At 64.8% G+C, this 221,390-nt stretch carries 205 protein-coding genes, 4 pseudogenes, 1 CRISPR repeat array and 2 riboswitches (1 of these 212 only partly in view); of the genes and pseudogenes, 109 read left to right on the top strand and 100 right to left on the bottom strand.

Annotated elements, in window-relative coordinates; translation table 11 throughout:
• The 18 genes from BDD18_RS18775 to BDD18_RS18860 form a co-directional block, all read left to right on the top strand.
• Positions 1-354 carry the final stretch of a ParB/RepB/Spo0J family partition protein gene (locus tag BDD18_RS18775; RefSeq protein ID WP_142085135.1) on the top strand. Its footprint begins 564 nt before the window's first position, so 354 of the gene's 918 nt are visible here — the last part of the coding sequence; its start codon lies beyond the left edge, outside the window; it ends in the stop codon at positions 352-354.
• 305 nt (positions 355-659) lie between these two features.
• Complete coding sequence (locus BDD18_RS18780; protein WP_142085137.1) at positions 660-1,406, top strand: class I SAM-dependent methyltransferase; 747 nt, start codon at positions 660-662, stop codon at positions 1,404-1,406.
• Between the two features lie 336 nt (positions 1,407-1,742).
• Entirely contained in the window at positions 1,743-3,263 is a 1,521-nt protein-coding gene (locus BDD18_RS18785; RefSeq protein WP_142085138.1) for a COG3014 family protein, read from the top strand.
• A 57-nt stretch (positions 3,264-3,320) separates the two neighbouring features.
• Positions 3,321-3,716 carry a YcfL family putative periplasmic lipoprotein gene (locus tag BDD18_RS18790; RefSeq protein WP_044397201.1) on the top strand — a complete coding sequence of 132 codons (396 nt, stop codon included), beginning with the start codon at positions 3,321-3,323 and terminating at the stop codon, positions 3,714-3,716.
• Positions 3,717-3,910: 194 nt separating this feature from the next.
• Positions 3,911-4,525, top strand: a complete 615-nt coding sequence (gene lpoB, locus BDD18_RS18795; protein WP_044397274.1) for a penicillin-binding protein activator LpoB — start codon at positions 3,911-3,913, stop codon at positions 4,523-4,525.
• Between the two features lie 11 nt (positions 4,526-4,536).
• Positions 4,537-5,502 carry a hypothetical protein gene (locus BDD18_RS18800; protein WP_142085140.1) on the top strand — a complete coding sequence of 322 codons (966 nt, stop codon included), beginning with the start codon at positions 4,537-4,539 and terminating at the stop codon, positions 5,500-5,502.
• 33 nt (positions 5,503-5,535) lie between these two features.
• Positions 5,536-6,537, top strand: coding sequence for an alpha/beta hydrolase (locus BDD18_RS18805; RefSeq protein ID WP_142085142.1), 1,002 nt, complete (start codon positions 5,536-5,538; stop codon positions 6,535-6,537).
• 16 nt (positions 6,538-6,553) lie between these two features.
• Positions 6,554-6,790, top strand: a riboswitch (cobalamin riboswitch).
• Positions 6,791-6,946: 156 nt separating this feature from the next.
• Positions 6,947-7,753, top strand: a complete 807-nt coding sequence (gene cobM / locus BDD18_RS18810) for a precorrin-4 C(11)-methyltransferase (protein WP_066694683.1) — start codon at positions 6,947-6,949, stop codon at positions 7,751-7,753.
• Complete coding sequence (locus BDD18_RS18815; RefSeq protein ID WP_142085144.1) at positions 7,753-8,808, top strand: sirohydrochlorin chelatase; 1,056 nt, start codon at positions 7,753-7,755, stop codon at positions 8,806-8,808. Before cobM ends, BDD18_RS18815 begins: the two co-directional genes overlap by 1 nt.
• Positions 8,805-9,491 (top strand): precorrin-8X methylmutase, encoded by a 687-nt coding sequence (locus tag BDD18_RS18820; RefSeq protein ID WP_142085145.1) that lies wholly within the window; start codon positions 8,805-8,807, stop codon positions 9,489-9,491. Before BDD18_RS18815 ends, BDD18_RS18820 begins: the two co-directional genes overlap by 4 nt.
• A 7-nt stretch (positions 9,492-9,498) precedes the next feature.
• The gene (locus tag BDD18_RS18825; RefSeq protein WP_142085147.1) at positions 9,499-10,641 is read left to right on the top strand and encodes a cobalt-precorrin-5B (C(1))-methyltransferase; all 1,143 of its coding nucleotides are present in this window, start codon (positions 9,499-9,501) and stop codon (positions 10,639-10,641) included.
• Positions 10,638-11,978, top strand: a complete 1,341-nt coding sequence (gene cbiE, locus BDD18_RS18830) for a precorrin-6y C5,15-methyltransferase (decarboxylating) subunit CbiE (RefSeq protein WP_142085149.1) — start codon at positions 10,638-10,640, stop codon at positions 11,976-11,978. Before BDD18_RS18825 ends, cbiE begins: the two co-directional genes overlap by 4 nt.
• The gene (gene cobI / locus BDD18_RS18835; RefSeq protein WP_142085150.1) at positions 11,975-12,829 is read left to right on the top strand and encodes a precorrin-2 C(20)-methyltransferase; all 855 of its coding nucleotides are present in this window, start codon (positions 11,975-11,977) and stop codon (positions 12,827-12,829) included. Before cbiE ends, cobI begins: the two co-directional genes overlap by 4 nt.
• Positions 12,826-13,635, top strand: coding sequence for a cobalamin biosynthesis central domain-containing protein (locus BDD18_RS18840; protein WP_142085152.1), 810 nt, complete (start codon positions 12,826-12,828; stop codon positions 13,633-13,635). Before cobI ends, BDD18_RS18840 begins: the two co-directional genes overlap by 4 nt.
• Before the next feature lie 3 nt (positions 13,636-13,638).
• Entirely contained in the window at positions 13,639-14,109 is a 471-nt protein-coding gene (locus tag BDD18_RS18845) for a cobalamin biosynthesis protein (RefSeq protein WP_142085153.1), read from the top strand.
• Between the two features lie 13 nt (positions 14,110-14,122).
• Positions 14,123-14,791, top strand: coding sequence for an energy-coupling factor ABC transporter permease (locus BDD18_RS18850; RefSeq protein ID WP_142085155.1), 669 nt, complete (start codon positions 14,123-14,125; stop codon positions 14,789-14,791).
• 20 nt (positions 14,792-14,811) lie between these two features.
• Positions 14,812-15,819 (top strand): precorrin-3B C(17)-methyltransferase, encoded by a 1,008-nt coding sequence (gene cobJ / locus BDD18_RS18855; RefSeq protein ID WP_142085157.1) that lies wholly within the window; start codon positions 14,812-14,814, stop codon positions 15,817-15,819.
• Positions 15,816-16,211, top strand: a complete 396-nt coding sequence (locus BDD18_RS18860) for a (2Fe-2S) ferredoxin domain-containing protein (protein ID WP_142085159.1) — start codon at positions 15,816-15,818, stop codon at positions 16,209-16,211. Before cobJ ends, BDD18_RS18860 begins: the two co-directional genes overlap by 4 nt.
• An 85-nt stretch (positions 16,212-16,296) precedes the next feature.
• Here the strand turns inward: BDD18_RS18860 and BDD18_RS18865 are convergent, their stop codons facing one another.
• Both BDD18_RS18865 and BDD18_RS18870 read right to left on the bottom strand, forming a co-directional pair.
• Positions 16,297-16,920, bottom strand: a complete 624-nt coding sequence (locus tag BDD18_RS18865; protein WP_142085161.1) for a flavin reductase family protein — start codon at positions 16,918-16,920, stop codon at positions 16,297-16,299.
• Between the two features lie 120 nt (positions 16,921-17,040).
• Positions 17,041-17,943 (bottom strand): DMT family transporter, encoded by a 903-nt coding sequence (locus BDD18_RS18870; protein ID WP_142085163.1) that lies wholly within the window; start codon positions 17,941-17,943, stop codon positions 17,041-17,043.
• Between the two features lie 336 nt (positions 17,944-18,279).
• On the opposite strand from BDD18_RS18870, the gene BDD18_RS18875 reads away from it, so the two are divergent.
• On the top strand, positions 18,280-20,844 hold the full coding sequence (locus tag BDD18_RS18875) for a bifunctional diguanylate cyclase/phosphodiesterase (RefSeq protein WP_170207430.1): 2,565 nt from the start codon (positions 18,280-18,282) through the stop codon (positions 20,842-20,844).
• A gap of 231 nt (positions 20,845-21,075) precedes the next feature.
• On the opposite strand, the gene BDD18_RS18880 is transcribed toward BDD18_RS18875, so the two are convergent.
• Positions 21,076-21,993 carry an AraC family transcriptional regulator gene (locus BDD18_RS18880; RefSeq protein WP_142085166.1) on the bottom strand — a complete coding sequence of 306 codons (918 nt, stop codon included), beginning with the start codon at positions 21,991-21,993 and terminating at the stop codon, positions 21,076-21,078.
• Positions 21,994-22,058: 65 nt separating this feature from the next.
• Between BDD18_RS18880 and BDD18_RS18885 the strand changes: the two genes are divergently transcribed.
• Complete coding sequence (locus BDD18_RS18885; RefSeq protein ID WP_142085168.1) at positions 22,059-23,336, top strand: MFS transporter; 1,278 nt, start codon at positions 22,059-22,061, stop codon at positions 23,334-23,336.
• A 427-nt stretch (positions 23,337-23,763) separates the two neighbouring features.
• Here the strand turns inward: BDD18_RS18885 and BDD18_RS18890 are convergent, their stop codons facing one another.
• Positions 23,764-24,597, bottom strand: coding sequence for a tetratricopeptide repeat protein (locus BDD18_RS18890; RefSeq protein ID WP_142085169.1), 834 nt, complete (start codon positions 24,595-24,597; stop codon positions 23,764-23,766).
• A gap of 269 nt (positions 24,598-24,866) precedes the next feature.
• Here BDD18_RS18890 and BDD18_RS18895 point away from each other — a divergent pair, with 269 nt between their 5' ends.
• On the top strand, positions 24,867-26,240 hold the full coding sequence (locus BDD18_RS18895) for a hypothetical protein (RefSeq protein ID WP_244939155.1): 1,374 nt from the start codon (positions 24,867-24,869) through the stop codon (positions 26,238-26,240).
• 4 nt (positions 26,241-26,244) lie between these two features.
• Here the strand turns inward: BDD18_RS18895 and pdeM are convergent, their stop codons facing one another.
• The 5 genes from pdeM to BDD18_RS18920 all read right to left on the bottom strand — a co-directional run bounded on the left by pdeM (position 26,245) and on the right by BDD18_RS18920 (position 33,020).
• Positions 26,245-26,982, bottom strand: a complete 738-nt coding sequence (pdeM, locus tag BDD18_RS18900) for a ligase-associated DNA damage response endonuclease PdeM (protein ID WP_142085171.1) — start codon at positions 26,980-26,982, stop codon at positions 26,245-26,247.
• A gap of 74 nt (positions 26,983-27,056) precedes the next feature.
• Complete coding sequence (locus tag BDD18_RS18905) at positions 27,057-29,849, bottom strand: ligase-associated DNA damage response DEXH box helicase (RefSeq protein ID WP_142085173.1); 2,793 nt, start codon at positions 29,847-29,849, stop codon at positions 27,057-27,059.
• A complete protein-coding gene (locus tag BDD18_RS18910; RefSeq protein ID WP_142085175.1) occupies positions 29,846-31,534 on the bottom strand; it encodes an ATP-dependent DNA ligase in 1,689 nt (562 codons plus the stop codon). The genes BDD18_RS18905 and BDD18_RS18910 overlap by 4 nt, the downstream gene beginning before the upstream one ends.
• Positions 31,531-32,592, bottom strand: a complete 1,062-nt coding sequence (locus BDD18_RS18915) for a ligase-associated DNA damage response exonuclease (RefSeq protein WP_142085671.1) — start codon at positions 32,590-32,592, stop codon at positions 31,531-31,533. The genes BDD18_RS18910 and BDD18_RS18915 overlap by 4 nt, the downstream gene beginning before the upstream one ends.
• A gap of 209 nt (positions 32,593-32,801) precedes the next feature.
• A complete protein-coding gene (locus BDD18_RS18920; protein WP_066691191.1) occupies positions 32,802-33,020 on the bottom strand; it encodes a hypothetical protein in 219 nt (72 codons plus the stop codon).
• Positions 33,021-33,341: 321 nt separating this feature from the next.
• Here BDD18_RS18920 and BDD18_RS18925 point away from each other — a divergent pair, with 321 nt between their 5' ends.
• The gene (locus tag BDD18_RS18925; RefSeq protein ID WP_142085176.1) at positions 33,342-34,928 is read left to right on the top strand and encodes an ABC transporter substrate-binding protein; all 1,587 of its coding nucleotides are present in this window, start codon (positions 33,342-33,344) and stop codon (positions 34,926-34,928) included.
• A 54-nt stretch (positions 34,929-34,982) separates the two neighbouring features.
• Here BDD18_RS18925 and BDD18_RS18930 read toward each other — a convergent pair whose 3' ends face one another.
• The 4 genes from BDD18_RS18930 to BDD18_RS18945 form a co-directional block, all read right to left on the bottom strand.
• Positions 34,983-35,306: a YnfA family protein gene (locus tag BDD18_RS18930; RefSeq protein ID WP_142085178.1), complete on the bottom strand. Its 324-nt coding sequence runs from the start codon at positions 35,304-35,306 to the stop codon at positions 34,983-34,985.
• Between the two features lie 66 nt (positions 35,307-35,372).
• Entirely contained in the window at positions 35,373-36,332 is a 960-nt protein-coding gene (locus BDD18_RS18935) for a sensor domain-containing diguanylate cyclase (RefSeq protein WP_142085180.1), read from the bottom strand.
• A gap of 194 nt (positions 36,333-36,526) precedes the next feature.
• Entirely contained in the window at positions 36,527-37,951 is a 1,425-nt protein-coding gene (locus tag BDD18_RS18940) for an FAD-binding oxidoreductase (protein ID WP_142085182.1), read from the bottom strand.
• 157 nt (positions 37,952-38,108) lie between these two features.
• Positions 38,109-38,462 (bottom strand): EF-hand domain-containing protein, encoded by a 354-nt coding sequence (locus BDD18_RS18945; RefSeq protein ID WP_066691180.1) that lies wholly within the window; start codon positions 38,460-38,462, stop codon positions 38,109-38,111.
• A gap of 576 nt (positions 38,463-39,038) precedes the next feature.
• On the opposite strand from BDD18_RS18945, the gene BDD18_RS18950 reads away from it, so the two are divergent.
• Positions 39,039-39,323 carry a hypothetical protein gene (locus BDD18_RS18950; protein ID WP_142085184.1) on the top strand — a complete coding sequence of 95 codons (285 nt, stop codon included), beginning with the start codon at positions 39,039-39,041 and terminating at the stop codon, positions 39,321-39,323.
• A gap of 48 nt (positions 39,324-39,371) precedes the next feature.
• Positions 39,372-39,941, top strand: coding sequence for a cob(I)yrinic acid a,c-diamide adenosyltransferase (locus tag BDD18_RS18955; protein WP_142085186.1), 570 nt, complete (start codon positions 39,372-39,374; stop codon positions 39,939-39,941).
• Between the two features lie 53 nt (positions 39,942-39,994).
• On the opposite strand, the gene BDD18_RS18960 is transcribed toward BDD18_RS18955, so the two are convergent.
• Positions 39,995-40,336 (bottom strand): SDR family oxidoreductase, encoded by a 342-nt coding sequence (locus BDD18_RS18960; protein ID WP_244939156.1) that lies wholly within the window; start codon positions 40,334-40,336, stop codon positions 39,995-39,997.
• A 52-nt stretch (positions 40,337-40,388) separates the two neighbouring features.
• Positions 40,389-40,514: a hypothetical protein gene (locus tag BDD18_RS22790; RefSeq protein ID WP_276491121.1), complete on the bottom strand. Its 126-nt coding sequence runs from the start codon at positions 40,512-40,514 to the stop codon at positions 40,389-40,391.
• A gap of 71 nt (positions 40,515-40,585) precedes the next feature.
• On the opposite strand from BDD18_RS22790, the gene BDD18_RS22795 reads away from it, so the two are divergent.
• On the top strand, positions 40,586-40,720 hold the full coding sequence (locus BDD18_RS22795) for a hypothetical protein (RefSeq protein ID WP_276491123.1): 135 nt from the start codon (positions 40,586-40,588) through the stop codon (positions 40,718-40,720).
• 471 nt (positions 40,721-41,191) lie between these two features.
• Positions 41,192-41,509 carry a DUF4148 domain-containing protein gene (locus BDD18_RS18965; protein WP_066691171.1) on the top strand — a complete coding sequence of 106 codons (318 nt, stop codon included), beginning with the start codon at positions 41,192-41,194 and terminating at the stop codon, positions 41,507-41,509.
• A gap of 100 nt (positions 41,510-41,609) precedes the next feature.
• Here the strand turns inward: BDD18_RS18965 and BDD18_RS18970 are convergent, their stop codons facing one another.
• On the bottom strand, positions 41,610-42,035 hold the full coding sequence (locus BDD18_RS18970) for a hotdog fold thioesterase (protein WP_044397243.1): 426 nt from the start codon (positions 42,033-42,035) through the stop codon (positions 41,610-41,612).
• 491 nt (positions 42,036-42,526) lie between these two features.
• Here BDD18_RS18970 and BDD18_RS18975 point away from each other — a divergent pair, with 491 nt between their 5' ends.
• Positions 42,527-43,681 carry an ABC transporter substrate-binding protein gene (locus BDD18_RS18975; protein ID WP_142085188.1) on the top strand — a complete coding sequence of 385 codons (1,155 nt, stop codon included), beginning with the start codon at positions 42,527-42,529 and terminating at the stop codon, positions 43,679-43,681.
• A gap of 92 nt (positions 43,682-43,773) precedes the next feature.
• Here BDD18_RS18975 and BDD18_RS18980 read toward each other — a convergent pair whose 3' ends face one another.
• From BDD18_RS18980 to BDD18_RS19015, 7 genes and pseudogenes are all read right to left on the bottom strand, one after another.
• Positions 43,774-44,928, bottom strand: coding sequence for an ABC transporter substrate-binding protein (locus tag BDD18_RS18980; RefSeq protein WP_142085190.1), 1,155 nt, complete (start codon positions 44,926-44,928; stop codon positions 43,774-43,776).
• A 146-nt stretch (positions 44,929-45,074) separates the two neighbouring features.
• Complete coding sequence (locus BDD18_RS18985) at positions 45,075-46,037, bottom strand: IS110 family RNA-guided transposase (RefSeq protein ID WP_011804582.1); 963 nt, start codon at positions 46,035-46,037, stop codon at positions 45,075-45,077.
• Between the two features lie 255 nt (positions 46,038-46,292).
• Positions 46,293-47,807 carry an acetyl-CoA hydrolase/transferase family protein gene (locus BDD18_RS18995; RefSeq protein ID WP_066699409.1) on the bottom strand — a complete coding sequence of 505 codons (1,515 nt, stop codon included), beginning with the start codon at positions 47,805-47,807 and terminating at the stop codon, positions 46,293-46,295.
• 230 nt (positions 47,808-48,037) lie between these two features.
• Positions 48,038-48,850 (bottom strand): 3-oxoadipate enol-lactonase, encoded by an 813-nt coding sequence (gene pcaD, locus BDD18_RS19000; RefSeq protein WP_142085192.1) that lies wholly within the window; start codon positions 48,848-48,850, stop codon positions 48,038-48,040.
• Between the two features lie 94 nt (positions 48,851-48,944).
• A pseudogene (locus BDD18_RS19005) lies at positions 48,945-49,358 on the bottom strand (MFS transporter); the annotation flags it as partial.
• An 85-nt stretch (positions 49,359-49,443) separates the two neighbouring features.
• Positions 49,444-50,379: a catechol 1,2-dioxygenase gene (gene catA / locus BDD18_RS19010; RefSeq protein ID WP_142085194.1), complete on the bottom strand. Its 936-nt coding sequence runs from the start codon at positions 50,377-50,379 to the stop codon at positions 49,444-49,446.
• Positions 50,380-50,442: 63 nt separating this feature from the next.
• Positions 50,443-51,645, bottom strand: coding sequence for a muconate/chloromuconate family cycloisomerase (locus BDD18_RS19015; RefSeq protein WP_142085196.1), 1,203 nt, complete (start codon positions 51,643-51,645; stop codon positions 50,443-50,445).
• Positions 51,646-51,788: 143 nt separating this feature from the next.
• Between BDD18_RS19015 and BDD18_RS19020 the strand changes: the two genes are divergently transcribed.
• A complete protein-coding gene (locus tag BDD18_RS19020; protein WP_142085198.1) occupies positions 51,789-52,772 on the top strand; it encodes a LysR family transcriptional regulator in 984 nt (327 codons plus the stop codon).
• Between the two features lie 54 nt (positions 52,773-52,826).
• On the opposite strand, the gene BDD18_RS19025 is transcribed toward BDD18_RS19020, so the two are convergent.
• Positions 52,827-54,113, bottom strand: a complete 1,287-nt coding sequence (locus BDD18_RS19025) for a solute carrier family 23 protein (protein WP_044397249.1) — start codon at positions 54,111-54,113, stop codon at positions 52,827-52,829.
• A 347-nt stretch (positions 54,114-54,460) separates the two neighbouring features.
• On the opposite strand from BDD18_RS19025, the gene BDD18_RS19030 reads away from it, so the two are divergent.
• Positions 54,461-55,036, top strand: a complete 576-nt coding sequence (locus BDD18_RS19030) for a hypothetical protein (RefSeq protein ID WP_244939184.1) — start codon at positions 54,461-54,463, stop codon at positions 55,034-55,036.
• A gap of 24 nt (positions 55,037-55,060) precedes the next feature.
• Here the strand turns inward: BDD18_RS19030 and BDD18_RS19035 are convergent, their stop codons facing one another.
• Positions 55,061-55,492: a hypothetical protein gene (locus BDD18_RS19035; RefSeq protein WP_170207431.1), complete on the bottom strand. Its 432-nt coding sequence runs from the start codon at positions 55,490-55,492 to the stop codon at positions 55,061-55,063.
• Between the two features lie 185 nt (positions 55,493-55,677).
• Positions 55,678-56,994 carry a 5-demethoxyubiquinol-8 5-hydroxylase UbiM gene (gene ubiM / locus BDD18_RS19040; RefSeq protein WP_142085200.1) on the bottom strand — a complete coding sequence of 439 codons (1,317 nt, stop codon included), beginning with the start codon at positions 56,992-56,994 and terminating at the stop codon, positions 55,678-55,680.
• A 390-nt stretch (positions 56,995-57,384) separates the two neighbouring features.
• Here ubiM and BDD18_RS19045 point away from each other — a divergent pair, with 390 nt between their 5' ends.
• From BDD18_RS19045 to pssA, 3 genes are all read left to right on the top strand, one after another.
• Positions 57,385-58,215 (top strand): M48 family metallopeptidase, encoded by an 831-nt coding sequence (locus BDD18_RS19045; RefSeq protein ID WP_142085202.1) that lies wholly within the window; start codon positions 57,385-57,387, stop codon positions 58,213-58,215.
• Positions 58,216-58,419: 204 nt separating this feature from the next.
• Positions 58,420-60,648 (top strand): acetoacetate--CoA ligase, encoded by a 2,229-nt coding sequence (locus BDD18_RS19050; RefSeq protein WP_142085204.1) that lies wholly within the window; start codon positions 58,420-58,422, stop codon positions 60,646-60,648.
• 207 nt (positions 60,649-60,855) lie between these two features.
• Positions 60,856-61,482, top strand: a complete 627-nt coding sequence (gene pssA / locus BDD18_RS19055) for a CDP-diacylglycerol--serine O-phosphatidyltransferase (protein WP_142085206.1) — start codon at positions 60,856-60,858, stop codon at positions 61,480-61,482.
• A 170-nt stretch (positions 61,483-61,652) separates the two neighbouring features.
• Here the strand turns inward: pssA and BDD18_RS19060 are convergent, their stop codons facing one another.
• A complete protein-coding gene (locus BDD18_RS19060) occupies positions 61,653-62,732 on the bottom strand; it encodes an IS630 family transposase (RefSeq protein WP_005801445.1) in 1,080 nt (359 codons plus the stop codon).
• A 122-nt stretch (positions 62,733-62,854) separates the two neighbouring features.
• Positions 62,855-63,778, bottom strand: a complete 924-nt coding sequence (locus tag BDD18_RS19065) for a DMT family transporter (protein WP_142085208.1) — start codon at positions 63,776-63,778, stop codon at positions 62,855-62,857.
• Positions 63,779-63,830: 52 nt separating this feature from the next.
• On the opposite strand from BDD18_RS19065, the gene BDD18_RS19070 reads away from it, so the two are divergent.
• From BDD18_RS19070 to BDD18_RS19100, 7 genes are all read left to right on the top strand, one after another.
• Positions 63,831-64,712 (top strand): ion transporter, encoded by an 882-nt coding sequence (locus BDD18_RS19070; RefSeq protein ID WP_142085210.1) that lies wholly within the window; start codon positions 63,831-63,833, stop codon positions 64,710-64,712.
• A gap of 136 nt (positions 64,713-64,848) precedes the next feature.
• On the top strand, positions 64,849-65,604 hold the full coding sequence (gene minC / locus BDD18_RS19075; protein WP_142085212.1) for a septum site-determining protein MinC: 756 nt from the start codon (positions 64,849-64,851) through the stop codon (positions 65,602-65,604).
• Positions 65,605-65,649: 45 nt separating this feature from the next.
• The gene (gene minD / locus BDD18_RS19080) at positions 65,650-66,465 is read left to right on the top strand and encodes a septum site-determining protein MinD (protein ID WP_066695226.1); all 816 of its coding nucleotides are present in this window, start codon (positions 65,650-65,652) and stop codon (positions 66,463-66,465) included.
• Positions 66,466-66,468: 3 nt separating this feature from the next.
• On the top strand, positions 66,469-66,735 hold the full coding sequence (minE, locus tag BDD18_RS19085) for a cell division topological specificity factor MinE (protein ID WP_142085214.1): 267 nt from the start codon (positions 66,469-66,471) through the stop codon (positions 66,733-66,735).
• A gap of 213 nt (positions 66,736-66,948) precedes the next feature.
• On the top strand, positions 66,949-67,449 hold the full coding sequence (locus tag BDD18_RS19090) for a hypothetical protein (RefSeq protein WP_142085217.1): 501 nt from the start codon (positions 66,949-66,951) through the stop codon (positions 67,447-67,449).
• A 69-nt stretch (positions 67,450-67,518) separates the two neighbouring features.
• Positions 67,519-68,271: a hypothetical protein gene (locus BDD18_RS19095; protein ID WP_142085219.1), complete on the top strand. Its 753-nt coding sequence runs from the start codon at positions 67,519-67,521 to the stop codon at positions 68,269-68,271.
• A gap of 222 nt (positions 68,272-68,493) precedes the next feature.
• Positions 68,494-69,993 (top strand): DUF4832 domain-containing protein, encoded by a 1,500-nt coding sequence (locus BDD18_RS19100; protein WP_142085221.1) that lies wholly within the window; start codon positions 68,494-68,496, stop codon positions 69,991-69,993.
• A gap of 89 nt (positions 69,994-70,082) precedes the next feature.
• Here the strand turns inward: BDD18_RS19100 and BDD18_RS19105 are convergent, their stop codons facing one another.
• Positions 70,083-70,604 carry a flavin reductase family protein gene (locus tag BDD18_RS19105; RefSeq protein ID WP_142085222.1) on the bottom strand — a complete coding sequence of 174 codons (522 nt, stop codon included), beginning with the start codon at positions 70,602-70,604 and terminating at the stop codon, positions 70,083-70,085.
• 100 nt (positions 70,605-70,704) lie between these two features.
• On the opposite strand from BDD18_RS19105, the gene BDD18_RS19110 reads away from it, so the two are divergent.
• Positions 70,705-71,496: an alpha/beta fold hydrolase gene (locus BDD18_RS19110; RefSeq protein ID WP_066698553.1), complete on the top strand. Its 792-nt coding sequence runs from the start codon at positions 70,705-70,707 to the stop codon at positions 71,494-71,496.
• A complete protein-coding gene (locus tag BDD18_RS19115) occupies positions 71,493-72,623 on the top strand; it encodes a M14 family zinc carboxypeptidase (protein ID WP_244939157.1) in 1,131 nt (376 codons plus the stop codon). The genes BDD18_RS19110 and BDD18_RS19115 overlap by 4 nt, the downstream gene beginning before the upstream one ends.
• Before the next feature lie 60 nt (positions 72,624-72,683).
• On the opposite strand, the gene BDD18_RS19120 is transcribed toward BDD18_RS19115, so the two are convergent.
• Both BDD18_RS19120 and BDD18_RS19125 read right to left on the bottom strand, forming a co-directional pair.
• On the bottom strand, positions 72,684-73,247 hold the full coding sequence (locus tag BDD18_RS19120; RefSeq protein WP_142085224.1) for an NAD(P)H-dependent oxidoreductase: 564 nt from the start codon (positions 73,245-73,247) through the stop codon (positions 72,684-72,686).
• A 39-nt stretch (positions 73,248-73,286) separates the two neighbouring features.
• Entirely contained in the window at positions 73,287-74,624 is a 1,338-nt protein-coding gene (locus BDD18_RS19125; RefSeq protein ID WP_142085226.1) for a D-amino acid dehydrogenase, read from the bottom strand.
• Positions 74,625-74,746: 122 nt separating this feature from the next.
• On the opposite strand from BDD18_RS19125, the gene BDD18_RS19130 reads away from it, so the two are divergent.
• From BDD18_RS19130 to BDD18_RS19140, 3 genes are all read left to right on the top strand, one after another.
• The gene (locus tag BDD18_RS19130; protein WP_142085228.1) at positions 74,747-75,658 is read left to right on the top strand and encodes a LysR family transcriptional regulator ArgP; all 912 of its coding nucleotides are present in this window, start codon (positions 74,747-74,749) and stop codon (positions 75,656-75,658) included.
• Between the two features lie 122 nt (positions 75,659-75,780).
• Entirely contained in the window at positions 75,781-76,404 is a 624-nt protein-coding gene (locus tag BDD18_RS19135; protein ID WP_409856611.1) for a TetR/AcrR family transcriptional regulator, read from the top strand.
• A gap of 143 nt (positions 76,405-76,547) precedes the next feature.
• Positions 76,548-77,855, top strand: coding sequence for an IS4 family transposase (locus BDD18_RS19140; protein WP_142085232.1), 1,308 nt, complete (start codon positions 76,548-76,550; stop codon positions 77,853-77,855).
• A gap of 50 nt (positions 77,856-77,905) precedes the next feature.
• Here the strand turns inward: BDD18_RS19140 and BDD18_RS19145 are convergent, their stop codons facing one another.
• The 3 genes from BDD18_RS19145 to BDD18_RS19155 form a co-directional block, all read right to left on the bottom strand.
• Positions 77,906-78,328 (bottom strand): universal stress protein, encoded by a 423-nt coding sequence (locus tag BDD18_RS19145; RefSeq protein WP_142085234.1) that lies wholly within the window; start codon positions 78,326-78,328, stop codon positions 77,906-77,908.
• Between the two features lie 125 nt (positions 78,329-78,453).
• Positions 78,454-79,302, bottom strand: a complete 849-nt coding sequence (locus BDD18_RS19150; RefSeq protein WP_142085236.1) for a metallophosphoesterase — start codon at positions 79,300-79,302, stop codon at positions 78,454-78,456.
• A 67-nt stretch (positions 79,303-79,369) separates the two neighbouring features.
• Entirely contained in the window at positions 79,370-80,329 is a 960-nt protein-coding gene (locus BDD18_RS19155) for a LysR family transcriptional regulator (protein WP_142085238.1), read from the bottom strand.
• 128 nt (positions 80,330-80,457) lie between these two features.
• Between BDD18_RS19155 and BDD18_RS19160 the strand changes: the two genes are divergently transcribed.
• Positions 80,458-80,898: a hypothetical protein gene (locus BDD18_RS19160; RefSeq protein ID WP_142085240.1), complete on the top strand. Its 441-nt coding sequence runs from the start codon at positions 80,458-80,460 to the stop codon at positions 80,896-80,898.
• A gap of 249 nt (positions 80,899-81,147) precedes the next feature.
• Here the strand turns inward: BDD18_RS19160 and BDD18_RS19165 are convergent, their stop codons facing one another.
• The 4 genes from BDD18_RS19165 to BDD18_RS19175 form a co-directional block, all read right to left on the bottom strand.
• Positions 81,148-83,019, bottom strand: coding sequence for a phosphoenolpyruvate carboxykinase (GTP) (locus BDD18_RS19165; protein ID WP_142085242.1), 1,872 nt, complete (start codon positions 83,017-83,019; stop codon positions 81,148-81,150).
• 365 nt (positions 83,020-83,384) lie between these two features.
• Positions 83,385-84,092 (bottom strand): 7-cyano-7-deazaguanine synthase QueC, encoded by a 708-nt coding sequence (gene queC / locus BDD18_RS19170; protein ID WP_142085244.1) that lies wholly within the window; start codon positions 84,090-84,092, stop codon positions 83,385-83,387.
• 83 nt (positions 84,093-84,175) lie between these two features.
• Positions 84,176-84,319: a hypothetical protein gene (locus BDD18_RS22175; RefSeq protein WP_167336948.1), complete on the bottom strand. Its 144-nt coding sequence runs from the start codon at positions 84,317-84,319 to the stop codon at positions 84,176-84,178.
• A 74-nt stretch (positions 84,320-84,393) separates the two neighbouring features.
• A complete protein-coding gene (locus BDD18_RS19175; RefSeq protein ID WP_142085246.1) occupies positions 84,394-85,593 on the bottom strand; it encodes a threonine ammonia-lyase in 1,200 nt (399 codons plus the stop codon).
• 180 nt (positions 85,594-85,773) lie between these two features.
• On the opposite strand from BDD18_RS19175, the gene BDD18_RS19180 reads away from it, so the two are divergent.
• A complete protein-coding gene (locus tag BDD18_RS19180; RefSeq protein WP_142085248.1) occupies positions 85,774-87,207 on the top strand; it encodes a diguanylate cyclase domain-containing protein in 1,434 nt (477 codons plus the stop codon).
• Positions 87,208-87,345: 138 nt separating this feature from the next.
• On the opposite strand, the gene BDD18_RS19185 is transcribed toward BDD18_RS19180, so the two are convergent.
• From BDD18_RS19185 to BDD18_RS19195, 3 genes and pseudogenes are all read right to left on the bottom strand, one after another.
• The gene (locus tag BDD18_RS19185; protein WP_244939158.1) at positions 87,346-87,582 is read right to left on the bottom strand and encodes a hypothetical protein; all 237 of its coding nucleotides are present in this window, start codon (positions 87,580-87,582) and stop codon (positions 87,346-87,348) included.
• Positions 87,583-88,153: 571 nt separating this feature from the next.
• Positions 88,154-88,357 carry an AAA family ATPase gene (locus tag BDD18_RS22315; RefSeq protein WP_066696802.1) on the bottom strand — a complete coding sequence of 68 codons (204 nt, stop codon included), beginning with the start codon at positions 88,355-88,357 and terminating at the stop codon, positions 88,154-88,156.
• A 92-nt stretch (positions 88,358-88,449) separates the two neighbouring features.
• Positions 88,450-88,575: pseudogene (locus BDD18_RS19195) on the bottom strand (helix-turn-helix domain-containing protein); the annotation flags it as partial.
• A gap of 257 nt (positions 88,576-88,832) precedes the next feature.
• On the opposite strand from BDD18_RS19195, the gene BDD18_RS19200 reads away from it, so the two are divergent.
• From BDD18_RS19200 to BDD18_RS19220, 5 genes are all read left to right on the top strand, one after another.
• The gene (locus BDD18_RS19200; RefSeq protein WP_044397110.1) at positions 88,833-89,258 is read left to right on the top strand and encodes a hemerythrin domain-containing protein; all 426 of its coding nucleotides are present in this window, start codon (positions 88,833-88,835) and stop codon (positions 89,256-89,258) included.
• Positions 89,259-89,421: 163 nt separating this feature from the next.
• Positions 89,422-91,440, top strand: a complete 2,019-nt coding sequence (locus tag BDD18_RS19205) for a ribonucleoside triphosphate reductase (protein WP_142085250.1) — start codon at positions 89,422-89,424, stop codon at positions 91,438-91,440.
• Positions 91,441-91,538: 98 nt separating this feature from the next.
• On the top strand, positions 91,539-91,730 hold the full coding sequence (gene nrdD / locus BDD18_RS19210) for an anaerobic ribonucleoside-triphosphate reductase (protein WP_044397112.1): 192 nt from the start codon (positions 91,539-91,541) through the stop codon (positions 91,728-91,730).
• Positions 91,720-92,436 carry an anaerobic ribonucleoside-triphosphate reductase activating protein gene (locus tag BDD18_RS19215; RefSeq protein ID WP_244939159.1) on the top strand — a complete coding sequence of 239 codons (717 nt, stop codon included), beginning with the start codon at positions 91,720-91,722 and terminating at the stop codon, positions 92,434-92,436. The genes nrdD and BDD18_RS19215 overlap by 11 nt, the downstream gene beginning before the upstream one ends.
• A 170-nt stretch (positions 92,437-92,606) precedes the next feature.
• Positions 92,607-94,844 carry an NADP-dependent isocitrate dehydrogenase gene (locus BDD18_RS19220; RefSeq protein ID WP_142085252.1) on the top strand — a complete coding sequence of 746 codons (2,238 nt, stop codon included), beginning with the start codon at positions 92,607-92,609 and terminating at the stop codon, positions 94,842-94,844.
• 101 nt (positions 94,845-94,945) lie between these two features.
• Here BDD18_RS19220 and recQ read toward each other — a convergent pair whose 3' ends face one another.
• From recQ to BDD18_RS19265, 10 genes are all read right to left on the bottom strand, one after another.
• Positions 94,946-96,835, bottom strand: a complete 1,890-nt coding sequence (gene recQ, locus BDD18_RS19225; protein ID WP_142085255.1) for a DNA helicase RecQ — start codon at positions 96,833-96,835, stop codon at positions 94,946-94,948.
• Between the two features lie 246 nt (positions 96,836-97,081).
• Positions 97,082-97,345 carry a PIN domain-containing protein gene (locus BDD18_RS19230; protein WP_211360836.1) on the bottom strand — a complete coding sequence of 88 codons (264 nt, stop codon included), beginning with the start codon at positions 97,343-97,345 and terminating at the stop codon, positions 97,082-97,084.
• 15 nt (positions 97,346-97,360) lie between these two features.
• Entirely contained in the window at positions 97,361-97,804 is a 444-nt protein-coding gene (locus BDD18_RS19235; RefSeq protein ID WP_142085257.1) for a hypothetical protein, read from the bottom strand.
• A complete protein-coding gene (locus BDD18_RS19240; protein ID WP_142085259.1) occupies positions 97,801-98,871 on the bottom strand; it encodes a hypothetical protein in 1,071 nt (356 codons plus the stop codon). The genes BDD18_RS19235 and BDD18_RS19240 overlap by 4 nt, the downstream gene beginning before the upstream one ends.
• Before the next feature lie 8 nt (positions 98,872-98,879).
• Positions 98,880-100,175: a DUF445 domain-containing protein gene (locus BDD18_RS19245; RefSeq protein WP_142085261.1), complete on the bottom strand. Its 1,296-nt coding sequence runs from the start codon at positions 100,173-100,175 to the stop codon at positions 98,880-98,882.
• 282 nt (positions 100,176-100,457) lie between these two features.
• The gene (locus BDD18_RS19250) at positions 100,458-101,240 is read right to left on the bottom strand and encodes a hypothetical protein (protein ID WP_244939160.1); all 783 of its coding nucleotides are present in this window, start codon (positions 101,238-101,240) and stop codon (positions 100,458-100,460) included.
• Positions 101,241-101,350: 110 nt separating this feature from the next.
• Positions 101,351-101,731 carry a TM2 domain-containing protein gene (locus BDD18_RS19255; protein ID WP_211360838.1) on the bottom strand — a complete coding sequence of 127 codons (381 nt, stop codon included), beginning with the start codon at positions 101,729-101,731 and terminating at the stop codon, positions 101,351-101,353.
• A 49-nt stretch (positions 101,732-101,780) separates the two neighbouring features.
• Complete coding sequence (locus BDD18_RS19260) at positions 101,781-102,152, bottom strand: zinc ribbon domain-containing protein (RefSeq protein ID WP_142085263.1); 372 nt, start codon at positions 102,150-102,152, stop codon at positions 101,781-101,783.
• A gap of 300 nt (positions 102,153-102,452) precedes the next feature.
• The gene (locus tag BDD18_RS22180) at positions 102,453-102,611 is read right to left on the bottom strand and encodes a hypothetical protein (protein WP_170207432.1); all 159 of its coding nucleotides are present in this window, start codon (positions 102,609-102,611) and stop codon (positions 102,453-102,455) included.
• A gap of 70 nt (positions 102,612-102,681) precedes the next feature.
• Positions 102,682-103,608 (bottom strand): helix-turn-helix transcriptional regulator, encoded by a 927-nt coding sequence (locus BDD18_RS19265; RefSeq protein WP_142085265.1) that lies wholly within the window; start codon positions 103,606-103,608, stop codon positions 102,682-102,684.
• Positions 103,609-103,751: 143 nt separating this feature from the next.
• Between BDD18_RS19265 and BDD18_RS19270 the strand changes: the two genes are divergently transcribed.
• The 4 genes from BDD18_RS19270 (at position 103,752) to BDD18_RS19285 (ending at position 108,793) form a co-directional block, all read left to right on the top strand.
• The gene (locus BDD18_RS19270; protein WP_142085267.1) at positions 103,752-104,816 is read left to right on the top strand and encodes a homocysteine S-methyltransferase family protein; all 1,065 of its coding nucleotides are present in this window, start codon (positions 103,752-103,754) and stop codon (positions 104,814-104,816) included.
• Positions 104,817-105,021: 205 nt separating this feature from the next.
• Complete coding sequence (ttcA, locus tag BDD18_RS19275) at positions 105,022-105,975, top strand: tRNA 2-thiocytidine(32) synthetase TtcA (RefSeq protein ID WP_142085269.1); 954 nt, start codon at positions 105,022-105,024, stop codon at positions 105,973-105,975.
• Between the two features lie 36 nt (positions 105,976-106,011).
• Entirely contained in the window at positions 106,012-107,448 is a 1,437-nt protein-coding gene (trhP, locus tag BDD18_RS19280; protein ID WP_142085271.1) for a prephenate-dependent tRNA uridine(34) hydroxylase TrhP, read from the top strand.
• Between the two features lie 247 nt (positions 107,449-107,695).
• Positions 107,696-108,793, top strand: a complete 1,098-nt coding sequence (locus BDD18_RS19285; protein WP_142085273.1) for a hypothetical protein — start codon at positions 107,696-107,698, stop codon at positions 108,791-108,793.
• A 246-nt stretch (positions 108,794-109,039) separates the two neighbouring features.
• Here BDD18_RS19285 and BDD18_RS19290 read toward each other — a convergent pair whose 3' ends face one another.
• Complete coding sequence (locus BDD18_RS19290) at positions 109,040-110,347, bottom strand: Glu/Leu/Phe/Val family dehydrogenase (RefSeq protein WP_142085275.1); 1,308 nt, start codon at positions 110,345-110,347, stop codon at positions 109,040-109,042.
• Between the two features lie 311 nt (positions 110,348-110,658).
• Between BDD18_RS19290 and BDD18_RS23050 the strand changes: the two genes are divergently transcribed.
• Positions 110,659-112,173, top strand: a complete 1,515-nt coding sequence (locus tag BDD18_RS23050; RefSeq protein WP_142085277.1) for a zinc ribbon domain-containing protein — start codon at positions 110,659-110,661, stop codon at positions 112,171-112,173.
• A gap of 72 nt (positions 112,174-112,245) precedes the next feature.
• Complete coding sequence (locus BDD18_RS19300) at positions 112,246-113,475, top strand: zinc ribbon domain-containing protein (RefSeq protein ID WP_142085279.1); 1,230 nt, start codon at positions 112,246-112,248, stop codon at positions 113,473-113,475.
• 63 nt (positions 113,476-113,538) lie between these two features.
• Here the strand turns inward: BDD18_RS19300 and BDD18_RS19305 are convergent, their stop codons facing one another.
• Complete coding sequence (locus BDD18_RS19305; RefSeq protein ID WP_142085281.1) at positions 113,539-114,450, bottom strand: PPK2 family polyphosphate kinase; 912 nt, start codon at positions 114,448-114,450, stop codon at positions 113,539-113,541.
• Between the two features lie 131 nt (positions 114,451-114,581).
• Positions 114,582-115,523, bottom strand: coding sequence for a LysR family transcriptional regulator (locus BDD18_RS19310; protein WP_142085284.1), 942 nt, complete (start codon positions 115,521-115,523; stop codon positions 114,582-114,584).
• Positions 115,524-115,620: 97 nt separating this feature from the next.
• Between BDD18_RS19310 and BDD18_RS19315 the strand changes: the two genes are divergently transcribed.
• The 8 genes from BDD18_RS19315 (at position 115,621) to tnpA (ending at position 126,105) form a co-directional block, all read left to right on the top strand.
• Entirely contained in the window at positions 115,621-116,058 is a 438-nt protein-coding gene (locus tag BDD18_RS19315) for a PACE efflux transporter (protein ID WP_142085684.1), read from the top strand.
• 18 nt (positions 116,059-116,076) lie between these two features.
• Positions 116,077-116,186: riboswitch (S-adenosyl-L-homocysteine riboswitch) on the top strand.
• 20 nt (positions 116,187-116,206) lie between these two features.
• Positions 116,207-118,951 (top strand): methionine synthase, encoded by a 2,745-nt coding sequence (gene metH, locus BDD18_RS19320; protein ID WP_276491142.1) that lies wholly within the window; start codon positions 116,207-116,209, stop codon positions 118,949-118,951.
• Between the two features lie 226 nt (positions 118,952-119,177).
• On the top strand, positions 119,178-119,447 hold the full coding sequence (locus BDD18_RS19325) for a helix-turn-helix transcriptional regulator (RefSeq protein ID WP_066698200.1): 270 nt from the start codon (positions 119,178-119,180) through the stop codon (positions 119,445-119,447).
• 5 nt (positions 119,448-119,452) lie between these two features.
• The gene (locus BDD18_RS19330; protein ID WP_244939161.1) at positions 119,453-120,799 is read left to right on the top strand and encodes a type II toxin-antitoxin system HipA family toxin; all 1,347 of its coding nucleotides are present in this window, start codon (positions 119,453-119,455) and stop codon (positions 120,797-120,799) included.
• A gap of 323 nt (positions 120,800-121,122) precedes the next feature.
• The gene (gene cas9 / locus BDD18_RS19335) at positions 121,123-124,260 is read left to right on the top strand and encodes a type II CRISPR RNA-guided endonuclease Cas9 (RefSeq protein WP_142085288.1); all 3,138 of its coding nucleotides are present in this window, start codon (positions 121,123-121,125) and stop codon (positions 124,258-124,260) included.
• 5 nt (positions 124,261-124,265) lie between these two features.
• Positions 124,266-125,195: a type II CRISPR-associated endonuclease Cas1 gene (cas1, locus tag BDD18_RS19340; RefSeq protein WP_142085290.1), complete on the top strand. Its 930-nt coding sequence runs from the start codon at positions 124,266-124,268 to the stop codon at positions 125,193-125,195.
• Between the two features lie 30 nt (positions 125,196-125,225).
• Positions 125,226-125,552: a CRISPR-associated endonuclease Cas2 gene (cas2, locus tag BDD18_RS19345; protein ID WP_211360840.1), complete on the top strand. Its 327-nt coding sequence runs from the start codon at positions 125,226-125,228 to the stop codon at positions 125,550-125,552.
• A gap of 121 nt (positions 125,553-125,673) precedes the next feature.
• A complete protein-coding gene (tnpA, locus tag BDD18_RS19350; RefSeq protein WP_142083381.1) occupies positions 125,674-126,105 on the top strand; it encodes an IS200/IS605 family transposase in 432 nt (143 codons plus the stop codon).
• Positions 126,106-126,286: 181 nt separating this feature from the next.
• Positions 126,287-127,112: direct repeats of the CRISPR family, unit length 36 nt; unit sequence AGTCTAGATCACTGGGATATGCGCACTGGCCGGAAC.
• Between the two features lie 35 nt (positions 127,113-127,147).
• Here the strand turns inward: tnpA and BDD18_RS19355 are convergent.
• Positions 127,148-127,537 carry a RidA family protein gene (locus tag BDD18_RS19355; protein WP_142085292.1) on the bottom strand — a complete coding sequence of 130 codons (390 nt, stop codon included), beginning with the start codon at positions 127,535-127,537 and terminating at the stop codon, positions 127,148-127,150.
• A 133-nt stretch (positions 127,538-127,670) separates the two neighbouring features.
• Between BDD18_RS19355 and BDD18_RS19360 the strand changes: the two genes are divergently transcribed.
• Both BDD18_RS19360 and BDD18_RS19365 read left to right on the top strand, forming a co-directional pair.
• Positions 127,671-128,579 carry a LysR family transcriptional regulator gene (locus BDD18_RS19360; protein WP_142085294.1) on the top strand — a complete coding sequence of 303 codons (909 nt, stop codon included), beginning with the start codon at positions 127,671-127,673 and terminating at the stop codon, positions 128,577-128,579.
• A 173-nt stretch (positions 128,580-128,752) separates the two neighbouring features.
• Positions 128,753-129,112: a response regulator gene (locus BDD18_RS19365; protein ID WP_142085296.1), complete on the top strand. Its 360-nt coding sequence runs from the start codon at positions 128,753-128,755 to the stop codon at positions 129,110-129,112.
• Between the two features lie 19 nt (positions 129,113-129,131).
• Here BDD18_RS19365 and BDD18_RS19370 read toward each other — a convergent pair whose 3' ends face one another.
• From BDD18_RS19370 to BDD18_RS19380, 3 genes are all read right to left on the bottom strand, one after another.
• A complete protein-coding gene (locus BDD18_RS19370) occupies positions 129,132-129,395 on the bottom strand; it encodes a hypothetical protein (RefSeq protein ID WP_142085298.1) in 264 nt (87 codons plus the stop codon).
• A 235-nt stretch (positions 129,396-129,630) separates the two neighbouring features.
• Complete coding sequence (locus BDD18_RS19375) at positions 129,631-130,791, bottom strand: serine hydrolase domain-containing protein (RefSeq protein WP_142085300.1); 1,161 nt, start codon at positions 130,789-130,791, stop codon at positions 129,631-129,633.
• A 139-nt stretch (positions 130,792-130,930) separates the two neighbouring features.
• Entirely contained in the window at positions 130,931-131,494 is a 564-nt protein-coding gene (locus tag BDD18_RS19380; protein ID WP_142085302.1) for a shikimate kinase, read from the bottom strand.
• 225 nt (positions 131,495-131,719) lie between these two features.
• Between BDD18_RS19380 and BDD18_RS19385 the strand changes: the two genes are divergently transcribed.
• Entirely contained in the window at positions 131,720-132,532 is an 813-nt protein-coding gene (locus BDD18_RS19385; protein WP_244939163.1) for an outer membrane lipoprotein, read from the top strand.
• 79 nt (positions 132,533-132,611) lie between these two features.
• Here the strand turns inward: BDD18_RS19385 and BDD18_RS19390 are convergent, their stop codons facing one another.
• Together BDD18_RS19390 and BDD18_RS19395 are read right to left on the bottom strand one after the other, a co-directional pair.
• Complete coding sequence (locus BDD18_RS19390) at positions 132,612-133,943, bottom strand: IS4 family transposase (RefSeq protein ID WP_125958944.1); 1,332 nt, start codon at positions 133,941-133,943, stop codon at positions 132,612-132,614.
• A 141-nt stretch (positions 133,944-134,084) separates the two neighbouring features.
• On the bottom strand, positions 134,085-134,858 hold the full coding sequence (locus BDD18_RS19395; RefSeq protein WP_142085304.1) for a ferredoxin--NADP reductase: 774 nt from the start codon (positions 134,856-134,858) through the stop codon (positions 134,085-134,087).
• Between the two features lie 187 nt (positions 134,859-135,045).
• Between BDD18_RS19395 and BDD18_RS19400 the strand changes: the two genes are divergently transcribed.
• Genes BDD18_RS19400 through BDD18_RS19415 form a run of 4 tightly spaced genes read left to right on the top strand, consistent with a single transcriptional unit; the run spans position 135,046 to position 139,663 of the window.
• Positions 135,046-136,254 (top strand): ABC transporter substrate-binding protein, encoded by a 1,209-nt coding sequence (locus tag BDD18_RS19400; protein WP_142085306.1) that lies wholly within the window; start codon positions 135,046-135,048, stop codon positions 136,252-136,254.
• Between the two features lie 18 nt (positions 136,255-136,272).
• Positions 136,273-138,165: an ABC transporter permease gene (locus BDD18_RS19405; RefSeq protein WP_142085308.1), complete on the top strand. Its 1,893-nt coding sequence runs from the start codon at positions 136,273-136,275 to the stop codon at positions 138,163-138,165.
• Entirely contained in the window at positions 138,162-138,929 is a 768-nt protein-coding gene (locus tag BDD18_RS19410) for an ABC transporter ATP-binding protein (RefSeq protein ID WP_142085310.1), read from the top strand. The genes BDD18_RS19405 and BDD18_RS19410 overlap by 4 nt, the downstream gene beginning before the upstream one ends.
• Positions 138,926-139,663, top strand: a complete 738-nt coding sequence (locus BDD18_RS19415; RefSeq protein WP_142085312.1) for an ABC transporter ATP-binding protein — start codon at positions 138,926-138,928, stop codon at positions 139,661-139,663. The genes BDD18_RS19410 and BDD18_RS19415 overlap by 4 nt, the downstream gene beginning before the upstream one ends.
• Positions 139,664-139,838: 175 nt before the next feature.
• Here the strand turns inward: BDD18_RS19415 and BDD18_RS19420 are convergent, their stop codons facing one another.
• The gene (locus tag BDD18_RS19420) at positions 139,839-141,374 is read right to left on the bottom strand and encodes a YifB family Mg chelatase-like AAA ATPase (RefSeq protein WP_142085314.1); all 1,536 of its coding nucleotides are present in this window, start codon (positions 141,372-141,374) and stop codon (positions 139,839-139,841) included.
• Between the two features lie 225 nt (positions 141,375-141,599).
• Between BDD18_RS19420 and BDD18_RS19425 the strand changes: the two genes are divergently transcribed.
• From BDD18_RS19425 to BDD18_RS22800, 7 genes are all read left to right on the top strand, one after another.
• Complete coding sequence (locus tag BDD18_RS19425) at positions 141,600-142,331, top strand: TorF family putative porin (protein WP_142085316.1); 732 nt, start codon at positions 141,600-141,602, stop codon at positions 142,329-142,331.
• Positions 142,332-142,374: 43 nt separating this feature from the next.
• Entirely contained in the window at positions 142,375-142,713 is a 339-nt protein-coding gene (glnK, locus tag BDD18_RS19430) for a P-II family nitrogen regulator (protein WP_066692296.1), read from the top strand.
• A gap of 31 nt (positions 142,714-142,744) precedes the next feature.
• Positions 142,745-144,268, top strand: coding sequence for an ammonium transporter (amt, locus tag BDD18_RS19435; protein ID WP_142085318.1), 1,524 nt, complete (start codon positions 142,745-142,747; stop codon positions 144,266-144,268).
• Positions 144,269-144,463: 195 nt separating this feature from the next.
• Positions 144,464-145,585, top strand: coding sequence for a glycolate oxidase subunit GlcE (gene glcE, locus BDD18_RS19440; protein ID WP_142085320.1), 1,122 nt, complete (start codon positions 144,464-144,466; stop codon positions 145,583-145,585).
• 10 nt (positions 145,586-145,595) lie between these two features.
• Entirely contained in the window at positions 145,596-146,408 is an 813-nt protein-coding gene (locus tag BDD18_RS19445; RefSeq protein WP_066698558.1) for a YoaK family protein, read from the top strand.
• A gap of 51 nt (positions 146,409-146,459) precedes the next feature.
• The gene (gene glcF / locus BDD18_RS19450) at positions 146,460-147,713 is read left to right on the top strand and encodes a glycolate oxidase subunit GlcF (RefSeq protein WP_142085322.1); all 1,254 of its coding nucleotides are present in this window, start codon (positions 146,460-146,462) and stop codon (positions 147,711-147,713) included.
• Positions 147,714-147,916: 203 nt separating this feature from the next.
• Complete coding sequence (locus BDD18_RS22800) at positions 147,917-149,659, top strand: methyl-accepting chemotaxis protein (RefSeq protein WP_276491144.1); 1,743 nt, start codon at positions 147,917-147,919, stop codon at positions 149,657-149,659.
• 270 nt (positions 149,660-149,929) lie between these two features.
• Here BDD18_RS22800 and BDD18_RS19460 read toward each other — a convergent pair whose 3' ends face one another.
• From BDD18_RS19460 to BDD18_RS19470, 3 genes are read right to left on the bottom strand one after another with little or no spacing between them, the layout of a single operon-like run.
• A complete protein-coding gene (locus BDD18_RS19460; RefSeq protein WP_142085324.1) occupies positions 149,930-152,440 on the bottom strand; it encodes a bifunctional diguanylate cyclase/phosphodiesterase in 2,511 nt (836 codons plus the stop codon).
• Positions 152,437-152,661 carry a hypothetical protein gene (locus tag BDD18_RS19465; RefSeq protein WP_142085326.1) on the bottom strand — a complete coding sequence of 75 codons (225 nt, stop codon included), beginning with the start codon at positions 152,659-152,661 and terminating at the stop codon, positions 152,437-152,439. Before BDD18_RS19465 ends, BDD18_RS19460 begins: the two co-directional genes overlap by 4 nt.
• Positions 152,662-152,712: 51 nt before the next feature.
• Positions 152,713-153,447 carry an ABC transporter substrate-binding protein gene (locus tag BDD18_RS19470; RefSeq protein WP_142085328.1) on the bottom strand — a complete coding sequence of 245 codons (735 nt, stop codon included), beginning with the start codon at positions 153,445-153,447 and terminating at the stop codon, positions 152,713-152,715.
• A gap of 141 nt (positions 153,448-153,588) precedes the next feature.
• Between BDD18_RS19470 and BDD18_RS19475 the strand changes: the two genes are divergently transcribed.
• The 4 genes and pseudogenes from BDD18_RS19475 (at position 153,589) to BDD18_RS19490 (ending at position 156,920) form a co-directional block, all read left to right on the top strand.
• Complete coding sequence (locus BDD18_RS19475; RefSeq protein ID WP_142085330.1) at positions 153,589-154,449, top strand: ProQ/FINO family protein; 861 nt, start codon at positions 153,589-153,591, stop codon at positions 154,447-154,449.
• A gap of 119 nt (positions 154,450-154,568) precedes the next feature.
• The gene (locus tag BDD18_RS19480; protein WP_011805635.1) at positions 154,569-155,570 is read left to right on the top strand and encodes an IS1595-like element ISCsp2 family transposase; all 1,002 of its coding nucleotides are present in this window, start codon (positions 154,569-154,571) and stop codon (positions 155,568-155,570) included.
• Between the two features lie 66 nt (positions 155,571-155,636).
• Complete coding sequence (locus BDD18_RS19485; RefSeq protein WP_142085332.1) at positions 155,637-156,140, top strand: GyrI-like domain-containing protein; 504 nt, start codon at positions 155,637-155,639, stop codon at positions 156,138-156,140.
• Between the two features lie 44 nt (positions 156,141-156,184).
• A pseudogene (locus tag BDD18_RS19490) lies at positions 156,185-156,920 on the top strand (helix-turn-helix transcriptional regulator).
• A gap of 180 nt (positions 156,921-157,100) precedes the next feature.
• On the opposite strand, the gene BDD18_RS19495 reads toward BDD18_RS19490, so the two are convergent.
• From BDD18_RS19495 to lplT, 6 genes are all read right to left on the bottom strand, one after another.
• On the bottom strand, positions 157,101-158,153 hold the full coding sequence (locus tag BDD18_RS19495) for a DMT family transporter (RefSeq protein ID WP_142085334.1): 1,053 nt from the start codon (positions 158,151-158,153) through the stop codon (positions 157,101-157,103).
• Positions 158,154-158,156: 3 nt separating this feature from the next.
• On the bottom strand, positions 158,157-158,510 hold the full coding sequence (locus tag BDD18_RS19500; RefSeq protein WP_142085336.1) for a DUF6488 family protein: 354 nt from the start codon (positions 158,508-158,510) through the stop codon (positions 158,157-158,159).
• A 44-nt stretch (positions 158,511-158,554) separates the two neighbouring features.
• Entirely contained in the window at positions 158,555-159,343 is a 789-nt protein-coding gene (locus BDD18_RS19505) for a HupE/UreJ family protein (protein WP_142085338.1), read from the bottom strand.
• Positions 159,344-160,126: 783 nt separating this feature from the next.
• The gene (locus BDD18_RS19510; protein ID WP_066783207.1) at positions 160,127-160,615 is read right to left on the bottom strand and encodes a glutathione peroxidase; all 489 of its coding nucleotides are present in this window, start codon (positions 160,613-160,615) and stop codon (positions 160,127-160,129) included.
• 73 nt (positions 160,616-160,688) lie between these two features.
• Complete coding sequence (locus BDD18_RS19515) at positions 160,689-161,573, bottom strand: DMT family transporter (protein WP_044395287.1); 885 nt, start codon at positions 161,571-161,573, stop codon at positions 160,689-160,691.
• A gap of 112 nt (positions 161,574-161,685) precedes the next feature.
• Positions 161,686-162,990: a lysophospholipid transporter LplT gene (gene lplT, locus BDD18_RS19520; RefSeq protein ID WP_142085340.1), complete on the bottom strand. Its 1,305-nt coding sequence runs from the start codon at positions 162,988-162,990 to the stop codon at positions 161,686-161,688.
• Between the two features lie 137 nt (positions 162,991-163,127).
• Here lplT and alr point away from each other — a divergent pair, with 137 nt between their 5' ends.
• The 3 genes from alr to BDD18_RS19535 all read left to right on the top strand — a co-directional run bounded on the left by alr (position 163,128) and on the right by BDD18_RS19535 (position 167,115).
• Positions 163,128-164,234: an alanine racemase gene (gene alr / locus BDD18_RS19525; RefSeq protein WP_142085342.1), complete on the top strand. Its 1,107-nt coding sequence runs from the start codon at positions 163,128-163,130 to the stop codon at positions 164,232-164,234.
• A gap of 79 nt (positions 164,235-164,313) precedes the next feature.
• Positions 164,314-165,111 (top strand): hypothetical protein, encoded by a 798-nt coding sequence (locus BDD18_RS19530; protein ID WP_142085344.1) that lies wholly within the window; start codon positions 164,314-164,316, stop codon positions 165,109-165,111.
• 162 nt (positions 165,112-165,273) lie between these two features.
• Positions 165,274-167,115 carry an ABC transporter ATP-binding protein gene (locus tag BDD18_RS19535; protein ID WP_211360853.1) on the top strand — a complete coding sequence of 614 codons (1,842 nt, stop codon included), beginning with the start codon at positions 165,274-165,276 and terminating at the stop codon, positions 167,113-167,115.
• 22 nt (positions 167,116-167,137) lie between these two features.
• On the opposite strand, the gene BDD18_RS19540 is transcribed toward BDD18_RS19535, so the two are convergent.
• Positions 167,138-168,028: a LysR family transcriptional regulator ArgP gene (locus tag BDD18_RS19540; RefSeq protein ID WP_142085347.1), complete on the bottom strand. Its 891-nt coding sequence runs from the start codon at positions 168,026-168,028 to the stop codon at positions 167,138-167,140.
• Positions 168,029-168,104: 76 nt separating this feature from the next.
• Between BDD18_RS19540 and BDD18_RS19545 the strand changes: the two genes are divergently transcribed.
• Positions 168,105-168,713, top strand: a complete 609-nt coding sequence (locus BDD18_RS19545; RefSeq protein ID WP_066695529.1) for a LysE/ArgO family amino acid transporter — start codon at positions 168,105-168,107, stop codon at positions 168,711-168,713.
• Positions 168,714-168,787: 74 nt separating this feature from the next.
• On the top strand, positions 168,788-170,368 hold the full coding sequence (locus BDD18_RS19550) for an ABC transporter substrate-binding protein (RefSeq protein WP_142085349.1): 1,581 nt from the start codon (positions 168,788-168,790) through the stop codon (positions 170,366-170,368).
• Positions 170,369-170,572: 204 nt separating this feature from the next.
• Here BDD18_RS19550 and BDD18_RS19555 read toward each other — a convergent pair whose 3' ends face one another.
• The 3 genes from BDD18_RS19555 to hpaI form a co-directional block, all read right to left on the bottom strand.
• Positions 170,573-171,181 carry a glutathione S-transferase family protein gene (locus BDD18_RS19555; RefSeq protein ID WP_142085351.1) on the bottom strand — a complete coding sequence of 203 codons (609 nt, stop codon included), beginning with the start codon at positions 171,179-171,181 and terminating at the stop codon, positions 170,573-170,575.
• A 73-nt stretch (positions 171,182-171,254) separates the two neighbouring features.
• The gene (locus tag BDD18_RS19560) at positions 171,255-172,232 is read right to left on the bottom strand and encodes a 2-dehydropantoate 2-reductase (RefSeq protein ID WP_142085353.1); all 978 of its coding nucleotides are present in this window, start codon (positions 172,230-172,232) and stop codon (positions 171,255-171,257) included.
• A 59-nt stretch (positions 172,233-172,291) separates the two neighbouring features.
• Entirely contained in the window at positions 172,292-173,131 is an 840-nt protein-coding gene (gene hpaI / locus BDD18_RS19565; protein WP_142085694.1) for a 4-hydroxy-2-oxoheptanedioate aldolase, read from the bottom strand.
• 116 nt (positions 173,132-173,247) lie between these two features.
• On the opposite strand from hpaI, the gene radA reads away from it, so the two are divergent.
• From radA to BDD18_RS19600, 7 genes are all read left to right on the top strand, one after another.
• Complete coding sequence (gene radA, locus BDD18_RS19570) at positions 173,248-174,630, top strand: DNA repair protein RadA (RefSeq protein ID WP_067513507.1); 1,383 nt, start codon at positions 173,248-173,250, stop codon at positions 174,628-174,630.
• 81 nt (positions 174,631-174,711) lie between these two features.
• On the top strand, positions 174,712-175,125 hold the full coding sequence (locus tag BDD18_RS19575) for a glycerate kinase (RefSeq protein ID WP_066695523.1): 414 nt from the start codon (positions 174,712-174,714) through the stop codon (positions 175,123-175,125).
• Positions 175,126-175,223: 98 nt separating this feature from the next.
• Positions 175,224-176,174 carry a branched-chain amino acid transaminase gene (locus BDD18_RS19580; RefSeq protein WP_066695517.1) on the top strand — a complete coding sequence of 317 codons (951 nt, stop codon included), beginning with the start codon at positions 175,224-175,226 and terminating at the stop codon, positions 176,172-176,174.
• 2 nt (positions 176,175-176,176) lie between these two features.
• The gene (locus tag BDD18_RS19585) at positions 176,177-176,383 is read left to right on the top strand and encodes a zinc-finger domain-containing protein (RefSeq protein ID WP_142085355.1); all 207 of its coding nucleotides are present in this window, start codon (positions 176,177-176,179) and stop codon (positions 176,381-176,383) included.
• A 15-nt stretch (positions 176,384-176,398) separates the two neighbouring features.
• Complete coding sequence (locus BDD18_RS19590; RefSeq protein WP_066782464.1) at positions 176,399-177,214, top strand: glycosyltransferase family 2 protein; 816 nt, start codon at positions 176,399-176,401, stop codon at positions 177,212-177,214.
• Complete coding sequence (locus tag BDD18_RS19595; protein ID WP_142085357.1) at positions 177,211-178,494, top strand: O-antigen ligase family protein; 1,284 nt, start codon at positions 177,211-177,213, stop codon at positions 178,492-178,494. The genes BDD18_RS19590 and BDD18_RS19595 overlap by 4 nt, the downstream gene beginning before the upstream one ends.
• Positions 178,495-178,506: 12 nt before the next feature.
• On the top strand, positions 178,507-179,481 hold the full coding sequence (locus tag BDD18_RS19600) for a glycosyltransferase (protein WP_142085359.1): 975 nt from the start codon (positions 178,507-178,509) through the stop codon (positions 179,479-179,481).
• Between the two features lie 203 nt (positions 179,482-179,684).
• Here BDD18_RS19600 and BDD18_RS19605 read toward each other — a convergent pair whose 3' ends face one another.
• Positions 179,685-180,902 carry an NAD(P)H-dependent flavin oxidoreductase gene (locus BDD18_RS19605; protein WP_276491166.1) on the bottom strand — a complete coding sequence of 406 codons (1,218 nt, stop codon included), beginning with the start codon at positions 180,900-180,902 and terminating at the stop codon, positions 179,685-179,687.
• Positions 180,838-181,728 carry a LysR family transcriptional regulator gene (locus BDD18_RS19610; protein WP_142085363.1) on the bottom strand — a complete coding sequence of 297 codons (891 nt, stop codon included), beginning with the start codon at positions 181,726-181,728 and terminating at the stop codon, positions 180,838-180,840. The genes BDD18_RS19605 and BDD18_RS19610 overlap by 65 nt, the downstream gene beginning before the upstream one ends.
• Positions 181,729-181,830: 102 nt before the next feature.
• Between BDD18_RS19610 and BDD18_RS19615 the strand changes: the two genes are divergently transcribed.
• Positions 181,831-183,075 (top strand): YbfB/YjiJ family MFS transporter, encoded by a 1,245-nt coding sequence (locus tag BDD18_RS19615; RefSeq protein WP_142085365.1) that lies wholly within the window; start codon positions 181,831-181,833, stop codon positions 183,073-183,075.
• 16 nt (positions 183,076-183,091) lie between these two features.
• Here BDD18_RS19615 and BDD18_RS19620 read toward each other — a convergent pair whose 3' ends face one another.
• The 3 genes from BDD18_RS19620 to BDD18_RS19630 all read right to left on the bottom strand — a co-directional run bounded on the left by BDD18_RS19620 (position 183,092) and on the right by BDD18_RS19630 (position 186,629).
• Entirely contained in the window at positions 183,092-184,378 is a 1,287-nt protein-coding gene (locus BDD18_RS19620; RefSeq protein WP_142085367.1) for a HAMP domain-containing sensor histidine kinase, read from the bottom strand.
• Positions 184,379-184,381: 3 nt separating this feature from the next.
• The gene (locus BDD18_RS19625; RefSeq protein WP_044395320.1) at positions 184,382-185,101 is read right to left on the bottom strand and encodes a response regulator transcription factor; all 720 of its coding nucleotides are present in this window, start codon (positions 185,099-185,101) and stop codon (positions 184,382-184,384) included.
• A 154-nt stretch (positions 185,102-185,255) separates the two neighbouring features.
• Positions 185,256-186,629: an AmpG family muropeptide MFS transporter gene (locus BDD18_RS19630; protein WP_142085369.1), complete on the bottom strand. Its 1,374-nt coding sequence runs from the start codon at positions 186,627-186,629 to the stop codon at positions 185,256-185,258.
• Positions 186,630-186,661: 32 nt separating this feature from the next.
• Between BDD18_RS19630 and BDD18_RS19635 the strand changes: the two genes are divergently transcribed.
• The gene (locus BDD18_RS19635) at positions 186,662-187,513 is read left to right on the top strand and encodes a M48 family metallopeptidase (RefSeq protein WP_142085371.1); all 852 of its coding nucleotides are present in this window, start codon (positions 186,662-186,664) and stop codon (positions 187,511-187,513) included.
• Between the two features lie 19 nt (positions 187,514-187,532).
• Here BDD18_RS19635 and BDD18_RS19640 read toward each other — a convergent pair whose 3' ends face one another.
• Both BDD18_RS19640 and BDD18_RS19645 read right to left on the bottom strand, forming a co-directional pair.
• Entirely contained in the window at positions 187,533-188,627 is a 1,095-nt protein-coding gene (locus BDD18_RS19640; RefSeq protein ID WP_142085373.1) for a GGDEF domain-containing protein, read from the bottom strand.
• Positions 188,628-188,903: 276 nt separating this feature from the next.
• Positions 188,904-189,542, bottom strand: a complete 639-nt coding sequence (locus BDD18_RS19645) for an MBL fold metallo-hydrolase (protein WP_066698166.1) — start codon at positions 189,540-189,542, stop codon at positions 188,904-188,906.
• Positions 189,543-189,655: 113 nt separating this feature from the next.
• Between BDD18_RS19645 and BDD18_RS19650 the strand changes: the two genes are divergently transcribed.
• Complete coding sequence (locus tag BDD18_RS19650) at positions 189,656-189,991, top strand: SMR family transporter (RefSeq protein WP_066698164.1); 336 nt, start codon at positions 189,656-189,658, stop codon at positions 189,989-189,991.
• A gap of 103 nt (positions 189,992-190,094) precedes the next feature.
• Positions 190,095-191,069 carry an IS5 family transposase gene (locus BDD18_RS19655; protein WP_142085375.1) on the top strand — a complete coding sequence of 325 codons (975 nt, stop codon included), beginning with the start codon at positions 190,095-190,097 and terminating at the stop codon, positions 191,067-191,069.
• A gap of 541 nt (positions 191,070-191,610) precedes the next feature.
• Here the strand turns inward: BDD18_RS19655 and BDD18_RS19660 are convergent.
• The 4 genes from BDD18_RS19660 to phnC are packed head-to-tail and all read right to left on the bottom strand — an operon-like array spanning position 191,611 to position 195,114.
• Positions 191,611-192,582 (bottom strand): phosphonate dehydrogenase, encoded by a 972-nt coding sequence (locus BDD18_RS19660; protein ID WP_066698162.1) that lies wholly within the window; start codon positions 192,580-192,582, stop codon positions 191,611-191,613.
• A gap of 17 nt (positions 192,583-192,599) precedes the next feature.
• Positions 192,600-193,400, bottom strand: coding sequence for a phosphonate ABC transporter, permease protein PhnE (gene phnE / locus BDD18_RS19665; protein WP_066698153.1), 801 nt, complete (start codon positions 193,398-193,400; stop codon positions 192,600-192,602).
• On the bottom strand, positions 193,397-194,272 hold the full coding sequence (phnD, locus tag BDD18_RS19670; RefSeq protein WP_015913023.1) for a phosphate/phosphite/phosphonate ABC transporter substrate-binding protein: 876 nt from the start codon (positions 194,270-194,272) through the stop codon (positions 193,397-193,399). The genes phnE and phnD overlap by 4 nt, the downstream gene beginning before the upstream one ends.
• A gap of 56 nt (positions 194,273-194,328) precedes the next feature.
• The gene (gene phnC, locus BDD18_RS19675) at positions 194,329-195,114 is read right to left on the bottom strand and encodes a phosphonate ABC transporter ATP-binding protein (protein ID WP_142085377.1); all 786 of its coding nucleotides are present in this window, start codon (positions 195,112-195,114) and stop codon (positions 194,329-194,331) included.
• A 189-nt stretch (positions 195,115-195,303) separates the two neighbouring features.
• Here phnC and BDD18_RS19680 point away from each other — a divergent pair, with 189 nt between their 5' ends.
• Positions 195,304-196,191: a LysR substrate-binding domain-containing protein gene (locus BDD18_RS19680; RefSeq protein WP_066553272.1), complete on the top strand. Its 888-nt coding sequence runs from the start codon at positions 195,304-195,306 to the stop codon at positions 196,189-196,191.
• Between the two features lie 156 nt (positions 196,192-196,347).
• On the opposite strand, the pseudogene BDD18_RS19685 reads toward BDD18_RS19680, so the two are convergent.
• Positions 196,348-196,457: pseudogene (locus BDD18_RS19685) on the bottom strand (transposase domain-containing protein); the annotation flags it as partial.
• Positions 196,458-196,840: 383 nt separating this feature from the next.
• Here BDD18_RS19685 and BDD18_RS19690 point away from each other — a divergent pair.
• Positions 196,841-197,140 carry an antibiotic biosynthesis monooxygenase family protein gene (locus tag BDD18_RS19690; protein ID WP_044395328.1) on the top strand — a complete coding sequence of 100 codons (300 nt, stop codon included), beginning with the start codon at positions 196,841-196,843 and terminating at the stop codon, positions 197,138-197,140.
• A gap of 132 nt (positions 197,141-197,272) precedes the next feature.
• Here BDD18_RS19690 and BDD18_RS19695 read toward each other — a convergent pair whose 3' ends face one another.
• The 3 genes from BDD18_RS19695 to lhpI all read right to left on the bottom strand — a co-directional run bounded on the left by BDD18_RS19695 (position 197,273) and on the right by lhpI (position 200,464).
• Entirely contained in the window at positions 197,273-198,397 is a 1,125-nt protein-coding gene (locus BDD18_RS19695; protein ID WP_142085380.1) for a branched-chain amino acid ABC transporter substrate-binding protein, read from the bottom strand.
• 88 nt (positions 198,398-198,485) lie between these two features.
• The gene (gene lhpH, locus BDD18_RS19700) at positions 198,486-199,493 is read right to left on the bottom strand and encodes a trans-3-hydroxy-L-proline dehydratase (RefSeq protein ID WP_142085382.1); all 1,008 of its coding nucleotides are present in this window, start codon (positions 199,491-199,493) and stop codon (positions 198,486-198,488) included.
• Between the two features lie 29 nt (positions 199,494-199,522).
• Entirely contained in the window at positions 199,523-200,464 is a 942-nt protein-coding gene (gene lhpI, locus BDD18_RS19705; protein ID WP_142085384.1) for a bifunctional Delta(1)-pyrroline-2-carboxylate/Delta(1)-piperideine-2-carboxylate reductase, read from the bottom strand.
• 348 nt (positions 200,465-200,812) lie between these two features.
• Between lhpI and BDD18_RS19710 the strand changes: the two genes are divergently transcribed.
• Complete coding sequence (locus BDD18_RS19710) at positions 200,813-201,535, top strand: FadR/GntR family transcriptional regulator (protein WP_142085386.1); 723 nt, start codon at positions 200,813-200,815, stop codon at positions 201,533-201,535.
• A 6-nt stretch (positions 201,536-201,541) separates the two neighbouring features.
• Here BDD18_RS19710 and BDD18_RS19715 read toward each other — a convergent pair whose 3' ends face one another.
• Positions 201,542-203,497, bottom strand: coding sequence for a GspE/PulE family protein (locus tag BDD18_RS19715; RefSeq protein ID WP_142085388.1), 1,956 nt, complete (start codon positions 203,495-203,497; stop codon positions 201,542-201,544).
• 9 nt (positions 203,498-203,506) lie between these two features.
• Complete coding sequence (locus BDD18_RS19720) at positions 203,507-204,310, bottom strand: exodeoxyribonuclease III (protein WP_142085390.1); 804 nt, start codon at positions 204,308-204,310, stop codon at positions 203,507-203,509.
• A 10-nt stretch (positions 204,311-204,320) separates the two neighbouring features.
• Here BDD18_RS19720 and pyrE point away from each other — a divergent pair, with 10 nt between their 5' ends.
• Positions 204,321-205,019: an orotate phosphoribosyltransferase gene (pyrE, locus tag BDD18_RS19725; protein WP_044395409.1), complete on the top strand. Its 699-nt coding sequence runs from the start codon at positions 204,321-204,323 to the stop codon at positions 205,017-205,019.
• A 5-nt stretch (positions 205,020-205,024) separates the two neighbouring features.
• Complete coding sequence (locus BDD18_RS19730; RefSeq protein ID WP_211360841.1) at positions 205,025-205,723, top strand: DUF4124 domain-containing protein; 699 nt, start codon at positions 205,025-205,027, stop codon at positions 205,721-205,723.
• Positions 205,724-205,829: 106 nt separating this feature from the next.
• On the opposite strand, the gene gatB is transcribed toward BDD18_RS19730, so the two are convergent.
• From gatB to gatC, 3 genes are all read right to left on the bottom strand, one after another.
• A complete protein-coding gene (gene gatB / locus BDD18_RS19735; protein WP_066692079.1) occupies positions 205,830-207,278 on the bottom strand; it encodes an Asp-tRNA(Asn)/Glu-tRNA(Gln) amidotransferase subunit GatB in 1,449 nt (482 codons plus the stop codon).
• 109 nt (positions 207,279-207,387) lie between these two features.
• Positions 207,388-208,881 carry an Asp-tRNA(Asn)/Glu-tRNA(Gln) amidotransferase subunit GatA gene (gene gatA / locus BDD18_RS19740; RefSeq protein WP_142085394.1) on the bottom strand — a complete coding sequence of 498 codons (1,494 nt, stop codon included), beginning with the start codon at positions 208,879-208,881 and terminating at the stop codon, positions 207,388-207,390.
• A gap of 8 nt (positions 208,882-208,889) precedes the next feature.
• Positions 208,890-209,189: an Asp-tRNA(Asn)/Glu-tRNA(Gln) amidotransferase subunit GatC gene (gene gatC, locus BDD18_RS19745; protein ID WP_044395341.1), complete on the bottom strand. Its 300-nt coding sequence runs from the start codon at positions 209,187-209,189 to the stop codon at positions 208,890-208,892.
• Between the two features lie 216 nt (positions 209,190-209,405).
• Here gatC and BDD18_RS19750 point away from each other — a divergent pair, with 216 nt between their 5' ends.
• From BDD18_RS19750 to mrdA, 4 genes are all read left to right on the top strand, one after another.
• Positions 209,406-210,449: a rod shape-determining protein gene (locus BDD18_RS19750; RefSeq protein ID WP_066694837.1), complete on the top strand. Its 1,044-nt coding sequence runs from the start codon at positions 209,406-209,408 to the stop codon at positions 210,447-210,449.
• 130 nt (positions 210,450-210,579) lie between these two features.
• The gene (mreC, locus tag BDD18_RS19755) at positions 210,580-211,497 is read left to right on the top strand and encodes a rod shape-determining protein MreC (protein ID WP_142085398.1); all 918 of its coding nucleotides are present in this window, start codon (positions 210,580-210,582) and stop codon (positions 211,495-211,497) included.
• A gap of 55 nt (positions 211,498-211,552) precedes the next feature.
• Positions 211,553-212,071, top strand: a complete 519-nt coding sequence (gene mreD, locus BDD18_RS19760) for a rod shape-determining protein MreD (RefSeq protein WP_142085400.1) — start codon at positions 211,553-211,555, stop codon at positions 212,069-212,071.
• A gap of 103 nt (positions 212,072-212,174) precedes the next feature.
• Positions 212,175-214,115 carry a penicillin-binding protein 2 gene (mrdA, locus tag BDD18_RS19765; protein WP_066694831.1) on the top strand — a complete coding sequence of 647 codons (1,941 nt, stop codon included), beginning with the start codon at positions 212,175-212,177 and terminating at the stop codon, positions 214,113-214,115.
• Between the two features lie 189 nt (positions 214,116-214,304).
• On the opposite strand, the gene BDD18_RS19770 is transcribed toward mrdA, so the two are convergent.
• The 5 genes from BDD18_RS19770 to BDD18_RS19790 all read right to left on the bottom strand — a co-directional run bounded on the left by BDD18_RS19770 (position 214,305) and on the right by BDD18_RS19790 (position 218,753).
• Entirely contained in the window at positions 214,305-215,204 is a 900-nt protein-coding gene (locus tag BDD18_RS19770; RefSeq protein ID WP_142085402.1) for a DMT family transporter, read from the bottom strand.
• 85 nt (positions 215,205-215,289) lie between these two features.
• Positions 215,290-216,042, bottom strand: a complete 753-nt coding sequence (locus tag BDD18_RS19775) for an amino acid ABC transporter ATP-binding protein (RefSeq protein ID WP_142085404.1) — start codon at positions 216,040-216,042, stop codon at positions 215,290-215,292.
• Positions 216,039-216,821: an amino acid ABC transporter permease gene (locus BDD18_RS19780; protein WP_044395356.1), complete on the bottom strand. Its 783-nt coding sequence runs from the start codon at positions 216,819-216,821 to the stop codon at positions 216,039-216,041. Before BDD18_RS19780 ends, BDD18_RS19775 begins: the two co-directional genes overlap by 4 nt.
• A gap of 195 nt (positions 216,822-217,016) precedes the next feature.
• Positions 217,017-217,778, bottom strand: a complete 762-nt coding sequence (locus tag BDD18_RS19785; protein ID WP_066782633.1) for an ABC transporter substrate-binding protein — start codon at positions 217,776-217,778, stop codon at positions 217,017-217,019.
• 216 nt (positions 217,779-217,994) lie between these two features.
• Positions 217,995-218,753 carry a sulfite exporter TauE/SafE family protein gene (locus BDD18_RS19790; RefSeq protein ID WP_142085406.1) on the bottom strand — a complete coding sequence of 253 codons (759 nt, stop codon included), beginning with the start codon at positions 218,751-218,753 and terminating at the stop codon, positions 217,995-217,997.
• Between the two features lie 340 nt (positions 218,754-219,093).
• Here BDD18_RS19790 and BDD18_RS19795 point away from each other — a divergent pair, with 340 nt between their 5' ends.
• Entirely contained in the window at positions 219,094-219,438 is a 345-nt protein-coding gene (locus BDD18_RS19795; RefSeq protein WP_142085407.1) for a hypothetical protein, read from the top strand.
• 105 nt (positions 219,439-219,543) lie between these two features.
• Here BDD18_RS19795 and BDD18_RS19800 read toward each other — a convergent pair whose 3' ends face one another.
• Positions 219,544-221,223 (bottom strand): GMC family oxidoreductase, encoded by a 1,680-nt coding sequence (locus BDD18_RS19800; RefSeq protein ID WP_142085410.1) that lies wholly within the window; start codon positions 221,221-221,223, stop codon positions 219,544-219,546.
• Between the last annotated feature and the right edge of the window lie 167 nt (positions 221,224-221,390).

Here is a 221,390-nt window from a genome sequence, read left to right on the forward strand (position 1 = left end):
GCGGGTGACATCGACATGGGCCACGCCCGGGCACTGCTGGCGCTGGACCGCGCCGCGCAGATCACCGCGGGCAACCAGATCGCGGCCAAGAAGCTGTCGGTGCGTGAAGCTGAAAGCCTGGTCAAGAAGATCGGTGCCGAGTTCAACCTGGTGCCGCAAAAGCCCAAGAAGGAAAAGTCGCGCGACATGAAACGCGTGGAAGAAGAACTGTCCGACCTGCTGATGGCTGCCGTGGAAGTGCGCGTCAAAAAGCGCGTGAAGCGGGCGGGGCGCATAGAAGACATGGGCGAGCTGGCCATCCAGTTTGGATCTCTGGAAGAACTCAACGGCCTGATCGAGCGCCTTCGGGGCTGACCAGCCCTGGTCCTTTTGGCCCGCGTGGAGGGGCCAGCCGCAGGGCTTGCGCCCGCCCTGCGCGCCCGCGTTGACAGCCTGCCGGGCCAGACTGTGAACTTTGCCACGCGCCGGGCCGTTGCCTGGGGCTGAACCCCTCGGCCAACGCCACCCAGCCGCCTACACTGCTGCGCTGCAGGCCGGCCGCAAGAAGCGCCGTACTGCCTTCTTCCAGCCCCGGCCATGCACCACCTCTTCATCCATTGCACCGCCTTGCCTGCACCCACAGCGTGCCGGGGCGGGGTGCTGCCTGCCACCGCGGGGGCATGGGCATGACGTTGCGCCTGCCCTGGCCGCTACCGGCCTTGCTGGCCTGGGCTGCGGCCTGGCTCTTGTTCGTGGTGTTACAGCCCCTGGTGGCGCCGCTGTGGGCCATGCTGCTGCCTTGCCTTTTGGGAACGGCTGCCAGCGTATGGGGCGAGAGCTGGTGGCGGCGCGGCCTCATCGCCGCCGGGTTCCCGCTCTCGCTGGCCCTGGTGGGCGGGGTGACGTTGCCCGCCTGGGCCTGGCTGGTTCCCCTGGCCTTGCTGCTGCTGGTGTACCCGCTCAATGCCTGGCGCGATGCGCCCGTGTTCCCCACGCCGCGCCACGCTTTGAAGGCGCTGCCTGCCCAGGCGCCGCTGGCACCTGCTGCACGGGTGCTGGATGCCGGTTGCGGCCTGGGTGACGGTCTGCTGGCACTGCGCTCTGCCTATCCGCAGGTGGCGCTGGACGGCATCGAATGGAGCTGGCCGCTGCGTGTGGCCTGCGCGTTGCGCTGCCCCTGGGCCCGGGTGCGCCGCGCCGATATGTGGAAGACCGACTGGAGTGGCTACCAGATGGTGTACCTGTTCCAGCGGCCTGAAAGCATGGCCCGCGCTGCCGCCAAGGCCCAGGCCGAGATGGCCCCCGGCACCTGGCTGGTGAGCCTGGAATTTGCCGCGCCCGGTGTGTTGCCCCATGCCCAGTTGCGTGCTCCTGGTGGCCGTGTGGTGTGGATTTACCGCCTGCCTTTGCGAGGACAGAGGAAGTGAACGCTATGGCCTTGGTGCTTTCCCAGCCTCACTGTCCAGCTCTGTGGAGGGGCCCTTAGGGTTGTAGAAAAGTCACAGCGGTTTGATACATTTCCACTTGGCGACATTTGCCAACACAACTTCCAGAAAACTCACAGTTTGAGGGGACTGCCTGACACGCTTGCGCACCGGGAGGGGGCGCACCGTGGCACCGATTCACCTTTCACCGCTCGCAACCCTTACCTTGTCTGCCCGCTTTGGTGCGCGCAGCAGGGCTGACGTCAGCTTTGGCTGGTAGCGTGCGGTGGGGGCTGCAGGGCTTTCTGACATCCCGTACATCGTTCTTGTAGGAAAAAAATGAAAACTCTTGCGCACTTTCGCCCCCGTCTGCTGTGGGTATTGACCTTGAGCGCGGCCTTGACCGGTTGCGCCAGCATGCAAAGCCACGACAAGCTGGCCAGCGATGTGCAGTCGGCAGGCCGCACCGGCGGCATTCCTGCAGCCTTGGCCCAGCTGGAAGCCTCTGCCAAGTCCGAGGACGATAAGACCGCGCTGCTCTACAACCTGGAGCGGGGCGAGCTGCTGCGCATGGATCGCCGCTACGAAGACAGCACCAACGCCTTCTTGCTGGCAGACATCAAGGTCAAGGAATGGGAAGAAACCGCCAAGACCAACCCTTCCAAGCTGATGGGCACGGTGGGCGCTGCGCTGATCAGCGAGCGGCTCAAGAACTACGAAGGCCAGGACTACGAAAAGGTGTGGCTCACCACCCGCCTGGCCATGAACCGCGTGGCCGTGGGCGACTTTGAAAACGCCCGTGTCGACATCAAGCGCACGCACGAGCGCGAGGCCATCATTGCTGAATTCCGCTCCAAGGAAACCCTGGCGGCGGAAGAAGAAGCCAAGTCCAAGGGCGCCGCGGCAGGCGGCAAGGAGCTCAACGGCTACCCCGTGGAAACCTTGAACGACCCCGAAGTGCTGGCGCTGAAGAACGGCTACCAGAACGCCCTGAGCCACTACCTGGCGGGCTTCATGTACGAAGTGCTGGGCGAGTCTGGCCTGGCCGCTCCCGGCTACCGCAAGGCGATTGAGCTCAAGCCCGAAACCGGCGTGCTGGAAGAGGGTTTGCGCGGCCTGGACAACCGCACCAGCTTCACCTGGAAGCGCCGCCAGCGCATGACGGACGTGCTGTTCGTGGTGGAAGCGGGTGATGCGCCCGCCCGCAAGCCCAAGGCGTTCACCATCCCCGTGCCCACAGGCCGTGGCATGGTCACTGCCAGCATTTCCTACCCCGTGATTGAGCCCTCTACCGACCCACTGCTGACCACGCTGTCGGCCGCAGGCACCGACCTCAAGCTGGAAAAAGTGGTGGACGTGAACGTGATGGCCCGCCGTGCCCTGAAGGACGAAATGCCCGGCATGGTGCTGCGCGGCGTGACCCGTGCCATCGCCAAAGGCGTGATGCAGAACGAGTTGCAAAAGCGTGGCGGTCTGGTGGGTGGCCTGATTGGCGCTGTGGCCTCGGCTGCGACCGAGGTGGCCGATGACCGCATGTGGCGCATGTTGCCTGGCCGTGTCTACATCGCCCGCGGCTACCTGCCTCCGGGTGAGCACGTCGTCACAGTGAACGGCCGTGCGCTGCCTGACCCCGTCAAGATCGACGGCCAGTACGCTCTGGTGCCCCTGCGCCTGTACGAAAACACCGTGCTGATGGGCGACGTGGCCAGCTTGGGCAAGCTCGCTCCTGTGGGCTCTGTGCCCGTGGAAGCCGCAGCCCCTGCAGCCAAGCCTGCTGCCCGCACAGCCACACGCACCACGACCAGCAAGCCTGTGGCCAACTCCCGCACGGCTGCCCCGACACCTGCTGCTAAAAACTGAGCGCATACCGCCCAGTCCATTGGCCCATTTCACGATTTGTCTGAAGGAATCTTTTCAATGACCAACCGCATCTTCCTGAGCGCCCTGTGCGCCGCCTGCGTGGGTTTGGCCGGCGCTGCCGGCGCCCAGCAGCACGACCCCGCAACCCCTGCCGCCGTGGCCGCCAAAGTGGCCCTGCGCGGTGAAGCCAACGGCATCGCCGTGCGCGAAATGCGCCTGGTGCGCAAGAACGACATCCTGTCGGTGCAGGCCGACCTGTCCAGCTCCGTGCGCAGTGACCGCACGCTGTTCTACCGCTTCAAATGGCTGGACAACGTGGGTAACCAGGTGGGCGATGGCGAGTCGTGGAAGCAACTCACCGTGCTGGGCCTGGGCCAGCAAACCATCAAGAGCGTGGCCCCCACCGGCGCGGCCGTGGACCTGCGCCTGGAAATGAACGTCGAGCCGCGCTGAAGATATGAAGCACCCCCTGAGTCGCTGCGCGCCTTCCCCCTCTCTCACGCTTCGCGTGGGAGGGGGACGCAGCCAGCGCGGCGGGGCGGCGCGGCCAGCAAAGGCCCTTGCGCGGCTGCCTACGGCGGGGGAGCGCCAGTTTCAAGAGCCTCCGGTAGTGTGAACCGCCCTGTCTTATGAAAGAAATCAAAACCATGACCAAGAACACCTTCCAGCGCACCGCGCTCATCGTGGCCTTTGCTGCCAGCACCCTGGCCCTGTCGGCCTGCCAGAACCTGTCGTCCCCCACCGTGCGCTTTGACCGCCAGGTCAACTACGGCGACGCCAAGGGCGTGGAGCTGGTGACCAACGAATTCGGTTCGTCCGACCTGCAGATGATTGCCGAGAAGATGACGGGCAGCCTGCTCGAAACCGGCATCTTCCAGGGCCGCCCCACGGTGACCATCTCCACCGTCAAGAACAAGACCAGCGAGTACATCGACACCACCAACGTGATGAACTCGATCCAGACCGCGCTGGTCAAGTCGGGCAAGGTGCGTTTCACCCGCTCCATCAACGAAATGCAGCAAGGCGTGGACGAGCTGCAGCGCCAGAACCAGAGCGGCCTGTACAAGCAGAACACCACCGCCAAGGTCGGCCAGATGACGGCTGCCAAGTACCAGCTTGAAGGCGAGCTGACCAGCATCGTCAAGCAAAACAACACCACCAAGGATGTGTTCTACAAGTTCACGCTGAAGATGTTTGACGTGCAGGAAGGCACGATCGAATGGCAGGACGAGAAAGAAATCCGCAAAACGAGCAAGAAGTGACGGAGCACACCATGCAACGCAGAACCACTTTGCACACGGCCCTGGCCGTGGTCGCCGCCACCACGCTGGCCTGGGGCAGCAGCGCCTTCGCGCAAAACGCGGCCCCCAAAATCGCCGTGACCGATCTGGCCTACGCACAGCGCGTGTCGGAATACTTCGTGGCCGGTGCCTACCAGCGCAGCGCCCAGATGAGCGCCCGCAGCAGCCAAAGCGGCAGCCACAGCCATGGCATGTACGGCGGTGGCGGCTCGTATTCGGGCAGCCAGTCGGTGCAGGCGTCTGAGCAGGCCAGCGGCACCTACGTGGCCGGTACCTACAGCTACATCGAACAGCGCGAGCTGGGTGGCTACACCAACGACATCAAGGGTGCCTTGCTGCAAGGCACCTACTTCCGCCTGGTGCAGGGCAAGGGCTTTGACGCGGGCACGCCGCAGCCTTCCAAGGCCGAGCAGGTGCTCAACCAGGTGCAGGGCGGCAAGATGGCTGCGCCCAAGGCGCAGCCCCAGGTCACCGACGTGATCGCCCGCATCAAGAAGGGCGAATTCAACGGCGCCGACTACGTGCTGTTTGGCGTGGTCTCCAGCATCGACTTCACCGATGCGCTGCACCCCATCCAGGGCACCAGCAACGCCACGCGCCAGTACGGCCTGCAACTGCTGGCCGACTTCTCGCTCATCAACACCAAGACCTACGAGATCAAGGCCGCGTTCTCTGCCCAGGGTGAAGGCAACGACACCAAGATCCTCTCCACCCGTGGTGACATTGCCCCGCCCAACCGCGCCAAGGTGATCCGCGAGACCTCGCAAAGCCTCGCGCAAGACGTGTACCTGCAACTGGCCAACCAGCTCGGCTACACCGACGCGCACCTTTCGCGCGGTGTGCGTCCACCCCAGCCCATGGGGTACCCCGCTGGTGGTGGCCAGGCTCAGCCTGTGCCAGTGCCGCAGCAGCCTGAACAGGTGCTCATCCTCAAGTGATGGGTGGGGTGGGCCGGGTTGCACAACGTGGGCATGACCTGCGCTTCTGAGGTGACCCAGCCCCACCGCCCCGGCGTTGCCCAGGCCAGCCTTGTGCTGGCCTTTTTTCTGGCGGCGCTCAGCCTGCAAGCCTGCTTGGTTCAGACGCCTGCAGCGGCAGCCAGTGGCGCCGAACACTTCTCTGCGCAGCGCCTGCCAGGGGCCCACAGTGAGGAGCTGTGGGCCCTGCAGCGGGGCCCGCTGGTGCCACCCCTGCGCTACCGCGTGGTGGTCGTTCCTGGCTCGGGCTGCGCCGGTATGGGGCCCTTTGCTGATCGCTACTTTCGGGGCCTGTTGCACGCGCAGGTGACCGTGCTGCACAAGCCGGGCGTACACCCTGCAGACACCACGCCAGCGGCCGATTGCCCCGCGCGCTTTGTGCAGGCTGACCACCTTTCTGCATGGGCCCACCACGCGCGCGCCGCGCTGAAACAGCTCACCACGACGCAAGGTCACAGCCATACCGACGTGCCATGGCTGCTGGTGGGTATTTCGGAAGGGGTGGAACTGCTGCCTTCCCTGGCAGCCAGCACAGGTCCTGGGCTGGCGGGCCTGGTGATGATGGCGGGCAGTGGGCTGGACCCGCGTGATGCCGGCCAGATGCAGGCCGAGCGCCTCGGGCATGCAGCTGACTGGGCTGCGCTGGGCCGTGCCCAGGCCGGGCCTGGTGCGGACACGCAGGTGGTGCAGGGGCGCAGCCTGCGCTACTGGCGCGACCTGTGGCAATGGCCCGTGCAACAACCCTTGCTGCAGGGCCCATGGCCCGTGCTGCACGCCTGGGGCGATGCAGATGACATGGTGCCCCCCGCCGCCTACGAGCAATTTGCCCAACGTGCCCAGCACCGCAACGCACCCTACTGCGCGCTGCGCCTGGCCGGTGCCAACCACGGCCTGCAGGCGGGTGAAGTGGATGGCTTGCAGCAGGTGTGGGGCGCTGTGGAGGGCTGGGGCCGCGCACCCCAGCGCGGGCTGTGCGCCAGCGTGACCTTTCGTTGACCCGATCCTCACAGGCCCTATACTCGCCCCCGTTGGTGCTCGTGCCGTTATTGCAACGGCACAGTTAAACGGGAATCAGGAGAGCGCGGCCCACCACGAGTCGCGCTTAACCTGAGCTGCCCCCGCAACGGTAAGCGAGAGAAGGCTGCATGCCTTCAGCCTGCTTCACATGTCCACTGGGTTCTGAGAGCCTGGGAAGGATTCGCAGGAACATCTCGCCAGCCCGGAGACCGGCCGACAAGCGGGTGAGCCACGTGCCCACCCATTTCACAGAACCTGCGGGGAGGCAGGGGTCTGGGTCAGTCCGGGTCGTTTTCATGTTGAATTTCTTTGTGCTGGCGATGCAGCCAGCGGCGCAGCATTTGGCGGGTCATGGTGCATCCATGGACAGCTGGGGCTGGCGCCAGCCATGACGGTCGGTACCGTCTGGTTTGTGGGCGCGGGACCGGGTGATCCGGAGCTCATCACCGTCAAGGGCCGCTCCCTGATTGAGCGGGCGGGAGCCATCCTGTTTGCAGGTTCGCTGGTCAACGAGGCCGTGACCCGCTGGGCACCGCCCGGCTGCACCATTGCCGACAGCAAGGACATGACGCTGGAGCAGATGGCAGCATGGCTCATTGCCCAGGCGCAGCAGCACGCTGTGGTCATCCGCCTGCAGACGGGCGACCCTGCCTTGTATGGCGCGCTGATTGAAGTGGTGCAGCCGCTCGATGCCGCTGGGGTACCTGTGCGCGTGGTGCCGGGGGTGTCCTCGGCCATGGCCTCGGCCGCTGCGGCGGTGGAGAGTTTCACGCTGCCCGAAGTCACGCAGAGCGTGATCTTCACCCGCGTGGAAGGCCGCACGCCCATGCCCGAAGGCGAGTCGCTGGCCGAGCTGGCGCGCCACCACTGCACGCTGTGCATCTTCCTGTCCATCACCCTGCTGCACAAGGTGCAGGAGCAACTGCGCGCGGCGGGCTGGGCCGATGACGCCCCCATGCTGGTGGTGCACAAGGCCAGCTGGCCGGGTGAGGAACTCATCATCCGCGGCACGCTGGCCGACATCCGCCAGCGCTGCCGCGACGCCAAGGTGGTCAGCCAGGCCATGGTGATTGCCAGCCCCAACCTGGGTGCGCGCCACTGGCCCACGCTTGCCAAGTCCAAGCTGTACGACGCCAGCTTCACCCACCGCTTTCGCAAGGCCAGTGTGCCTGCCACGCCCACGGAGACTTCCTGATGCAAACCCCAGCCACGCCCCTCGGTACACACCACGGCGCACGCCACGAAGACACCATCCTGCTCATCGGCCACGGCTCGCGCGAGCCCGAGGGCAACGACGAAATCCACCGCTTTGTGGCCCAGTGGCGTACGCGCCAGCCCGGCTGGAATATTGAGGTGTGCTTCATCGAATTTGCCGCCCCTAGCCTGCATGATGGCCTGCAGCAAGCCGGGCGTAACGCGCGCCGCGTGCTGGTGCTACCGCTCATCCTGAATGCGGCAGGCCACGTGAAGATGGAGATTCCCGAGGCCATTGAGCATGCCCGCGAACACTGCCCCGGCACCGAATTTCTGTATGGCCCGCACCTCACTGCGTGCGACCCCATCCTGGATGTGCTGCGCCGCAACCTGCGCAAGTGCATGAGCGAGCTGGACATGCCTGACCCCACCACCACCGGTGTGGTGTTGCTGGGGCGCGGCTCGTCTGACCGCCAGGCCAATGGCGATGTCGCCAAGATGGCCCGCTGGCTGATGGAGGAGACAGACCACGAACTGGTGGACCTGGCCTTCACCGGCATCACCTGGCCGCGCCTGGAGCGCGCCGTGCAGCGGCAGGTGCTGCTGGGCATGAAACAGGTGGTGGTGTTGCCGTACTACCTGTTCACCGGCACGCTCATGCAGCGCATTGCCCGCCAGGTGGATCACCTGCGCCAGCAGTACCCGCAGGTGCGGTTTGCAGAGGCCTCGTACTTCGGGTTTGAAAAAGAAATCTTTGCCCTGCTGGAGCAGCGCGTGGCCGACCTGCGCGCGGGCGTGCCCGACGCCAAGCTGCCCTGCGATGGCTGCAAATACCGCGAGATTGCCCACGACCTGGGCCATGGGCACAGCCACGAACACACGCATGTCCACGCACCGGCCACAGAGGCGGTGGTGCATGTGCACGGCCATGGGCCTGCGCATGAGCATGACCATGCACACGACCATAGCCATGCCCACCATCACGGGCATGACCACGAACATGGGCATGTCCATGCTGCCCACCACCCCGTCCATGCCGACGGGCAAGCCGCATGAGCACCATCAACACCGTCACCGAACAGCTCACGCGTGCAGGCCAGGCCATCGAGCACGACAGCTTTGCCATCATTGACGCCGAGGTGCAGGGCCACAGCTACACGCCCGAGCAGTGGCCCATCGTGCGCCGCATGATCCATGCGAACGCCGATTTTGATTTCAACGGGCTGACCGACTTTCATCCCCAGGCCGTGCAAGCCGGCATCCGCGCCATGCTGCGTGGTGGCACGCCCGTGGTGGCCGATGTAGAGATGATCTGCTCGGGCCTGTCGGTGCCGCGCCTGGCGCACTTTGGCATGGTCACGCACCAGTTCATTTCGGACGCCGACGTGATTGCCCAGGCCCAGGCCGAAAACACCACCCGTGCGGTACAGGCCATGCGCAAGGCCCACCGCCTGGGCTTGCTTGAAGGCGCCATCGTGGGCATTGGCAATGCGCCCACCGCACTGATCGAGCTGGCCCGGCTGATTGCAGAGGAGGGCGTGCGCCCCGCGCTGGTGGTGGGCATGCCGGTGGGCTTTGTGTCGGCGGCCGAGTCTAAAGACCTGATCGCCAGCCAGCACGAGGTGCCTTGGCTGGTGATTCGCGGGCGCAAAGGAGGCTCCACGCTGGTGGTGGCCGCCGTGCATGCTTTGCTGTCCTTGGCCGAGGCGCAGCAAAAGCTGGCGACCGCCCAGGGCTGACACCGCCATGATGGAAAAAACCGTTCGCCGGGGCACCCGCACCGGGTTCACCACCGGGGCTTGCTCTGCCGCCGCCGCTGCGGCTGCTGTGCAGGGCCTGGTGCATGGCGCTGTGCCTGACGCGGTGGACTGCCTGCTGCCCAACGGCGATACGGTGCGCTTTGCGGTGAACGACGGGCGCTGCGATGTCAGCAATCCAGAGGCCCCTGCCACGGCCCACGCCATGGTCATCAAGGATGCAGGCGACGACCCCGATTGCACCGACAAGGCCCACCTCACTGCCGATGTGCGTGTGCTGCCCGGCGAAGCCGGTGTGGTGCGCCTGTGCGGCGGCTTTGGTGTGGGCACCGTCACCATGGCCGGGCTGGGCCTGGAAGTGGGTGGCCCCGCCATCAACCCCGTGCCCCGCCGCAACATTGAAGACAACGTGCGCGCTGCAGGGGCGCCGCTGCTGGCCCATGCGGGGCTGGAGGTCACCATCTCCGTGCCCCAGGGCGTGGAGATGGCACGCAAGACGCTCAACGCCCGCCTGGGCATTCTGGGCGGCATCTCCATCCTCGGCACCACCGGCATCGTCAAGCCGTATTCCACCTCGGCCTACCGCGCCAGCGTGGTGCAGGGCGTGCAGGTGGCGGCCACGCTGGGCCACGGTGTGGTGGTGCTCACCACCGGCGGGCGCACCGAGCAGTTTGCGATGAAAGAGCGCGCTGCGCTGCCCCCTGCCTGCTTTGTGCAGATGGGCGACTTTTTGCGCTACGCGCTCGACGAAGCCGTGGCGCAGGGCCTCACCGAAGTGGTCATTGGCGGCATGGTGGGCAAGCTCACCAAAATTGCCCAGGGCGAAACCATCACCCACGCCAACCGTGCTGAGGTGGACACCGAGCTGCTTGCCCAACTGGCCGCCCGCATTGGCGCGCCGCCCGAGATGTGCGCCGAGATTGCCGCCGCCGAAACCGCCCGCTTTGCTGCCGAGCGCATGCAGGCCCTGGGCTTGGCCACCGCCTTCCATGAAGCGCTGGCCCAGGCCGTGGTGCGCACCCTGATGGCCCCTGACCGCTACGGCGGCCAATTCCGCCTGCAGGTGCTGGTGTGCGACTTTGACGGCATCAAGATGGCCGAAGCCGCTTCTTCAACTTCAGAAACGACATGACCGACCCCCAACCTTGCCGAGTGATCGGTGTGCTGGACGATGGCGCTGCCAGCCTGAGCCCTACCGCACTGGCCCTGCTGCGCCGTGCCGATGTGGTGGTGGGCGGCAGCCGCACGCTGGCCCTGCTGGACGACGACATCGCCCCTCACGCCCAGCGCCGTGATTTGACGGGCCAGCTCAGCGCCGTGCCCGGCTGGATTGCCGCCGCGCGGGAAGCGGGCCAAACCAGCGTGGTGCTGGCCACCGGCGACCCGCTGTGCCACGGCATTGCCAGCTACCTGGCATCGCGCCTGTGCATTGAGGCGGTGGAGGTGCTACCCAACCTCTCGACCGTGCAGCTCGCCTGCGCCCGCCTGGGCCTGGCCTGGCAGGATGCGCGCATTGTGTCGGTGCACAGCAAGGACGCAGGCGAATGGCAAGTGGGTGCCGAGCCCGGCCACGGCCTGTATGCCCTGGCGCAAAGCCTGCGCCAGCACGACCGCCTGCTGGTGCTCACCAGCCCCGACAACACGCCGGACCGCATTGCCCGCCTGATCGTGGCCGAAGGGCTGGGCGACGATTTTCAGATGGCCGTGGCCGAGCGCCTGTGCATGCGCGACGAGCGCGTGGTGGCCGAGCTATCACCGCACGACGCTGCTCAGCAGACCTTTGCCGACCCCAACGTGGTGGTGCTGGTGCGCAGCCAGGTGCGCCCTCAGCCCGTGCGCATGGGCCTGGCCGACAGCGCCTACCACCAGCGCCAGCCCGACAAAGGGCTCATCACCAAGCAAGAGGTGCGCGCCGTGTCGCTGGCCCGTATGCAACTGCGTGCCGACAGCCGCGTGTGGGACATTGGCGCGGGCAGCGGCTCGGTGGGGCTTGAAGCCGCTCGCCTGTGCCCGCAAGGCCATGTGTGGGCCATCGAAAAGAACGAGGCCGACCATGCCATTGCAGGCCAGAACGCCCGTGCCTTTGGCGTGAGCAACCACACGCTGGTGCACGGCAAGGCCCCCGAGGGGCTGGATGCGTGGCCTGACCCGGACGCCGTTTTCATCGGCGGCTCGGGCGGCGAGCTGCAAGAGCTGATCGCCCTGTGCCTGCGCCGCCTGCGTACGGGCGGCTGGCTGGTGATGAACTTGGTCACGCTCGAAAACCTGGCCAGCGCCACCCAAGCGCTGCAAGCCCAGGGCGCGGTGTGGGATGTGCTGCAATTGCAGGCGGCCCGCAGCAAACCCATTTTGCACATGCACCGCATGGCGGCAGAAAACCCCGTGTGGATCGTGTGCGCGCAGCGCGGCGAGGGCAGTGCGATGCCGGCCGCGTCAGCCGTGCAAACCGCGCAAGGGGAGGCCGCATGAGCGAGACCATGCTTCAGAATCCCCCTGCACTGGGCCGCCTCATCGGCGTCTCCCTCGGCCCCGGCGACCCTGGCCTCATTACCCGCGCAGCGTGGGCGCAGCTGCAGCGCACCGATGCCGTGTGGACTTACCCCGCGCGCAGCACCAAAACGCCCAGCTATGCGTTTGACATCGTGCAGCGTGCCGGGCTTGCGCCGCCCGCGCAGCACCAGACGCTGCTGTTCCCCATGACGCACGATGGCGACAAGCTGGCCCGCGCCTGGATGCGCGCCGCAGAGACGGTGCTGCCCTGGCTGCTGGCGGGGCAGGACGTGCTGTTTCTGGTGGAGGGCGACGCCAGCACCTACGCCACCTTTGGCCACCTGGCCCGCACCGTGCAGGCGCTGGATGCGCGCATTGACGTGCCGGTGATTGCAGGTGTGAACGCCTTCGCGGCCGCTTGCGCCGCCCGTGGCATGCCCCTGGCGGAGCAGGACGACACCATTGCCATCGTGCCCGCCGCCTACGGCGTGAGCGCGGTGGACCGTTTGCTCACCGACTTTGACACCCTGGTGCTCATGAAGGTCAAGCCGCTGATGGACGACCTGATCGACTGGCTCACCCAGCGCGGCTTGCTGCCCCACACCCAGTTCATCGAGCGCGTGGGTGCGCCGGACGAACGCAGCGTGAACGGCGTGGACCTGCCCACCCTGCGCGGCACCAAGGTCAGTTACCTCTCGCTCATGATCGTGAAGAACCCGCACCGCATACGGGGTGAGCGCATCAAGGGCTGCCTCAAAAAGACATCGCCTGCGCCGTTGCCTGCTGTGGATGGCAGCGGCCTCTCTGCCGAACAGGAAACCGCTGAATGACTGCATCCTCTGTATCACCCGCCGTGGTGCTCTCTGCCCCTGTGAATCCTGAGCAGGAGGCCCGCGTCTGCATCGTCGCCATCACCCGCCATGGCGCGGCGCAGGCCGCCCAGCTGGCGCGTGACTTGCCCGAGGCCCACATCTGCACCGCCGCCAAGTTTGCGCAGGCGTTCGATGGCCTGCCCAACCCCGTGCGCGCCTACGAAGGTGCCCTGCGTGACGAGATGGCCCCGCTGTTTGAGAGCTATGACCAGCTCGTGTTTTTTGTATCGCTCGGCGCTGTGGTGCGCCTGATTGCGCCAGTGCTCAAGTCCAAGGACGAAGACCCCGGCGTGACGGTGGTGGACGATGCGGGCCAGTTCGTCATCCCGGTGCTCTCCGGCCATGTGGGCGGCGCCAACGCCATGAGCGAGCGCATTGCCGACTTGCTGGGCGCGACGCCCGTGCTCACCACCGCATCCGATGTGGGCAAGACCATTCCCGTGGACATTTTGGGCCGCCACCTGGGCTGGCAGGTGCAGGCCCCCAAGCTCAACATCACCCGCGTGTCGGCCCATGTGGTCAACGGCGAGCCGATTGCCCTGGTGCAAGAGGCGGGCAGCACCCGCTGGTGGACCCGGCCCACGCCGCTGCCCGCCAATGTGGAATGCCTCACCGCGTTTGCGCAGGTGCGGCCCGATCACCACAAGGCTGTGTTGTGGGTCACCCATGCGGATGTGCCCGACACCCTCTGGTCCGACTGGGCCGAGCGCCTGGTGGTGTACCGCCCGCCCGTGGGGCAAGCTGCAGATGCCACCACGGCCTGAGCCATGTCTGCGGTAGCAAGCCAATCATCCGCGCCAGTGGCCCTTGCCCTTGCCATTGGTCTGGGCTGCGACCGGGGCACGCCCCTGGCCACCGTGCAGCAGTGCCTGCGGCAGGCCTTGGCACTGGCCGGTGGCACGCTGGCCGATGTGGCGGTGCTGGCGAGCATTGAAGCCAAGGCCGACGAAGCCGCTTTTTTGCAACTGGCCGCGCAGCATGGCTGGCCTTTGCAGTGGTACAGCGCCGCGCAACTGGCGGCTGTGCCCGTGCCCAACCCCTCGGCCACCGTGCAGCGCTACATGGGCACCCCCTCGGTGAGCGAGGCCGCTGCCCTGCTGGCCGCACAGGCCGATCTGCACGCCCTGGTGGTGGAAAAGCACAAGTTGCGCGGGCCCGATGGCAAGAACGCCACCGTGTCCATCGCCCGCATGGCCGCAGCGCCCTCCACCCCTTTTTTACCCCCGTCCGTTTCTTGAAAGGAAACCTCCCATGCACATCGAAATCGGCATCATCTCCCCTGAAAAGCTGGCCTACGCAAGCGTCGCGGCCACGGCCCTTTTGGGCGCCCACACCATGGGCCTGCTCAAAAGCCCCACCGCCTGGCTGCGCACGGCGCTGGCAGCGTTCTTCTTCAGCGTGCTGATGCAGGCATGGTACCTGCCCGTGGGCCCGTCGGAGCTGCACCTGGTGGGCGCCATGCCGGTGTACCTGCTGTTCGGCTTCATCCCCACGCTGTTTGGCTTTGGCCTGGGCCTGCTGGTGCAAGCCCTGGTGTTTGAGCCGCAGGACATGGCCCACCTGGCCGTCAACTTCCTGAGCCTGGCCGTGCCGCTGGTCACCGTGCACCACACCCTGGGCAAGAAGATGCAAGGCATCAGCGTGGCCAATGTGCTCAAGCTCGACGCCGTGTACTACGCAGGCGTGACCCTGATGGTGGGCTTCTGGCTGTCCATCAGCAACGATGCTGCCCCCGTGGCCGACTGGGCGCTGTTTGCAGCCTCGTACACCAGCCTGGTTGCCGTGGAGCCACTGCTGACCATCGGCCTGGTGGCCCTGGCGGGCCGTCTGCGTGGCAGCCGCGTGGGTCAACGCCTGCTCGCCGCCTGCATTGACGAAGGCCTGCTGCGCCGCGCAGCGCCTGCAGTGGCGTCTGCTTGATCTGCACAAGGGCTGATTCCATGACCGCAGGAAAAATCATGCTCGTGGGCATCGGCCCCGGCAGCACCGAGCACATGACGGCGCGCGCCCGCGCCGCCATTGCCGAGGCCGACACCATCATCGGCTACGTCACCTACATCAAGCTGGTGGCTGACCTCATCGAGGGCAAAGAGATCATCCGCAAGTCCATGACCGAAGAGCTGGATCGCGCCATCGAGGCGCTGGAGCGCGCCCGCCAGGGCAAGAAGGTGGCGCTCATCTCTTCGGGCGATGCAGGCGTGTACGGCATGGCCGGGCCTACGTTTGAAGTGCTGTTCCAGGCCGGGTGGACACCGCCCGCCGTGGACGAGAACGGCGTGCCCGAAGCAGGCGGCATTGTGGTGGAAGTGGTGCCCGGCGCCTCGGCCCTCAACAGCTGCGCGGCCCTGGTGGGCGCGCCGCTCACGCACGACTTTTGCGCCATCTCGCTGTCGGATTTGCTCACGCCCTGGCCCACCATTGCGCGCAGGCTGGATGCCGTGGCTTACTCCGATTTTGTGGTGGCCCTCTACAACCCCAAGAGCGGCCGCCGCACGCGGCAGATTGTGGAAGCGCAGCGCCTTTTCCTGCGCCACCGCAGCCCTGATACGCCCGTGGCCATCGTCAAGAGCGCCTACCGCCGCCGTGAGCGCATCGAGTTCACCACGCTGGCGCACATGAGCGATGCCGACATCGGCATGCTCAGTACCGTGCTCATCGGGAACAGCAACACCGTGGTGCAAAACGGCCTGATGGTCACGCCACGCGGCTATGCCAACAAATACGACGTGCAGGCGGGCGGCACCACGCGCGAGGGCGAGCGCCCTGGCCGGTCGCTCTCCACCGGGCTCAACGGCTGGCTGGAGAATCTGTTTGCCGACCATGCTGCGGGCGACAGCATCGAAGCCCTGGCCCAGCGCCACCGCCTGCCGGTGGAATACATCCGCGACACCCTTGAAAACCCGCTGGAAGCCGCAGCGCAAGATGCGCCCGAGGAGGTCGATGCATGAGCACCGAGAGCACCGACACCACGAACGCGGCTGTGGCCGCCGATGCAACGCCCTCCGAGGTCGTGCGCCCCAAGATCAGCGACTACCGCCGTCACCTGCTCATTTGCACCGGCCCCCGCTGCACGCAAAACGGCGAGGCGCAAGACCTGTTCGACAGCCTGGGGGCCAAGTTCAAGGCCGCGGGTTTGAACGATGGAGAACTGCGCGTGAAGCGCAGCCGCGTGGGCTGCTTTGCGGCGTGCAAAGGCGGCCCGGTGATGTGCGTGCAGCCCGATGGCACCTGGTACTACAACGTCACCCCCGCCAACATGGACCGCATCATCACCGAGCACCTGGTGGGCGGGCAGCCGGTGCAAGAGCTGGTGTTTCACCAGGGGCCCACCGGGGGGTGATGGGTTGATATTTGTTTTGTAGCTGCTGGCGCTTATTTCATGGGCGCTGGCGGCTATTTTTGCTTGTGGCGACCCCTTGGCACGCTCAGCGCGGCCGGTACATCTTGAACAACTGTTCCGGCCCCACGGTGAAGTAATCGGCGGGGCCGCCTGCGCGCAGGATGTGGCCTGCGCTGGCCGTGTCGTACACGCCGTCCTTGAGCAAGGCGGTGTCGATGTGCACGGCCACCACCTCGCCCAGCACCAGCCAGGTTGGCACCTGTACCCCGTCGGCCCCTTGCAGTTGCAAGACCTGCGTGCGGCGGCATTCCAGGGTGACGGGGCTTTCGGCCACGCGCGGCGGGCGCACCTGCGTGCTGGCCAAGGGGGTAAGGCCCGCCAGCTCAAATTCACTCACCTCCGGCGCCACGGCGGCGCAGGTCTGGTTCATGGCCTCGGCCAGATCGCGGGTGGCCAGGTTGCAAACGAACTCGCCGGTTTCCTCGATGTTGCGCAGCGTGTCTTTGGCGCCAATGCTGGCAAAGCCGACGATGGGCGGCACGTAATTGAAGGCGTTGAAGAAGCTGTAGGGCGCCAGGTTGAGCGCACCCTGCGCGTTGCAGGTAGAGATCCAGCCAATCGGGCGCGGGCCGACGATGGCGTTGAACGGGTCGTGCGGCAGGCCGTGGCCCTTGCGGGGTTCGTAGCTGTGCAGGGTGCGAGCGGTCATGGGTTGCTGTCCTTGTTCCATGGGATCAATTTGCTATTAAAAGCATAGCTGCTTGCGCTTTCTGCATGAGCGCTAGAGCCTGATTTTGCTTGAAGGTTGGTTGTGTGCCTGCGGTGTGCATCATTTGCCCTGGCGCGCCAGCCACACGCCGGCCACGGCCACCACCATGCCCACAAGGGCCAGGCCCGACAGCGTTTCGCCAAACAGCGCCCAGGCGATGAGCGCGGTGGTGGGTGGGGTCAGGTAGAACAGGCTGGCCACGTTCACGGCGCTGCCCCGGCCAATCAGCAGGTTCAGCAGGCTGACTGCGCCCACCGACAGCACCAGCACCAGCCAGCCCAGGGCAAACATGAACTGGCCCGTCCAATGGATCTGCATGGTTTCGGTCAGGCTGGCCAGCACGGCCATGGCGGCCACGCAGGGCAGGTACTGGATCACCGAGCCCGAGCGCAGGTCAAACGCCGGGCAAAAGCGCTTTTGGTACAGCGTGCCGCAGGTGATGCCCACCAGCGCCACCACAGCGGGCAGCAGCATGGCTAGCAGCGCCTGGCTGGGCACGGAGGCAATTTTTTGCGCCACCACCAGCGCCACACCGGCAAACCCCAGGGCCAGCCCGCACCACTGCGCGGGCCGCACCCGTTCGCCTAGCAGCAGCCCGGCGGCCAGGGCTGTGAGCAACGGCTGCAGCCCCACCACCAGCGCCGTGATGCCCGAAGGCAGGCCGTGGCCAATGGCGGTGAACACCCCACCCGCGTACACGCCATGCACCAGCAGGCCCGACACCGCAATGTGCAGCCACTGCCGCGCACTGCGCGGCCAAGGCGCGCGAAACCACTGGGCCACCGCCAGCATCAGCACCGTGACGATGGCAAACCGCAACGCCAGAAAGGTCAGCGGCTCCACATAGGGCAGGCCCAGCTTGGCGCCGATGAAGCCGGTGCTCCACAGGGCCACGAACAGCAAGGGGTAGGCGGTGTCGCTCAGGCCAGGGCGGGGCGTGCTCTGCACAGCGGAAGAATTCATGGGCGGGCCAATCAGGGAGAAAGCTGGTGGAAACGAGGAAGGTGGCGGGCGCCGTCCCACGTGCGCGGCGCTGGGGGCTTTTTGCCGCGCAATGCGTACTCTGCCACGCCTGGGCCGCCTGCGCAGGGCAGGGGTCACGGGTGGCTCTCCTAGCGCGCCTGCCTCCATGCGGCCCAGGAGCTGCTTGCCCCCGTCTTGGTGGGGGGCAGCAGGCCGCCGAAAAGTCGTTGAAAATGGTGCGTCAGCACAACGTTGTTCCGTTTTGCAGCGACGCCAGCGGCCCGTTTGCCGATTCGTCCCCTCGGCATGCGCAACAATGTGCGGATACCCCCCGCCATGAAAGACACGCGCTCCCCGCTTCCAGAACCAGAGGTCACCTCCAGCGAATTGGAGCGTTTGCGTGCCGCAGTCCACCGGGCTGAGCAGGCCGAGCGCCTGCAGCGCGCCCTGTTTGCCATCTCAGAGCTGTCCAGCTCCGACCTGGAAATGCCCCACATGCTGCAGCAGTTGCACGCCATCGTGGGCTCGCTCATGTACGCGCGCAACCTGTTCATGGCGCTGTACGACGAGGCCAGCGACAGCCTGGACTTCATCTACATGGTGGACGAAGCCACCCCGGACCAGCCCCAGAGCGGCCAGCGCATCCCCATGGCCGACTACGCCCAGGCGCTGACCTGGTACCTGGTGCGCGACGGCCTGCCCCGGCGCGGCTCGATGCAGGCTCTGGCGCAGCAGGTGCCCGGCCCCTTGCGGGCGCGCGGCGCCCATGCGCAGGACTGGCTGGGCGTTCCCCTGCGCGAGGGCAGCCACGTGCGCGGCGCCCTGGTGGTGCAAAGCTACGACGAGCCCAATCGCTACGGACCCGAAGAACAGGCGCTGCTGGAGTTTGTGGCCAGCCACGTGCTCACCGCCGTGCAGCGCAAGCAAAGCCAGCAGGACCTGGAGCAGGCTGTGCAGGTCAGCACCGCCGAGCTGGCCCGGGCCAATCAGGCCCTGGTGGCCGAGGTGACCCGCCGCCAGCGTGGCGAGCGGCTGCAGGCCGCCCTGTACCGCATTGCCGAGCGCGCCAATGACATGGGCAGCATGGACGATTTCTACCGCGCTGTGCATGACACCGTGGGCGATCTCATCAACGCCCGCAACTGCTACATCGCCCTGGTGTCGGAGGACGGGCAGGTGCTGGAATTTCCCTACTATGTGGACGAGCAGGGCGGCAAGGGCATCACCCGGCGCATGGGCCGGGGGCTGACCGAATACGTGCTGCGCACCTGCAAGCCGCTGCTGGTGAACCGGGCCGAGGCCGATGAGCTCATTGCCCAAGGCGTTTTCCAGACGGCCGGGCCCCGTGCCAATTCCTGGCTGGGCGTACCGCTGGTGTGCGACGGGCGGGCGCTGGGCGTGATTGCCGTGCAAAGCTATCAGGCCGACGTGGCGTATTCCGACCGCGACCGGCTGCTGCTGAGCTTTGTCTCGCACCAGATCGCCAGCAGCCTGGTGCGCCGCCGCACCACCGATTCATTGCAACGCGCCAACGCCGAGCTGGCGCAGCGCGTGGCCGAGCGCACAGGCCAGCTGCAAGAGCAGATCGCTGTGCGCGAGCGGGTCGAGGCCCAGCTGCAGCACCAGGTGATGCACGATGCCCTGACCGGCCTGCCCAATCGCAGCTACCTGCTGGAGCGCCTGACCTGGCTGCAGGCACGCCTGCAGCGCCACGAGCATCGCCGCTTTGCGGTGATGTTTGTGGATGTGGACCGCTTCAAGCTCATCAACGAAAGCATGGGCCACCATGCGGGCGATGCGGTGCTGCAGGAAATCGGGCGGCGCCTGCTGGCCACGCTGGGTGATTCGGACATGATCGCCCGCGTGGGCGGTGACGAGTTTGCCGTGCTGCTGAGCAACGCCCAGACGCTGGAAGCCGCCATGCGCTCGGCGCGGCGCATGCTGCAGGTGCTGGACGAGCCCATGGTGGTGGAGGGCAAGCAGCTGTTCGCTTCCGTCAGCATTGGCATCATGATGTGCGACCAGCCTGCAGCGGCCCCCACCGACTTGCTGCGCAACGCCGACACCGCCATGTACCGCGCCAAGGTCAATGGCCGGCGCCGGTTTGAGCTGTACGACGCGCATTTGCACAGCGATGCCCTGCGCGTGCTGACCCTCGAAAACGCCCTGTGGTCGGCCCTCAAGCAGCGCCAGTTTGTGCCGCACTTCCAGCCCATCGTGTCGCTCAAAGACGGGCAGGTGCGGGGCTATGAAGCCCTGGTGCGCTTGCAGCACCCAACCGAAGGCCTGCTGGCACCGACGGACTTTTTGCAGGTGGCCGAAGACAGCGGCAGCATGGAGGCCATCGACTGGCAAATTTTTGCTGCCGCCAGCCAGGCCATTGCCGCCCAGACCGACTTCACCGGCTACCTGGGCCTGAACGTGGCGCCGCGCCACTTTCGCAACCCGCACTTTTGCCAGCAATTGCTGGACATGCTGAAAGCCGCGGGCCTGCCGCCCTCGCGCCTGTGCCTGGAAATCACCGAAGGCGCCCTGATCGACGACCCCGAGCGCACCTGCGACCTGCTCAACGAGCTGCGCAGCCACGGCATGTCGCTGGCGCTGGACGACTTCGGTACCGGCTACTCGTCGCTGGGCTACCTGCACCGCTTCCCGCTGCTCACGCTCAAGATCGACCGCAGCTTTGTCGCCCCGCTCACCGCCCCCTCCGCCAACCAGGGCCGCGCCAGCGCCGCCGTGGTGCGCGCCGTGGTGGCGCTGGCGGGCTCGCTGGGCCTGAGCGTGGTGGCCGAAGGCATCGAAACCCAGGCCCAGGCCGATGCGCTGCGCGCCCTGGGTTGCCATCTCGGCCAAGGCTTCTTGTTTGCCAAACCAGGGCCATTGCCTGCTTCTTCGGCCTGATTCCATTTCTAAGAGCGGCTAACAAAACCCTTCTGGCGTCGTTGCCGTGTCTTGTCGTACTACCCGTACTGCCTGCGACGCGGCGCCTAGCCAGAACCGCTGCGCTGGGTTTTGTTATCCGCTCTAAATCACCCCTGACGTTGTTGCTTCGCCTTGCCGTGCTTTAGCACTGTCTGCGGCTTCGCGCCTGGTCAGGAATGATTGGGAAATGGAATGAGGGCCAGGTGACCGCTACCGCTGCCCCAAAAACTGCGCCGGGGGCTGCCCCACCGACTTGCGCACCATCGCACTGAACGCGCTGGGGCTGTAGCCCAGTTCGGTGGCGATCTGGCCCACAGGCATGCGGCCCGCCGCCAGCGACACCGCCTTGGCCAGAATCACCTGCTGGCGCCACTGCGTGAAGGTGCTGCCCAGCTCGGTACGAAACAGCCGCGCCACCGTGCGCAGGCTGGCGCCCGTGTCTTGCGCCCAGGCCTCCAGCGTGGTGTGGCGCGTGGGGTCGGCCAGCACGGCTTCGCACAACTGGCGCAGGCGCTTGTCGTGGGGCAGGTCCACGCCCAGCTTCACGGGCGCTGCGCGGGCCAGCTCGTCGCACAGCAGCGCGCTCAGGTGGCGTTCGCGCAGCAGCGTGGCTGCGTTGGGCGGTGGGCCGTCGTCCGGGGTGGTGGGCATTTCACGCACCACGGCGCGCAGCAGGTCTGAGGCTTCCAGCACCCGGCACTGGCGCCACGCAGCCTGCCCGTGTGGCGCAGTGCGCTCGCCCAAGGCCGCTGGGCCGCAGCGCCCGCGCGGCTGGTGAAAGTACAGCGTGCGCATTTCGGCGTCTTCCACCATCGTCACGGCGTGTTCCATGCCCGGCGGTATCCACAGCGCACGCGATGGCGGCACGATGTAGGTGCCCCGGTCCACCGTGAGCTGGATCACGCCGGTGGTGGAGATGGCCACCTGTGCCCACGGGTGGCTGTGCGGCATCACCCGCGTGTCGGCCCGCAACTGGCGCACCTTGGCGCGCACCGGGCGCTGGGCCGTGGGCACAAACAAGTGCGGGGTCAGTGAATCGACATACGCCACCGGGCGCCGGGCGCGGCGTGGCGCTGGTGCGCCGGGCGCCTGACGAGGGGCGCTGGAGGTTGTTGCAGGTTTTGGCATGTTTGCGATAGTAATTGACCGGCTATCGTCAAACTGCCGAGTCCGGCGTGCCTAAGATCAACCCCATGACCTCTGCATCCTCTGGCAATTCATCTGCCGCCGTGCCGTTTCGGCAAGACGCCCGCACCATCGGGCTGGTGGGCCTGGCCCATGGCAGCTCGCACTTCTTTCACATGCTGCTGCCGCCACTGTTCCCGTGGCTGATCGCCGAGTTCGGCTTCAGCTATTCCGAACTTGGGGTGCTGGTGTCGGTGTTTTTCGTGATCTCCGGGGTGGGCCAGGCCCTGTCGGGCTTTTTGGTAGACCGGGTGGGCGCGCGGCCCATCATGTTTTTTGCGCTGTCGAGCTTTGCGGCCTCTGGGCTGGTGGCGGGCACTGCGCAGGGCTATGGGGGGCTGGTGGTGGCTGCAGCCCTGGCCGGGCTGGGCAACGCGCCCTTCCACCCGGTGGACTTCACCATCCTGAACAAGCGCGTATCCCCCCAGCGGCTGGGGCACGGTTTTGCGGTGCACGGCATCAGCGGCAACCTGGGCTGGGCCACGGCGCCAGTGTTCATGGCAGGCATTGCCACGGCCACGGGTTCATGGCGCACAGCCAGCCTGTGCGGCGCGGCGTTTGCGCTGCTGGTGCTGGCCATCATGGTGATCAACCGCGACGCGCTGGACGACCGCCAGGGCGAATGGGCCCACCAGGCCAAGGGCGCCGCCAGTGCGCAGGCTGCCAAGCCCGAGCATCCCATGGCCTTCCTCAAGCTGCCTTCGGTGTGGCTGTGCTTTTCGTTCTTCTTCTGGAGCACCTGCGCCCTCAGCGCCATCCAGAGCTTTGCCAGCCCCGCGCTGCAGTCCATGTACGGCCTGCCCCTGAGCCTCACGGCCATGGTAGTCACCGGCTACATGCTGTGCGGCGCGGGCGGCATGGTGGTGGGCGGCTTTCTGGTCGGCCGCGTGCAGCGGCTGGAGAAAGTGATCTCGGTCTGCCTGCTCGGCTCTGCTGCGCTGCTGGCGCTGGTGGCCACAGGGCTGCTGCCCGGCATGGCAGCACTGGTGGTGGCCTCCATCGCTGGCCTGGGCACGGGCCTGGCCGGCCCCTCGCGCGACATGCTCATCAAGCGTGCCGCGCCACCCGGCGCCACGGGCCGTGTGTACGGCACCGTGTACTCAGGCCTGGACCTGGGCTTTTGCCTGGCCGCCCCCGTGTTCGGCGCCATGCTGGACCGGGGCATGACCTCAGGCATCTTCTTCGGCTCTGCCGCTACGCTGGCGCTGAGTGTGGTGTCTGCGGCGTTTGTGGGGGTGGGGCTCGCGGCACGGATGGCGCGGCCAGCGGCGGTGACGGCGGGGTGAGGGTGTGATTGGGGGGGCCTCGTTTTGCGCCCCCTTCGGCACCTTCGATGGTGATGTGCTCGTTATATTGATCCGGCACGGTTTATTGCAGAGTCCAGATGCCGTTCAACTTGAGCCCGTCGAGGGGCTTCGACACCTCAGCCCGAGCAAGGTTTACGAATAAAGCCTGCCGGATCAATAGTTGGGAGGCCGGTTTCGGCCAGGAGCGGTCGGTGAGAATGGTTGCCCGGATGGCAGCTTCAGGCTGGCTGCCGACGTTCACGGTGGGTGTGGCGTCAGTCGGCTCTCGACCCCAAGCCGTCTTAATATTCACGGTTGGTTGCACGAGGTGCTTCGATCTTCGACATCCAAGACCGTCCACACATTGCACCCGACCACTTCTCATCGCCCGGTAAAAAGGGGACTCCAACGAGGCCCTCACATCCCATCAATCCTCACCCCGCGCCCGTGACTCCCGCGCCTTGCGTGCCCAATAGCGGGACTTGGCCGCATCGCGGGCCACGCCTTCGCCGCGTGCGTACATGACAGACAGGTTTTGCTGCGCATCGGCATCGCCTTGCTCGGCGGCCTTGGTGTACCAGTGCACGGCCTGCTTCTTGTCTTGCGCCACGCCTTCGCCGTCGTCATAAGACACGGCCAGGTTGAACTGTGCGCGCACATGGTTTTGTGCGGCCGCCTTGCGGTACCAGGCCACGGCCTGCTGGTGGTCTTGTGGCACGCCTTCGCCTTCGTCGTACGCCACCCCCAGGTTGTATTGCGCGTCCGAGTCGCCCTGGTCGGCCGCCTTGCGGTACCACTGGGCGGCCATCTGGTGGTCCTTGGCTACACCTTCGCCCTTGTCGTACGAAACGCCCAGGTTGTACTGGGCCTTGGCCAGCCCCTGGTTGGCGGCCTGGGTGTACCAGTACACCGCCTGTTTAAAGTCCTGCGGCACGCCTTCGCCGTCGTCGTACGAAACGGCCAGGTGGTATTGCGCGTCGGCATGGCCTTGTTCGGCGGCTTTGCGGTACAGCGCGGCCGCCTTGGCGTGGTCTAGCTGAACGCCTTTGCCAAAGTCGTGCATCAGCCCCAGGTGAAATTGCGCATCGGGGTCACCCGCCTGAGCGGCGGGTTGCAGTTCTTTGGCCGCCAGGGCGAACTGGCCCCGGTCGTAGGCGCGCACGCCTTCGGCGGTGCCGGCCCAGGCCGCGCCGGCCAGCAGCGCGGCGCCCAGGCAGGCTGCAGAAATCCAGGGAAGAAAACGTGAACGTTGGAAGTGCATGGTTTGAAGCGGCTTGGCGCTCCTCGCGCTGCCGCGTTGTTGTGAAGGATGTGAACGCCCTGGTGTTGCCACCCGCGCACGGTGACAGGGCCCCGTGGCTGCGGCGTGGTGGAAGTGTGCCCGCGCCGTGGCGTAGCGGCACAGCGGTTGCCAACCGTTACATGCGCATGAGTGCCCGGTGTTGCCCGGGCGCAGCGCACGGCGCGGTTTGACGCGCATGGATGTGCTCCCTACGATGGCCCTTCTTCCCGCCCCCCGGAGCCGCGCCTATGCCTGCACCCCATTGGATTCACTCTGCCGCCACGCGCTGGGCCTGTACCGGCGTCGCGCTGGCTGCCGCCGCCTGTGCGCCCTTGTCGCCCAAGCCTGCGAAAACGTCAGAAGCCCCGCCCGTGGCTGCGGCCTGCCCACCGGCGCTCGCGGCCCTGGCCCGTTGCTTGGCGGGGCAGGATTCTGCGGGGGCCTACTACCTCATCGCCATGCCCCACCAGTGGAACGGCCACCTGGTGCTGCACGCCCACGGTGGGCCAGCTCTGGGTGCGCCTCGGCCCGAACGCTCGGCGGCAGACCTGGAGCGCTGGGCCATCATGGTCAAGGCCGGTTATGCATGGGCGGGAAGCACCTTCCGCCAGGGCGGCGTGGAAGTGCGTGCAGCGGCCGAGGACACCGAGCGCCTGCGGCAGATCTTTCTGGGCCATGTGGCGCAGCCGCGCCGCACCATCCTGCACGGGCAGTCGTGGGGTGCCAGCGTGGCGGCGCGGGGGGCCGAGATGTTCACTTCCACAACCCAAGGCCAGCGCCCGTATGACGCCGTGTTGCTCACCAGCGGTGTGCTGGCCGGGGGCTCGCGTTCGTACGACTTTCGTACCGACCTGCGCGTGGTCTACCAGTACCTCTGCAACAACCACCCCCGGCCCACTGAGGTGCAATACCCGATCAACATCGGCCTGCCCGCTGATGCGACCCTGACCCCGGCCGATCTGGCCGTGCGCGTGAATGAATGCCTGGGGCTGGACAAGCCCGCATCTGCCCGCACGCCCGAGCAGCAGCGCCGCGTGAAGGTGATCACCGACGTCATCCGCATTCCGGCCAGCTCCATCCAGGGCCACATGAATTGGGCGACGTTCCACTTTCGCGACGTGGTGCAGCACCGCACCGGGGGCGCCAGCCCCTTTGGCAACGAAGGCGTGCTCTACCGGGGCTCTGATGACGATGCAGCACTGAACGCCGGTGTGCTGCGCTACCGGGCCCACCCGGCAGCGCTGGCCCGCTTCGCGCAAGACACCGACCCCACCGGCCGCATCCCTGTGCCGGTGCTCACCGTCAAAGGCATCGACGACGCGACCGCGTTCGTGGAACTGGATGCCGCATTCAAAACCACGATGGAGCAGGCGGGCACCAGCGGCCATCTGGTGCAGACCTTCACGCGGCACAGCAGCCACAGTTACCTGAGCGACCCGACCTACCCCACGCTGATGGCGGCCCTGCTGCGCTGGGTGGAAGACGGCACCCGGCCCACGCCCGCCAGCATTGCCAGCCAATGCCCGGCGCTGGAGGCCACCTTTGGCAAGGGCTGCGCTTTTGTGCCGGAATACAGCCCCGCGGCGCTGAACACCCGCGTGCCCGAAAGGGCGCCGCAGTGATCCATCAACCGCCGGGCACCTGCACCACCCGCGTACCGGCAATGGCATAGGCCTGTGCTCCCGCGGGCAGGGCGTTGGCGTGCGTGCCGGTGAAGGCGCCGAAGGCGGGCAGCACCAGCAGCCCTGGTGGCCCTGGCTGCCATGCAAAACAGGGTAGGCGCATGCGGTCCCGCGCCGGGCCGTGCAGCACCACCGAGGGGTGCAAATGCCCCGCCAGCACGGTGTGCCCCGCCACGGCCTGCGGGTGGTGCGCTGCCCGCAAGGGCACGCCAGGCACTGGGGCCCAGGGCTCTTCCTGCAAGGCAATGTTCAGGTCAGCGGGCGGGGTGCCCGCATGGCGGTCGTGGTTGCCCAGCACCAAGTCCATGGCCACTTGCGCGTGTCGAGCCCGCCAGCCGCGCAGTTGCTGCCACAGGGCGGGTTGCGCACCGCTGCGCGCATGCAAAAAGTCGCCCAAAAACACCAGCCGCTGTGCACCAGTGGCAGTGAGCAGCGCATCCAGCCGGGCGATGTTTTCGGCCGTGGTGCCCGTGGGCACGGGCTGCCCCGCATGGCGAAAACTGGCCGCCTTGCCAAAGTGCACATCGGCCACGAACAGGCTGCGGGCCTGGGGCCACCACACGGCGCGCCCTGGCAGCAGCCACAGCACTGTGCCGCAGGGCAGCGTCAGGGGGCACGCGCCCGCTGGATTGGCATGTGTGGGTGGGCAGGGGGCAGTGGTGGGTGACGTCAAGGCAGCCATGGAGCGCCGAGCATACCGATGGCCGTGGCCGTGGCCGTGTGTGCCGGGGTGGCGCAATGGCCCCGGCCGCGGGGTCAGAACCCGTGCCGTCCCCGGCGTGGCCGCGTGGCGCGTGTGCGGGCGGTGCGCTCGGGCGCATCGCGGTGCAGGCCCCAGTGGGTGGTGTCGCGCGTTGGTGCCAGGCGCGTGCCCATGGTGTCGTCTGCGGCCACTTCCAGCGCCTGCACCATGCGCTCCAGCCGGTCGCCCAGGCTCTCGGTGCTCAGCCGTTCGCGAAAGCGCTCCACCATCAGCGGCAGGGCAAAGGGCGTGGGGCGTTCCAGCGTGTGCACGGACAGTTGCTGGGCCTTCATGCGTTGCAGGGTCTGGGCCAGGCGGCCCATGTCCAGCTCCTGCACCAGCAGCTCGGCCCGGGCCTGGGCCAGCAGCAGGTTGTCCGGGTCGTACTGCGCGAACACGTCGTAGTACAGCGAGGAGGATGCCTGCAACTGCCGGCTGCTGCGCTGCTCGCCCGGGTGGCTTTGAAAGATAAGCCCGGCGATGCGCGCAATTTCGCGAAAGCGCCTGCGCGCCATTTCGGTGGCGTTCAGGCTGGCCAGCACCTCGTCTTCGAGCCCGCTGCCGATGGTGGTGTGTGTGCCTTCGCCAATCAGGCGCGGCAGCAGTGTGGCCCAGTCCACCGGCTTGGCCGACAGCAGCTCCAGCCCGTAGTCATTGACCGCGATGGAGAAGGTGTTGGGCACCTGCTGCGACGCGCGCCAGCCCAGCAGCCCGGCCAGGCCCAGGTGCACCAGCCGCCCCGCCAGCGGGTACAGGTACAGGTGCCAGCCCTCGCGCGTGTGCAGCACCTCGGCCACCAGGCGGCTGGGCGTGGGCAGGGCCGACCACGCATCCTGCAGCGCCAGCAAGGGCTGCGCGCAGCGCATCTCGGGCGATGCGAACACGCCGCGCTCGGCCTGCTCCAGCTGGCGCAGCATGGCATCGGCCAGCGTGTTCGACAGCGGCATGCGCCCGCCGTTCCAGCGCGGCAGCGCGGCGCTGCCCCCGGGGGCGGTGCGCACATAAGCGGTCATCTGCTGCGTGCGCACCAGCTCCAGCAGGCGGCCGGCAAACATGAACACATCGCCGGGTTTGAGGCGTGCGATGAAGCTCTCTTCCACCGAGCCCAGCTTCCCGCCGCTCACAAACTGCACCTGCATGCTGGCGTCGCTCACGATGGTGCCGATGTTGCTGCGGTGGCGCCGCGCCAGCCGCGCATCGGGCATGCGCCACACGCCGTCTTCGTCGGGCACCACCCGGTGAAAGTCGGGGTAGTTGGCCAGCGAGGCGCCGCCCCGGCGCACGAACTGCAGCGCCCATTGCCAGTCGTTGTCGGCCAAGGTGGCGTAGGCCGGGGCGCGGCGCACCTCGGCCAGCAGGGCATCGGGCACAAAACCGCCGCCCAGGGCGATGGTCACCAGGTGCTGTACCAGCACATCCAGCGGCGCGCGGGGCGTGTGGCGGTCTTCAATGCGGCCTTCGGCCAGCGCCTGGCGGGCAGCGGCGGCCTCCACCAGTTCCAGGCTGTGCGTGGGCACCAGCGTGATGCTGCTGGTGCGCCCCGGCGCGTGGCCCGATCGGCCTGCGCGTTGCACCAGCCGCGCCACGCCCTTGGCCGATCCGATCTGCAGCACCTGCTCCACCGGTAAAAAGTCCACGCCCAGGTCCAGGCTCGATGTGCACACCACCGCCTTGAGCGTGCCTGCTTTGAGCCCTGCCTCCACCCAGCCGCGCACCTCGCCGCTGAGCGAGCCATGGTGCAGGGCAATGGTGCCCGCCCAGTCGGGCCGCGCCTCCAGCAGCGCCTGGTACCAGCGCTCGGCCTGCGAGCGGGTGTTGGTGAAGAGAAGTGTTGCACCACCCCTCGCATGCCGGTTGCCACTTGCCATCGCCCCACCTCGCGGCGTTGCAGTCCTTGCCAATACTTGCGGTATTGGCGGCGGACTGCGCCTTGCGCCGTGGGCCGGTGGCGGCGTGCCATCTTCGGCATCCGAAGGGTGCTGCAACACCAGCGTCGACGCGTTGGCCTCGATGGACTGCACCACCTGCGGCAGCAGCGACAGGCCCATGTGCCCGGCCCAGGCAAAGCGCTCCACGCGTTCGGGCAGCAGCACCTGCACCTGCAGCGCTTTGTCGATGCGGCCCTGCACCAGCAGGGGTTGGGCGCGGCGCGGTGCACGCGGCGGCAGGGCAGGCATCAGCGTGGCCAGCGCTTCGGGCAGGTTGCCCAGCGTGGCCGACATGCCCCACACCTGCAGGCGCGGGTTCCAGCCCGACAGGCGCGCCAGCGCCAGCTGCACCTGCACGCCGCGCTTGTTGCCCACCAGCTCGTGCCATTCGTCCACCACCACCAGCTGCACGCTGGCCAAGCGCTCGCGCGCATCGGCGCGGGCCAGTAGCAGCGATACGCTTTCGGGCGTGGTGACCAGCACCGTGGGCAGGCGCCGGTCTTGCGCGGCGCGCTCGCCGCTGGCGGTGTCTCCGGTGCGCAGGCCGCTGCTCCAGTGCGGGGCCAGGTCGGGCAGGGGCTCTTGCAGGGCGCGCAGCGAATCGGCCGCCAGCGCGCGCATGGGGGTGATCCACAGCACCGTGAGCGGCGGGGGCTTGTTTGCTTCTTTTTTAGGAGCTGCTTGCGCAATATCCACGGGCGCCAGAGCCGAAAAATGCTCCAAAGCGCCGAGCCACACGGCGTACGTCTTGCCCGCGCCGGTGGTAGCGTGCAGCAGGCCCGAGCGGCCTTCGGCCATGGCCTGCCACACCTGTTGCTGGAAGGCAAACGGCTGCCAGCCCCGCGCGGCCATCCAGCGCTTTGCGGCCCCTTCGCTCATGCGCTGCTTTCTGGCAGCAGCGCGGCCAGCGTCTGCAAGGTGTCGGCCTCGGCCACGGGTTTGTCTTGCCGCCAGCGCAGCATGCGCGGAAAGCGCACGGCAATGCCGCTTTTGTGGCGCGGGCTGCGCGCAATGCCTTCAAAGCCCAGCTCGAAGACTTGCGTGGCCTGCACGCTGCGCACAGGGCCAAAGCTCTCGCGCGTGGTCTTGCGGATGATGGCATCCACCTGCGCAATCTCGGCGTCCGTCAGGCCCGAGTACGCCTTGGCAAAGGGCACCAGTTGCCGGTTGGGGTCCTCGGGTGGGCCGTTCCACACGGCGAAGGTGTAGTCGGTGTACAGGCTGGCGCGCCGCCCGTGGCCGCGCTGGGCGTAGATGAGTACCGCGTCGACGCTCATGGGGTCGATCTTCCACTTCCACCACACGCCCACGTCCTTGGTGCGGCCCACGCCGTAGTGGGCGTGGCGGTGCTTGAGCATGAAGCCCTCGGTGCCCAGGCTGCGTGCTGCTTCGCGCTGGCGGGCCAGGTCCTGCCAGTCAGCGCCCTGCAGCAGCGGGCTCAGGCGCAGCGCGCCTGCCGGGGCTTCGCCGATGGTGGTGGAGGGCGGCTGCAGCAAGGCCTCCAGATGCGCGCGCCGGGCTTGCTGGGGCTGCTCGCGCACATCCTGCCCCGCGTGTTCCAGCAGGTCGTAGGCCACCAGCACCACGGGCAGTTCGCGCAGCAGCTTGGGTGTGAGCGTTTTGCGGCCCAGGCGCTTTTGCAGGTCGGCAAAGGGGCGCGGGGCGGGTTCGCCGGGCAACCACACAAGGATTTCGCCGTCGATCACCGTGCCGTCTGGAAGGCTTTGCAGCGCGGCGCTGGCCAGTTCCGGGAAGCGGTCGGTCACCAGTTCTTCGCCACGCGACCACACCCACACGGCCCCGGCGCGCCGCACGATCTGCGCGCGGATGCCGTCCCACTTCCATTCCACCTGCCAGTCCTCCACCGGACCCAGCAGCGTGGGCATGTCGGCCACCGGCTGGTTGAACGGGTGCGCCAGAAAGAAGGGGTAAGGGTGACCGGCAGCGCCATCGGTGGCTTGGTCTGCATCGCCTTCGGCCGGTGCCACCAGAGCGGCGTAGTCGGCGGCCTGGGGCTGGCGGCCGATTTGCGTGTAGCCCATCAGCCGGTGGGCGATGCGCTTGGCGTCCAGCCCGCTCACGGTGGCCAGTGCCTGCGTGACCTGCAGGTGCGACACCCCCACGCGGAAGTTGCCGGTGATGAGCTTGAAGTACACCAAACGCTGCTCGGGTGCCAGCCGGTTCCACTGCGCGCGCAGGTGGGCGTCGGCTTCATCGGGCGGCAGGGAGCGCAGTGGCAGCAGCTGCGCCATCCACTCGGCCAGCGGCACATCAGCGGGCTCGGTGGGCGGGGGCAGCAGCAGGGCGATGGTTTCGGCCAGGTCGCCCACGGCCTCGTAGCTTTCGTCAAACAGCCATTCGGGCAGGCCCGCAGCCTGTTGCGCCAGGGCTTTGAGGCGCTTGGTGGGCACCATCTGGCGCGGCTTGCCACCGGCCAGAAAGTACACGGCCCAGGCAGCATCGCAAGGGGCGGCCACGCGCAGGTAGGCCACCAGCGCGGCCAGCTTGGCCGACTGGGCGGTGGTGGCATCAAGCGCCTGGAAGAGGGCGGCGAACTGCTTCATGGCGCGGCCTCTGCGGCAGGGGCGCTGGCCGGCTGCTCGGCCGCAGCGTCCGTGTCGTCTTCGTTGTCGTCCCCGCCGTACTCGGTGGCGAACACCTGCGCATCCAGGCCTTGCTCGCACAGCCAGCGCACCATCACCTCGGTGCTGCCGTGGGTGACGATGATGCGCTCGGCCCCCGTGGCGCCAATGGCCTTTTGCAGGCCGGGCCAGTCGGCGTGGTCGCTCATCACAAAGCCCCGGTCCACGCCCCGGCGGCGGCGGGCGCCGCGCACCAGCATCCAGCCGCTGGCAAATGCGTCGGAATGTTCGCCAAAGCGCTTGAGCCAGGGCGTGCCTGCGGCAGAGGGCGGTGCGATCACCAGAGCGCGGCGCAGGTCGGCCTTGGTGATTTGCGGGTCCGTCACGCGGTGCGTGGGCGGCAGCGGTACACCGGCTGCGCGGTACACGGCGTTGAGCGGCTCCACCGCGCCGTGCACCACGATGGGCCCGATGCTGGCATCCACCCCGTACAGCAGCCGCTGCGCCTTGCCAAACGCATAGGCGTAGAGCACGCTGGCCTTGCCCGCCGCGGCATTCGCGGCCCACCAGGCGTTGATGTCGGCAAACAGCACGGGCTGCGCGGGCCAGCGGTAAATGGGCAGGCCGAAGGTGGATTCCGTGATGAAGGTGTGGCAGCGCACGGGCTCAAATGGCGGGCAGGTGCCGTCGTCTTCAAGCTTGTAGTCGCCCGAGGCCACCCACACCTGGCCTTCGTGCTCGATGCGCACCTGGGCGGAGCCCAGCACATGCCCGGCCGGGTGCAGCGACACCGTCACGCGCTGGTGCGTGATGGCTTCGCCGTAGGCCAGGGTCTGCAGGGTGATGTCTGCGCCCAGCCGGTTGCGCAACGTGCCCGCGCTGTCGGTGTGGGCCAGGTAATGGGCCGAACCGCGCCGGGCGTGGTCCGAATGCGCGTGGGTGAGCACGGCGCGTTCCACGGGCCGCCAGGGGTCGATGTAGAAATCACCCGCTGGGCAGTACAGCCCCTCTGGGCGCAGGACGACAAGATCGTTGGGCATGGTGACGGGGCGCAGCGCGCAGCCGCGCGGGGCATGGCCGGGCAAGGCTGCAACCGGCCAGGCCATCGTAGCCGCCGCTGCGCCGCCGCGTGTGGGCCAGCGCCGATTCTTGGTGAAGGTGCGCGGATATGTACGCGAACAGGTACGCGCACAGCCCCCGTGGGTCCCTCGCTTGCCTCAGGCGGGGGAGGGAGTCTGGTTCGCGGCGTTTATTGGCTGTCAGCGGCCGAGGCAGCGGCTTCCGTGCGCTGCGTGGCCTCGGCCAGGCCCGCCTTGATCTTTTCGGCCTGCGCGGTGGCCTGCTTGGCTTGCTCGGCCTGCAACTTGGTGGCCGTGACGGCGGTGGTGGCCACCTCGGCCCCGCAGGCGGTGAGCACGCCGCACAGAAGGACCAGGAAAGCGCTGCGGTGCAAGCTCAGGGGGGTCATTCGTAACTCCGTGGAAAAAAGCGGTGTGGATCGTGCTGGAGATTTTTGCTACTGTTTTAATAGCTGGTTGCGCAATCAGGATAAGCGCTACAGGGTGTTTTGGTGCATAAGCCCTGCACGCCGCTCGCCCTGCGCTGTGCAGTGTAGCCGGGGCCGCAGCGCAGCGGTGGCGCCTACCCCAGCGTGGGTTTGCGTGCAATCAGCTACCGGACCAAGACACACTCTTGCCACACTGGGCGTGCAGGGGCTTGGGCGCCGGGGCGGGCTGCCGCATATTCAGCGTTCCTTTCATTCAACCCTCCTTACCAAGGAATTGAGGCTATGCAATTCAAGCGCTCTGTGCTGGCGGCGGCCACCGTTGCCCTGGCAGCCAGTGTTCTGCCCGCCATGGCAAAACCGTTCAAGTGGGCTGGTTCCAGCGATATCCAGACCATGGACATCCACTCGCAAAACAGTGCCCTGGGCAACGGCATCCACGGCGCGGTGTACGAGTCGCTGGTCATGTTCAACAGCCGCACGCTGAAGGTGGAACCGGTGCTGGCCACCTCGTGGCAGCAGGTCAGCCCCACGCAGATGCGCTTCAAGCTGCGCCAGGGCGTGAAGTTCAGCGACGGCTCGGCCATGACGGCGGATGACGTGGTCTATTCGCTGCAACGCGCGATGAGCAAGACCTCCACCTACGCCATCTACACCCAGGGCATGGACCGCATTGCCAAGGTGGACGGCGAAACCATCGACATCTTCTTGAAGAACCCCAACCCCGTGCTGCTCAACCAGCTGACCGAGCTGCGCGTGATGAGCCGTGCCTGGGCCGAGAAGCACAACTCGATGGAGCCCAAGGACATCAAGGGCAAGGAAGAAACCTATTCCCACCGCCACGCCATGGGCACCGGCCCGTTTGTGCTGAAGGAATGGGTGCCTGACCAGAAAATCGTCTTCACCGCCAACCCCCACTGGTGGAACGCGGGCAAGGTGGATGGCAACGTCACCGAAATCACCTACACCCCCATCAAGTCCGAAGCCACGCGCATTGCCGCGCTGCTGTCGGGTGAGGTGGACATGGTGCGCGACACCAGCATCCAGGACCTGGCGCGCATCAAGGCCAACCCCCAGCTCAAGGTGATGGAGATGGTGGAAAACCGCACCGTGTACCTGGCGCTGGACCAGTTCCGCGACGAGCTGCCCGGCAGCAACATCAAGGGCAAGAACCCGCTCAAGGACCTGCGCGTGCGCAAGGCGCTGTACCAGGCCATCGACACCGCCGCGCTGCAGCGCGTGACGATGCGGGGGCTGTCCAAACCCACTGGCGCCATCGTCTCGCCCCTGGTCAACGGCTGGACAGAAGCCGTGGACAAGCGCCTGCCCTTCGACGCCAATGCCGCCAAGGCGCTGCTGGCTGATGCGGGCTACAAAGACGGCTTTGAGGTGGACTTTGCCTGCAGCAACAACGCCATCATCCAGGACGAAGAACTGTGCCAGGCCATCACCTCGATGTGGTCGCGCATCGGCGTCAAGGCCAAGCTGCGCACGCTGCCCGCCGTCACCTACTACCCCATGGCCCAGCGGCACGAGGCCAGTATTGCGCTGCTGAGCTGGGGCGTGCCCACGTTCGATGCGCTGTACACCCTGCAGTCGCTGGCGCGCACCAAAACCACTGGTGCCGATGGCAGCTACAACCTGGGCCGCTACAGCAACCAGCGCATGGACTACATCGTGGACCGCGTGAAGACCGAAACCGACCTGCCCGTGCGCAACCGCCTGCTCACCGAAGGCCTGCAACTGCACAATGACGAGGTGGTTCACATCCCGCTGCACAACCAGATGCTGGCCTGGGCCATGAAGAAAAACGTGGAGCTGGTGCAGCGGCCGGACAACCGCATTGACTGGCGGCTGATAAAAGTGAATTAACCCCCTGAGTCGCTTCGCGCCTGACCTGCGCCGCGTCCACTGCGCAAGTCTGGGTCAGCGCGCCGGTTGCAGCACGATGATCGCCATGCCTGCGAGCGCCACCAGCACCCCCGCCACATCCCACGCCGTGGGGCGGATGCCGTCCACCGCCCAAAGCCAGGCCAGCGCCACACCGATATACACCCCGCCATAGGCCGCATACACCCGGCCTGCGCCCGCCGTGTCGTGCAGGGTGAGCAGCCAGGCAAACAGCGCCAGGCTGGCCGCCGCAGGCAGCAGCAGCCACACCGGCTTGCCCTGCTTGAGCCACAGCCAGGGCAGGTAGCAGCCGATGATTTCGGCCAAAGCCGTGGCGATGAAAAGCAGCAAGGTCTTCATGGAGGAACGGGGGGAGCAGGGAGGGCGCGGAGAGAGGGCGCTGCGCTGCGCGCCCCCAGCGCAGGCTCAGCGCCGCGCTTTTTTGGTTTTGTACATCAGCGAATCGCCCTCGCTGATCAAGGCGCCAATGGTGTGGTGGCGCTTCGGGTCGAACTCTACCAACCCGTGGGAGAACGAAATGTCGTAGCCTCGCGCTTCGGCTTCGTTGGTGGCGTCCAGCGCCTGCTGCAGGCGTGCCATGGCGCTTTCGGCCGCGGCTTCGCTGTGGTTGGTGAGCAGCACCAGAAACTCGTCGCCCCCGAGCCGCGCCACCACATCCGAGCCACGGAAGGCCTTCATCAGATGCTGCGCAAAGGTGACCAGCACCCAGTCGCCCTCGGCATGGCCCAACTGGTCGTTCACCTGCTTGAGGTAGTCCAGGTCAATGAACACCAGCGCCGCCGGAATGTTCTGGCGCAAGCACAAAAGCAGGCTGTGCTGGGCCAGCATCATGAAACCCCGGCGGTTGGACAGGCCGGTGAGTTCGTCCATCGTGGCCCACTCGATGGCAGAAAACTCCCGCTCCACCATCAGGGCCAGGTCCACCAGCATCTCCACGTCTTCGTCGCTGAAGGCGCGGGGCTTGGAGTTGATGATGCACAGCGTGCCCAGCTTGCGCCCGCCGGGGCCGCGCAGGGGGCAGCCCGCATAGAACCGCACATGCGGTGGGCCGGCGACCATGGGGTTGTCGCAAAAGCGCTCGTCTTGCAGCGCATCGGGGATGACAAAGGCGCCATCGCCCAGGATGGCGTGGCCGCAAAAAGAGATGTCGCGCGGCGTCTCGCTCAGCTCCATGCCCGCGCAGGATTTGAACCACTGGCGGTTTTCGTCCACCAGGCTCACCAGCGCAACGTCCACCCCGAACAAGCGCCTGGCCATGCGCGTGAGGCGGTCAAACCGCTCCTCGGCGATGGTGTCCAGCACATTGAGTGAGCACAACTCCGCCAGGCGAGCATCCTCATCCGGCGGGATATCGGGGGGGTTCAAGGCGATTCCTCCTGGCCAAGACTGTAACGCGTGTGCGCCGAAAGTGCATGCCCTGGGCTACGCAGCAGCAGGGTTGATGGGCAAGGCGCGCACCCGCCATCAGCCTTGCAGGAAAATAGGCCTCTAGCGCTTGCTGGATAAGCGCTACCAGCTATCAAATCAGGAGTGAAAGCGGGGTGGCAGCGGCCCTGTGGTCACAGCGCAAAGATTTTCCCGGGGTTCAGGATGTTCTTCGGGTCCAGCGCGCGCTTGATGGCGCGCATCATGTCCACCGCGCCTGCGCCGGCTTCGTCCAGCAAAAAGCCCATCTTGTGCACGCCCACACCATGCTCGCCGGTGCAGGTGCCGCCCATGGAAAGGGCCCTGGCCACCAGCTTGTGGTTCAGGGCTTCGGCGGTGACGCGTTCTTCGGGGATGTTCGGGTCCAGCAGGTAGCCGAAGTGGAAGTTGCCGTCGCCCACATGGCCCACCAGGAAGTAGGGCAGGCCGCTGGCCTCGGCCTCGTCCACCGATTCGAGCAGGCAGTCTGCCAGGCGGCTGATGGGCACGCAGGTGTCGGTGCTGATGGCTTTGCAGCCGGGGCGGCTTTGCACGGCGGCAAAGTAGGCGTTGTGCCGCGCCGTCCACAGCCGGGTGCGCTCTTCGGGAGTGCTGGCCCATTCAAAGGCATTGCCGCCAAATTCGCTGGCGATGTCCTGCACGGTTTCGGCCTGCTCCTTCACGCTGGCGGGCGAGCCGTGGAACTCCATCAGCAGCATGGGTTCATCGCGCAGGTTGAGCTTGCTGTGCGCGTTGACCATGCGCACGCTGTGGCGGTCGATCAGCTCCACGCGCGCAATCGGCACGCCCAGCTGAATGATCTGGATGGTGGTGCGCACGGCCGCTTCAATGCTGGGGAAGGAGCAGATGGCGGCGCTCACTGCTTCAGGCAGCGGGTACAGGCGCACCGTCACTTCGGTGATCACGCCCAGCGTGCCTTCGCTGCCCACCATCAGGCGCGTGAGGTCGTAGCCCGCGCTGCTCTTTTTGGCGCGCGTGCCGGTGCGGATGATTTCGCCGCTGGCCGTGACCACTTCCAGCGCCAGCACGTTCTCGCGCATGGTGCCGTAGCGCACGGCGTTGGTGCCGCTGGCGCGCGTGGCGCACATGCCGCCAATGCTGGCGTCGGCGCCGGGGTCGATGGGGAAGAACAGGCCGGTGTCCTTGATGGCCTCGTTCAATTGCTTGCGCGTGATGCCCGGCTGCACCGTCACCGTGAGGTCATCTGCGTTGATGCTCAGCACCCGGTTCATGCGGCTCACGTCGATGCTGATGCCGCCCTGCACGGCCAGCAGGTGGCCTTCGAGCGAGGAACCCGCGCCGTACGGAATCACCGGCACTTCGTACTGGCTGGCCAGCTTCACGGCGTCGGCCACATCTTGGGTGCTTTCGGCAAACACCACGGCGCTGGGCGGGGGCGCCTGCAGCGAGCCCTCGTCGCGCCCGTGCTGTTCACGCACGGCCTGGGCCAGCGAGCACTGCGCGCCGAAGCGGGCCTGCAGTGCATCGATGAGCGCCTGGGGCACATCGCGCAGTTGGATTTGCGGGAGCAGGTGGGCAGCGGCGGTGGGGGCGTTCATCGGTGTCTCCAGGGGCAGTGGGCCAGTGGCATTGATTCTAGGATGGCTGCCGCCAGCTTGCAGGGGCGCCACCCTTGCCCCACGCAGCGCGCCCCTGCCCGCTGGAGAGGGCAGGGGGCGCTGCGCTTACCAACGACTGGAGATCGTGGAAGGGCTCTTAAGACTTGGCGCCCGCTTCAAACTCCTCGCGCGAGAGCATCTTGTCCTGGTTCTTGTCCAGCGCCTGGAAGCGCTCGCCAATCGCCGGGAAGGTCGATGCCTCCTGGGGGCTGAGCATGCCGTTGCGGTCGGCATCAGCGCGGTCAAAAGCGGCCGCTGCGCTGCTGGTGGGGGTCTTGCCGCCGCCAAAGGTGGCCTGGGGTGCTGCGGGGTTGCTGCTGCTGCCGCTTTGCGCCTGCACGGCGCCTGCGGCGCCAAACGTCAGGGCGGCAAACAGCAAGACGCTGCTGGCTTCGAAATGGTGTGCCCAGGTGCGAGCGTGGGCGGGTGCAGTTCGTTGCGTCGTCTTCATGGATGCAGAGCTCCGGAAAGTTGAACAAGCCTGCATTGCAGCGCAGCATGGACATGCAGGCCAGCACTTTTGCCGGCTGTTGCCCCCACCAACATTTGCCAGCGCCGTGTAACGGGTTCTGCTGCGGTATGTGGTGCGGGTGTGAGAGCCTGTTTACGATCTAGCAGGGATCGCGCAGCGGTCTTTGCGGGTGGGATGCAAGGCGCGGGGTGCAGCCAATAGCTTGGCTATTGGCAAGCGCCGCAACGCCGCAAATCACCCCTGGCCGGGCGCCCGCAAAGACCACTGCCCGAAGGGTTGGAGCGAAATCGGGCGATTGGACGCCCCGGCTGCTTGCATGGGCAACAGCCCATGCGGCGCATCCGAAGCATCCACTCATCCCGATTGCGCTCCAACGCGACCCCTGCTAGATCGTAAACAGGCTCTCAGTCCTTGTGACGAGGGTTTGATGCCAAATTGGCCTGCAGCGCTTTCTGGATAAGCGCAAGCAGCTATCAATAGCGTAGCAACATGGCTGGCGCCAAGGGCAGGGCCGCAGGGGCACAATCGGGCTTTTGTATCCACACCGGTGCTGCCATGACCCAAGCCTCCAAAGCCCTTCAAGCCCTCGCAGCCGTGGCTGTGCTCGTGGCAGCGGCCGCGTTGCTCAACCCGTCTGCCGAGCGCCACCGCAGCCAGATTCAGAAAACGCTGGCCGAGCGCAGTCCGCTGGCGGGCGCCCTGGGCCTGGGCGCGCTGGCGGCGTTTGTGTCCAACTACCATTCGTTGGGTGTGGCGTCGTACACGAGCATCCGGGGGCGCACCGTGTCGGTGGGTGTCATGGGCATGGTGTTCGTGCTCGATTCGCACCAGGACCTGTGAGCCCGGCAGCGCCGCATTTTCATTCCCTACCCCCTCAGGAGTTATTGCATGGGCAACCGCCTCACCGAAATTGCCACCCGCACCGGAGATGCCGGCACCACGGGCCTGGGCAACAACCAGCGGGTTTCCAAAAACAGCCTGCGCATTCACGCCATGGGCGATGTGGATGAGCTGAACTCGCACATCGGCCTGCTGCTGTGCGAGCCCCTGCCCGACGCTGTGCGCGAGCTGCTGGTGCAGGTGCAGCACCAGCTGTTCAACCTGGGCGGCGAGCTGTCGATTCCGGGTTTTGAACTGCTCAAGAAAGACGCCGTGCTGCAACTGGACGAGGCGCTGGATGAGCACAACGCGGCCCTGCCGCGCCTGCAGGAATTCATCCTGCCCGCGGGCACCCGCGCGGCGGCGCAGGCCCATGTCTGCCGCACCGTGGCCCGCAGGGCCGAGCGCGCCGTGGTGGCGCTGGGCAATGAAGAGGCGCTGAACGATGCGCCGCGCCAGTACCTCAACCGCCTGTCAGACCTGATGTTTGTGCTGGCCCGCGTGCTCAACCGCATGAACGGCGGTGACGACGTTTACTGGAAAAGCGAGCGGCTGGCGCGGCAAGAAGCATCGGAATAATTCCGCAAATGCCAGTAAGGCCCAGGGCTTGGTGAAAGGCCTGGGCTACAGCATCAAACCACCATGGGCGTGGCCGCACCATCCATGGTGAGCACCACCCCCGTCACATAGCTGGCGCGCCCGGATGCCAGGAACAGCACCACGTCCGCCACTTCTTCGGGCCGCGCCAGGCGCCCTAGCGGCACCTTGCGCGTGGCCTGCGCCAGTGCTTCTGCCTCAGAAATGTTGAGCATGCGGGCGGTGGCCTGCATGCCCGATTGCAGGCGCTCGGTGTGCGTGGCGCCGGGGTTGACCGCGTTCACGCGCACGCCCATGGGGCCGTAGGCCGCCGCCATGCCGGCACTCACCAGCATCAGCGCCGCCGCGAGCAGGCGCTGGCGGCCCTGCAGGTGCATGGAGGCCACCCGGGCGCAGGGGCGCTTCCACCACCTGCGGCGACGTGCGGCGCTACGGCGTATCGGTGCCGGTGTCATGGGCTTTGTCCAACAACTGGAGCTTGACCGTCGCCCCTTCTGTGGACTGGTTTAGCGAGAAAAGTGCCAGCAACAGCGAGTCCCGGGTCTGGGGCGCCATGGTGTCGGGGGTGTGGGTGAGGAAAGCGGGGTGCCGCTGTTCTGCGCGTCACGCGCAATCTAGGCCCGCAAATGGCGCTGTACCTGTACGGCGGTGCCGCGGTGGGCGGCACGCTGCGGCTGGAAGATGCCTCCGGCAATTTGATCAAGAAGCAGAGTTTCAAGACCGCCCCGCTGGTCGGGGTCTCTTTGGTGGGGCGTTTTTAGGCGCCAGAGCGACTGGCTGATGTGAATCACGCCACCCCGTGCGCTGGTTGCACGGGGTGGCGTTTTTCATTCAGTTCGATGCGTATGCCTTGTCTTTCTGGGCCGGCTGCAGTGCTTTGTCTGCACATGCTCTCGCATGTCTGTCTTGCGGTGCGTTGCAACGGCGCGCCGTTGACTTGGCATGGCTGGCAGGGCCTACCACAGCCCTGTTGCCCACGGTGGAGGTGGGTATTTATCCATGTTGAAAATGGATCGAATCAAAAAGTTCCTGATGAATTGTTTCGGTTTGGTGAACATTTAGTTCCGCGGGAGGCGGTTTATCTCCGTACTAACCCTAGATACAGTCACTCCCATCGATGAGCGACACGTTCAACTGCCACTCATCGACGCAGGTCGAAACCGGCAGCTTCCGTGAAAGTGGAGTGCGGGGGCCGGCATCTGAATGTTGATCTGTAAGACAGGATTTTGATCATGAAGAACTTCCGCACTATCGCCGCTCTCTCCTTGTTTGCCCTGGGCTCTGTGGCCGCCCATGCCCAGTCTTCCGGTGCCTTCGGTGACAACTCCAATTACCCCGCTGCAGCATCCACCGCCAGCGCACTGACCCGCCAGGCCGTGATCGCTGACTTGCAAGCAGCGCGTGCCAACGGCGCCATGCCCCACGATGCAGAAGGTTCTGACGTGGCCTACAGCGCTGCCGCCGTGAACAGCGCCCGCAGCCGTGCTGAAGTTCGCGCCGAAGCCATTGCGGCCCACAAGGCTGGCCAGACCGTTCAAGGCGAACACTGATCTATTGCCGCCCCAGGCGGCACATGGCAAAACAAAGCCCGCAGACCTTTCGGCCTGCGGGCTTTGTTGCATGGGGCGGCAGGGGCGGGGGCCCAGCGCGTCAGCCTTTGGGTGCGAGCACGGCCATGGTGATGCGTGACACGCAGGTCAGCTCACCCGCATCGTTCACCATGTCGATTTGCCACACCTGTGTGGTGCGGCCAATGTGCACCGGGCGGGCCGTGCCGGTGACCCAGCCGCTGGTAGCGGCACGCAAATGGTTGGCATTGATGTCCAGCCCCACGGCGCGGTGGCCCTCAGGGCTGGCATAAAAGGCGCCCATGGAACCCAGGGTTTCAGCCAGCACCACGCTGACTCCACCGTGCAGCAGCCCGAAAGGCTGACGCGTGCGCTCGTCCACCGGCACGCGGCCCCGCAGGAAGTCGTCGCCCACTTCTGTCAATTCGATCCCCAGGTGGCTGACGGCAGTGTTGGCGCCGCTCGCGGTCAGTTGTTCAACAGAGATGGGTTTCTTCCAGATGGACATGGTGTGTGGGGCTCCAGCGAGGGGGGACGAAAGGACAGATGCCCGCAGTGAATGTGCCTTGGGCGACGCAAAGATTATCAGCAGGCTCGAAGAACCTGTTCACAGTCTTTTTGGAGTTGCACAAGTGTCTTGCGGGGATGGGCTGCTAGGCGCAGCGCGCGGCCCACATTCATCCAAGGTGGCCCGTGCTATTGGCAAGCGGTGTAACACCGCAGACCGCCCGGCAAGCCGCTTGCCCGAAGGGTTGGAGTGAAATCGGGCCGATGAACTTGGAGCTTTGGCGCCCCGGCTGCTTGCATGGGCACCAGCCCATGCGGCGCATCCGTTGCATCCACTCATCCCGATTGCACTCCAATGCAATCTCCAAAAAGACTGTGAACAGGTTCTAAGGGTTGGCTCGGTGGTGCGAGGGGAAACCCCCCACGTACACTGATCAGTTGCTCCAAAAAGGGAGCGAGCCTTTGCGTTGAATTCTCGGGAGTTTGTTTTTTATGCAGCGTCGCCAATTTGTCACTATTGCCCCTCGCCTGGCCGCCGGCCTGGCTGCTCCTGCGCTGGTGCGCCATGCTTTTGCGCAAGACGCGGGCATCAGCAGCAAGAGCCTGACGATTGGGTGCTCGGCCTCCCTCACGGGCCCCCTGGCCGGGTTTGGGCGCGACATCAAGCAAGGCGCAGAAGCTGCGCTGGCGCAGATCAACGCGCGCGGCGGCATCCACGGCCGCATGGTGCAACTGCAGATCCTGGATGATGGCTACGTGCCGCAGCGCACCACCGAAAACGTCCAGCAGATGATCAGCCAGGGCAGTGCCTTTGCGCTGATGTCCTGCGTGGGCACGCCCAACAACGCGGGCATTCTGCCGATGATTGAGGATGCGGGCATTCCTTATGTGGCGCCATTCACCGGTGCTTCGTCCCTGCGCAAGGGCGCCCGCAACGTGTTCCATGTGCGTGCCAGCTATACCGACGAAGTACGCCGCCTGGTGCAACGTCTGGCCGGCATGGGCCTCAAGGACATCGGCGTCGTTTACCTGGACAACGCCTACGGCCGCGAAATGCTGGAGGATTCCACCCGTTTCCTGGCGGAGCAAGGCCTCAAGCCTCTGGTGCAAGTCGCGTTGGCCACCGATGGCAAGAACCTGAGCGATGTGCTGGCCAAGGTGGGCCAGGCCCGACCTGCCGCCGTGTTGCTGGCCACGGCGGGTGCCGTTTCGGTGGAACTGGTACGCGGGCTCAAGACGAACAACCCCGGTGTGCTCATGGCGGGCCTGAGCGTCACGCTGACCAGTGAAGGCCTCAAGCAGCTGGGCGATGCGGGCAGTGGGCTGGCCCTCACCATGGTCATGCCCGATCCCACTCGCGCCAAGACAGCCCTGGTGCGTGACTACCAGGCCGCCATGCGGGCGCGCGGTGTTCAGGAGTTCAACCTGGGTACGCTCGAGTCTTACACCAACACCCGCGTGCTGGCCGAAGGGTTGGAGCGCGCCGGGGCCGACCCTACTCGCAGCAAGCTGCGCACCGCACTGGCCGGGATTCGCAACCTGGACTTGGGTGGACTGGTGATTGATTACTCCGGCCAGGCCCCCTACGTAGGTTCGCGTTTTGTGGACATGGGCGTGTTGAATGGAGCCGGGCGGTTTGTGGGTTAAGGGCTGCTGACACAGCGCCTTCGGCGCCGTAGTTCCGTATCGTCGTAGCCCTGCACTACCTGGGACGGAACGCCCACCCGGCACGCATTCCGTTAACCGACCATGCGGCCGTTGGCTCCGAGAATTCCCAGGTTCACAAACCGTGAACCGACATACGGCGCGCCGTTGCTGTAGTCCACGGTCATCCCGCCCATGTCGTGGCTGCGCACACTGGCGAGTGTCGCGCGCAGCTTGCCGCGGGTAAGTTCACGGCCGGCACGCTCGAGGCCTTCGGTCAGTACGCGTGCGTTCACATAGCCTTCGAAACTGCGGGCCGAAAATTCCTGGAATCCGGCGGCGCGCATGGCCTTCTGGTATTCGCGAACCAGTGCCACGCTGGTGCGGCCCGCGTCGGGCAACACCATGGACAGGGCCAGCCCCGCCGTTTTGCCACCGAGCTGGCGCAGGTTGTCGCCGCTCAAGGCCACGCTGGTGGCCGCCAGTGGAGTGCTGGGCGACACGTTCTTGAACTCATTGACCAGCAAGGCCGTCACATCGCCAGCAGTGCCCAGCAGCACCGCCATGGGCTTGGCGGCAACGGCCTGCGCGACCACGGCCGCGACTTGTGTGCCCTCAGCATCGAGCTTGAAGCCCTTGGGGGCTACAGCCTTGCCTGTGGCCTTGAGGGCGGCAGTGGCATCGGCCAGAAACTCGCGGCCGAACGCGGTGTCCTGGTAAACGATGGCCAGATCGGTGATGCCCATGGACACCAGTTTCTGCGTGAGGCGCTGCGCTTCATCCGAATAGCTGGCGCGCACGTGGAAGACCGAACGGTACTCGGCCTTGCGCAGCGACACGGCACCGCTTTGGGGGGCGACATATGGAATCTGGGCTTCATCCACCAGCGGCATGATGCGCTGGTTGTTGGCCGTTCCCATGCAGGAGACCAGCGCCACGGTGTTGGCGTCTGCAATCATCTTGCGCACGTTTTCTTCCGAACGCTTGGCGTCATAGCCGTCGTCCATGGTCACGAGCTTGATTTCACGGCCGTGGATGCCGCGCGTATTGGCTTGTGCCAGGCCTGCGTCCAGGCCCTGCTTCAGTTCGCGAGCCAGGCTGGCCAGAGGGCCCGTAGCGCCCAGCGAGCAGCCGACCGAAACCGTTTTGCTGTCCATGGGGTCTTGCAAACCCACTGCGCGGGAAGAGGTTGCCCAGAAAAGGCCTGTGCTGGCGGCCACCAGCGATTGGGTGAATTGACGGCGTTGCATGGGTTGTATCCGCAAAGAAAAAGAGCCGGCCTCTGATGGAGGCCGGCCTGTGTCGTAAAAGAATCGGAGAGCTTGAAAAGCCACAAGCCCAATAGAACTAGGGTTAACCCTTGCTTTACAAAATGACTGAGTAACCGTCTTCGAAGTCAAGCGCAATGAAGCGACTTGTCCCAAGGTTTTCCAGTGCGCACCATGGCGTTGAGCGTGGTGAGCAACTTGCGCATGCAAGCGACCAGGGCGACCTTGGGCAACTTGCCAGCGGCCTTCAGACGCTCGTAGAAGGCCTTGATGGCCGGGTTGTAGCGGGTGGCCGTGAGCGTTGCCATGTACAGCACGCGGCGGATCTCGAAGCGCCCGCCTTGTACGCGCCGCCTGCCCTTGCTGCCGCCGGAGTCATTGGCCATGGGCGCCACGCCCACCAATGCAGCGATCTCGCGCCGGTTCAGCCGGCCCAGCTCTGGCAGCTCGGCAATCATCGTGGCACTGGCCACCGGGCCGACTCCCGCAGCCGACTGCAGCAGCGTGTCGAGCTCCCCAAAGTGCTCGCGCACATGCGTGACCATCTGCTCTTCGATCTCATCGAGCTGCGCCTTGATCGCCGCCTCGATGGCCTCGATGCTGGCGTGCAGCTTCTTGGGCGTGATCTGCAGCCGTTGGCGCTCCGAATGGAGCATGGTCAGCAACTGGCGCCTGCGCGTGACCAGGGCCGCGAGCCACTGCTGGCGCTCATCGGCCAGGGGGCGCAAGAAGCGCTGCAGATCGTCGCGGCGCAGCAGCACCGCTGCCAGCTCGGCCAGCGTGCGCGCATCCACCGCGTCGGTCTTGGCCAGGCGTCCCATGGATTTGGCGAAGTCGCGCGCCTGGCGCGGGTTGATGACCGCCACGGGCAGGCCTGTGGCCTGCAGGGCACACGCTAACGCGGCCTCGTAGCCGCCGGTGGCCTCCATCACCACCAGACCCACGTCCAGGGGCTGCAGGGCAGCCGCCAGCGCCGAGTGGCCTTCGGCATCGTTGTCAAACCGCTGGGCGCTGCTCTTGGCACCCAGCACACAGACATCCACGTGCGCCTTGGCCACGTCGATGCCCACCGTCACAGAGGTAACAGACATGATCTTCAGATCCCTTGCTTGTGCATGCGCGCTCAATCAAGGCGCGCGTAACCGTTCGGGCTTCACGAAGACCAGCGCGGCGGCCATGCGTTCTGTACTCAGTCACGGGCTCTATCACCCCAGCGCCTACCAAACTGCACGGGCCGGTCTGGCCGCCTCAACGGCGTTCAGACTCTACCGCGCTGGTCTGGTTTAAAGATACAAGCTTTTCATTAAGCCCCTTTGCAGACCCTGCGTTCGCCTTGGATCAAGCGTTCAGCGCATCGACCCTGTTTCCACGTACTTCTGATGCCAGGACAGCGCCTCACCCAGTAGGTGGGGGGTGTGCTGACCCAGGGCGCTTTTGCGCGCGCGTGCCAGATAGTCGCGCAGGGCGGGGCGGAAGTCCGGGTGGGCGCACTTTTCAATGATGATTTCCGCCCGCTGTGTGGGCGAGTGCCCGCGCAGGTCGGCCAAGCCTTGTTCGGTGACCAGAATCTGCACGTCGTGCTCGGTGTGGTCCACGTGCGAAGCCATGGGCACGATGCAGGAAATGGCGCCGTCCTTGGCCAGTGAGGGGGTCATGAAGATCGACAGGTAGGCGTTGCGTGCGAAGTCGCCTGAGCCCCCAATACCGTTCATGATGGCCGAGCCCATGATGTGCGTGGAGTTCACGTTGCCATAGATGTCGGCTTCGATCATGCCGTTCATGGCGATCAGGCCCATGCGTCGGATCAGCTCGGGGTGGTTGCTGATCTCCTGCGGGCGCAGCACGATGCGCTCTTTGTAGAAATCGATGCGGTCGTTGAAGTCCTGCATTGCGGCGGGGCTCAGCGACAGGGCCGTGGCCGAGGCGCTGGCCAGCTTGCCCGAGCGCAGCATGTCCAGCATGCCGTCCTGCAGCACTTCGGTGTAGGCGGTGAGGTTTTCGAAAGGCCCGGCGTTCAGGCCTGCCAGCACGGCGTTGGCAATGTTGCCCACGCCCGACTGCAGCGGCAGCAGGTCGGCGGGCAGGCGGCCCAGCTTCACTTCTTGCTGCAGGAAGGTGATGATGTGGCCGGCAATGCGGTTGGACGTGTCGTCAGGCGCTGCATACACCGAGTTGCGGTCGGGCTGGTGGGTTTTGACCACCGCAATCACCCTGGAGGGGTCACAGCGCAGGTAGGGCTCGCCAATGCGCTGGTGCGGCTCCGTCATCTGGATGGGCCTGCGGTTGGGCGGAACATCTGTGCCGTAGTAGATGTCGTGCATGCCCTCCAGACCCGGGTTGTGCCAGGTGTTCACTTCCAGAATGATCTTGTCCGCCTGGTCGAGCCAGGTCTTGTTATTGCCCACGGACGAGGACGGAATCAGGCGCCCGTCGGGCAGCACCCCGGCCACTTCCACCACCGCCACATCCAGCTTGCCCAGAAAGCCGAACCAGACGAACTGGGCCACGTGCGACAGGTGGATGTCCACATACTGCATTTGCCCGGCATTGATCTGCTTGCGGCAGGTGGGGTCGGACTGGTAGGGCAGGCGCATGTCGATGCCGTCCACCTGGGCCAGCGCTCCATCCAGCTCGGGGGCAGTGGAAGCACCCGTCCACAGCCCGATCTTGAAGGGCTTGCCCTGAGTGTTTTGCTGCTGGATGAGCCGCGCCAAGGCCTGCGGAACCGCCTTGGGGTACCCCGCCCCGGTGAAGCCGCTCATGCCCACATGGGCACCTGCGGGGATCATGGCAGCCGCTTCGTCTGCAGTAACGATGCGCGAAAGAAAGTCTGGGTACAAAACCCGGTCGGCAAGTGACATGGGAGCGAGCGAAGAAAGGGTGGGGGAGGTGGGGCAATCGAACAGGGCTCACGTACCGTGAGCACCCGTGCGTCGCTTCAAAGAAGCGGAATGCTAACAAAAAGCCTCGCCTTGTTTAGGGGTTAACCCGAGGCGGTGGGTCAACCCTTGGCACTTGCCTCAAAGTCAGTTCCCCCACCGCGCCAGGTTCCGGTGGGCCCTCATTCCCTCACCAAGGCTGCCGATGGGGCTCAAGCCTTGGCCGCGTGGGCCAGAAAATCCAGCACGGCTTGCTCAAAGGCCTGTGGCGCTTCCAGGTTGGAGAGGTGCGACGCAGGCACTAGAGCCAGCGAAGAACCGGCGATGCTGGCCTGCATGGCCTGGGCGTCGGCCACTGTGGTCACCGGGTCATCTGCGCCGGCCAGCAGCAACGTGGGCACTGCAATGCGGCCAATGCTCTCACGCAGGTCCGAAGTGGCCAAGGCTTCGCAGCAGGCGGCGTAGCCTTCGGGAGCGATGCCTGCAATCCATGCCTGCGCGCGTTGGACGATGTCTGGATGGGTTTGGGTAAAGCCTGGGGTGAACCAGCGGCCGGGTGCGGAATCGGCCAGCGCCTGCATGGCGGCGGCACCCTGGCTACGCACGGTGGCGGCACGCTCTTGCCATGCCTGTGCGGTGCCGATCTTGGCGGCGCTGTTGCACACGGCAATGCCGCGCATGCGCGTGCCAGCGTGCACGCCCAGCCACAGCCCGGTGTGGCCGCCCATCGAGATACCGCAGAAATATGCTTGGTCGATGTTCAGCGCATCGAGCAGCGCCAGCACATCCTGGCCCAGGTCGTCCATGCGGTAGGGGCCTGGGGTGACAGGGCTGCCGCCATGGCCGCGCGTGTCGTAGCGGATCAAGCGGTGGCTGGCGGACAGCGCGGCCACTTGCGCATCCCACATCTCCAGCGTGGTGCCCAATGAATTGCTCAACACCAGGGCGGGTGCGTCAGGGCTGCCGTCGATGGCAACGCGGAACGCGCCACGGCTTGTGGTGAGGAGGCTTGGTGGATTGCTCATGGTTTCTCCATTTTCTTAGGGGGTGGCAAACGCCAAAAATCCCCGGCGCCAGGGGCGCTGGGGATTTCATGCAGGGGCGCGGAATACTTTGCGCTCAGCCAGAGACGGCCGTTGGCGCTCGTCGGCTCGCAGGGTTTGCAACAGGTGCCACCAAGGGGGTAGCGCTGCGGCGGTTGAACAGAATAAAGCAACCCATGGCCAACGCGGCGACCAGGCCAGGGATTGCGAACACCAGGAAGTTCATTTGCAGGGGCAACGCAGCAGCCAGCAACGAGCCGCCCAACAACGGCCCCACGATGGCGCCGGTGCGGCCCACGCCCGAAGCCCAGCCCAGACCGGTGGAGCGCATGGCCAGCGGGTAGAACTGCGCCGTGTTGGCGTACAGCAGGATCTGCGTGCCGATGGTGGTGGCGCCTGCGATGAAGATCAGCAGATACAGCACAGGCATGGGGCTCTTGAAGCCGGGCAGCGCAATCGCCAGGGTGCCGGCCGTGAAGAAGGCCACCACCCCCGCGCGTGCGGCGCGGTTTTCAAAGGGGCGCCAAAGGGCGAAGCCGGCGGTAGTGCACCGTGGCGCTACCGCCGCAGGAGGGTCAGGCCGCCAGGCGTGGGCGGTCGACCAGCTGGTTGTCAACGCCGTTGACCAGGCTGCTGAGCCTGAAGTCGAACACGATCTCTGCGAAAGGACCGTTCAGGCCGTTGGCCTGGATGGAGGCTGCGTCCGTGCGCTCCACCAGTGCGGGCACCAGGCCTTCACGCGTGGCGTAGGCGAAGTCATCGTTCAACAGTGGGTCGCTGTCGATGTTGATCTGTGTAGTCAGCTTGCGGTGGCCCTCAGCCGTGACAAAGAAGTGGATGTGGGCGGGGCGGTTGCCGTGGCGACCCAGCTGATTCAGCAGTGCTTGTGTGGGGCCATCGGGCGGGCAGCCATAGCCTTGGGGCACGATGCTCTGGAACTTGTAGCGGCCCTGGTCGTCGGTGATGATGGTGCGGCGCATGTTGAAGGCCTTTTGCTCACCAGTGGGGTCGTAGTGTGAGTAGAAGCCTTTGGTGTTGGCGTGCCAGACTTCGACCTTGGCGTTGGGCATGGGCTTGCCGTCCGCGCTGTACACCGTGCCGTGCATGATCAGCGTGTGGCCTGCCTTATCACTGCCGTCGTCCAGGCGGGCAAAGCCCTTGGCTTCCGGCGCGCCGGCCACGTACAGAGGGCCCTCGATGGTGCGGGGCGTGCCATTTTCAACGCCCAGTTCCTTGTCCTTGGCGTCCATGCGCATGTCCAGGAAATGGTCCAGGCCCAGGCCGGGGGAGAGCAGACCGGCTTCGCCACGAGCGCCCAGGGTGTTCAGGTACGCAACACCGGCCCAGTATTCGTCCGATGTGATGTCCAGATCGTCAATGGCCTTGAACAGGTCGGACAGCAGGCGGTGCACGATCTGTTTGGCGCGTGGGTTGCCGCCACTCTGGTTCAGGCCGCTGGCCAGACGCAGGAAGTCCTGGACTTCAGGGGTGTTGAAAATTTGGATGGCCATGGGGAGATCTCCTGGGGGTCGTTGTGAAAGGTAAAGCGGGCCAGCGGTGACGGGGCCCATCCGTCATGCAATCTGTGGTTGCGGTGTGGGTTGGGCAGCGGCGACCATGCCGCTGCGTTTCTTGTCGCGTCGGAAGTACTGCACGCGCTCCTCGTCCAGGGCAATGCCCAGGCCGGTGGCCGTGGGCACCGCCAGTTCGAAATCCCGGTATTGCAGGGGCTCTGCCAGGATTTCTTCGGTCAGCAGCAGTGGGCCGAACAGTTCGGTGCCCCACTGCAGGTGCTTGAAGGTGGCAAACACATGAGCGGAGGCAATCGTGCCCACGGCGCCTTCGAGCATGGTGCCGCCGTACAGCTCAATGCCTGCTGCGTCGGCAATGGCCGCGACCTGTTGTGCGGCCTGCAGCCCGCCGGATTGCTCGGTCTTGACGGCGAACACATCGGCGGCCGCATCGCGTGCCAGTGCAAATGCCGAAGCGGGGCCGGTGAGTGATTCGTCGGCCATCACGGCAATGGGATGGCGCCCCTTGAGGCGTCCCATGGCTTCGGCAGACGCCACGGGCTGCTCTACCAGTTCGCAGCCTGCGTCTGCCAAGCCGGCCAGGCCTTGCTGGGCCTCCAGCTCGCTCCAGGCCATGTTCACGTCCACGCGCACCGCGCCGCGGTCGCCCAGGGCTTTCTTGATGGCGGCCACGTGGGCCACATCAGCGGCCACGCTGCGGCGGCCAATCTTCAGCTTGAAGGTCTTGTGCCGGCGCAGCGCCAGCATGCGCTCGGCTTCGTCAATGTCTTTGGCGGTATCGCCGGAGGCCAGTGTCCAGGCCACGGGCAGGCTGTCGCGCACACGCCCGCCCAGCAGTTGCGACACGGGCAGCCCGGTGCGGTGGCCCAGAGCGTCGAACAAGGCGGTTTCCACCGCGCACTTGGCGAAGCGGTTTTCCTTGATGGCTTTGTTGAGCCTAGCCATGAGGGCCGGCACGTGGTTGGCGTCGGCACCCACGAGCAACGGCGCGAAGTAGGTGTCGATGGCCAGTTTCATGCCCTCGGGCGATTCCGCCCCGTAGGCCAGTCCGCCGATGGTGGTGCCTTCGCCCACGCCCACGGTGCCGTCCGAGCAGTACAGGCGAACCAGCATGAGCGTTTGCCCGTTCATGGTGGCCATGGACAACTGGTGTGGCCGGATCGTGGGCAGGTCTACCAGGAAGGTTTCCACCCGTTCAATCACGGCCGCACTGGCTGGAAGAGGGAGGCTGGGGCTGTGTTGCATGGTGCGAATTGAACAGCTTGGCCTTCCGCCAATCCAACACCAAATTGGTCTTATTGCATACCTAAAAGATATAGTTCTGCGTTACACCAATAAAAATCAACCACTTGCAGGGTGATCTGCCTGCATTTGTATGGTTTACCCTTATGGACATCCGTCAGCTCAAATATTTCGTGGCTGTGGCCAACGAGCGCAATTTCACCCGTGCCTCTGAAGTGCTGCACATCGCCCAGCCGCCGCTGAGTCGGCAGATCCAGTTGCTGGAGGAGGAGCTGGGCGTGCAGCTCATCCTGCGCAATAGCCGCCCGCTGCGGCTCACCGAGGCGGGGCGCGTTTTTTACGAGCAGGCGCTGCAAATCATCAATCGGCTGGACCAGCTCAAGACGGCCACCCGTCAAATCGGCCTGCAGCAGCGAGAGACCGTGTCCATCGGATTCGTGCCCTCTACCTTGTACGGTGGTCTCCCGATGCTGGTGCGCAAGCTGCGCCAGCATTACCCCGATGTGGACATCCAGCCGGTGGAGCTGACGTCCACCCAGCAGATTGGGGCCCTGAAGTCAGGCCGCATTGATGTGGGCTTTGGCCGCATCCGGGGCAACGATTCCACGGTGGCCCGCACGGTGCTGCGCGAAGAACGGCTGGTGCTGGCCATTCCGCCCGATTCGCCCCTGGCTGCCAACGCTGGACACATCAGCCTGAGTGAGCTCAACGGGCAAAAGCTCATCGTCTACCCCAAGGAGCCCCGCCCCAGTTTTGCAGACCATGTGCTGAGCTTTCTGAACGACCAGGACATTCGCCCCTCAGAAATCCACGAGGTTCGGGAGATCCAGACCGCCCTGGGCCTGGTGGCGGCGGAGTATGGGCTGTGCCTGATTCCGTCGTCAGCGCGTTTGCGCAGCGATCTGCACTACCGCCTGATCGATGACCCGCGCATCACCTCGCCCGTCATCCTGAGCCACCGGCTCAACGACAACGCCTGGTACATCGCCGCCATCAAGCAGCTCGTCAGTGACATGTACGCAAAAAACCCGCCATGGCTGGATGTGGAGCACAACGTGTTGCCCGGCACGGGCCTGCCCCCGTCCAAGAAGGCTGCCAAGGAAAAGAAGGCCCAGAAAAAAGCGCCCTGAGATCGGGCGCTTGGGGTGAGCCTGCCGCGCAGGCGGCGGCAGGTTGAGAGAGGCTCAACCCTTGCGGTTGAGCAATGCGTACAGAATGATCGCGCCGAAGGTGGCGGTGCCGATGCCGCCCAGGGCAAATTCACCAAACTTCAGCGTGAAGTCGCCCGTGCCCAGGATCAGGGTGATGGCCGCCACGATGAGGTTCTTGTTCTGCGAGAAGTCCACCTTGTTGTCCACCCAGATCTTGGCGCCCGCCACGGCGATCAGGCCGAACACCACGATGGACACGCCACCCATCACCGGCAGCGGAATGGTCTGGATCAGCGCGCCAAACTTGGGCGAGAAGCCCAGCACCAGAGCGAACACGCCAGCGAGCAGGAACACCGCGGTCGAGTAGATCTTGGTGGCGGCCATCACGCCGATGTTTTCGGCGTAGGTGGTCACGCCCGTGCCGCCAGCGCTGCCGCTGACCATGGTGGCAATGCCGTCGCCAATGAACGCGCGGCCCATGTAGCGGTCCAGGTCCTGGCCGGTCATGGCTGTCACGGCCTTGATGTGGCCCAGGTTCTCAGCCACCAGGATGATGGCCACCGGGGCGATGAGCAGCATGGCGCTGCCGCTGAACACCGGGGCCGCAAAGTTGGGCATGCCAAACCAGGGCGCATTGGCCAGGGCCGACAGGTCCATGGGTTTGCCCAGGCCCATGCCGTTGGTCAGCACGGCATAGACGATGCTGGCGGCAATCAGTCCCACCAGAATCAACAGGCGCTGCACCATGCCGCGTGTGAGCACGGCCACCAGGCCCACGCACACGAAGGTGACGGCCTGCATCCAGCTGTCGAAGTTGCTAGCGGCCATGTTCTTGATGGGGATGCCTGCCAGGTTCAGGCCGATCACCGCCACCACCGAGCCCGTGACCACGGGGGGCATGCAGCGCTCAATCCACCGGGTGCCAATGGCCTGCACCAGTGCGCCGATCAGCGTGTACAGCAGGCCGCAGGCAATGATGCCGCCCAGTGCCACGCCGATATTGGCGTTGGCACCCTTGCCCGCGTAGCCCGTGGCGGCAATCACCACGCCAATGAAGGCAAAGCTGGAGCCCAGGTAGCTGGGCACCTTGCCGCCGGTGACCAGAAAGAAGATGAGCGTGCCCAGCCCGCTCATGAGAATGGCCACGTTGGGGTCGAACCCCATCAGGATGGGGGCCAGCACCGTGGCGCCGAACATGGCAATCACGTGTTGCACACCCATCACCGCCGTTTGCGGCCACGGCAGGCGCTCGTCCGGGCCAACGACACCGCCTTGCTGCAGCACGTCGGGGCTTTTGACTTTCCAGTCCATCAATCCCATGGTGTATTCCTTGTAAAAATTCGTGTGCTGGATGCTAGTGGATTTCTGCCTGTTGTTGCGTCGTGTGAAGGCGCTGCCTGGCCGGCTGTTGGCGCCCAGGCCGCTGCGGGGCAGCAGTTAGGATGCGGGGCGTTGCGCCCGCTTCGGGCGCGAGACGAGTCATCTGCCACCTTGCCCGCCATGAAGCCCACGCCCCTGTGCCCCTCTTGCCGCCTGCCCATGGAGGCCCATCGGCTCGACGGCCACGACCATGGGTTGGGCCATGGCGTGGTGGAGCTGGACATTTGCTTTGCGTGCCAGGGCATCTGGTTTGACCACCGCGAAAACCTCAAGCTCAGCCCCAGGCCGTGGTGGAGCTGTTTACGCTGCTGCACCAGCACCGCACGGACGAGCGCCGCCCCCTGCAGCGCCAGCTGGCCTGCCCGCGCTGCGTGCGCCCGTTGGCGCCGTCGTTCGACGTGGTGCGCGGCGGTCGCTATATGGTGTACCGCTGCGCGCAGCAGCACGGGCGCTTCAGCGCGTTTTCGTCTTTCATGGTCGAAAAGGGCTTTGTGCGCCACCTCACGCGCGCGGAGGTGGATGATTTGGCCCGGTGCGTGGACGCCATCTACTGCACCGGCTGCGGTGCGCCGGTGGACATTCGCAAAGACCACGCCTGCCCGCACTGCCGCGCCGCGTTCTCGCTGATTGACCCGGAGGCCGTGAAAAAAGCGCTGGAAGGCTACCGGGTTGCGGCGGCGCCCGCTGCCGCACCTTCTGCCCCCGATCTGGCCGACGCCCTGGTGATGCTGGAGCGGGACCGCAACCGCGCGCAGCGCGAACAGCAGAGAAAACGCTTTTCCGGCGAAGCGGAAGATTCCATCACTGGCGACCTCTTCGCTGCCGGGGTGGCCGCGGTGGTGGGCATGCTGATGGGCAAGTGACTGCCCCGGTCTTTTGACGGGCTCTCACGCCTTGGCGGGCTTGCGGCTGCTTTTGCTGGCCTTCTTCTTGCCCGAGCCCGCTTTCTTGCCGCGCAGGTGCAGCCCCCAGCTCACCAGCACCCAGAGGTAAGACGCCAGCACCGAATACGCCGCGATGGCGGGCAGTGACAGGGGCGGCGCGGCGATGGAGCGCGGGTTGCTCAGTGTCTCCAGCAGTTGCTTGGTGCCTGCGCCCAGCACCGGGACGGCCTGTGCCGTGCCAGGGCGCGCCATGCGGGCGGCCATGAAGACAAAAAACTCCATCAGCAGGGCACCCACCAGGTAGCAGGCCAGCAGCGCCATCAGGTACGAAAAAGACCGACGGTCGCCTTTGGCAAGGAACACAACGGCCGACAGCAGCACCAGTGCGGGCAGCAGCAGGGCCACGGCGGGCCAGGCAGACATGAGGGTGGGCATGGCAGTGAAAGCGGTGAAGTAAGGCGAGGAAGACCAAGGGCAGGGCGGCGGAACCGCAGCGCACCGGCCGGGCAGAAGCCCTGCCCGCGTGGCTGCCGATCATAGTGGCCCGTGCGCGCCGCCTTCGCGGGCTACCGCGCCATCAACGTAACCGGGCTTTACCAAGTGCCGGCCCGGCGAGCCCTTCAGCGCCCTGGCCTGGCAGCCGCCAGGGCTGTGCCCAGCCGTGCCAGCGGCGTTTGCCAGGCCGGTGTTTTGCCGGTGAGCTGCCCCACGATGGCCGCCTTGAGCGGCGGCAGGTGCCGCGCGCCTTGCAGCACCGCTTGCCGCAACAGGCGGGGCAGGGGGCGGGCGTCGGTGTACAGCCGCACGATGGCGTTGGTGCCTTGATAGATGGGCCAGGCGTGCAGGTGGTGGGCGCGCGCATAGGGCGCCAGCGCGGCCGCGTCGCCCAGGTCCTGCCCTCGCTGGCGGGCGGCCTCCAGCGCTTGCGTCAACCGCTCCACCCCCGCCAGGCCCAGGTTGTAGCCATGGGCGGTGACCGGGTGCATACCCACTGCGGCGTCGCCCAGCAGGGCGCAGCGCGGCCCGGTGAAGCGCTGTGCGTACACGGCGACCAGCGGGTAGGCGTGGCGCTGCTCGATCAGCTCCATGTCGCCCAGCCGGTGCTGGAACTGCGCCTGCACCTCGGCCGTGAATGCGGTGGGCTCCAGCGCCATCAGGCGTGCGGCGTCGGCAGCCTGCGCCGTGACCACGACCGAGCACTGCGGGTGGCCCGCCGCGTCGTCCGGCAGGGGCAGCACCGCGAGGGTGCGTTCGTACCCAAAGCATTCGTGGGCGGTGTCTGCGTGGGGCTGGGTGTGGCGCATGCGGCAGACGATGACGGTGCGGCCAAAGTCGGTCATCTGGGCGCCAATGCCCAGCTGGCGGCGTGCGGCAGAAAAGCGGCTGTCGGCCGCCACCACCAGTGGTGCGCACAGGCGCTGGCTGGTCTGGCCGCGGGCGGCAGCGTCGGTGTAATCGACCTCTGCGTGCGTGGGCAGGGTGGCCACCCGGTGCACTTGCGCACCCGGCACGATGCGCACGCCTGGCGTGCTGGCGGCCACGCCATAGGCCGTGCGGCGCAGGGCGTGGTTGGGCACGATGAAGCCCAGCGGCATCGATGGCGCTGGCGTTGCGCCAGCGCCGTGCGCCGCCTGCAATTGCATGGCGCTGTGTGCGCCCACCGGGCCGTCGTGCACATGGGCGGCGCGGATGTGCCCCATCTCGCTGGCGGCCAGGCCCGCCCACGAACCCAGGCGCTGCAAGGTGGCCACGCTGGGGTGGGTGAGCGCGATCTCGCGGCCGTCGGGCGCGGGCTGCTCCAGCGCGGCGGTGGGGTTCTGGTCCAGCACGGTGGCGGTAAAGCCCGCTTTTGCCAAAGAGATGGCCAGCGACAGGCCCGCTGGCCCGGCGCCCACGATGAGTACGTCGCTGTGCATGTGCATGAGAGGGTGTGCCATTGGCGCAAAAAAGGAGCAGGCATTGTGGGCCGGGGTATGCGGCTGTGCCTTGCAATGCATCAAAGGGGCCCGGAAAAACGCTGTGGTGCGGGTGCACACGGTTCACCCGCAAAGCGTGACATATGTAACGCAACGTGATCTGACTGGGGGAGGTTTTCCTCCCAATCCACCCGTCTGGTGTTACAAAAGGCGACGCGTTGCATACCGTAGGCGAAAGATACGAACGGTTGCAATTGCCTGGGGTGGGAAGTCGTTTGGCACGGGTGCATGGAACAATGGTGCGCCGTTCTGACAACAACATCCCACTGCACCACGGTGAGCGCGCCCTGCCATGACCACCGTGGTCGCGACAGAGCCCGTGGCGGTGCTTATTTCAACGAGGGAATCAACATGAAAAAAATGACGTACATCGCTCTGGCGTGCGCGCTGGCGCTCACCGGCTGCGTGACCACCGAGGGGGGCTCGGCCAGCGGGCTGTCGGCCGTGGTTTCGGCCTTGAACACCACGGGTGCAGTGGGTTCGGGCGGCTCCAAGACGGAAAACAAGGTCGGCGCGGCGGTGGATGTGTTCAAGGCCGTGACAGTCTCGGACGAGGAACTCAAGTCGGTGGCGCTGCAGTACCGCGCCTATGGAGACCGCACCGAAAAGCTGGCGCCGCCTAACAACAAATACGCCCAGCGCCTGGAGCGCCTGACGCGCACGCACGTCAATGAAGACGGCCTGCAGCTCAACTTCAAGGTGTACCTGAGCAAGGATGTGAACGCCAACGCGACGGCCGACGGCTCCATCCGCGTGTACGCAGGTTTGATGGACATGATGAACGACCAGGAGCTGCTGGGCGTCATCGGCCATGAAATCGGCCACGTCAAGCACGCCCACACCATGAGCGCCATGCGCACCGCCTACATGGCCTCCGCTGGCCGCAAGGCTGTGGCAGCCTCCAGCGGCACGGCAGCCAAGCTGGCCGATTCCGAACTGGGCGCGCTGGGCGAAAAGATATTCACCAGCCAGTTCTCGCAAAGCCAGGAAACCGAGTCGGATGACTACGGCCTGGCCTTCATGCAAAAGCACAAGTACAACGTCAAGGCGCTGGAGTCGGCCTTCCGCAAGCTGGCGTCGCTCAGCGGCAAACAGGGCGGGCTCGACCAGATGCTGTCCTCCCACCCCGATCCAGGCTCGCGTGCCGACCGCATGCGCGACAAGATCGGTGGCAAGAAGTAATGCTATCGAAATAATAGCTGCTGGCGCTTTCTGAATAAGCGCTGGAGGCCAATTCCATTCAAAGAGCCCCGCACTGCGGGGCTCTTTTTTTGGTGCCGCCGCGCCGCGCCATGGCAACCCCCGCCTGCCAGAGGCCCCGGCCAGCCGTCAACCGCGTGACTGCCCCGGGTGGCTACTTCACAGCGGCGCTGCTACGCTGGCGGCATGGAGACAACACACCTTCCCCACGGCCGGGGTACATCGGCCCAGGGCACCGCGCCGCCCTACGTTCCGCAAATTCGTCTGTACCAGCAATGGCTGCACGCAACGCGCGGCCTGCAGTTCGACAGCTACGACGCGCTGTGGCGCTGGTCGGTCACCGATCTGGATGCCTTCTGGCAAAGCGTGTGGGACTACTTTGACCTGCAGTCGCCCACGCCCCACACGGCCGTGTTGGCCAAGAACACCATGCCCGGTGCGCAGTGGTTTCCGGGCGCCCAGGTGAACTACGTGCGCCAGGTGATGCGCCACGTCGATGCGGCGCACGCCGCCGGCCTGCCCGCCATCATCAGCCGCAATGAAAAAGGCAACCACCGCGAACTGGCCTGGCCCGAGCTGCGCCGCCAGGTGGCGTCGCTCGCGCTGCACCTCCAGGCCCAGGGCGTGCAGCCGGGCGACCGCGTGGCCGCCTACCTGCCCAACGTGCCCGAAGCCATGATCGCCTTCCTGGCCACTGCCAGCATTGGCGCGGTGTGGAGCATCTGCGCGCCCGACATGGGCACGCACGCGGTGCTCGACCGCTTCCGCCAGATCGAACCCAAGGTGCTCATCAGCGTGGACGGTGTGAGCTACGGCGGGCGCGACCACGACCGCACCGGCGTGCTGGCCGAGCTGCGTGCCGGGCTGCCCAGCCTGCAGCACGTGCTGCTGCTGGGCAATCTGGATGCTTCAATTTCCATAGCTGGCTGCGCAAGCTGGGCGAGCGCTACAGCCAGAAATGACGCAGAAACTGCGGCCTTTGAGCCGATGTGGCTGGCGTTTGACCACCCGCTGTGGATCGTCTATTCCAGCGGCACCACCGGCCTGCCCAAACCCATCGTGCACGGCCACGGCGGCAGCATGCTGGTGGCGCTGCAATTGAAGGTGTTGCACAACGACATTGGCTGCAGCTACGAGCCCAACAGCTTCGGCGAGCGCTACCACTGGTACAGCTCCACCGGCTGGGTGATGTGGAACGCGCAGATGAGCGGCCTGCTCTCGGGCACCACCTGCGTCATCTTTGACGGCAACCCCGGTGGCAGCAAAGAGCTCCCCGACTGGGGCGTGCTGTGGCGCTTTGCGGCCGAAACCGGCGTGACCTTCTTCGGCGCGGGTGCGGCATTCTTTGCCAACTGCATGAAGGCGGGCATCACGCTGAGTGACTATGGCGACCTCACGCGCATCCGCGCCCTGGGCACCACCGGCTCGCCGCTGTCGCCCGAGGTGCAGCAATGGGGCACGGCGCAGTTTGAGGCGCTGGGCACGCGCGACAACGCCGCAGCGCCGGGCCGCCCCAAGCAAGGCGCGGCCCCCCGCACCGGCCAAGCCGGGGGCCCTTCCCCAGCCGGGGGCAGCGACCCACACGCAGTGGGGGAGCGTGGGGGCGAACCAATATGGTGGAACAACATCTCTGGTGGCACGGACTTTTGCGGCGCTTTCATCGGCGGCAACCGCGAGATGCCCCAGGTGCCGGGCGAGATGCAATGCCGCATGCTGGGCGCAGCGGTGGAGGCCTGGAACGCCGAGGGCCAGCCGGTGACAGACGAGGTGGGCGAGCTGGTGTGTGCGCAGCCCCTGCCGTCCATGCCGCTGTACCTGTGGGGTGACAAGGACGGTTCGCGTTACCTCTCGAGCTACTTTGACATGTACCCGCCAGGCCACGGCCGCCAGCCCGGTGGTGGCGACGGCCCCGCCAGCATGGGCGCGGTGTGGCGGCACGGCGACTGGCTCAAGATCGGCGCCAACGGCGGCTGCACCATCTATGGCCGCTCTGATGCCACCATCAACCGCCATGGCCTGCGCATGGGCACCAGCGAGATCTACAGCGCGGTGGAGGCCTTGCCCGAGGTGCTGGACAGCCTGGTGGTGGACCTGGAATACCTGGGCCGCGAGAGCTACATGCCCCTGTTTGTGGTGCTGCGCCCCGGCCAGGCGCTGGATGAGGCCCTGCGCGCCCGCATCAACGCGGCGGTGCGTACCGCGCTCAGCCCCCGCTTTGTGCCCGACGACATCTTTGCCGTGGCCGAGGTGCCTCGCACCCTGAGCGGCAAGAAGCAGGAACTGCCTATCAAAAAACTGCTGCTGGGCCAGCCCATCGAGAAGGTGGTGAACAAGGACGCGATGGCCAACCCCGGCTGCCTGGACTGGTACGTGGCCTTTGCGGCCGAGCGGGCGCAGACCTTGCCTGCGGCCTAGCCGTACGCTGGGACGCAAGGCGTATCGACTGGCTGTGGTGAAGAAAGCCGTGCCGGGCGGGGGGCAGCGGCTGGGGGACTCGTCCTGCTGTTAACCTGCAGGGTGGCCGCCTGAAATCCGCTGCGCCGCCACAGATGCCGGGGCGTTGGCCACCTGCACGTCCATAATTGAACTTTGCTTTGACTGTGCTCCACAGACGCACTTCCCATGAATACACCCCAGCACCCCAAACGTTTTTCCATGATCCGCGAATTCCATCTGGCGGACTGGTTCACCCTTGGCAACGCGGTTTGTGGCGTCGGGGCACTGTTTTCGGCCATGTCGTACCTGGCCACGCAGGATGTGGTGCACATCTACTTTGCCGCCGCCCTGGTGCTGGCGGCGCTGATTTTTGATGTGTTGGACGGCCGCATCGCCCGCTGGCGCCAGAAAAGCTCGGCCATGGGGCGCGAGCTGGATTCGCTGGCCGACGTGATCTCGTTTGGCGTGGCGCCCGCCATCATTGCCTACGGCTGCGGCATGCAGGGCCTGTACGACCGCGTGGTGCTGGCCTACTTCGTGGCCTGCGGGGTGTCGCGCCTGGCGCGCTACAACGTCACGGCCGAAAACCTCTCGGGCGATGATGGCAAGGTGAAATACTTTGAGGGCACGCCCATTCCCACCTCCATCGTGCTGGTGGGCCTGCTCGCGCTGGCCGCCGCCCAGGGGGCCGTGGGCCCTGACCTGTGGGGCGGCAACGTGGTGTTGGCGGGCTTCACGCTGCACCCGCTGGTGCTGCTGTTTGCGGCGTCCGGCTCGCTGATGATCAGCCGCATCCGCATTCCCAAGCTCTGACTTGCTATTGAAAATATAGCTGCTGGCGCTTGTTATATAAGCGCTAGAGGCTGTTTTTGGGCTCTTCTAGCGAATAGTAGTGATGGAAATCGCCGCACGTCTGTAAACGACGATTTCGACGTACGACATTTATCGAGTGCATCACTAGTGTGGTGTCTCAAAAGTAATCATCAAATAATGGTACTCGCTGCCCGCGCCACAGATGCCAAGATGGTGTCCGCACTTTTATGCCACACGAACGGCTTGGGATCCTCGTTGTGACGATCAATGTATTCCCGTATGGATTGCTCCAGCTGAGCAACGCTGGTGTGGGCGCTGCGCTTGATCCACTGCTCGCTGATCTGGCTAAAGAAACGCTCGACCAGATTGAGCCAGGACGCTGAGGTGGGCGTGAAGTGAACGTGGTAGCGAGGATGGGCTGCTAGCCAGGCCCGCACTGCCTGCGTCTTGTGCGTGCCGTAGTTGTCCATGATCAGGTGGATGTCTTGTTCGCCAGGCACCGCTGCATCGATGGCTTTGAGGAACTGCAGGAATTCCACACTGCGGTGACGGCGCTTGAGCTGTCCTATGACTTTGCCAGTGGCCACATCCAGCGCTGCAAACAGCGACGTTGTGCCATGGCGCTTGTAATCGTGCGTGCGCGTGCTGGGTTTGCCAAACGTCAGTGGTAACCCTGGTTGGGTGCGATCCAGAGCCTGGATCTGGCTCTTCTCGTCCACGCACAGCACCAAGGCGCGATCGGGTGGTGCCATATACAGCCCCACCACATCCCGTACCTTGTCCACGAAATGGGGATCCGTCGATAGCTTGAAGGTTTCTTGCAGGTGCGGCTTCAGCCCAAAGGCATGCCAGATGCGCTGCACCGTCGCGGGCGATACGCCAGCGTGCCGACTCATCTGGCGCACGCTCCAGTGCGTGGCGTTGTCAGGCTTGCTCTGGCGAACCTTGTCCACAATGAGCTGAACCTGCTCGTCGCCCACACTGCGCGGGCGGCCAGCGCGCGGGGCATCGGTCAAACCCGCCAGACGATACGCCCGGTAGCGCCGCCGCCACTTGGAGACAGTTTGCACCGTCGTGCCCAAGCGTTGGGCAATCATGGTGCCTGACTCCCCATCTGCGCAGCCCAGCACGATTCGCATGCGCAGCTTCTCGTCCTCGGGCGCTTTGCGTACGCGCAGTCGCGCATGCAGCTCTGCGCGCTCGGCATCGGTGATCTGCAGCTTCGTGGCGGGGCGTCCAGGGTGGGCCATCAGCGTAGTCTCCTATAAGGAAGCTGATTCGACCAACACCGGTCAAAATAGTTCTATCTATTTTTGAGACACCACACTAGCATTCGCTAGAAGAGCCTGTTTTTGCTGAGTTTTCAGAAGATTCAGGCAGCCGTGGGCTTGCGGTTCACCAGCACAATACCCACCGCCACCAGGCCCAGCGCAGCCACCAGGCCTGCGGTGATGGGCTCGCCCAGCCAGCCCGCGCCGAACAGCAGCGCAAACACCGGCGTCAAAAACACAAACGAAGACATCTTGGTGGCCGGGTAGCGCGCCAGCATCCACATCCAGGCCAGGTAGCTCGCAAACGCCCCCACCAGGGCCTGCACGAGGAGCGATGCCCACGCAAACGCGCTGAAGTCCCACGACCAGGGCTCGCCCAGCGCCAGCGACAACAGGGGCAACAGGGCGGTGCTCACTGCCACCTGGTAGAGCAACTGGTGCTCTGGCGCCACCCGGGCCAGGGCCGTGCTGCGGATGACCACCGTGGTCAGTGCCCACATCAGCCCCGCCGCCAGCCCCAGCGCATCGCCCAGCCAGGCCAGCGGGTGCGCGCCTGCAGCGCCGCCTGCCAGCCCGTCGCCCAGCGCCAGCCCCACGCCCACAAACGCCGCCGCCAGGCCCAGCCATTGCCAGGTGTAGAGCCGCTCGCCGGGAATAAAGCGCGGCAGCAGCAACGCCACCCAGAACGGTGAGCTGTACAAAAACACCGTCAGCCGCGAGGCCGAGGTGTATTGCAAACCCACGTAGATGCACGCGAACTCGCCCGCAAACAGCGCCCCGGCCAGCAGGCCGGCCCGCCAGCTTCCCTGCGGGGCAGCAGCGCCAGGGGCGACCCGCCCGCGCCACAGGCACCAGGCGCCGATGGCCGCCGTGGCCATGGCAAAGCGCACAAAGGCCTGGAACACCGGCGGCACCTCGGCCACCGTGGCCTTGAGCAGCACCTGCTGGAACCCCCAGAACATGCAGCAAGCCAGCAGCAGGGTGATGGCGAAGGTGTCGAGGTGGGCTTTGCGGGTGGGGCTCATCGCTTGATTATGGTCAAGTGACAGCCGAGCCGCTTCGGGTTTCAATAGCGGAATGCCCCACGCTCCTTCCAGCCCCGACACCCCAGGCACCGACACCGCTTTGCAGGGCTGGCGCCTGCGCCTGTACACCATCATTTTTGAAGCCGACACGCGCGCGGGGCGGTGGTTTGATGTGGCGCTGATCGTGCTCATTCTGGCCAGCGTGGCCGTGGTGGTGGCTGACAGCGTACCTGCCCTGCAGGCCCGTTGGCACCAGGTGTTCTGGGCCGCCGAATGGGTGTTCACGCTGTTGTTCACCATCGAATACGTGGCGCGCCTGCTGTGCGTGCGCCAGCCACTGCGCTACGCCACCAGCTTTTTTGGCATCGTGGATCTGCTGGCGCTGCTGCCCACTTATCTGGCGCTGCTGCTGCCCGAGGCCCATGTGCTCATCGACGTGCGTGTGTTGCGGTTGCTGCGCATCTTCCGGGTGTTCAAGCTCACGGCGTACATGACCGAATACAGCAGCCTGGGGCAGGCGCTGCGGGCCAGCCGCCGCAAGATCACTGTGTTTCTGACGGCGGTGCTCATGATCGTGCTGGTAATGGGCACCCTGATGTACGTGGTGGAAGGCCCCAGCAACGGGTTTGAGTCCATCCCCACGGCCGTGTACTGGGCCATCACCACCATGACCACGGTGGGCTTTGGCGATATCACGCCCAAGACGGACATGGGCCGCTTCATCGCCTCCGTCATGATGCTGCTGGGCTGGGGAACGCTGGCCGTGCCCACGGGCATCGTGACGGCCGAAATGGCGTCGCAGCGGGGGGCGCCGCCGCAGGTGCCCACCACCCGCACTTGCCCCGAGTGCCTGACCGAAGGCCACCTGCCCGAGGCGCGCTACTGCCTGCACTGCGGCGCGCATTTGTCGCCCTGGCAGCGCGAGGGTGCCTGAGCGTCCATTCCAGGGCAACTTCTGATGCAAGCGAATGTGAGCGGTCGCCCCGCCGTGCACCGCCGGGCCATGCGCTGCCGCTACACTCAGGCCTTTGGGTTGCGCCCGGTGGTGCAGCCATTGAACCTTCCCCTCCATGGCCACTGAAACGGCGGCGCAATCCCGCACCAGTTTTGACCTCAAAAGTGCTTCACTGCCCGTGGTGGCGGTGGTGCTCAAGACCACGGACGCGGCGCAGTTTGCCATGGACCTGGCCGAGCGCGTGGCCGATGCGCCCGGTTTTTTCGACTTTGACCCCGTACTGATCGACCTTGCGCCCGTGCGCGAGGCCGAAGAACCCATCGACTTTGCCGCCATTGCCGAGCAACTGCGCCAGCAGCGCACCTTGCCCGTGGCCGTGCGTGGTGGCAGCCCCGCCCAGATGGAAGCCGCCCGCGCCGCAGGCCTGGCCGCCGCACCCGATGCCCCACCGGCCCGTGCAGAAGCCCCCGCCCCCGTGGAAGTGGTGCGTGAAGTGATCCGCGAGGTGGAGGTGGTGCGCGAAGTGCCCATGCCCGGCCCCGGCACGGTGGTGGTGGACAAGCCCTTGCGCTCGGGCCAGCAGGTGTATGCGCGCGGCGCCGACCTGGTGGTGATGGCGGTGGTGAGCTTTGGCGCCGAGGTGATTGCCGACGGCAACATCCACGTCTATGCCCCGCTGCGCGGCCGCGCCATTGCTGGCGCCCGGGGCAACACCGAAGCCCGCATTTTCAGCACCTGCCTGGAGCCGCAGCTGGTTTCCATTGCAGGCATCTACCGCACTACAGAAACCGCCTTGCCCGACAGCGTGGCAGGCAAGCCCGCCCAGGTTCGCCTGGACGGTGAAAAACTCATCATTGAGCCTCTGGCTTGATGGGCCCCATCCGCTTCGTATCAACCCACTGAGAACTAACAAGACATGGCCAAAATCGTCGTCGTGACCTCCGGCAAAGGTGGCGTGGGCAAGACCACCACCAGCGCCAGCTTTGCCTCCGGCCTCGCCCTGCGCGGCCACAAGACTGCCGTGATCGACTTCGACGTCGGTCTGCGCAACCTGGACCTCATCATGGGCTGCGAACGCCGCGTGGTGTATGACCTGATCAACGTCATCCACGGCGAAGCCAACCTGAACCAGGCCCTGATCAAGGACAAGCAGTGCGACAACCTGTTTGTGCTGGCCGCCAGCCAGACCCGCGACAAGGACGCCCTGACGCAAGACGGCGTTGGCAAGGTGCTGTCGGACCTGGCCGGCATGGGCTTTGAATACATCGTGTGCGATTCGCCCGCCGGCATTGAAAGCGGCGCCCTCATGGCGATGCACTTTGCCGACGAGGCACTGCTGGTGACCAACCCCGAAGTGTCCTCCGTGCGCGACTCCGACCGCATCCTGGGCATGCTGGGCAGCAAGACCAAGCGCGCCATCGAAGGCGGCGAGCCCATCAAGGAACACCTGCTCATCACGCGCTACAACCCCAGCCGCGTGGAAGACGGCCAGATGCTGAGCCTGGAAGACATCCAGGACATCCTGCGCATCAAGCTGATCGGCGTGATTCCTGAATCGGAAGTGGTGCTGCAGTCGTCCAACCAGGGCACGCCCGCCATCCACGCGCAGGGCAGCGATGTGTCTGAAGCGTACAAGGACGTGATCGACCGCTTCCTGGGCCAGGAAAAGCCCCTGCGCTTCATCGAGGCAGAAAAGCCCGGCTTCTTTAAACGCCTGTTCGGGAGCAAATAAGCCATGGCTTCCTTCCTCTCCTTTCTCATCGGTGAGAAGAAAAAAACCGCCAGCGTTGCCAAAGAGCGTCTGCAGATCATCCTGGCGCACGAGCGCAATGGCCGCAGCGCCGCCGAGCCCGACTACCTGCCCGCCCTGCAGCGCGAACTGGTCGCCGTCATCTCCAAGTACGTCAAGATCAACCCCGAAGACCTCAAGGTGCAACTGGAGCGCCAGGACAACCTGGAAGTGCTCGAAGTGAAGATTGAGTTGCCCGACACCGTGCGCTGAACGCCGAACCCCGTCAGGCTCCAGGCCCGCCCCGCAGCCCTGCGGCGCGGGCTTTTTTTTGCCCGTACTGCTGGGCTTGATCGCCAGCGCCCTGACCGAGCCCGACTTTTTTGCGCTTGACGGAGGCTGCGGGTTTCGCAGAATCCCTGCGCCTGGGTATTGAAGCTGGCAAGCTTCGACCAGAAGCGCCTTTCACAACACGTTCGATACCCCATGACCATTCCGCGTTGCTCTCCCCAATGGTTCGCTGGCTACGACAAACAATGCGCGTGGCTGAAGTACGGTGCCGATCCTGATTGGATATTGAGCCTTGTTCGCTGCTGGGACACCCCTGGTATCGAACTCGCCATCAGAGTTTCAGATGCCGCGGCCACAAATCTGGACATTCCCGGATATGCCCCGTTCTCCATGGAGGCGGGTCTGAGCGATTCCATGGCGGTGATCAATGGCGTTGGAATGCTGGAACAACATCCACGGCGTAAAGTGGTTTTTCGGGCCGGAAACATGGACTTTGACGATCCATATTCTCTGTTTCTTGTGCGCCGATGGCTGGCCACTGCAAGACCCCCGGTCACCATTCATGTCGGGCAACTGGCTCTGTCATTTCCAGCCGATTCGTCCGCATTGAACGCGCTTTCGGTTCTCGCAACCAAGCAACGGCATTTCGAGAATGCAGTGCTCAGCAACCCTGTTTATGTTCCAGATGGAGCCTGAAATTTCATCCAAACCCACCCGTCTGCCACTGGCGGCCCGCATGGGTGGTTAGGTCAAGAGGACTTCCGCATGACAAGTTCGAAGACAGAGATTCTTGAGCAGTTCATCGAAGATGGATCTCTCCATTACCCAAGGGGTGATCAAGGCTCCTATTTCCCGAGCAACCACCACAGAATCACACCACTGGTGGCACAAGCCTCCAAACTATTGCCACGGGATAGGCGCGTCGATTTGTATTTCCACTTGCTGCGCTTGAACCATTACCCCCTGGTGAAGTCAGCCGCCGAATTCGACGTCGTGCTGGAAGCCTATGCGCGTCTCAAGCCATGGTTCCAACGCGGCTACCCCTATTGCTCCATGCCAAGGCCGATGGGACTCTTTCTCTTTGGCTCGGATGATCACGGCGAGCTTGCTGGAGAACCGTGGATCACCTATGAGTCGCAATCGGAACCTCTGAAGTTCTGGAGGTATGCGAACTCCTTTTCGCATATGCCGGGCATGCTCAAGAAGCAACAGAAGTTTCTGCAGCTCAGCGGCGATTCGGCCCTTCTCGATCGAGTGACGAAGACGCTTCTTCGCATCCATCTCGCAGACGACCTGACCTCCAGTACCTGTCTTTGGTTTTGGTCATTCGTCCTGCTTGCGGTTCAGGGAAAAGGCTCCGGTCAAATGGTCGTTGAATGGTTGCTTCAAGCCGAATGCCCCCCATCCGAGCGAGCTTTCTTTGTGGATAACCTGGCGCGTTACCTGCGCACGTCATCCCGAGAAGACCTGCTTTTGCAGTTCCAGGGTGCGCTCCACACCAGCGCAAATGAGGCCTAGCACGGCGCTCATCTTTGCTTCCTACAGTCACGGGGGGCGGCGCGATGGAGCCGCGCAGCATTGGCTGGCTCCAAGTGGGGCGCCGTGCACACACCCGATCCAGTCGTCTTCACCCTGGCGCTGAACCCTGCCTGTTGCCATTGCTCACCATTGCACTCTGCCTGCCATCTGGCGTGATGGGTGCATTGGCGCAACAATGCGGCAACTATTGCGGAGGGGCGCATGAACCAATCAACCACCATCAAGTGGGCCGTGCTGGCCCTGGGCTCTTCCGCGCTGGCAGCCTGCGGCGGCTCGGCTGAAAACGACGGCGTCACCATTTCGTTTGGCGGCCCGGGGGCGCCGCCCGCGCAGATGCAGGTGCCCCATGCCATGGTGGCCAGGGCCTCGTTGACTGTGCCGATGGTGGAGGTCAGCCTGTCTCCGTCGGACCTGGACTTCCCCAACCCCGAGCGCGGCTTTTACCGCTTTGCGACCGACCCCTCCAAGATCACCGCCACCTCGCTCGCCTACGTGGTGGCAGACGGCCAGCGGCTCGTTTACACCCCGGGCGATTTGAGCGCCTACCGCACGCGGGATTTGCCCAGCACCTACCTCACCAAGCTGAACACGGGCTTTGCCAACCTGCGCAAGCAGGGCCTCAAGGCCGTGGTGCGGTTTGCCTACAACTACCCTGAAACCGAGTCCGACTACCTCAACGCGCAGGACGCCACGCTCTCGCGCGTCAAGCGCCACATCACCCAGCTGCAGCCGGTGCTGCAGGCCAATGCGGATGTGATTGCCGCGGTGCAGGGCGGCTTCATCGGGGCCTGGGGCGAGTGGCATACCTCGTCCAACAAGCTCACCACCCCGGCCAACAAGGCGGCCGTGCGCGATGCGTTGCTGCAGGCCGTGCCCGCCAGTCGCCAGCTGCAGGTGCGCTACCCCGGCGATCTGGCGGCGTGGTTTCCCACGCCACCCACGCTGGAACAATTGCTGGCGCCCAGCCCCACCGCTGCGGCGCGCATTGGCCAGCACAACGACTGCTTCCTGGCCAGCCCCGACGACGTGGGTACCTACTGGGCCAGCACGCCCCAGCAGTCTGCCGCGCTGCGCACCTATGCCCAGCAAGCCAGCGCCACCACGGGCGCGGGGGGCGAAACCTGTGCCCCACCCGTGGCGGCCCAGGCCCGCATGACCTGTGAAGACATCCTGCGCGAGGGTGCGGCGTACCACATGACCTACCTGAACCGCGACTACTACGAAGGCTTCTTCGCCCAGTGGCAGGCGGGCGGCTGCATGGCGGAGGTGTCGCGCAAGCTGGGCTACCGGTTGCAACTGCAGACCGTGACACACGGGGCCGTGGCCACGCCGGGCGGTTCGCTGGCCTGGCAGGTGTCCCTCAGCAACCAGGGCTGGGCCCGGCCGCTGAATGCGCGCAATCTGGCGCTGACTTTGGTCAGCGCCACCAACGAGGCGACGGTGCTGCCCCTGGCGGGCACCGATCTGCGCCAGGCCAGCCCCGGCGAGCCGCTGCAATGGGCGGGCGAGGTCACCCTGCCCGCCACCCTGGCCCCCGGCAGCTACCGCGTACACATCGGCGCGCCCGATGCTGCCAGCGCACTGGCCGCCACCCCCGCCTATGCCGTGCGCTTTGCCAATGCCGACAACGTCGTGACGGGCGTGCAGTGGCAGGCGAGCACGGGGCGGCTGGCGTTGGGGACGACCCTGCAGGTGCAGTGACAGGGTTTGAAGCAAAAATGGCCGCCAGCGCTTACGGAATCAGCGCAGGCAGCTATTGAATCAATAGCAAGGCAAAAGAGGGGCGTGCCCTACAGCGGGTGCTCGGTATAAAACTTGCCACCGTGGTACAGCAGGGGCGAAGCACCTTCGCGGTGTTCGCAGCGTTCCACCTCGCCCACAAAGATGGTGTGGTCGCCCTCTTTGTACTGGCTGCGGTTGAAGCATTCAAACGTGGCAGCAGCGCCGGCCAGCAACGGGGCGCCGTTGATGCCGGGGCGGTGTTCCACGCCGGCCCAGCGGTCAATGCCGCGCGTGGCAAAGCGTTCGGCCAGCGCTTTCTGGTCAGAAGCCAGCACATGGATGGCGTAGTGCGAGCCATTGGCAAAGGCGGGCATGCTGCTGGCGCCGTGCGACAGGCTCCACAGCACCAGCGGGGGCTCCAGCGACACCGAGTTGAACGAGCTGGCCGTGAGCCCGACCAGCTCGCCCGCCGCATTGCGGGCGGTGACGATGGTCACGCCGGTGGCAAACATGCCCAGCGCGTTGCGGAATTCGCGCGAGGAAAAGCTGGGCGGCAATGCCAGGGCAGGGCGGGGCAGGGGGCTGTTCACAAAGTTCGGGCGCGGGGGCCGGCATCAAAGGGGGATGGAACTATTATGGAGTGCCACCTGCGCGCGCGTGCGGCGCAGGCAACCCGGCACTCTTTTTTGTATGGCTTTGCTTCCGACTTTCTCTATCCTGGGCTCCGGCCCCACGGTGCTGATGCTGCACGACGCCGACGGCGATTACCTCACCTTTGCCCCCCAAGTGGAGATGCTGGCCAGCGCAGGCTACCGCGCCGTGGCGTGGAACATGCCCGGTTATGGGCACAGCGCGCCGATTGAGCCCTACACCTTCAAAGGCCTGGCGCAAAGCTGCGTGGCACTCATCGATGCCCTGCAGTGCGGCCCGGTCACCCTGGTGGGCCACGGCATGGGCGCCATGCTGGCCCTGGAAGTGGCCGTGCGCCGCGCCGAAGTGGTGAACCGCCTGGTGCTGTGCGCCGGTGGCCCGGCGCTGGATGCCCAGGCCGTGCAGGACTGGCTGGCCCCGCGCGAGCGGGCGCTGGACGCCGCGCAGCAGCCGGGCGGCAGCATGCAGCAGCTGGCGCAGACCCTGGTGCCCCAGTGCATTGGCCCCGGCGCCTTGCCCGAAGGCGTGCGCCTGGCCGAACACGCGCTGGCGCAAGTGCACCCCGCCACCTACCGCCGCGCCTTGCAGGCCATGCAAGGTTTTGACCGCTGGGCCCAGGCCTGGGTGAACGTGCACACCCCCACCTTGCTGGTGGGTGGTGAGGCCGACCATTGCACACCGCCCGCCGCGCTGGAGGCCCTGGCCCAGCTGATGCCCGATGCCCGGCACCTGAGCCTGCCGCACGTTGGCCACTGGCCGCAGTTGGAAAACCCCGAAGCGTTCGACGCGGCACTGCTCGACTTCCTGGCCAAGCAGCGGGTGCTGCATTGAACGCCGCCGCACCAACGCCAGCCCCCGCATCTGCCGTGCGCTGGCTGGGTTTCACCTTGCTGGCCGCAGGCTGTGTGGCCGCCGCGTGGTGGGGGCCTGCCCAACTGTGGCCCACCACGGCGGCGCCCGATGGGGTGTATGGCCGGGCGGGCGATGGGCCCTCGTGCCTGGCGCTGCTGTCTGCCCAGGCTGAGAAGGGGGCCTTGCAGGCCGACGTGCCACGCCCGGCCAGCCCAGCTTCCCCGCCGGTCACTGCGGTCGCAGAGCCTTTTTTGCCCGAGGTGGCCGAGGCCGCCTGCACCACGCTGCTGCCGCGCTTGCCTGGGCTGTCGCGCGCGCAGTGCGTGGCCACCCGGTTGCAGGCCAGTGGTGCCTTGTCGCGCCAGGGGGCACCGCTGTATTGGCGGGATGTGCCGTCGCACGCCGGTGCTGCCGCTAAAGGCCAGCCCGCTGCAGAGCCGCTGCGCGTGCTGGTGGTGGGCGCCATGCATGGCGACGAGCTCACCGCCGCATCGCTGGCCCTGCGCTGGATTGGCATGGCGGCGGCCGAGGGGGCGGCGGACGCGGGCGAGCCAGCGCCCGTGCACTGGCGCTTCATCCCCGTGCTGAACCCCGACGGCCTGCTGGCCCCCAAGCCCACGCGCGTGAATGCGGGCGGTGTGGACCTGAACCGCAACTTCCCCACGCCCGGCTGGGCCGAGGAAGCCCCGGTGTACTGGGAAAAGCGCACCCGCAAGGACCCGCGCCGCTGGCCCGGCCACACGCCGCTGTCCGAGCCCGAATCGCGCTTTTTGCACCAGCAGATGGACCAGTTCCAGCCGCAATTGGTTGTCAGCATCCACGCGCCCTACGGCGTGCTGGACTTTGACGGCCCCCACGACCCGCCGCTGCGGCTGGGCCGCCTGCGCATGGACAAGCTGGGCGTGTTCCCCGGCTCGCTGGGGCATTACGGCGGGCTGCACCGGGGGGTGCCGGTGGTCACCATCGAGCTGGAGCACGCCCTGCGCATGCCGCCGGATGCCGAGGTGCGCGCCATGTGGCGTGACCTGCGCCACTGGATGAACACCCGGCTGCTGGAGGGCGCCGACGCCGTGGCCGGGGTGAAGCCACCTGGCCTGCAGCGTTGATCAGGGTGGAATTTGCATGAAATCGGGCTCTGGCGCTGATGTAGAAAGCGCCAGCAGCTCTTATTTTGGTAGCAAAAAGTGCGCGGCCTGTGCCACGGCCTGCGCATCTGCCTGCACCGCACCGGGCGGCCCGCCCTTGCCCCACAGGGCGCCGCCCCAGGGCATGGACAGGAACTTGGCGCACAGCTCTACCGAGTCGATCATCGGCTGGGCCTTGGCGCGGTCGCCGCTGGTGGTGATGAGGAATAGCGACTTGGCGGCCATTTGTTCCTTGAAGGGCAGGCCAGGCACGCGCATCCAGCCGCTCCAGTGATCCAGATAAGTCTTGAGCGGCGAAGGAATGCTGAACCAGTACACGGGCGAGACGAACACGATGTGCGTGGCCGCCAGCGTGGCGTCGAGCAGGGTTTTCAGATCGCCCTCGGGCGCGGGGTAGGTGCCCACGGTGTGGCGCAGGTCCACAAACGGCGGCAGGCTCATGCGCGCCAGGTGGTGCCAGGTTTGCACCGTGCCCGCGGGCAGCGCGGCGGCGGCCTGCTGGGCCAGCCATTCGGTGTTACCCAGGTGGCCGCTTTCGCGGGTGGAGGTGGTGAGAAAGAGGTAATGCGGTGTGGTGTTCGACATGCCGCCGATGGTAGCTGCGGCATGCCGGGTGCGTCGTCGCTAGGCCGCCACGGCGCCGCGCACCGCGCGCGGGGCCTGCACGCCCAAAAAGCCGAAGTTCATCGCGGGCACTTCGCCGCTCAGCAGCTCGGCCATGGCCTTGCCCGAGCCTGCGCCGTGCGTCCAGCCCAGCGTACCGTGGCCTGCATTCACCCACAGCTTGCCCACGCGGGTTTGGCCAATGAAGGGGATATTGGTGGGCGTAGCGGGGCGCAGGCCCGTCCAGTACTGGGGGTTGCCGCCTTCTTCGGGTGTGCGGGTGTCGCACACGCCGGGCAAAATTTCGGCAATCCGGCGGGACAGCATGTGGCAGCGGGCACGGGCCACGGGGCTGTCCAGGCTCATGTCAAAGCCGCCCAGCTCGATGGTGCCGGCCACGCGCAGGACGTTGCCCAGGCGGCTCATGGCGATCTTCTTGCCGTCGTCGATGGTGGAGACCATGGGCGCGCCTTCGGGTTTGAGCAGCGGGAAGGTGGCGCTGTAGCCCTTGCCGGGGTAGATGGGCAAGTCCACGCCCACGGTGCGCAGCAGCGGCGCGCTGTACGAGCCGCAGGCCACCACAAAGGCATCGCCCTTGAGGATGAAGTCTTTTTGGCCGCCAGCGCCCGTGTTGCGTGCGATAACAGCTACAGAATCAATAGCATCACCAATCTTGTTCAGGCGCAGCACATCGTGCCCGTACAGGAACTGCGCACCCCGCGCAGCACAGCGGCGGGCCAGTTCTTGCGTGAACACGCGGGCGTCGCCGCTTTCGTCGGTGCTGGTGTAGGTGCCGCCGGTGATCTTGTCGCCATAGGCCTTGAAGGCGGGCTCAATCTTCAGCAGCTCATCGCGGCTGACCAGACGGCGCTGCACGCCGAATTTGCGCATCAGCTCCACCGCGTGGCCTGCGGCGTCGAACGATTTCTGGTCGGTGTAGAAGTGCGCGATGCCGCGTTCGAGGCGGTTGTATTCAATGCCGGTGCTGACCACCAGGTCCTTGAGGGCCGCGTGGCTGTAGGCGCCCAGGGCCACAATCTGCTGCACGTTGCGCTCAAAGGCGGTGTCGTTGCACTGCGCGAGAAACTTCAGGCCCCAGCGCCATTGGTCCCAGTCAAGCTGCGGGCGAAACAGCAGCGGCGCCTCTTTGTCGAACATCCACTTCAGCGCCTTGAGCGGCGCTTCGCGGTTGGCCCACGGCTCGCAATAGCTCACCGAGATCTGCGCCGCGTTGGCAAAGCTGGTTTCAAGGGCAGCGTCGGGTTGGCGATCGACGACGACCACCTCATGCCCGCGTTCGAGCAGGTGCCACGCTGTGCTGATGCCGATGATGCCGGCGCCGAGGACTATGGTTTTCATGAGGGCGCAGTGTGCGGCACATTGCGCTGAACAAAAAGCAAAATTAAACTTAATCAAAATTCATCAGGGCAGCTAATGTTGGGCCGCCTGTTTTTTCCCGTTCCTTTTGGAGCGTTTCAGCCATGAGCACTTACGACCCCGCCGCCCTCGAATGCCTTGCCGCCATCGTGGAGGAGGGCGGCTTTGAGCGCGCCGCCCAGCGCCTGAACGTGACCCAATCCGCCGTGTCGCAACGCCTGCGCGCGCTGGAGGCGCAGGTGGGCTCGGTGCTCATCGTGCGCAGCCGCCCGCTCAAGCCCACCAGCGCGGGGCAGTTGCTGCTCAAGCACACCAAGCAGCTGCGCCTGCTGCGCGCCGACCTGGAGCGCGACCTGCAGGAGCTGGCCCCCAGCGCCCCGGGGGGCTCGCGCGAAGACGAGCGCATTTCCATCGCCATCAATGCCGACAGCATTGCCACCTGGGCCATGGGCGCGCTGCACGACCTGGTGCGCCAGCGCCTGCCGCTGGAAATCATCACCGACGACCAAGACTTCACCCAGGAATGGCTGCGCTCAGGCCAGGTGCTGGGCTGCGTCACTACGCTCAAGCAGGCGCTGCGCGGCTGCAAGATGGTGCCGCTGGGCGCCATGCACTATGTGGCGGTGGCCTCGGCCGACTTTGCCCGCAAGCACCTGCCCCAGGGGCTGACGCCGCACAACTTTCGCGATGTGTCGTTCCTGTCGTTCAACCGCAAGGACGACATGGCCGCCGAATTCGTGGCGCGCACCTTTGGGCTCAAGCGCGTGGCGCTGAACCACCTTTTCGTGCCCAGCACCGAAGGGCAGATGCGCGCCGTGTCGGCGGGCTGGGGCGTGGGCGTGATGCCCGAGCTGCTGGCCCGGGGCCCGATTGCCGATGGCAGCGTGGTGGATTTGGTGCCGGGGCATTTCCTGCCCATCCAGCTGTACTGGCACTGCTGGAATCTGGAGTCGGAGCTGCTGGACGCACTGACGGAAGCCCTGAAGGCGACGGCGGCCAACACGCTGGTGACCTGAGCGGCTGGCCTGCACTGGCTCGCATCCGTACGCATGGGTCTGTCGGCGAAACGACGGTAAAGACGTGAACGTAGTAGTTGTAATGCAACTACTGCATTTGTTTTTTTACCGTAATGGATAAGATGCGTGCCATGTCGACGCCGCCCACCAAAGTTTCTTTCAAAGAGCAGATGCACCTCGCCCGCGAGGAGGCCATTCTGCAAGCCACCTGCCGCCTGCTGGGCGAGAAGGCGTATGACGCCATGACCATGGACGACGTGGCCAACGCGGTCGGCATCGCCAAGGCCAGCCTCTACAAGCACTTCAGCAGCAAGGAAGAGTTGTGTAGTGCAGCCATGGTGCAGATTTTGGCGAGAGTGCGTACTTACCTTGATGGGCTTGCCGCAGAGATGCCACCCGTGGAAAAGCTGCAGGCGCTGGTGCGCTGGTCGCTGGAGCGGCTCATCACCAACGAGATGCCACTGCTGCCCAGCCGCAACTCCAGCCTGCGCGCCGTGCTCATGGCCAACAAGGATTACCTCAATGGGCTGGTCACTGTCAGCGACCAGATCGGGGAATGGATCGTGCAGGCCCAGGGCCAGGGCTTGATCAACCCCACCTTGCCGCCCCTGGTGGTGCTGTACACCCTGTACGCCCGCGCGTGCGACCCGGTCGTCACCTTCCTCAAGGATGGCGGCCAGTACTCGGACGCCGAGATCGTGGAGCTGGTGGTGCGCACCTGTTTTGACGGGCTGTCGGCGCGCTGATCCTTGGGCCGCCGCATGGCGGCTGCGTTCTCGCACCGGGCAAGAAAAAAGCCCCGCCAGGGCGCAATGCCAGTCAGTTAAGCCCGCAGGCGGCTTGATCCAGTAAAAAGGGGACGTGTTCAACACGTTCCCTTTTTTGCTTGATGAGCCTGCTTGCAAACGCCTTGCGCCAGACCCTGCCCCGAGTACCTGATCGCCTCGAGCAGCTCAGCGCGTTGATAGACCCTGCCTGGATCGCACAGGCGCTGGGGACCAGCGGCAAGGCCTCCATCCGCCGGCGCAAGCTGCCTGCCGAGCATGCCGTGTGGCTTGTGATCGGACTGGCGCTGTTTCGCGATCGGCCACTGTGGCAGGTGGTGCAGCAGCTGGATTTGAGCCTGGATGGACAAGCGCCGCCCGCACCGAGCGTCAGCGTGCAAGCGCGCCAGCGCCTGGGCGAGCAGCCTTTGGCCGAGCTGTTCGCTCTACTGACCCAAGCCTGGAGCCGTCCTGCGGTGAATGTGCGCCAGCCACTGCGCGTGCTGGCTGTGGATGGTGTGGTCTGGTCGGCGCCGGACACCCCTGAGAATCGAGTCGAACTGGGCAGCTGCAGCAACCAGCATGGCCTCTCGCCCTGGCCGCAGATCCGCGCCACTTGCCTGATGGACACACACAGCCACGAGATGCTTGATGCCAAGCTCGGCGCCATGGACTGCGGCGAATTGAGCCTGGCAGCGCAGTTGCGCGGCGAGGATCACTCGGTGACCCTGTTCGACCGGGCGTACTTCTCGGCCGCGTTCCTGTTGGACTGGCAGGCTGCGGGTACGCAGCGCCACTGGTTGATGCGCGCGCGGGACAATCTGCGCCATGAGATCGTCCAGCAACTGGCGTGCGGCGATGCGCTGATCCGCATGCCGGTGTCCCCGCAAGCGCGCAAGGCACACCCGCATCTGCCCAGCCACTGGCAGGCACGCCTGATCGAGGTGAGCGTGGGTGGACGGCTGCGCCGCTTCATCACATCCTTGCTGTGTCCCCGCACGCATCCGGCGCAGGAGCTGGCCGAGCTCTACCACCAGCGCTGGGAGATCGAGTTGGGGTTCCGGGAGATCAAGCAGACCCTGCAGGAAGGTGAGCCGGTGCTGCGCAGCAAGCAGCCCGCGCTGGTGCGCCAGGAGCTGTGGGGTGTGCTGATCGCCTACACACTGCTGCGCCGCTGGATGCGCGAGATGGCAGCGCACGTCCAGGTCGAGCCCCAGCGCATCAGCTTCCATACGGCCAGCTACGCCATCGTGAACTTACTGGCGGTCCCCAGCCTGGACTCTGCCGGCACCTTGCCCAAGCAGTTGGCAGCCCTGTTGGCGCAATCGCGACACTTCGTGCTGCCGCCACGCCGCACTGGGCGCAGCTTCCCAAGGGTCGTCAAAAAACGCGCTTCCAAATTCCCAACGAAAAAAATGCCAGTCAGCTCTTAACTGACTGGCATTGGGCCAGGGCGGGGCTTGATGCGGCGCGGGGCCGTCGCTTAGCGAACGATCAGCAGTGGCACCTTGCAGTGGGCCAGCACTTGCGTAGTGACCGAGCCAACCACCAGCGTGGCCAGTGCGCCGTGGCCGTGGGAGCCCATCACCAGCAGGTCAAACTTGCCGGTGTCTGCCACCTTGGCGATGGTTTCGCCCACGGGGCCCACCTTGTACATGCACTTGGCTTCCACGCCATGGCGGCCGAGGAACTTGGCCACCGGCGCCATGATCTTGTCGGCTTCTTCAGCGTGGTAGCTGTCCACCACTTCCTTGCCCAGGGCAGCGCGTGCACGGGGGGGCAGGGGCGACTGCACTGTCAACACCGTGTAGCTGTGGCTGGCGCCCAGCAGGTCTTCGTGGGTGGCGAGATAGGCCAGCATTTTCTTGGTGTAGGCGCTGCCGTCGACAGCAAGCAGAATGTTCATGGAAAGCTCCAGGTTGATGTTGTTCAGACTAATGCGCGCAGGCGGTTGTTGTCTTGACCTGGGTCATATTTTTCGTCGTGCGCCGCCAAAAGACCTTCGTAGAAGTCAGAGGCCTTTGCTCCCGATCATACGGTGAGGCAGAGCTGACTCTGAAAGGTGGCCTGTTCCCCCTTGCGGGCATACCCCAGCGGGTTCGCCACCACCCGGCATTGCCAGGCTTTCTGGGTGGCTGGGTCGGTGCCGCTCACGGTGTAATCGCTGGGCGCATGCAGGTGGCCGTGCAGCCACAGTTGCGCGTGGGGCAGCAGGTGGTCCAGTGCGTTGCAAAAGCCTGCGGTACCGGGCACCAGGCCGTAGCGCGGGTCTGCGCTGCGCAGGCTGGGGGCGAAGTGCGTGACGGCCACGGTGGTCCCCGCGAACGGCGTGCTCAGCGCCGCTTGCAACCATTCCTGGCAAGCCAGGGCTTGCGCACGCATGGGTTCGGCCAGAAAGGGCTCACCGCTGCGGGTGCCGCCGGTTTTGCGCAGGTAAAAGTTGGCCGCCCTGAAAGCCTTGTCGCGCAGCTGCAGGCGCCGGGTGAGCGAGTCAGTTTGTTCGTGGTCGGCCAGCGCGTCAAAGTCGCTCCAGAGCGTGGTGCCCACAAAGCGCACCTGTTTTAGCACCAGGGTTTCGCGTTCCAGCCAGGCAATGCCCAGCTTGTCGCAGGTACGGCGCAGCCGCTGGTGGGCTTCGTCGAAATCTTGCGCGTCGTATTCGTGGTTGCCCGGCACGAAGAGCACGGGTGTGGGCCACGCACCCCACTGAGGTAACGGTGAAAACCGGGCCAGGCCGAAATCTTCATCGCCCAGCTGGCCGCCTTCCTGGTAGGAACCAATGTCGCCCGCCAGCACCAGTACATCGGCGCCCGGTGCGGGCTCTGGCACAAAGTGGGGATGGGCTTCCAGGTGGAGGTCGGACAGCAGCTGAATCTTCATGGGTGCAGTGTAGGCCGTGAGGGCTTTTGGACAGGTTCTCAGGCGTACTGTGGGCCTGCGGGTGTTGTCAGTCACGAAACATGCTGCGGGCTGATCGGGCCAGGGCGTGCAGCAGCCACTCCATGGCCTTTTCCTGCGGCCCGCGTCGGCGCCACAGGGCATCCACGTGCACGGCAGGCACATTCAGCGGCAGGGGACGTTGCACCAGTTTGTCGGCAATGCCCGTCACCGGGATGAAATGCCGCGGCAGCACGGTCAGCAGGTCTGAACCCACCACCACCCGGCCCGCCGTGAAGAACTGGTTCACGGTGATGACCACCCGCCGGGTGCGCCCGAGCGAGGCCAGGGCTTCGTCAATGAAACCAAACGGCCGCCCGGAAAAGCTGACCAGCATGTGCCGCGCTGCGCAGTAGGTGTCGAGGCTCAACTCGCCCGTGGCCAGCGGATGCCCCTGGCGCATCACACACATGTACTCGCCGTCGTACAGGCGGCGGCTGTCATAGGCCACCGCCCCGCCCGATTGGGCGCGGGCAGTCAGGTCGGCCAGGGCTGCAGGGAAGTAACCCACGGCCATGTCGGCAGACTCTTCGTCCAGCAGCCGCCGGGGGTCGCGGGTAGTGAGCGGCAAGACCCGCACGGAGATGCCCGGCGCTTCGCGTTCAATGATTTGCACCAGCGGCGGCACCAGCGTGGCGGCCGTCGCGTCGGCCATGGCCAGCACAAAGGTGGATGTGGCCGTGGCGGGTTCAAAGTTGCCGGGCGCCAGGGACTCCTGCAGCAGCGCCAGCGCATCGCGCACGCTGGGCCACAGTGCCAGCGCCCGGGGGGTGGGCTCCACCCCCTGGCCGCTGCGCACCAACAACTCGTCTCCCACCACGTCGCGCAGGCGGCGCATGGCATTGCTCACGGCGGGCTGGGTGATGGAAAGCTTGTGCGCTGCCTTGGTCAGACTGCGCTCCGCCATCACTTCATCGAACACACGCAGCAGGTTCAGATCGAGCGAGCGAAAGTTCAGATGCGAGGTCATCTTTCAATCATCACTGATATGAATGTAAAAAATTCAAAATATAAATTTGAATAGATAAAGGGTAAACCCTAAGATTCATGCATTCGCCCGGCAATCTCGCCAAAAGCGTTTGAAAAGGGACTACCAAAATGACCAGCTTCGCACACGTTGATTACCCCACTGAACACTCTGGCGTCGTTCGCGCTGAAAACGCCGCTGCCGCCATCAAGGACATTGCGCACAATTTCGACGGCGCGCGTGGTGCTGCGTCGTTGCTGCTGGCCGCTGTGGTTTCAGCGCTGATGGTCGTGGCCAACCAGGTGATCGACACCTGGAGCGAAGGCCACCTGCTGGCCGCCTGGATGGTGCTGTGGGTGGTGGCGTTTGCCGCTTTGGCCCTGCTGACCCTGCCCGCACGCCGCATGGCCGTTGCCCTGCGCGCTGGCACCCAGGCTTGGGCGGAGCGCCGTCGCCGCGCTGCCGAAGACGCACGCACATGGCAAGTGGCGATGCAAGACCCACGCATCATGGCTGAACTGAACCACGCCATGGGCATTGCTACCGTGCAGGACGTTCGCCGCTACTACTGATCCATCAGGAAGGGCAGCACAAACACTGCCACTTTCTGCAAAAAGCCATGGTCGCCCTGAGCGTCCATGGCTTTTTTCATGGGCCCGTGGAATCGAGCCGGAACGTCGAGGCCGGGTCTTCCCCACGGAGTTCAGCGCTGCCAGGATAAGGTTTCAATGCGCCATGAAAAAAAGCTGACCCACCGCATGGTGGGTCAGCTTTTTTGGCTGGGCAGCCCAACGCGGGCTGCCGTGTGTTGGCGGAGCTGCTTACGCAGACAAACGCTTTTCGAGTTGAGCCTTGGTGTCCAGCAGCGCTTGAGGGAGGTGGTACGCCAGCTGCTCGAAGTGGGCCGTGTGCAGCTTGAACTCTTCGGCCCAGGCGGCCTTGTCGATGCTGGTCACCGCAGCGAACTGCTGGGCGCTGAAGTCCAGACCCGTCCAGTTGATCTCGGCATATTGTGGCGCCACGCCGAACATGGTTTCCTGGCCTTGTGCCTGGCCTTCGATGCGGTCGATCATCCACTTAAGCACGCGCATGTTGTCGCCATAACCAGGCCACACAAACTTGCCTGCCTCGTCCTTGCGGAACCAGTTCACGCAGAACACCTTGGGCAGCGCCTTGCCGGTGGCGGCGATTTGGCCTTCCATGTTCAACCAGTGCTGGAAGTAGTCGCTCATGTTGTAGCCGCAGAACGGCAGCATGGCAAACGGGTCGCGGCGCACCACGCCTTGGGCGCCAAAAGCGGCGGCGGTGGTTTCAGAGCCCATGGTGGCAGCCATGTACACGCCTTCGGTCCAGGTGCGGGCTTCAGTCACCAGCGGCACGGTGGTGGAGCGGCGGCCGCCGAAGATGAAGGCGTCAATGGCCACGCCATTGGCGTCATCCCACTGTGGATCCAGCGCGGGGTTGTTGGTGGCGGCCACGGTGAAGCGCGAGTTGGGGTGCGCAGCCTTGGCGCCGGTTTCCTTGGCGATCTGCGGAGTCCAGTCCTTGCCTTGCCAGTCGATCAGGTGATCGGGCAGCTTGCCGGTGTCCTTTTCCATGCCTTCCCACCACACGTCGCCGTCATCCGTCAGGGCCACGTTGGTGAAGATCACGTCCTTGTCCAGGCTGCGCATGCAGTTGGGGTTGGTGTGCATGTTGGTGCCGGGGGCCACGCCAAAGTAGCCCGCCTCGGGGTTGATGGCGTACATCTTGCCGTCGGCATGGGGCTTGATCCAGGCGATGTCGTCGCCGATGGTCGTAACCTTCCAGCCCGCAAAGCCGGCCTCGGGCGGCACCAGCATCGAGAAGTTGGTCTTGCCGCAGGCGCTGGGGAAGGCGGCTGCCACGTGGTACTTCTTGCCTTCGGGGTTGGTGACGCCCAGGATCAGCATGTGCTCGGCCAGCCAGCCTTGGTCGCGGCCCATGGTGGAGGCGATGCGCAGGGCCAGGCACTTTTTACCCAGCAGCGCGTTGCCGCCGTAGCCCGAGCCGTACGACCAGATTTCACGTGTTTCTGGGTAGTGCACGATGTACTTGACCTTGGGGTTGCAAGGCCAGCTGGTGGAGTCTTTCTCGCCAGCGGCCAGGGGCGCGCCCACGGTGTGCATGCAGGGCACGAACTCGCCATCCACGCCCAGCACGTCGTACACGGCCTTGCCCATGCGAGTCATCAGGCGCTGGTTCACGGCCACGTAGGCGCTGTCGGTCAGCTCCACGCCAATGTGGGCGATGTGGCTGCCCAGCGGGCCCATGCTGAAGGGCACCACGTACATGGTGCGGCCCTTCATGCAGCCGTCGAACAGCGGCTGCAGCGTGGCGCGCATTTCAGCAGGGTCCATCCAGTTGTTGGTGGGGCCGGCATCTTCCTTCTTGGCCGAGCAGATGTAGGTGCGGTCTTCCACGCGGGCCACGTCCGATGGGTCAGACCAGGCCAGGAAGCTGCCGGGGCGCTTGGCAGGGTTGAGCTTCTTGAAGGTGCCAGCCTGCACCAGTTGGTCGCACAGGCGGTCGTACTCTTCCTTGGAGCCGTCGCACCAGTAGATGCTGTCGGGCTTGCACAGGGCTGCCATATCGGCCACCCAGGCCAGCAGGCGCGGGTTTTTGACGTAAGCGGGGGCGTTGAGGTTCAGGCCCTGCATGGTGGGTGCGTTCATCGGGAGCTTCCTAAGTTGAAAAAACGGTTTTCCAAAGGAAGCGAACCGGGCGGTTCACGACGGCAAAGACCTGGCGCAATTGCGATGCTGAGCGCTGCCTTTGAAAAAACGGCTTTTCGACAGAGAGCTCCGCAAATGCCGCCTTCACAAGCACTTGCAGGCCCTGCGCCTGTGCTCAGTCGGCGGGCAGAACATGCGAAGGCCCCACGGGTTGGAGGCGTCTCCACGCATTCCGCGGGTCGGCTGGGATGACGATTTTATGAATCTGCCGCCAATTTGTCTGTCAGACTCGGGTCAAAACAATGCAAAAATTGCATGGGGTTATGCATCATGATTGCTGCCACCCCAGCAGGTCCTTGTCTTGATCAGCGGGCCAGAGTGGCGTTCCATCGCTCAAATCCAGCCTTGCGCAGGGCGCATGCGGGGCAGGTGCCGCAGCCGTAGCCCCAGGCGTGGCGCTCTTCGCGCACCCCGTGGTAGCAGGTGTGGGATTGCTCCAGCACGATGTCCACCAGCGCGTCGCCGCCCAGGGTGCGAGCCAGGTCCCAGGTCTGGGCCTTGTCCAGCCACATCAGCGGGGTCTCGATGGTGAAGCGCTGGCCCATGCCCAGCGACACCGCCACCTGCAAGGCCTTGAGGGTGTCGTCACGGCAGTCGGGGTAGCCAGAGAAATCGGTCTCGCACATGCCGCCCACCAGTGTGTGCAGACCGCGCCGGTAGCCCACGGCCGCCGCCAGCTGGAAGAACAGCAGGTTGCGGCCCGGCACGAAGGTGTTGGGCAGGCCTGCGGCGGTCATCTGGATTTCGGTCTCGCTGGTCAGGGCCGTGTCGCTGATGTGGCCGAGCACGCTCAGATCCAGCATGTGGTCGTCCCCGAGCTTGCTGCTCCACTGCGGGAACTGGCTGCGCATGGCTTCGAGCACTGCGTGGCGCGCCTGCAGTTCCACATGGTGGCGCTGGCCGTAGTCAAAGCCGATGGTCTCGACATGCGCAAACTGGCTCAGTGCCCAGGCTAGGCAGGTGGTGGAGTCTTGTCCGCCAGAGAACAAGACAAGTGCGTGGCCAGAGCGCATGGGGGAATCCTTCCGAAAAAGCGGGGTGCAGACGAAAAAAAACCCCGCAGTGCGGGGCTTGTGGGATGGGCGTGGGCAATGCCTCAGGCCATCTTCACGGCGATGAATGCCAGCAGGAACATCATGATGCCGCCCACCACGGGGAGCACCACGGGCATGGCGGAGACCACGTTTTCCACGGGGTCAGACGATGGCTCGGAAGAGTTGTGCGAGGTGTGATCCGACATGGTGATTGCTCCAATGCTGAAAGTTGGCCGATTCTAGCGGTTCTGCCACGGGGTTGCGTTGTGCCGCGTGGCGCTCACATGAGCGCGGCTTCCATGCCGGCGGTGCGCAACTGGTCCAGCACCTGCTCGACGTGGGATTTGCCCCGCGTTTGCAGCACCAGCTCAATTTCCACATTCTGTGCGGCCAGCATGGTGAAGGCGCGCTGGTGGTGCACTTCCTCGATGTTGGCACCTGCGTCCGCCACGGTGGCGGTGATGCGCGCCAGCACGCCGGGCACATCGCGTGCGCTGACCTTGATGCGCGCGAGGCGCCCTGAGCGCACCATGCCGCGCTCGATGATGGCGGCCAGCAGCAGTGGGTCGATGTTGCCGCCGCACAGCACCAGGCCCACGCGCTTGCCCTTGAAGCGTTCGGGGTAGCGCACCAGCGCCGCCAGGCCAGCCGCCCCTGCGCCTTCGACCAGGGTCTTTTCAATCTCCAGCAGCATCAGCACCGCCTGCTCGATGTCGCCCTCGTCCACCAGCACCAGGTCGTCCACCAGGCGCTTGACGATCTCTTGCGTGATCTTGCCCGGCGTGCCCACGGCAATACCCTCAGCGATGGTGGAGGTGCCCTGCGGGTGGTGCGTACCCTTGACGGCGTTGACCATGGCCGGAAAGCGTGCGGTCTGCACGCCCACGATCTCGATGCCCGGCTTGATCGCTTTGGCGGCCGTGGCCACGCCCGAAATCAGCCCGCCGCCGCCCACGGCGATGACCAGCGTGTCCAGGTCAGGCACGGCTTGCAGCATCTCCAGCCCCAGCGTGCCCTGGCCCGCTGCCACCGCCTCGTCGTCGTAGGGGTGCACAAAGGTCAGGCCCTGCGTGTCCGACAGCATGTAGGCGTGGGCGCGGGCCTCTTCCAGCGTGTCGCCGTGCAGTACGACTTCGGCGCCAAATCCCCGCGTGCGCTCCACCTTCACGCCGGGTGTGAAGCGCGGCATCACGATGACGGCGCGCAGGCCCAGGCGCTGCGCGTGGTAGGCCACCCCTTGCGCGTGGTTGCCTGCGCTCATGGCGACCACGCCATGCGTTCGCTCCTCGGCCGTGAGCAGCGTGAGCTTGTTGCAGGCCCCGCGCTCTTTGAACGAAGCGGTGAACTGCAGGTTCTCGAACTTGAGGAACACCTGCGCGCCCACGATCTGCGAGAGCGTTCGGGATTCCACACACGGCGTGTCCAGCACCTGGCCTTGTAGGCGCAGTGCGGCATCCTGGATGTCTTGAAGGGTGATCATGTGCGGCATTGTGGCAATAAATGTCGCACGGCGAGGTCCATTTTTGCGGTACATGCCTCACGCATACATTCGCAGAACTGGCGGGTGGCGATGTAAAGTAACAAAGCGTATCGTCGCGAGACATTGCAGCAGCCAGGACCGCTGTCCCGGAAAAAGCCCGAGCACCAGGATTTTTAGACCATGCACCCAGAAAGACAGCGCAAGATCCGCGAGTTGTTCGACGATTACATCGAGATGTACGCCGCACGGGACGACCGGCTCACCGCGCGCTTCAGCCAGAGCTTCACCGGATACTCCGGCAGCGGCAGTCGGCTGATCCGTGAGCGGGAGGAATGGGTGCGCATCACCCGGCAGGACTTTGCGCAGGTGCCGGGCCGCATTCGCATCGAAATGCTCGACCTTGCGCTGCAGGACCTGTGCAACGACGTCGTTGTCGCAACCGCCTGCTTCCACATCCACCTGCCCAGTGGCGTGCATCAACTTGCCAAGGAGGTGGCGCGGCTGGTGCTGACCTTCCGTCTGGAAGACGCCGAGTGGCTGATCGCGCACTGCAGCTATTCCATCCCGTACCAAAGCGTGCAGGATGGCGAGATCTACCCCCTCCAGAGCCTGCAGGAGCAAAACAGCGCCCTGCAGGCCCTGGTGGCCGAGCGCACCCAGGCGTTGCAAGAAAGCCAGGCCCTGTACCGCCTGCTGACCGAAGACGCCCAGGACGTGCTCTGGCGCACGGACGGCCAGCTCGTCCTCACCTACATCAGCCCGGCAGACGAAAAGCTGCGGGGCTTTCGGGCCGATGAGGTGGTGGGGCACTCGGTCTTCGAGATGTTCACCGAAGAAGGTGTCGAGGTGATCAAGAGCATGCTTCGGCTCAGGGCGATGGAGGACGCGGCAGGCGGTACCGAGAGATTCCTGCGCTTCCAGGTGGAACACCGCTGCAAGGACGGCCGCCTGATCTGGGGCGAGGTGCTGTCCAAGCCCGACCGCAACGCGCAGGGCGAGATCATCGGCTACCACGGCATCACCCGCGAGATCACCGAGCGCAAGCGCCTGGAAGAACAGGTCCACCAGCTCGCCTTCCACGACCCTCTGACCCACCTGGCCAACCGCCGCCTGATGCTGGACCACCTGGAGCAGGCCATGTCGGCCAGCAAACGCAGCCAGCGCCATGGCGCCCTGCTGTTTCTTGACCTCGACAACTTCAAACCCCTCAACGACACCTATGGCCACGGTGTGGGCGACCTGCTGCTGATCGAAGTGGCCGAGCGCCTGAAAGCCTGCGTGCGCGAAGCCGACACCGTGGCCCGCTTTGGCGGCGACGAGTTCGTTGTGCTGCTGAGCGAATTGAGCACGCAACCCCGCGAGGCCGCCGAACAGGCGGTCGCCATCGCGGAGAAGGTCCGCACCCGCCTGGCCGAGCCCTACGTGCTTCAGTCCGCGCCCTCCGCCCCGTCCATCCGGCATGAATGCACCGCCAGCATTGGCGTGGCGGTCTTCCGTGGACGTGATGAAAGCCAGAACGCAGTGATTGACCGGGCCGACGCGGCAATGTACCGGGCCAAGGAAGAGGGCCGCAACCGGATCCAGTGTGCGCCGGGCCCTGCCGCTGCGGGCTGATCGGCACACGGGCGGCGGGCACACGCCATGCGTGGTGGGTTTTTCAAAAAATGATAGCTGCTGGCGTTTGCTGCATAAGCGCTAGAGGCCATTTTGATGTAAATCACCGCGCCGTGTGCAACAGCGGCGTCTTCTCGCTCACACCACCCGGTTCCACTCCAGCGCCCGGCTCTTCCAGTGCGCCTCAATCGTCTGCGTGAAGTCCGCGCGCACCAGTTTCGCGCGGTTTTCCAGCCAGTCGGCGTTCTCGCGCCGCACCACGATGCCTTCGAGATGGCCCTGGCGGAACTGGCTGTCGTGGGCGTGCACCCAGTCGCGTAACTGGTCCAGTGTGACTTCGCCTGCGTACAGGCGCGGCACGGTCTTGAAGCCCATCTCTGCGGCCCAGGCGTTGCGTCGTCGCGCGGCGCGCCCGTGGCCAGCCAGGCGATGTGGGGGGTGCGGGGGAAGCGGAAGAAATCGGGCATAGATCCTCTTATTTTTGCGCGCCGCAGGGGCGGGTGTTTCTGGCGCCAGCGTGCCTGCAGCCAGTCGGGCAGCAGGTTTTCCACCTTCAGCCCCACGGCTTGCAGGGCCTGCTGGCAGTCGATCCAGTCGGTGTCGGCGGCGTTGGTGATCCGGGTGGCGTGGCCCGCGTCCAGCGCGGCCAGGGCGGCGGCCACCATCTTGCGGTCGGCCAGGTCGGTCATGCGCTGCAGCCAGTGCGACACGCTGCGCAGCACGCTGCCCTGGTGCTCGGACGGCAGCAGGGCGTTGGCCAGCAGTGCGTCGATGGCCTGGCGGCCGTCGCTGCCCACATCCCCCGGGGCGGTCTTGTTCCACACATAGTCGCGCTCGGGGCGCACGGCCCGAAAGCGCCGCGCCACGGTGGCCAGTTCCAGCGCCTGGATGGCCACGGCGCGGCTGCGCCGCGTGCCAGCACCGCATCAAAGCCGCCAAAGTGAAATTAGTCGTTGGCTTCGTCCCCGCCCAGGTTCAGGTGGATGGTGCGGTCGGGCGAAGCCACGGTCTGCTTGAGCAGCAGCAGGCTCTGCAGCAACGTGGACTTGCCCGACGAGTTGCTGCCCAGCAGCATGGTGACGGGCGCCAGCTGCACCGCGCCGCTGTCGCGCCAGGTATTGAGGTTCTGGCGATGGCGTTGGTCGATCATGGCGGGGCCATCTTACGGGGCTGCGCAGAAGTTTGAATTAAATTGGCCTGCAGCGCTTATGCAGAAAGCGCCAGCAGCTATGTTTTTGATAGCTAATCCTTCAGCGCAAGGCGGCGCGCCAGCTTGTGCAGGTTGCTCGCGTCGATGTCCAGCTCGCGGGCAGCGCCCGCCCGGTTGCCGCCGTGGCGGGCGAGGGCGGCCTGGATGCACTGGCGCTGCAGGCGCACGGCTTGCGGCTGCTCGGTCACCAGGTCGGCGAAAACGGCTTCGACAGCCAGGGTATTTATCACCATGGATGGGTATCTTGAACCATGAATAGTGATGGTGAAAATGACCGTAATGCCTGCAAGCCCTTGATTCATAAAGAAGAGTGCGGTGGCCTGCAGCTTGCGATGGAAGGGTGTCCCATCGGTGTGGCGCGTGCGCTTTGGCGCACCACCCGCCGTGCCCGTTTCATCACCCAAGGAGTCCTTCCGTGAACATCGACAAATTCAAGCACCAGCATCTCGACATCCTGCGCAGCATCGATCTGCTGCGGCAGTTGACCCACGCCGGGGTGGAGCGCAATGCGGCCGAAATCGCGCAGCGCATCGTTGCCATGAGCAGCACCATCAAGCTGCATCTGGCGGTGGAAGACCAGGCGCTGTACCCTGCCCTGCAGCGCAGCGGCAATGCCAGCCTGGCGCGCATGGGCCGCCAGTACCAGAGCGACATGGGCCCGATCGCCAGCGCCTACGACGCCTTTGCGCGCCGCTGGAACACGGCTGAAAGCCTGCGCACCGACGAGAAGGGCTTCCGCGCCGAAGCCAACGTGGTGTTGCGCAAGGTGTACGAACGCATGCAGCGCGAAGACCGCGATTTCTACCCCCGCATCGAGGAGCAAGAGGCCGTGCACGCCTGACAGCGCCGCGCCCGCGCGCATTGCTTTCGCCGGCCTGTGGGCCGGCTTTTTTTACCCTCGCTTACCGGTGCGTTTGTGTTGGGTCAAACTACCTATGGTGTTTGATGGGTATCGTGGACACCATAGGTAGTGTTTTACTCCATCTCGTAGATTGGTCAAACCCATGGCATCCACCCTTGTTACCTTGCCCCGCGAGGTCGTTTTGCGCAGCGGTCAGCGCGTTCCTTTTGACGCAGAACGCATCCGCGCTGCACTGGCCAGCGCAGGCCAGGCCTCGGGTGAATACGGCGCCGAAGAAGCCGCGCTGCTCACCGCGCAGGTCACCAAGGTGCTGATCCACCGCTTTCATGGCGAAGCGCCCACGGTGGAGCAGATCCAGGACGTGGCCGAGCAGACGCTGATCGCCGCCAACCACCTGGCCACCGCGCGCGCGTACATCGTCTACCGCGAGCAGCACGCCACGCTACGCGCCGACAGGCAGACGCTGGTGGATGTGGAAAGCTCCATCAACGAATACCTCACGCGGGCCGACTGGCGCGTGAGCGCGAATGCCAACCAGGGCTACTCGCTGGGCGGGCTGATCCTGAACGTGGCGGGCAAGGTCACGGCCAACTACTGGCTGTCGCACGTGTACACGCCTGAGATCGGCGAGGCGCACCGCAATGGCGACATCCACATTCACGATCTGGACATGCTCAGCGGCTACTGCGCGGGCTGGTCGCTGCGCACGCTGCTGCACGAGGGCCTGAACGGCGTGCCCGGCAAGGTGGAGGCGGGGCCGCCCAAGCACATGAGTTCCGCCGTGGGGCAGATCGTGAACTTTCTCGGCACGCTGCAGAACGAGTGGGCGGGTGCGCAGGCGTTCTCTTCGTTCGACACCTACATGGCCCCGTTTGTGCGCAAAGATGCCATGGACTACGCCGCCGTGCGCCAGTGCATTCAGGAGCTGGTCTACAACCTCAACGTGCCCTCGCGCTGGGGCACTCAGACGCCGTTCACCAACCTCACCTTCGACTGGACCTGCCCCGAAGACCTGCGCGAGCAGGTGCCGGTGATCGCAGGTGAAGAAATGCCCTTCGCCTACGGCGATTTGCAGGTGGAGATGGACCTCATCAACCGCGCCTACATCGACGTGATGACCACGGGCGATGCCAAGGGCCGCGTGTTCACCTTCCCCATCCCCACGTACAACATCACCAAAGACTTTCCGTGGGAGAGCGAGAACGCGCAGCTGCTGTTCGACATGACGGCCAAGTACGGCTTGCCGTACTTCCAGAACTTCATCAATTCCGAGCTGGAGCCGAACATGGTGCGTTCCATGTGCTGCCGCCTGCAGCTGGATTTGCGTGAACTGCTCAAGCGCGGCAACGGCCTGTTCGGCAGCGCCGAGCAAACCGGTAGCCTGGGCGTGGTCACCATCAACTGCGCGCGCCTGGGCTACCAGCACGCGGGCGATGAAGCGGGCCTGTTTGCCGCGCTGGACCGCCTGATGGAACTGGGCAAGCAAAGCCTGGAGACCAAGCGCAAGCTGATTCAGCGGCTGATGGACCAGGGCCTGTTCCCCTACACCAAGCGGTATCTGGGCACGCTGCGCAACCACTTCAGCACGCTGGGCGTGAACGGTATCAACGAGATGGTGCGCAACTTCACGCACGGCCGCGAAGACATCACCAGCGACTTTGGCCACGCGCTGGCCCTGCGCCTGCTCGACCACGTGCGCGAACGCATGGCGCAGTTCCAGGAAGAAACTGGCCACCTCTACAACCTGGAGGCCACGCCCGCCGAGGGCACGACCTACCGCTTTGCCAAAGAAGACAAAAAGCGCTGGCCCGCCATCCTGCAAGCGGGCACGGCCGAGCAGCCGTACTACACCAACTCGTCCCAACTGCCCGTGGGCTTCACGGACGACCCGTTCGAGGCGCTGATGCGGCAAGAGGCGCTGCAGTCCAAATACACCGGCGGCACGGTGCTGCACCTGTACATGGGCGAGCGCCTGTCCAGCGGCGCCGCCTGCCGCGAGCTGGTGAAACGGGCGCTGACGAACTTTCGCCTGCCCTACATCACCGTCACACCCACGTTCTCCATCTGCCCCACACACGGCTACCTGGCGGGCGAGCACCCGTTCTGCCCGCGCTGCGATGAAGAGCGGCTGGCCGCCAAGCGTGCGCAGCTGGCAGCGTAGTACAAGCCAAACAGGGCTCCAGCGCTTATCTATCAAGCGCTAGCAGCTATTGTTTTTGAAGCAACCTGATTCCCAACCACCCACCAAGGAGTTTTGCCATGACCCACGTTTCCACCACCGAGAACACCGCCCTGGCCGCCGCCGTGCAGTTGACCGACGCCGAACGCCAGCCCTGCGAGGTGTGGACCCGCGTGATGGGTTACCACCGCCCCGTGGCCAGCTTCAACACGGGCAAGCAGGGCGAGCACCACGAGCGCCAGTTCTTCAGCGAGCGCGGCTGTGCCCGCTAACCCCAGCCCTGCCCCGGCCCACACGCTGCGCATTGGCGGCATCACGCCGCTGACCACCATCGACTTCCCCGGTCGGCTGGCGGCCGTGCTGTATTGCCAGGGCTGCCCCTGGCGCTGCAGCTATTGCCACAACCCCGAACTGCTCGACGCCACCACGCCCGCCGAGATGGACTGGCCGCAGGTGCTGGCCTTCTTGCGCAAGCGCCAGGGCTTGCTGGACGGCGTGGTGTTCTCGGGCGGAGAGCCCACCCTGCAAGCGGGCCTGCCGCAGGCGCTGGAAGAAGTGCGCGCCCTGGGCTTTGCCACGGCCCTGCACACCGGCGGCATGTACCCCGAGCGCCTGGCCGCTGTGCTGCCCCTGCTCGACTGGGTGGGGCTCGACATCAAAGGCCCAGAGCACCGCTATGCCGACATCACCGGCGTGCCGGGCAGCGGTGCCCGTGCGTTTGAATCGCTGACCCTTTTGCAGGCCAGCCCCGTCGCGTTTGAATGCCGCACCACCTGGCACGCCGGGCTGTATGAGGCGCAAGAACTTCAGGCCCTGGGCGACCAGCTGGCTGGCCAGGGCGTGCGCCACTGGGCCGTGCAGGTTTGCCGCCGTGTCCCCGGCGCGCCCGATGTGACGCCCTCGACCGTGGCGGCCCCGGTGGGGGCGCAAATCCCGCGTTTTGAGGTTCGGGGCGGCCAAAGAGGGGCTGTTGGGTAAAAAAACTGGCCTCCGATGGCTGTTTTTTTGCATTATGAGAATCCATTGCAAAAAAAGGGCATTTAGACAGCCCGGCGCAAGCAGAATCGGAGACCATTCGAATTTGATCGCTGTCGCTGGTCTGTTTTGCGGGCCGGTGGCTTTTCCACTCCTGTTCCTCGAGACAAGTCATGAGTACACAGCAACCCTCCATCATCTACACCCTGACAGACGAAGCGCCACGCCTGGCCACTGCGTCTTTCCTGCCCATCGTCCGCAGCTTTGCGGCCCCGGCGGGTATCAACGTGACCGAGAGCGACATCTCGGTCGCAGCACGGGTGCTGGGGGAGTTTCCGGAGTACCTGAAGGAAGAACAGCGCGTGCCCAACACGCTGGCCGAACTGGGCAAGAAGACCCTGCAGCCCGATGCCAACATCATCAAGCTGCCCAACATCTCTGCTTCGGTGTCCCAGCTCAAGGCGGCCATTGCCGAGCTGCAGTCCAAGGGCTATGCGCTGCCCGACTACCCCGACCAGCCCAAGGACGACAAAGAGAAGGAAATCAAGGCCCGCTACGGCAAGTGCATCGGCTCTGCCGTGAACCCCGTGCTGCGTGAAGGCAACTCCGACCGCCGCGCCCCCAAGGCCGTCAAGGAATACGCCCGCAAGAACCCCCACAGCATGGCCGAGTGGAGCCAGGCTTCGCGCTCGCACGTCTCGCACATGCACGCTGGCGACTTCTACCACGGCGAAAAGTCCATGACGCTGGACCGCGCCCGCGACGTGAAGATGGAGCTGATCACCAAGAGCGGCAAGACCATCATCCTGAAGCCCAAGGTCAGCCTGCTCGACCGCGAAGTGATCGACAGCATGTTCATGAGCAAGAAGGCGCTGCTGGCCTTCTACGAAAAGGAAATCGAAGACGCACGCAAGACCGGCGTGATGTTCTCGCTGCACGTGAAGGCCACCATGATGAAGGTCTCGCACCCCATCGTGTTCGGCCACTGCGTCAAGATCTTCTACAAGGAAGCGTTCGAGAAGCACGGCAAGCTGTTCGAGGAACTGGGCGTCAACGTCAACAACGGCATGGTCGATCTGTACAACAAGATCGCCACGCTGCCGCAGTCCAAGCAGGAAGAGATCAAGCGCGATCTGCACGCCTGCCATGAGCACCGCCCCGAGCTGGCCATGGTCGATTCCGCCAAGGGCATCACCAACTTCCACTCGCCCAACGACATCATCGTGGACGCCTCCATGCCGGCCATGATCCGCAACGGCGGCAAGATGTGGGACGCCAACGGCCGCCTCAAGGACGTGAAGGCCGTGATGCCGGAATCGACCTTTGCCCGCATCTACCAGGAGATGATCAACTTCTGCAAGTGGCACGGCGCGTTCGACCCCAAGACCATGGGCACCGTGCCCAACGTGGGCCTGATGGCCCAGCAGGCCGAGGAATACGGCAGCCACGACAAGACCTTCGAGATCCCCGAAGACGGCGTGGCCAACATCACCGACCTGGCCACCGGCGAAGTGCTGCTGAGCCAGAACGTGGAGCAAGGCGACATCTGGCGCATGTGCCAGACCAAGGACGCCGCGATCCGCGACTGGGTGAAGCTGGCCGTCACCCGCGCCCGCAACTCCGGCATGCCCGTGGTGTTCTGGCTCGACTCGTACCGTCCGCACGAGGCGCAGCTCATCACCAAGGTGAAGATGTACCTGCACGAGCACGACACCACCGGCCTCGATATCCAGATCATGAGCCAGGTGCGTGCGATGCGTTACACGCTGGAGCGCGTGATCCGTGGCCTGGACACCATCAGCGCCACCGGCAACATCCTGCGCGACTACCTCACCGACCTGTTCCCCATCATGGAACTGGGCACCTCGGCCAAGATGCTGTCCATCGTGCCTTTGATGGCTGGTGGCGGCATGTACGAAACCGGTGCCGGCGGCTCGGCTCCGAAGCACGTGCAGCAGCTGGTGGAAGAAAACCACCTGCGCTGGGACAGCCTGGGTGAATTCCTGGCACTGGCCGTGTCGCTGGAAGACCTCGGCATCAAGACCGGCAACGCCAAGGCCAAGGTCCTGGCCAAGACGCTGGATGCCGCCACCGGCAAGCTGCTGGACAACAACAAGAACCCCAGCCCCAAGACCGGCCAGCTGGACAACCGCGGCAGCCAGTTCTACCTGGCCCTGTACTGGGCACAAGAGCTGGCCGCGCAGACCGAAGACGCCGAACTGGCCGCCAAGTTCGCACCTTTGGCCAAGCAGCTGGCTGCCGACGAGCAGAAGATCGTAGACGAGCTGAACGCCGTACAAGGCAAGCCTGTCGATATCGGCGGCTACTACCTGCCCGATACGGCCAAGCTGGACGCGATCATGCGCCCCAGCCAGACGTTCAACAACGCACTGAAGGCCGTGCTGGGCTGACGAGCAACTGGACGTCTTGGGGGCTTGCGGGCCCTCAATGCCGAGTTTTCAGCCTGAGAGGCGCTGCTTGCAGCGCCTCTTTTTCATGGTGGGTGCTTGTTTCATTGGGCCGCTGCCGCGCACACCCGCAGCACTTCAGCACCGTACGCTTCCAGCTTCTTCGCGCCCATGCCGCTGATGCCCTGCAGGTCGTCCAGCGAAGCGGGGTTGCGCTCGGCAATGGCTGCCAGCGTGGCATCGTGGAAGATGACGTAGGCGGGCAGGTTGTGTTCGCGGGCCACCTCGGCGCGCCAGGCCTTGAGGTTGATGAAGCGCACCTGCGCGTCGGGCCCCAGGTTGGCGGCGGCGGCTGGTGGGGCGCTGCTCTTGCGGGTGCGCTTGGGCGCGGCGGCCGAGACGGATTCGCGCAGTTGCACCGGCACCTCGCCCTTGAGTACGGCGCGTGAGCCTTCGGTGAGGGACAGCGTGTCAAAACTCATGCCGCTGTCCAGCATCACCTTCTGCAGGCCGACAGCCCCGGTGGCAATCAGCTGGCGCAGCACGCCGCGCAGCTGGGGCTCGGTCAGGTCTGCGCCAATCCCGAAGGTGGAGAGCTTGTCGTGCCCGAACTGCGCCACCTTGTCCGTCTTCTTGCCCCGCAAGATGTCCATGATGTGCCCAGCACCAAAGCCGATGCCGCTGGCCTGTTGCACGCGGTAGATGGTGGACAGCAGCTTGCGTGCGGCGTCCGTGGCATCCCACACGGCGGGCGGGTTCAGGCAGTTGTCGCAATTGCCGCAGGGTGTGGATGCCTCGCCAAAGTAAGCCAGCAGTCGCACGCGGCGGCAGTCGGTGGCTTCGGCCAGGGCCAGCAGGGCATCGAGCTTGCCGCGCAACGCCTGCTTGAACTCCTCACCCGCCGGGCTCTCGTCGATCATGCGGCGCTGGTTCATCACGTCCTGCAGGCCATAAGCCATCCAGGCATCGGCGTTCAGCCCGTCACGGCCCGCGCGGCCGGTTTCCTGGTAGTAGCCTTCGATGTTCTTGGGCATGTCCACATGCGCCACAAAGCGCACATCGGGCTTGTCGATGCCCATGCCAAACGCAATCGTCGCCACCATCACGATGCCTTCCTCGCGCAGAAAGCGGTCCTGGTGGTTCTGGCGCACTTTGGTGTCCAGCCCCGCGTGGTAGGGCAGGGCGTTGATGCCCGCATCCTGCAGCGTGGCGGCCAGCTCTTCCACGCGCTTGCGCGACTGGCAATACACCACGCCTGCCTCGCCCGAATGCTCACGCTCGATGAAGCGCAGCAGTTGCGTGGTGGCGTCCTTCTTCTCGACGATGGTGTAGCGGATGTTGGGCCGGTCAAAGCTGCTGATGAACAGGCGCGCGTCCTGCAACTGCAGCCGCTCGATGATGTCTTCGCGCGTCAGGGCATCGGCCGTGGCCGTGAGCGCAATGCGCGGCACCTGTGGATAGCGCTCGTGCAGCAGCGTGAGCGCCCGGTACTCAGGGCGGAAGTCGTGCCCCCATTGGCTCACACAGTGGGCTTCATCAATCGCGAACAGCGACAGGTTACCGCTGTCGTACAGGCTGTCGAGCAGGCCCAGAAAGCGCGGCGTGTTCAGCCGCTCGGGCGCGGCATACAGCAGCGTGATCTGGCCGGTTTGCAGCCGCCACTCCACGTCCTGCGTGGCGTCAAAGTCGAGCGTGGAGTTGAGAAACGCCGCATCCACCCCCGCTTCGTGCAGCGCACCCACCTGATCGTGCATCAGCGCGATCAGCGGCGACACCACGATGGTCACGCCCTTGCCCTGCCGCTGGCGCACGATGGCAGGTACCTGGTAGCACAGGCTCTTGCCGCCGCCTGTGGGCATGAGCACCAAGGCGTCGCCACCGCCAATCACATGTTCGACGATGGCCTGCTGCGGGCCTCGGAACTGTTCGTAGCCGAACACGTCTTGCAAGACGGCATGGGCGGGAGACTGTGCTGAAGGAACGCGGGTGGACAAAAGAATGCTCTGAATTTGATAGCTGCTAGCGCCTTTCGGATAAGCGCTAGAGGCCAATTTGGTTTGAAAACGGCGAAATCCGAAGCACACCCTAACCGTTCGGGCTGAGCTTGTCGAAGCCAGGGCGCATAGGGCCCTGGCCCAACGGATTTCATCGCTCCAGCGCTTTTGCAGGTGCCGGATTATCGAACCAATAGAGGAATGGACGGCGCCTGCTGCAGACTGCTGCGGGGCGCTGCAGCGTGCTTATTGTGCGCTGGGGGCGATGTCCCAAGGATTGAGCAGCACCACAGGCGCGTGGGCAAAGTCGCTGACGTTGCGTGTCACCACGGCCAAGCCATGTTTCAGCGCCGTCGCAGCAATCAACGAATCGAAAGCCGCCATGGGCTTGCCCGTAGCCTCGGACTGGGCGCACAAGCGGGCCCAATATCCGGCGGTGTCGCGTGTGGAGGGCAAAGCCCACTGCCCAAAGCCAGCCTGCACATGACCCAGCCAGGTGAATGCACGCACTTTGCAGGCTGTGGACTATTTGAGTCGCAAAACAAAATTCTCGTCAGAGAGTTTTTCGCGCATATCGGCAATGTCTTTGAATGGTGAGCTTTGGATGGTTTTCACCATGCCATCCATGACAATATGCAAAGCTTCGACATTGCCGCTGTCTAAAGCTTTGTCCATGGCATGGATTTGAGCTTGAAGCCCTGTTTTCCGCAATTCAAATGCTTCTGACAAGGCTTGTTTGATGACATCACGCTGGGTGCGGATTTGCTCAATGGTGGCATCACGGTCAGCCAATATGGCCACCCGTTTTGTTTTTTCTTGCTCACGCAGCTTTTGGTAATCGGAGTGGGCGTCGTGCATCTTCCCAACGCCTTCTATGAGCTGAAGTCCTGGTACTTGCTTCGCAGTAGCTTTACCACCCTTGCCCATTAAGCTGTGCACCAATGTGTTGGCTAGACTTTTTTTTGTCATGCTTGCTCCAATAAATGCTGCATTTCTTCGATCGTCTTCGCGCTCTTGTCGGTCACTCGTCCCTCACTGTCCAAAATTTCAACTTTGGCGACACGGTAAAGAGCTGAGCCCAAAGCAATCATCACATTGAAGCTGCTTTGGTCTTTGTCCGATAGCTTTACATATTCAATTTTCTGTGTTGCGAGGCCTTCTGGCAGCGGACGACCTTCATCCAGATAAATCGCCTCACGATCACGACGTACTCTGCCAACCATGCGAGAAACACGATTGGCTGCGGCTTGAAATCGCTCATCCAGTGTTTGCAATACCCGGGCGAGTTCTTGGGTGCGTGTATCTATAGCATCGAGCGCTACGCTCATGCTGGCAAGTTGTTCCACAGCTTTATCTATCTCGGCGGAGTGAGTGAGTGCTTTGGTTAGCGCTTCTTCTGATTTGCCTGCTGCTAAATAGCCCATCACCAATAGCACTGGGCCAGCCATGACGCTGCCTAGCACTGCAGTGCCGCCAGCCATGCCCAGCCCGCCAGATGCAAGAGATCCACCACCTAGCCATGCAAGCGTTGCATTGGTTGCAGCGGCACCTGAAAGGCTTGAGATAGCCGTCCCTGTAGACGCCATTCCCAACATACTGACTGCTTGCCCCACACCAGCTCCCACCATGGCGCCAGCAGCAGCACTTTGAACTCCGTGTTGAAGAAAATCCGTGGCTTGGTAGCTCGCATTTTCCAGCTCGCTCTTCGGGATGACCTCAACGGGCATGTCGTAGCCATCGATCCGAATTTCGCCGAAATCACTGCCAGCGATTTGATTCATCAACTGGGCAAACTTCGCGATGCTTTTGCTCACGATCTGCAGCCGCTGCGTGCCCAGTCCATTCAATTGGACGCAGACTTCTTCTCGACGAGCATCCAAGGCGCTCGCTGTATCGCGTAGTTGCTGCTCGGAGGTTTTTATCCACTCTTGTGCCGTGCTGTAGTTCTTTTTGGCATCCCAGCCTTTCTTGAGCCCTGTAACTGCGGATGCCAAGGCGCTCACGCCAAACGCAATGGGAATTAACGGAAGTGCCATGATTTTCCTTATTTCAAGAACAGGGTAATTTCACCCACATGTGACACCAAAAACAGCAAAATCCCAATCACGCACCCCACAGCGGTGCCGCTGATACGGATGTACTGCAAATCAGGGCCAATGCTGAGTTCAATTTGGCGCGACATATCCTGAGCATCCCATTTGCGCACGGTGTCGCTAATATGGCCTGTCAAAAAGTCTGCAAATTGTGGTGCTGCGCCACTGGCCAATGCTTGCATGTGTTCATTAATGGAGGTGCGCAACTCTTGATCTTCTGCCAGCTTTTGTCCCAGCCACAAGCCCATGCGCTCGATTTGCTGTTGCAGTTGGGATGAGCTGCTTTCCAGGTCGTTGGACAGCCAGTCGCGTAGCGCTTGCCATAGGCTGCGTGTGTAATTCGCCAGTTCAGGGTTACTCTGTATGTACTCTTTGATCTCTTCACCCTTACGCCGAAACTCTTCGTTCGTTTTCAGGTTTCTCACCAGTTTTTTTAGTGCAAGATCAAATGTCTCGCGCAGTTCGTGCGTGGGGCTGTTAGCAACTTCGTCCAAAAAACGGTTCAGTCCCGAGCTAGCGGCTTCTGCCGCTTGATCGCCTATCCATTCTGTGGGTAAGAGCATCTGCTTCCATTTGTGCTCTGACTTCAACCAATTCACCACACGCTGCGCTATTTTCTCTCGCAACGCTGGATCGCGCAGTTTCTCTGCGACAAAACCCAGCGCAGCGTCCAGTAGCTGTTGGTGACGCCCGCCTTTGGTCAGCATTTCCAACACCGATCCCAGCGCCTGCGAGAAATCCAGCTTGCCAACCACGGCTTTGGTCGCATCGCTGATAAAGGCCTGAATGCGCTTGTCGTCCACCAGATCCAGCCAGTTGCCCATTAAATTGGCAGCGTGCCGCCCAACCCTGCGCGCATTGGATGGGGTAGATAGCCAACTGGCAAAGCGTTGCGCAGGGTCACTGCGCTGAATCAGCTCGGTCAGTACCTGGGGGTTGAGGAATTTTTCGCGAACAAAGTCAGCCAAATTGGTGGCAATGCGATTCTTGCTCTGCGGAATGATGGCTGTGTGCGGAATGCGCAGGCCCAAAGGATGCCGAAACAGTGCCACCACGGCAAACCAGTCGGCCAGACCGCCCACCATGGCGGCTTCGGCACCTGCTTTTATCAGCCGCGTTGCAAAGGTAGACGGCATAAAGAGTGTGGCGATGAACACCACCATCGCCAACGCCAAACATCCCAGTGCCAAATATTGCATGCGGCGCAATTCGGCTTCTTTGTCACGGTTCAATTTCACATCTCCCATGGTTACTCACTTTGAAAAATCCAGGAATCTTGGCGGTTGCAATGGCTAATGAATTCACCACAGCTTGCGCATCTGCAGTGCCAAGAGTTGCAAAAAATTTGGGCTTGACGCTCCGAGCGGCGCATGGCCGCAGCTAGGGCACTCGGCAAAGTAGTCAACCCCCACAAACATGCAGTCACTGCGGGGTTGTACCGTTTTCGACCAATGGCATGCCGGGCAGGTGTAAGTGGATGTTGGGGGCGCTACGGGCATGGTTCGCTCCTTGACGGTGCTTGTGCGGGTTCACCGCACCACCCGCCCGTTCTCCATCAACGTCCCCCTGCCATCCCACCGATACACCGCCTTGCTCATCCCCGCCTTCTTCTGCGCAGCCGCGCTGTCAAACGGCCCGGCAAACCCCACCATCGCCACTGTCACGCCCGTTTTGACGTCGAAGCTGGGGTAGATGAGGTCGGAGCAGGTGCCAAATGCGGGCGATGTTTTGAGTCCCTTGGCGCTGAATTGCACGATGCGGAATTGCGCTGGGCAGGCGCTGCCGCCGGTGTCTTGCAGCAGCAATACGTCGTCAGCGCCCCATTCGTAGCGGGCGACGATGTGCAGGTTGCTGTTGCCTTCGATGGCGGGCTGCACGGGCTTGCCTTTGAAGAGGAGGGCCTTGTCGTCGTCGCGCACGCTTACGGTGCCAAAGCGGGTTTTCACGGCCGATTCGTAGCCGTGTACCAGTGTTTCGACGCCGATGGGGCCTTGGGCTTTAGTGATTTCGTACCAGCCCATGGGTTGCTCTGAAAATGTGAGCGCTGAAGTCTCATCCAATATGCGAGAGGTGGCTTTTTCAACCTTGCACAGCATGCCGGGAAGGCAATTTTTCAGGATGGCTTTGCCTGCGGGGGAGGCGTTTTTGACGGCATAGCCCACCAAGTCGCCAGATTCTGGGCTGACGGTGAAGAGTGCGGAGTGGGTGGCACCTTTTTCGAGCAATCCTTCAACGGCTTCGGCATGGATCGTTGTGCTGAGCAGGGTGGCGAGTGTGGCAGCTGTCAGGGTGAGAGGTTGTTTGAAAGACATTTGATGGGCTCGTTAAAAAAGGAGCCTCACGCCAATTGTTTCTAAAAGTTTAAGCGGGCGTGGGGCAGGTTTCAGGTGCGGTGAGCGGTTTTTTTGTGGGGGTTGGCTTATCACCACAAGAAGGCAAACGGCCCGTCCATGCGCGCGGCCTTTTGTGCGAACTCTGGCTGTTTCAGCGTGAGGTAGCGGATGCCCTCGACCAGCGCCACCAGGGCGGGGATGTAGGTGAGGCACAGCACGATGTAGACGATGCCCCAGCCCCATGCGCCGGTGTAGAACTTGTGGATGCCGATGCCGCCCAGCAGCAGGGCCAGGATGCCAGCGGTGACTTTGCTTTTCTCTGGCGGCAGCTGTGTGTTGGGTGGTGATGCCCGGCCTTGGCGTTGTGGTGAGCCGCATTGGGGGCAGGCGACAGCGGTGATGTGCAGGGGTTTGCTGCAGCCATGGCAATAGGTCATTTGGCTGATGGTGGTTTCTGGGGCTTGGTCCATGGTGGCTCCGAGGGTTGAAATGGGTTGGGGCGTCATGCGGTGGGTGCCTTCAAAGCCGGGTGCCGCAGGTGCCCAGCAGGGCAATGGCGGCCATCACCAGGGCAGCGATGGCCATGCCTTTGCCGCGCGTTTGCTTGGCCAGGCTGACGCTGGCGAGCACGGTTGCGGCGGTGATGAACAGGAATGAGCCCAGCAATTGGTCTTGGTCCCAGCCGTTGGAGTCGAACAGGGCTAACAGCGGTATGGCGCTGCAGATCAGGGCGGGTACGGGTAGCCACAGGGTGCCGGGCAATGGGGTATCTGGCCCATGGTTGGATCGCGCTGGTTGGGCGTGGTGGCCGGGCGCTTGCACGGCTCCGCATTGCGGGCAGCTCAGGGCGGATTCGTGGATTTGGTGTCCGCAGGCTCTGCAGTAAGACATGGTGTGTTTCCAGGTGGCAGTGGTGAATGCGTTCGTTGGCTCTTGTGTGCAGGCAAGGCTTCGCCCTGCCTGTGCGGGGGCACAGGTTCAAAAATGTGGTGTTGGGCGGGTTGCCTTCTAGGCGGTGTGGAGTCGGTAGCAGGCTTGTTGCCGCGTCATCCGCATCGCCATGTGGCAGGGCTGTGGCTTATTGATTTGGCATCTTTCCACCTGGAGTGCCCGTCAGGGCTGCGCTGGGCCGAGCTTGGTGTGGCGCTTCGACAGGCTCAGCGTGAACGGGTTGGGTGGTTGCATCCTGAATCAAGATCCATCGTCAACGCTACGCTGGCCCAGGCTGCTGGCCACTTTGCGCCGCAGGTGGCCGATGTAGGTGCCTAGCGTGGCGGTGGACACAACACCTGCTGCAAATACGATGGCGAAGGCGGCCAGGGTTTCCAGGGGCGAAGGTTGGTTGTTCATGGCGTGGTTCCTTGTCAGGCGGGGTAATGGGGATGTTTGCGGGCGCTTGAGCGGGCGCTGGGGCGGGCGTTTAAGCGAGGTTCAGGTAGGCCTTGAGCTGCAGCTCCATATCGGCTTGCAGGCTTTCGGGGCTGATGATGCGGACGTGGGGTATCCACGCTCGAACGGTGGGCCAGATTTGGTTGGGGTGTGCAATCTGCCCTGACAGGATGAGGCCGCCGTCCTCCAGCTCTTTGATGGTTTTTTGCCCGGCGATGAGCTTGCGTTGCTTGAAGTAGGTGGCCACCTCGGCGGCCACTTTGATGACCACTTCGGTTTTGGACAGGTTCAGCCAAATGCTGTCTTCCTCTTCCAGCGTTTTCACGATGGTTGGGTCTTGCTCGAATCGCTCATCTGTGTTGGCAAACGGCGCTTCGATTTTGGTGAGTGTGTAGCACTTGAGCTTGTCTTGATCGACTGCAGCCAGGTACCAAATGCCCTCGTGGTTGATGAGTTGGTAGGGTTTGAGGCTCTGGGTCACCTTGGGACCGTCGGTTTTGAGATACCTGAAGCCCACGGTGCAGCAACGGTCGATGGCTTGCTGCAACAGGTTGAAGGTGTTTTCGTGCCCGCTCAGGTCCTCATAGCTGGGGCCACGCACGAGCAGGGCGTTTTGGTAGCTGGTTTGCAGCCAGCGGCGGATCAATGCGTCGTTCAACTGCGGATACAGGCCTTCCAGCCCCGCAATTTCTGCAAAGCGCGTGATGTCCTGCAGAGACAGTAACCCCAGCTTGGACGCCGCAACGCGGTAGCTGCCGTTTTGGACTTCCAGTTCCAGAAAGTCCAGCTTTTCGTTCAGGTCGCGCTGCACTGTTCGCAGGGTCACCTCATACTCGGCGGCCAGTTTTTCGGGCTGCAATGCTTCGCCTTGGTTGAGTCGGCGCAGCATGTCTACCAAGCGCGCTGCGTACGTTGACGCAGTGGTGTTTCTGGACAGTGCGGATTTCTTTGGATGCATGTGACGGAGGGCTGTAGATGCGTGATGGAGAAATCGTAAGCATCTGTTTTGCCAAACCGTGTCGTTGGCGCAATGGATTGCAAAAAAACTGCAAAAAGCCACATGCAGGGCCTGTTGGGGCGCACTTTCTACAATAGCCCCCTATGCAAGCCCTCCACTACACCCGCGCCCAGCAGCTCCCCGACATCCTCGCCCAACGCATCGTCATCCTTGACGGTGCCATGGGCACCATGATCCAGCGCTTCAAGCTGGGTGAGGCCCAGTACCGGGGGGAGGGCTACACCGGGCCAGACGGAGCAGGTGACAGGTTCAAGGACTTTCCCCGCGATGTAAAGGGCAACAACGAGTTACTGAGCCTGACGCGCCCTGACGTGATCCGCGACATCCACGAGCGCTACCTGGCTGCGGGTGCCGACCTGATCGAGACCAACACCTTTGGTGCCACCACCATCGCGCAGGAGGACTACGGCATGGCCGACTTGGCGCGCGAGATGAACCTCAAGTCTGCCCGCCTGGCCCGCGCCGCCTGCGATAAATACAGCACCTCCGACCACCCCCGCTTTGTGGCCGGTGCTCTGGGCCCCACGCCCAAGACGGCCAGCATCAGCCCCGATGTGAACGACCCCGGTGCGCGCAACGTCGATTTTGAAACCCTGCGCGCTGCCTATTACGAGCAGACTGAGGCGCTGGTCGAAGGCGGCGCCGACGTGCTGCTGGTCGAGACCATCTTTGACACCTTGAATGCCAAGGCCGCGCTGTTTGCGATTGACGAGTTCTTTGAAAAGAGCGGCGAGCGCCTGCCCCTCATCATCAGCGGCACGGTGACCGATGCATCCGGCCGCATTCTGAGCGGGCAGACGGTGACGGCCTTCTGGCACAGCGTGCGCCACGCGCGCCCCCTGGCCATTGGCCTGAACTGTGCCCTGGGTGCCACGCTGATGCGCCCCTACATCCAGGAGCTGAACCGCGTGGCCGAGGACACCTTCATCAGCTGCTACCCCAACGCCGGCTTGCCCAACCCCATGAGCGACACCGGCTTTGACGAAACGCCGGAGGTGACGAGCCGCCTGGTGCACGAGTTTGCTGCCGAGGGGCTGGTCAACATCGTGGGCGGCTGCTGCGGCACCACGCCCGACCACATTGGCGCCATTGCCAAGGCGGTCGAGAAAGTGCCTGCGCGCAAGATGTTTTACCCGGCCGAAGTTTGAGAAAAACCGGGTTTGTAAGAAAATACGGCCCCAGCGCTTGATCTGCAAGCGCTGCTAGCTATCAAAATAATAGCTATCATCCCCCGGCCAAAGGGCCTTGCCGCTGGGGGCTGCTGCAGGCGCCTTCACGGGCGGCGGCAGTCCGGGGTGCCGCATGTGCGGCACCTTGTTGTTTGTGCTTCGCTGGCCCCCACCGCCTTGATCCATGCTCTCCACTGCTGAAACTCCCACTGCCGTCGCCTTGCCTGTTGAAGCGGACGCGGCCACGCCTGCTGCCGATGCTGCGCTGGAACGCGAAGCCACCAAACTCGAAAAGCGCCTGGTGCGCCAGGTGGCCCAGGCCCTTGGCGACTTTGGCCTCATTGAGGACGGCGACAAGGTGATGGTGTGTGTGTCTGGCGGCAAAGACAGCTATGGCTTGCTCGATGTGCTGCGCATGCTGCAGCAGCGCAACGGCAACAAGTTCGAGCTGATCGCCGTCAACCTCGACCAGAAGCAGCCGGGCTTTCCGGCCCATGTGCTGCCCGAATACCTGACCAAGGTGGGCGTGCCCTTCCACATCGAAACGCAGGACACCTACAGCGTCGTCAAAGAGCACATCCCCGAGGGCAAGACCATGTGCAGCCTGTGCAGCCGCCTGCGCCGGGGCATTCTGTACCGCGTGGCCGACGAGCTGGGTGCCACCAAGATCGCGCTGGGCCACCACCGTGATGACATGCTGCAGACGTTCTTTCTGAACATGTTCTTCGGCGGCAAGCTCAAAGGCATGCCGCCCAAGGTGCAGAGCGACCGGGGCGACCACCTCATCATCCGCCCGCTGGCCTATGTGGCCGAGAGTGACCTCACCCGCTGGGCCGAGATCCGCAACTTCCCCATCATCCCCTGCACCCTGTGCGGCAGCCAGGAGAACCTGCAGCGCAAGCAGATCGGCCAGATGCTGCGCGACTGGCAGCAGCTCTACCCCGGCCGCATCGAGAACATGGCCGTGGCGCTGCGCAACCTGGTGCCCTCGCACTTCATGGATACGCGCCAGTTCGACTTCAAGGGCCTGGTGCCCAATGGCGTGCAGGATGCCGATGGCGACAAGGCGTTTGATGCCGAAGAGTTTCCAGCCCAGGCCGTGGGCATGCTCGGCGGCCTGCCGCTGATGCCCCGCTGAACCTGACCTCTGACGATTTTTAGACAGGGCCACCCCATGACCACCCTCAAAGCCCCCGAACTGCTCCTGCCCGCTGGCTCGCTCGACAAGATGCGCGCCGCCTACGACTTTGGTGCCGACGCGGTGTACGCCGGGCAGCCGCGCTACTCGCTGCGCGCGCGCAACAACGAGTTCCGCCTGGAGCAGATCCGCCAGGGCATTGACGAAGCCCACGCACGCGGCAAGAAGTTCTTTGTGACCAGCAACCTGATTGCGCACAACGACAAGATCCGCACTTACCTGCGCGACATCGAACCCGTGATCGATTGCAAGCCTGACGCATTGATCATGGCCGACGCGGGCCTCATCATGATGGTCAAGGAAAAGTGGCCCGAGCAGGTGGTACACCTCTCGGTGCAGGCCAACACCACCAACTGGGCGGCGGTGAAGTTCTGGCAGAAGATGGGCGTGGAGCGCATCATCCTCTCGCGCGAACTGAGCCTGGACGAGATCGAAAAAATCCGCCAGGAATGCCCCGACATGGAGCTGGAAGTGTTTGTGCACGGCGCGCTGTGCATTGCGTATTCGGGCCGGTGCCTGCTCAGCGGCTACTTCAACCACCGCGACCCCAACCAGGGCACCTGCACCAACGCCTGCCGCTGGAACTACGCCACGCACGACGCCGACATCGACCCCACCACGGGCGAAGCCATTGCGCAGAAGATGGAAGGCGACTTCAACTTCGAGGCCGCGCAGCAAAAGGCCGAGCAATCGTTCTCCACCACCGGCAGCGGCCAGCGCCACCCCAAGGCCGACAAGGTCTACCTGATCGAAGAAGCGGGCCGCCCCGGCCAGCTCATGCCCATCATGGAAGACGAGCACGGCACCTACATCATGAACAGCAAGGACCTGCGCGCGGTGGAGCATGTGGCGCGCCTCACGCAGATCGGCGTGGATTCGCTCAAGATCGAAGGCCGCACCAAGAGCCTGTACTACGTGGCCCGCACCGCCCAGGTGTACCGCCGCGCCATCGACGACGCCGTGGCGGGCCGCCCCTTCAACCCCGAGCTGCTGATCGAACTGGAAGGCCTGTCCAACCGCGGCTACACCGGTGGCCTGTTGGAGCGTCGCCCCAGCAACGACTACCAGAACTACCTCAGCGGCCACTCGGCCACGCAGCGCAGCCAGTACGTGGGCGAGGTGCTGGGCACCGAGGGCATTGCCGAAGCGGGCCTGTCGGGAGACTGGGTGCTGGTGGAAACCAAGAACCACTTTGCCGTGGGCGACCTCATCGAAGTGGTGCACCCCAGCGGCAACATCCAGGTGCGGCTGGACCAGATGCGCAACGTGGAAGGCCAGCCCGTGCAAGTGGCCCAGGGCAGCCCCGTGCGTGTGTGGATTCCGCTGCCCGCACGCTACAGCGGCGCACTGCTGGCGCGGGTCATCGAATCGCAGCCGCCTGCGGCAGCCGCAGAGCCTGCACTCGCTGTCTAAGGTGCTTGGGGTCAGTGCTGGAAGGTTTTAGGAAAAAAGTGCCTCCAGCGCACAACCCATAAGCGCAACCAGCTATTTATTTGATAGCGAATCGGCGGGACGGTTGCCCGCAGCCTGAACTGCCCCGGCCCCCTGTTCACCGGGGCGGATCAGGGCCAGAATGCGTTCAGTTCCCACCTCCAGGCGCGGTTGCACATTGCAAAGGCGCCGGTCGCAGGTGGGCCACGCCACTGTTCACCGCTCCACCATGTCCATCCAGATGGATCCCCCCCGCAGCCCTGTGCCCGCCGTGGCGCAGGCGCTGGCCGAAGCCGCTTTGCAGCGGCAAAACATGCTGCTGGGCGCTGACAAGGGGGCGTCCCGCGTAGTGGTGCCCGGCGCTGGTAGCTCCACGGGCGGTGTTCCACCCTTACCCACGCCAAATCCCGCCGCCCCTTTGGCACCCCCGCCTTTGCCCGAGGGCGCCAGTGACCCGGCGCTGGCGGACCGCGTCAGCCTCTCACCTCGCGCCAGCCAGGCGCTGCAGGGGCAGGGCCAGACCCCCGCCGCTGCGCCGCCCACTGCGGCGGCCCAGCCAGGGCGGGGCGTGGCGGTGCCTCCAGCGGCCATCCCCACCCTGGCAGCTGCGGGTGCCGGGGGCGTGGCCGGTGCAGCGTGGCCTGCCACCGGGGTGTCGCCCGCCATGCGGGGTTTGTTGGATGCGCTGGTGCAGCAACTGACCCCTGCTGCCCAGCGTGTGGTGGCGGTGCAGCCCTGGGGTGCGGGCCTGGGGGGCGCTGGCGGCCTGCCCGCAGACCCCGACCTGCCCCCGTTGCAAACCTGGCTGGTAGGCCAGGGCCTGTTGCACACCGAACAAGGGCCACGCGCATTCACCGCCACGCTGCGGGTGCCTGCTGCGTGGCTGCAGAGTTTGCCCGCCGCTTCGTCACCCTCCAGCCCCACGCCATCGGGCACGCTGCAGGCGGCTTTGGCGGGGCGCAGCCAGGCGCTCACCAGCGGGCTTTTTGCGCTGGTGCTGCAGCCAGGTGTGGGGGCGGGTGAGCGAGCGGCCGCCACCAGCGCCCTGTTGTCGCTCGAATTGGCCCCCTGGCAGGGCGCCGCCGCGAGCGTGGTGTACGGGCGCGACCAGCTCCAGGCCCGCAACGACCCGTGGCTGCAGATGCTGGCGCTGCAGGCCAGCGGCTACGGGCGCGAGGAGGAAGAAGCTGACCAGCGCCGCCGTGCGCGCGGCCATTGCGACACGCCCGGTTGCCCCTACGCAGGCCGTGCGCCCTGTGAGCAACCCTTTTGCCTGGCCATGCGCGTGGTGCCTGTGCAGGCCGTGCCCCCGGTGGGCGGGGTGTGATACGGATTTGCCTTCAACCGTATCACGTCGTTGGTTCGCCTTGCCGTGCTACAGCACTGTCTGCGGCTTCCCGCCTAGTGATTCGGCTGAATCCAAAACCGTAACAATCCACCTTGGTGCGCCCATGCCATGGACATAAAAAAACCGCCCCGTGGTGGGGGCGGCTTTGCCGGGCGCTTGTGGCGCACCTGGGTTCGTGGCGCTGGCGATGTGCCAGCGCTGCGAAAAATCAGACCAGGGCAGGCCTCATGGATACAGGCCGCGCATTTCGCGGGCGTGCAGGATGCGCTGGCAGGCCACGATGAAGGTGGCGGTGCGCAGGCTCACCTTGTGCTCTTGCGCCACTTGCCAGATGCCCGCAAAGGCCTCTTGCATGATGCGAACCAGGCGGGCGTTGATCTCGTCTTCGCTCCAGAAGAAGCTGGAGAAGTCCTGCACCCATTCGAAGTAGCTCACCGTCACGCCGCCAGCGTTGGCGATCACGTCGGGCAGCACCAGCACGCCCTTGTCGTTCAGGATGTCGTCGGCCTCGGTGGTCGTGGGGCCGTTGGCGCCTTCGATCACCAGCTTGGCCTTGATCTTGCCGGCGTTGTCCTTGGTGATCTGGCCTTCCAGCGCGGCGGGGATCAGGATCTCGCAATCCACACCCCAGAACTCTTCGGCCTTCATCACTTCGGCGCCAGCAAAGCCGCCCACGCCGCCACGGGTTTTCACATGCGCCAGCAGCGCGGGTACATCCAGGCCCTTGCTGTTGAAGATGGTGCCGGTGTGGTCTTGCACAGCCACCACCTTGGCACCGGCTTCGGCAAACAGCTTGGCGGCAATGCCCCCCACGTTGCCGAAGCCCTGCACGGCCACGCGGGCGCCGTCCAGCGCCAGGCCGGTCAGCTTGGCGGCTTCCACACCCACGGTGAACACGCCGCGGCCGGTGGCTTCCACACGGCCCAGCGAGCCGCCCAGGTCCACAGGCTTACCGGTGACCACGCCGGTGGCGGTGGCGCCCACGTTCATCGAGTACGTGTCCATCATCCAGGCCATGACCTGGCCGTTGGTGTTCACGTCGGGTGCGGGGATGTCCTTTGACGGGCCGATGAGCAGGCCGATTTCGCTGGTGTAGCGGCGCGTCAGGCGCTCCAGCTCACCCATCGACAGCTTCTTGGGGTCCACGCGGATGCCGCCCTTGGCACCGCCGTAGGGCACGTTCACCGCCGCGTTCTTCACCGACATCCAGGCCGACAGGGCCATCACCTCGGACAGCGTCACGTCCTGGTGAAAACGCACGCCACCCTTGCCGGGGCCCCGGCTCAAGTTGTGCTGCACGCGGTAGCCTTCGTAGTGGGCGATGGTGCCGTTGTCCAGCTCGATCGGCACGTCCACGATCAGGATGCGCTTGGGCCGCTTGAGCGTTTCCACCCAGCGCGCCAGGCTGCCCAGGTAAGGGGTGACGCGGTCCACCTGCTGCAGGTAGTTGCCCCAGGGGCCGAGGTGGTCGGCCTGCAGGTACGAGGGCAGCGGATGCGCAGATGCGGCGGGTGTGCCAGAGGGATTCGACATGGGAATTTCCTTGTGGGATCGATTCAAGCCGCGAAGCTTATGCCTGTGGTCGAGCGGTGTCTAAGGCCAGTGTGTATGCCCCTTATGCATTCGTTGCATAACCACAGGGGCGCCAGGATGCGGTTGTTTGCGTCAAAACAAAAACGGTACTTTTGTGCGGTTTTGCAGAACGGTGTGGCAACGCTGGCGCCAGATGCCTGCTTTTGTGGCCGCGCTTCATATTTGGCCGATAAACTCGGCCGCCGAAGCGCTCCCTCGGCACCGTCGCACCCCAGCGCACCAGCCGCTCCTCTATTCAACAAGGTAAGCCCATGAGTTTGAACTGCCCCGCCTGCGCCATCGAAAACCGCGAGGGTGCCAAGTGCTGCAAAGACTGCGGCGCCCCGCTGGTGCAACACTGCCCCGAATGTGCTGCGCCGTGCAAGCTGGGGGCCAAGTTCTGTGGGCAGTGCGGCCATGCGTTCGCCACGGCAGCGGCAGCCGTTCCAGTGGCCGCGGCTCCTGCCCCAGCACCGGTGGAGGAGCTGGATTTCGATTTTGATATGGACGGCCCCGCCGACCCCGAGGCCGACACCCGCCCGGCCCCGCTGGAGCCCTCGCCCGACAGCCCTTCAGATGAGGTGGATTTGCTGCTGGATACCCCCGCGGAGCCCGCTGCGCCCGCGCAGGACACCACTCTGGGTGCGGTCGCTGGCGCTGTCGCGACCACTGCGGTGGAGGTAGCGGACGTGGAGGAGACTGCTCCTGCTCCTGCTCCTGCTCCTGCTCCTGCTCCTGCTCCTGCTCCTGCTCCTGCTCCTGCTCCAGAGCCAGAGCCAGAGCCAGAGCCAGAGCCAGAGCCAGAGCCAGAGCCAGAGCCAGAGCCAGAGCCAGAGCCAGAGCCAGAGCCAGAGCCAGAGCCAGAGCCAGAGCCAGAGCCAGAGCCAGAGCCAGAGCCAGAGCCCGTCGTGCCTGCGCCGCAGGCCACCGCGCCCAGCTTGGCAGAAGGTGACACGTCGCCTCTTTCAGCAGCCACACCCGTGTCTGCCCCTGAAGCAGCGCAAGTCCCTGCCGCCCCAGTCGCTCCAGTGATCCCTGCTGCGCCAGAGGCGCCTGCTCCGTCGGCTCCGCCATCCAAAGCCCCGGCTCCAGCGCCCTGGCCTTTGCCGCCAGAGCCTGCAGCGCCCGAAGCGCGCGGCTCGGCTGCCAAATATGCAGCGCTCGGCCTGGGGGGTATCGCCGTGGTCGCCGGGCTGGCCTGGTGGCTGCTGGGCACCAAGCCCGCAGCCCCATCGGCCAGCGTGCAGCCACCGGCAGCCCAGGTCAGCCCCGCGGCACCGGCCGACGCCAGCCCCGCAGCGGTGCCACTGGCCCCCGCTGCGCCCCCCGCCGCCGCGGTAGAGCCGCCGCCCCCGGTGGCACCCGTGACCGCTGGGCCTGCCGTGGCGTCGCCCGCGGTGGGCAGCGCTGCGGCTCCAGCCCAGGCGGCACCAGCTGCGCGGCCCGCACCCAAGACGGCTGACGCAGCGCCAAAGCCAGCCCCCAAGCCTCGCGCCAATGCGCAGACCCAGGCGCCCGCCGCCAACGAGCCGCCTTGGCAGCATGACGGCCCGCGCGGCCCCGCACCGGCCACGTTGTCGCAGCCCAGCGCGGCACCAGCCCCCGCGCCTGCGGGCGAAGGCCTGGGCCCTTTGCGTGCAGCCCTGCGCCAGTGCGACAGCCAGGACAACATGCTGAGCAAGGGCGTGTGCGTGGTGCGTGCGCGCCACCAGCACTGCGGCAGCAACTGGGGCAAGGTGCCCGAGTGCCCTATGAGCAACCGCAACAACGACCCTTACAGCAACTGATCGGGTCGAGTCCACACAACGGGCCCGCTGCAGCGGGCCCGCCATGCATACCAAACCAACCGAGGGAAAACCATGAGCCAACCACTTGTCCGAGCGGACAACCCGTATTCCATTTTTCGCCTGCCCGAGGCACTGACCTGCTGGCCTGCCGTCTCTGTGATGGCGGCCTCTTTCCTGGTCGCCGCCCTGGTGTTTGCGCTGGGCGGGGCCCTGGCCCGCGTGTGGATGGGGTTCACGGTGCTGCTGGCACTGGTGGCCATCGTGGTGGGGCTGGCTGGCATCAGTGGCGCTGGCGCCTGCTTGTCAGACCTGGCGCGCAAGCGCCCCTACCGGGGTCTGGTGGGTTACTTCATCGCCGGGTTGCTGTGCCTGCCCAAGCTGCTGGGCGCCGGGCTGCTGATGATGCTGGCGGCGCTGGCCCTGTTCCTGGCCCTGGCCGTGGTGTTTTTCATCTGCAAGATCCCGGTGCTGGGCCCCTTGCTGCTGGTGGTGGTGGTGCCCGTGGCCGTGCTGGCGATGGCCGCGCTGATGCTGGCGCTGTACGTGGCCTCGTCCATCGTCGGCCCCGCGCTGTGGGATGGTGAGCGCGTGATGCACTCACTGTCGATCACATGGCACATCACCCGCAAGTACCCGTTCGCCGCCATCGGCAAGATCGTGGGCGGCATGCTGCTGTCGGCCATCTTTGCTTCGATGCTGTTCGGCCTCATCACCTCGGCCTCGTTCACAGTGGGCGGCATGTTTGCTGCCGTGGTGGGTATGGGCGGGGGCTTTGGTGGCGGCATGGGTTATGGAATGGGTGGCTTCAACCCCATGTCCATCATGATGGGCAGCGCCTCGGGCCACATGGTGGGCGCGGGTGTGGGCTTCAGCCTGGTGTTTGCGCTGGCTTCGGCTTTCGTCTTCTTGCTGCCGCTGATGGTGGGCGTGCTCACCTGGTGCGAGTTTTCTGAAAAGGTCGATCTGGACAGCATTCGCCAGGCGGCCGATGAAAAGCTGCAGGACATGAACAACAAGATGGCCGACCTGAAGGAAAAGGCCCAGGTCCAGGCCGCTGCTGCGGCAGCTGCGGCCGCAGCCGCCACGCAGAAGGCGCCTGCTGCGAGACAGGATGCAGAACAAGCCCCCGCTGCCACGCCTGCTGGGTCTGCCGCGCCCTCAACGGTGGTAGCCACCGCTTCCCCCGCACCAGCGGCGCCCCCCGCACCAGCGGCGCCCGCTGCACCGGCCTGCCCCCAGTGCCACGGCACGGTGCAAGCCGGTGACCGTTTCTGCGAACACTGCGGCCACAAGCTGGTGTAAGCCATTGCCGCCAACACCCAGCGGGGGGTGTGGCGGTCCTGTCCGGGGGCGTCTTGCCCCCGGTCACTCCACCGTGAAATGCTCCAGCGCCGAGTCGCCCGCGGGGTAGCGCAGCTGCAGTCCTTTCAGCACTTCGCGCACCAGTGTGGCGATCATCAGGTTGCGGTGTGTCTTGGAGTTGGCTGGCACGATGGTCCATGGCGCCCAAGGCGTGTGCGTGGCCGCCAGCAGCATTTCGTACGCCTTCTGGTACTCGCTCCACTGCTTGCGTGCCTCGATGTCGCTCATCGAGAACTTCCAGTGCTTGGCCGGGTCGTCCAGGCGTTCCTGCAGGCGTTCGCGTTGCTCCTCAGCGCTGATGTGCAGCATGAACTTGAGCACGATGGTGCCGGTGTGCGTGAGCATGCGCTCGAAATCGTTGATGTGACCAAAGCGCTGATGGTGTTGCTCCTTGGTGATCCAGCCGTTGACTGCGGGCACCAGCACATCCTCGTAGTGGCTGCGGTTGAATACCGTGATCTCACCCGCCTTGGGCACCTTCTGGTGAATGCGCCACAGGTAATCGTGGGCGCGCTCTTCCTCGTTGGGCGCAGTCCAGCCCACAGCGTGCACGCCCAGCGGGCTCATGCGGCCAAACACGCCCCGGATGGTGCCGTCCTTGCCCGATGTGTCGGTGCCCTGCAGGATCACCAGCAGTTTGTAGCGCTTGTCGGCGTAGAACAGGTTCTGCAGTGTGTCCAGCTCCTGGGCGATCAGTTCTGTGACTGCCTTGTCCTTGAGCTTGTCGCCCAGCGAAAAAGGCTTGGCCGACGGGTCAAAGTCCTTCAGCGACACCGTGCGGCGGTGTTTGCCGGCCTTGCGCCGCTCGGGCTGGCCATCGGGGCGCTTGTCATCGTCGTGCTGCGGCGCGTCCGGCTGCCATTGCGACCAGCGTTGGGCCACATCTTTGTTGCTGCTGTGAAACGGGTGGTTCATGCGGACTCCTTCGGGGCCCATGGTAAGCCAGATGCTCAGCCATTGCCCTGGAAAACCAATTTCTCAATGCTATTGAAAATATAGCTACAACGGCATCGCTGGTTGGCGCTAGCACCCAATAAACGCTCTCATCAAACTGTCTCGGTCTGCAGTGCCTGGTTGTCATTCATCAGCGCCACAAAGCGCCGCGCCCCCAGGCCCAAGGGCCGCTCTTTGGACCACACCACGTCCACCCACAGCGCGGCGCCGTTGCTCAGGTTCTCAAACGGCATCTCCATCAGCGTGCCTGCCGCCATGCGGGGCTGCACCAGGGCGCGCGGCTGCCAGCCCCAGCCCAGGCCTGCTTCGATTAGGCCCAGCGCGGCCAGGTGGTTGTCGGTGCGCCAGTGGTGGCGGGCAAACACAAAGCGCGGGTCGGTCTGCGCCAAGTCGCGGCTGGCCACCACGATCTGGCGCGTGGTGGTCAGGTGTTCCTCGCGCAGCATGGCCGCCTCGGGCGCTGCGCCGCGCGCCATGGCTGCGGCGCGGGCGGCCACCAGCACTGGGTGCTGCGGCGCCATCACGGCCACCAGGGTCTCGGTGCCCACCTCCTGAAAACCCTCGCGCCCGTCGATGCTGGGCCGCTCAAACACCAGCGCCAGCTGGGCGCGGCCACTGTGCAGCAGCGCCAGTGCATCGACTTGCGGGGCGGTGAGCACCTCCACCTGCAGCAGTGGATATTCATGCGCCAGCGCGGCCAGCGGCGCCGTCCAGCGCGAGGCCAGCAGCTCTGGCGCAATTGCCAGGGTCAGGCGCTCTTCCAGCCCCTGCGTCAGCGCCAGCGCCTGGGCGTTGAGCTGCTGCAACTGCCCGGCCAGCAGCCGCGCCTGGGGCTCCAGCGCCCGCGCCGCAGCGGTGGGCCGGGGCTCGCGCCCGCTGCGGTCAAACAGCTGCACGGCCAGCTCGGCCTCCAGGTGGGCGATGGTCATGCTCACCGCCGAAGGCACGCGCGACAGCGCCCGCGCAGCGGCCGAGAACGAGCCGTGGTCCAGCGCCGCGAGGAACACTTGCACGCTGTCGGAGGTGAATGCCATGGTTGATTTATCAGAATTTCTGAAAGAAGCTGATTTTATATATCAGCCTAAGGCACATAAAGTACGGCCCATGGCAACTTCCAACCCTGTTTCCAGCCTGCAAGGCATTCGACGCCGCGTGGTGTACGTCACGCTGTATGAACTCATCGCCATCGTGGTGGCCACCTTCGGGTTGGCCGCGCTCACGGGGCAAAACGCATCGCACGCGGGCGTGGCTTCGGTGGCTGCTTCGGTGATCGCTGTGCTGTGGAACATCGGGTTCAACTGGGCTTTTGAGCGCTGGGAGTCGCGCCAGGCGGTGCGGGGGCGCAGCGTCAAACGCCGCATTGCGCACGCCATTGGCTTTGAAGGCGGGCTGGTGTTCACGCTGGTGCCGCTGTTTGCCTGGTGGTTCAACGTGAGCCTGTGGCAGGCCTTTGTGATGGACCTGGCGCTCATCGTCTTCTTTCTTTGCTACACCTTTGTCTTCAACTGGGGGTTTGACCAGGTGTTTGGCTTGCCTGCTTCGGCCATGGCTGCATCTGCGCAGGCGTAAGCACTTAAAATCGCTGCTCCGCCCAAGGAGCGTTGCAGCGGCAGCCTGATTCCACCCCACGATGGTGGCCGGCTGCCGTCAGGCTTGGGCGCCCTGCCTTGGCCCCATCGCAACGACGCTCACCTGTTTTGTCCGTGTTTCTGCACAGGTGAGCCCTATGTCTGCTATCTCCGTTCCTCCCATGAAACTCTCTGGCCTGGAGCCCGTCTCCATCGGTCAGGACACCCTGTTCGTCAACGTGGGCGAGCGCACCAACGTCACCGGCTCCAAGGCGTTTGCGCGGATGATTTTGAACGGCCAGTACGAAGAGGCCCTGGCCGTGGCGCGCCAGCAGGTGGAAAACGGCGCGCAGGTCATCGACATCAACATGGACGAGGCCATGCTCGACAGCAAGGCGGCCATGGTGCGGTTCCTGCAGCTCATCGCCTCCGAGCCCGACATCGCGCGTGTGCCCATCATGGTGGACAGCTCCAAGTGGGACGTGATTGAAGCAGGCCTGCGCTGCATCCAGGGCAAGGGCATCGTCAACTCCATCAGCATGAAAGAAGGTGTGGAAGCCTTCAAGCACCAGGCCAAGCTGGTCAAGCGCTATGGCGCTGCGGCCGTGGTGATGGCGTTTGATGAGCAAGGCCAGGCCGACACCTTTGCGCGCAAGATCGAGATCTGCGAGCGCGCGTACCGCATCCTGGTGGACGAAGTGGGCTTCCCGCCCGAAGACATCATCTTCGACCCCAACATCTTCGCTGTGGCCACCGGCATTGAAGAGCACAACAACTACGCGGTCGATTTCATCGAAGCCACGCGCTGGATCAAGCAGAACCTGCCGGGCGCCAAGGTCAGCGGCGGCGTGTCCAACGTGTCGTTCAGCTTCCGCGGCAATGACCCCGTGCGCGAGGCCATCCACACCGTGTTCCTGTACCACGCCATCAAGGCCGGCATGGACATGGGCATCGTCAACGCAGGCATGGTGGGCGTGTATGACGACCTGGAGCCCGTGCTGCGCGAGCGCGTGGAAGACGTGGTGCTGAACCGCCGCCCCGACGCCGGTGAGCGCCTGGTGGAGATTGCCGAAACCGCCAAGAGCGGCGCCAAGGACGAGAGCAAGAAGCTCGAATGGCGCGGCACGCCCGAGCACCCCAAAACCGTCAACGAACGCCTGACCCACGCGCTGGTGCATGGCATCACCGACTTCATCACCGAAGACACCGAAGAGGCCTACCGCGCCATTCTGGCCAAGGGCGGCCGCCCGCTGCACGTCATCGAAGGCCCGCTCATGGACGGCATGAACGTGGTGGGTGACCTGTTTGGCGCGGGCAAGATGTTCCTGCCCCAGGTGGTGAAAAGCGCCCGCGTGATGAAGCAGGCCGTGGCCCACCTGCTGCCCTACATCGAAGAAGAAAAGCGCCAGATGGAAGCCGCTGGCGGCGACGTGAAGACCAAGGGCAAGATCGTCATCGCCACCGTCAAGGGCGACGTGCACGACATTGGCAAGAACATCGTCACCGTCGTCTTGCAGTGCAACAACTTTGAAGTGGTGAACATGGGCGTGATGGTGCCCTGCCACGAGATCCTGGCCAAGGCCAAGGAAGAGGGCGCGGACATCGTGGGCCTGTCGGGCCTCATCACCCCCAGCCTCGAAGAAATGCAGTACGTGGCGGGCGAGATGCAGAAAGACGAGCACTTCCGCACCAAGAAAATCCCGCTGCTCATTGGCGGCGCCACCTGCTCGCGCGTGCACACGGCCGTCAAGATCGCGCCGCATTACGAAGGCCCTGTCGTCTACGTGCCTGACGCCTCGCGCAGCGTGAGCGTGGCGCAAAGCCTGCTGGGCGACGGCGTAGAGAGCTACGTGGCCGAGCTGAACGCCGACTACGACAAGGTGCGTACCCAGCACGCCAACAAAAAGGCCACGCCCCTGTGGCCCCTGGCCAAGATCCGCGCCAACAAGACACCGGTGGATTGGTCAACGTATCAACCCGCTGTGCCCCGCGCCCTGGGCCGTCGCGTGTTCAAGAACTTCGACCTGGCCGAGCTGGCCAGGTACATCGACTGGGGCCCGTTCTTCCAGACCTGGGATCTGGCTGGCCCGTACCCCGCCATTCTGACTGACGAGGTGGTGGGCGTGGAAGCCACGCGCGTGTTTGCCGACGGCCAGGCCATGCTCAAGAAGATCATCGAGGGCCGTTGGCTCAGCGCCAGTGGCGTGATGGCCCTGCTGCCGGCCAATAGCGTGGGCGACGACATCGAGTTCTACACCGACGACACCCGCACCGAGGTGGCCATGACTTGGTACGGCCTGCGCCAGCAGGCCGAGAAACACACCATCGACGGTGTGACCCGCCCCAGCCGCTGCCTGTCTGACTTTGTGGCGCCCAAAGACAGCGGCATTGCCGACTATGCGGGCCTGTTTGCCGTCACCGCCGGGCTGGGTGTGGAGAAGAAGGAAAAGGCGTTCATTGACGCGCTGGACGATTACTCCGCCATCATGTTCAAGAGCCTGGCCGACCGCCTGGCCGAAGCCTTTGCCGAATGCCTGCACCACCGCGTGCGCACCGACCTGTGGGGCTACGCAGCGGGCGAGCAGTTGAGCAACGACGACATGATTGCCGAGAAGTACCGCGGTATCCGCCCCGCCCCCGGCTACCCCGCCTGCCCTGACCACAGCGCCAAGACCGACCTGTTCCGCGTGCTGAACGCTGAAGAAATCGGCATGGGCCTGACCGAAAGCCTGGCCATGACGCCCGCCGCCAGCGTGAGCGGCTTCTACATCGGCCATCCCGACGCGGTGTACTTCAATGTCGGCAAGATCGGCGAAGACCAGCTGCACGACATGGCCCAGCGCCGTGGCATGGATGAGAAGGTGCTGGAGCGGCTGCTGGCGCCGAATTTGTGATGCTATGAATTGGATAGCTGCCTGCGCTTATGGGACGGGCGCTGCAGCTATTTTTTATAGACGCTTCTTGCCAGAGGCTGGTAGATAAAACCCAAGCCACAGCTTTTGGTTTGTATTTCTGAAAAACATCTTTTGATTTGTTTTTTGGATATCAGAAAACGCACTATAGTTTGTATTTTGAAAATACAATCCAAAGTATGTTTTTTGCCGAGACTAATCTGTGCCCATGGACGACACCTTCACCGTTCGCACCACTGAACAGTTACCGCAGCTTCTAAAAGCCTTTCGCAAGAATGCGGGCTTGACCCAGGCGGATGTGGCCCTGCGCCTGGGCGTGACGCAGCAGACCGTATCTGCCCTGGAGCGCAACGCCGAGGCTGTGAGCGCCGAGCGGCTGATGCGCTTGCTGAACATCCTGGGCGTGGAGTGGGTATTGCGCACCCGCAGTGCCTCCCCAAGCGAACCATCAGCGCCGGGCGACGGCGCCCACTGGTGAGCGCCATGGCCAGCCAGCAACGCAGCCGCAAGGCGCTGGGGCTGTGGATGAACGGCCACTTTGTCGGTACCTGGAGCCTGGAAGCTGGTGGCGACGTGCTGCAGTACGACAGCCAATGGGTGCAATCGCCCCAGCGCCGTCCCCTGTCACTGTCTTTGCCCTTCACGCCGGGCAACCGCCCACACAAAGGCCACGCAGTGCGTTTCTACTTTGAGAACCTGTTGCCCGACAGCAAGGACATTCGCGAGCGGGTAGCGCGCCGCTACCAGGTAGGTGCCACAGACGCCTACACCTTGCTGCGTGAAGTGGGGCGGGACTGCGTGGGGGCGCTGCAAATCCTGCCCGCGGGCGATGAGCCGCCCACCGACCTGCGCGTGCAGGCTGAACCCATGAGCGACCACGCCGTGGCACAGCGCATCCGCACTCTGGCCCAGCCCGGGGCATTGGGCGATGCGGGCATGGCGGATGATTTCCGCATCTCGATTGCGGGGGCGCAGGAAAAGGATGCCTTGTTGTTCTGGCAAGGGCGCTGGTGCCGCCCCTTGGGCGCCACACCCACCACCCACATCTTCAAACTGCCCCTGGGGTTGATCGGCAACCTGCAACTGGACATGCAGCATTCGGTAGAAAACGAATGGCTGTGCGCACAGTTGCTGGCCGCCTATGGCTTGCCAGTGGCACCGTGCGAAATACTGCGCTTTGAAGACCTGAAAGTGCTGAGCGTGCAGCGCTTTGACCGGCGCGTATGGAACGGCAACACGCTGCTGCGCCTGCCGCAGGAAGACCTGTGCCAGGCCACCGGCACATCGCCCGTGCTGAAGTACGAGGCCGACGGTGGCCCGGGGGTAGAACGCATCATGGCCGTGCTGGATGGCTCGGCCCAGCGCGAGCGTGACCGCTTTCACTTCTTCATGGCGCAGTTGCTGTTCTGGATGCTGGGCGCAACCGACGGCCACGCCAAGAACTTCAGCCTCTTCCTGCGCCCTGGCGAAAGCTTCGAGATGACGCCCCTGTATGACGTGCTCTCCGTCTACCCGCTGCTGGGCGAGGGGCCGGGCAAGCTGTCGCCCCACAGGGCACGCCTGGCCATGGCGGTGCGTGGCAAAAATGCGCACTGGCATCTGAACAAGATCCTGCGCCGCCACTGGCAAGACGTTGGAACGCGCTATGGCATTGCATCACCCAGCGGGCTCACGGTGGATGCCCTGATCGCCAAAGTCGTTCAGCACACCCCGACTGCGGTGCACAGCGTGCAGCAAAAGCTGCCGCAAGGCTTCCCGCAGCAGGTGGCGCAGTCCATATTCGATGGCCTCATCCAGGCCGCTGAGCGCTTGGGGCGGGTGTATGGGTGATGAAAAGCGGCTCTCGGGCGTGCTTGGCGACAGGCGCATGCGCCAACTTAGCGATCACCTTGATCTCACACGGAATGCCGGGTCTGATGGAGCAGGACGCTTCCGTGTTGGTAATTGCTATTAAATTACTAGCTGCTTGCGCTTGATAGATAAGCGCTAGGAGTGAATTTGACTAAAAAGACGAAAGCCCCGCATGCGGGGCTTTCCATTTGGTGCATCTTTCAGCTTGTTAGCGTCCAGAGCGCATATCCCAGTGATTGAGTGGTTGCGATTGTAAACCAATCTGTTACAAATGCCCTTCGGAATTCACAATGAGGTGACGAATGGCGATATCAGGAGCGTATCGGTTGGCGTTGGACTTGGGATCCACGTCGTTAGGTTGGGCGATGTTTCGGTTAGGCGAAGACGGGAGCCCCACCGCCCTCATCCGCTCAGGCGTGCGCATCTTCAGCGATGGCCGCAACCCAAAAGATGGCTCCTCTTTGGCCGTGACCCGCCGCGCTGCCCGTGCCATGCGCCGCCGCCGTGACCGGCTGCTCAAGCGCAAATCCCGCATGCTGGGCCAGTTGGTGCGCCACGGGTTTTTTCCGGCGGACGAGGCTGCGCGCAAGGCGCTGGAGCGGCTCAACCCCTATCAGCTGCGGGCCAAGGGCCTGCGCGAGGCGCTGACACCCGGCGAGTTTGCCCGCGCGCTGTTCCACATCAACCAGCGCCGGGGCTTTCAAAGCAACCGCAAGACCGACCGCAAGGACAACGACAGCGGTGCGCTCAAACAAGCCATCCACCAGTTGCGCGAACGCATGACGGCCAGCGGTTGCCAGACGGTGGGCGAATGGTTTTGGCAAGTGCGCATGCAGCAGCGGCCCGAAGGGGTTGCCGGGCAGGGCGTGCGGGCACGCTACCGTGAAACGCCCTACACCACCGATGACGGCAAAAAGCGCATCGACAAAAGCTACGACCTGTACGTGGATCGCGCCATGATTGCGCAGGAGTTCGATGCGCTGTGGGCGGCACAGGCAGCGCTGCAGCCCGCGCTGTTCACAGAGGTGGCGCGGGCCGACTTGCGCGACACGCTGCTGCACCAGCGCCCGCTGCGCCCCGTGCGCCCTGGCCGCTGCACCTTGCTGCCCGATGAGGAGCGCGCACCGCTGGCCTTGCCCAGCACACAGCGCTTTCGCATCCTGCAGGAGGTGAACCACCTGCGCCTGCTGGATGGCACGCTGAGCGAGGTGCCGCTGACGTTGGCCCAGCGCGATGCGGTGGTGGCGGCGCTGGAGGCCCATAGCAAACGCAGTTTTGATCAGTTGCGCAAGCTGCTGAAACTGTCGGGGTCTGTGCGCTTCAACCTGGAGGATGCCAAGCGCACTGAACTCAAGGGCAACGCCACCAGCGCAGCCCTGGCGCGCAAAGATCTGCTGGGTGCGGCGTGGGCGGGCTTTGCGGCGGAGCTGCAGGACGAGATCGTCTGGCAGATCGTGAACGAAGAAGGTGAGGGCACGCTGATCGCCTGGCTGCAGCAGCACACGGGGGTGGACGAAGCCCGTGCTGAGGCGATTGCCAACGTGGCCCTGCCCGAAGGCTATGGCAGCCTGAGCCGCAAGGCGCTGGCGCGCATCGTGCCGGAGTTGCAGCGCGATGTGGTGACCTATGACAAGGCGGTGCAGGCCTCCGGGTTTGCGCACCACAGTGACCTGGGCTTTGACTTTGACCACGACAGCGACGAAGTGGAGCGGGTGGGCGAGCGCACCATCGCATCCACCGGCGAAATCAAGCCCGTGTATGCCTTCAAAGAGTTGCCCTACTACGGCCGCGCACTGCAGCGCCATGTGGCCTTTGCCAAAGACAAGCCGCGCAACGACGAAGAGCGCTACGGCAAGATTGCCAACCCCACGGTGCACATCGGCCTGAACCAGGTGCGCGTGGTGGTCAACGCCTTGATCCGCCGCTATGGCCGCCCGGCAGAGGTTGTGGTGGAGCTGGCGCGGGACTTGAAGCAAAGCCGCGAGCAAAAGCAGGAGGCGCAAAAGAAGCAGGCCGACAACCAGCGCCGCAATGCCCGCATCCGCGAACGCGTTGCCGAGACCCTGGGCATCAGCACCGAGCGCGTGCGCGCCAGCGACATCCAGAAATGGATCTTGTGGGAAGAGCTGAGCTTTGACGTGGCCGACCGACGCTGCCCCTACAGCGGTGTGCAGATCAGCGCCGCCATGCTGTTGAGCGAACAGGTGGAGATCGAGCACATCCTGCCGTTCTCGCAGACGCTGGACGACAGCCTGAACAACCGCACCGTGGCCATGCGCCAGGCCAACCGCATCAAGCGCAACCGCACGCCGTGGGCCGCGCGGGCTGACTTTGAAGCGCAGGACTGGAGCTATGAAGGCATCTTGCAGCGCGCCGAGCGCATGCCCCTGCGCAAGCGCTACCGCTTTGCGCACGATGGGTACGAGCGCTGGCTGGGAGAGGACAAGGACTTCCTGGCCCGTGCGTTGAACGACACGCGCTACCTGTCGCGCGTGGCGGCAGAATACCTGCGGCTGGTGTGCCCCGGCAGCGCCACCCGGGTGATCCCGGGGCAGATGACAGCCATGCTGCGCGCCAAGTTTGGCCTGAATGATGTGCTGGGGCTGAATGGCGAAAAAAACCGCAACGACCACCGTCACCACGCTGTGGATGCCTGCGTGATCGGCGTGACAGACCAGGGCTTGCTACAGCGCTTTGCCCAAGCCAACGCCCAGGCCCGCGAAGGTGGCTTGACCCGTCTGGTGGAGAGCATGCCCCTGCCGTGGGACACCTACCGCGACCACGTGGAACGCGCCGTGCGTCACATCTGGGTGAGCCATAAACCCGACCATGGCTTTGAGGGCGCGATGATGGAGGAAACCTCTTACGGCATCCGCAAAGACGGCAGCATCAAGCAGCGCCGCAAGGCCGATGGCAGCGCAGGGCGTGAGATCACCAATCTCATCCGCATTGCAGAGCCTGCACAGCCGACGCGCCACGGTGTGGATGCTGCAGGGCGGCCATTGCCTTACAAGGGCTATGTGGGGGGGAGCAACTACTGCATTGAAATCACCCGCAATGCACAGGGCAAGTGGGAGGGCGAGGTGATTTCCACCTTCAAGGCCTACGGCATCGTGCGGGCCGGGGGTTGGGTGCAACTGCGCAATCCCACGCAGGGGCAGAACGGACAGCCGCTGGTCATGCGGCTGGTGATTGGCGACAGTGTGCGGCTGGAGGTGGAGGGGCGAGAGCAGACGATGCGTGTAGTAAACATCAATGGCAATAACGGGCAGATGTTCATGGCCCCGGTCCACGAGGCCAATGTCGATGCTCGAAATCGAGACAAGCAAGACGCCTTTGCCTACACATCCAAGTACGCAGGCTCCATGCAAAAGGCCAAGGCAAGGCAGGTCACCATCTCTGCCATGGGTGAGCTGCGCGACCCAGGCTTTCAGGGCTGACCCCCATGGTAGGCCGCATCGTCGAAATCGCAGACGACCGGCGGCACCTGTTTGTGCACCGCGGCTTCATGGTGGTGAAAGACACCGAAGGCGAGCGCAAAGAGCTAGGGCAGGTGCCGCTGGATGACATTGCCGCCGTCATTGCCAACGCCCACGGCCTGACCTACACCAACAACCTGCTGGTGGCACTGGCAGAGCGGGGCGCGCCCTTTGTGCTGTGTGGAGCCAACCACAACGCCATCGGCATGCTGCTGACTTTGGACGGCCACCATGTGCAGGCCAAGCGCATCGAGGCCCAGTGGGCGGCTGCGCTGCCCTTGCACAAGCGCCTGTGGGCAGCCGTCGTCAAATGCAAGCTGGAGCAGCAGGCCGCAGCGCTGGAGGCCGCAGGCGCACCCACGGCACCGCTGCAGGCGCTGGTAGGCAAGGTCAAAAGCGGCGACCCCGAGAACATCGAAGGCCAGGGGGCGCGGCGTTACTGGGGTTTGTTGTTTGGCGCAGAGTTTCGGCGCGATCAGGACGGGGACGGTATCAACGCACTGCTGAACTACGGCTACACCATCCTGCGCTCGGCCACGGCGCGTGCCGTGGTCGCTGCGGGCCTGCATCCCAGCATTGGCCTGCACCACAGCAACGATGCCAATGCCATGCGCCTGGTGGATGACCTGATGGAGCCGTTTCGCCCGATGGTGGATTTGAAGGTGTGGCAGCTGCATCAGGCTGCCGAGTCGCATGTCACCCCGGACACCAAGCGCGCTTTGGTGCGCGTGCTGTACGACGACATGCCCACGGCTGCAGGCGTTACACCGGTGATGGTGTGCATGCAACGCCTGGCCACTTCACTGGCCCAGGTGTACTTGGGCGAACGCACCAAGCTGGACCTGCCCTTGCCCGGCTTGCCTCTCTCGCTGGCGGGCACTTTTGAGGCGGACTGAACTCCACCAACGCCAGCCCATTGCTACACCATGCTGTCTGGATACCGACTTATGTGGATGGTGGTCATGTTCGATTTACCCGTGATGGAGAAGGCGGAGCGCAAAGCTGCCACGCAGTTTCGCAATGGCCTGCTGGATCTGGGTTTTGAAATGAGCCAGTTCAGCGTGTACATGCGCTTTTGCACCAGCCAGGCGCAGGTAGACACCCTGTGCCGTGCCGTAGAACGCGCCTTGCCACAGGGCGGCAAAGTGAATATCTTCCAATTCACCGACAAACAGTACGAACGCGCCATCACCTACCACGGGCGCAGCAAACAGCCGGCACAAAAAGCACCGGATCAATTCGACCTCTTCTAGCTACCAAAAGGAGGCCCCCCGGCTCTGCCGGGGAGGCAGTAGAAGTTTGACTTTTCAGGAGGTTGTCCACCGTAGAGACTTTCAATCGTGAGCCGCCAAGCAAACGAAAGGAAGAAACACGATGGACAAGTATGAAAGTTTGAGTCCCACGGCCTGGGATTGCAAATATCACGTGGTCTTCATCCCCAAGTGTCGAAGGCGAACGCTGTACAAGCAGCTACGCGAACACCTGGGTGAGGTATTCAGAAAGTTGGCCGCGCAAAAGGAATGCAGGGTTGAAGAGGGGCATCTGATGCCCGATCACGTGCACATGATGCTGTCGATCCCACCGAAGTACTCGGTGTCGCAGGTGGTGGGCTTTATCAAAGGCAAGAGCGCAATCCACCTTGCGCGGGTGTACGGAGAGCGAAAGCGCAACTTCGTGGGTCAGCACTTCTGGGCGCGAGGGTACTTCGTCTCGACGGTGGGACGCGACGAAGCGGTGATACGGGAGTACATCCGAAACCAGGAGAAGGAAGACGAGAGGTTGGACCAACTCGGTCTATGGAGGTGAGTAGCCACCGATAGGTGGCCCCAAGAATGAGGGGCCGCGTTAGCGACCCCTTACAGCCGCTTTGAGCGGCTCACATCCCGAATGCCCCCGGCTTTGCCGGGGGATGGTTACCAAATGGCGCGGTTTTATAGTCCTCTGAAAGCGAAAACTTCTTTTGTTATCAAGAGGTTATCGCGATCAGAGTCTAGATCACTGGGATATGCGCACTGGCCGGAACACCGTTAAAGGCTCAACCTGCGAGGTCGTTAGTCTAGATCACTGGGATATGCGCACTGGCCGGAACAGGAACTCATTGAAGTTGATGAACTCGAGTAGTCTAGATCACTGGGATATGCGCACTGGCCGGAACTGATTGAAGTCAACACCGCCAGGTGAGTTCAGTCTAGATCACTGGGATATGCGCACTGGCCGGAACCTGTCTGTTGCGGACTTCACAAACCTTTCTAGTCTAGATCACTGGGATATGCGCACTGGCCGGAACCGCTGTAAAGCAAGCCTGACTGACGGATAGAGTCTAGATCACTGGGATATGCGCACTGGCCGGAACGTTCAGGTGGCGATACCAAACAAGCTGATCAGTCTAGATCACTGGGATATGCGCACTGGCCGGAACTCAGCCATTCCCAAGCACCTCAGCCAGCTTAGTCTAGATCACTGGGATATGCGCACTGGCCGGAACTGGTTGCGCCCTACGTGATCGCCACGAATAGTCTAGATCACTGGGATATGCGCACTGGCCGGAACCAGGCTTTGGCAAGACCGCTGCACAGATGGAGTCTAGATCACTGGGATATGCGCACTGGCCGGAACGCTGCGCTTGGCTGATGGCGTCATCCAGGAGTCTAGATCACTGGGATATGCGCACTGGCCGGAACTGGATGTCAGAGTTGAAGGCGTCGAGGCGAAGTCTAGATCACTGGGATATGCGCACTGGCCGGAACTACTGCGCCAAGGAGCTGGGCGTGTCGCACAGTCTAGATCACTGGGATATGCGCACTGGCCTAGCAGAATGGCGTGGCATATGAGCTATTGTTTTTCAGCCCTACGGCAACCGCGCCACCACCTTGATCTCGAACTGGAACCCATACAGCCAGCTCACCCCCATGCCCGTCAGCGTGGGGTAGGGCGCCTCGCCCCAGAACTCGGGCACCACGCTCCACACGGTCTCGAAGTTCGCCTCGGGGTTGACCACGAACATCGTCACGTCCACCACGTCATCAAACGTGCAGCCCGCTGCCTGAAGCACCTCGTTGAGGTTGCTGAATGCCAGGCGCACCTGCGCGGCCAGGTCGGGCTCGGGCGAGCCGTCTTCGCGGCTGCCCACCTGGCCCGAGACAAACAGAAAGCCGTTGGAGCGCACGGCGGGCGAATAGCGGTTGCGCTCGTACAGCGCCTGGCGGCCTGCGGGGAAGACAACATCACGGGCGGGCATGGAAGGTTCTTTCAGGGAAGAGTGGTTGGTGATCCAGGCACTGTAGAAGTGCGCGCTGTTCCGATAAACAGGCTAATCTGCGCAGCACTGTTCTTCATTGCCAAACAATGGGCCGCGCTGTGCCCCCATCGCCATGGACCGTTTTGATGCCCTTCAGGCCTTTGCCCGCGTGGTGGAATCGGGCAGCTTCACCAAAGCCGCCCACACCCTGCGCATGAGCCGCACCACCGTGACCCTGCTGGTGCAGCAGCTCGAAGCCCGCCTGCGCGTGAAGCTGCTGCACCGCACCACGCGCAGCGTGCAGCTCACGGCCGATGGGGCCGCGTATTACCCGCGGGTGGTGCGCCTGCTGGCGGACCTTGAGGATGCGGACGCGAGCCTCTCCAGCGCCGTGGCTGCGCCCCGGGGGCGGCTGCGGGTGGATGTGCCCAGCCCGCTGGCCAGCCTGGTCCTCATCCCGGCGCTGCCGGCCTTTCATGCGCAGTACCCCGACATCCAGCTCCACCTGGGCGTGAGCGACCGCGTGGTGGACATCGTGAGCGACCAGGTGGACTGCGTGGTGCGCGGCGGCACGGTGACCAACCCTTCACTCATCGCGCGCCATGTGGGCGACCTGGCTTTGCGCGTGTATGCCGCGCCCAGCTACCTGCAACGTTGCGGGGTGCCGCAACACCCCGCAGAGCTGGAAGAGCCGCACCAGCACACCGTGGGCTTTGTGTGGGCCCGCACCGGCAAGCCCCTGCCCTTTGCCATGCGCCGGGGCCACGAGCAGGTGCAGGCACAGGGCCGCTATGTGTGCGCGGTGGACGATGGCAATGCCTACCTGGCCGCAGGCCTGGCGGGCCTGGGTGTGCTGTGGTTGCCCGACTACATGGCGAAGCCGCATGTGGCCGCGGGCACCTTGGTGCCGCTGTTTGCTGACTGGCAGATGGACCCCATGCCCTTGCACGTCGCCTACGCACCGCACCGCCACGTCAGCGCCAAGCTGCGCGTCTTCATCGATTGGGTGGCGGCATTGATGGCGGAACACGCGCCGCTGTAAGCCCAACTTGCTATTAAATAAATAGCTGTAGGCGCTTGTTAGGTAAGCGTCTGAGTCGGTTCTGGTGCAGAGTTGCTTGCCTGCCGGTGAGGGAGCGCGGCTTTGCGGCGCCTCCTCCTACACCGGCCCAACGGCGTGCGGGGGTATGGTGAAACGCCTTCCAAAGCCTGCCCATGCTGACCCCCAGAGTCGTCCTCGTAGAAGACAACACCACCATTCGCGAAACGCTGGTTCCTGCGCTGCAGGAGCTTGCCGGGGCGCGCGTGGTGGCAATGGCCGATGGCGCCCAGGAGGCCCTGGCAACCCTGCGCCAGGTGCCGTGGGATGTGCTGGTGCTGGACATGTTCTTGCGCGAGGGCACAGGCCTGGAGGTGCTGGCCCAGTTGCCCGGCGAACTGGCGGGCCGCAAGGTGTATGTGCTGACGAACTACGCCACTGCAGATTTGCGCGAGGCCTGCGTGCGCCTGGGGGCGGATGCGGTGTTCGACAAATCCACCGAGCTGGACGAGTTCTTCGCGGCCTTTCTGGCGTGATGCTGTGGGGTTGGTCTGGTCAACCGCAGGCGGCTTTGCGTGGGGGCACAGGGCGCTGGCCGCCTTCGCATTCGCTCACGTAGTTCTCCAAGGCCAGCAGGGCCCGCCCGTCGGGGGTCGGGCCGTGCACGGCCACCACTTGCTCGCCCGATGCGGTGGTGTAGCACTCGCCACGCACCAGTCCGCGTTGTGCCAGCGCGTGGAAGAGGTCAATATCTTGGGGGTCTTGCAAGACCATGGGGTGTGCGGAGCTTGCGATGGCCCGCAGCAGCTTGGTTTCCATGGTGAACTTTCATTGGCCGCTGGTGCGCGGCGAAACTGAAATCCAAAGCGTGTTGCCAAGGCGCTCAAGAAGCGAGAGTCCACTCTACGCGCATCGTGTGGAAATGAATGTGTGAAAACGTATCTTGATTGTTAACTTCGAGGATGCGCCGGGCCCTGGCCCCGGTGCCACGGGGTGTGCGGCAGGGGCCTTTGCCAATTCACCAGCGCAGCAGTAGTGGCATGCCCGCCCAGGTTTACAGCGCGGCGTAGACCAAAGTGGGGAACAGCTCGCACAGCATTTCCAGCTGCCCCGGCGCCTGCGTGAGCAGGATGGCGAACAGGTCTTGCGCCGGATCGACGAAGAAGAACGTGCCGCCCATGCCGCTCCAGCTGTAGTGCCCCGCACTGCCGGGCCGCGTGGCGCCGCCCGTGGCCAGGCGCACCGCTACACCCAGTCCAAAACCGCAGCCTGCGGGCAGGATGGTGCCCGCGCGCGGCAGGGTGCCGAGGTGGTCGGCCGTCATGAAATCCACCGTGGCGCTGCTGGCCAGGCGCACGCTGCCGGTGGGTGTGTGCACCGTGCCGCGCCCCAGCATCAGTTGCAGGAAGCGGGCGTAGTCGGCAGCGGTGGAGACCAGGCCCCCGCCAGCAGATTCAAACACTGGGGGCTCGGCCACGTCGATCAGGGTGACGCCAGCGCCGGTGAGCGGGTCGCGGGCAAAGGGCTCGGCCAGCCGGTGGCGGCTGGAGGCGGGCACGCTGAAGCCGGTGTCCTGCATGCCCAGCGGCTCAAAAACGCGCCGCTGCAGCACCTGGCCCAGCGGGGCGCCTTCAATCACTTCAATGATGGCGCCCAGCACATCGGTGGCGCGGCTGTATTCCCAGCAGGTGCCGGGCGGGTGCAGCAGGGGCAGGGGGGCGAGTGCGGCCGCCAGTTGCTGGTTGCTGTGCCTGCGCGAGCCCACGCGGGCGTTGCGGTACTGGTCGGCAATGGGGCCGGTGTCCCAGGCGTAGCTCAGGCCTGCCGTGTGGCGCAGCAGGTCGTGCATGGTGGCTTCGCGGGCGGCGGGCGCCAGGGTGCCGGTGGCAGCGTCGTACACCTGCTGCCCTTTGAAGGCGGGAAGGTAACGGGACACGGGGTGCGCCAGCAGCAGGCGCCCTTCCTCCATCAGCATCAGCGCCACCAGCGAGGCGATGGGCTTGGTCATGGAGTAGATGCGAAACACCGTGTCTGGCGCCACGGCGGGAACGGCGAGCCCTGGCTGGGCTAGGTTTGCGGGGCGCTGCAGGCCCACGGCTTCGTGCAGCACCGTGCGGCCCCGGTGCTGCACCAGCGCCACGGCACCAGGCAACACCCCTTGGGTGACCAGATCAAGCAACACTGTGCGCACGCGCGCCAGGGCGAAAGGGTTCATGGGCAAGGCTCCCTCGGGCTGGAAAATGCCCCATTTTGCCGATGTGGCGGTGCGGCACAAGGCTGCGCCCAGGTTGCCCCTGGCTTTGTGGGTTTGATGCCAAAACGGGCTCTAGCGCCCATTCAGCAAGCGCAGCCAGCTATTGTTTTGATAGTGCTTCTGAGGGGCTTGCTGGCGCGGCCGGAGGGGGCGCCATCTCCAGCTGCATCATGATCATGTTGACCAGCGTCTGCACCGTGGGTCGACCGGTTTCGATCACGTAGGTGGCTGCCTCGCGGTACAGCGCATCGCGCTGGGCATACAGCTCGCGCAGCTTTTGCAGGGGGTTGTTCACCTGCAGCAGGGGGCGGGTGCGGTCGTGCTTCACGCGCTTGAAGATCTCTTCGGGCGATGCCCGCAGATACAGCACATTGCCAAAGTCGCGCAGCACCTGGCGGTTTTCCGGGCGCAGCACGGCGCCGCCGCCGGTGGACAGCACCATGCCGCCGGGCCGCGCCGTCACCTTTGCCAGCACCTGGGCCTCGATGTCGCGAAAACGCGCTTCGCCTTCGGCTTCAAAAAACTGGCGGATGCTGGTCTTCAGCACCTGTTCCAGCTGGTGGTCCAGGTCAATGAACGGCACCCCAAGCCGCTGGGCCAGGTGCCTGCCCACGGTGGATTTGCCCGAGCCGGGCATGCCGACCAGTGCACAGCGAATCTGCATAAATCTCCTGTCTTGCCCCAACGGAACCAGGGTCCAAGTTTACGGCCCCGGGTGGGGTGGCGGGCCCAGCGCAGCGGGCTGTGAAAGCCGCCGCATGGACTGGCGCCGCCCAAACAGGTGCTTACAAGCTTTACGGAACAGCCGCTGCACAAGCCGCAGAGCCTGTGTACCTTTAGGCCATCGGGGTACCGCCATCCATCGGGCGCCTTACAGCAAAGGAAAACCATGCAGAAAAACACTGTTCTCACCGTACCCGCAACCCCTGTGGCAATGCCCGGCGCTGCCGCCGCTGCTGCCGGCTTCGCTTCTCCCAAGTGGATGTGGGTGGCCATTGGCAGCCTGGGCGCTTGCGTGGTGGCCTTGGCCACCGTGCTGGTGGTAGAGCGCCGCAGCGCGCCGCCCACCGAAGCCGCCATGGCGCAGACCACGCCCGCAGCTCTGGCTGCGCCTGCCGTGGCGTCGTCGCTGCAGGCTGCACCTGTGGGCACGGCCCCTCTGGCAAGCGCCGCCCCGCAGCGTGGCGCAGCACCAGCCCCCGCCTGGCCGCAAACGCCCGCCGCCCGTGGTGATGTGGCCCGCCAGCCCGCAGGCACACCCGTGGCGCAGCGCGCGGCCAGCATTTGCAGCACCTGTGGCCGTGTGGAATCGGTCCAGGCCATCGAGCAGGCAGCGCCGGCCACCGGCGTGGGTGCCGTGGCCGGTGGCGTGCTGGGTGCCGTGGTGGGCAACCAGATCGGCAAGGGCAACGGGCGCACCGCTGCCACGGTGCTGGGCGCGGTGGGTGGCGGCTATGCCGGCCACGAGATCGAAAAACGCACCCGCACCCAGACCACCTACCAGGTGCGCGTGCGCCTGGAAGACGGCAGCAGCCGCGTCTTCACCCGCTCGCAACCGCCTGCCGTGGGCACCCCGGTGGTGCTGCAAGGCAAGGGCTTCCGCGTGGCCGACGAGGGCACCCTGCCGCAGGCGCAGCAGCCCCAGCCAGCGCCCCAGTACCAGACGGTTTCGCAGCCCGGCTACGTGGCCATGCAGCAGTGAGTGCGCTGGCGCGGGGTTAGAAACCGGCTGCCGCCTTGCGCAGATGTATGAAAAAAGGGAGCCCGTGGGCCAATGCCGCTCAGTTAAGTCTGAGCGGCATTTTTTTGACGGGATACTGGGTCTTGGTCATACGAACCTCACGCGGATACCGCCTGTGGGATCTGCGAGGCGGCAGCACGAAGCGGCGGATGTTCTTTCTCATGGCCGCAAGCTTGGCCGGGATGGCCCCAGGGGTGTGTGATCCTGAACTCCACAGCCACTCATCCACGATGTAGCGCAGCGCCGTGATGAAGCTGATGCGACAGGGCTGCACTTTGGCCTCGTCTGCGATGCGCGTGATCTCCAAGCGGATCAGGTTGTACATCAACAAGGTTGCCCACAGCTCTTGCTTGACCCCATCGGGTTGCTGGCTGCGCAACGTCATCGCCTGGCCCAGCATGTCCGTCTTCATCTCTCCATAGGCCAGCTCAATCTCCCAGCGTTCGTGGTACAGCGCGAACACCTCCTCGGCCTTGTAGCGTGCCGGATCCATCAGGGACGTGAACAAGGTTCTGGGTTTGCCATCGAGTTCACGGGTGATGGCGCGCACCTCCCACGTGAGCGGCAAGCCGGGGTCTTTCTTGCGAGCTTGGGGCGAGACCTTCATGCGCAAGCTCACATCGCCAGGGCCATGCGTTTGCACCACCTCGCCCCTGAGTCCGGCACGCGCAGGGATCAGCCAGTGACGTCCCTGGCGGTGTTGCAGCGGCCACAGCAGACTTGCCGAGTAAAACCCTTTGTCCACAATCACCAGCGAGTCAGGCGGCAACTTCGGCCACAAGCGTTCAGCCAATGCGTACTCACTGGTGTCGTAGGCATCCAGGCTGGCATCTACCAATAAACGAGCTCTGGCATCGAGCAAGCAGGCCATGCGCACCAGGGGGAAGGGACTTTGGTGGTCTGCGTGGTTGCGCTGGCAACCAAAGTGCTGGCGGTTGTCTTGTGTGTCGGGGGTACGCCAGACCACGCCATCCAATGCGTACAGCGCCAAGCCTTGCCAGCGGTGGCGAGCGGCCTGCTGGTGCGCCCAATGGGCAGCAGTGTGGCGAAACAGCCATTGCAGGGGCTCACTGCCCAGCCGTTGGCGCGCCTGGCTCAGCGCGCTGGAGCTGATGGGTTCATTGTGCTGCCCAGGCAGTGCCAGCTCCAGTACCTCGGCCACGTTCACGATGGAGCGGTCTCTAAGCAAGGCCACACCCAATACCAGCCAAAGTGCCTGCTCCATGGGCAGTCGCCGCTTGCGCAGCGTGGCTACACCCGTCATCTGCAAGGCCTGTTCAATCCACTGCTGGGGTATGTTGCTTTGAACGACACCCCATTGTTCGGGGCTCGCAAACTCATGGGTATCGTTCAGGTACTCTTGCAGCAGCATTGGCTATCGCTTGACCTCTATGGCCAAAGCTCAATTGATCAAGCCTGCACTGTACAAACAACAAAGACCCCGAAGGGCCTTTGCTTAACTTACTGGCATTGGCCCGTGGGCTCCCTTTGTGTCGGGCAGCGTTGCCGCCGCTTATTTCTCGACGAAGGCGCGCTCCACCACGAAGTCGCCGGGCGTGCTGGTGTTGCCTTCTTCAAAGTCGCGCTTTTCCAGCATGACCTTCAGATCAGCCAGCATGGCGGGGCTGCCGCACAGCATCACGCGGTCGGTCAGCGGGTCGAGCGGGGGCAGGCCGATGTTGGCGGGGAAGGTGCCGTTTGCGATCAGGTCGGTGATGCGGCCCTGGTTGCGGAAGGGCTCGCGCGTCACGGTGGGGTAGTAGATCAGCTTGTCCTTGACGATTTCGCCCAGGAACTCGTGGTTGGGCAGCTCTTTCTCGAACAGGTCCTGATAGGCCAGCTCGTTCACTTCGCGCACGCCATGCACCACGATCACTTTTTCAAAGCGTTCATAGGTTTCGGGGTCGCGCACGATGGACAGCCAGGGCGCCAGACCGGTGCCGGTGCCGATCAGGTACAGGTTCTTGCCGGGCAGCAGGTAGTCGATGAGCAGCGTGCCCGTGGGCTTCTTGCCGACGATGATGGTGTCACCCACCTGGATGTTTTGCAGGCGCGAGGTCAGTGGGCCGTCGGGCACCTTGATCGACAGGAACTCCAGGTGTTCTTCCCAGTTGGGGCTGGCGATGGAGTACGCGCGCAGCAGCGGCTTGCCGTCCACCTTCAGGCCGATCATGGTGAAATGGCCGTTGGAAAAGCGCAGCGCGGGATCGCGCGTGGTGGTGAAGCTGAAAAGGCGGTCAGTCCAGTGGTGAACGGTCAGGACGCGTTCTTCGAGAAAGGCACTCATGGTTTCTTGCAAAGATGAGAATCGGGGGAGCCACCGCCAGACGCTGGCGGACAAAGGAGCTTGGCTGGCGCGTGTACAGGAGGCCGCAACGCCTTTGGCTAGCAGGTAAACCCGTTTATTGTCAGGCAAACGGGTGCGCAGGTACATTGTCGGCCCTCAAGCCTTTGATTCAAACGAAAGAAAAGTCATGCCCTTATGCACCGCTTTGCTCAGAACCTGGGCACCCCTGTTGGGCCTGAGCCTGCTGGCTGGCCCGGCGCTGGCCCAGGGCACCTACAAGATCGGTGAAATCAACAGCTACAAGGCCCAGCCCGCATTTCTGGAGCCCTACAAGAAGGGCATGGAGCTGGCCGTGGAGCAGGTCAATGCCAGCGGCGGCATTGCCGGGCGCAAGCTGCAGCTCATCGTGCGCGACGACAATGCCAACCCCGGCGACGCCGTGCGCGCGGCGGAGGAGCTGCTGGCGCGCGAGAAGGTCGATGTGCTGATGGGCAGCTTTCTCTCGCACGTGGGCCTGGCGCTGACGGACTTTGCGCGCCAGAAAAAGGTGTTCTTCCTGGCCGCCGAGCCGCTGACCGACAAGATCGTGTGGGAGAGCGGCAACCGCTACACCTTCCGCCTGCGCGCCTCCACCTACATGCAGGTGGCCATGCTGGTGCCCGAGGCCGCCGCGCTCAAGAAGAAGCGCTGGGCCATCGTCTACCCCAACTACGAATACGGCCAGTCGGCCGTGGCCACGTTCAAGAAGCTGCTCAAGCAGGCCCAGCCCGATGTGGAGTTTGTGGCCGAGCAGGCCGCGCCCCTGGGCAAGGTGGACGCCGGCAGCGTGGTGCAGGCCCTGGCCGATGCCAAGCCCGACGCCATCTTCAACGTGCTGTTCGCGGCCGACCTGGCGCGCTTTGTGCGCGAGGGCAACACGCGCGGCCTGTTCCAGGGCCGCGAGGTGGTGAGCCTGCTCACCGGCGAGCCCGAGTACCTGGACCCGCTCAAGAACGAAGCCCCCACCGGTTGGACCGTGACCGGCTACCCCTGGTACGGCATCACCACGCCCGAGCACCAGGCGTTTTTGAAGGCCTATCAGGACAAGTACAAAGACCACCCGCGGTTGGGTTCCGTGGTGGGTTACACGGCGATCCAGTCGCTGGCGGCAGGCATGCGCAAGGCGGGCGGGGCCGATACCGAGAAGCTCATCACCGCCTTCCGGGGGCTGGAGCTGACCTCGCCCTTCGGCCCCATCCGCTACCGCGCGGAAGACCACCAGTCCACCATGGGCGCCTTTGTGGGCAAGACGCGCAATGAAGGCGGCAAAGGCGTGATGGTCAACTTCCGCTATGCCGATGGCGCCAAGTTCCAGCCCAGCGCCGAAGAGGTCAAGAAGCTGCGCGCAGCGGACTGATACGGCGCAGCTCAACGCATGGAAGCCGGGTTCTCCAGCCTGATCGGCCAGCTGCTCAACGGGCTGGCCGGTGCGTCGTCGCTGTTCCTGGTGGCAGCGGGGCTGTCGCTGATCTTTGGCGTCACCCGCATCGTCAACTTTGCGCACGGCTCGTTCTACATGCTGGGGCTGTATGTGGCCTACACGCTGGTGGAGCAGCTGTCGGGCAGCCTCGGCTTCTGGCCCGCGCTGCTGCTGGCGCCCCTGGCCACTGGCGTGCTGGGTGCGGTGGTAGAGATGGCGCTGCTGCGGCGCATCTACCGCGCTCCGGAGCTGCTGCAACTGTTGGCCACCTTTGCGCTGGTGCTGGTGGTCAAAGACGCGGTGCTGTGGGCCTGGGGCCCTGAAGAGCTGTTTGGCCCCCGCGCGCCGGGGCTGGAGGGCTCCGTCAATGTCCTCGGGCGGCCGTTCCCTGCGTACGACCTGCTGTTGATCGCCATTGGCCCCGTGGTGCTGGGCGCCCTGTGGTGGCTGCTGCACCGCACGCGTTGGGGCACGCTGGTGCGCGCGGCCACGCAAGACCGCGAGATGGTCGGCGCCCTGGGCGTGAACCAGGCCTGGCTGTTCACCAGCGTGTTTGCCCTGGGCGCGTTGCTGGCCGGGCTGGGTGGTGCGCTGCAGCTGCCGCGCGAGCCCGCCAGCCTGGAACTGGACATGCACACCATTGGCGCCGCCTTCGTGGTGGTGGTGGTGGGTGGCATGGGTTCGCTGCCTGGCGCCTTTGTGGCCGCGCTGCTGATTGCCGAGTTGAAGGCGCTGTGCATCTGGATCGGTCTGGTCGAGGTGGGTGGCGTGGCCTTGTCGTTCTCCAAGCTCACTCTGGTGGTGGAATTTGTGGTGATGGCCGTGGTGCTGGTGTGGCGCCCCTGGGGCCTGATGGGCAAACCGCAGGCAACCGCCCGCGTCGCGGGCGATGCCGAAACCCCGCTCAAAGCCGCAGGCCCCGCCGCCCGCACGGCGTGGCTGGCCCTGCTGGCCGCGCTGGTGCTGCTGCCCATGGCCGCTGGGGCCTGGCCCTATGCCACCGTGCTGGCAGCCGATGTGCTGGTGGCAGCCCTTTTTGCCGCCAGCCTGCATTTCTTGATGGGGCCTGCGGGCCTGCATTCGTTTGGCCACGCGGCCTACTTTGGCCTGGGCGCCTACGCCGCAGCGCTGCTGGTGCGCGCGGCAGGCCTGCCCATGGAGGCCGCTTTGGTGCTGGCACCGCTGGTGGCGGCGCTGGGGGCGCTGGTGTACGGCTGGTTCTGCGTGCGGCTGTCGGGTGTGTCGCTCACCATGCTCACGCTGGCGTTTGCACAGATCACCTGGGCCGTGTGCTACCAGTGGGACAGCCTGACCGGTGGCAGCAACGGCATCACGGGCGTGTGGCCTTCGGACTGGTGGACCCAGGGCGCGCGCTTTTACTGGCTCACGCTCACCCTGGTGGCGCTGGGCGTGCTGGTGCTGCGCAGGGTGCTGCTGGCGCCGCTCGGTTACGCCCTGCGCGCGGGGCGCGATGCACCGCTGCGTGCCGAGGCCATTGGCATCGATGTGCGCCGTGTGCAGTGGATCGGCTTTGTGCTGGCGGGTGCGCTGGCGGGCCTGGCGGGCGCGCTGTTTTTGCTGGCCAAGGGCAGCATTTCGCCCGAAGCCCTGGCCGTGGCCAAGTCGGTGGATGGCCTGGTGATGGTGCTGCTGGGCGGCGTGCAAACGCTGGCGGGCCCCCTGCTGGGCGCGGGCGCGCTGACCTGGCTGCACGACACCGTGGCGCGCAACACCGACTACTGGCGCGCCTTGCTGGGCGCCACCATGCTGCTGCTGGTGCTGGCCTTCCCCCAGGGGCTGGCCGGTTTTGCCCAGGCCTGGTGGGCCCGCCGCAGGGGGGCTGCATGAGCGCGCCGCTGCTGCAGGTGACGGGCCTTTCGCGCGCCTTTGGCGGCGTGCAGGCGGTCGATGGCGTGGGCTTTTCGCTGGCCGAAGGCGAAATGCTGGCCCTCATCGGCCCCAATGGCGCGGGCAAGTCCACCACCTTCAACATGGTGGGCGGGCAGTTGCGGCCCGATGCGGGTGACGTGCGGCTGGCCGGTGAATCACTCGTGGGCCTGCCCCCGCGCACCATCTGGCGGCGGGGCGTGGGCCGCACCTTCCAGATCGCCGAAACCTTCCGCTCTTTGACGGTGGTGGAAAACGTGCAGATGGCGCTGCTGTCGGCAGACCGGCGCATCCTGCACTGGTGGCGGCCCGCCGCTGCCCACCGGCGGGCCGATGCACTGGACTTGCTGGAGCGCGTGGGCATGCACGCCCAGGCCGACCGCCCCTGCAGCGCCCTGGCCTATGGCGATGTGAAGCGCGTGGAGCTGGCCATGGCCCTGGCCCATGGCCCGCGCCTGCTGCTGATGGACGAGCCCACTGCGGGCATGGCCCCGGCCGAGCGCCTGGCCCTGATGGCGCTGACCCGCCAAATCGCCCGCGAACGCCGCATGGGCGTGCTGTTCACCGAGCACAGCATGGACGTGGTGTTTGGCCAGGCCGACCGCGTGCTGGTGCTGGTGCGCGGCCGCCTGCTGGCCGAAGGCACGCCCGAGCAGATCCAGGCCGATGCGCGCGTGCAAGAGGCCTATCTGGGCGCAGGCTTTGATGTGGAGGCGACCGCATGACAGAAAACGCCTCCGCGCCACTGCTGCAGGTGCAAGGCCTCAACGCCTGGTACGGCGCGGCGCAGATTCTGTTTGACGTATCGCTGCAGGTGGGGCGCGGTGAGGTCGTGGCCCTCATGGGCCGCAACGGCGCCGGTAAATCGACCACGCTCAAGGCTCTCATGGGCATGGTGGCGCGGCGCGGTAGCGTGCAGTTTTTGGGGCACGACATTGCGCGGCGCGAGCCGCACGATATTGCCCGCCTCGGCCTGGGCTATGTGCCCGAAGAGCGCCGCATCTTCACCGACCTGTCGGTGATGGACAACCTGGAGGTGGGCCGCCAGCGCCCGCGCCGCTGGCCCGATGGCACCGCCGCCCCCGAGTGGATGCCCGAGAAGCTGTTTGCGCTGTTCCCCAACCTGGGCGAAATGCCCCAGCGCCCCGGTGGGCGCATGAGCGGGGGCGAGCAGCAAATGCTCACCGTGGCTCGCACGCTCATGGGCCAGCCGCTGCTGGTGCTGCTGGATGAACCCTCAGAAGGCGTGGCGCCCCTCATCGTGCAGCAAATGGCCCGCACCATCCGCGCCCTGAAGGCGCAGGGTGTGAGTGTGCTGCTGAGCGAGCAGAACCTGCCGTTCGCCGAAGCCGTGGCCGACCGCGCCTACCTTATCGAACAGGGCGAGGTGGTTCACGAAGGCAGCATGGCCGACGTGGTGGCCAACCCCGACGTGCGCAAGAACTGCCTGGGGGTGTGAGCGAGCCGCACGCCTTGCGCCCACCGGGGTTCATGTCCAGCGCATCAAGGCTTTGGGGATGTGCCGCAAAGGCGCTTTACCTGCACGGTTTGCAGCGTGCAGTTTCATGCATTGTTTTGGCCTCTGGCGCTTATTGGGTAAGCGCAAACAGCTATTGATTTAGTAGCAAATACGGTCAATGCTGCGTGTGGTGCAGCCCCCGGCGCAGTTGCACCGCCTCGGCCACATGGTCTGCGCCGGTGTGGGTGGCGCCCGCCAGGTCGGCAATGGTGCGGGCCACCCGCAGGGTGCGGTGGGTGCTGCGGGCCGACCAGCCCAGCCGGTTGGCCGCGCGCTGCAAGAACTGCAGGGCGTCGTCCTGCAGCATCACCAGCTCGTCCATGCCCTGGCCCTGCAGCGCCTGGTTGGGGTGGCCTTGCCGCGCCAGCGCGCGGGCCCGGGCGCGCTCCACCCGCTCGCGCACGGTGGCGCTGGCCTCGCCCGCCGGGGCGCCCACCAGTTGCTCGGCGGGCAGGGCGGGCACCTCCACATGCAGGTCGATGCGGTCGAGCAGCGGGCCGCTGAGCTTGCCCTGGTAGCGCGCCACCTGGTCGGGCGTGCAGCGGCAGGCCCGCTGGCTCGACCCGAGGAAGCCACAGGGGCACGGATTCATGGCGGCAATCAGTTGAAACCGGGCCGGGAATTCCGCCCGCTGCGCCGCGCGGGCGATGGTGATATGGCCGGTTTCGAGCGGCTCGCGCAGCGCCTCCAGCGCGGCACGGGGGAATTCCGGTAGCTCGTCCAAGAACAACACGCCCTGGTGGGCGAGCGAGATTTCGCCGGGGCGGGGTGGTGATCCGCCACCCACCAGCGCCACGGCGCTGGCCGTGTGGTGGGGCTGGCGCGTGGGGCGGCGGCCCCAGTCGTCCGGGCGGAAGCTGCCGGCCAGGCTGGCCACGGCGGCGCTCTCCAGCGCCTCGTCCACTTGCATGGCGGGCAGCAGTCCGGCAAAGCGCTGCGCCAGCATGGACTTGCCCGAGCCGGGCGGGCCCACCATCAAGAGGCCATGGCCGCCAGCAGCGGCAATCTCCAGCGCGCGGCGCGCAGCCGTCTGGCCCTTCACATCGGCCAGGTCCGGCCCGCCGGTGGGGGTGCGCGGTGGCTGTGCCTGCAGCACCGCCCAGCCTTCGCTGGGGGCGGGGGGCTCAGCGCCGGGTGGCAGAAAGGCCTGCACCACGTCCAGCAGGTGGCGCGCACGCACCACCCGCGCGCCGGGCACCAGGGCGGCTTCTTCGGCACTGCCGGGGGGCAGCACCAGGCAGGCGGTGCTGCCTTGCGTGTGCAGCGCCAGGCTGGTGGCCAGGGCGCCTCGCACGGGGCGCAGCTCGCCGGACAGGGACAGCTCGCCCGCAAATTCATGCCCCGCCAGCCGGCTGGCATCGATCTGCCCACTGGCGGCGAGGATGCCCAGCGCAATCGGCAGGTCGAACCGCCCGGAATCCTTGGGCAGGTCGGCCGGGGCCAGGTTCACCGTGATGCGCTTGTTGTGCGGGAATTCCAGCCCTGCGTTCTGCAGGGCCGAGCGCACGCGTTCGCGCGCTTCTTTCACTTCCACATCGGCGAGGCCCACCAGCGTGAAGCTGGGCAGGCCGTTGGCCAGATGCACTTCCACGGTGACAGAAGGCGCCAACATCCCCAGAAGGGCGCGGCTTTGCACCAAAGCAAGACTCATGAAGCGGTTTCTCCCCAGATGGGTGCGTTTGTGGGTGTTTTGGCGAGGGCTTGTGGGTTTTTGCACCATATGAGTGTGCTTCGCCCGGCGCGATCCCCGCCACTGTACTAGGGATTGTTGTAACCCAACGCAACCGCGCCCGGACCGCATGCGCAGGGCCTGTGGAGGCAATGGCACGGTCCGTGCTTAAAGCGCTTGTCCCTACTTTGTCCAACCGGAGGAAACATGACCCGCGCCGTCATCAAGACCCTGGGCGTTGCCCTTGTTGCAACCCTTCCCATGCTGGCCAGCGCCCAGCTCACCGCCAACGTCAGCCTGACCACGAACTACAAGTTCCGCGGCCAGGACCAGGACACGTCCAAGGTCAAGGCCGTCAAGCCTGCACTGCAAGGCGGCTTTGACTACACCTTCGGCGAATCCGGTTTCTATGTCGGCAACTGGAACTCCAGCGTGGACTGGCTGGCCAACAACTCGCTCGAATCCAACCTGTACGGCGGCTACAAATTCAAGGCAGGCGGCTTGGATCTGGACGTCGGTGCGCGGACCTACATCTACCCCGGCAACGCCAACGGCAACACCACCGAAGCCTACATTGGCACCACGTTCGGACCTTTGTCGGCCAAGTATTCGCACACCCTGTCCAATGACTACATGGGTTTTGCTGGCGCCAAGGCAGGTTCTGGTCTGAAGGGCCGCAACACGGGCTACGTGAATCTGGCATTCGCACAGGAAGTGGCCCCCAGCGTCACCCTGAAGGCATCGGTCGGCTTCACCCGCTTCGCCAGCGACATCAAGGACTCGGGCGTGCCCAACTACATGGATTACAGCGTGGGCGGTGCGTACGACTTCGGCAGCGGCCTGTCGCTGGGCGCTGCCGTGGTGGGCGCGAACAAGAAGGACTTCTTCGGTCCCGTCAACAAGTCGCGTGTGATCGTCACCCTGACCAAAACCCTGTAATTCGCTGCGGGCGCCTGGGGCGCCCGCGCTGGAGGAACTGAACATGAAAATGGTGACTGCCATCATCAAACCCTTCAAGCTCGATGAAGTGCGCGAAGCGCTCTCGGACATCGGCGTGCAAGGAATCACCGTCACGGAAGTCAAGGGCTTTGGCCGCCAGAAGGGCCACACCGAGCTGTACCGCGGCGCCGAGTACGTGGTGGACTTTCTTCCCAAAGTCAAGGTCGAGGCCGCCGTGGCTGACGACCTGGTGGACCGCGTGATCGAAGCCATCGAAAGCGCAGCCCGCACCGGCAAGATCGGCGACGGCAAGATTTTTGTGTCCCACCTCGAACAGGTGGTGCGCATCCGCACCGGCGAAACCGGCAAGGAAGCCCTCTGAGGCCCCGCCATACCCATCGGAAAGAAATGCCATGAAAAAACTACTTGCTTCTTTCGTCCTGGGGCTGAGCCTGCTGACTGCAGGCACCTTGTCCCTGGCCCAGGCGCCTGCTGCAGAGCCTGCCGCAGTCACCGCCCCCGCCGCTGAAGCGGCCCCCGCAGCACCTGCTGCCGCCCCAGCCGCCGCAGCGCCAGCAGCAACTGCCGAGGCTCCCGCCCCCGTGCCCAACAAGGGCGACACCGCCTGGATGATGGTCGCCACCATTCTGGTGATCCTGATGGTGCTGCCTGGCCTGGCCCTGTTCTACGGCGGCCTGGTGCGCAGCAAGAACATGCTGTCCGTGCTCATGCAGGTCATGGTCACGTTCTCGCTGATCACGGTGCTGTGGTTCATCTATGGCTACAGCCTGGCGTTCACCGAAGGCAATGCTTTCATCGGCGGGTTTGACCGGCTGTTCATGAAGGGCATCTGGGACAACGCAGCGGGCACCTTTGCCAACGCGGCCACGTTCAGCAAGGGCGTGGTGATTCCTGAAATCTCCTTCGCAGCCTTCCAGGCCACGTTTGCCGGCATCACCTGCGCACTGATCGTGGGCGCTTTTGCCGAGCGCATCAAGTTCTCTGCCGTGCTGCTGTTCATGGTGCTGTGGTTCACCTTCAGCTACCTGCCCGTGGCCCACATGGTGTGGTTCTGGATGGGCCCCGATGCCTACACCGGCAAGGAAGTGGCCGACGCCATGACCGGCAAGGCTGGTCAGATCTGGCAATGGGGTGCGCTGGACTTTGCCGGCGGCACTGTGGTGCACATCAACGCGGCCGTCGCTGGCCTGGTAGGCGCCTTCATGGTGGGCAAGCGCATCGGCTACGGCAAGGAAGCCATGGCCCCGCACAGCCTCACGCTGACCATGGTGGGTGCATCCCTGCTGTGGGTGGGCTGGTTCGGCTTCAACGCAGGCTCTGCCCTGGAAGCCAATGGCTTCGCTGCCCTGGCCTTCATCAACACGCTGGTGGCCACGGCTGCTGCCGTGCTGGCCTGGTGCCTGGGTGAAGCGCTGATGCGCGGCAAGGCTTCGATGCTGGGCGCTGCCTCGGGCGCCGTGGCTGGCCTGGTGGCCGTGACGCCTGCGGCGGGCAACGTGGGTATCGGCGGTGCGCTGATCATCGGCCTGGTGGGTGGCTTTGCCTGCCTGTGGGGTGTGCATGGCCTCAAGAAGATGCTGGGCGCTGACGACTCGCTCGACGTGTTCGGCGTGCACGGCGTAGGCGGTATCGTGGGTGCGCTGCTGACTGGCGTGTTCAACTCCCCCGCCCTGGGCGGCCCCGGCTACGTGGCTGACTGGGTGACAGCTTCGATGGTGACAGCGGCCGATTACTCGATCGCCGCCCAGGTCTGGACGCAAGCCAAGGCCGTGTTGCTGACGGTAGTGTGGTCGGGCGTGGTGTCGGTCATCGCGTTCAAGTTGGTCGATCTGATGGTGGGCCTGCGCGTCTCGGAAGAAGACGAGCGCGAAGGTCTGGACATCACATCGCACGGCGAAACGGCGTACAGCCGTTAAGGGGGACCACCGGCTGCCGTGTCTGGTGGTGCGGCAGCCGCCCCGTTTTCTTAGAGCGAGTCTCCTCAAGCATTGGGCCACCCCGGTTTGCCGCCGTGGTGGCCCTTTTTTGTGCCCGCTGCAAAGAAGCTGCACAGCCTTTGTTCAAAAAATTCATGCGCTGCGGGGGCTGGCTGCAAAGTCACACCCGCTACGATGCAGGGCATGGACCAAGCCCTTGCCCAGATCACCGAGCGCGTGCGCGCCGCCGTTGCAGACCAGACTCCCTTGCGCATCCGGGGCGGGGGCACCAAAGACTTCCATGGCCGTGCGCTGCGCGGCGACGTGCTGGACACGCGGCTGCTGTCGGGCATCACCAGCTACGAGCCCAGCGAGCTGGTCATCACCGCCCGCGCGGGCACACCCCTGGCCGAGCTGGAGGCCGCACTGGCCGCCAAAGGCCAGTGCCTGCCGTTTGAGCCGCCGCACTTTTCCCCCGGCGCCACCGTGGGCGGCATGGTGGCGGCAGGCCTGTCGGGCCCCGCGCGCGCCAGCGTGGGCGCGGTGCGCGACTATGTGCTGGGCGTGAGCCTCATCAACGGCCGGGCAGAGCCGCTCACCTTTGGTGGGCAGGTGATGAAGAACGTGGCCGGATACGACGTCTCGCGCCTCATGGCCGGTTCCTGGGGCACGCTGGGCTTGCTCACAGAAGTGAGCCTCAAGGTGCTGCCCGTGGCCCCGGCCGAGGCCACGCTGCGCTTTGAATGCAACCAGGCCGACGCCCTGCGCAAGCTGCACGCCTGGGGCGGCCAGCCCCTGCCGCTGAACGCCAGCTGCTGGCTGCAAGACGGTGGCGTGGGCACGCTGTATGTGCGCCTGCGCGGCGCCGTGGCTGCAGTGCAGGCTGCGTGCAAAACCATGGGAGGCACCCTTCTGGACAACGCCACCACCGCGCCAGACTGGTCTGCCTGCCGCGACCACACCTTGCCCTGGTTTGTCCAGCGCGCCCAGCAGCCCGACCTGGCCCTGTGGCGCCTGTCGCTGCCCGCCACCGCGCCGGTGCTGGCGCTGCCTGCGGCCGCCCAGCCGCTGGTGGAATGGCATGGTGCCCTGCGCTGGGTGCAGGCCCCGGCCAGTGCGGGCGATGCCCTGCGCGCCGCTGCCGAGGCGGTGGGCGGTAGTGCTTCTGTTTTTGTAGCTGCCAGCGCTTATCCAGAAAGCGCTAGCAGCCAATTTGATCCAAAGTCTGCCGCGCTGGCGAAAATCCACGCCCGCGTGAAGCAGGCGTTCGACCCCGCGGGCATCTTCAACCCGGGCCGCCTGGCCGCCGCCTGGTAAAGCGCGGCCCATGCGCCACCTGATCCACCTCACGGGCCACCACCGCACGGTCACCACCAACCGGGTGCTGGGCCTGTTGCTGGCCTTCAATGCCGGTGCCGTGAATGCGGGCGGCTTTCTGGTGGCGCAGATGTACACCTCGCACATGACGGGCTTTCTCTCGTCACTGGCCGACAACCTGGTGCTGGGCAACATGAAGCTGGTGCTGGGTGCGGTGGGCACGCTGTGGGCCTTCATGTCGGGGGCGGGCAGCACGGCCATTCTGGTGAACTGGGCGCGCCACCACCAGTTGCACGGCACCTACGCGCTGCCATTGCTGCTCGAAGCCATTCTCATGCTGCTGTTTGGCCTGGTGGGGGCCATCACGCTGGGCTGGCGCACGCCGTTTGCTGTGCCCCTCACGGTGCTGCTGCTGGCCTACCTCATGGGCCTGCAAAACGCAGTGGTCACCAAGATGTCGTCGGCTCAGATACGCACCACGCACATGACCGGCGTGGTGACTGACCTGGGCATCGAAATGGGCAAGATGCTCTACTGGAACCGCAGCGGCACCGCCCCTGAGCGCTATGTGAAGGCGAACCGCGACCGGCTGCGCCTGTTTGCCGGGCTGGCGGCCATGTTTTTGGTGGGCGGGCTGGTGGGCGCTGCTGGCTTCAAGTACGTGGGTTTCATTTTTGTGTTGCCGCTGGCGCTGGTGCTGCTTACCTTGTCGTTGCCGCCTTTGTGGGCTGACCGCCAGAAGTTGCGAGCACTGCTGCTGCAGCGCCGCGCTGGCCCCCAGCCGGGCGACGCCAGCCCGCCCGGGCCCGATGCAGGCCCCTAGACCGCTGGCGCAACACCCCCCGATCTTTACCGTTATCTCCAGGCACGCTCCATGCAGACCCAACTCGCCCCCGAATACGCAGCCCGCCCCGACGGCCAGGAAGCCGAAGCCATCCTGCGCAAGTGCGTGCACTGCGGCTTTTGCACCGCCACCTGCCCCACCTACCAGCTGCTGGGCGACGAGCTGGACGGGCCGCGCGGCCGCATCTACCTTATCAAGCAGGTGCTGGAAGGCGCCGAGCCCACGCGCGCCACGCAGATGCACCTGGACCGGTGCCTGACCTGTCGCAACTGCGAAAGCACCTGCCCCAGCGGCGTGCAGTACGGCCACCTGGTGGACATTGGCCGCAAGATCGTGGACGAAAAAGTGCCTCGCCCTGCAGGCGAGAAGGCACTGCGCTGGGCACTGAAGGAAGGCCTGCCCTCGCCCTTGTTCGCACCCGCCATGAAGGCCGGGCAAATGGTGCGCGGCCTGCTGCCCGAAGCACTCAAGGCCAAGGTGCCCGCCCCCCGTGACGCCGGGGCCTGGCCCACGCGTGAACATGCGCGCAAGGTCATCATGCTGGCCGGCTGCGTGCAGCCCGCGATGATGCCCAACATCAACACCGCCACTGCCCGTGTGCTCGACGCCGTGGGTGTGCAGTCGGTCATCGTGCCCAAGGCCGGGTGCTGCGGTGCGGTGAAGTTCCACCTCAACGACCAGGAAGGCGGCAAGGCTGAGATGCGCGCCAACATCGATGCCTGGTGGCCCCTGGTGGAGCAGGGCGGGGTGGAGGCCATTGTGATGAACGCGTCGGGCTGCGGTGTGACGGTGAAGGAATACGGCCACCTGCTCAAGGACGATGCGCAATACGCCGCCAAGGCCGAGCGCATCAGCGCCCTCACACGCGACTTGTCAGAACTGCTGCCCGCCATGCTGCCCGAGCTGGCTGCCAAGCTGCAGGGCCGTGTGAGCCAGCCCGACACCCTGTACGCTTACCACCCCCCCTGCACCCTGCAGCATGGGCAAAAGCTGCGCGGCGGGGTGGAGGCGCGCCTGAACCAGCTCGGCTTCAAGCTGCGCGCCGCGCGCAATGAGGCACACCTGTGCTGCGGCTCTGCGGGCACGTATTCGGTGCTGAACCCCGACCTCTCTCACCAGCTGCGCGATCGCAAACTGGGCGTGCTGAACGAAGCCTTCGGCGAGCAGCCGCCGGACATGATTCTTTCGGCCAACATCGGCTGCATCACCCACCTGCAAAGCGGCACTGGCACGCCGGTACGGCACTGGGTGGAGGTGCTGGACGAAGCCCTGAGGCAGCGCTGATCTCTCGCACGGCGTTGCAGCGTTTGCCTGATTTGCTGTTCGGACACGGTTGACGGACACCTCGTCGCGCCGGCCCAACACTATCTCCAAAGTGCGCAGCTTGATTGTTCGGGGGGCCAAAGAAAGTAGAGTTGAAACGTTCATTTACACAGTTTCAACACCTTCAGCCCTGGTGATCGGGTGGTAGTGCTGCGGGAGATTCCATGAATAACCATCGCCATGCCTGGACGATGGGCCAGCGCTTGCTAGTGATCAACGGCGTGATGTTTGTGCTGCTTGCCGCTGTGGCGGTGGCCATCTGGTTGATGATGAGCCGCATCAGCGACGATGCGGATTCGGTGCGCACCGTCAACGTACCCCAGCTGCAGCGCATCTCGGAGATGGAACTGAACGTCACCCGCGTATCGCTGCAGTTGCGCCACGCCATTCTGGCGCGCAACGCCCAGGAACTGGAAGCCACGCTGGCCGATATTGCAGACAAGCGCAAAACCATTGCTGGAGCCATGGAAGGTCTGGGCCAGGGGATGTTCGATGACGAAGGTCGCCAGGCGTTCGTGCCCTTGCAAGGCTTGGTGAACGAGTTCTGGAAGGTGGGAGAGGAAAACCTGCGCCTCATCCAGGACGGCAAGAAGGATGAAGCGTTCGCCTTCCTGGTGGATCGCACCATCCCTGCGCGCAACAAAATTCTCACCGTGCTGGATAGTGAAAAAAAGCGCCAGAGCCAGCGCCTGTCCCTGACCATCAACGAGGTGAAAAGCCTGGCCGCTGCCGACCGCAACATCGCCGTGGCGGTGATGGTGCTGGTGGTGGCCTGCCTTTCGGGCCTGGGGTTGTACCTGCGCGCGGTGGTGCGCGACCTGGGGGCAGACCCGCCCGACCTCAAGCGCGTGGCGCTGGCCGTGGCCAACGGTGATCTGGGTGTGGAGGTGCTGACCCGCGAGGGGGACAAAGCCAGCATCATGGCGGGCCTGCGCAACATGCGCGAGCGCCTCGCCGAAGTGGTGGGCACCGTTCGCCAGAGTGCAGAAAGCGTGTCTGCCGCGAGCCGTGAAATCTCTGCGGGCAACCACGATTTGTCCGCCCGCACCGAGCAGCAGGCCGCAGCGCTGCAGCAAACGGCCGCGTCGATGGACGAAATGGGCGCCGCCGTGCGCCAGAACGCCGAAAGCGCCCGCTGTGCCGACCAGCTCGCCAAGGAAGCTGCCCGGGTGGCAGAGCAGGGTGGCACGGTGGTGAGCAACGTGGTGAACACCATGAAGGGCATCCACGACAGCAGCAATCGCATCAGCAACATCATCGGGGTGATCGACTCCATTGCCTTCCAGACCAACATCCTGGCGCTGAATGCCGCGGTGGAAGCCGCCCGCGCGGGCGAGCAGGGCCGGGGCTTTGCGGTGGTGGCAGCCGAGGTGCGTACCTTGTCGCAACGCACGGCCACTGCGGCCAAGGAGATCAAGGAGCTGATCACCGCCAGCGCCCTGCAGGTTCACCAGGGAAGCACGCAGGTCAACGAGGCGGGCGCCACGATGACCGAAGTGGTCGATGCCATCCGCCGCGTGACGGCCCTGATGGGTGAGATCAGCGCATCCAGCGAAGAGCAAAGCCGTGGTGTGCAGCAGATTGCCGAGGCGGTCACCGTCATCGACCAGGGCACACAGCAAAACGCTGCTCTGGTGGAAGAAATGGCCGCCGCCGCCAGCAGCCTGGAAAACCAGGCCGCAGCCTTGGTGCAAGCCATGGCCGTCTTCCGCATGGCGGGCGAATCGTTGGGCCAGCCCACGGCGGCTGTGCCTGCCCCTGCCTTTACCCCTGTGCCTGCACGGGCTCCAGCCGTTCAGCGTGCGCCGGCACCTGCGGTGCGCCATGCACCTGCTGCCGCACCAAAGCCCGCTGTGGCAGCGCCGGCCAAGGCCACGGCTTCTGACGACCATTGGGAATCGTTCTGACGCTTTGCTGAGGTGACCCGCCCGCTTCAAATCGGGCGGCATGGTGTTGTAGCTGGCTCTGCGCACGTCGAAAGAGCGTGATGTAGTGACGCATCCTGCGGTGCAAGTGTGTCTGTAGCTTGCAGAACTGTCTGGTTTCCCCCGTTTGTCATCTCGCCCGCCTGATCTAGCGGCGGACCGGGGCAAGACTGGGCAACGATCTCAAACGGAAATGTTCCCTGCCTGATGGGAACAGTGGGTGTGCCGTAGAGGCCGCCTTGGCAACCTGGCTTACTGCTGCGCCGCCGCCCAGGCGCGGAACTCTGCCTCGGGCAGTGGGCGGCTGAAGCGGTAGCCCTGGAACAGGTCGCAGCCAGAGCGCAGCAACCGTTCTTGCTGGGCCAGGGTCTCCACCCCCTCGGCCAGCACGCGCAAATCCAGCTGGTGGGCCATGGCCACGATGGCGTCGATCAGCACCGCTGGGCGTTTGCCTTGGCCGCTGTGCTCGGGGGCGTCGATGTCCATGGTGAACGAGCGGTCGATCTTCAGAACGTCAATCGGCAGGCGCTTGAGGTAGGCCAGGCTGGAATACCCCGTGCCGAAGTCGTCGAGCGCGAAGCGCACACCGTGGCTGCGCAGCTGGGCCATTTTTTCCAGCGTGGCCTCCAGATCGTCCACCAGCACGCTTTCCGTCAATTCCAACTCCAGCGAAAAGGCGTCGATACCCACACGGGCGATCAGCGATTCAATGCGGCCGATGAAGTCCGCCTCCCGGAACTGACGGGCACTCACGTTCACAGCCATCGTCAGCTTCGTAGCCCACGGAGTGCAGGCGGGATCGTTTTGCCACCGGTGCAGGGTGGTGGCAGCTTCTTCCAGCACCCAGTTGCCCAGGGGCACGATCAGGCCGCTGGCTTCGGCTTCGGGGATGAAATGCACGGGCGACACCAGGCCACGGCGCGGGTCTTGCCAGCGCACCAGGGCCTCTACACCGGCCAGGCGGCCCTGACTGTCCACCTGCGGCTGGTAGTGCAACAGCAGCGGCGCGGGCTTGGCTTCCAACGCTCGGCGCAGGTCACTGCGCAGCGCCAGGCGTTCGCTGGCGGCTTCCTGCAAGGCATGGGCGAAAAAGTACACGCGGCTGTCGCCCGCATCCTTGGTGCGGTGCATGGCGGTTTCTGCTTCACGCAGCAGTTCAGGCGCGTCGCGGCTGTCGTTCGGAATCATCACCACACCTGCTCCGGCAGACAGGTGCAGCACCTGGCCCTGCACTTCCAGCGGCTCGGCAATCGCAGCCAGCAAGCGTTCGATGGTGCGTGCAGCTTCGGCCGATGCCTGGTTCAGATCGCCTTGCAGGTCGCACAGCAGCAGGGCGAAGGTGTCACCATCCACCCGGGCCAGCCTTTGGCCCTGGCTCTGCAGCGCGCTCAGCCGCCGTGCCATGGTGCGCAACACAGTGTCGCCAGCGGCCATGCCCAGCGAGTCGTTGACGGACTGGAAGGCGTTGATGTTGATGGTGGCCAGGGCTGCACGGCGCGGTTGCAGATCGGCCGCTGCCAGCTCCTGCACGACTTGTTCGAGCAACGAGCGCCTGTTGCTCAGCCCGGTCAACGCGTCGAAATGGGCCAGTTGGCGGATTTCGGCCTCGGCCGCGAGGCGGGTGCGGATGTCGCGCACCGCCACCACGCGCACCTGGCGGTTGCCCAGCTGGCGGCGGCGTACGCTGCATTCGCAGGGGATGGTTTGCCCTTGTGCATCCTGCAGGTCCACTTCCCACACGCCTTCCATGCCCTGCGTGGTGCGTTGAATGGTGCGCTCCAGAAAGGGGGGGGAGACCCAGGAGAGCATGGCCGTGCCCACCAGTCCTCCGGGCGCAACGCCCATGAGGCGGTCAGCGGCCGCGTTCGCATCGGTGATGCGTCCGTTTTCGTGCAGGATGATGGCTTCAAAGGAGGCGTCTGACAGTTGCCGCAAGCGGGCCTCGCTTTCGGCCAGCGCCGTGTTGCGTGCCTGCAGTTCGCTCGCCATCTTTTCAAGGGCCTGGCCCAGGTCGTGGAGATCGCCACTGCCCTGCAGGCGTGGCAGGTGGGTGAAATCGCCTGCGCCAATGCGTTCCATGCCCGCACGCAGCGCGGCCACGGGCCGCAGAATGCCCCAGTGCGCCATAGCCAGCAGGCCCAGCGAACCAAGCAGCACGGCCATCGCCAGCACCACTGCCTGTGTACGGAGCTGGTTCCAGGTTTCTGCGGCCACTGGGCGCAGGTCATAGTCAATCCACAGCATGCCCTGGCGCGTGGCGCGCACTTCGCCAGACTGCAGGCCCATGGTGACCGGGGCCAGCGCGGTCAACCGCAGGTTTGCACGGTCCAGCGTCAAAAGCTCACGCTGCGCCCGGCGAACCTGCCGCACGGCGTCTTCGGTGTAGCCGGGTATGTGTTCCGCCGCGGTGCGGCCCTTCCAGGCAAAGCGGGTGGCGGCAATGACTTTGCCGTCTGGGCCCACCAGGGCGGCATAGGCAACGGCAGGGTTCAGGCCCAGCTGCGAAACAATGCCCACCGTACCGCTGCCATCGTTGCGGCGCAGAACGGTCTCCAAGGCCCGCTGGGTTTCCAGCAGTTCCGCGTGCGCCGTGTGGTCGGCAAATCGCTGCAGGTCCTGGGCGTAATGCCGTTGCTGGTCTGCGACCAGAATCAAGGCCATCACCGCACTGGCAATGATGAGCGACAGAGGCAGCCACAGGCGCAGATTGAACACCCGCACGGTGTGCGTGGCGACTGCGGGCTGTGTGTGGGGCGCTGTCATGGGGTTGTGCCGCGTACGAAGCGGTCGTCGATCAGGTGGGTGGTGTCTACCCGCCTTTGCAGCAAGCCCTGTTCCAGCATGCCCAGCGCCATGCGCTGCGCCGAGGCGGCCAGCCGCGAGTCTGTTCCGCTCATCAGCGTGCGGTTGGCGGCGGCTGGTAGCTCGATACCGCTGAAGGCTGCATCCATCTCTGTCGGGGTGAGGCCCAGGCGAGGCGCCATGCGCCGCAGAGCGTCCTCCCGCGCGGTGCCCAGGTGGGCCAGGGCACGTTCCTAGGCGGCCAGCAGCTGTGAAATGCGCTGGGTGCAGCAGTCCAGGGCGTCGGTGCGCGCTACCAGCACATCCACGATTTCACCGGGGATGGCGCTGCTGTCAAACAGCACCGGCGCTCCCTCGCCACGCAAGACCTGCAGCACCGGGTCGAAGGTCACGAGCGCGTCCACCCGGCTCTCGCGCCAGGCCGTCAGGTGTTCGTCCAATGGCAGGGGCACTACGGTGATGTCGGTGGTGCGCAGCCCAGTCTTGGCCAATGCAGCATTGAGCATGTAGGCGCCCACGGCGGTTTGTTCCACCCCCACCTTGCGGCCGCGCAGGTCCGCCAGCCCGGCCACCCCGTAGCGGGCCACCAGCGCGTCGGCGCCCTGGGAAATGTCCAAGACCCAGATCACCTTGATGGGAATGCCTTCCTGGACGAGCGTCAGGGCTTCGTCCAGCGTCAGCCCCGCCATGTCGAGCCGGCCGGTGCGCAGCCCATCCATGCTCTGGGTGGTGGAGCCCAGCTCCACCAGGCGCAGGGGAAGGCCTTCGTGCAGGCCCAGATCGCGCGCCAGGTACAGGGGCTCGTACCCCGTCCACGTGTTGGTGCCCACCGTCAGCGGGGGCTCATAGCGGGCGCCGCACGCGCTCAACAGCGCGGCGCAGGAGGCCAGGGCAAGTGCAATGCAAGTCCTCCGCCACCCGGTGCGTTTTGCCGGGGAATCCGCGATGTTGGGCACGGCGGAGTGCATCCCCCAATAGTAAGCGAGTGTGAGTAAGCAGGTGTGTCAAACAAAGAACACATCGGTTTGGATGGCGCGGTTTCCCAGGGTACGTCGCGCGGGGTACAACTCGCTGACAGCGCCAGAAACGGCCCGGCAGTGAAATCTGGGATGATGCGGGGTTGTTTTCTCCGTCCGCTGCTGCAGCCTGCCTGCGGCCTGATTGCCACGACCATGTCTGCCGATTCTTCGTCCCCCTCTCCCGCTCCCGCATCTGCCGATGCCGCCGCTACCGGGGCCGGCCGTGCCCGCCGTGGCGGCAAGCGCCAGCGCCCCCGCAACCCTGCACCCGCGGCCACCACGCCGGATGCTGCCCCTGGCGTGGCCAAAGCCCCCCGCACTCCCCACCCCGTACTGGAACAACTGGCGGGCCTGTACCCCCACTTGTTTGGCGCGGTGTTCCGCCCGCTCAAGCGCGGTATCTTCCAGGACCTGCTGGCCGCCCACCCCGACGCGTTTGAGCGCGAAGCCCTCAAGGTGGCGCTGGGCATCCACACCCGTTCCACCCGCTACCTGCAGGCCGTCGCCGCTGGCGAGCAGCGCCATGACCTGCAAGGCCAGCCTGTGGAAGCCATGGCCCCCGAGCATGTGCACCACGCCTTGCTGGAGGTGTACCGCCGCCGCAAGAACCAGAAGGGCCGCCCCACCGAAGACCTGCTGCCCAAGCTGCGCAATCGCATCATTGCCGCGTTCGAAGCCTCTGGCCTGACCCGCGAGGCCTACACCGAACTGGTGGTGGGCCGCGACGATGCCGCCAACGCCATCCTCGAAGAAGCCTTCGCCGAATGGGCTGCCCGCAACGCCAAGGCCGAAGCCCTGCTGCGCGCCTTCGAGGCCAGCGGCAGCACGCTGGAGCAGTTTGCCGACATGTACGGCATGGACCCGCGCAGCACCGGCCAGCAACTCGAACGCGCGCGCAAATTGGCCGCTGCCGCCCAGGGCAACCCATCCGCCAGCACCCCGGCGGTGTAACCACCCCACAGCACTGCCATGCTGCTGACATCACGGTGTCAGCAGCCACGCGGCACCATGCCAACCCTGTGAATAAATAAGGGGTATCTATTTAGCTCCAGTGACGTGAGAATAGCTGGATGGAAACCCAGATGCTAACGCCAACTCCTGGAGGGGACTACCCCCGCACCTGGAACGAATTTCTTGACTGGTTTGCCACCGAAGAGGCTTGCCAGGCGTTCCTGGAGAAGCTTCGGTGGCCCCAAGGCTTCGTCTGCCCGCGTTGCGGCAACGCTGGCGATGTGTACCGCGCCAGCCGCACCCGCCTGATGTGCCGCTCATGCCAGTACCAAGGCACAGTGACATCTGGAACCATCTTTGACAAGACGCGCACACCGCTGCGTGTCTGGCTGGCTGCAGCTTGGTACCTGACCAATCAGAAACAAGGCGTGAGCGCCCTGGGGCTGCAGCGCGTATTGGGTTTGGGGAGCTACCAGACCGCCTGGACCATGCTGCACCGGTTTCGACGTGCCATGGTCCGCCCGGGCCGGGACAAGCTCAAGGGGCTTGTGGAGGTGGATGAAACGTACCTGTCCATCACGGATCGCAAGAATCCCGCCACCCCTGCAGGGCGCAAGAGCAGCACCACCAAAGTGTTGATGGTCATGGCGGTGGAGATCGTGGAGCCCAAGGGGTTTGGGCGCATCCGGTTACGCCGCATTGACCGAGACGCCGCCACCCACGTAATCCCCTTTGTGCAGGAGGTGGTCGAGCCTGGAGCCCAGGTACGCACGGATGGTTCGGCGGCATACCGCGCTCTGGGAGAACTGGGTTACACCCACCAGCGCACCGTCATGCTCGGCTCAGGCGTACCTGCCCATGTCTCCATGGCGGGAGTGCACCGGGTCGCCTCACTGGTACAGCGCTGGGTGCTGGGAACACATCATGGCTCTGTACAGCCAGACCACCTGGACGCCTATCTCGATGAATTCGTGTTCCGTTTCAACCGGCGCACATCCAGCTCACGCGGGATGCTGTTTTACCGCTTGCTGCAGCAAGCGGTGGTTACGCCGCCAGTGACGTATGGGGATGTCGTGAGCAAGAACACCGGGGAGAGCCAATCGGATACCATTGCTGGATGAAATCACAGTATCAATGGGGCTGCTGGAGCTAAATAGATACCCCTTGAATAAATACAGGGAGTTGGAATGTCCTCTTTCATCGCACCCCAGGCGACCACCGTGGCGGCTTTTCGCGTCGCCGGGATCGCCGTGCGCACCACCAATGCGGCCGAGGCCGACCCGGCCAGCGCCCGCATCGGCCCGCTGTGGGACCGTTTCTTCAGCGAAAGCTGGGAACACAAGCTGCCCTCGCCCGGCTCTGATGGCCGGGTGTTTGGCGTCTACAGCGGCTATGCCTCAGACCAGCATGGCGCCTTCGACGTGACCGCCGGTGTCGCGGCGCGGGCAAACCATCAGGCTTTGCAGGGCGCCACCACGGTGGACATTGAAGCCGGCACCTACCTGGTGTTTGAAGCCGAGGGCCAGATGCCCCAGCTGGTCATCGACGCCTGGGGCGCCGTGTGGCGCTACTTTGCCGACCACCCGCAGGTGCAGCGGCGCTTTGGCACCGACTTCGAGGCCTACTCGGGCCCGTACCATGTGGCGCTTCACATTGGCGTGCGGGGGGTGTGCTATGAAATATGTAGCTGATGGCGCTTGTTGCATAAGCGCTAGAGCCTGTTTTTGCTCAAAACATGCGCCGCGCTGACCGCCTGTTCCAGATCGTGCAGCTCATCCGCGGGCGGCGCCTGTCCACCGCCGCCTTCCTGGCCGAGCGGCTCGAGGTCTCGCAACGCACCATCTACCGCGACGTGGCCGACCTGCAGCACCAGGGCGTGCCCATCGAAGGCGAAGCGGGCGTGGGTTACCGCCTGGGGGCGGGGTTTGAGCTGCCCCCGCTCATGTTCAGCCAGGGTGAGGCCAACGCCCTGGTGGCCGCTTGCCCGCCTGGCGCAGGCCTGGCTGGACCCGGGCCTGGCGCGCGAGGTGGAAGGCGCCCTGGGCAAAATATTGTCGGTGCTACCCCCTGCAGCCCGGCTGGCGGCCGAGGCCCAGGCGCTGTACGCGCCCCTGGTGGGGCTCGACGCCCGCACCCAGGCCACCCTGCAGGCGCTGCGCGAGGCGGTGCAAAGCTGCCATGTGGTGGAAATTGATTACGCCGATGTGCAAGGCCGCCCCAGCCTGCGCCGACTGCGGCCGCTGGGCTGCTTTTACTGGGGCAAGGTGTGGACCCTGTCCGCCTGGTGCGAGCTGCGCAACGACTTCCGGGGCTTTCGCATCGACCGCATCGCGGCCTTCAAGGTATTGCCCGAGCGCTTTCGGCAAGAGCCTGGCAAAACGCTGGCCGACCTGCTGCGCCAGGTGGAGGCAGAGAGGGACGGGTGGCCGCTGGAGTGCGTGGCTGCACCGGGGGCAGATGGACGCTCTTGAGGGGATGGAGTGCAAGGAGTGGGGGCCGAAGACGGCAAGGGGCCCAAAGCAGTCACTAGAGAAACCGTAAAGTGTTCAAGGTTCAGTGCTAAGGCGATGGTCGTAACTCAACCAGGCTCTTGGCTCAACGCACCTACGTTCTGAAACAGCGAGCCACCTGGTCCCCTGAACCTCGTTGAATCAATGCCTGTGCTGGTGGTGCAGATCGGGTACATGCGGATGGCTGTGCCTGAGTGGCTCATGAATATGCCTGTGGCTATGGGGGCCTGTGGGCATGCCCTCATGCGTGTGGTTGTGGTGTCCATCTTCGTGGGTGTGTGAATGCTCGTGCTCCATGGCCTCGTGCTCGTGTTCATGCTCATGGTGTTCCGCCAGGTGCAGCACCACACCCCAGGCCATCAGCGCGCCGCCCAGCAGCAGCCATCCAGTCACTGAGCGGTCACCCAGCGCGTATGCGGCCACTGCTCCGATGAAGGGGGCGAAGGCAAAAACCGAGCCCGTGCGTCCTGCACCGAAGGCCCGTTGCGCCAGTAAATAAAACCTCAGGCTCAAGCCGTAGCCGCTGACACCGATCAACAACAACGCGACGGTCGCCAACATTCCTGGCACCGGCTCCTGCCTGATCCAAGCCAGCGAAGCCGTGGCTGTGACACCTAAAAAAGCTTTGACCAATACGACTTGCCCTGGGTCCCGCTCAGCCACACCGCGAGACAAGGTGTTGTCTACGCCCCAGGCTGCGGTAGCCAACATCACAGCCAGCAAGCCCCACACCTGCACCTGACCGACCAAGCCCTGGTCCACGATCAATGCCATCCCTCCAGCCAGCAGCAGGGCCATAGCCAGAACCACGCGGCGATCCATTACCTCGCCATACCAGCGCCAGGCCAAGACGGCTGTGAACACCGCTTCAAGTGTGAGCATCAGTGAGGCACTGGAGCCGCTGGTGTGTTGTAACCCCCATGAGAGGGCCACTGGGCCAACCACAGCCCCCATGCCCGCCATGGCAAGCAGCCGCGGCCAGTCGGCGCGTCGCAGTTGCGCCTCTTTGGCAGGCGGCTGGCGCAACACCCAGGCCACGATGGCCGCGCCCGCGTACAGCAGCGCAGCCGTGGTGAAGGGCCCAAGACCAGCGCCAAACCGCTGAACCAGCGGCGTGCTGAGGCCAAACAAAGCTGCGGCCAGCAAAGCCAGCAGGCCACCTTTCAATGCAGGTTTACTCAGCACGCGACGCATCGTTTACTTTCCGGTGTGGTTGGCAGCAATGAAATGACCAGCCAACGCGTAGAACATATAGAGGTTCTGCTTTGCCTTGTCTGTGGCAGCGGCGTTTTGGTAAGTCAGCTTCCACTCCTTGCCTTTGCTGCCGTCAATCTGCTCCATCTTGGAGTGCTGCACCTTGCTCCAAGAGTTCTCCAGCTTGCCAGATTTCACCAGCGAATCTCGGCGCTGGTTTGCACAGTCGATGACTGCTGCTTCTGAGACAGGCTTATTGCCGTGGAAGTGGCAGCTTCCGCCTTCACCTGCTTGGGCTTGTGGAGCGAATGCGAGAGTGGAGAGCAGGCTGGCGGCGATGATGATGAACGATTTCATGATGTAGGTCCTTCAGGGCTAAGTAAAAAAGGTGGGTTCAAGAATCAAAGGTCGTTGCGGCTGGCATCCGTTGCGTTTTCGCTATCCATGTCCTCATGGGCGTGGCGATGCTCTGCAGCGGGGAAGCGGAAACTGTCGGGTGCGGTGTCGTGCTGATACCCATGCAATTGCATGAACAGCAGATACACCCCCGCGTAAAACAAACCCAGGTTGGCCACGTAGCTGAATCGCTTGAAGCTGGCCCGGCGACGCCACACTGCTAACAGCGAGACCATCACTACCAAGGCCGCGATCTGACCCAGTTCGACCCCAACGTTGAAGCTCAGAATGCGCCACAGCATTGCCAGCGGATCGTCTCCGAGTGGAAGCTGTTGCAGGCGGGTAGACAAGCCAAAACCGTGCAGCAAGCCAAAGCCGAACACTGCCACCAGCAGATTCGGCGACTTCATATCCAGATATTTCTGGAAGCCACCGTTGTTGTCGAACGCCTTGTACATCACGCTCAGCGCGATGATGGCGTCGATCAAGTAGTAGTTCCAGGTGATCTTGAAGTAAGTGGCAAAGATCAATGTGATGCAGTGACCGATGGTGAAAACAGTCACGAACTTGGCTACGTCTTTGAAGGTGCTCAGCAAAAACACGACCCCAAAAAGGAATAGCAAGTGGTCGTAGCCAGTCAACATGTGGCTGGCTCCTAGTCCCACGTACTGAAGATAGCTGCCGTCCAGCATGCGCTGTCGATCAGCTTCTGAGATACCGTGTGCAACAGCAAGGAGCGGAGAAGCAGCCAACAACAGGCATGCCGCAGCACGGCCCAATGAAAGGTGTTTCATGAATTTGAAATTTCAGAAGTTAGAAAACCTTGCGCAGTCAAACCGACTACGCCAAAAGGCGTGGTCTAGGGAACTGGAGCAAGTAGCGCTGGCAGGTAGTTCTGCGCTCGCCTTCGGTGACGAACGCAGTGCCAGCAGAGCATGGCGATAGAAGGCTTTCGAGCGAAAGCCAGCAATCAATCAACCGAAGGTTGATCAGCCGTCAGTTCAGGCGTGAGGCTGGGGTGGCCGTAGAGGCCCTTGCAAGAATGCGCTAGCCCACAGAGCAAGCAGAGCTGTAGGTGGTGCACCGGGAGGAGTGAAAAAAGGTCCTTCTACCACAACAGGCAGCAAAGCCGCAGGCTCGACGGCTTCGTGAGCATGGTGATGGAACTGGCTCTCTGCTGAGTCGTCAACATGCAGAGATTGATCGTCATGGTGATGATGATCCACCGCCTGTGAATGAGCCACCAGGTTCTCCACATCCTGTATCTGTTTTGACTGCCCAATAGGTGTCACCCAGAACAATGCCTGCCACAACATGGCAAGCATTAACAAAAGGGCTCGGGTACTCCGGGTCACAGGCTTAATGGCGGTAGAGGGCTGAGGCCAGCACACAATTCTAAGTGCTGAAGTTTGGCTCTTGGATGTGAATCGTTCTAAAAGAACAACGGCACTCATTCGGACAGACTGAATGGCAGCTCTTGGCCGAAAGCCGCAGCAGCGCCCCAATAGGCAAAAACGCCGAATACCCCTGGCGCCACATCGTTCCGGTAGTGGCGCGGGGCCACAGAGTGTGCCTTCTTAACCTGCCAGCGCCGCCTCAATATCCCCCGCCAGCTTCTTCGGCGCGTCCTGCGGTGCGTAGCGGCGGATCACCCGGCCGTCCTTGCCGACCAGGAACTTGGTGAAGTTCCACTTGATGGCTTTGCTGCCCAGCAGGCCGGGCGCTTCGGCGGTGAGCCATTGGTACAGGGGCGAGGCGTTGGCGCCGTTCACGTCGATCTTGGCCATCATCGGAAAGCTCACGCCGTAGTTGAGCTGGCAGAAGCTGGCAATCTCGTCGTTGCTGCCGGGGTCCTGGCTGCCAAACTGGTTGCAGGGAAACCCCAGCACCACCAGTCCGCGGTCTGCATAGGTTTGGTGCAACTGCTCCAGCCCCGCAAACTGGGGCGTGAAGCCGCAGGCGCTGGCGGTGTTCACTATCAGCAGCACCTTGCCCCGAAACTGTTCCAGCGCCACGCGCTGGCCTTGGATGTCCTGGGCGTCGAATGCATAAATGTCTTGGGGCATGGGCAAGTCTCGGTGGGATGAACAGTTTGGTGACTGCACCCATCGTATCGGCGCCGCTGTTTCTGCGGGCGCGTCAGGCTTTTCGGGGCCAGCGCAGCGTGGCCAGCAGGGCGGCCGACACGATCAGGCTGCCGCCCAGCACGGTGCGCGCGTCCAGAGCGGTGTCCGTCAGCAGCACCGACGACACGCTGGCAAACACCACCTCGGACAGCATGATGAGCGCCGTGGTGCCCGCTGCCAGCCGCGTGGCGCCGTACTGCAGCGCGTAGTTGCTCAGTAAAAAGGCCGTGGCCAGCAGCAGCGCGACCACGACCCAGCCCATGGCCAAAGCGGGCACCGGCGTGACAAAGCCCGCCAGCAAGCCCGCGCAGGCGCTGGCCGTGGCCATGAGTGCGCCGCCGCCAAACATGGCCAGCATGCGCGATTCGCTGGGCAGCTGGTGCAGGCGGCGCAGGGTGACGTTGGTCAGCGCAAAGCAAAAGCCCCCGGCCAGGGCCAGCAGGTCGGCCCCTGACAAGTGGCCCACCATGCGTTCAATGGACGCATCCGCAGGCACCAGCACCAGGGCCACGCCCGCAAATGCCATCACCAGCCGCACCACGGCCATGCGCGTAGGGCGCTCGCCCAGCACGCGCCAGGCCAGCAGCACCGACCAGGCGGGCATCAGATAAAACAGCAGCACCACCCGCACCACGTCGCCCACCGTCACGGCCCAGTTGAAGGCCACATTGGTCAGGCCCGACGACAGGGCCAGCAGCCACAGGGCTGGGTGCTGCAAGGTGCGCGCGAGCAAGCCAGGGCGCGCCAGCAGCAGGCCACCCACGGCCAGCGCGTACATCAGCGCCGTGGCCCACAGGGGGTGCAACCCGGCGCCGTGCAGTTGCCGAAACGGCCACCAGGAAACACCCCAGACGAAGGCGTTGAACACCAGCGCCAGGACGGGTAAAAATTTATGCATCAAATCGGTTACCAGCGCTTATGGGGTAAGCGCCAGCAGCTATCAAAATTGAAGTGATTGGCGCGCAGGCCTGCGCCTGCGGCGGGCTCATGCGCTGGAAGGCCAGCCCGTATCAGTGGTGGTGGTCCTGCCGCGCAATGTGCAGCAGGTGTTCCACCTCTTCGCGGTGGCGGTGGCAGTTGCTGATGTGCCAGCGGCGAATCAGCCACATGGTGCCCGCCACCACCAGGCCAAACGCGGTGATGGCTCCGAACACCGACAGCCCCAGCTTGAGCGAGAGGCTGTAGAACGCGCCCAGGCCCAGGATGCAAGCCTGTTCGTTGAAGTTTTGCACCGCAATCGAGCGCCCCGCACCCATCAGGTTGTGGCCCCGGTGCTGCAGCAGCGCATTCATGGGCACCACCAGGTAGCCGCCCAGGCCGCCAAGCAAAATCAAAAACGGAATCGCCAGCCAGATGTTGTCGATGAACACCATGAGGATGAGCAGCAGCCCCATGGCAATGCCCAGCGGAATCACCTTGGTGGCGGCATCGAGCCGCATGCGCATGGATGCCACCACCGCGCCCACGGCCGTGCCAATGGCCACCACGCCAGTCAGGGCCGATGCCTGCGTGGTGTTGTAGCCCAGCGCCACAGCGGCCCAGGCCAGCACGATGAACTTGAGGTTGCCGCCCGCGCCCCAGAACAGGGTGGTGGTGGACAGCGAAATCTGCCCCAGCTTGTCGCGCCACAGGCGGTTGTTGCAGGCCCAGAAGTCGGGCAGCAGCGCCAGCGTGTTGGCTAGCACGTTGCGCGAGGGGTTGGTGCGCAGGGGGCGCATTTCCACGCCGGTGTGCGGAATGCGGGTGTTGAACCAGGCGGCCACCATGTACACGAGGATCAGCGCGGCAATGGCCGATTCGGCAGCGGTGTCTACGCCGGTGTCGATCAGGGGGATGTCAATGCTCAGCAGAAGCACCGACAGGTGCTGCCCCACCAGTTGCCCGCCCAGCAGCACGCCCAGAATGATGGAGGCAATGGTCAGCCCCTCGATCCAGCCGTTGGCCTTGACCAGTTGCGACGCGGGCAACAGCTCGGTCAGGATGCCGTACTTGGCGGGTGAATAGGCAGCGGCCCCCAGCCCCACCACCGCGTAGGCCATGAGCGGGTGCGAGCCAAACAGCATCATCAGGCAGCCCACCACCTTGATGGCGTTGCTGATGAACATGACTTTGCCCTTGGGCAGCGCGTCGGCAAAGGCGCCCACAAACGGGGCCAGCACCACGTAAAACAGCGCAAACATGGGCACCAGGGCGGCGCGTTGCCACTCGGGCGCGCCTTCGGTGCGCAATAACTCCACGGCGGCCACGAAGAGTGCGTTGTCGGCCAGCGAGCTGAAAAACTGCGCCGACATGATCGTGTAGAAACCGCGCTTCATCGGAGGGCTTGTGGCTGCATCAGCGGCGCTGATGCCCTGGTAAAAGTAGAAAACCGTGGCAAGTGACCGGCGGTTATATCACGCGGATAAACGGCGGCAGTGACAGAATCCGGGGCTGTTCACCCGGTTAAACCCCCATGCCACGCCCTATCCAAGCCCACATCCACACCGCTGCTCTGCAACACAACCTCCAGCGCGTGCAAAGCGCCGTGCCCGATGCCAAAGTCTGGGCCGTGGTCAAGGCCAACGCCTACGGGCACGGCATTGAGCGGGTGTTTGAAGGCCTGCGCGCGGCCGATGGCTTTGCCCTGCTGGACCTGGCGGAGGCCGAGCGCGTGCGCGCCCTGGGCTGGCGTGGCCCCATCTTGCTGCTCGAAGGTGTGTTCGAGCCGCGCGATCTGGAACTGTGCTCGCGCCTGGGCCTGTGGCACGCGGTGCACTGCGATGAGCAGATCGACTGGCTGGCCGCCCACAAGACGCAGGTGCCGCACCGCGTCTTCCTCAAGATGAATTCGGGCATGAACCGCCTGGGCTTCACGCCTGCCCGCTACCGCGCCGCCTGGGCGCGGCTGAACGCGCTGCCGCAGGTGGATGAAATCTCGTACATGACGCACTTCAGCGACGCCGACGGCCCGCGCGGCATTGCCCACCAGATGGCCGCCTTCAACACCGCCACGCAAGACCTGCCCGGCGAGCGCAGCCTGAGCAACAGCGCCGCCACCCTGCGCCACGCCGCCGATGCCGGCGTGCGCGCCGACTGGGTGCGCGCCGGCATCGTGGTGTACGGCAGCGCGCCCGACTGCCCAGAGAACACCGCCGCCCACTGGGGCCTGCAGCCCACCATGACGCTCTCCACCCGGCTGCTGGCCACCCAGCAACTGCAGGCGGGCGACACCGTGGGCTACGGCTCGCGCTTCACGGCCGAAGGGCCGCTCACCATCGGCGTGGCCGCCTGCGGCTATGCCGACGGCTACCCGCGCCACTGCGACACTGGCACGCCGGTGCTGGTGAACGGCGTGCGCACCCGCCTGGTGGGCCGCGTGAGCATGGACATGATTACCGTGGACCTCACCCCCCTGCAGCAGGCCGGTGTGCCCGTGGGCATGGGCAGCGAAGTCACGCTGTGGGGCCGCGCCAGCAACGGCGAGGTGCTGGGCATTGACGAAGTGGCCCGCGCCGCAGGCACCGTGGGCTACGAGTTGATGTGCGCGCTGGCGCAGCGGGTGCCGGTGGTGGTGGACTGATACGGCTGTGCCGTTCGACGTATCACGTCGTTGGTTCGCCCTGGCGCACAAGCCGCCGCACTACTTATAGTGCGGCCCCATGACCACCAGCAGTTCCCCGCGCCGCCGCTGGACCTCTGTGCGCCTGACCGCGCGCGACGTGGCCCACGACCTTGAGCAACGCCACAGCCTGCGCTGGCATGGCCTGTGCATCGGCACCCTCACGCTGCTGGGCATGTTGCTGGCCGCCTGGTTGCAAAAGCAGGCGGGTGTGCATCTGCTGTCGGTGCGTTACGCCATCACGCTGGCCGTGGGCTATGGCATTTATCTGCTGGTGCTGCGCTGGTGGGCTGCGCGCCTGATCGATGACGAGGAGGAGCGCGGCAGCGCCGATGCGGTAGACGCTCTGGATGTGGCGGTGGACGCGGCCGACCTGGCTCGCTCCGTGCCCCGCAGTGGCGGCACCCGCTCGCCCGAGATGCCCCGCATGAGCGATGTGGCCGACAGTGCGGAATCCGGCAAAGGTCTGGGCGACCTGGCCAGCGGCGCGCTGGACGGCCTGGGCGGCGCTGATGAAGGCGCCGTGGTGATCATTCCGGTGGTGGCCATCTTTCTGATCGGCGCTGCCATTCTGGCCGGTGCGGGCGCGCTGGCCATGCTGTTCTTCAGCTGGGATGTGCTGCTGGCCGTGGCAGTGGAGCTGGCTTTTTCCGTGGCCGCCGTGCGCGTGGCCACACGGGTGGAACGCGAAGGCTGGCTCACCGCCGCCGTGCGCCTGACCTGGAAGCCCCTTTTGGGCGCGCTGCTGTGCGCCGTACTGCTGAGCGCCACCATTGACCACTTCCTGCCGCAGGTGGATTCGCTGCCCGAAGCGGTGCGGATGCTGCAGCGTGGCTGAGGCAGATGCTGCTCCTATGCACATAAAAATGACAGGTAGCGCCCGTCCATCAAGCGCGAGTAGCTATTAAAAGTGTAGCGATCGGGGCGGCCCAGGAATTCCGCAGTGCAGGCAATGTTCATGAACATTGCCTAGGATGCTCGGCTCTGGAGGCCTGCCTTGCTGTTCAAGTTTTTCGAAAAAAGCGTTCCCTGTTACCCGAGCAACGAGCCTGCGCTGCCGCCTCGGGGGTTTCTGGCCTTCGTCTGGGCCTGCGCGCGCGGCGTGCGCGGCTATGTGGTGGCGATGGCCGGGCTGTCGGCACTGATTGCCGTGTATGAAGCCCTGCTGTTCGCCGTGCTGGGCCGTGTGGTGGACTGGATTGCCGCCGCCACGCCCGCCACACTGTGGGCGCAGCGCGGCAACACGCTCACCTGGGTGGCCGCAGCGATGGTGGGCAGCATTGCGCTGGTGGCGCTGCGCACCAGCGTCAAGCACCAGGCGCTGGCCATCAACCTGCCGCTGCGCCTGCGCTGGAACTTTCACCGCCTGATGCTGGGCCAGAGCATGGCCTTTTATGCCGACGAGTTCGCCGGCCGCATCACCACCAAGATCATGCAGACCGCGCTGGCCGTGCGCGACATGATCTTCACCACCACCGACGTGGTGGTGGGCATGGGCGTGTACCTCATCACCATCTTGCTGCTGGTCTGGGGCTTTGATGCGCGGCTGCTGCTGCCTTTTGCGGGCTGGCTGGTGTGCTACGGCCTGGTGTGCTGGTACTTTGTGCCCCGCCTGGGCAAGGTCAGCCGCGACCAGGCCGACGCCCGCGCCCTCATGACCGGGCGCATCACCGACGCGTACACCAACATCGCCACCGTCAAGCTCTTCTCGCACACCCACCGCGAAGCCGAGTTTGCCCGCGCTGCCATGGATGCCTTCAAGCTCACCGGCTACGCACAGATGCGACTGGTGAGCCGGTTTGAAATCGTCAACCATGTGCTGGTGGTGGGCATGATTCTGGGCGCCTGCGGCACCGCGCTGTGGCTGTGGACGCAAGGCCAGGTGGGCGCTGGCGCGGTGGCTGCCGTTACCGCCATGGCCCTGCGCGTGGCAGGCCACGCCCACTGGGTGATGTGGGAAGTGACCACCCTGTTTGAAAGCGTGGGCACCATCCAGGACGGTATCAACACCCTGACCCGCCCCCGCCAGGTGGTGGACGCCCCTGGCGCCCAGCCGCTGCGCGTGACGCAGGGCGAAGTGCGCTTTGAGCAAGTGCGCTTTGCTTACCAGGATGGTGGCCGCCCGGTGATTGACGGGCTCAGCCTCACCATTCGCCCCGGCGAGCGCATCGGCCTCATCGGCCGCTCGGGTGCGGGCAAGTCCACTCTGGTCAATCTGCTGCTGCGCTTTCATGACATTCAGGGCGGGCGCGTGCTGATCGATGGGCAGGACATTTCAAAAGTGACGCAAGACAGCCTGCGCCACGCCATCGGCATGGTCACGCAAGACACCTCGCTGCTGCACCGTTCGATGCGCGACAACATCCTCTACGGCCGCCCCGATGCCACCGAGGAAGAACTGCACGCCGCCGCCGAGCGCGCCGAGGCCGCCGCCTTCATCGACACCCTGACCGACCCCCAAGGCCGCCGCGGCTATGAAGCCCATGTGGGCGAGCGTGGCGTGAAGCTCTCGGGCGGCCAGCGCCAGCGCGTGGCCATTGCCCGCGTCATGCTCAAAGACGCGCCCATCCTGCTGCTGGACGAAGCCACCAGCGCGCTGGACTCCGAAGTCGAAGCCGCCATCCAGCAAAGCCTGGACGGTCTCATGCAGGGCAAGACCGTGATCGCCATCGCTCACCGCCTGTCCACCATCGCAGCGATGGACCGCCTCATCGTGATGGACGGCGGCCGCATCGTCGAAGAAGGCACCCACGCCCAACTGCTGGCCCAGGGCGGCATTTATGCGCGCCTGTGGGCGCACCAGAGCGGGGGCTTTCTGGGCGAGGCGCAGCGCATGGAGTAGCCAGCCGCCGCCCCGCTGCTCGTCAGCGGGTGGCGAGTGCGCGGTGCGCCTGGGACTGCACGGCGGCAGTCATGCGGGCCAGGGCCTGCACGTTCAGCCGCCAGTATTGCCAGTACAGCGGCACATCCACCGGCTTGCCCGCCATCAGCTCGACCAGCGTGCCGGTGCGCAGGTGGCCAGCCACCATCAGGTCCGGGGCCATGCCCCAGCCCAGGCCGGCCTCAGTGGCTTTGACAAAAGCGTGTGCCTCGGGCAGCCAGTGCACGGGCGGCGTGAGGGTGCGGCGGGTGATGCGGCGCACATAGCGGCCTTGCAGCGCATCCTTGCGGTTGAAGACCAGCATGGGTGCGCGGGCCAGCGTGGTGGCGGTCACGCCCGTGGCAAAGAAGCGTTGCATGAAGGCCGGGCTGGCCAGCGCCCGGTAGCGCAGGGTGCCCAGGGGCAGCACCTGGCAGCCCTGCACCGGCTGGGGGTCGGCCGTCACGGCGGCCATCACGCGGCCTTCGCGCAGCAGGTTGGCCGAATGGTCCTGGTCTTCCACATGGATGTCGAAGGTGATGGAAGGGTCCTCGCCCGCCTGCGCCATGGCGGCCGGGAACCAGGTGGCCAGCGAGTCGGCATTGACGCCGATGGCCAGGCGCGTGGTGCTGCGCGGGCCCCCGCCAATGGCGGCCAGCGCATCGGCCTCGCTCAGCGCAATTTCGCGGGCGTGGCGGTACAGGGCCTGCCCGGCTTCGGTGGCAGTGCAGGGCGTGGCGCGGCGCACCAGTACCTGGCCCACACGCTCTTCCAGTAGCTTGATGCGCTGCGACACCGCAGAGCGGGTGATGTGCAGCAAGGCGGCTGCGCGCTCGAAGCTGCCTTCGTCGATGACGGCAGAAAACGCATTGAGCTGGGCCGAATCGAGCTGCATGGCTGGTTAGCAATTTTGACGGATCGTTAAAAAGTATAGCTGGCATGACTGTGGTGCAGTCGCCAGAATGCAGGCCATGACCACCACTGCTTTCGTTCACGGCTTCAGTTCCACCGCCATGCTGATCATGGCCATTGGCGCGCAAAACGCGTTTGTGCTGCGCCAGGGTTTGCGCCGTGAGCATGTGTTGCCCGTGGTGGCGCTGTGTGCTTTGTCGGATGCGGTGCTGCTGCAGGCCGGGGTGTGGGGCATGGGCGGTGTGCTGCTGGCGCGGCCCGAGTGGGGGCAGTGGATGCGCTGGGCGGGTGCCTTGTTTTTGCTGGCCTATGCCCTGCAAGCCGGTGCGCGGGCACTGCGGCCGGGCCAGCTGCTGGTGACGGCGGGCGGGCCAGGCAACAGCCTGCGCAGCACGGTGCTCACGCTGCTGGCCCTGACCTGGCTCAACCCCCATGTGTACCTGGACACCGTGGTGCTGCTGGGCACCATGGCAAGCCCCTACCCCACATGGGGGCGGGCGGCCTTTGCCACCGGCGGGGCCTTGGCCAGCGCACTGTGGTTCACTGCCATCGGCTTTGGCGCACGCTGGCTGGCGCCACTGTTCGCCTCCCCCCAGGCGTGGCGGGTGCTGGATGGGGTCACTGCGGTTTGCATGATGGCCTTGGCATTTGCGATGGGTCTAAGCTAAGAACGATAAGTTCGTTACAACGCCCTGTGATTTGGTTCATAGTGGGGGGATTGATTGATCTGGAGTGATCCCCCATGCGTTTCAAAGCCCTTTTGCTCGCGGCCGCCCTGGCCACGGCCCTGCCGCTGACCGTGCAGGCCAAAACCTTCCGCTGGTCCCGTTCTGTGGACATTTCTTCGTGGGACATCCACGCCCAGAACGTGGGCGTGAACAACACCATGCACGGCGCGGTGTACGACACGCTGGTCGAATACAACAGCAAGACGTTCAAGCCAGAGCCTTCGCTGGCCACCGAGTGGAAGCTCATCAAGCCCACGCAACTGCGCCTGACGCTGCGCAAGGGCGTGAAGTTCAGCGACGGCAGCGAGTTCACGGCCGACGATGCCAAGTTCTCGCTGGAGCGCGCCAAGGCCAAAAGCTCCAACTTCGCCGTCTACACCCAGGGCATTGACCGCGTGGAAAAGGTCGATGCCTACACCATCGACATCCATTCTGACCTGCCCAACCCTGTGCTGGTGAACCAGCTGACCGAGCTGCGCATCATGAGCAAGGCCTGGGCCGAGAAGAACAAATCGGTGGAGCCCAAGGACATCAAGACCAAGGACGAAACCTTTGCCCACCGCAACGCGCTGGGCACCGGCCCCTACCAGCTCAAGCAGTGGACGCCCGACCAGCGCGTGGTGCTGGAGCCCAACCCCCACTGGTGGGGCAAGGGCAAGTACCCCGCCAACCTGACCGAAATCGTCTACACCCCCATCAAGGCCGATGCCACGCGCACGGCGGCGCTGCTGTCGGGTGAGATTGATTTCGTGATCGACCCCAGCCTGCAAGACTTGGCACGCATCAAGCAGACGCCCAACCTGCAGGTGCTGGAAGGGCCGGAGTACCGCACCATCTTCCTGGGCCTGGACCAGTTCCGCGAAGAACTGCCCGGCTCGGACGTGAAGGGCAAGAACCCGCTGAAGGACCTGCGTGTGCGCAAGGCGCTGTACCAGGCCATCGACATCCAGTCCATCCAGCGCGTGGTGCTGCGCGGCCTGGCCCAGCCCACCGGCACGCTGATTGCCAACCAGGTGAACGGCTGGACCAAGAAAGCCGACGTGCGCTACCCCTATGACCCCAAGGCCGCGCAAAAGCTGCTGGCCGATGCGGGCTACCCCAACGGCTTTGAGGTGGACTTTGCGTGCAGCGCGGGCCGCTACATCAACGACGAGCAGCTGTGCCAGGCCATCACGTCGCAGTGGGCCAAGGTGGGCGTGAAGGCCAAGCTGCGCTCGCTGCCGTTTGCCACCTACTTCCCGATGATTCAGCGCAACGAAGCCAGCATCTACCTGCTGGGCTGGGGCGTGCCCACGTTTGACGCGTTCTACAGCCTGCAGTCGCTGGTGCGCTCGCCCGGCGCGGGCGGGGACGGCAACTTCAACCTGGGCCGCTTCTCTGACCCGCAGATGGACGCGCTGATCGAGCGGATCAAGAAGGAAACCGATGCCACCACGCGCAACCAGCTGATCGAGCAGGCGCTGATCAAGGAGCATGAGCTGGTGTCGCACATTCCGCTGTACAACCAGGTGATTCCTTGGGCGGGCTCGAAGAAGGTGGAGATCATCCACCGCGCGGACAACCGCATCGACTGGCGCTACCTGAAGGTGAATTGAGAGTGACAACCCCCTGAGGCACTTCGTGCCTTCCCCCTTCTCTCGAGTTGCTGCGCAATTCGGGAAGGGGGACGCCGCCAGCGCACGCACGCGCAGCGCTGCCTACGCAGCACGGCGGCCCTTGCGCGGCGGCCCTCGCCTCGGCCCCGCCAGTTTCAAACGCCGCGCATCCAGACGGCGTTGATGTGGTGATCCAGCAAAAACTCAGGCCAGTGCGCGCTGCACGGCGGGGCGCTGCAACATGCGCTGGGTGTGCGCGTGCACCTTGGGGAAGAGGGCAATGTCCACCCCGTCGCTCTTGAGCCAGCTGGCCACGGTGAACAGGTAGCCATCGGCCACCGAATACTGATCGCCCAGCACCCACGGGCCTTCGCTGAGGTAGTGGGTTTCGATGAGCTGAAAGCAGTCGGTCATGTTCTGCGGCACCTTGCGCTGCATGGCGGCCTGGGCCTCGGGCTCGTCGGCCCAGCGGCTGGCGCGGGGGCGGTGGGCGTGGGCCACGTGCACGGTGGAGGCGAGGTAGCTGTGAAACTCCTGCATGCGCGCAAAGCCGTAGGGGTCGGCAGGGGCCAGCCCGGCCTGCGGGAAGGCTTGCGCCACGTAGGCCAGCAGGGCGGGCGTTTCGGTCAGCGTGCCCTGTGGCGTGGCCAGCGCGGGCACCCGCCCCTTGGGGTTGATGGCCAGGTACTCTGGCGTGCGCTGCTGGCCTGCCGCAAAGTCCACGCGCACCAGCTGGTGCGGGGCAGCGGCCTCTTCCAAGGCGATGCGCACGGCCAGCGCACAGGTGCCAGGGGTGTAGTACAACGTGAGCATAGTGGTTTGCTATTAAGTTGATAGCTGCTTGCGCTTGATAGACAAGCGCTAGAGGCTATTTTGGTTAAAGGAATCAATACAGCCCGCGGGTACGCGCCATCAGCCGCACCAGCCCCAGCAGGGCATCGGTGTGGGGCGTGGGGGTGCTGGTGATCTGGCCCAGCTCGCGCACTGCGCCCACCAGGGCGTCAATCTCCAGGGGCTTGCTCGCCTCCACGTCCTGCAGCATCGAGGTCTTGAACGCCCCCAGTTTGCGGGTGAGGGCGTGGCGGTCTTCGGGCTGCTGTTCAATCGGCAGGCCCAGTTGGCTGCCGATGGCCTTGGCTTCCAGCATCACCGCGCTCACAAAGCCCCGCACCAGGTCGTCGTCCAGGATGCGGTCGGTGGTGGCGCCGGTCAGGGCGCTGATGGGGTTCATGGTCAGGTTGCCCCACAGCTTGAACCAGATGTCTTTCTGAATGCAGTCCGACACCTCGGCCTGGATGCCGCCGCGCTGCAGGCTGTCTGCCAGGGCCAGCAGGCGTGCGCTGTGGCTGCCATCGGGCTCGCCCAGGATGAGCCGGTCGCCAAAGTGGTGGCGCACAAAGCCCGGCGCTTCCAGCGAGCAACTGGCATGCACCACGCCGCCCAGCACGCTGCGTGCGGGAATGGCCTGGGCAATCACGCCCCCCGCGTCCACCGATTCAAGCGCGCGACCCTGCGCCGCGCCGCCCACACCGTCAAGGAACCACCACGGCACGCCATTCATGGCGGTGAGCACAACGGTGTGCGGGCCCAGCAGCGGCGCAATGGCGCGTGCCACGTCCGGCAGGCCGGGGGCTTTCACGGCGATGACCACCAGGTCTTGCACGCCCAGGGCGGCCGGGTCGCTGTGGGCGGTGACGGGCACCTGCGCCAGCGTGCCGTCGGTGCGCCGCATGCGCAGGCCCTGCGTCTGCAGGGCGCGCAATGTCTCGCCGCGCGCCACCAGGCTGACCGGGTGGCCCGCCTGCGCCAGGGCCACGCCCAGCCAGCCGCCAATCGCACCTGCGCCGTAGATACATGCTTTCATCGTCATAGAGTCGTTATGGACCGAGGAGTGGGTGAACAGGGGGTGAGCGTGCAGCGCTGTCAGTAGCCCAGTGGCCGCACCGCTGGGGTGGCGGTTTCCGTGCGAAAGCGCGCCAGCAAATCCTGCGCAGCGCTGACCAGCAGCATGGTGTCCACGCCCACGGCCACAAACAGCGCGCCGGCCGCCAGCCACTGGCGTGCCTGCGATTCGGTGGTGGCCAGAATGCCCGGCGCCTTGCCCGCGCGCAGGATGCGCGCAATGCCGTCGTGGATGGCCGCCTGCACCTCGGGGTGCCCTGGGTTGCCCGGGTGGCCCATCGATGCCGACAGGTCCGCCGGGCCGATGAACACGCCGTCCACGCCGGGCGTGGCGGCAATGGCGTCCAGGTTGTTCATGGCTTCTACCGTCTCGGCCTGCACCAGCAGGCAGATCTGCTGGTTGGCCTCGTGCACGTACTGCGGGTACGCCTGCCAGCGCGACGAGCGGGCCAGCGCGCTGCCCATGCCGCGCACGCCCTCGGGCGCATAGCGCGTGGCGCGCACCAGCTGCTGGGCTTGCTCGGCGGTGTCCACCATGGGCACCAGCAGGGTCTGCACGCCCAGGTCCAGGTACTGTTTGATGAGGGCGGTGTCCCCCACCGGCACCCGTGCGACGGGGTGGGGTGGTTGCGCCCCAGGCGGCAGGGCGCTGGTGGCGCTGGCCGCACTGGCTATTGCCTGCAACTGGTGCAGGATGGAGCGCAGGTCGTTGGGCGCGTGTTCGCCATCGACCAGCAGCCAGTCATAGCCGGTGCCTGCCAGGATCTCTGCGCTGTAGGCGTCGGCCAGGCCGAGCCACAGGCCAATCTGTGCCTGCCGCTGGGCCATGGCCTGTTTGAAACGGTTGGTAGGTGTCTGCAATTTGCGCTCCATGGGTCTTTGCCTAGACCGCCATCGTACGGGCTGTGGCGCGCGCTTGCTGGCGTGGCCGCTATAGTCGGCTGCCCTTGCATCGGGGGCTCCCCTTTCCTATCGCCATGGCCAAAGACAAAACCACGTTTACCTGTACCGAATGCGGCGGCACCAGCCCGCGCTGGCTGGGCAAATGCCCGTCCTGCGGCGCCTGGAACTCCCTGATCGAGCAGGTGGCCGAGGCCGGGCCGGGCAAAAACCGCCTGAGCGCACCGCAGGGCTATGCCGGCCTGGCCCATGCCCAGCCGGTGATGCCCCTGGCCGCCATCGAAGCGCAAGATGTGGCGCGCACCCCCAGCGGCATTGAGGAGCTGGACCGCGTGCTGGGCGGCGGCATCGTGGAAGGCGGCGTGGTGCTGATCGGCGGCGACCCGGGCATTGGCAAATCCACCTTGCTGCTGCAGGCCATGGACGCCCTGCAACGTGCCGGCCTGCCCGCGCTGTACGTGACCGGCGAAGAAAGCGGCGCGCAGGTGGCGCTGCGCTCGCGCCGACTGGGGATTGACGGCAGCCAGGTGCAATTGCTGGCCGAAATTCAGCTCGAAAAAATCCTGGCGACGGTGGATGCCACGCAGCCTGCCGTGGTGGTTATCGACTCCATCCAGACCACGTATTCCGACCAGCTCACCAGCGCGCCGGGCTCGGTCGCCCAGGTGCGCGAATGCGCGGCGCACCTCACACGCATGGCCAAGGGTACGGGCATTGCCGTGATTCTGGTGGGCCATGTGACCAAGGAAGGCGCGCTGGCCGGCCCGCGCGTGCTGGAGCACATGGTGGACACCGTGCTGTACTTTGAAGGCGACACGCACAGCCAGTTCCGGCTGGTGCGCGCCATCAAGAACCGCTTTGGCGCCGTGAACGAAATCGGCGTGTTCGCCATGACCGAAAAGGGCCTCAAGGGCGTGAGCAACCCGAGTGCCATTTTTCTGAGCCAGCACAGTGAGCCGGTGCCCGGCAGCTGCGTGATGGTGACGCTGGAGGGCACACGCCCCCTGCTGGTCGAGATCCAGGCGCTGGTGGACAGCGGCGGGCCCAGCCCCCGGCGCCTGTCGGTGGGCCTGGACAAGGACCGCCTGGCCATGCTGCTGGCCGTGCTGCACCGCCACGCCGGTGTGGCCTGCATGGACCAGGACGTGTTTGTGAACGCTGTGGGCGGCGTGCGCATCAGCGAGCCTGCGGCCGATTTGGCGGTGATGTTGTCCATCACCAGCAGCCTGCGAGGCAAGGCGCTGCCGCGCGGCTTTCTGGCATTTGGCGAGGTGGGGCTGGCTGGTGAGGTGCGCCCCGCGCCGCGCGGCCAGGAGCGCTTGAAGGAGGCTGCCAAGCTGGGCTTTTCCGTGGCCGTGGTGCCCAAGGCCAACGCGCCCAAAAAGCCCATCGAGGGACTGACCATTCACGCGGTGGAGCGGGTGGAAGAAGCCATGAACGTGGTGCGCGGCATCGGCTGACAGGCGGCGCCGCCTGGGGGTGCGCCGCCGTACGCACTCTCCGCAGTGCGCGCAGCCGCCGCCCATACGACAATGGCGCCCATGAATTTGCGCAATATTTTTGTCCCCGCCGGGGTCATCGGGCTGGTGCTGGTGGGCTATGCCTCCGCAGGCTGGCCGGGCGTGGCGGCCGTGGTGGGCGGCCTGGTCATGTGGGCCCTGCTGCATTTCACGCGGCTCATGAATGTGATGAAAAAAGCTGCCAACCGCCCCATGGGGTATGTGGGCAGCGCCGTCATGCTCAATGCCCGGCTCAAACCCGGCGTGAACCTGATGCACGTGATGGCCATGACGCAGTCGCTGGGCGAGCGCCTGTCGCCCGCCGACACCGACCCAGAGATTTACCGCTGGACCGATGGCACACAGTCGCATGTGACCTGCGAATTCATCCATGGCCGCCTGCAAAAGTGGACGCTGGAGCGGCCACAGGCGCAGGAATCCACCGCCGCCGAGTAAGGCCCCGGCCGGGGTGGGCTGGTTTTGCGTGCGCGGCCCCTGCTGCCGCCCGTAAAATCAGGGGCTTGCTCAACCACAGCAACCCACAAAGGACACCCATGAGCCCCGTAGTTCCCTCGATGGCCGATCGCGACGGCAAAATCTGGATGGACGGCCAGATGGTCGATTGGCGCGATGCCAAGATCCATGTGCTGACCCACACGCTGCACTACGGCTGCGGCGCTTTTGAAGGCGTGCGTGCCTACAACACCGTCAACGGCCCGGCGATCTTCCGTCTGCAGGAGCACACTGAGCGCCTGTTCAACAGCGCGAAGATCCTGCGCATGAAGATCCCGTTCAGCCAGGAAGAGGTCAACGAGGCGCAAAAGGCCGTGATCCGCGAGAACAAGCTCGAATCCGGCTACATCCGCCCCCTGACCTGGGTGGGCGACAAGAAGCTGGGCGTCAGCCCCAAGGGCAACACCATCCACCTGATGGTGGCCGCCTGGGCCTGGGGTGCTTACCTGGGCGAAGAGGGCATGAAGCGCGGTATCCGCGTCAAGACCAGCAGCTACACGCGCCACCACGTCAACATCACCATGACGCAGGCCAAGGCGGTGAGCAACTACACCAACTCCATCCTGGCCAACATGGAAGCCACCGACGAGGGCTACGACGAAGCGCTGCTGCTGGACAGCTCCGGCTTCGTGTCCGAAGGCGCGGGCGAGAACATCTTCGTGGTCAAGAACGGCGTGATCTATACGCCCGATCTGTCGGCTGGCGCTCTCAACGGCATCACCCGCAACACCATCTTCCACATCGCCAAGGACCTGGGCCTGGAGATCGTGCAAAAGCGCATCACGCGCGACGAGGTGTACATCGCCGACGAAGCCTTCTTCACTGGCACCGCCGCCGAAGTCACGCCCATCCGCGAGCTGGATCGCATCGAGCTGGGCAAGGGCGACTACGTGGGCAGCCGTGGCCCCATCACCGAAAAAATCCAGACCGCGTTCTTTGACATCGTCAACGGCCGCAATCCCCAATACGCCCACTGGCTCACCAAGGTTTGATCATGTCCCAAGCAGTTGTTGAAGTTCTGGCCAAGGACCTGAACGCCCAAGGGGCCGTGTTCTGCCCCAATCCCAAGGCCGGCATGAAGCTGTGGAACAGCCATCCCAAGGTGTACCTGGATGTGGCCCACACCGGCGAGGGCAAGTGCCCCTATTGCGGCACGGTGTACCGGCTGAAGGCCGGAGAGCATGTGCACGCTGGCCACTGACCGGTGGATGGGTTGATGCCAGTTGCAACCGGCGGCGCATCGGCGCCGCCCACGTTGACCGTGGCGGTGCTGACCCTCAACGAGGCGCACCGCATCGAAGCCTGCCTGCAAAGCGCCGCGTTTGCCGACCAGTTGCTGGTGGTGGACAGCGGCAGCACGGACGACACCGTGGCCATTGCCCAGCGCATGGGCGCGGAGGTCCACAGCTACCCCGACTGGAAGGGCTTTGCCGTGCAGCGCAACCGGCTGCTGGCCCATGCGCGGGGTGACTACATCTTCTTCCTGGATGCCGACGAGGTGATGACACCGGCGTTTGCGCAGGAGTTGCAGGCCATCGTGCGCTCTGGCGCGCAGGCCGTGTGGACCATCCGCTGGCGCATGGTGGCCTACGGGCACGAACTCAAGTACTTTCGCTCGCAATCGCAGATCGAGCGCCTGTTCGTGCGCGCCATGGTCCGCGAGTTCACGGGCGTGGTGCACGAGCAGGCCGAACTGTTGCCACCTCCGGGCGGTGGCGCCGTGCCGCGCTGCCTGATCGAAGCGCGGCTGCTGCACTACTCGCGCACCACCGTGCGCGGCAGCCTGGAAAAGCTCACGCAGTACGCGATGCTCGGCGCTGCCAAGCGGGCCGCGACGGGCAAGAAGGGCGGGGTGGTGCGCGGCCTGGCCTCGGGCACCAGCATGTTCCTGCGCCTGTATGTGTTCCGTCTGGGGTTCCTGTGTGGCGGGGCCGGTTTTTTGTATTGCCTGTTTGTGGCGCTGGAGGCGTTCTTCCGGTATGCCGCCCTGGAGTACGACCACCAGCAACTGAGTGAGAGCGTGCGCCGTTGACCAAAGCTGACGATCTTTTTGTGCGCCTGTCGGGCGTGGCAGCGTTCATGGTGCCGGGCTTGGCCCTGTGGGTGCGCTCGGGCTACTCCTGGGGAGCGGTGGTGCTGCTGTTGTGCAGCCTGGCCACCGCCGGGGTGTGGCTGCGGCGTCGGCCAGGGCGCGATGCCTGGCTGCTTTTTGGCTCCATCGTGGCGATGGGCACGGTCTGGGCGCTGGACTTTGACCCGGCCCAGGGCAGCTGGTCCAACCTGGACCGGCCTGCCAAGTACCTGTTGGCGCTGCCGTGCCTGCTGTACGTGCTGGCCTATCCCCCGCGGGTGCGCTGGCTCTGGGCCGGTATCGCGGTGGGCGCCTGCGGGGCGGGCCTGATCGGCCTGTACCAGGCCCTGGTGCTGCACCTGCCACGCGCCAACGGCTTTACCAATGCGATCCAGTACGGCGGGCTCAGCCTGCTGCTGGGGTTGATGTGCTCGGTGGCGCTGCTGGTGCTGTGGGACCGCTGGAAGCCCTGGCAACGCGCGGGCTGGGCGGTGGGCATTCTGCTGGGCCTGGACGGATCGCTGCTGTCCGAGTCGCGCGGGGGCTGGGTGGTGTTGCCCATGGCGCTGCTGTTGTGCGTCTGGCTCCAGGGGCGCTCCGGCCAGCCCCGCAGGGCCATTGTCGGTGCCGTGCTGGTTGTGTTGGGGGCTGTGGGCCTGATGGCCTTCAAGGCCAACGAGGTGCGCCTGCGCGTGGATGAGGCGCGGCAGGAGATCACACAGTACGAGTCGCGGGGCGACGCGGCCAGTTCGGTCGGTCAGCGCCTGGCGCACTGGGGCCTGGCCTGGCGCATGGGGCTGGATCGACCCTGGACCGGCTGGGGACGCTACGGCTATGAAGCCGAGAAGCAGCGCCGGGTAGACGCCGGAGAGACCCACCCGATTGTTTTGCAGTTCAGCCACGCCCATAACGAGCTGCTGGACATCTTTGCCAAGCGCGGCATCCCCGGCGTGGTGGTCTTGCTGGTTTTTTATGGGGTGCCGCTGGTGCTGTTCTGGCCCACGCGGCGGCGCGTGTTCCCGGGTGCTGCGGGCGTGCTCGATACTGAAGGGCTGTGCCTGCGCATGATCGGGGTGCTGCTGCCCGTGTCGTATATGGGCTTTGGTACCACCCAGGTGTTTTTGGGGCACAACAGCGGCACCATGTTCTACCTGTTCATGGGCATGCTGGTGCTGGCCATCCTGCAAGGCCGCGAGCGCCTGCGGCTGCAAACGCCCGGGCAAGCCGCCTCTCTTTCCTGAAAGACCTCTGCCATGCACATCCTGCTGGTCAACAACTCTCCCATCCCGGTGTATGGCTATGGCGGCACCGAGCGCGTGATCTGGGACCTGGGCAAGACGCTGGTGCAGCAGGGCCACCGCGTGAGCCATCTGGTGCCCGAGGGCTCGACCTGCGACTTCGGCCAGGTGCTGCCCATCCGGCCGGACGAGCCGTGGGAGGGGCAGATCCCGGCCGACGTGGACATCACGCACTTTCAGTTCAACCCTCGCTCCGAGCTGTCCAAGCCCTACCTGGTGACCGAGCACGGCAACGCGCGCAAGCCCAAGCCGCTGCCGCGCAACACGGTGTTCCTGTCGCGTGATCACGCGGCGCGCTATGGCTCCAGCGAGTTCGTCTACAACGGGCTGGACTGGGCTGGTTATGGCCCGGTGGACTTTGACCGCCCACGCTCGCATTACCACTTCCTGGGCAAGGCGGCCTGGGGCGTGAAGAACGTGCGCGGCGCCATCAAGGTGGCCAAGATGGCCGGGGTGGAGCTGGACGTGCTGGGCGGCAACCGCATCAACTTCAAGCGGGGCTTTCGCTGGACGCTGTCGCGCAAGATCCACTTCCACGGCATGGTGGGTGGCACGCAGAAGACGGGCCTGCTCAACGCCTCGCGCGGGCTGATCTTTCCGGTGCGCTGGCACGAGCCGTTCGGGCTGGCAGTGATCGAAAGCCTGTACTTCGGCTGCCCCGTGTTTTCCACCCCCTACGGCGCCTTGCCCGAGCTGGTGCCCGTGCACTGCGGCGTGCTGTCAGACCAGGCGTCGGTGCTGGCCGAGGCGGTGCGGGGCAACCGCTTTGACCCGCGCGCCTGCCACCAGCATGTGGTGGAGCACTTTGGCGCCGAGCGCATGGCGCGCAACTACCTGCGCATGTACGAGCGGGTGCTGGCGGGCGAAACCCTCAACGCCCAGCCACCCATGATCCAGGGCCCGGCGCGCGAACTGCCCTGGAGGCAGTGAGGCATCCCTGAGTCGCTTGCGGCGCCTTCCCCCCAGGGGACGCCACCTGTGGCCTTGCAAAGCCAGCTGCACGGTGGCACGGGTTTCACAGCGCGCCAGTTTTTAGCGCCCTGTTCATATCGGGGAGGCTACTGCGCGGATTCTATGGAGTTTTTGGCCGCAAGCGCTAGTTCAACATGCCCCTGCTGCTATAAAAATGATAGTTATTGGTGGCCGATAGTGGAGGTGCTGCGCGGCGCGGTAGCCTGCTGCCACTCCTGGGCCAACAATGCCACCAGCTGCGCCGCCGGCATGGGCCGCACCTGGGCCACCCCCTGGCCTGCCCACAGCGACAGGCAGTCGGCCTGGCCCGCCTGGGCGGCCGCGCGGCGCAGCGCGCCGGTCAGCGCGTTCTGCACGGGGTAGGGCGGCACGGTGGACTCGTCGGCCTGCAGCGCTTGCATCATGCGGTTGACGATGCCGCGCGCCGGCCGGCCCGAGAAGATGCGGGTGGTGCGTGTATCCGTTGCCTGGGCGTGGGCCAGGGCCTCACGGTACGCCGGGCCAATGGCCGACTCGGAGCAGTTCAGGAAGGCCGTGCCCATCTGTACCGCCTGGGCGCCCAGCGCCAGGGCGCCCGCAATGCCGCGCCCGTCCATGATGCCGCCCGCAGCGATCACCGGGATGGACAGGGCTTGCGCGCACTGCGCCACCAGCGGCAGCGTGCCCACCATGCTGGCCGCAAAGTCGGCTAATGACGGCGCCGCGCCGGTGGCGCCGGGCTGTGTGGGCGTGAGGAATGTGCCCCGGTGGCCCCCGGCTTCCATGCCAGAGGCGCAGACTGCATCCGCCCCCACGGCGGCCCAGGCCTGGGCCTCGGCCAGCGTGGTGGCGGTGCCGATCACGGTGCTGCCTACGGCCTGGAGCCTGGCCACCTGCGCCGCCGTGAGGATGCCGAAGGTGAAGCTGGCCACGGCGGGGCGTGCGGCGACGAGGACGTCGAACTGTGCGGCAAAGTCTTCGCACCACTGGGCGGGCCGCTCGGGCACCAGGCCGAACTCGGCATAGAACGGCGCCAGGCGCTGCAGCGCGGCCTGCACCGTGGCGTCGTCGGGCGTGGGCGTGGCCTGCACAAACAGGTTCATGCCAAAGGGCCGGTCGGTTTGCTGGCGCACGGCGGCAGCGGCCTCGGCCATGGCGGCGGGCGAGCGCATGCCGCAGCCCAGCATGCCCAGGCCGCCCGCTGACGAGACGGCTGCGGCCAGGGCGGGGGTGTCCGAGCCCGTCATCGGGCCCTGGATGATGGGCAATGCAATGCCAAGGCGCTGGAGAAGTGAAGAGGTCATGGGCAGGCTCTTTTGAAGGGCAGAGGCGGGATCAGGGCGATGAAATCCAGGCGGAAGAGGGCTGTTGTGTGCCTTGCAGTGCGGCCAGCAGCGCATCCAGCGCGGGCGACTGGTAGCCGCGCCGGCGCACCAGCACCGTGTCGCAGGTCTGCAGGGGTACCAGGCGCAGGGCCGGGGGCTCGCGCATCAAGTCCCATACGGCCTGGGGAACCACACCCGCGCAGCGCCCCGCCGCCACGCAGGCGATGATGGCGTGGTAAGACGCCAGCTCCAGCACCTGGGGCGCTGTGCCGCGGGCGCCTTGCATCCATGCTTCTCCGATGTGGCGGTAGGTACAGCCGCGTGTGAAGGCGGCCAGCGTGTGCAATTGCAAATCGGCGGGGCTTTGCACCGGTGGGTGGTGCGCGGGCAGGGCCAGCAGCAGCGATTCTTGAAACACCGGGGTGCGTTCCACCGGCGTATCGGTTTCCAGCCCAGGTGGTGGCCAGGCGACCAGGGCGGCATCCAGCGTGTGCGCGGCGACTTGTTCCACCAAGGGGCGGGATGCGCCGGTGGACAAGTCCAGCACCACGTCGGGCCACTGGGCATGCAGTTGCGCCAGGGGCTGGGGCAGGCGCGCAGCGGCCGTGCTTTCCATGGCGCCCAGGCGCAGGCGCCCACCCGGCTGCTGCGGGCGTACGGCCTGGCGGGCCTCTTCGGCCAGGGCCAGCAGGCGGTCGGCGTAGCCGCGCAGGGATTCGCCCGCCGGTGTGAGCGCCATGCGCCGCCCCTGGCGCAAGAACAGCGGCGTGCCCAGCTGCTCTTCCAGCTGCTGAATCCGCGTGGTCACGTTGGACTGCACACGGCCCAGCTGCTCTGCTGCGCGGGTCACGCTGCCTTCGGCCGCCACGGCCTTGAAGATTTCGAGTGCGGTGAAATCCATCCAAACGTTCTTTTTGAAAGATGGTTTTCTAAAAATATATCTCTTTGGAGAATAATAAGCGAGACATCCCGCACACCCTCTGCCTTCGTGGAGCTCTTTTTCATGCCAAACCCCTCCCAGCCTCCGGCCGCACGCGCCCTGTCTGACCGCCCCTACGTGGTCGCCCTGGCGGGCATGGCCGCGTTGGCGGCGGCCATGGGCATTGGCCGGTTTGCCTTCACGCCGCTGCTGCCCATGATGCTGAGCGATGGCGTGATCACCTTGGTGGACGGCAGCTGGCTGGCCACGGCCAACTATGTGGGCTACCTGTTGGGGGCGCTGGCCTGCATGGCGCTGCCCTGGGTAGCGCCCAAAGCACGCCAGCGCTGGCACCCGGCACGCCTGGCCCGCTGGGGGCTGGCAGCCACGGTGCTGCTCACGCTGGCCATGGCGTTGCCCTTGCCATGGGCCTGGGCGGCATTGCGGTTCGGTGCGGGGGTGGCCAGTGCGGTGGTGCTGCTCAATATTGCCGCCTGGTGCATGTTGCGCCTGGTGGCGCTGGGGCAGCCCGCGCTGGGTGGGCTGATTTTCAGCGGGCCGGGCCTGGGCATTGCGCTCACGGGCTTGTCGGCCAGCGCCATGGTGGCCTGGCATTGGCCTGCTGCGGCGGGCTGGGCGGTGTTTGGCCTGCTGTGTGTGGGGCTGTGTGCGCTGGTGTGGCCGGTGGTGCAGGGGTTGCCGCAGGCGGCTGCTGCAGCCAGCTCCGCACCCGTAGCCAACCCCCCCGGCCTGGGGCCCGCAGCGCGCGGCGTGCTCACGCTGGCCTATGGTTTGGCGGGGCTGGGCTACATCGTCACCGCCACGTTTTTGCCGGTGATTGCGCGTGCTGCCTTGCCTGCTGGCTCGGTGTGGCCCGACTTGTTCTGGCCTCTGTTTGGCATGGGCGTGGCCATGGGGGCCGCCCTGTCCACCCGCGCGCCGGTGGCGTGGGACCGGCGTTGGCTGCTGCTGGTGGCTTATCTGCTGCAGGCGGCTGCGATTGGCCTGAGCCTGGTGTGGCCCGGCGTGGCAGGGTTTGCGCTGGGCAGCTGGTTGCTGGGCCTGCCGTTCACCGCCATCACGTTCTTTGGCTTGCAAGAGGCGCGCCGGGTGTGGCCTTCGGCGGGGGATAGCTTCACCGGGCTGCTCACCGCCGCTTACGGTCTGGGCCAGATCATCGGCCCCCCCATGGTGGCCTGGACGCTGCACCGCGCCGCCACGCCCAGCCAGGGCTTCACCCAGGGGCTGGTGGCGGCTGCGGCGGCCCTGGTGCTGGGTGCCGTGTTGTACGCGGTGATGGTGTGGCGTTGGCCTTTGCGGCCCCGTTGAGTTCGCGCGGCGGGCTTTATTTCGTGAGCGCCAGCGGCAGGCGCAGCACAAAGCAGGCACCGCCACCGGCGTGGTCCTCGCAATGCACGCTGCCGTTGTGCCGCCCGGCGATGGACCGCACCAGCGCCAGCCCCAGGCCCACGCCGCCCGAGCGTTCGCTGGCGCCGGGCAGGCGGTAGAAGGGCTCGAAGATGCGTTCGCGCTGGTCCAGCGGCACGCCTGGGCCCCGGTCGCACACACGCACTTCGGCCAAGGTGCCGCTGCGCAGCACCTGCACGGTGATTTCGCCCGTGCTGTAGCGGCGCGCGTTTTCCAGCAGGTTGCGAATGGCGCGGCGCAGCAGTTTGGAGATGCCGCGCACTTCCAGCCCTTCGGGCACGGCGCTCACGTCCAGGTCCGCGTCCACGCGGGCGCATTCTTCGGCGGCCAGGCCGATCAGGTCCACGTCTTCCACGGTGCCCACATCGGCCTCGCGGGCGTCCAGGCGGCTGGCCAGCAGAATTTCATCCACCAGCTGGTCCAGCTCGGCGATGTTGCGCAGGATTTCAGCACGGAAGGTGGGCGAGGGCGTCTGCCCCCCCATCAGCTCCAGCCCCATGCGGATGCGGGTGAGCGGCGAGCGCAGTTCGTGCGAGGCATTGGCCAGCAGGGACTTGTGTGACTTCACCAGCGTTTCGATCCGCTCGGCCGACGCGTTGAACTGCCGGGCCAGGTCGGCCACTTCGTCCTGCCCGGTGTCGGGCACGCGCACCGACAGGTCGCCGTCTCCAAACTTCTTCACGCTGCGCTGCAGCGCTTCCAGCCGTAGCGTCAGCCGCCGGATGACCGGGTACACGCCCAGGGCGACCGTCACGCCCATGATGCCCAGCATCCACACAAAGCCAAAGGGCGGGCGCAGCCAGAAGGCCACCGTGCGGTCGGGCCCGCCACCGGGAGGGCCTCCGGGCGGTTGCATGCCGTGGGCCCGGCGTTCGCCACGGCGCTCTTCGCGACGGTCTTCGCGCGGGGGCTTGGGCCCCAGCTCCATGGTGTACTTTTCGCCCGTGTCGGTCTGGATGCGAAAGTTGATGCCTTCGCCCGGCGGCCCCGGCTCGCGCAGTGCATAGCCGCGCACCACGGTTTGGCCGTCGGGGCCGCGCAGCACCATTTCGCGCCCGGGCGCGGTGGGCTGGTTCAGGCTGTTTTCCTCCACCGCCACGCGCCACGCCCAGCCCACGGCCAGGGTCAGCACCGCCATGCCGACCACCACGGTCAGCCAGATGCGCAGGGACAGGCGCCGGGCGAAGGGGTTGGAGAGTTTCACGGCTCAGTCTTGCTGCTTGGCAAACACATAGCCCACACCGCGCACGGTGAGGATGCGGCGCGGGTTCTTGGCATCTGCCTCGATGGCGGCGCGAATGCGGCCCATGTGCACGTCGATGGAGCGGTCAAACGCATCCAGCTCGCGGCCGCGCACCGCCTCCATGATCTGGTCGCGCGTCAGCACGCGGCCCGCGCGCTCGGCCAGCGTGACCAGCAGGTCGAATTGGTACGAGGTGAGGTCGGCCACCTGCCCGCCTACGGTGACGGTGCGGGCGTCGCGGTCGATCTCCAGCGAGCCAAAGCGCAGCGCGGGTGTGGCGGCGGGGGTGCCGCCATCGGTGCGCCGGCGCAGGATGGCGCGGATGCGCGCCAGCAGCTCGCGCGGTTCAAACGGCTTGGGCAGGTAGTCGTCAGCGCCCAGCTCCAGGCCGATGATGCGGTCCATGGGGTCGCCTTTGGCGGTGAGCATCAGCACCGGCACCTGGGCGGCGGGGCCTTGCAGCGAGCGGATGCGGCGGCACACCTCCAGGCCGTCCATGTCGGGCAGCATCAGGTCCAGGATGACCAGGTCGGGCAGGGGGCCAGCCTCGGGGCCCTGCAATTGGGCCAGGCCGCTTTTGCCGTCGGCCCGATGGGTCACGTGCAGGCCCGACTGGCCCAGGTATTCACCCACCATCTCTGCGAGGCGGGTGTCGTCTTCGATCATCAGCAGTTGCGAGCTCATGGTGTGGTGTCTAGTGGGTGCCGTGGGGTGCAGTTCGCCCGATCGTGCCCTGGGGGCGTGCAGTGCGCTTGTCGCTTGTGTAAAGCTGCCGTAAAAGCCGGGCTCTGTTGTTGCAGTAATTGCTATACAAAATATAGCTGTTTGCGCTTGTGTATCAAGCGCTAGAGGCTGTTTTGACCTTGGATGCCAGCCACACCAGCAGCAGCACCGGCACGCCCAGCAAGGCGGTGGAGGTAAAGAACTGCGCGTAGCCAAAGGCATTCACGTAGTCGCCCGAAAAACCGGCCACAAACTTGGGCAGCAGCAGCATCATGGAGCTGAACAGCGCGTACTGCGTGGCCGAATAGCTCACGTTTGTCAGGCTGGAGAGGTAGGCAATGAACGCGGCCGACGCCACGCCCCCGGCCAGGTTGTCGGCCGACACCACGGCAATCAGCGCCGTCACGTCGTGCCCGTGCCCGGCCAGCCAGGCAAACAGCAGGTTGCTGCCCGCGCTCAGCAGCGCGCCCAGCATCAGGATGCGCATCACGCCAAAGCGCATCGACAGCACCCCGCCCACAAACGCGCCCAGCAGCGTCATTACCACGCCGTAGATCTTGGTGACGGTGGCGACCTCGGCCTTGGTGTAGCCCATGTCCACATAAAACGGGTTGGCCATGATGCCCATCACCACATCGCTGATGCGGTAGACGGCAATCAGCGCCAGGATGAGCGCGGCGTGCCAGCCGTAGCGGCGCAGAAAGTCGGCAAACGGCTCCACCACCGCACCTTTCAGCCACACGGCCAGGTTCTTGGCCGGGGGCAGTTGCAACTGGGCGGGCTCGTTCGAGAACAGCACCGTCACCATGCCCACCACCATCGAAACCGCCATCACCAGGTAGGCCATCATCCAGGCCGTATTCTGGTAGCTGGCGGCCTGGCCCAGCGCGGGCAGCACTTCCGAGCGGTCGGCAATCCATAGCACCCCGGCACCCGCCCAGATCATGGCCAGCCGGTAACCCGTCTGGTACGACGCGGCCAGCGCTGCCTGGTGATTCGCGTCGGCTGATTCGATGCGAAACGCATCGAGCGCAATGTCTTGCGTGGCCGAGCCAAAGGCCACCGCCAGCGCGCACCACACGATGGGGCCCAGCGCGTCGCGCGGGTCACTCACGGCCATGCCCACCAGCCCGGCCACCACCAGGCACTGCGACAGCAGCAGCCAGCTGCGCCGCCGCCCCAGCCAGCGCGTGAGCAGCGGAATCGGCAGCCGGTCTACCAGCGGGGCCCACACCCACTTGAAGCCATAGGCCAGGCCCACCCAGCTCAGGTAGCCAATGGTGCTGCGGTCGATGCCCGCCTCGCGCAGGCGAAAGCTCAGCGTGCCCAGCACCAGCAGCAGCGGCAGCCCGGCCGAGAACCCCAGCGCCAGCATGCGCAGGCTGGCAGGCTCCAGGTACACGCGCAGGGTTTGCAGCCAGCTGGGGCGGGGGGTGACAGGAGGCGGGGTGGAGGCCGAAGGGGAGGCTGGGTGGGACGCGTCTGACATGGTGAATGCGGGTTTTTGTCTATTATTCCTGCATGTGCTTTTTGTGCCCCCCTCCTTCTGTTGCGCCTTCATCGCCATGGTCCGCGCGCCGTGGCTTTTTGCTGGCGGCTGGCAGCGCCGCTGTAGCGCCCGCGCTGGCCCAGGTGGAGGTGGGTTCGGCCTCGCCCCTGCGCAAGCTGGTGCCTGCCGAGACACTGGAGCGCTCGGCCGCTCAGCAATACCAGCAGATGCTGGAGCAAGCCCGCGCCAAGCGCGCCCTGGCGCCGCCCGAACACCCCCAGCTGCAGCGGCTGCACGCCATTGCCAAGCGCCTCATCCCGTTTGCCATGCCCTGGAACGACCGCTCGCGCCAGTGGCGCTGGGAGGTCAACCTGATCGGCAGCCAGCAGATCAACGCCTTTTGCATGCCCGGCGGCAAGATCGCCTTCTACACCGGCATCCTCGACAAACTGAAGCTCACCGACGACGAAGCCGCCATGATCATGGGCCACGAAATGGCCCACGCCCTGCGCGAGCATGCCCGCGAACGGCTGGCCAAAACGCAGGCCACCAACCTGGGCGTGCGCTTGGGCGCACAGCTGCTGGGTTTGGGCGACCTGGGCAACGCGGCGGCCAGCCTGGGCGCGCAGCTGCTCACGCTCAAGTTCAGCCGATCCGATGAAACCGATGCCGACCTGGTGGGGCTGGAACTGGCTGCACGTGCAGGCTACCTGCCCGATGCTTCGGTGAGCCTGTGGCAGAAGATGGGCAAGGCCTCGGGCAGCCAGCAGGCGGGGCTCGCGTTTTTGTCCACCCACCCCTCGGGGCCCGACCGCATCCGCGAGTTGCAGCAAAACGTGCCCAAGGTGCAGGGCCTGTACCAGGCTGCGCGCAAGGCGGGCTGAGGCGGTTTAGAACAGGTTCTTACTGGTCTTCTGCCAGCGTGACGCGGTTGCGCCCGTTGTCTTTGCTGGCGTACAGCGCCTGATCGGCGCGGGCGGTGGCGGCTTGCAGGTCGTCCAGGCACCGCACGCTGCTCACCCCGAACGAAATGGTCACGCGCACCTGGGTGTTGGTGTCACTCACCCTCAGTGTGAACGCTTCTACGGCCTCGCGGATGCGCTCGGCCGCTTCCAGCGCGGCGGTGGGCGAGGTGCGCGGCAGCAGTGCCAGAAACTCCTCCCCACCCCAGCGCGCCAGCAGGTCGCCTGCGCGCATGTTCTGGGTCATGATCTTCGCCGTGGCCTGCAGCACCTGGTCGCCCACGGCGTGCCCGTGCGTGTCGTTCACCTGTTTGAAGTGGTCGATATCGCACAGCAGCAGGGCCACGGGCTCCTGGGTACGCTCGCACACTGCCAGCGCGTGCCGGGCCTGGCTCTGAAAATGGCTGCGGTTGTACAGGCCGGTCAGGCCGTCCAGCGTCGCCATCTTGAGTAGCTTGCGTTCGGCAATCACGACGGTGCGCCGGTAGTGGCCCGCCAGCGCTGCCGACAACGCAAACGCAATGCAGATGTGGATCCAGTTGACGATCTGCTGCCCCTTGCCGGCCAAGGGTTCCAGCGGGCCCAGGTGATTGCACAGCGCCCACAGCCCCAGGTAGTAGGCCAGCAGCGCCACCACAAACGGCACCGCGTAGCGGCCCGCATTGGCGACCACGATGGCGGGCACAAACAGCAACAGGTAGTAGTGAAAGCCGCTTTCCCAGCCAATCAACAGCGAACCCAAGGCCGTGTGCGCAGCCACTTCCAACCAGATCAGCGCCAGGCCCCAGGCATTTTTGCGGTGCCGGATGAGCGCGTAGGCTGCCAGATACAGCGCAATGCTGCCCACGTTGACCAGCGTGAGCGGCCACGACCCCAGCCACATAAACAGCGCGATGTAGCCCACATCAATGCACGCTGCGGTGAGCACCAGCCGCCGCACCATGGCCCAGTAGGCTTTACCCGCCAGGCTGGAGCCGCGCGGCTTGGCGGGGCTGGACCATGCCAGATCGACAGACGGCTGTGCAGCAGAGTTCATGGGATCAGACCTGTTAGCCCGGCGGGCGTCGGAAATCGTAATTATGCTTACAAATTGATACTTGGGGGTGCTATGCGCTCCAAAGAGTCCTGCGCGCGTTCGGTGCACATGCGGGCAACCCGCCAGGGGCTTGAGTGAACGGCGCAGGTTATTGGAGTTTTGCTATTAAATTAATAGCTGTTGGCGCTTTTATATCAAGCGCTGGAGGCCATTCTCATTAAAACACCCCAGCCGCTGGCGCAACGCGGGGTTGCCCTTGAAGTGCGTCGCTACGAATCAGGTGTTGCCCACGTAGGGGTTGCTGCGGCGCTCGCGTCCGAAGGTGCTTTCGGGGCCATGGCCCGGAATGAACACGGTCTGGTCGCCCATGGGCCACAGGCGCTGAGTGATGCTGTCGATGAGCTGCTCATGGTTGCCCTGCGGAAAGTCGGTGCGCCCAATGCTGCCGGCAAACAGCACATCGCCCACAAAGGCGCGGTCGATCTGCGGCGCATGGAACACCACATGCCCCGGCGTGTGGCCGGGGCAGTGGCGCACATTCAGCGTCTCATTGCCCACTTGCACCGTGTCGCCGTCGTGCAGCCAGCGTGTGGGCGTGAAGTGCTGCGCGGGCGGAAAGCCGAACATCGCGCTTTGCTGCGGCAGCCCGTCAATCCAGAACTGATCGCCCGGGTGCGGCCCCACGATGGGCAACTGCAAGCGCTGGGCCAACTCGCCCGTGCCGCCCGCATGGTCGATATGGGCGTGCGTGAGCCAGATCTGTCCCAGCGTGAGCCCCAGGCGATCCACCTCGCCCAGCAGCACATCGAGGTCGCCCCCCGGGTCAATCACGGCGGCCTGGCGCGTGGCATCGCACCACACGATGGAGGCGTTTTGCTGGAAGGGGGTAACGGGAACGGTGAGGTAGTGCAGCATGGTGGTGATTATTGGTGGTTGCCAAGCCTGTGTGTCTCGTTGCCTGAAAACGAGTGCGGGCCCAAAGCCCCTATTTTTAAGCGGGAGTGGGCAGTGCTCTGGAGAATCCGACCATGTCTAAACCTTACCTTTTCCTGGCCGTGGCCATCCTCTGCGAGGTCATCGCCACCAGCGCCATGAAGTCGTCACACGGCTTTACCAGGCTGGTGCCCAGCATCTTCACCGTGCTCATGTATTGCGTGTCTTTCTATGCGCTGTCCCAAACGTTGGCTGTCATCCCCACCGGCATCGCCTACGCGATCTGGTCAGGGGTGGGCATTGTCCTGATCTCACTGGTTGGCTGGATCGTTTTTCAACAAACGCTGGATGCCCCGGCGCTGATCGGCATGGGCTTGATAGGCGCAGGTGTCGTGGTCATCAATGTCTTTTCCAAGGCCACTGCGCACTGAGATTGAGGTGTGGGTTGTCGGCTTCAGGCTGATCTCCGACACTCGAACCTAAGGCAACGCTGATTAAGGTCCACCGTTGAGGGGGGTCAAACGTTATCCGCAGATGAAGCAGCAGACCCTGGCAATGGCCGCAGATCAAGACAACGGATTCGAGCATTCGCGCAAACCCACCCGACGCGAAGAGTTCTTGCGGACCATGCAGACAATAGTGCCATGGGCCGCTCTGTGTCAGGTGATAGAGCCGCACTACCCCAAGGCCGGCAACGGCCGTCCGCCCATTGGCCTAGAGCGCATGCTGCGCATCCATTTTCTTCAGCACTGGTTCAACCTGGCCGATCTGGCGTGCGAGGAGGCTCTGTATGACAGTGCCAGTCTGCGCCGCTTTGTGGGGATTGACCTGGGTCGTGAACGCGTGCCCGATGCCACCACGCTGCTGAAGTTTCGCAAACTGCTCCATGAGCACAAACTGGGCGAAGCCCTGTTTGCCAAGGTAGGCCAGCAATTGCAGGAGCGCGGCTTGAAGGTCAATACCGGCACCATCGTGGATGCCACCATCATCGCCGCGCCCAGTTCTACCAAGAACGCCGACAAGGCGCGCGACCCCGACATGCACCAGACCCGCAAAGGCCAGCAATGGTATTTCGGCATGAAGCTGCACATTGGCGTGGACAGCCAAAGCGGGCTGGCGCACAGCGCCGTGGTGACGGCGGCCAACGTGCACGACAAACACCCACTGCCCGATCTGCTGCATGGCAATGAGCGACGCGTGTACGGCGACTCGGCCTATGCCAGCCAGAAAACACTGATAGCGAGCAAAGCCCCCAGGGCCAAGGACTTCACCAACCAGCGCACCCGCCGTGCGGGCGAGGTGGACGAAGTTCAGCGGGCCAAGAACCGCAACAAGTCACGGGTGCGCGCTCGGGTCGAGCATGTCTTTGCGGTGGTAAAGCGCCTGTGGGGATTCACCAAGGTGCGCTATCGCGGGCTGCAAAAGAACGCCACGCGTGCGTTCACGGCCTTGGCGCTGGCCAACATCTACCTTGCCCGAGGGCGCCTGCAGGGACAGGTGCGCCCGTAAGGGTCCGAAAGGGGCTCAAAGGCTCCCGAAACAGGCCCTGTGGGGCAAAGCACAGTATCTTTGCGGGCCATTTGGCATTCAAATGGCTGTGCGATGGATATGACGTTACTTGTTCAGCATTGCCCTAACGCCTGAAAGTTCGCGTGTTGCGCAACTGGTCATTGGCCGAGCAGGGTCTCAAGCGACCGCTTTGTTGCTCAGACCGGTCACTCTATTGATGCGAGCCGGGCAAGGTAGCAGGAGCAACTGATCACACCAAGGATGAATTGGTTCTCCCGACCCGCTGCGGTCGGTGTTGATGTAGGCAACGATCCCAGAAAACCGTCCGAGAAACCGGGGGAATCCCACCCCGGATACTTGGCGGCACGGCTTATCGGAACCATTGCGAAGAGCATCCGCAGTTGGCCCGCGGGTCCGAAACACGTAGCCAAGGTCTTCTCAAAGAATTAGATCGGCCAGAACCATAGAACGTCCAAAAGCATTCTCTGGTGTGGTGACCTCATGGCTGCACCGAGCAGTGCGAAGCTGCCACATGAGCCGCTCAGTGCGATGCCTCGTAGTGTGCAAGCGGCTCATTACCATTTAACGCAACGAGCAAATTTTCAGCAGCCTGCAACTCGATGGCTCGGCGAACCTTCTTCACCGCCGAACCAATGTGGGGTGTGAAAACCGTGGAGGGGTGTTGCAAGAGTTCCGGATGAATCTGGCGTGGACGGTCTGCCAGCAGCCAGTCTTCCATCTCGTACACATCGGCGGCGTAGGCACCCAGGCGCTCGTCCTTGAGCGCCCGTGCCACGGCAGCCTCGTCCACAACCGAGCCTCGCCCAATGTTGACCAGGATCTGCCCCCGCCGAACACCTTCAAGCATGGTGTCATTGACGAGGTGACGCGTTACGTCCAGCAGCGGAACGGCCAGAATGACATAGTCGGATTGCGACAGGGCCTCACCCAGGCTCACCATGGTCAGGCGTTCGTCATCACCATGCGGGTCCACGCCCAGCAGTTGAGCGCACCCGAAGCCACAGAGACGGTCCACAATGGCCCGCCCAACGGCGCCAAGTCCGACGACCGCCACTATCGAGCCGTGCAACCCCATTCCGTACAGCTGGGGACGCCATCCTGCGTAGCTCTTGCGAACACTGACGTCACCTGCCAGCACATGGCGCGCGGCGGCGATGGCCAGCCCAATGGCGAGTTCTGCCGTGGGTTCTGTGAGCAGGTCAGGAACGAAGCTCACGCTGACACCGGCTTGCGCACATGCCTTGAGGTCAAAGTTGTCATACCCCTTCAGGGCGCAAGCGATGGTCTTGAGCCTGGGAGCGTGCAACAGGGTTCGCTGATCTACCCGGTCAGGCATGAAAGCCATCATTGCGTCGGCATCCTTCAGATGACGGTGGAGCTCGGCCTCGCTCCACGGCTCAGGACCGGGATTCATCACCACTTCACCAACCTGCATAAGACGCGCCAGTACCTCTTCATGAATGGGCTGCGTCACCACAATTTTCGGCATCATTACCTTCCTCTCTCTTTCTATTTCAGATGTTTGCGAAGCGCCGACCCAATGCCGTCGACCACGAGCACGCATATGAGGATGGACAGCAAAATGGCGGAGACTTCGTCGTACTTGGTCAGGCGCAGAGCCGCCATGAGTTCAAAGCCAATGCCGCCCGCACCCACGATGCCCATCACTGCCGATGCGCGAAAGTGATATTCCCATCGGTAGATGGTGATGTCCGCCAACTGGGGCAAAACCTGCGGTAACACAGCATGGGTGATGACCTGAAACCGGCTTGCGCCCGCGGCCTTAGCGGCCTCCAGAGGTTTCGGGTCCACGTGCTCTATGGCTTCGGCGTAGAACTTGGCCACCATGCCCGTGGAATGCAGGGCCAACGCCAGCACACCAGGCAATGCCCCAAAGCCCACGGCCGCGACGAACAGAATGCCCAGGATGATTTCAGGCACAGACCGAAATGCAGCCAAGATGGTTCTGACGATTCGCCCAACCACCGCATTCGGCGCGGTGTTGGGCGCCGCCACCAGGGCCAGCGGCAACGACGCCAGAACGGTCAGCGCCGTGCCTGCGATCGACATGGCTAAGGTGTCACGCAATGGAATGACCCAGTGCTCCCAGCGCTCGAAATTCGGCGGCACCATCTCAGAGGCCAACTGCTGAATGGCAGGAGCCCCTTCGATGAAACGCTGCGCGTCAAAGAAACCGGTGACAAACAATGCCAGCGTGCAAACGAGCAGGACTACGCAGGCTGCGCCCAGCCGTCTGAGTCGCCGCTGTCCGTCAATGGCAATGATGGATTCCAAGGCTACCGATGTCATTTCATGCGTCCCAGATCAAGCTTGAGAATTTGTGCGGTGTCACGCAGAACGTCGTAGGCCTTGTCATCGGTCGCGGCAAAGGCCTGCACACGGAATAACTTGAGAATCTCGGCGTCCTTCATCTGAAGAAAGGCGGCTCGGATGGCTTCCTTGAGCTCCGGCGTGAGATTACCTTGCATCGCAATGGGATAGTTCGGAATGGGTGCCGACAGTTCAAGTTGCACAATCTTGTTGGCATCCACCATGCCCTTTGCGATGAGGTTGTCCAGAATGGTTTTTGACAGAGCGCCGGCGGGAACCTGCCCTGCCTGAACAGCTCGGGCCACGGCATCGTGCGTGCCCAGGTGAACGGGGCGGTAGTCAGTCTCGCCGTTCAGTTGGTGGTTTTTAAGCAAGTGCGCGCGCGGTACAAGGTGACCGGACGTCGAAGCCTGATCGCCAAAGCCAAAAGGCTTTCCACGAACGTCAGCCAGGGTCTTGACCGGGCCGCCCGCCGTGGCAATGAGAACCGACTGGTAGGTCGGAGAGCCGCGCTCCACGCCAACGGCAAAAGGCTCAATGTTGGGCGCCTTGGACTTGGCCAGCACGTAAGAGAACGGTCCAAAGTAGGCCACCTCGATGCGGCCAAAGCGCATGGCTTCAATCATCGACGAGTAGTCCGTAGTCACCGTAATCTCTATTTCCTTCTTCAGGGTCTGTTCCAGGTACCGCTTCAGAGGCTGTGCGTTCTGAATGATGGTGGCGGCGTTTTCGTCCGGCAACAGTGCAACGCGAAGCTTGGAAGGATTTTTGCCCTCGGCATGGGCGCCAAGTGGCAACAGGGCGGCCAAAGTGGCGGCAGCGATAAATTGGAAACGGCGGCGATTCAGCACGGTAAAAACTCCTTGGATTGAGAGGGGGAATCAAATTGACTGCCCATGTTGGCAGGTTAGGAAGAACGGGACGGTTCGACAGGTGACGACTTCGCGTACAGGGCAGACTGGGCTTCTTCCGTCAACTGCGCTGCTGTCCCGTCGAACACCACCTGGCCCTGGCGAAGGCCCACAATGCGGTCGGCGAACATGCGCGCGAGGTTGACTTGATGCAGACTCACGATGGCCGTGAGTCGGTCTTTCTTGCAGATGTCGTGAAGCAGGGGCAACACACTCTGCGCGGTCGCCGGGTCGAGGCTGGCCACCGGCTCATCGGCCAGCAGCAGGCGGGGCTTTTGCACCAAGGCACGCGCAATGCCAATGCGTTGTTGTTGCCCACCAGACAAGGTGTCTGCCCGTGCTAGGGCTTTCTCAAGCAGGCCTACGCGGTCAATGGCCGCCAGCGCCTCCAGCTTGTCAGCCTTGCTCCAAGGCCACAACGACGCCAGAGATCCGCGGGTGGCGAGCTTGCCCATCAACACATTGGCCAGCACGCTTTGCCGCCCGATCAGGTGGTGCTGCTGGAACACCATGCCGCAGTGGCGCCGATGCTCAAGAAGGTTGCGTTTTGAGACGGTGCCGCCCGGCAGATCGGCCACCGACACCTCTCCGTCTGTGGGGCTAACCAAGCCATTGATGCTGCGCAGCAGCGTTGACTTTCCCGCGCCCGACGCGCCCAGCAGCACAAGGAACCCGCCATGCTGTACCTCCAGCGAGGTGGGCGCAAGCGCTGTGTGACCATCGGCATAGGTCACCGTGATACCCCGCAAGCTCAGATGGCTCTCGCGAATTGCAGTTTTCATAGCTCGGTTTCATTTGTTGTGGTGCGCTAGACGCACACCAGGACTCAAGTGGTCAGAAGTATCTCTCGGGAAAGAGGAGGTTCTGGAAGAAACAGCTTCAGTGGAAGCACAGCTCAAGTCTGGGTGACCAAGATGTCATGAATATGAAACTTTCATCCCTAAAAATGAGGGCACCCATAGATCACATCAATGTCTGGACTCAGCCTCCTCGCAGCCTTGAAGGCCTTTGACGCAACGGCCCGAGCCGGCAGCATGACCGCTGCCGCGAGAGTGCTCGCTATTCAACAACCGACTGTTTCTTCACACATACAGCGCCTGGAGGTCGACTTCGGCGTGGAGCTTTTTCATCGGCGCGGGCGGCGGCTTGAACTCACGTCCTTTGGACGCACTCTGTTGAACTACACCCGGCGTACCTTCAGTGGCGAGGAAGATGCGCACGCACTGCTCGCTGCTGCGAAAAATCAATACGTAGGGCGACTGGTCATCCATGCCATCGGGCCGCACAACGTGCTGCCCGTGTTGAAGCTGTTCATGAAACAGTTCCCCCAGGTCAACGTGGCTGTTGGCGTAGGCGACTCGCGAACCATCACCGAAAAGATTCTTGACTACCAGGGAGACGTGGGCATGGTGCTCAATCACGTCGCTCACCCAGATCTATTTGGCGCGGCTTACCGTACCCAGCGATTGGTGATATTCGGCAACACCCAACACCCACTCGCGCAACGGGCCACTCTCAAACTGCGTGATCTGCAGGGTCAGAGGTTCGTCATCCGAGAGGAAGGATCGACGACCAGACGCGTGTTTGAACAAGAACTAAAGGAGCGAGGCGTCGAGGTGCAGGTGGCTCTGGAGATGGGCAGCCGCGAGTCCGTTCGAGAGGCGGTGGCGGAGGGGCTGGGCCTAGGCGTCGTGGCGGAAACAGCCTACAGGCCAGATCCTCGCCTTGTTAAGTTAACTATTTCAGACACCAGCATGGCGACACAGGTGCACTTCATCTGTAGAAAGGAGCGGCATCAAGCTCCTCTGATCTCGATCTTCCTGGGTTTGGCGCATAGCGTAAGTCAGAAAATTGCCTAGGTATGGAACTTGGATTCCATGCAGCCGTGGGGCATGGGACCGAGGGGCAACTGTTCGCCTGTAGGCCGACTTAAGTTAAGGGTTGTAGGACGCCCGTAATCGCGCGGCGATCCCATCTTGACTGCGGGGCGCGGTCGTGTATCTGAATATGCGCTGTCAGGCTGACTGCCAGCGGTATGGCAGCAGCTCGCCGATCTGGGTGGCGGGCTGCATGGGCAGGCGTGCCATGACATCGCGCAGGTAGGCGTAGGGTCGTGCCCGTTCATGGGGAGACGTGTGCTAGACCATGACTGCAGCTCCCTCGATACCGGTCATCGATGCTGCCGCGCTGCTGGGTGAGCCAATGACAGCTTTGTGCCAGGCACCGTGAACTCAGGTCACGGCCGCGACCGACAGCAACCGCTGCATGAGCGACCTTCAAGCTGCTTTAACCAATATCGTCTCCCGACCCATCGGGGTCACCCGCCAAATACCACGCCTTTTTGAGAGAGCTGCAACAGGCTGACGCGACCTGGTCGCAGTTGTGACGGCTCTCTTGTCAAATCGCACCGCCATGTCGCGTTGGCGCAGTGGATGTTTTGAATCTGTATTCCTGCAGAGCCGCTGCGTTGGAGCAAAATCACCCGCGATAACCAACCGAGCATGACCCATGATCACAGAAATCGCTGAATTCAAGATCCGCCCCGAGGACCGCACGGCTTTCCTGGAGGCCATCAACCGGGCTGCTGTGGCCTTTCTGGCCAAGTCAGAGGGCTACCTGGGCCACTCGATCTACGCCAGCCAGGAAAGCCCTGGCCGCGTGGTGCTGCAGGTGCGATGGGCATCTTTGGAAGCCCACACCGTGGGCTTTCGCCAGTCGCCCGCGTTTGCCCAGTGGCGCGAAGTCATTGGCCCGTTTTTCCAGTCGCCGCCCAATGTTGAGCACTTCGACGACGTGACAGCTCCGTAAGCTGGCCTGTCCATCGTCGTTGTGTGAGTTCTGCCAGCCGCTGGCTTCAGGCTGCAGGGCATCAATGAAAAAAGCCCCTGCCGGTGCACACCGGCAGGGGCTTTGACTTTTGGGCCCTGAACGCGTGGGCGATCAGAGGCTCTTGAGCGGCACGACGTCCTTGCCCTTGAAGGTGTAGACCGTGACGGCCGACGACTTCAGGTCGTGCTTGGCGTCGTACGAGAACTCGCCCGTCACGCCAGCGTACTTGCCGTTGGCGATGGCCTGCACAACCTTCTTGGTGTCGGTCGATTGGGTGGACTCGATGGCGGCAGCCAGCATGTGCATGCCGTCGTAGAAAGCGGCGGCGTAGGTCAGTGGGTCGCGCTTGTACTCGGCGCGGTAGCGCTGTGCAAACTTCTGGCCCTTGTCACTGCGGTCCAGCATCGAGCCACCCTGCGTGCAGAAGGTGTTCAGGTCACCAGAGATTTGCGACAGGTTGGCTGTTTCGGAAGAGCAGATGCCGTCACCGCCCAGCAGTGGGCCGGAGATGCCCAGTGCGCGCATTTGCTTGAGCAGCGGGCCGCCCTGGGGCGAGTAGCCACCGTAGAACACGGCATCGGCCTTCGATGCGCGGATGTTGGTCAGGATGGAGCTGAAGTCTGTGGCCTTGTCGGTGGTGAATTCAGAGGCCACCACTTTCACGCCCAGGCGCTTGGCTTGTTCGGTGAACTCGCGCGCCACGCCCTGGCCGTAGGCGGTGCGGTCATCGATCACGGCCACGGTCTTGATCTTCAGGTCCTGGGCGGCGTAGGTCGCCATCTTGGTGCCCAGCTGGTTATCGCTGGCGCCGATGCGGAACAGGTTGTTGTAGCCCATCTCTGTGATCTTGGGGTTCGAGGCCACGGTCAGCACCACGATGTCCGAGTCGTTCAGCACGCGGGCTGCGGGCATGGTCACGCCCGAGTTGTAGGGGCCCATGACGAACTTGATCTTCTTGTCGGACAGAGACTGGGCAATCTGCACGCCTTGCTTGGGGTCTGCGCCGTCGTCGTTGATGTCCAGTTCAAACACCACGGGCTTGCCGCCAATCTTCACGCCCTTGGCGTTGATTTCCTTGATGGCCAGCAGCACGCCGTCGCGGTTGTCCACGCCGTTGGCGGCCTGGGGGCCGGTCACGGGGCTCATGAAGCCGACGCGGATACGTTCTTGTGCCTGGACCGTCATGGCGGCCAGGCCCAATGCCAGGGCGGTCAAGCTGAATGCAATTTTTTTCATGGTGATGTCCTAAAGAATGAGGAGAGATGGGGCACGAAGATCAAATGCACCTGGTGCCCCGTCAGGCGTTGGAGTTGGGTGGCTGGCGTCAGCGCACAAGAAAACCGTTTCTCAGCGGGTCTCGGGCGTCCAGTACCCAGTTGCAAAACCCTGCAATGTAGGCGGTGCCTGAGATTTCAGGGATGACCGCATCAAAGTCGCCCACTTGGGTTTCGTGCATCACGCGGCCTTTGAACACGGTTCCGATCACGGATTCATTGACCAGCACATCGTCCTTACCCAGCAGGCCGCGCAGGTAAAGCTGTGCCACGCGCCCGCCCGTGCCCGAGCCGGTGGGGGAACGGTCTACCTCCCGGTCTGCAAACACGCAGCAGTTGGCCTGTGTGGAGCCTGGATGGCGCGGGGCTCCATCAATGATGGTGCCGTAGATGTGGTTGATTTCCGGGATGTGCGGGTGCACCACCGGGAAGGCGGCGTTGGCGGCGGCTTTCACCTCAGCGCCAAACTGCTTCAGCGTGTCGATGGAAGACTCGCGGATTGCCAGACCATGGGGCTGAGCGCTGGTGTAGAAGTAGAAGGCGCCGCCATAGGCAATGTCACCCGTCACCTCTCCAAAACTGGGCGTGGTGACTGTGACGTCGCGCCGGTAAATGAACGAGGGCACGTTGACGAAGCGCACGCCGTTGGCATGGGCTCCATCCCACTGCACAAAGGCTTCGATGAAGCCGCAGGGCGCATCGATGCCCACCCGTGTCTCGGGCTCGGTGCGTTGCACCCAGCCCAGCTCGACCGCCGCGGTGGCCAGGGCGATCACGCCATGCCCGCAGTGGTCGCTGTATCCCTCGTTGTGCAAGAAGATGACGCCAAAGTCTGCTGTGGGGGAGACGGGTGGCGTGAGGTAACCGCCGTACATGTCGGCGTGCCCACGGGGCTCGAACATCAGCGCCTGGCCGATGTCATCGGCATGCTCCAGCAGCCACGCGCGGCGTTCCACGATGGAGTGGCCGGGCAGCTTGGGCAGGCCCGAGGTGACGATGCGAAACGGCTCTCCGCCGGTGTGCACTTCTACAGTGCTGATAGTGCGTGTGATCTGCATGGTGAGTGTGGGGTAGTGCCGCAGTGATGTCAGGCGATGCCCAGCGACGCCAGGGCCGCGCGCGCGGCTGCCAAGTCCCATGCCGCGGTGCCTACGCTCTTGAAGACAAACGCCTGCGAGCGGTCGGGATCTTCGCGCACGAGCTGCGCCAGAGCGTGCACGCGGCTCCACTCCACGCCAGCGCGCAGCAAGTCGCCAGCCTCGTGGCGTGCGCCAGCCGGGTCGTCGGCGTACAGCACGCTACCGTCCAGCGTGGTTTTGCCGATCTCTGCCATTTCGGGTTTGAAAGCACCTACGCCCACCACGACCCGGCCGGCCTGTGGCGGCTCGTCGTACACCGGTTCAGTGGCTGTGGTCAGGGTGATGACGGCATCAACGCCTTCAGGGATTCCTGCAGGGCAAGCCCGTACCGTGGCGGACCCTGCAAACCCGGCGCACAGCGCCTGGGCGGTGGCGACCTGGCGGCTACGGACCCACACGGTGCAGTCGGGGTACAGGTCTTGCAGAGCTTGAATGTGGTGCCTGGCTTGCACGCCAGTGCCGATGAGCAGAACCTGCCGGGGTGCGTGGCCCAGCAGCCGATGGATGGCGACCATCGATACGGCCGCAGTGCGCCGCCCGGTGACCACGGGGCCGTCTAGCTGGCACAGCGGTTGGCCGGTGGCGGCTGCGCACACGGTCACGATGCCGTGGATGGTGGGCAGCTTCAATGCAGCGTTACCAGGGTGCACATTGACCAGCTTGTGGATGCCAATGTCGTGCGAGGTGGCTGGCATGCTCAGCATCACGCCGCCTTGGCCCATGGGCACCACCATGCGCTCGGGGCTCAGGATCTTGCCCTCGCGGTATTCCACGGCAGCTGCTTCAATCGCCTTCGCCAGCGCAGCAAAAGGCAGTGCCTGTGCGGTGGCCTTGGCATCGCACACGGGCAAACGGTGGGTGGGCGAAGCCGTGGAAGTCGAGGCGGTCATGGGTGGATCCGATCTTGGAGGGCGGCGGCAGCTTGAAGTCGTGCCGCGGTGAAGCGTCACAGGGGCGCTTCAGTGAATCAATGGCAAATTGGTTTTTTAGCACCCACTTGGGTCAGGTCAGCGTTTTACGGCTTGCTGCGCGTCAAAGTGGGTCAATTGCGGCAGGTTGTGGCGAAGTTCGCTTGAATTTTGGGCAAATTGTCATGATTCGGTGACGAAGCAATCCCTAGGGTTAGTCCCTAAATTAGCGGATGTTTCGCCACAGTGATGGCGCTACTGCAGAAAATATATTGGTCTGAATGGTGACTTCTTTCTACAATTTTTCAAAGCAGATCGGAAAAATTGGTAATGAGTATTGACCATTCAGCGGATGAATTTCGACCCAGGCAGATTTACGAGCAGGTGGCCGAGCGCATACGCAGTTCGATCTTGAGCGGGGCGTTTTCGGCAGGATCGCGGCTTCCGTCCGAGCGCGAGCTGGCCCAGCGGCTGGGTGTGAGCCGCCCTGCGGTGCGGGAAGCCATTGGAGCGCTGCAAAACCTGGGTTTGGTGGTCACTCGCCATGGTTCGGGCACCTATGTGACGGCCCAGGGTGGGCTGGCGGGCGACACGCAGACCCCAGGCGGGCCGTCAGACTTCAGCCCGCTGAGCATTCTGGAAGTGCGTTTGCTCTTCGAACCTGCCTTGGCGCGGCGTGCAGCCCGCGGCGGAAAGCGAGATGCAGCCGCCGAGGAATATCTGCGCCGCATGGCAGAGGTGCGGGACCTGAGCGACCCGCAGCAGCAAGCCTTGTGGTCGGAGTGCGACCGGCTGTTTCACCGGCAGATTGCCCTGATGGGTGGTGACGCACTGTGGGTCAGAATGGCCGACGAAATCGCCCGCAGCATGGACCAGCCCCTGTGGCGCAGGCTGTGCGGCGACGGCATTTGCGACCCCGAGCGCATTCCCCTGTATGTGGCCGAGCACCGGCTGATCTACGAGGCCATCATCACGGGTGACGAGGATGCCGCCGCTTTTCTGGTGGAGCGCCATCTGCAGCGCGTGCGCAAGGACATCTCCACGCGCGAATAGGCCGCGTCAGAGGTTGCTGGCTGCCAGCACCTCGGACATGTCGGTCAAGCCGTGCAGCACTTTTTCAATGCCGTCCTGGCGCAGGGTCAGCATACCGGCCGCCAAGGCGGTCTGGCGAATTTCTGCAGCCGAGGCGCGGCGGCGTATGTGCTGGCGGATGGCTTCGTCGCTGATCATCAATTCATGGATGCCCATGCGTCCCCGGTAGCCGTGGCCCTCGCACTCCGGGCAACCCACGCGGCGCCAGAGCTGCAATTCGCCAGAACCCGCACCGTAGTTCTTGCGCCAGCGCTGAACCAGCGCCGCACGGCCTTCGGGGCTGTTGCCCGAGCCGCTGGGCAGGTACTGCGATGCCATGTCCAGCAGCGTTTCGTCGTCTGCCACCACGGGTTCGCGGCAAGCCCTGCACAGGCGCCGCACCAGGCGCTGCGCAAGGATGGCGAGCAGCGAATCCGAGAAGTTGAACGGGTCCAGGCCGATCTCCAGCAGCCGCGCAATGCTCTCGGGTGCCGAATTGGTGTGCAGGGTGGAGAGCACCAGATGCCCTGTGAGCGATGCTTCAATGGCGATGCGCGAGGTCTCCTCGTCGCGCATTTCGCCGATCATGATGACGTCGGGGTCCGCACGTAAAAACGTGCGCATGGCGGCCGCGAAGGTCCAGCCGATGCGCGGGTTGACCTGCACCTGGCGCAGACCACTCTGGGTGATTTCGATCGGGTCCTCGGCCGTCCAGATCTTGCGGCCAGCGGTGTTGATGTCGCTGATAACCGAGTGCAGCGTGGTGGTCTTGCCGCAGCCCGTGGGCCCCACCACCAGCACCAGGCCGTAAGGCTTGCGCACCATGTCACGCATGGCCTTCAGGTTGGCCGGTGTGAGCCCGATGGCATCCAGCGGCAAGGGCTTGGCGCCTGCCAGCAGCCGCAGCACCACATCCTCCAGGCCGCGCGAAGTGGGCACCGTGACGACCCGCAGCTCCACTGGTGGGCCTCCGAAGCGAGAGAAATCGATCTTGCCATCCTGGGGCTTGCGGTGCTCCGAGATGTCCATGTTGGCCATGATCTTGATGCGGGCCACCAAGGCATAGCGAAAGCGCGCGGGCAACTCCAGGTGGGGCACCAAGTCACCATCAATGCGCAAGCGAATGCGCACATTCAGGGGCGCAGGCTCGGTTTCGATGTGAATGTCGGAGGCACGGTGGGCAATGGCTTCGTTGATGACCGAGTTGATCAGCCGCACCAGCGTGTTGTCCGATTCACTCACCACATCGGTATCGGCCGTCTGGCTGTCTGGGGCCGAGTCGTTCAGGTCCTGTGCCAGTTCTTGCGATGTGGCGCGTGCGGTGGGCGGTGGGCGCACGCCGTCTTTGGTTCCACCAGCGACGATTTTTCCCCGCGGCGCATCAGAGGCATCGCCTGGGTGAACGCTGTAGGCCTTGGCGATGGCAGGAGCCAAAGTGCCCGGCGCGGCTTTGATCGGAATCAGCCGCCGTTGGGTCAGAAAGCGCAGCTCGCCGAGCAGCATCCGGTCGTACGGATCGGCCATGAGCAGCGCCAAGGATTCGTCGCGCACCAGCAGGGGTAGCACCGATTCGCGCTCTGCCACGGTGCGGGGCACCAAGGCCAGGGCATCAGGCTCTGGCTGCAGGTGGGCGGGGTCGACCATGTACTCGCCCAGCCAGGTGGAAATCACTTGCCGCAATTCGTTCTGGCTCAGGTCATGCTGCTCCACCAGGATCTGGCCAATCGGGCGTGCGTTGCCTTTGTCCCGTTCCTGCTGTTGGGTTTGCAAGCTGCTGGCCAGCGCGGTCGGCGTGATCAGCCCGGCATGCAGCAGCGCCTCCCCCAAATGGCGGGCCTTGCCAATGGCCGGGTGCGGCGTGGAAAGCAGCATCCACAAGGCATCGGTGCTTGGTGGCTGGATGCATTGGGGCAGTGAGTCCTCAGTGTCTTTGGGGTAGGGCATGGCAGAGGGTCAGAGCGCGAACTCGTATTCCACAGTGATGGGCGCGTGGTCTGAAAACTTCTCGCCCTTGTAAATGGACTCTGTGCGCGCCAGCGCCGCCATGGCGGGTGTGGCCAAGTGGTAATCCAGCCGCCAACCCACGTTTTTGGCATACGCCTGGCCCCGGTTGCTCCACCATGTGTAGGCCGTGTCGGTGGTCGCAGGTTGTAACTGACGGTAAACGTCCACCAATCCGCCGCCTTCGCCACTTGTGTCTAACAGTTTTGTCATCCAGGCACGCTCTTCTGGCAGGAAACCGCTGTTTTTCTGGTTACTGCGCCAGTTTTTCAGATCGATGTTCTGGTGGGCAATGTTCACGTCGCCGCACAAGATGAACTCTCGCTGTGCCTTCAGTTGTAACAGATGGGGGTAAAACTCGGCCAGGAAGCGGAACTTGGCCTGCTGGCGTTCCTCGCCGGAGGAGCCGCTGGGGAAATAGGCGCTCACGATCGACATCTTTCTCGATGGCGTGTCAAAGCGCAGCTCTACATACCGGCCCTCGGCGTCGAATTCGGGCGAGTTGTAGCCCACCACCACCTCCGAAGGTTCGTGGCGCGTGTAGATACCCACGCCCGAATAACCCTTCTTCTGCGCAAAATGAAAGTGGCCTTTCAGCCCCGCCAGCACTTCGAAACGGGTGGCAATATCTGCAGCCTGGGCTTTGACCTCCTGCACACAAATACAATCCGGCCGCGTGGTGGCGATCCAGCTCTCCACGCCTTTGCTGGTGGCGGACCGAATGCCATTGAGGTTGAGGCTGGTTAATTTGAACAAGGAATTTCCCATGGTGGATGTTGGCGTGCAGGCCCCGAACGACGGCGTTTTGGCGCAGGATTTCGTACGTTTCGCCGTTGAATCGGGCGTTTTGCGGTTCGGGGAGTTCAAGACCAAGGCAGGTCGGATGAGCCCGTATTTCTTCAATGCGGGCCTGTTTGACGACGGAGCCAAGCTGGGCCGTCTCGCAGAATTCTATGCAAAAGCCCTGTTGGCCAGCGGAATCGAATTCGACATGATTTTTGGCCCCGCCTACAAGGGGATTCCGCTGGCCGCCACGGTGGCTGTAGAGCTGGCCCGCCTGGGGCGCAATGTGCCCTTTGCCTACAACCGCAAGGAAGCCAAGGACCACGGCGAAGGCGGCACGCTGGTGGGCGCGCCCCTCAAGGGCCGGGTGTTGATCGTGGACGATGTGATGTCGGCAGGCACTGCCGCGCGGGAGTCCATCGCCCTGATCAAGGCCGCCGGGGCCACACCGCACGCCGTGGCCATTGCGCTGGACCGCCAGGAGAAAGCCACCGAGAACGGGGTGGACGTGGAGCACAGCGCGGTGCAGTACGTGCGCAACCAGCTGGGCATGCAGGTGTGTGCCATTGCCAAGCTGGCAGATTTATTGCTTTATCTCTCTAAAAATGGGGGGGCGGAGATGCGCGTCCATCACGAGCGGGTCTTTGCATATCGCCAAAAATATGGCGTGACTGAAGGATAAGGAACTTGAAACAATGGGCTGCAAGTGCAGGGGGCGTAGCGCTGTGGGCAGGGCTCACTGCGTTTGCCTTTGCACAGGCGCCTGCCGCAGGGCAGGGTATCTACACCTGCGTTGACAAGCATGGGCGCCGCATCACGGCGGACCGGCCCATCCAGGAATGTCTCGACCGCGAGCAGCGGGAGTTGAGTCCTTCGGGGATCACCCGTCGCCAGATTGGTCCTTCGCTGTCCGACACCGAGCGTGCGGCCCTTGAAGCCCAGCAGCGCAAAGAGGCTGAAGAGCGCGTGCGGGCCATCGAAGAAAAGCGCCGCGAGCGCGCGCTGGTGGCACGCTATCCCGACAAGGTCACCCACGACATCGAGCGCAATGCCGCCTTGCTGATCGTGGACGAAGTGACGGCCACTGCCGAGAAGCGCATTGTTGAGCTGCGTGAGCAGCGCAAGAAGCTGGACGTGGAGATGGAGTTCTACAAAAAGGACCCCAACAAGGCGCCCATGTCCTTGCGTCGCCAGATCGGTGAGAACGAAGACGGCGTTGCCGAGCTGCAGCGCTTCATCGCCGGCCAGGAACAGGAAAAGCGCAAGGTGCACCAGAAGTTCGATACCGAACTGGCCAAGCTCAAAGTGCTGTGGGAAATCCACAAACCCGTCACCCTGCCCGCAGCCTCTGGCGTGCAATCTGGCGCGGCTTCCACCGTTCGCTGATTGCGCACAGCCCAACAAAAAGCCCCTCTGGGCTGGGACCCGAGGGGCTTTTTCAATGGTGCGGCGAGGCCAGGGCTCGGTTGTGCCCCAACCCTATGCACGGCACTCAGGCCGACAGCTTGGCCCGCAGCAAATCGTTGACCTGCTGAGGGTTCGCCTTGCCCTTGCTGGCCTTCATGATCTGGCCCACCAGTGCGTTGAATGCCTTGTCCTTGCCTGCGCGGAACTGGGCCACGTTGTCGGCGTTGGCGGCAATCACCTCGTCGATGATCTTCTCCAGCGCGCCGGAGTCGTTCATCTGCTTGAGGCCCTTGGCTTCGATGATGGCGTCCACATCGGCCGACTCGCCCGTCCACAGCGCATCAAACACCTGCTTGGCTGCGTTGTTGGAGATGGTGCCGTCGGCAATGCGCGCAATCATGGCGGCGAGCTGAGCGGCAGTCACTGGCGCTGACTCAATGCTGGTTTCGCCCGCATTCAAGCGGCGAGACAGCTCGCCCATGATCCAGTTGCTGGCCAGCTTGGCCTGGCCGCAGGCCTTGGCTGTGGCTTCAAAGTAGGCCGCCATGGCCTTGCTCTGCGTGAGCGTGGTCGCGTCGTACTCGGGCAGCCCGTAGTCGGCCACAAAGCGGGCCGCCATGCTGCGGGGCAGCTCGGCCATCTGGGCGCGCTGCTCGTCGATCCAGGCTTGCGAGATCTGCAGTGGTGGCAGGTCTGGGTCGGGGAAGTAGCGGTAATCGGCCGCATCTTCCTTCGTGCGCATGGCGCGGGTCTCGCCCGTGTCGGGGTCGAACAGCACGGTGGCCTGCTGGATGGCGTGGCCGTCTTCGATCTGCTCGATTTGCCAGCGGATTTCGTAGTCAATCGCCTGCTGCATGAACTTGAACGAGTTCAGGTTCTTGATCTCGCGGCGGGTGCCCAGCGGTGCCCCAGGCTTGCGCACCGACACGTTGGCGTCGCAGCGGAAGCTGCCTTCCTGCATGTTGCCGTCGCAGATGCCGATCCAGGTCACGATCTTGTGCAGCTCTTTGGCGTACGCCACGGCTTCTTCGCTGCTGCGGATGTCGGGCTCGGTCACGATCTCTAGCAGCGGCGTGCCCGCGCGGTTCAGGTCGATGCCGCTTTGGCCAATGAAGTCTTCGTGCAGCGACTTGCCCGCGTCTTCTTCCAGGTGGGCGCGCACCAGGCGCACGGTCTTCTTCTCGTCACCCAGGAAGAACGACACCTCGCCGCCTTGCACCACCGGGATTTCAAACTGGCTGATCTGGTAACCCTTGGGCAGGTCGGGATAGAAGTAATTTTTGCGGGCAAAAATGCTTTCTGGCGCAATGTGGGAGCCGAGGGCCAGTCCTAATTTGATAGCGCACTCGACGGCCTTGCGGTTCATCACCGGCAGGGTGCCGGGCAATGCCAGGTCCACTGGGCTGGCCTGGGTGTTGGGCTCGGCGCCAAAAGCGGTGGGCGAGCGGCTGAAAATCTTGCTCTGCGTGGCCAGTTGGGCGTGGGTTTCAAAGCCGATGACGACTTCGTAACCGTGGATCAGTTTGGCAGACATGGATCTGTCCTTGCTATTAATAAGAGAGCTGTCTGCGCTTATCGTTTGCCGGGTTGAAGGACATTTGTACCTAAAACCTATTCAAACCAAGCGCAGGCAGCTATGAATTTCAGAGTGGGCTGCGCAGGTGGAAATCGGTGGCCTGCTGCAGGCGGTGCGCGGTGTTCAGCAACTGGGCTTCCTTGAAGTAGTTGCCGATCAGCTGCAGGCCCACGGGCATACCGCCCTCGCCAAAGCCTGCGGGCACACTCATGCCGGGCAAACCGGCCAGCGATGCGGGCAGGGTGAAGATGTCGGCCAGGTAGTCGGCCAGCGGGTCGCTGCCGTGCTCACCCAGCTTCCAGGCCACGGTGGGGGCCACGGGGCCGGCGATCACGTCGCAATCCTTGAATGCGTTCTGGAAGTCGTCGGCAATCATGCGGCGGATCTTTTGCGCCTGCAGGTAGTAAGCGTCGTAGTAGCCGTGGCTCAGCACGTAGGCGCCGATCATGATGCGGCGCTTGACCTCGTCGCCAAAGCCTTCGGCGCGGGTCTTCTTGTACATGTCCACCAGGTCCGTGTAGTCCTTGGCGCGGTGGCCGAACTTCACGCCGTCAAAGCGGCTGAGGTTGGACGACGCCTCGGCCGGGGCAATGATGTAGTACACCGGGATGGACAGCTGCGTGCGCGGCAGGCTGATGGGCACGAGCTTGGCGCCGAGCTTTTCGTATTCCTTCAAAGCGCCATCTACAGCCGCGCGCACATCGGGCGCCAGGCCTTCGCCAAAGAACTCGGCCGGGATGCCGATGCGCAGGCCGTCGATGCTGTCGTTCAGCTTGGCGCTGAAGTTTTCGGCGGGCACGTCCAGACTGGTGGAGTCGCGGTCCGGGTCGGGGCCGCACATGGCCGACAGCAGCAGGGCGCAGTCTTCGGCGCTGCGGGCCATGGGGCCGGCCTGGTCCAGGCTGGAGGCAAACGCGATCATGCCGTAGCGGCTGGCGCGGCCATAGGTGGGCTTGATGCCGGTGATGCCGCAGAACGAGGCGGGCTGGCGGATGGAGCCGCCGGTGTCGGTGCCGGTGACGGCAGGTGCCAGGCGCGCGGCCACGGCCACGGCGCTGCCGCCGGACGAGCCGCCAGGAATGCGGTCGGTGGCCCAGGGGTTGCGCACGGGGGCCGGGGCATCAAAGCCCACGGGGGCGACGGCCGAGTTTTCGTTGGCCGAGCCCATGGCGAACTCGTCGCAGTTGAGCTTGCCCAAGGTCACGGCGCCGGCTTCTGCCAGCTTGGTGACCACGGTGGCGTCAAACGGCGACTGGTAGCCCGCCAGCATCTTGGAGCCTGCGGTGCTAGGGAAGGCCTGGGTGACGAAGATGTCCTTGTGTGCAATTGGCACGCCTTCGAGCGCGCCTGCCGTGCCGGCGGCAATGCGGGCGTCAGCGGCCCGGGCCTGGGCCAGGGTGGCGTCTTCGTTCAGGGCCACGTAGGCGCCCAGGTTCTGGTGGGCCTTGGCGCGGGCCAGGAAATGCTGTGCGGCTTCGACGGCAGAGAATTGCTTGCCGCGCAGGCCCGCAGCCAGTTCGACCACGCTCAGGTCGTGCAATGCGGTGGTGTTCAGGGTCATGGCGGGGCTCACTCGATCACTTTGGGCACCAGGAACAGGCCGCGCTCTACAGCGGGGGCGCTCTTCTGGTTGGCTTCGCGGTTGTTGGGCTCGCTGGCGATGTCATCGCGCAGGCGCAAGGCCACCGGCTGGATGGCTGCCACGGGGTGGGCCAACGGCTCAATCCCTTGGGTATCCACAGCCCGCATTTGCTCCACCACGTCGAAAAAACCGTTCAATTGCGTGAGCATGCGCTCACTTTCTTGAGGGGTAAGCTCCAGTCGCGCCAAATTGGCGATGCGACCAATGTCCTGAGGGGTCAGTGCCATAAGGAAAGTATTTGTCGGGATACCAGATGTAAAGCTGTGATCCGGGTCATGCCGGAAGGAGTTATTCACAGGGGATGGGGTATTATCCCGGCTTTGCCGCATTACCCTTTTTTCAGCCGGTCATTGCGCGAAAAAAGCTATATTTGCCCCCCCCACTCCCTGACACACCCGGCGACGGCAGGCCGACGCGCATGCCGTGCCTGAGAGGATTTTTGAATGTTCGGAGCTTTCCGTCGGTATTTCTCCACCGACCTTGCCATTGACCTTGGCACGGCCAACACCCTGATTTTCGCACGCGACAAAGGCATCGTTCTGGACGAGCCCTCCGTGGTTGCCATTCGCCACGAAGGCGGCCCCCATGGCAAGAAGGTGATCCAGGCCGTGGGCCGCGAAGCCAAGGCCATGCTGGGCAAGGTGCCCGGCAACATCGAAGCCATCCGCCCGATGAAAGACGGCGTGATCGCCGACTTCGTGATCACCGAACAGATGATCAAGCAGTTCATCAAGATGGTGCATCCCCGCTCGGTGCTGACGCCCAGCCCCCGCATCATCATCTGCGTGCCCTGCGGTTCCACCCAGGTCGAGCGCCGCGCCATCAAGGACGCGGCCGAGGCAGCTGGCGCCACAGCGGTGTACCTGATCGAAGAACCCATGGCCGCCGGCATTGGCGCTGGTCTGCCCGTGTCGGAAGCTTCGGGCTCCATGGTGGTGGACATTGGCGGCGGCACCACCGAGGTGGGCGTGATCTCGCTGGGCGGCATGGTCTACAAGGGCAGCGTGCGCGTAGGTGGCGACAAGTTCGACGAAGCCATCATCAACTACATCCGTCGCAACTACGGCATGCTGATCGGTGAACCCACGGCCGAAGCCATCAAGAAGAACATCGGCTCTGCCTTCCCAGGCTCGGAAGTCAAGGAGATGGAAGTCAAGGGCCGTAACCTGTCCGAAGGCGTGCCACGCAGCTTCACCATCTCGTCCAACGAGGTGCTGGAAGCCCTGACCGAGCCGCTCAATCAGATCGTTTCTGCCGTGAAGAACGCGCTGGAGCAAACCCCACCCGAACTTGGCGCCGACATTTCAGACCGCGGCATGATGCTGACGGGCGGTGGTGCGCTGTTGCGCGATCTGGACCGTCTGCTGTCCGAAGAAACCGGCCTGCCCGTGCTGGTGGCCGAAGACCCACTGACCTGCGTGGTGCGCGGCTGCGGCATTGCGCTGGAGCGCATGGACCGTCTGGGCAGCATCTTCACCAGCGAGTAATTTCTCAGTGCCAGGGCCGCCCCGGTGGGGGCGCTCTGGTCAATACGGCATGATCGCTGATGCTTCAATGCTTTGTGAATCCACTGCAGTGATTCAACCCCTACGCGACCATTCCTGAGCACTGCCCTCTATGCCCCTGGGAACCTTAGAGCGCAGTGCGCCCCCGTTGTTCAAGCAAGGCCCTTCGGCCTTGTCGCGTTTGGCCGCCTTCAGCGCCCTGGCCTTGTTCCTTATGGTGGCCGACACCCGTTTCCAGATCACCGGGCCGGTGCGCCAGGCGATTGGCACGGTGCTGTACCCCGTGCAATGGCTCATGCTGCAGCCAGTGGAATGGTCTCGGCATGGCTCTGGTTACTTCCAGTCGCTGCAGTCGGCCCAGGCCGCGGCCGATGCTGCCGCCCAGAAACTTGTCGTGGTGTCGCAGCAAGCCCACCAGGCGGAGCAACTGGCCCAGGAAAACATACGACTGCGCAAACTGCTGGAACTGCGTGACCGCCTGGACACGCCAGCGCAGGCCGCCCAGGTGATTTACGACACTGCAGACGCGTTCACCCGCCGCGTGGTCATCGACCAGGGGCAGGTGCATGGTGTGGAGCAGGGGGTGCCCGTCATGGACGAAGGCGGTGTGCTTGGGCAGGTCACGCGCGTCTTTCCGCTGGTGAGCGAAGTGACGCTGCTGGTAGACCGTGACCAGGCCATTCCCGTCCTCAACCTGCGCACGGGTGTGCGAGCGGTGGCTTATGGCGACCCTACGGCCGAGCATGGCGGCGGGATCGAGTTGCGGTTCATTCAGGCCAATGCCGATGTGCGAGAAGGCGATTTGCTCACTACCAGTGGTGTGGACGGCGTCTACCCACCGGGCCTGCCCGTGGCGCGGGTGACCCATGTGGAGCGGCGTGCCGACTCTGCATTCGCCCGCATCTATTGCCAGCCCCTGGCCCAGGTGCAGGGGGTTCGCCACGTCGTGGTGCTCAAACCGCTGACCGACCACCTGCCACCGCGCCCCCAGCCCGCGCAGGCAGAGCACGGCAAGAGGGCGCGCAAATGATGCCGTGCTGTCAGCCATCGCTTTGCGTGCGCCCGGCCAGCGCAGGGGAGTCCGCATGATCATGCCGCGTGGGCAGCAACTGCTGCTGCCAGTCAACCCCGCGTTCATTGCCTTCAGCCTGCTGATCGGCCTGGCCATCAATCTGGTGCCACTGGGGCGCTGGGTGTGGATGCCAGATTTGTTGATGGTGCTGATCGTCTTCTGGGGCGTGCACCAGCCCCTGCGCACGGGCATGGGCGTGGCGTTTGCCTTGGGGCTTTGCATGGACGTAGGGCAGTCGGCCCTGCTGGGGCAGCATGCCCTGGTGTACACCGTGCTTTCGTACAGCGCGATTGCCATGCACCGCCGCCTGCTGTGGTTCAGCGGGCCAGAGCAGGCGCTGCAGGTGTTTCCGCTGTTTGCCTTGGCGCATGGCATCGAGGTGGTGCTGCGCTTGCTGGCCGGTGGCACGTTTCCGGGGTTTTGGGTTTTGCTGGCTCCGGTGCTCGAAGTGGCCCTGTGGCCGCTGGCCAGCTGGGTGCTGCTGGCGCCCCAGCGCCGCCCTCCGGACCGCGACGAGAACCGCCCTCTGTGACCATGGCGAGTGCAGGCCAGCCACGACTGCCGTGCCCCGGACTGTGCACCGGTGCGGCCCCTGTTGCGCCCGTGCGGCGTGACCACGCCGGAGCGCGCCAGCCATGACCGAAATTCGCAACGTGGCGGCCGATGCCTCGCGCCTGCGCCTGCGGGTGCTGGCGGTGGGGCTGGTGGTGTTCCTGGCGTTCTGCCTGATCGTGGCGCGCCTGGTGTTTTTGCAGGTGGTGCGCCACGAAGACCTGGCGGCGCAGGCTGAGAGCAACCGCACGGCCGTGGTGCCCATCGTGCCCAACCGCGGGCTGATCCTGGACCGCAACGGCGTGGTGCTGGCCACCAACTACGCGGCCTACACGCTGGAGATCACCCCTTCGCGCGCCGCACCGCTCGAAGAAACCATTGACCAGCTCTCCAAGGTGGTGGACATCCACCAGCGCGACCGCCGCCGCTTCAAGCGGCTGCTGGAAGAGTCGCGCAACTTTGAATCGCTGCCCATCCGCACCCGGCTGACCGATGAGGAAGTGGCGCGCTTTGCCGCGCAGCAGTACCGCTTCCCTGGCGTGGAGATCAAGGCCCGGCTGTTCCGCAACTACCCCCTGGGCGAAATCGGCAGCCACGCGATTGGCTACATCGGCCGCATCAACCAGAACGAGAAGCAGCGCATTCAGGACGCAGACGACGAGGCCAACTACCGGGGCACCGAATACATCGGCAAGCTGGGCGTGGAGCAAAGCTTTGAAACCGCCCTGCACGGCATCACCGGCGTGGAGCAGATGGAGACATCGGCCGGCGGGCGCGCCGTGCGCAAGCTGGCCAGCCGCCCCGCCACGCCCGGCAAGAGCGTGATGATCTCGCTGGACATCAAACTCCAGAAGATGGTGGAAGACCTGTTTGGCGACCGCCGAGGCGCTCTCGTGGCCATTGACCCGCGCAACGGCGAAGTGCTGGCGCTGGTGAGCAAGCCCACGTTCGACCCCAACCTGTTTGTCGAAGGCATCGACGTGGAGAACTGGACCGCGCTCAACGAGTCCATCGACAAACCCTTGCTCAACCGCGCCCTGCGGGGTCTTTACCCACCCGGCTCCACCTACAAGCCCTTCATGGCGCTGGCCGCGCTGGAGCTGAACAAGCGCTCGCCCAGCATGATCGTGAGCGACCCCGGCTACTACAACTTTGGCGGCCGCACCTTCCGCAGCCACGAAGGCGGCCTGGGCGCGCTCGACATGCACCGCGCCATCCAGTTCTCCAGCAACACCTACTTTTACTCGCTGGCCGTGGAGATGGGCGTGGACGCCATCCACGATTTCATGAAGCCCCTGACCTTCGGGCAGACCACGGGCATTGATCTCAACGGCGAGGTGCGCGGCACCCTGCCCAGCACCGAATGGAAGCGCAACACCTACAAGCGGCCTGAGATGAAGCGCTGGTTTCCTGGCGAAACCGTCTCGCTCGGCATTGGCCAGGGTTACAACAATTTCACTATGCTGCAACTGGCCGTGGCCCAGGCCACCCTGGCCAACGGTGGCACGCGCTACACGCCCCACCTCATCAAGGCCGTGAAAGATACGGTGACGGGCGAGCTGAGCCCCGTGCCCCAGCCGCCAGGCCAAGACCTGGGCTACAAGCCCAAGAACGTGGAGATCGTGCGCAACGCCCTGATTGCGGTGAACAAGGGCGGCACGGGCACCCGGGTGTTTGCGGGCGCGCCCTATTCCTCTGCCGGCAAGACCGGTACCGCGCAGGCCGTGAGCCTGGGCCAGAACGTGAAGTACAACGCCAAGCTGCTGGAAGAACACCAGCGCGACCACTCGCTCTATGCCGCGTTTGCCCCTGCCGAGGCGCCCGAAATTGCAGTGGCGGTGATTGTGGAAAACGCGGGCTTTGGTGCCGCCCACGCGGCCCCTATCGCGCGGCGCGTGTTCGACTACTGGCTGCTGGGCGACTACCCCAGCGAAGAAGACATCGCGGCCGTGCGCAAGGGCCAGGCGTCTGCCCCGCTGGGCAAGCCGCGCAAGGCGGCAGACATTGTGCTGCCCACGCCCTGAGTTTTGCTATCAAATTAAGAGCTGGTTGCGCTTGTGGAATAAGCGCTAGGGCCACTTTTGGTATGAAGTCTGGTTCAGTGCCTGTGGCTGTGCAGGCCTCTGTGGCGTAGCCTGCTGCTCGCATCTCCCAGCCTGCGCCACAGTATCAGCGCGCATTGGCGCAGCCGCCAGCGCTCTCGCTCAAGCCTTCTATGGCTGGGCTGGCGGGGTGGCGGCCGCACTGGCAGGTTGCAACTGGCTCACCACCAGCGCGGTCACGATCAGGGCCGCCCCTCCCACGCCCGCCCAGCCCAGGCTTTCACCCAGCAGGAACCAGGCCGTCAGCGACGCAAACACAGGCTCCAGACCAAACACAATCGCGCTGCGCATGGCGTCCACGCGCTGCTGGCCCCAGGCCTGCAGGATCACCACGACCACGCTGGCCAGCAGGCCCAGGTACAGCAGCGCCAGCCAGGCGGTGCTCTCCAGCCGGGTGAGGCCGGGCAGCCAGTCCATGTGACCATCGCGCCCCCACAGCAGGGCTGTGGAGGCCACGCACATCACCAGCGCCTGCGCGGCTGCCATGCGGGTGGCGCGCAGCGGTGCGGCGCTGGTGCGGCGCGAGCATTCTTCCAGCGCCAGGATGTACAGCGCGTAGAACACCGTGCTGGCCAGGGTGAGCGTATCGCCCAGGTTCCACGGCTCGTTTTCATGGAACATCAGCGCCATGCCCGCAAACGCCATGGCGCACGCGGCCCACAGTTGCCAGCCGTAGCGGCGGCCCAGCGCCAGCATGGCAATCAAGGGCACCACCAGCACGTTCAGCCCGGTCACAAACGCGTTGCGGTTGCTGCTGGTGCGCGCCAGCCCTTCAATCTGCAGCCAGAACGCGAGGAACAGCAACAGACCCAGCGCCGTGCCCCAGCGCCGTTCATTGCGGTGCATGCCCAGCCACAGGGGCAGCAACACCACCAGCGCAATCGCAAAGCGCAGCCAGATGATCTGCAGCGCATCGAGCTGCGCTGACAGCAGCTTCATGGCGGGGAAGGTGGTGCCCCACACTACGGTGACGATGAGCAGGGCGATCAGGCCCGAGCGTTCAGTGCGCATGGCTAACGACTCCAGAACAAAACCAAAAAAAAGAAAAAGGCCCCCGGTTGCCCGGCGGCCTTGCGGCTGATGCGCGGGCTAAGGGCTAGTGGCTGACCTGACCGAGGAATGCTCGGATGCGGTCGTTGGCCGGGTTGCTGAAGAACTCCTTGGGTGGCGCGTCGTGCGCGATGCGGCCCTGGTCGAAGAACATCACGCGATCGGCCACCTCGCGGGCAAAACCCATTTCGTGGGTCACGACGATCATCGTCATGCCGCCGCGCGCCAGGCTGCGCATCACGTCCAGCACTTCCTTGACCATTTCGGGGTCGAGTGCCGAGGTGGGCTCGTCAAACAGCATCACTTTGGGCTGCATGGCCAGGGCGCGGGCAATGGCCACCCGCTGCTGCTGTCCGCCCGACAGTTGCCAGGGATACTTGTGGGCGTGGTCTTGCATGCCCACGCGGCGCAGCAACTGCACGGCCTCTTCGTTGGCTTGCGCGCGCGGCGTGTGGCGAATGCGGCGGGGCGCCAGCGTCACGTTGTCCAGCACGCTCATGTGGCCGAACAGGTTGAACTGCTGAAACACCATGCCCACTTCGCAACGCTGGCGCTGCAGCGTGGCCAGGTCGTCGCACACATCGACGCCATCGATCGTGATGCGCCCGCTGTCATGGGGCTCCAGCCGGTTGATCGCGCGCAGCAGCGTACTCTTGCCGGAGCCGGAGGCGCCGATGATGACCGTGACCTCGCCCGTGTGGAACACGGTGGACACGTCCTTGAGCACCTGGTGTGTGCCAAACGACTTGCACACGCGCTCGGCCACGATGTAGGGCTTGGGTTGAGCGTTGGAGTTCATTGGTTGCGGCCCTCCACGTCAAAGCGGTACTCGACCGCGTTCGAAATCTGCGTGACCAGCGTGGTGAGCAGCAGGTATGTGACGGCCACCGTGGTCAGCGTGGCAATGGGCTGGAAGGTGGCCGACTGGATGCGGTTGCCCACATTGGTCAGCTCCACCACGCCGATGGCGTAGGCCAGCGAAGAATCCTTGAGCAGCGCCACAAAGTTGCTGACCAGCGGCGGCAGCGAGATCTTGAACGCCTGGGGGAACACCACGTCCAGGAACACATGCGTGCGGCCCAGGCCCAGGGCTTTGGCGGCCTCGGTCTGGCCGCGTGGCACAGCCAGCAGGCCAGCGCGCAGGGCTTCGGCGTTGTAGGCGCCTACGTTCAGACCCAGGGCCACTACGGCGGCGGCGAAGTCGGGCAGGTTCAGGCCCGGCACCAGCACCGGCAGGGCAAAGTACACGAACAGGATCTGCACCAGCAGCGGCGTGCCGCGGATGGCCCAGATGTAGAAGCTGGCAACCCAGCGCACAGCCACCCAGCGGGCAGTGCGGGCCAGAGCCGCCACGGTGCCCAGCACCAGGCCGACTGCGCCACTGACGAGCGTGAGCCACAGGGTGGTGCGGGCGCCATCAGAGAAGGCTTGGGCGTTGGAGCCAATGGGCTCGGGAAGGAACGAGAGCACCTGGCCCAGGAGCGACAGGGCCAGCACCATGAGCACCAGCGCGGCGACAAGGGTGGCATTGCTGCGCTGCTGGCGGGACCAGGTTTGCGGCCAGAGGGCGATAAGCATGAATGAAATGACCGTTCGGTCTCAGTTCTGGATCAGTTCAGCGGCAGGCTCTGCGCACCGAAGGTGCCGAGTGTGCCAGCAAAAACAAAAGGTGCGCAGGGGGCAAGCCCCCTGCGCACCTCGGGGTGTCTGCCAGTGAAGGACAGCGTGTGCGCCACGCCAGCCCCTCATCCGGCAGCCCCTTGTGCTTGCAGATCAGTTGCAGCGCACGTCTTCGTTGAAGTACTTCTTGGACACGGTGGCGTAGCTGCCATCAGCCAGCACTTCGGCGAAGGCCTTGTTCCAGGCTTCGGTCAGGCTGGTGTTGCCCAGGGCCATGGCGGGGGCAATGCGCTCGATGAACAGCATGTCGCCCAGCTTGAAGCCGGCCTTGGCGTTCTTGGCAGCGGCTTCCTTGGCCACGAACTTGTCGCTCACCCAGGCGTCCACGCGCTTGGAGATCAGGGCGCGCTGGGCGTCGGTGTCTTGGGGGAAGTTCTTCACTTCCTTCACGCCCGCGAGCTTTTGCACGTTCGTGAGGTAGCTGGTGCCGGTTTGCACGGCCACCACCTTGCCAGTCAGGTCCGCAGCGGTGCGGATCTTGGCGTCCATCGCCACGATCATGCCGCCCGAGCAGTAGTGGGGGTTGGCAAAAGTCACGGCCTTGGCGCGCTCTTCCGTCACGCCGTGCGAGGCGATCACGACATCCCAGCGGTTTTGGGCCAGGCCGGTCAGCAGGGCGTCAAAGCCCAGGGTCTTCCACTCCAGCTTCAGGCCCATCTTCTTGACGACCAGCTCCGCCACTTCGACTTCGAAGCCCGTCAGCTGGGTGCCCTTGAAGTAGTTGAAGGGAGCGAACTGGCCTTCGGTGGCGACGATGATCTTGCCGTCTTTCTTGACTTCGTCGAGCGTGCGGGCTTGGGCGACGAAGGCGGCGCACAGCGCCACAGCGGTAACAACGGTCTTCAACAGTTTCATGGCAAGGTCCTGCAGGGGTAGTTTCAGGTACAAAAAAATCCGACATGCAGGTGGGCAAGCCGGAAGCGGAAAACACAACCATCGCCAGGGGCGATGGGCCTGTTCATCAAATAGAAATAAATATAGGACGCCCGTTCTTTTGAAGAACACGCAGGACAACCCTAGTGTTGCGCGGGCGTCCAGCGGTTTTTTGACTGGCGTCAGCCCACCGCTTGTTCAGCGCAGGAACGCGTCGTAGCCCGTCTTCAGGATCAGGCTGCTCACCACCACGATGAAAATGCCGCGCACAAAACCGGTGCCATGCTTGAGTGCCATGTGCGTGCCGGCCATGCTGCCCACCACATTGGCGATGGCCAGCGTCACCGCATAGTGCCACCAGACATGGCCCTTGAAGGCAAACAGCGAGATGGCCGCGATGTTGGTGGCGCAGTTGAGCAGCTTGGCCGAGGCGGAAGCGTTCAGGAAGTCGTAGCCCAGCAGCCGCACGAACAGGAAGACGAAGAAACTGCCGGTGCCCGGGCCAAAGAAGCCGTCGTAAAAACCAATGCCCAGGCCCACCAGGCTGGCCACCCACACCTCGGCATTGCCGCTGAAGCGGGGCGCATGGTGGCGGCCCAGGTCTTTCTTGGCCAGGGTGTAAGCCAGCACGGCCAGCAGCACCAGCGGCAGCACCTTGCGCAAAAAGTCGGGCGACAGCGCCGTGACCGTCCAGGCCCCTGCAAAGGCGCCGGCAAAACCCGCTGCCGCAGCGGGCAGCAGGGCGGCCCAGCGCATTTCCACGCGGCGGCTGTACTGCCAGGTGGCCATGGCGGTGCCCCACACCGCCCCGGCCTTGTTGGTGCCAAACAGCGTGGCCGGTGCTGCCCCTGGGAAGGCGGCAAACAGGGCTGGGGTCAGGATCAACCCGCCGCCGCCCACAATCGCATCAATGAAGCCTGCCAGGAGCGAGGCGAAGGTGATAAAAATCCATTCCATCGCCCGATTTTCGCACCCCTGCTGCTATGACCTTGGTAGCAACGCGCTGGAACTGGCGACAGCGCTGCGCAGGTGCAGACGAAAAAAAAAAGCGCTGGGATCGCCAGCGCTTCGAAAACTTTGCGCACCTCGTTGGGTGCTTATCTTGGTAGTTGGTTTAAGGGTTGTCTCCTCGATCCCCTCATCTGGGACGCCTTGGAGCCCCGTGAGTGGTTGCACTGTAACCCCTGCACTTGCGTGGTGCATTGGGAGTTTCCCGAGGGATGGTGCAGTGCACCAAACGGGGCGTAGCGCTGGCACGCCTTGTGCAACCCCCCGAAAGCAACGGAGGTAGCAACAGATGAACCACAGCGAGAAACTCGCCATCGCCGCGCACCTGCATGTGCTGCTGCGGCGCAAGACGGGCCGCGTGACAGACACCGAATGGATGGCCAGCAACGGCAGCTATGCCCGCGAGATCGCCCGCTTTGCCCGCGAACGCGCCGTGTTGGACCAGGCCCCTGAACTGATCGAGTGGGCCGACCGCCTGGATCACTGCATGCAAGACACCTTGGCGGCCGAGTTGCGCCGCAGTGCCCGCGAGGCCGAGGCCGCCCGTGCAGCAGAGCGGGCTGCCGCACCGTCGGCGCACACTGCGGCCACGGGGCATTCGCAGGCGCGGCGTTATGTGGGTGGCATTCGCTGATCTGGCGCGGGGCTGAGCCGCCCCGCCGTGGGCAGGCTGCCCTGCCATGGCGCATTGCCCATCGCCTTGTGTATGCGTTTGGACTGACGAGTGCGCGAGGCTGTGTCAGCCGCCCGCACGTTGCGCCTCCACCATCCACTGCGCGGCCCGCTCGGCCATCATCAGCGTGGGCGAGTTGGTGTTGCCGCTGGTGATGGTGGGCATGGCCCCTGCATCCACCACGCGCAGGCCTTGGATGCCGCGCACACGCATCTGACTGTCCAGCACCGCCATGGGGTCCTGGTCGTGCCCCATTTTGGTGGTGCCCACGGGGTGGAAGATGGTGGTGGCGATGTCGCCCGCCAGCCGCGCCAGGTCTTCGTCCGTCTGGTACTGGGTGCCGGGCTTCCATTCTTCAGGCTGGTACTTGGCCAGCGCGGGCTGGGCCACGATGCGGCGGGTGACGCGCAGGCTGTCGGCGGCCACCTTGCGGTCTTCGGGGGTGCTCAGGTAGTTGGGGGTAATGGCGGGCGCAGTGCGGAAGTCGGCGTTCTTGATCTGCACTGTGCCCCGGCTGGTGGGGTTGAGGTTGCACACGCTGGCCGTGAAGGCCGGGAAGCTGTGCAGCGGCTCGCCAAACGCATCCAGCGACAAGGGCTGCACGTGGTACTGGATGTTGGGGTACACATGCTCGTCGCTGCTGCGCGTGAAGGCGCCCAGTTGCGACGGTGCCATGCTCATGGGGCCGCTGCGTTTGAGCACGTATTCGAGCCCGATCTTGGCCTTGCCCACCAGCGAGTTGGCCATGGTGTTGAGTGTGGGCACACCCTGCACCTTGTAGACCGAGCGGATCTGCAAATGGTCTTGCAAATTGGCACCCACGCCGGGCAAATCTTGCACCACGTCAATGCCATGCTGGCGCAGCAGCGCTGCGGGCCCGATGCCCGAGAGCTGCAGCAGCTGCGGCGAGTTCACGGCGCCTGCGCTCAGCACCACCTCGCGGGCGGCGTGGGCGGTCACCATCTCGTGGCCGTCCCACACCTTCACACCGGTGCAGCGGCGGCTGCCATCGGGCTGGGTTTCAATGATGAGCTGCGCCGCCTGCGCGCTGGTCCACATTTCAAAGTTGGGCCGCCCATAGCAGGTGGGGCGCAGGAAGGCCTTGGCCGTGTTCCAGCGCCAGCCGCTTTTCTGGTTCACCTCAAAGTAACCCACGCCCTCGTTGGTGCCCCGGTTGAAGTCGTCGGTGGCGGCAATGCCGGCTTCCTGGGCGGCTTGCGCAAAGGCGTCCAGCACATCCCAGCGCAGGCGCTGCTTTTCCACGCGCCATTCGCCGGTGCTGCCGGTGGCTTTGTTGCCGTGCAGGCGTTTGAAGTTTTCATTGACGCCCTCGGGCTGGTCCAGCCGCCAGTGGTCTTCGTGGCGACGGAAGTGGGGCAGCACGTTGTCCCAGCGCCAGCTGTCATCGCCCGTCAGCTGGGCCCACTGGTCGTAGTCGCGCGACTGGCCGCGCATGTAGATCATGCCGTTAATGCTGCTGCAGCCGCCCAGCGTCTTGCCGCGCGGGTAGCGCAGGGTGCGGCCGTTCAGGCCTGCGTCGGGCTCGGTGTGGTAAAGCCAGTCGGTGCGGGGGTTGCCAATGCAGTACAGGTAGCCCACAGGGATGTGGATCCAGTGGTAGTCGTCTTTTCGCCCCGCTTCCAACAGCAGCACGCGGTAGCGGCCACTGGCGCTCAGGCGGTTGCAGAGCAACGCGCCTGCAGTGCCGCCGCCAATGATGATGTAGTCAAACTGGGTGTCGCTCATGGATGGGTCGAAAACGGATTGGTAACCCGCCCCATTGTGCTGAGCGCCCACCGTCTGTCGATGGGGTAAATGCTTGTTGCTATCAAATAAATAGCTGATTGCGCTTGTTTAATAAGCGCTGGAGGGTGTTTTGATAAAAATTACATCTGCCCGCTGGAAGAATGTGC

The organism is Acidovorax temperans, from assembly GCF_006716905.1.
Taxonomy (GTDB): Bacteria; Pseudomonadota; Gammaproteobacteria; order Burkholderiales; family Burkholderiaceae_C; genus Acidovorax; species Acidovorax temperans.

What these genes read in the sequence shown, in the direction of transcription:
- BDD18_RS18780 (WP_142085137.1), top strand. Translation starts at nt 660, where the DNA reads ATGGGCATGACGTTGCGCCTGCCCTGGCCGCTACCGGCCTTGCTGGCC.
- BDD18_RS18785 (WP_142085138.1), top strand. Translation starts at nt 1,743, where the DNA reads ATGAAAACTCTTGCGCACTTTCGCCCCCGTCTGCTGTGGGTATTGACC.
- BDD18_RS18790 (WP_044397201.1), top strand. Translation starts at nt 3,321, where the DNA reads ATGACCAACCGCATCTTCCTGAGCGCCCTGTGCGCCGCCTGCGTGGGT.
- lpoB (WP_044397274.1), top strand. Translation starts at nt 3,911, where the DNA reads ATGACCAAGAACACCTTCCAGCGCACCGCGCTCATCGTGGCCTTTGCT.
- BDD18_RS18800 (WP_142085140.1), top strand. Translation starts at nt 4,537, where the DNA reads ATGCAACGCAGAACCACTTTGCACACGGCCCTGGCCGTGGTCGCCGCC.
- BDD18_RS18805 (WP_142085142.1), top strand. Translation starts at nt 5,536, where the DNA reads ATGACCTGCGCTTCTGAGGTGACCCAGCCCCACCGCCCCGGCGTTGCC.
- cobM (WP_066694683.1), top strand. Translation starts at nt 6,947, where the DNA reads ATGACGGTCGGTACCGTCTGGTTTGTGGGCGCGGGACCGGGTGATCCG.
- BDD18_RS18815 (WP_142085144.1), top strand. Translation starts at nt 7,753, where the DNA reads ATGCAAACCCCAGCCACGCCCCTCGGTACACACCACGGCGCACGCCAC.
- BDD18_RS18820 (WP_142085145.1), top strand. Translation starts at nt 8,805, where the DNA reads ATGAGCACCATCAACACCGTCACCGAACAGCTCACGCGTGCAGGCCAG.
- BDD18_RS18825 (WP_142085147.1), top strand. Translation starts at nt 9,499, where the DNA reads ATGATGGAAAAAACCGTTCGCCGGGGCACCCGCACCGGGTTCACCACC.
- cbiE (WP_142085149.1), top strand. Translation starts at nt 10,638, where the DNA reads ATGACCGACCCCCAACCTTGCCGAGTGATCGGTGTGCTGGACGATGGC.
- cobI (WP_142085150.1), top strand. Translation starts at nt 11,975, where the DNA reads ATGAGCGAGACCATGCTTCAGAATCCCCCTGCACTGGGCCGCCTCATC.
- BDD18_RS18840 (WP_142085152.1), top strand. Translation starts at nt 12,826, where the DNA reads ATGACTGCATCCTCTGTATCACCCGCCGTGGTGCTCTCTGCCCCTGTG.
- BDD18_RS18845 (WP_142085153.1), top strand. Translation starts at nt 13,639, where the DNA reads ATGTCTGCGGTAGCAAGCCAATCATCCGCGCCAGTGGCCCTTGCCCTT.
- BDD18_RS18850 (WP_142085155.1), top strand. Translation starts at nt 14,123, where the DNA reads ATGCACATCGAAATCGGCATCATCTCCCCTGAAAAGCTGGCCTACGCA.
- cobJ (WP_142085157.1), top strand. Translation starts at nt 14,812, where the DNA reads ATGACCGCAGGAAAAATCATGCTCGTGGGCATCGGCCCCGGCAGCACC.
- BDD18_RS18860 (WP_142085159.1), top strand. Translation starts at nt 15,816, where the DNA reads ATGAGCACCGAGAGCACCGACACCACGAACGCGGCTGTGGCCGCCGAT.
- BDD18_RS18865 (WP_142085161.1), bottom strand. Translation starts at nt 16,920, where the DNA reads ATGACCGCTCGCACCCTGCACAGCTACGAACCCCGCAAGGGCCACGGC.
- BDD18_RS18870 (WP_142085163.1), bottom strand. Translation starts at nt 17,943, where the DNA reads ATGAATTCTTCCGCTGTGCAGAGCACGCCCCGCCCTGGCCTGAGCGAC.
- BDD18_RS18875 (WP_170207430.1), top strand. Translation starts at nt 18,280, where the DNA reads ATGAAAGACACGCGCTCCCCGCTTCCAGAACCAGAGGTCACCTCCAGC.
- BDD18_RS18880 (WP_142085166.1), bottom strand. Translation starts at nt 21,993, where the DNA reads ATGCCAAAACCTGCAACAACCTCCAGCGCCCCTCGTCAGGCGCCCGGC.
- BDD18_RS18885 (WP_142085168.1), top strand. Translation starts at nt 22,059, where the DNA reads ATGACCTCTGCATCCTCTGGCAATTCATCTGCCGCCGTGCCGTTTCGG.
- BDD18_RS18890 (WP_142085169.1), bottom strand. Translation starts at nt 24,597, where the DNA reads ATGCACTTCCAACGTTCACGTTTTCTTCCCTGGATTTCTGCAGCCTGC.
- BDD18_RS18895 (WP_244939155.1), top strand. Translation starts at nt 24,867, where the DNA reads ATGCCTGCACCCCATTGGATTCACTCTGCCGCCACGCGCTGGGCCTGT.
- pdeM (WP_142085171.1), bottom strand. Translation starts at nt 26,982, where the DNA reads ATGGCTGCCTTGACGTCACCCACCACTGCCCCCTGCCCACCCACACAT.
- BDD18_RS18905 (WP_142085173.1), bottom strand. Translation starts at nt 29,849, where the DNA reads ATGAGCGAAGGGGCCGCAAAGCGCTGGATGGCCGCGCGGGGCTGGCAG.
- BDD18_RS18910 (WP_142085175.1), bottom strand. Translation starts at nt 31,534, where the DNA reads ATGAAGCAGTTCGCCGCCCTCTTCCAGGCGCTTGATGCCACCACCGCC.
- BDD18_RS18915 (WP_142085671.1), bottom strand. Translation starts at nt 32,592, where the DNA reads ATGCCCAACGATCTTGTCGTCCTGCGCCCAGAGGGGCTGTACTGCCCA.
- BDD18_RS18920 (WP_066691191.1), bottom strand. Translation starts at nt 33,020, where the DNA reads ATGACCCCCCTGAGCTTGCACCGCAGCGCTTTCCTGGTCCTTCTGTGC.
- BDD18_RS18925 (WP_142085176.1), top strand. Translation starts at nt 33,342, where the DNA reads ATGCAATTCAAGCGCTCTGTGCTGGCGGCGGCCACCGTTGCCCTGGCA.
- BDD18_RS18930 (WP_142085178.1), bottom strand. Translation starts at nt 35,306, where the DNA reads ATGAAGACCTTGCTGCTTTTCATCGCCACGGCTTTGGCCGAAATCATC.
- BDD18_RS18940 (WP_142085182.1), bottom strand. Translation starts at nt 37,951, where the DNA reads ATGAACGCCCCCACCGCCGCTGCCCACCTGCTCCCGCAAATCCAACTG.
- BDD18_RS18945 (WP_066691180.1), bottom strand. Translation starts at nt 38,462, where the DNA reads ATGAAGACGACGCAACGAACTGCACCCGCCCACGCTCGCACCTGGGCA.
- BDD18_RS18950 (WP_142085184.1), top strand. Translation starts at nt 39,039, where the DNA reads ATGACCCAAGCCTCCAAAGCCCTTCAAGCCCTCGCAGCCGTGGCTGTG.
- BDD18_RS18955 (WP_142085186.1), top strand. Translation starts at nt 39,372, where the DNA reads ATGGGCAACCGCCTCACCGAAATTGCCACCCGCACCGGAGATGCCGGC.
- BDD18_RS18960 (WP_244939156.1), bottom strand. Translation starts at nt 40,336, where the DNA reads ATGCACCTGCAGGGCCGCCAGCGCCTGCTCGCGGCGGCGCTGATGCTG.
- BDD18_RS22790 (WP_276491121.1), bottom strand. Translation starts at nt 40,514, where the DNA reads ATGGCGCCCCAGACCCGGGACTCGCTGTTGCTGGCACTTTTCTCGCTA.
- BDD18_RS22795 (WP_276491123.1), top strand. Translation starts at nt 40,586, where the DNA reads ATGGCGCTGTACCTGTACGGCGGTGCCGCGGTGGGCGGCACGCTGCGG.
- BDD18_RS18965 (WP_066691171.1), top strand. Translation starts at nt 41,192, where the DNA reads ATGAAGAACTTCCGCACTATCGCCGCTCTCTCCTTGTTTGCCCTGGGC.
- BDD18_RS18970 (WP_044397243.1), bottom strand. Translation starts at nt 42,035, where the DNA reads ATGTCCATCTGGAAGAAACCCATCTCTGTTGAACAACTGACCGCGAGC.
- BDD18_RS18975 (WP_142085188.1), top strand. Translation starts at nt 42,527, where the DNA reads ATGCAGCGTCGCCAATTTGTCACTATTGCCCCTCGCCTGGCCGCCGGC.
- BDD18_RS18980 (WP_142085190.1), bottom strand. Translation starts at nt 44,928, where the DNA reads ATGCAACGCCGTCAATTCACCCAATCGCTGGTGGCCGCCAGCACAGGC.
- BDD18_RS18985 (WP_011804582.1), bottom strand. Translation starts at nt 46,037, where the DNA reads ATGTCTGTTACCTCTGTGACGGTGGGCATCGACGTGGCCAAGGCGCAC.
- BDD18_RS18995 (WP_066699409.1), bottom strand. Translation starts at nt 47,807, where the DNA reads ATGTCACTTGCCGACCGGGTTTTGTACCCAGACTTTCTTTCGCGCATC.
- pcaD (WP_142085192.1), bottom strand. Translation starts at nt 48,850, where the DNA reads ATGAGCAATCCACCAAGCCTCCTCACCACAAGCCGTGGCGCGTTCCGC.
- catA (WP_142085194.1), bottom strand. Translation starts at nt 50,379, where the DNA reads ATGGCCATCCAAATTTTCAACACCCCTGAAGTCCAGGACTTCCTGCGT.
- BDD18_RS19015 (WP_142085196.1), bottom strand. Translation starts at nt 51,645, where the DNA reads ATGCAACACAGCCCCAGCCTCCCTCTTCCAGCCAGTGCGGCCGTGATT.
- BDD18_RS19020 (WP_142085198.1), top strand. Translation starts at nt 51,789, where the DNA reads ATGGACATCCGTCAGCTCAAATATTTCGTGGCTGTGGCCAACGAGCGC.
- BDD18_RS19025 (WP_044397249.1), bottom strand. Translation starts at nt 54,113, where the DNA reads ATGGGATTGATGGACTGGAAAGTCAAAAGCCCCGACGTGCTGCAGCAA.
- BDD18_RS19035 (WP_170207431.1), bottom strand. Translation starts at nt 55,492, where the DNA reads ATGCCCACCCTCATGTCTGCCTGGCCCGCCGTGGCCCTGCTGCTGCCC.
- ubiM (WP_142085200.1), bottom strand. Translation starts at nt 56,994, where the DNA reads ATGGCACACCCTCTCATGCACATGCACAGCGACGTACTCATCGTGGGC.
- BDD18_RS19045 (WP_142085202.1), top strand. Translation starts at nt 57,385, where the DNA reads ATGAAAAAAATGACGTACATCGCTCTGGCGTGCGCGCTGGCGCTCACC.
- BDD18_RS19050 (WP_142085204.1), top strand. Translation starts at nt 58,420, where the DNA reads ATGGAGACAACACACCTTCCCCACGGCCGGGGTACATCGGCCCAGGGC.
- pssA (WP_142085206.1), top strand. Translation starts at nt 60,856, where the DNA reads ATGAATACACCCCAGCACCCCAAACGTTTTTCCATGATCCGCGAATTC.
- BDD18_RS19060 (WP_005801445.1), bottom strand. Translation starts at nt 62,732, where the DNA reads ATGGCCCACCCTGGACGCCCCGCCACGAAGCTGCAGATCACCGATGCC.
- BDD18_RS19065 (WP_142085208.1), bottom strand. Translation starts at nt 63,778, where the DNA reads ATGAGCCCCACCCGCAAAGCCCACCTCGACACCTTCGCCATCACCCTG.
- BDD18_RS19070 (WP_142085210.1), top strand. Translation starts at nt 63,831, where the DNA reads ATGCCCCACGCTCCTTCCAGCCCCGACACCCCAGGCACCGACACCGCT.
- minC (WP_142085212.1), top strand. Translation starts at nt 64,849, where the DNA reads ATGGCCACTGAAACGGCGGCGCAATCCCGCACCAGTTTTGACCTCAAA.
- minD (WP_066695226.1), top strand. Translation starts at nt 65,650, where the DNA reads ATGGCCAAAATCGTCGTCGTGACCTCCGGCAAAGGTGGCGTGGGCAAG.
- minE (WP_142085214.1), top strand. Translation starts at nt 66,469, where the DNA reads ATGGCTTCCTTCCTCTCCTTTCTCATCGGTGAGAAGAAAAAAACCGCC.
- BDD18_RS19090 (WP_142085217.1), top strand. Translation starts at nt 66,949, where the DNA reads ATGACCATTCCGCGTTGCTCTCCCCAATGGTTCGCTGGCTACGACAAA.
- BDD18_RS19095 (WP_142085219.1), top strand. Translation starts at nt 67,519, where the DNA reads ATGACAAGTTCGAAGACAGAGATTCTTGAGCAGTTCATCGAAGATGGA.
- BDD18_RS19100 (WP_142085221.1), top strand. Translation starts at nt 68,494, where the DNA reads ATGAACCAATCAACCACCATCAAGTGGGCCGTGCTGGCCCTGGGCTCT.
- BDD18_RS19110 (WP_066698553.1), top strand. Translation starts at nt 70,705, where the DNA reads ATGGCTTTGCTTCCGACTTTCTCTATCCTGGGCTCCGGCCCCACGGTG.
- BDD18_RS19120 (WP_142085224.1), bottom strand. Translation starts at nt 73,247, where the DNA reads ATGTCGAACACCACACCGCATTACCTCTTTCTCACCACCTCCACCCGC.
- BDD18_RS19125 (WP_142085226.1), bottom strand. Translation starts at nt 74,624, where the DNA reads ATGAAAACCATAGTCCTCGGCGCCGGCATCATCGGCATCAGCACAGCG.
- BDD18_RS19130 (WP_142085228.1), top strand. Translation starts at nt 74,747, where the DNA reads ATGAGCACTTACGACCCCGCCGCCCTCGAATGCCTTGCCGCCATCGTG.
- BDD18_RS19135 (WP_409856611.1), top strand. Translation starts at nt 75,781, where the DNA reads ATGCGTGCCATGTCGACGCCGCCCACCAAAGTTTCTTTCAAAGAGCAG.
- BDD18_RS19140 (WP_142085232.1), top strand. Translation starts at nt 76,548, where the DNA reads ATGAGCCTGCTTGCAAACGCCTTGCGCCAGACCCTGCCCCGAGTACCT.
- BDD18_RS19145 (WP_142085234.1), bottom strand. Translation starts at nt 78,328, where the DNA reads ATGAACATTCTGCTTGCTGTCGACGGCAGCGCCTACACCAAGAAAATG.
- BDD18_RS19150 (WP_142085236.1), bottom strand. Translation starts at nt 79,302, where the DNA reads ATGAAGATTCAGCTGCTGTCCGACCTCCACCTGGAAGCCCATCCCCAC.
- BDD18_RS19155 (WP_142085238.1), bottom strand. Translation starts at nt 80,329, where the DNA reads ATGACCTCGCATCTGAACTTTCGCTCGCTCGATCTGAACCTGCTGCGT.
- BDD18_RS19160 (WP_142085240.1), top strand. Translation starts at nt 80,458, where the DNA reads ATGACCAGCTTCGCACACGTTGATTACCCCACTGAACACTCTGGCGTC.
- BDD18_RS19165 (WP_142085242.1), bottom strand. Translation starts at nt 83,019, where the DNA reads ATGAACGCACCCACCATGCAGGGCCTGAACCTCAACGCCCCCGCTTAC.
- queC (WP_142085244.1), bottom strand. Translation starts at nt 84,092, where the DNA reads ATGCGCTCTGGCCACGCACTTGTCTTGTTCTCTGGCGGACAAGACTCC.
- BDD18_RS22175 (WP_167336948.1), bottom strand. Translation starts at nt 84,319, where the DNA reads ATGTCGGATCACACCTCGCACAACTCTTCCGAGCCATCGTCTGACCCC.
- BDD18_RS19175 (WP_142085246.1), bottom strand. Translation starts at nt 85,593, where the DNA reads ATGATCACCCTTCAAGACATCCAGGATGCCGCACTGCGCCTACAAGGC.
- BDD18_RS19180 (WP_142085248.1), top strand. Translation starts at nt 85,774, where the DNA reads ATGCACCCAGAAAGACAGCGCAAGATCCGCGAGTTGTTCGACGATTAC.
- BDD18_RS19185 (WP_244939158.1), bottom strand. Translation starts at nt 87,582, where the DNA reads ATGGGCTTCAAGACCGTGCCGCGCCTGTACGCAGGCGAAGTCACACTG.
- BDD18_RS22315 (WP_066696802.1), bottom strand. Translation starts at nt 88,357, where the DNA reads ATGATCGACCAACGCCATCGCCAGAACCTCAATACCTGGCGCGACAGC.
- BDD18_RS19205 (WP_142085250.1), top strand. Translation starts at nt 89,422, where the DNA reads ATGGCATCCACCCTTGTTACCTTGCCCCGCGAGGTCGTTTTGCGCAGC.
- nrdD (WP_044397112.1), top strand. Translation starts at nt 91,539, where the DNA reads ATGACCCACGTTTCCACCACCGAGAACACCGCCCTGGCCGCCGCCGTG.
- BDD18_RS19220 (WP_142085252.1), top strand. Translation starts at nt 92,607, where the DNA reads ATGAGTACACAGCAACCCTCCATCATCTACACCCTGACAGACGAAGCG.
- BDD18_RS19235 (WP_142085257.1), bottom strand. Translation starts at nt 97,804, where the DNA reads ATGACAAAAAAAAGTCTAGCCAACACATTGGTGCACAGCTTAATGGGC.
- BDD18_RS19240 (WP_142085259.1), bottom strand. Translation starts at nt 98,871, where the DNA reads ATGGCACTTCCGTTAATTCCCATTGCGTTTGGCGTGAGCGCCTTGGCA.
- BDD18_RS19245 (WP_142085261.1), bottom strand. Translation starts at nt 100,175, where the DNA reads ATGGGAGATGTGAAATTGAACCGTGACAAAGAAGCCGAATTGCGCCGC.
- BDD18_RS19250 (WP_244939160.1), bottom strand. Translation starts at nt 101,240, where the DNA reads ATGTCTTTCAAACAACCTCTCACCCTGACAGCTGCCACACTCGCCACC.
- BDD18_RS19255 (WP_211360838.1), bottom strand. Translation starts at nt 101,731, where the DNA reads ATGGACCAAGCCCCAGAAACCACCATCAGCCAAATGACCTATTGCCAT.
- BDD18_RS19260 (WP_142085263.1), bottom strand. Translation starts at nt 102,152, where the DNA reads ATGTCTTACTGCAGAGCCTGCGGACACCAAATCCACGAATCCGCCCTG.
- BDD18_RS22180 (WP_170207432.1), bottom strand. Translation starts at nt 102,611, where the DNA reads ATGAACAACCAACCTTCGCCCCTGGAAACCCTGGCCGCCTTCGCCATC.
- BDD18_RS19265 (WP_142085265.1), bottom strand. Translation starts at nt 103,608, where the DNA reads ATGCATCCAAAGAAATCCGCACTGTCCAGAAACACCACTGCGTCAACG.
- BDD18_RS19270 (WP_142085267.1), top strand. Translation starts at nt 103,752, where the DNA reads ATGCAAGCCCTCCACTACACCCGCGCCCAGCAGCTCCCCGACATCCTC.
- ttcA (WP_142085269.1), top strand. Translation starts at nt 105,022, where the DNA reads ATGCTCTCCACTGCTGAAACTCCCACTGCCGTCGCCTTGCCTGTTGAA.
- trhP (WP_142085271.1), top strand. Translation starts at nt 106,012, where the DNA reads ATGACCACCCTCAAAGCCCCCGAACTGCTCCTGCCCGCTGGCTCGCTC.
- BDD18_RS19285 (WP_142085273.1), top strand. Translation starts at nt 107,696, where the DNA reads ATGTCCATCCAGATGGATCCCCCCCGCAGCCCTGTGCCCGCCGTGGCG.
- BDD18_RS19290 (WP_142085275.1), bottom strand. Translation starts at nt 110,347, where the DNA reads ATGTCGAATCCCTCTGGCACACCCGCCGCATCTGCGCATCCGCTGCCC.
- BDD18_RS23050 (WP_142085277.1), top strand. Translation starts at nt 110,659, where the DNA reads ATGAGTTTGAACTGCCCCGCCTGCGCCATCGAAAACCGCGAGGGTGCC.
- BDD18_RS19300 (WP_142085279.1), top strand. Translation starts at nt 112,246, where the DNA reads ATGAGCCAACCACTTGTCCGAGCGGACAACCCGTATTCCATTTTTCGC.
- BDD18_RS19305 (WP_142085281.1), bottom strand. Translation starts at nt 114,450, where the DNA reads ATGAACCACCCGTTTCACAGCAGCAACAAAGATGTGGCCCAACGCTGG.
- BDD18_RS19310 (WP_142085284.1), bottom strand. Translation starts at nt 115,523, where the DNA reads ATGGCATTCACCTCCGACAGCGTGCAAGTGTTCCTCGCGGCGCTGGAC.
- BDD18_RS19325 (WP_066698200.1), top strand. Translation starts at nt 119,178, where the DNA reads ATGGACGACACCTTCACCGTTCGCACCACTGAACAGTTACCGCAGCTT.
- BDD18_RS19330 (WP_244939161.1), top strand. Translation starts at nt 119,453, where the DNA reads ATGGCCAGCCAGCAACGCAGCCGCAAGGCGCTGGGGCTGTGGATGAAC.
- cas9 (WP_142085288.1), top strand. Translation starts at nt 121,123, where the DNA reads ATGGCGATATCAGGAGCGTATCGGTTGGCGTTGGACTTGGGATCCACG.
- cas1 (WP_142085290.1), top strand. Translation starts at nt 124,266, where the DNA reads ATGGTAGGCCGCATCGTCGAAATCGCAGACGACCGGCGGCACCTGTTT.
- cas2 (WP_211360840.1), top strand. Translation starts at nt 125,226, where the DNA reads ATGCTGTCTGGATACCGACTTATGTGGATGGTGGTCATGTTCGATTTA.
- tnpA (WP_142083381.1), top strand. Translation starts at nt 125,674, where the DNA reads ATGGACAAGTATGAAAGTTTGAGTCCCACGGCCTGGGATTGCAAATAT.
- BDD18_RS19355 (WP_142085292.1), bottom strand. Translation starts at nt 127,537, where the DNA reads ATGCCCGCCCGTGATGTTGTCTTCCCCGCAGGCCGCCAGGCGCTGTAC.
- BDD18_RS19360 (WP_142085294.1), top strand. Translation starts at nt 127,671, where the DNA reads ATGGACCGTTTTGATGCCCTTCAGGCCTTTGCCCGCGTGGTGGAATCG.
- BDD18_RS19365 (WP_142085296.1), top strand. Translation starts at nt 128,753, where the DNA reads ATGCTGACCCCCAGAGTCGTCCTCGTAGAAGACAACACCACCATTCGC.
- BDD18_RS19370 (WP_142085298.1), bottom strand. Translation starts at nt 129,395, where the DNA reads ATGGAAACCAAGCTGCTGCGGGCCATCGCAAGCTCCGCACACCCCATG.
- BDD18_RS19375 (WP_142085300.1), bottom strand. Translation starts at nt 130,791, where the DNA reads ATGAACCCTTTCGCCCTGGCGCGCGTGCGCACAGTGTTGCTTGATCTG.
- BDD18_RS19380 (WP_142085302.1), bottom strand. Translation starts at nt 131,494, where the DNA reads ATGCAGATTCGCTGTGCACTGGTCGGCATGCCCGGCTCGGGCAAATCC.
- BDD18_RS19385 (WP_244939163.1), top strand. Translation starts at nt 131,720, where the DNA reads ATGCAGAAAAACACTGTTCTCACCGTACCCGCAACCCCTGTGGCAATG.
- BDD18_RS19390 (WP_125958944.1), bottom strand. Translation starts at nt 133,943, where the DNA reads ATGCTGCTGCAAGAGTACCTGAACGATACCCATGAGTTTGCGAGCCCC.
- BDD18_RS19395 (WP_142085304.1), bottom strand. Translation starts at nt 134,858, where the DNA reads ATGAGTGCCTTTCTCGAAGAACGCGTCCTGACCGTTCACCACTGGACT.
- BDD18_RS19400 (WP_142085306.1), top strand. Translation starts at nt 135,046, where the DNA reads ATGCCCTTATGCACCGCTTTGCTCAGAACCTGGGCACCCCTGTTGGGC.
- BDD18_RS19405 (WP_142085308.1), top strand. Translation starts at nt 136,273, where the DNA reads ATGGAAGCCGGGTTCTCCAGCCTGATCGGCCAGCTGCTCAACGGGCTG.
- BDD18_RS19410 (WP_142085310.1), top strand. Translation starts at nt 138,162, where the DNA reads ATGAGCGCGCCGCTGCTGCAGGTGACGGGCCTTTCGCGCGCCTTTGGC.
- BDD18_RS19415 (WP_142085312.1), top strand. Translation starts at nt 138,926, where the DNA reads ATGACAGAAAACGCCTCCGCGCCACTGCTGCAGGTGCAAGGCCTCAAC.
- BDD18_RS19420 (WP_142085314.1), bottom strand. Translation starts at nt 141,374, where the DNA reads ATGAGTCTTGCTTTGGTGCAAAGCCGCGCCCTTCTGGGGATGTTGGCG.
- BDD18_RS19425 (WP_142085316.1), top strand. Translation starts at nt 141,600, where the DNA reads ATGACCCGCGCCGTCATCAAGACCCTGGGCGTTGCCCTTGTTGCAACC.
- glnK (WP_066692296.1), top strand. Translation starts at nt 142,375, where the DNA reads ATGAAAATGGTGACTGCCATCATCAAACCCTTCAAGCTCGATGAAGTG.
- amt (WP_142085318.1), top strand. Translation starts at nt 142,745, where the DNA reads ATGAAAAAACTACTTGCTTCTTTCGTCCTGGGGCTGAGCCTGCTGACT.
- glcE (WP_142085320.1), top strand. Translation starts at nt 144,464, where the DNA reads ATGCAGGGCATGGACCAAGCCCTTGCCCAGATCACCGAGCGCGTGCGC.
- BDD18_RS19445 (WP_066698558.1), top strand. Translation starts at nt 145,596, where the DNA reads ATGCGCCACCTGATCCACCTCACGGGCCACCACCGCACGGTCACCACC.
- glcF (WP_142085322.1), top strand. Translation starts at nt 146,460, where the DNA reads ATGCAGACCCAACTCGCCCCCGAATACGCAGCCCGCCCCGACGGCCAG.
- BDD18_RS22800 (WP_276491144.1), top strand. Translation starts at nt 147,917, where the DNA reads ATGAATAACCATCGCCATGCCTGGACGATGGGCCAGCGCTTGCTAGTG.
- BDD18_RS19460 (WP_142085324.1), bottom strand. Translation starts at nt 152,440, where the DNA reads ATGACAGCGCCCCACACACAGCCCGCAGTCGCCACGCACACCGTGCGG.
- BDD18_RS19465 (WP_142085326.1), bottom strand. Translation starts at nt 152,661, where the DNA reads ATGGCGCCTCGCCTGGGCCTCACCCCGACAGAGATGGATGCAGCCTTC.
- BDD18_RS19470 (WP_142085328.1), bottom strand. Translation starts at nt 153,447, where the DNA reads ATGCACTCCGCCGTGCCCAACATCGCGGATTCCCCGGCAAAACGCACC.
- BDD18_RS19475 (WP_142085330.1), top strand. Translation starts at nt 153,589, where the DNA reads ATGATGCGGGGTTGTTTTCTCCGTCCGCTGCTGCAGCCTGCCTGCGGC.
- BDD18_RS19480 (WP_011805635.1), top strand. Translation starts at nt 154,569, where the DNA reads ATGGAAACCCAGATGCTAACGCCAACTCCTGGAGGGGACTACCCCCGC.
- BDD18_RS19485 (WP_142085332.1), top strand. Translation starts at nt 155,637, where the DNA reads ATGTCCTCTTTCATCGCACCCCAGGCGACCACCGTGGCGGCTTTTCGC.
- BDD18_RS19495 (WP_142085334.1), bottom strand. Translation starts at nt 158,153, where the DNA reads ATGCGTCGCGTGCTGAGTAAACCTGCATTGAAAGGTGGCCTGCTGGCT.
- BDD18_RS19500 (WP_142085336.1), bottom strand. Translation starts at nt 158,510, where the DNA reads ATGAAATCGTTCATCATCATCGCCGCCAGCCTGCTCTCCACTCTCGCA.
- BDD18_RS19505 (WP_142085338.1), bottom strand. Translation starts at nt 159,343, where the DNA reads ATGAAACACCTTTCATTGGGCCGTGCTGCGGCATGCCTGTTGTTGGCT.
- BDD18_RS19510 (WP_066783207.1), bottom strand. Translation starts at nt 160,615, where the DNA reads ATGCCCCAAGACATTTATGCATTCGACGCCCAGGACATCCAAGGCCAG.
- BDD18_RS19515 (WP_044395287.1), bottom strand. Translation starts at nt 161,573, where the DNA reads ATGCATAAATTTTTACCCGTCCTGGCGCTGGTGTTCAACGCCTTCGTC.
- lplT (WP_142085340.1), bottom strand. Translation starts at nt 162,990, where the DNA reads ATGAAGCGCGGTTTCTACACGATCATGTCGGCGCAGTTTTTCAGCTCG.
- alr (WP_142085342.1), top strand. Translation starts at nt 163,128, where the DNA reads ATGCCACGCCCTATCCAAGCCCACATCCACACCGCTGCTCTGCAACAC.
- BDD18_RS19530 (WP_142085344.1), top strand. Translation starts at nt 164,314, where the DNA reads ATGACCACCAGCAGTTCCCCGCGCCGCCGCTGGACCTCTGTGCGCCTG.
- BDD18_RS19540 (WP_142085347.1), bottom strand. Translation starts at nt 168,028, where the DNA reads ATGCAGCTCGATTCGGCCCAGCTCAATGCGTTTTCTGCCGTCATCGAC.
- BDD18_RS19545 (WP_066695529.1), top strand. Translation starts at nt 168,105, where the DNA reads ATGACCACCACTGCTTTCGTTCACGGCTTCAGTTCCACCGCCATGCTG.
- BDD18_RS19550 (WP_142085349.1), top strand. Translation starts at nt 168,788, where the DNA reads ATGCGTTTCAAAGCCCTTTTGCTCGCGGCCGCCCTGGCCACGGCCCTG.
- BDD18_RS19555 (WP_142085351.1), bottom strand. Translation starts at nt 171,181, where the DNA reads ATGCTCACGTTGTACTACACCCCTGGCACCTGTGCGCTGGCCGTGCGC.
- BDD18_RS19560 (WP_142085353.1), bottom strand. Translation starts at nt 172,232, where the DNA reads ATGAAAGCATGTATCTACGGCGCAGGTGCGATTGGCGGCTGGCTGGGC.
- radA (WP_067513507.1), top strand. Translation starts at nt 173,248, where the DNA reads ATGGCCAAAGACAAAACCACGTTTACCTGTACCGAATGCGGCGGCACC.
- BDD18_RS19575 (WP_066695523.1), top strand. Translation starts at nt 174,712, where the DNA reads ATGAATTTGCGCAATATTTTTGTCCCCGCCGGGGTCATCGGGCTGGTG.
- BDD18_RS19580 (WP_066695517.1), top strand. Translation starts at nt 175,224, where the DNA reads ATGAGCCCCGTAGTTCCCTCGATGGCCGATCGCGACGGCAAAATCTGG.
- BDD18_RS19585 (WP_142085355.1), top strand. Translation starts at nt 176,177, where the DNA reads ATGTCCCAAGCAGTTGTTGAAGTTCTGGCCAAGGACCTGAACGCCCAA.
- BDD18_RS19590 (WP_066782464.1), top strand. Translation starts at nt 176,399, where the DNA reads ATGCCAGTTGCAACCGGCGGCGCATCGGCGCCGCCCACGTTGACCGTG.
- BDD18_RS19600 (WP_142085359.1), top strand. Translation starts at nt 178,507, where the DNA reads ATGCACATCCTGCTGGTCAACAACTCTCCCATCCCGGTGTATGGCTAT.
- BDD18_RS19605 (WP_276491166.1), bottom strand. Translation starts at nt 180,902, where the DNA reads ATGCGCTGCTGGCCGCACTGCAAGGCACACAACAGCCCTCTTCCGCCT.
- BDD18_RS19610 (WP_142085363.1), bottom strand. Translation starts at nt 181,728, where the DNA reads ATGGATTTCACCGCACTCGAAATCTTCAAGGCCGTGGCGGCCGAAGGC.
- BDD18_RS19615 (WP_142085365.1), top strand. Translation starts at nt 181,831, where the DNA reads ATGCCAAACCCCTCCCAGCCTCCGGCCGCACGCGCCCTGTCTGACCGC.
- BDD18_RS19625 (WP_044395320.1), bottom strand. Translation starts at nt 185,101, where the DNA reads ATGAGCTCGCAACTGCTGATGATCGAAGACGACACCCGCCTCGCAGAG.
- BDD18_RS19630 (WP_142085369.1), bottom strand. Translation starts at nt 186,629, where the DNA reads ATGTCAGACGCGTCCCACCCAGCCTCCCCTTCGGCCTCCACCCCGCCT.
- BDD18_RS19635 (WP_142085371.1), top strand. Translation starts at nt 186,662, where the DNA reads ATGTGCTTTTTGTGCCCCCCTCCTTCTGTTGCGCCTTCATCGCCATGG.
- BDD18_RS19640 (WP_142085373.1), bottom strand. Translation starts at nt 188,627, where the DNA reads ATGAACTCTGCTGCACAGCCGTCTGTCGATCTGGCATGGTCCAGCCCC.
- BDD18_RS19645 (WP_066698166.1), bottom strand. Translation starts at nt 189,542, where the DNA reads ATGCTGCACTACCTCACCGTTCCCGTTACCCCCTTCCAGCAAAACGCC.
- BDD18_RS19650 (WP_066698164.1), top strand. Translation starts at nt 189,656, where the DNA reads ATGTCTAAACCTTACCTTTTCCTGGCCGTGGCCATCCTCTGCGAGGTC.
- BDD18_RS19655 (WP_142085375.1), top strand. Translation starts at nt 190,095, where the DNA reads ATGAAGCAGCAGACCCTGGCAATGGCCGCAGATCAAGACAACGGATTC.
- BDD18_RS19660 (WP_066698162.1), bottom strand. Translation starts at nt 192,582, where the DNA reads ATGATGCCGAAAATTGTGGTGACGCAGCCCATTCATGAAGAGGTACTG.
- phnE (WP_066698153.1), bottom strand. Translation starts at nt 193,400, where the DNA reads ATGACATCGGTAGCCTTGGAATCCATCATTGCCATTGACGGACAGCGG.
- phnC (WP_142085377.1), bottom strand. Translation starts at nt 195,114, where the DNA reads ATGAAAACTGCAATTCGCGAGAGCCATCTGAGCTTGCGGGGTATCACG.
- BDD18_RS19680 (WP_066553272.1), top strand. Translation starts at nt 195,304, where the DNA reads ATGTCTGGACTCAGCCTCCTCGCAGCCTTGAAGGCCTTTGACGCAACG.
- BDD18_RS19690 (WP_044395328.1), top strand. Translation starts at nt 196,841, where the DNA reads ATGATCACAGAAATCGCTGAATTCAAGATCCGCCCCGAGGACCGCACG.
- BDD18_RS19695 (WP_142085380.1), bottom strand. Translation starts at nt 198,397, where the DNA reads ATGAAAAAAATTGCATTCAGCTTGACCGCCCTGGCATTGGGCCTGGCC.
- lhpH (WP_142085382.1), bottom strand. Translation starts at nt 199,493, where the DNA reads ATGCAGATCACACGCACTATCAGCACTGTAGAAGTGCACACCGGCGGA.
- lhpI (WP_142085384.1), bottom strand. Translation starts at nt 200,464, where the DNA reads ATGACCGCCTCGACTTCCACGGCTTCGCCCACCCACCGTTTGCCCGTG.
- BDD18_RS19710 (WP_142085386.1), top strand. Translation starts at nt 200,813, where the DNA reads ATGAGTATTGACCATTCAGCGGATGAATTTCGACCCAGGCAGATTTAC.
- BDD18_RS19715 (WP_142085388.1), bottom strand. Translation starts at nt 203,497, where the DNA reads ATGCCCTACCCCAAAGACACTGAGGACTCACTGCCCCAATGCATCCAG.
- pyrE (WP_044395409.1), top strand. Translation starts at nt 204,321, where the DNA reads ATGGTGGATGTTGGCGTGCAGGCCCCGAACGACGGCGTTTTGGCGCAG.
- gatB (WP_066692079.1), bottom strand. Translation starts at nt 207,278, where the DNA reads ATGTCTGCCAAACTGATCCACGGTTACGAAGTCGTCATCGGCTTTGAA.
- gatA (WP_142085394.1), bottom strand. Translation starts at nt 208,881, where the DNA reads ATGACCCTGAACACCACCGCATTGCACGACCTGAGCGTGGTCGAACTG.
- gatC (WP_044395341.1), bottom strand. Translation starts at nt 209,189, where the DNA reads ATGGCACTGACCCCTCAGGACATTGGTCGCATCGCCAATTTGGCGCGA.
- BDD18_RS19750 (WP_066694837.1), top strand. Translation starts at nt 209,406, where the DNA reads ATGTTCGGAGCTTTCCGTCGGTATTTCTCCACCGACCTTGCCATTGAC.
- mreC (WP_142085398.1), top strand. Translation starts at nt 210,580, where the DNA reads ATGCCCCTGGGAACCTTAGAGCGCAGTGCGCCCCCGTTGTTCAAGCAA.
- mreD (WP_142085400.1), top strand. Translation starts at nt 211,553, where the DNA reads ATGATCATGCCGCGTGGGCAGCAACTGCTGCTGCCAGTCAACCCCGCG.
- mrdA (WP_066694831.1), top strand. Translation starts at nt 212,175, where the DNA reads ATGACCGAAATTCGCAACGTGGCGGCCGATGCCTCGCGCCTGCGCCTG.
- BDD18_RS19770 (WP_142085402.1), bottom strand. Translation starts at nt 215,204, where the DNA reads ATGCGCACTGAACGCTCGGGCCTGATCGCCCTGCTCATCGTCACCGTA.
- BDD18_RS19775 (WP_142085404.1), bottom strand. Translation starts at nt 216,042, where the DNA reads ATGAACTCCAACGCTCAACCCAAGCCCTACATCGTGGCCGAGCGCGTG.
- BDD18_RS19780 (WP_044395356.1), bottom strand. Translation starts at nt 216,821, where the DNA reads ATGCTTATCGCCCTCTGGCCGCAAACCTGGTCCCGCCAGCAGCGCAGC.
- BDD18_RS19785 (WP_066782633.1), bottom strand. Translation starts at nt 217,778, where the DNA reads ATGAAACTGTTGAAGACCGTTGTTACCGCTGTGGCGCTGTGCGCCGCC.
- BDD18_RS19790 (WP_142085406.1), bottom strand. Translation starts at nt 218,753, where the DNA reads ATGGAATGGATTTTTATCACCTTCGCCTCGCTCCTGGCAGGCTTCATT.
- BDD18_RS19795 (WP_142085407.1), top strand. Translation starts at nt 219,094, where the DNA reads ATGAACCACAGCGAGAAACTCGCCATCGCCGCGCACCTGCATGTGCTG.
- BDD18_RS19800 (WP_142085410.1), bottom strand. Translation starts at nt 221,223, where the DNA reads ATGAGCGACACCCAGTTTGACTACATCATCATTGGCGGCGGCACTGCA.